The sequence below is a fragment of the Kribbella sp. NPDC005582 genome, assembly GCF_040605415.1.
Lineage (GTDB): Bacteria > Actinomycetota > Actinomycetes > Propionibacteriales > Kribbellaceae > Kribbella.
Genome location: NZ_JBEXCU010000005.1, coordinates 1 through 226,143 on the forward strand (window position 1 = coordinate 1; position 226,143 = coordinate 226,143).

217 protein-coding genes, 5 tRNA genes, 1 other RNA gene and 1 pseudogene (1 of these 224 only partly in view) are annotated in these 226,143 nt (G+C 67.9%); 129 read left to right on the plus strand and 95 right to left on the minus strand.

Features of this window, described 5'->3' with window-relative positions; all coding sequences use genetic code 11:
• Window positions 1–123: 123 nt before the first annotated feature.
• Entirely contained in the window at window positions 124–978 is an 855-nt protein-coding gene (locus tag ABZS29_RS26420; protein ID WP_355465592.1) for an alpha/beta hydrolase-fold protein, read from the minus strand.
• Between the two features lie 58 nt (window positions 979–1,036).
• Between ABZS29_RS26420 and ABZS29_RS26425 the strand changes: the two genes are divergently transcribed.
• Window positions 1,037–1,639, plus strand: a complete 603-nt coding sequence (locus ABZS29_RS26425) for a TetR/AcrR family transcriptional regulator (protein WP_355465594.1) — start codon at window positions 1,037–1,039, stop codon at window positions 1,637–1,639.
• On the opposite strand, the gene ABZS29_RS26430 is transcribed toward ABZS29_RS26425, so the two are convergent.
• Window positions 1,599–2,816 carry an MFS transporter gene (locus tag ABZS29_RS26430; protein ID WP_355465596.1) on the minus strand — a complete coding sequence of 406 codons (1,218 nt, stop codon included), beginning with the start codon at window positions 2,814–2,816 and terminating at the stop codon, window positions 1,599–1,601. The two genes, ABZS29_RS26425 and ABZS29_RS26430, sit on opposite strands and share 41 nt — an antisense overlap.
• A 12-nt stretch (window positions 2,817–2,828) precedes the next feature.
• Window positions 2,829–4,046, minus strand: coding sequence for an MFS transporter (locus ABZS29_RS26435; RefSeq protein ID WP_355465598.1), 1,218 nt, complete (start codon window positions 4,044–4,046; stop codon window positions 2,829–2,831).
• Window positions 4,047–4,276: 230 nt separating this feature from the next.
• Here ABZS29_RS26435 and ABZS29_RS26440 point away from each other — a divergent pair.
• From ABZS29_RS26440 to ABZS29_RS26450, 3 genes are all read left to right on the plus strand, one after another.
• Window positions 4,277–4,365: transfer RNA gene (locus ABZS29_RS26440), tRNA-Ser, on the plus strand.
• Between the two features lie 90 nt (window positions 4,366–4,455).
• Window positions 4,456–4,920, plus strand: a complete 465-nt coding sequence (locus ABZS29_RS26445; RefSeq protein WP_355465600.1) for a DinB family protein — start codon at window positions 4,456–4,458, stop codon at window positions 4,918–4,920.
• A gap of 18 nt (window positions 4,921–4,938) precedes the next feature.
• Window positions 4,939–5,715, plus strand: coding sequence for an aminoglycoside adenylyltransferase domain-containing protein (locus ABZS29_RS26450; RefSeq protein WP_355465602.1), 777 nt, complete (start codon window positions 4,939–4,941; stop codon window positions 5,713–5,715).
• Here ABZS29_RS26450 and ABZS29_RS26455 read toward each other — a convergent pair.
• The 4 genes from ABZS29_RS26455 to ABZS29_RS26470 form a co-directional block, all read right to left on the minus strand.
• Entirely contained in the window at window positions 5,677–6,204 is a 528-nt protein-coding gene (locus ABZS29_RS26455; RefSeq protein WP_355465604.1) for a GNAT family N-acetyltransferase, read from the minus strand. The genes ABZS29_RS26450 and ABZS29_RS26455 overlap by 39 nt on opposite strands.
• Window positions 6,205–6,214: 10 nt before the next feature.
• Window positions 6,215–7,255 (minus strand): anthranilate phosphoribosyltransferase, encoded by a 1,041-nt coding sequence (gene trpD / locus ABZS29_RS26460; protein ID WP_355465606.1) that lies wholly within the window; start codon window positions 7,253–7,255, stop codon window positions 6,215–6,217.
• 145 nt (window positions 7,256–7,400) lie between these two features.
• Window positions 7,401–7,724 (minus strand): glycoside hydrolase family 16 protein, encoded by a 324-nt coding sequence (locus ABZS29_RS26465; RefSeq protein ID WP_355465607.1) that lies wholly within the window; start codon window positions 7,722–7,724, stop codon window positions 7,401–7,403.
• Window positions 7,724–7,960, minus strand: a complete 237-nt coding sequence (locus tag ABZS29_RS26470; protein WP_355465609.1) for a hypothetical protein — start codon at window positions 7,958–7,960, stop codon at window positions 7,724–7,726. The genes ABZS29_RS26465 and ABZS29_RS26470 overlap by 1 nt, the downstream gene beginning before the upstream one ends.
• Window positions 7,961–8,035: 75 nt before the next feature.
• Between ABZS29_RS26470 and sigJ the strand changes: the two genes are divergently transcribed.
• The gene (gene sigJ, locus ABZS29_RS26475) at window positions 8,036–8,908 is read left to right on the plus strand and encodes an RNA polymerase sigma factor SigJ (RefSeq protein ID WP_355465610.1); all 873 of its coding nucleotides are present in this window, start codon (window positions 8,036–8,038) and stop codon (window positions 8,906–8,908) included.
• Here the strand turns inward: sigJ and ABZS29_RS26480 are convergent.
• A complete protein-coding gene (locus tag ABZS29_RS26480) occupies window positions 8,892–9,599 on the minus strand; it encodes an aminoglycoside phosphotransferase family protein (RefSeq protein WP_355465612.1) in 708 nt (235 codons plus the stop codon). The genes sigJ and ABZS29_RS26480 overlap by 17 nt on opposite strands.
• 85 nt (window positions 9,600–9,684) lie before the next feature.
• Here ABZS29_RS26480 and ABZS29_RS26485 point away from each other — a divergent pair, with 85 nt between their 5' ends.
• Entirely contained in the window at window positions 9,685–10,962 is a 1,278-nt protein-coding gene (locus tag ABZS29_RS26485; RefSeq protein ID WP_355465614.1) for an FAD-binding oxidoreductase, read from the plus strand.
• Window positions 10,963–11,027: 65 nt separating this feature from the next.
• Here ABZS29_RS26485 and ABZS29_RS26490 read toward each other — a convergent pair whose 3' ends face one another.
• Together ABZS29_RS26490 and ABZS29_RS26495 are read right to left on the minus strand one after the other, a co-directional pair.
• Window positions 11,028–11,978, minus strand: coding sequence for an SH3 domain-containing protein (locus tag ABZS29_RS26490; protein ID WP_355465616.1), 951 nt, complete (start codon window positions 11,976–11,978; stop codon window positions 11,028–11,030).
• 163 nt (window positions 11,979–12,141) lie between these two features.
• Window positions 12,142–12,792, minus strand: a complete 651-nt coding sequence (locus ABZS29_RS26495; RefSeq protein WP_355465617.1) for a helix-turn-helix domain-containing protein — start codon at window positions 12,790–12,792, stop codon at window positions 12,142–12,144.
• Between the two features lie 55 nt (window positions 12,793–12,847).
• Between ABZS29_RS26495 and ABZS29_RS26500 the strand changes: the two genes are divergently transcribed.
• Entirely contained in the window at window positions 12,848–13,360 is a 513-nt protein-coding gene (locus ABZS29_RS26500) for an ester cyclase (protein WP_355465619.1), read from the plus strand.
• Window positions 13,361–13,404: 44 nt separating this feature from the next.
• Window positions 13,405–14,187 carry an enoyl-CoA hydratase/isomerase family protein gene (locus ABZS29_RS26505; protein ID WP_355465620.1) on the plus strand — a complete coding sequence of 261 codons (783 nt, stop codon included), beginning with the start codon at window positions 13,405–13,407 and terminating at the stop codon, window positions 14,185–14,187.
• Here the strand turns inward: ABZS29_RS26505 and ABZS29_RS26510 are convergent.
• From ABZS29_RS26510 to ABZS29_RS26520, 3 genes are all read right to left on the minus strand, one after another.
• On the minus strand, window positions 14,179–14,508 hold the full coding sequence (locus ABZS29_RS26510) for a YciI family protein (protein ID WP_355465622.1): 330 nt from the start codon (window positions 14,506–14,508) through the stop codon (window positions 14,179–14,181). The two genes, ABZS29_RS26505 and ABZS29_RS26510, sit on opposite strands and share 9 nt — an antisense overlap.
• Before the next feature lie 78 nt (window positions 14,509–14,586).
• Window positions 14,587–14,742: a DUF6131 family protein gene (locus tag ABZS29_RS26515; protein WP_344161454.1), complete on the minus strand. Its 156-nt coding sequence runs from the start codon at window positions 14,740–14,742 to the stop codon at window positions 14,587–14,589.
• Window positions 14,743–14,835: 93 nt separating this feature from the next.
• On the minus strand, window positions 14,836–16,236 hold the full coding sequence (locus ABZS29_RS26520; RefSeq protein ID WP_355465624.1) for an MFS transporter: 1,401 nt from the start codon (window positions 16,234–16,236) through the stop codon (window positions 14,836–14,838).
• 155 nt (window positions 16,237–16,391) lie between these two features.
• Between ABZS29_RS26520 and ABZS29_RS26525 the strand changes: the two genes are divergently transcribed.
• The 3 genes from ABZS29_RS26525 to ABZS29_RS26535 are packed head-to-tail and all read left to right on the plus strand — an operon-like array spanning window position 16,392 to window position 18,689.
• A complete protein-coding gene (locus ABZS29_RS26525) occupies window positions 16,392–16,745 on the plus strand; it encodes a YciI family protein (RefSeq protein WP_355466603.1) in 354 nt (117 codons plus the stop codon).
• Window positions 16,742–17,974 carry an RNA polymerase sigma factor gene (locus ABZS29_RS26530; RefSeq protein ID WP_355465626.1) on the plus strand — a complete coding sequence of 411 codons (1,233 nt, stop codon included), beginning with the start codon at window positions 16,742–16,744 and terminating at the stop codon, window positions 17,972–17,974. Before ABZS29_RS26525 ends, ABZS29_RS26530 begins: the two co-directional genes overlap by 4 nt.
• 37 nt (window positions 17,975–18,011) lie before the next feature.
• The gene (locus ABZS29_RS26535; protein ID WP_355465628.1) at window positions 18,012–18,689 is read left to right on the plus strand and encodes a hypothetical protein; all 678 of its coding nucleotides are present in this window, start codon (window positions 18,012–18,014) and stop codon (window positions 18,687–18,689) included.
• Here ABZS29_RS26535 and ABZS29_RS26540 read toward each other — a convergent pair.
• From ABZS29_RS26540 to ABZS29_RS26550, 3 genes are all read right to left on the minus strand, one after another.
• Window positions 18,686–19,237, minus strand: a complete 552-nt coding sequence (locus ABZS29_RS26540; RefSeq protein ID WP_355465630.1) for a DUF4240 domain-containing protein — start codon at window positions 19,235–19,237, stop codon at window positions 18,686–18,688. The genes ABZS29_RS26535 and ABZS29_RS26540 overlap by 4 nt on opposite strands.
• A gap of 44 nt (window positions 19,238–19,281) precedes the next feature.
• On the minus strand, window positions 19,282–20,721 hold the full coding sequence (locus ABZS29_RS26545) for a hypothetical protein (protein WP_355465632.1): 1,440 nt from the start codon (window positions 20,719–20,721) through the stop codon (window positions 19,282–19,284).
• Window positions 20,722–20,833: 112 nt separating this feature from the next.
• Window positions 20,834–21,640, minus strand: a complete 807-nt coding sequence (locus ABZS29_RS26550) for an alpha/beta hydrolase (RefSeq protein ID WP_355465634.1) — start codon at window positions 21,638–21,640, stop codon at window positions 20,834–20,836.
• A 71-nt stretch (window positions 21,641–21,711) separates the two neighbouring features.
• Between ABZS29_RS26550 and ABZS29_RS26555 the strand changes: the two genes are divergently transcribed.
• The 4 genes from ABZS29_RS26555 (at window position 21,712) to ABZS29_RS26570 (ending at window position 26,268) form a co-directional block, all read left to right on the plus strand.
• Complete coding sequence (locus tag ABZS29_RS26555) at window positions 21,712–22,368, plus strand: TetR/AcrR family transcriptional regulator (RefSeq protein ID WP_355465636.1); 657 nt, start codon at window positions 21,712–21,714, stop codon at window positions 22,366–22,368.
• Between the two features lie 115 nt (window positions 22,369–22,483).
• Window positions 22,484–24,061, plus strand: coding sequence for a DUF222 domain-containing protein (locus ABZS29_RS26560; protein WP_355465638.1), 1,578 nt, complete (start codon window positions 22,484–22,486; stop codon window positions 24,059–24,061).
• 909 nt (window positions 24,062–24,970) lie between these two features.
• Window positions 24,971–25,483: a SigE family RNA polymerase sigma factor gene (locus tag ABZS29_RS26565; protein ID WP_355465640.1), complete on the plus strand. Its 513-nt coding sequence runs from the start codon at window positions 24,971–24,973 to the stop codon at window positions 25,481–25,483.
• Window positions 25,480–26,268: a hypothetical protein gene (locus ABZS29_RS26570; protein WP_355465641.1), complete on the plus strand. Its 789-nt coding sequence runs from the start codon at window positions 25,480–25,482 to the stop codon at window positions 26,266–26,268. Before ABZS29_RS26565 ends, ABZS29_RS26570 begins: the two co-directional genes overlap by 4 nt.
• Here ABZS29_RS26570 and ABZS29_RS26575 read toward each other — a convergent pair.
• Window positions 26,257–27,306, minus strand: a complete 1,050-nt coding sequence (locus tag ABZS29_RS26575; protein WP_355465643.1) for a LacI family DNA-binding transcriptional regulator — start codon at window positions 27,304–27,306, stop codon at window positions 26,257–26,259. The two genes, ABZS29_RS26570 and ABZS29_RS26575, sit on opposite strands and share 12 nt — an antisense overlap.
• Before the next feature lie 155 nt (window positions 27,307–27,461).
• Between ABZS29_RS26575 and ABZS29_RS26580 the strand changes: the two genes are divergently transcribed.
• The 12 genes from ABZS29_RS26580 (at window position 27,462) to ABZS29_RS26635 (ending at window position 42,319) form a co-directional block, all read left to right on the plus strand.
• Window positions 27,462–28,958, plus strand: a complete 1,497-nt coding sequence (locus ABZS29_RS26580) for a sugar ABC transporter ATP-binding protein (RefSeq protein ID WP_355465645.1) — start codon at window positions 27,462–27,464, stop codon at window positions 28,956–28,958.
• Window positions 28,955–29,965 (plus strand): ABC transporter permease, encoded by a 1,011-nt coding sequence (locus ABZS29_RS26585; protein ID WP_355465647.1) that lies wholly within the window; start codon window positions 28,955–28,957, stop codon window positions 29,963–29,965. The genes ABZS29_RS26580 and ABZS29_RS26585 overlap by 4 nt, the downstream gene beginning before the upstream one ends.
• Window positions 29,955–30,932, plus strand: coding sequence for an ABC transporter permease (locus ABZS29_RS26590; RefSeq protein WP_355465648.1), 978 nt, complete (start codon window positions 29,955–29,957; stop codon window positions 30,930–30,932). The genes ABZS29_RS26585 and ABZS29_RS26590 overlap by 11 nt, the downstream gene beginning before the upstream one ends.
• An 11-nt stretch (window positions 30,933–30,943) precedes the next feature.
• Entirely contained in the window at window positions 30,944–32,002 is a 1,059-nt protein-coding gene (gene rhaS, locus ABZS29_RS26595; RefSeq protein WP_355465649.1) for a rhamnose ABC transporter substrate-binding protein, read from the plus strand.
• Between the two features lie 2 nt (window positions 32,003–32,004).
• On the plus strand, window positions 32,005–32,331 hold the full coding sequence (locus tag ABZS29_RS26600) for an L-rhamnose mutarotase (protein WP_355465651.1): 327 nt from the start codon (window positions 32,005–32,007) through the stop codon (window positions 32,329–32,331).
• 2 nt (window positions 32,332–32,333) lie between these two features.
• On the plus strand, window positions 32,334–33,491 hold the full coding sequence (gene rhaI / locus ABZS29_RS26605; RefSeq protein WP_355465653.1) for an L-rhamnose isomerase: 1,158 nt from the start codon (window positions 32,334–32,336) through the stop codon (window positions 33,489–33,491).
• Window positions 33,491–35,509, plus strand: coding sequence for a bifunctional aldolase/short-chain dehydrogenase (locus ABZS29_RS26610; protein ID WP_355465655.1), 2,019 nt, complete (start codon window positions 33,491–33,493; stop codon window positions 35,507–35,509). The genes rhaI and ABZS29_RS26610 overlap by 1 nt, the downstream gene beginning before the upstream one ends.
• Window positions 35,510–35,518: 9 nt before the next feature.
• Complete coding sequence (locus ABZS29_RS26615) at window positions 35,519–36,952, plus strand: L-fucose/L-arabinose isomerase family protein (RefSeq protein ID WP_355465657.1); 1,434 nt, start codon at window positions 35,519–35,521, stop codon at window positions 36,950–36,952.
• Entirely contained in the window at window positions 36,949–38,304 is a 1,356-nt protein-coding gene (locus ABZS29_RS26620) for a rhamnulokinase family protein (protein WP_355465659.1), read from the plus strand. The genes ABZS29_RS26615 and ABZS29_RS26620 overlap by 4 nt, the downstream gene beginning before the upstream one ends.
• Before the next feature lie 6 nt (window positions 38,305–38,310).
• Complete coding sequence (locus ABZS29_RS26625; RefSeq protein WP_355465661.1) at window positions 38,311–38,547, plus strand: LuxR C-terminal-related transcriptional regulator; 237 nt, start codon at window positions 38,311–38,313, stop codon at window positions 38,545–38,547.
• Between the two features lie 91 nt (window positions 38,548–38,638).
• A complete protein-coding gene (locus ABZS29_RS26630; RefSeq protein WP_355465663.1) occupies window positions 38,639–41,659 on the plus strand; it encodes a family 78 glycoside hydrolase catalytic domain in 3,021 nt (1,006 codons plus the stop codon).
• A gap of 51 nt (window positions 41,660–41,710) precedes the next feature.
• Window positions 41,711–42,319, plus strand: coding sequence for a hypothetical protein (locus ABZS29_RS26635; protein ID WP_355465665.1), 609 nt, complete (start codon window positions 41,711–41,713; stop codon window positions 42,317–42,319).
• Between the two features lie 43 nt (window positions 42,320–42,362).
• Here ABZS29_RS26635 and ilvA read toward each other — a convergent pair whose 3' ends face one another.
• Complete coding sequence (gene ilvA / locus ABZS29_RS26640) at window positions 42,363–43,667, minus strand: threonine ammonia-lyase IlvA (RefSeq protein WP_355465667.1); 1,305 nt, start codon at window positions 43,665–43,667, stop codon at window positions 42,363–42,365.
• A 230-nt stretch (window positions 43,668–43,897) separates the two neighbouring features.
• Here ilvA and ABZS29_RS26645 point away from each other — a divergent pair, with 230 nt between their 5' ends.
• Together ABZS29_RS26645 and ABZS29_RS26650 are read left to right on the plus strand one after the other, a co-directional pair.
• A complete protein-coding gene (locus ABZS29_RS26645; RefSeq protein WP_355465669.1) occupies window positions 43,898–44,764 on the plus strand; it encodes an HIRAN domain-containing protein in 867 nt (288 codons plus the stop codon).
• Between the two features lie 76 nt (window positions 44,765–44,840).
• Window positions 44,841–45,503: an SGNH/GDSL hydrolase family protein gene (locus ABZS29_RS26650; RefSeq protein WP_355465671.1), complete on the plus strand. Its 663-nt coding sequence runs from the start codon at window positions 44,841–44,843 to the stop codon at window positions 45,501–45,503.
• Here ABZS29_RS26650 and ABZS29_RS26655 read toward each other — a convergent pair.
• A complete protein-coding gene (locus ABZS29_RS26655) occupies window positions 45,492–46,244 on the minus strand; it encodes a nucleotidyltransferase domain-containing protein (RefSeq protein WP_355465673.1) in 753 nt (250 codons plus the stop codon). The genes ABZS29_RS26650 and ABZS29_RS26655 overlap by 12 nt on opposite strands.
• A 33-nt stretch (window positions 46,245–46,277) precedes the next feature.
• Here ABZS29_RS26655 and ABZS29_RS26660 point away from each other — a divergent pair, with 33 nt between their 5' ends.
• Entirely contained in the window at window positions 46,278–46,514 is a 237-nt protein-coding gene (locus ABZS29_RS26660) for a hypothetical protein (RefSeq protein WP_355465675.1), read from the plus strand.
• On the opposite strand, the gene ABZS29_RS26665 is transcribed toward ABZS29_RS26660, so the two are convergent.
• A complete protein-coding gene (locus ABZS29_RS26665; RefSeq protein WP_355465677.1) occupies window positions 46,515–47,393 on the minus strand; it encodes an RNA polymerase sigma-70 factor in 879 nt (292 codons plus the stop codon).
• Between the two features lie 146 nt (window positions 47,394–47,539).
• Here ABZS29_RS26665 and ABZS29_RS26670 point away from each other — a divergent pair, with 146 nt between their 5' ends.
• Window positions 47,540–48,022 (plus strand): carboxymuconolactone decarboxylase family protein, encoded by a 483-nt coding sequence (locus ABZS29_RS26670; RefSeq protein WP_355465679.1) that lies wholly within the window; start codon window positions 47,540–47,542, stop codon window positions 48,020–48,022.
• Here the strand turns inward: ABZS29_RS26670 and ABZS29_RS26675 are convergent.
• Both ABZS29_RS26675 and ABZS29_RS26680 read right to left on the minus strand, forming a co-directional pair.
• Window positions 48,012–49,028, minus strand: coding sequence for a hypothetical protein (locus ABZS29_RS26675; protein WP_355465681.1), 1,017 nt, complete (start codon window positions 49,026–49,028; stop codon window positions 48,012–48,014). The genes ABZS29_RS26670 and ABZS29_RS26675 overlap by 11 nt on opposite strands.
• 227 nt (window positions 49,029–49,255) lie before the next feature.
• A complete protein-coding gene (locus tag ABZS29_RS26680) occupies window positions 49,256–49,831 on the minus strand; it encodes a DinB family protein (RefSeq protein WP_355465683.1) in 576 nt (191 codons plus the stop codon).
• 92 nt (window positions 49,832–49,923) lie between these two features.
• Between ABZS29_RS26680 and ABZS29_RS26685 the strand changes: the two genes are divergently transcribed.
• The 3 genes from ABZS29_RS26685 to ABZS29_RS26695 all read left to right on the plus strand — a co-directional run bounded on the left by ABZS29_RS26685 (window position 49,924) and on the right by ABZS29_RS26695 (window position 55,083).
• Window positions 49,924–51,063 (plus strand): erythromycin esterase family protein, encoded by a 1,140-nt coding sequence (locus ABZS29_RS26685; RefSeq protein ID WP_355465685.1) that lies wholly within the window; start codon window positions 49,924–49,926, stop codon window positions 51,061–51,063.
• A gap of 88 nt (window positions 51,064–51,151) precedes the next feature.
• Complete coding sequence (locus ABZS29_RS26690) at window positions 51,152–54,346, plus strand: S8 family serine peptidase (protein WP_355465687.1); 3,195 nt, start codon at window positions 51,152–51,154, stop codon at window positions 54,344–54,346.
• Window positions 54,347–54,510: 164 nt separating this feature from the next.
• The gene (locus ABZS29_RS26695) at window positions 54,511–55,083 is read left to right on the plus strand and encodes a hypothetical protein (RefSeq protein WP_355465689.1); all 573 of its coding nucleotides are present in this window, start codon (window positions 54,511–54,513) and stop codon (window positions 55,081–55,083) included.
• A gap of 127 nt (window positions 55,084–55,210) precedes the next feature.
• Here ABZS29_RS26695 and ABZS29_RS26700 read toward each other — a convergent pair whose 3' ends face one another.
• Together ABZS29_RS26700 and ABZS29_RS26705 are read right to left on the minus strand one after the other, a co-directional pair.
• Complete coding sequence (locus ABZS29_RS26700; protein WP_355465691.1) at window positions 55,211–55,966, minus strand: phosphotransferase; 756 nt, start codon at window positions 55,964–55,966, stop codon at window positions 55,211–55,213.
• 47 nt (window positions 55,967–56,013) lie between these two features.
• A complete protein-coding gene (locus tag ABZS29_RS26705) occupies window positions 56,014–57,519 on the minus strand; it encodes a hypothetical protein (RefSeq protein ID WP_355465693.1) in 1,506 nt (501 codons plus the stop codon).
• A 110-nt stretch (window positions 57,520–57,629) separates the two neighbouring features.
• Between ABZS29_RS26705 and ABZS29_RS26710 the strand changes: the two genes are divergently transcribed.
• Window positions 57,630–57,953 carry a nucleoside triphosphate pyrophosphohydrolase family protein gene (locus tag ABZS29_RS26710; RefSeq protein WP_355466605.1) on the plus strand — a complete coding sequence of 108 codons (324 nt, stop codon included), beginning with the start codon at window positions 57,630–57,632 and terminating at the stop codon, window positions 57,951–57,953.
• On the opposite strand, the gene ABZS29_RS26715 is transcribed toward ABZS29_RS26710, so the two are convergent.
• Together ABZS29_RS26715 and ABZS29_RS26720 are read right to left on the minus strand one after the other, a co-directional pair.
• The gene (locus ABZS29_RS26715) at window positions 57,950–58,336 is read right to left on the minus strand and encodes a DUF4375 domain-containing protein (protein WP_355465695.1); all 387 of its coding nucleotides are present in this window, start codon (window positions 58,334–58,336) and stop codon (window positions 57,950–57,952) included. The two genes, ABZS29_RS26710 and ABZS29_RS26715, sit on opposite strands and share 4 nt — an antisense overlap.
• Before the next feature lie 17 nt (window positions 58,337–58,353).
• Entirely contained in the window at window positions 58,354–59,112 is a 759-nt protein-coding gene (locus ABZS29_RS26720; RefSeq protein WP_355465697.1) for a methyltransferase domain-containing protein, read from the minus strand.
• Window positions 59,113–59,264: 152 nt separating this feature from the next.
• Here ABZS29_RS26720 and pip point away from each other — a divergent pair, with 152 nt between their 5' ends.
• Together pip and ABZS29_RS26730 are read left to right on the plus strand one after the other, a co-directional pair.
• Entirely contained in the window at window positions 59,265–60,203 is a 939-nt protein-coding gene (gene pip, locus ABZS29_RS26725; protein WP_355465699.1) for a prolyl aminopeptidase, read from the plus strand.
• Window positions 60,204–60,243: 40 nt separating this feature from the next.
• Window positions 60,244–60,621 carry a hypothetical protein gene (locus ABZS29_RS26730; RefSeq protein ID WP_355465701.1) on the plus strand — a complete coding sequence of 126 codons (378 nt, stop codon included), beginning with the start codon at window positions 60,244–60,246 and terminating at the stop codon, window positions 60,619–60,621.
• Here ABZS29_RS26730 and ABZS29_RS26735 read toward each other — a convergent pair.
• On the minus strand, window positions 60,597–61,046 hold the full coding sequence (locus tag ABZS29_RS26735) for an SRPBCC family protein (RefSeq protein ID WP_355465703.1): 450 nt from the start codon (window positions 61,044–61,046) through the stop codon (window positions 60,597–60,599). The two genes, ABZS29_RS26730 and ABZS29_RS26735, sit on opposite strands and share 25 nt — an antisense overlap.
• Before the next feature lie 54 nt (window positions 61,047–61,100).
• The gene (locus ABZS29_RS26740) at window positions 61,101–61,613 is read right to left on the minus strand and encodes a DinB family protein (protein WP_355465705.1); all 513 of its coding nucleotides are present in this window, start codon (window positions 61,611–61,613) and stop codon (window positions 61,101–61,103) included.
• Window positions 61,614–62,053: 440 nt separating this feature from the next.
• Between ABZS29_RS26740 and ABZS29_RS26745 the strand changes: the two genes are divergently transcribed.
• Entirely contained in the window at window positions 62,054–62,683 is a 630-nt protein-coding gene (locus ABZS29_RS26745) for a glyoxalase superfamily protein (protein ID WP_355465707.1), read from the plus strand.
• A 127-nt stretch (window positions 62,684–62,810) separates the two neighbouring features.
• Here ABZS29_RS26745 and ABZS29_RS26750 read toward each other — a convergent pair whose 3' ends face one another.
• From ABZS29_RS26750 to ABZS29_RS26785, 8 genes are all read right to left on the minus strand, one after another.
• On the minus strand, window positions 62,811–63,362 hold the full coding sequence (locus ABZS29_RS26750) for a dihydrofolate reductase family protein (RefSeq protein ID WP_355465709.1): 552 nt from the start codon (window positions 63,360–63,362) through the stop codon (window positions 62,811–62,813).
• A 350-nt stretch (window positions 63,363–63,712) separates the two neighbouring features.
• Window positions 63,713–63,931 carry a hypothetical protein gene (locus ABZS29_RS26755; protein WP_355465710.1) on the minus strand — a complete coding sequence of 73 codons (219 nt, stop codon included), beginning with the start codon at window positions 63,929–63,931 and terminating at the stop codon, window positions 63,713–63,715.
• A gap of 358 nt (window positions 63,932–64,289) precedes the next feature.
• On the minus strand, window positions 64,290–64,931 hold the full coding sequence (locus tag ABZS29_RS26760; protein ID WP_355465712.1) for a hypothetical protein: 642 nt from the start codon (window positions 64,929–64,931) through the stop codon (window positions 64,290–64,292).
• 384 nt (window positions 64,932–65,315) lie between these two features.
• A complete protein-coding gene (locus ABZS29_RS26765; RefSeq protein ID WP_355465714.1) occupies window positions 65,316–65,555 on the minus strand; it encodes a DUF2188 domain-containing protein in 240 nt (79 codons plus the stop codon).
• Window positions 65,556–65,945: 390 nt separating this feature from the next.
• Entirely contained in the window at window positions 65,946–66,809 is an 864-nt protein-coding gene (locus ABZS29_RS26770) for a ThiF family adenylyltransferase (protein ID WP_355465716.1), read from the minus strand.
• Window positions 66,802–67,341, minus strand: coding sequence for a hypothetical protein (locus ABZS29_RS26775; RefSeq protein WP_355465717.1), 540 nt, complete (start codon window positions 67,339–67,341; stop codon window positions 66,802–66,804). Before ABZS29_RS26775 ends, ABZS29_RS26770 begins: the two co-directional genes overlap by 8 nt.
• Window positions 67,341–67,730 carry a hypothetical protein gene (locus ABZS29_RS26780; RefSeq protein ID WP_355465719.1) on the minus strand — a complete coding sequence of 130 codons (390 nt, stop codon included), beginning with the start codon at window positions 67,728–67,730 and terminating at the stop codon, window positions 67,341–67,343. Before ABZS29_RS26780 ends, ABZS29_RS26775 begins: the two co-directional genes overlap by 1 nt.
• A complete protein-coding gene (locus ABZS29_RS26785; RefSeq protein ID WP_355465720.1) occupies window positions 67,727–68,005 on the minus strand; it encodes a multiubiquitin domain-containing protein in 279 nt (92 codons plus the stop codon). Before ABZS29_RS26785 ends, ABZS29_RS26780 begins: the two co-directional genes overlap by 4 nt.
• Before the next feature lie 126 nt (window positions 68,006–68,131).
• On the opposite strand from ABZS29_RS26785, the gene ABZS29_RS26790 reads away from it, so the two are divergent.
• Both ABZS29_RS26790 and ABZS29_RS26795 read left to right on the plus strand, forming a co-directional pair.
• A complete protein-coding gene (locus ABZS29_RS26790; RefSeq protein WP_355465722.1) occupies window positions 68,132–68,992 on the plus strand; it encodes a hypothetical protein in 861 nt (286 codons plus the stop codon).
• Between the two features lie 40 nt (window positions 68,993–69,032).
• On the plus strand, window positions 69,033–69,617 hold the full coding sequence (locus ABZS29_RS26795) for an STAS-like domain-containing protein (protein WP_355465724.1): 585 nt from the start codon (window positions 69,033–69,035) through the stop codon (window positions 69,615–69,617).
• 958 nt (window positions 69,618–70,575) lie between these two features.
• Here the strand turns inward: ABZS29_RS26795 and ABZS29_RS26800 are convergent.
• Window positions 70,576–70,651: transfer RNA gene (locus ABZS29_RS26800), tRNA-Arg, on the minus strand.
• Between the two features lie 81 nt (window positions 70,652–70,732).
• Here ABZS29_RS26800 and ABZS29_RS26805 point away from each other — a divergent pair.
• The 5 genes from ABZS29_RS26805 (at window position 70,733) to ABZS29_RS26825 (ending at window position 76,346) form a co-directional block, all read left to right on the plus strand.
• Window positions 70,733–71,287 carry a hypothetical protein gene (locus ABZS29_RS26805; protein ID WP_355465726.1) on the plus strand — a complete coding sequence of 185 codons (555 nt, stop codon included), beginning with the start codon at window positions 70,733–70,735 and terminating at the stop codon, window positions 71,285–71,287.
• A 26-nt stretch (window positions 71,288–71,313) separates the two neighbouring features.
• Window positions 71,314–71,895, plus strand: a complete 582-nt coding sequence (locus ABZS29_RS26810; protein ID WP_355465728.1) for a hypothetical protein — start codon at window positions 71,314–71,316, stop codon at window positions 71,893–71,895.
• On the plus strand, window positions 71,892–73,133 hold the full coding sequence (locus tag ABZS29_RS26815) for a hypothetical protein (protein WP_355465730.1): 1,242 nt from the start codon (window positions 71,892–71,894) through the stop codon (window positions 73,131–73,133). The genes ABZS29_RS26810 and ABZS29_RS26815 overlap by 4 nt, the downstream gene beginning before the upstream one ends.
• A gap of 325 nt (window positions 73,134–73,458) precedes the next feature.
• Complete coding sequence (locus ABZS29_RS26820; protein ID WP_355466607.1) at window positions 73,459–75,348, plus strand: phosphoenolpyruvate carboxykinase (GTP); 1,890 nt, start codon at window positions 73,459–73,461, stop codon at window positions 75,346–75,348.
• Window positions 75,349–75,461: 113 nt separating this feature from the next.
• Window positions 75,462–76,346, plus strand: a complete 885-nt coding sequence (locus ABZS29_RS26825; protein ID WP_355465732.1) for an LLM class flavin-dependent oxidoreductase — start codon at window positions 75,462–75,464, stop codon at window positions 76,344–76,346.
• 397 nt (window positions 76,347–76,743) lie between these two features.
• On the opposite strand, the gene ABZS29_RS26830 is transcribed toward ABZS29_RS26825, so the two are convergent.
• A tRNA-Ser gene (locus tag ABZS29_RS26830) sits at window positions 76,744–76,833 on the minus strand.
• Window positions 76,834–77,076: 243 nt separating this feature from the next.
• Here ABZS29_RS26830 and ABZS29_RS26835 point away from each other — a divergent pair.
• From ABZS29_RS26835 to ABZS29_RS26850, 4 genes are all read left to right on the plus strand, one after another.
• Window positions 77,077–78,651 carry an LCP family protein gene (locus ABZS29_RS26835; protein WP_355465734.1) on the plus strand — a complete coding sequence of 525 codons (1,575 nt, stop codon included), beginning with the start codon at window positions 77,077–77,079 and terminating at the stop codon, window positions 78,649–78,651.
• Window positions 78,652–78,753: 102 nt separating this feature from the next.
• Window positions 78,754–79,722, plus strand: coding sequence for a hypothetical protein (locus tag ABZS29_RS26840; protein WP_355465736.1), 969 nt, complete (start codon window positions 78,754–78,756; stop codon window positions 79,720–79,722).
• Window positions 79,723–79,753: 31 nt separating this feature from the next.
• Window positions 79,754–80,212: a hypothetical protein gene (locus ABZS29_RS26845; protein WP_355465738.1), complete on the plus strand. Its 459-nt coding sequence runs from the start codon at window positions 79,754–79,756 to the stop codon at window positions 80,210–80,212.
• Window positions 80,213–80,238: 26 nt separating this feature from the next.
• Window positions 80,239–81,198 (plus strand): alpha/beta fold hydrolase, encoded by a 960-nt coding sequence (locus tag ABZS29_RS26850; RefSeq protein ID WP_355465740.1) that lies wholly within the window; start codon window positions 80,239–80,241, stop codon window positions 81,196–81,198.
• An 18-nt stretch (window positions 81,199–81,216) separates the two neighbouring features.
• Here the strand turns inward: ABZS29_RS26850 and ABZS29_RS26855 are convergent, their stop codons facing one another.
• Both ABZS29_RS26855 and ABZS29_RS26860 read right to left on the minus strand, forming a co-directional pair.
• On the minus strand, window positions 81,217–81,591 hold the full coding sequence (locus ABZS29_RS26855) for a hypothetical protein (protein WP_355465741.1): 375 nt from the start codon (window positions 81,589–81,591) through the stop codon (window positions 81,217–81,219).
• Window positions 81,592–81,595: 4 nt separating this feature from the next.
• Window positions 81,596–82,465, minus strand: coding sequence for a hypothetical protein (locus ABZS29_RS26860; RefSeq protein ID WP_355465743.1), 870 nt, complete (start codon window positions 82,463–82,465; stop codon window positions 81,596–81,598).
• A gap of 20 nt (window positions 82,466–82,485) precedes the next feature.
• Here ABZS29_RS26860 and ABZS29_RS26865 point away from each other — a divergent pair, with 20 nt between their 5' ends.
• Complete coding sequence (locus tag ABZS29_RS26865) at window positions 82,486–83,358, plus strand: DUF72 domain-containing protein (RefSeq protein WP_355465745.1); 873 nt, start codon at window positions 82,486–82,488, stop codon at window positions 83,356–83,358.
• Here ABZS29_RS26865 and ABZS29_RS26870 read toward each other — a convergent pair.
• Both ABZS29_RS26870 and ABZS29_RS26875 read right to left on the minus strand, forming a co-directional pair.
• On the minus strand, window positions 83,345–83,815 hold the full coding sequence (locus tag ABZS29_RS26870; RefSeq protein WP_355465747.1) for a methylated-DNA--[protein]-cysteine S-methyltransferase: 471 nt from the start codon (window positions 83,813–83,815) through the stop codon (window positions 83,345–83,347). The genes ABZS29_RS26865 and ABZS29_RS26870 overlap by 14 nt on opposite strands.
• Before the next feature lie 48 nt (window positions 83,816–83,863).
• Complete coding sequence (locus tag ABZS29_RS26875) at window positions 83,864–84,697, minus strand: carbon-nitrogen hydrolase family protein (protein WP_355465749.1); 834 nt, start codon at window positions 84,695–84,697, stop codon at window positions 83,864–83,866.
• Between the two features lie 391 nt (window positions 84,698–85,088).
• Here ABZS29_RS26875 and fgd point away from each other — a divergent pair, with 391 nt between their 5' ends.
• Together fgd and ABZS29_RS26885 are read left to right on the plus strand one after the other, a co-directional pair.
• Complete coding sequence (gene fgd, locus ABZS29_RS26880; RefSeq protein ID WP_355465751.1) at window positions 85,089–86,093, plus strand: glucose-6-phosphate dehydrogenase (coenzyme-F420); 1,005 nt, start codon at window positions 85,089–85,091, stop codon at window positions 86,091–86,093.
• Window positions 86,094–86,124: 31 nt separating this feature from the next.
• Window positions 86,125–86,700, plus strand: coding sequence for a GNAT family N-acetyltransferase (locus ABZS29_RS26885; RefSeq protein WP_355465753.1), 576 nt, complete (start codon window positions 86,125–86,127; stop codon window positions 86,698–86,700).
• Between the two features lie 12 nt (window positions 86,701–86,712).
• Here the strand turns inward: ABZS29_RS26885 and ABZS29_RS26890 are convergent, their stop codons facing one another.
• Window positions 86,713–87,252 (minus strand): GNAT family protein, encoded by a 540-nt coding sequence (locus ABZS29_RS26890; RefSeq protein ID WP_355465754.1) that lies wholly within the window; start codon window positions 87,250–87,252, stop codon window positions 86,713–86,715.
• Window positions 87,253–87,326: 74 nt separating this feature from the next.
• Between ABZS29_RS26890 and ABZS29_RS26895 the strand changes: the two genes are divergently transcribed.
• A complete protein-coding gene (locus tag ABZS29_RS26895; protein WP_355465756.1) occupies window positions 87,327–88,094 on the plus strand; it encodes a glucose 1-dehydrogenase in 768 nt (255 codons plus the stop codon).
• Between the two features lie 33 nt (window positions 88,095–88,127).
• Here the strand turns inward: ABZS29_RS26895 and ABZS29_RS26900 are convergent, their stop codons facing one another.
• Window positions 88,128–88,922: an ABC transporter permease gene (locus ABZS29_RS26900; RefSeq protein WP_355465758.1), complete on the minus strand. Its 795-nt coding sequence runs from the start codon at window positions 88,920–88,922 to the stop codon at window positions 88,128–88,130.
• Entirely contained in the window at window positions 88,919–89,866 is a 948-nt protein-coding gene (locus tag ABZS29_RS26905; protein WP_355465760.1) for an ATP-binding cassette domain-containing protein, read from the minus strand. Before ABZS29_RS26905 ends, ABZS29_RS26900 begins: the two co-directional genes overlap by 4 nt.
• 97 nt (window positions 89,867–89,963) lie before the next feature.
• On the opposite strand from ABZS29_RS26905, the gene ABZS29_RS26910 reads away from it, so the two are divergent.
• Window positions 89,964–90,761, plus strand: a complete 798-nt coding sequence (locus ABZS29_RS26910; RefSeq protein WP_355465762.1) for a TetR/AcrR family transcriptional regulator — start codon at window positions 89,964–89,966, stop codon at window positions 90,759–90,761.
• Window positions 90,762–90,943: 182 nt separating this feature from the next.
• On the opposite strand, the gene ABZS29_RS26915 is transcribed toward ABZS29_RS26910, so the two are convergent.
• The 13 genes from ABZS29_RS26915 to ABZS29_RS26975 form a co-directional block, all read right to left on the minus strand.
• Entirely contained in the window at window positions 90,944–91,549 is a 606-nt protein-coding gene (locus ABZS29_RS26915; protein ID WP_355465764.1) for an FMN reductase, read from the minus strand.
• Complete coding sequence (locus ABZS29_RS26920; protein WP_355465766.1) at window positions 91,546–92,643, minus strand: LLM class flavin-dependent oxidoreductase; 1,098 nt, start codon at window positions 92,641–92,643, stop codon at window positions 91,546–91,548. The genes ABZS29_RS26915 and ABZS29_RS26920 overlap by 4 nt, the downstream gene beginning before the upstream one ends.
• An 80-nt stretch (window positions 92,644–92,723) precedes the next feature.
• Entirely contained in the window at window positions 92,724–93,236 is a 513-nt protein-coding gene (locus ABZS29_RS26925) for a hypothetical protein (RefSeq protein ID WP_355465768.1), read from the minus strand.
• Window positions 93,237–93,252: 16 nt separating this feature from the next.
• Entirely contained in the window at window positions 93,253–93,915 is a 663-nt protein-coding gene (locus ABZS29_RS26930; protein WP_355465770.1) for a hypothetical protein, read from the minus strand.
• Window positions 93,916–93,917: 2 nt separating this feature from the next.
• A complete protein-coding gene (locus ABZS29_RS26935; RefSeq protein WP_355465772.1) occupies window positions 93,918–94,859 on the minus strand; it encodes a hypothetical protein in 942 nt (313 codons plus the stop codon).
• A complete protein-coding gene (locus ABZS29_RS26940) occupies window positions 94,859–95,242 on the minus strand; it encodes a hypothetical protein (RefSeq protein WP_355465774.1) in 384 nt (127 codons plus the stop codon). Before ABZS29_RS26940 ends, ABZS29_RS26935 begins: the two co-directional genes overlap by 1 nt.
• A gap of 2 nt (window positions 95,243–95,244) precedes the next feature.
• Window positions 95,245–97,128: a hypothetical protein gene (locus ABZS29_RS26945; protein WP_355465776.1), complete on the minus strand. Its 1,884-nt coding sequence runs from the start codon at window positions 97,126–97,128 to the stop codon at window positions 95,245–95,247.
• Window positions 97,125–97,610, minus strand: a complete 486-nt coding sequence (locus ABZS29_RS26950) for a hypothetical protein (RefSeq protein WP_355465778.1) — start codon at window positions 97,608–97,610, stop codon at window positions 97,125–97,127. Before ABZS29_RS26950 ends, ABZS29_RS26945 begins: the two co-directional genes overlap by 4 nt.
• Entirely contained in the window at window positions 97,607–98,119 is a 513-nt protein-coding gene (locus tag ABZS29_RS26955; RefSeq protein WP_355465780.1) for a hypothetical protein, read from the minus strand. The genes ABZS29_RS26950 and ABZS29_RS26955 overlap by 4 nt, the downstream gene beginning before the upstream one ends.
• Window positions 98,103–99,506, minus strand: a complete 1,404-nt coding sequence (locus ABZS29_RS26960; protein WP_355465782.1) for a type IV secretory system conjugative DNA transfer family protein — start codon at window positions 99,504–99,506, stop codon at window positions 98,103–98,105. The genes ABZS29_RS26955 and ABZS29_RS26960 overlap by 17 nt, the downstream gene beginning before the upstream one ends.
• Window positions 99,506–100,789, minus strand: a complete 1,284-nt coding sequence (locus tag ABZS29_RS26965; RefSeq protein WP_355465784.1) for a M48 family metalloprotease — start codon at window positions 100,787–100,789, stop codon at window positions 99,506–99,508. The genes ABZS29_RS26960 and ABZS29_RS26965 overlap by 1 nt, the downstream gene beginning before the upstream one ends.
• 222 nt (window positions 100,790–101,011) lie before the next feature.
• Window positions 101,012–101,887, minus strand: coding sequence for an aldo/keto reductase (locus ABZS29_RS26970; RefSeq protein WP_355465786.1), 876 nt, complete (start codon window positions 101,885–101,887; stop codon window positions 101,012–101,014).
• 76 nt (window positions 101,888–101,963) lie between these two features.
• A complete protein-coding gene (locus tag ABZS29_RS26975; RefSeq protein ID WP_355465788.1) occupies window positions 101,964–103,544 on the minus strand; it encodes an alkaline phosphatase D family protein in 1,581 nt (526 codons plus the stop codon).
• Window positions 103,545–103,668: 124 nt separating this feature from the next.
• On the opposite strand from ABZS29_RS26975, the gene ABZS29_RS26980 reads away from it, so the two are divergent.
• Window positions 103,669–104,139: a GNAT family N-acetyltransferase gene (locus tag ABZS29_RS26980; protein ID WP_355465790.1), complete on the plus strand. Its 471-nt coding sequence runs from the start codon at window positions 103,669–103,671 to the stop codon at window positions 104,137–104,139.
• 1 nt (window position 104,140) lies between these two features.
• Here the strand turns inward: ABZS29_RS26980 and ABZS29_RS26985 are convergent, their stop codons facing one another.
• From ABZS29_RS26985 to ABZS29_RS27010, 6 genes are all read right to left on the minus strand, one after another.
• Window positions 104,141–104,869, minus strand: a complete 729-nt coding sequence (locus ABZS29_RS26985) for a hypothetical protein (protein WP_355465792.1) — start codon at window positions 104,867–104,869, stop codon at window positions 104,141–104,143.
• Between the two features lie 252 nt (window positions 104,870–105,121).
• Window positions 105,122–106,543: a diguanylate cyclase gene (locus tag ABZS29_RS26990; protein WP_355465794.1), complete on the minus strand. Its 1,422-nt coding sequence runs from the start codon at window positions 106,541–106,543 to the stop codon at window positions 105,122–105,124.
• 74 nt (window positions 106,544–106,617) lie between these two features.
• Complete coding sequence (locus tag ABZS29_RS26995) at window positions 106,618–107,358, minus strand: sugar phosphate isomerase/epimerase (RefSeq protein WP_355465796.1); 741 nt, start codon at window positions 107,356–107,358, stop codon at window positions 106,618–106,620.
• Window positions 107,359–107,374: 16 nt separating this feature from the next.
• The gene (locus tag ABZS29_RS27000; protein WP_355465798.1) at window positions 107,375–108,190 is read right to left on the minus strand and encodes a sugar phosphate isomerase/epimerase family protein; all 816 of its coding nucleotides are present in this window, start codon (window positions 108,188–108,190) and stop codon (window positions 107,375–107,377) included.
• Complete coding sequence (locus ABZS29_RS27005) at window positions 108,187–109,329, minus strand: dihydrodipicolinate synthase family protein (protein ID WP_355465800.1); 1,143 nt, start codon at window positions 109,327–109,329, stop codon at window positions 108,187–108,189. The genes ABZS29_RS27000 and ABZS29_RS27005 overlap by 4 nt, the downstream gene beginning before the upstream one ends.
• Complete coding sequence (locus tag ABZS29_RS27010; RefSeq protein WP_355465801.1) at window positions 109,329–110,489, minus strand: Gfo/Idh/MocA family oxidoreductase; 1,161 nt, start codon at window positions 110,487–110,489, stop codon at window positions 109,329–109,331. Before ABZS29_RS27010 ends, ABZS29_RS27005 begins: the two co-directional genes overlap by 1 nt.
• Window positions 110,490–110,691: 202 nt before the next feature.
• Here ABZS29_RS27010 and ABZS29_RS27015 point away from each other — a divergent pair, with 202 nt between their 5' ends.
• The 6 genes from ABZS29_RS27015 (at window position 110,692) to ABZS29_RS27040 (ending at window position 116,272) form a co-directional block, all read left to right on the plus strand.
• Window positions 110,692–111,507 (plus strand): aminoglycoside phosphotransferase family protein, encoded by an 816-nt coding sequence (locus tag ABZS29_RS27015; RefSeq protein ID WP_355465803.1) that lies wholly within the window; start codon window positions 110,692–110,694, stop codon window positions 111,505–111,507.
• Window positions 111,500–112,849, plus strand: a complete 1,350-nt coding sequence (locus tag ABZS29_RS27020) for a threonine/serine exporter family protein (RefSeq protein WP_355465805.1) — start codon at window positions 111,500–111,502, stop codon at window positions 112,847–112,849. Before ABZS29_RS27015 ends, ABZS29_RS27020 begins: the two co-directional genes overlap by 8 nt.
• A 34-nt stretch (window positions 112,850–112,883) precedes the next feature.
• Window positions 112,884–114,050, plus strand: coding sequence for a winged helix DNA-binding domain-containing protein (locus tag ABZS29_RS27025; protein WP_355465807.1), 1,167 nt, complete (start codon window positions 112,884–112,886; stop codon window positions 114,048–114,050).
• Window positions 114,051–114,161: 111 nt separating this feature from the next.
• The gene (locus ABZS29_RS27030) at window positions 114,162–114,560 is read left to right on the plus strand and encodes a cyclic nucleotide-binding domain-containing protein (RefSeq protein WP_132416063.1); all 399 of its coding nucleotides are present in this window, start codon (window positions 114,162–114,164) and stop codon (window positions 114,558–114,560) included.
• Window positions 114,550–115,551: an adenylate/guanylate cyclase domain-containing protein gene (locus tag ABZS29_RS27035; RefSeq protein WP_355465809.1), complete on the plus strand. Its 1,002-nt coding sequence runs from the start codon at window positions 114,550–114,552 to the stop codon at window positions 115,549–115,551. The genes ABZS29_RS27030 and ABZS29_RS27035 overlap by 11 nt, the downstream gene beginning before the upstream one ends.
• A gap of 4 nt (window positions 115,552–115,555) precedes the next feature.
• Window positions 115,556–116,272, plus strand: coding sequence for a GNAT family N-acetyltransferase (locus tag ABZS29_RS27040; RefSeq protein WP_355465810.1), 717 nt, complete (start codon window positions 115,556–115,558; stop codon window positions 116,270–116,272).
• On the opposite strand, the gene ABZS29_RS27045 is transcribed toward ABZS29_RS27040, so the two are convergent.
• From ABZS29_RS27045 to ABZS29_RS27055, 3 genes are all read right to left on the minus strand, one after another.
• The gene (locus ABZS29_RS27045; protein ID WP_355465812.1) at window positions 116,269–117,528 is read right to left on the minus strand and encodes a hypothetical protein; all 1,260 of its coding nucleotides are present in this window, start codon (window positions 117,526–117,528) and stop codon (window positions 116,269–116,271) included. The genes ABZS29_RS27040 and ABZS29_RS27045 overlap by 4 nt on opposite strands.
• The gene (locus tag ABZS29_RS27050) at window positions 117,525–117,854 is read right to left on the minus strand and encodes a PadR family transcriptional regulator (protein ID WP_355465814.1); all 330 of its coding nucleotides are present in this window, start codon (window positions 117,852–117,854) and stop codon (window positions 117,525–117,527) included. The genes ABZS29_RS27045 and ABZS29_RS27050 overlap by 4 nt, the downstream gene beginning before the upstream one ends.
• Before the next feature lie 119 nt (window positions 117,855–117,973).
• The gene (locus ABZS29_RS27055; RefSeq protein WP_355465816.1) at window positions 117,974–119,908 is read right to left on the minus strand and encodes a Xaa-Pro dipeptidyl-peptidase; all 1,935 of its coding nucleotides are present in this window, start codon (window positions 119,906–119,908) and stop codon (window positions 117,974–117,976) included.
• A 158-nt stretch (window positions 119,909–120,066) separates the two neighbouring features.
• On the opposite strand from ABZS29_RS27055, the gene ABZS29_RS27060 reads away from it, so the two are divergent.
• Together ABZS29_RS27060 and ABZS29_RS27065 are read left to right on the plus strand one after the other, a co-directional pair.
• Window positions 120,067–121,080, plus strand: coding sequence for a LacI family DNA-binding transcriptional regulator (locus ABZS29_RS27060; protein WP_355465818.1), 1,014 nt, complete (start codon window positions 120,067–120,069; stop codon window positions 121,078–121,080).
• Between the two features lie 15 nt (window positions 121,081–121,095).
• Window positions 121,096–121,998 (plus strand): 1,4-dihydroxy-2-naphthoyl-CoA synthase, encoded by a 903-nt coding sequence (locus ABZS29_RS27065; protein WP_355465820.1) that lies wholly within the window; start codon window positions 121,096–121,098, stop codon window positions 121,996–121,998.
• On the opposite strand, the gene ABZS29_RS27070 is transcribed toward ABZS29_RS27065, so the two are convergent.
• On the minus strand, window positions 121,995–122,918 hold the full coding sequence (locus tag ABZS29_RS27070; RefSeq protein ID WP_355465822.1) for an RICIN domain-containing protein: 924 nt from the start codon (window positions 122,916–122,918) through the stop codon (window positions 121,995–121,997). The two genes, ABZS29_RS27065 and ABZS29_RS27070, sit on opposite strands and share 4 nt — an antisense overlap.
• Before the next feature lie 340 nt (window positions 122,919–123,258).
• On the opposite strand from ABZS29_RS27070, the gene ABZS29_RS27075 reads away from it, so the two are divergent.
• Genes ABZS29_RS27075 through ABZS29_RS27085 form a run of 3 tightly spaced genes read left to right on the plus strand, consistent with a single transcriptional unit; the run spans window position 123,259 to window position 129,262 of the window.
• Entirely contained in the window at window positions 123,259–123,726 is a 468-nt protein-coding gene (locus ABZS29_RS27075; protein WP_355466609.1) for a sigma-70 family RNA polymerase sigma factor, read from the plus strand.
• Window positions 123,723–124,775: a hypothetical protein gene (locus ABZS29_RS27080; RefSeq protein WP_355465824.1), complete on the plus strand. Its 1,053-nt coding sequence runs from the start codon at window positions 123,723–123,725 to the stop codon at window positions 124,773–124,775. Before ABZS29_RS27075 ends, ABZS29_RS27080 begins: the two co-directional genes overlap by 4 nt.
• A complete protein-coding gene (locus tag ABZS29_RS27085; protein WP_355465825.1) occupies window positions 124,766–129,262 on the plus strand; it encodes an FtsK/SpoIIIE domain-containing protein in 4,497 nt (1,498 codons plus the stop codon). Before ABZS29_RS27080 ends, ABZS29_RS27085 begins: the two co-directional genes overlap by 10 nt.
• Window positions 129,263–129,313: 51 nt before the next feature.
• Here the strand turns inward: ABZS29_RS27085 and ABZS29_RS27090 are convergent, their stop codons facing one another.
• The gene (locus tag ABZS29_RS27090) at window positions 129,314–129,622 is read right to left on the minus strand and encodes a hypothetical protein (protein ID WP_132409322.1); all 309 of its coding nucleotides are present in this window, start codon (window positions 129,620–129,622) and stop codon (window positions 129,314–129,316) included.
• Window positions 129,623–129,653: 31 nt separating this feature from the next.
• Window positions 129,654–130,553 carry a hypothetical protein gene (locus ABZS29_RS27095; protein WP_355465828.1) on the minus strand — a complete coding sequence of 300 codons (900 nt, stop codon included), beginning with the start codon at window positions 130,551–130,553 and terminating at the stop codon, window positions 129,654–129,656.
• Between the two features lie 148 nt (window positions 130,554–130,701).
• On the opposite strand from ABZS29_RS27095, the gene ABZS29_RS27100 reads away from it, so the two are divergent.
• The 3 genes from ABZS29_RS27100 to ABZS29_RS27110 are packed head-to-tail and all read left to right on the plus strand — an operon-like array spanning window position 130,702 to window position 146,771.
• Complete coding sequence (locus tag ABZS29_RS27100; RefSeq protein ID WP_355465830.1) at window positions 130,702–143,247, plus strand: hypothetical protein; 12,546 nt, start codon at window positions 130,702–130,704, stop codon at window positions 143,245–143,247.
• Window positions 143,244–145,769, plus strand: a complete 2,526-nt coding sequence (locus ABZS29_RS27105) for a right-handed parallel beta-helix repeat-containing protein (RefSeq protein ID WP_355465832.1) — start codon at window positions 143,244–143,246, stop codon at window positions 145,767–145,769. The genes ABZS29_RS27100 and ABZS29_RS27105 overlap by 4 nt, the downstream gene beginning before the upstream one ends.
• Before the next feature lie 39 nt (window positions 145,770–145,808).
• Entirely contained in the window at window positions 145,809–146,771 is a 963-nt protein-coding gene (locus tag ABZS29_RS27110) for a hypothetical protein (RefSeq protein WP_355465833.1), read from the plus strand.
• 15 nt (window positions 146,772–146,786) lie between these two features.
• On the opposite strand, the gene upp is transcribed toward ABZS29_RS27110, so the two are convergent.
• Complete coding sequence (gene upp / locus ABZS29_RS27115) at window positions 146,787–147,428, minus strand: uracil phosphoribosyltransferase (RefSeq protein ID WP_355465835.1); 642 nt, start codon at window positions 147,426–147,428, stop codon at window positions 146,787–146,789.
• Between the two features lie 98 nt (window positions 147,429–147,526).
• Between upp and ABZS29_RS27120 the strand changes: the two genes are divergently transcribed.
• The 5 genes from ABZS29_RS27120 to ABZS29_RS27140 all read left to right on the plus strand — a co-directional run bounded on the left by ABZS29_RS27120 (window position 147,527) and on the right by ABZS29_RS27140 (window position 150,441).
• On the plus strand, window positions 147,527–147,730 hold the full coding sequence (locus ABZS29_RS27120; protein ID WP_355465836.1) for a hypothetical protein: 204 nt from the start codon (window positions 147,527–147,529) through the stop codon (window positions 147,728–147,730).
• Window positions 147,731–147,767: 37 nt separating this feature from the next.
• Complete coding sequence (locus ABZS29_RS27125) at window positions 147,768–148,265, plus strand: tRNA adenosine deaminase-associated protein (RefSeq protein WP_355465838.1); 498 nt, start codon at window positions 147,768–147,770, stop codon at window positions 148,263–148,265.
• A 31-nt stretch (window positions 148,266–148,296) separates the two neighbouring features.
• Window positions 148,297–148,725, plus strand: a complete 429-nt coding sequence (locus tag ABZS29_RS27130; protein ID WP_355465840.1) for a nucleoside deaminase — start codon at window positions 148,297–148,299, stop codon at window positions 148,723–148,725.
• A gap of 13 nt (window positions 148,726–148,738) precedes the next feature.
• A tRNA-Ser gene (locus ABZS29_RS27135) sits at window positions 148,739–148,829 on the plus strand.
• A gap of 100 nt (window positions 148,830–148,929) precedes the next feature.
• Window positions 148,930–150,441, plus strand: a complete 1,512-nt coding sequence (locus ABZS29_RS27140; protein ID WP_355465842.1) for a potassium/proton antiporter — start codon at window positions 148,930–148,932, stop codon at window positions 150,439–150,441.
• Window positions 150,442–150,624: 183 nt separating this feature from the next.
• On the opposite strand, the gene ABZS29_RS27145 is transcribed toward ABZS29_RS27140, so the two are convergent.
• Window positions 150,625–151,188, minus strand: coding sequence for a LytR C-terminal domain-containing protein (locus tag ABZS29_RS27145; protein WP_355465844.1), 564 nt, complete (start codon window positions 151,186–151,188; stop codon window positions 150,625–150,627).
• 4 nt (window positions 151,189–151,192) lie between these two features.
• Window positions 151,193–151,486 (minus strand): type II toxin-antitoxin system VapB family antitoxin, encoded by a 294-nt coding sequence (locus tag ABZS29_RS27150; protein ID WP_344147951.1) that lies wholly within the window; start codon window positions 151,484–151,486, stop codon window positions 151,193–151,195.
• A 299-nt stretch (window positions 151,487–151,785) separates the two neighbouring features.
• On the opposite strand from ABZS29_RS27150, the gene ABZS29_RS27155 reads away from it, so the two are divergent.
• From ABZS29_RS27155 to ABZS29_RS27175, 5 genes are all read left to right on the plus strand, one after another.
• Complete coding sequence (locus ABZS29_RS27155; protein WP_355465847.1) at window positions 151,786–153,339, plus strand: helicase HerA-like domain-containing protein; 1,554 nt, start codon at window positions 151,786–151,788, stop codon at window positions 153,337–153,339.
• Window positions 153,340–153,589: 250 nt separating this feature from the next.
• Window positions 153,590–154,912, plus strand: coding sequence for a GGDEF domain-containing protein (locus ABZS29_RS27160; RefSeq protein WP_355465849.1), 1,323 nt, complete (start codon window positions 153,590–153,592; stop codon window positions 154,910–154,912).
• A gap of 75 nt (window positions 154,913–154,987) precedes the next feature.
• A complete protein-coding gene (locus ABZS29_RS27165) occupies window positions 154,988–155,500 on the plus strand; it encodes a SigE family RNA polymerase sigma factor (protein WP_355465850.1) in 513 nt (170 codons plus the stop codon).
• Window positions 155,497–155,961 carry a hypothetical protein gene (locus ABZS29_RS27170; RefSeq protein ID WP_355465852.1) on the plus strand — a complete coding sequence of 155 codons (465 nt, stop codon included), beginning with the start codon at window positions 155,497–155,499 and terminating at the stop codon, window positions 155,959–155,961. Before ABZS29_RS27165 ends, ABZS29_RS27170 begins: the two co-directional genes overlap by 4 nt.
• Window positions 155,962–156,033: 72 nt before the next feature.
• The gene (locus ABZS29_RS27175; RefSeq protein WP_355465854.1) at window positions 156,034–156,474 is read left to right on the plus strand and encodes a hypothetical protein; all 441 of its coding nucleotides are present in this window, start codon (window positions 156,034–156,036) and stop codon (window positions 156,472–156,474) included.
• A 41-nt stretch (window positions 156,475–156,515) separates the two neighbouring features.
• Here ABZS29_RS27175 and ABZS29_RS27180 read toward each other — a convergent pair whose 3' ends face one another.
• Entirely contained in the window at window positions 156,516–157,691 is a 1,176-nt protein-coding gene (locus ABZS29_RS27180) for a hypothetical protein (RefSeq protein ID WP_355465855.1), read from the minus strand.
• Window positions 157,692–157,864: 173 nt separating this feature from the next.
• Between ABZS29_RS27180 and ABZS29_RS27185 the strand changes: the two genes are divergently transcribed.
• Together ABZS29_RS27185 and ABZS29_RS27190 are read left to right on the plus strand one after the other, a co-directional pair.
• Window positions 157,865–158,383, plus strand: a complete 519-nt coding sequence (locus ABZS29_RS27185; RefSeq protein ID WP_355465857.1) for a SigE family RNA polymerase sigma factor — start codon at window positions 157,865–157,867, stop codon at window positions 158,381–158,383.
• On the plus strand, window positions 158,383–159,345 hold the full coding sequence (locus ABZS29_RS27190) for a hypothetical protein (protein WP_355465859.1): 963 nt from the start codon (window positions 158,383–158,385) through the stop codon (window positions 159,343–159,345). The genes ABZS29_RS27185 and ABZS29_RS27190 overlap by 1 nt, the downstream gene beginning before the upstream one ends.
• Window positions 159,346–159,491: 146 nt before the next feature.
• Here the strand turns inward: ABZS29_RS27190 and ABZS29_RS27195 are convergent, their stop codons facing one another.
• Window positions 159,492–160,274 (minus strand): helix-turn-helix transcriptional regulator, encoded by a 783-nt coding sequence (locus ABZS29_RS27195; protein ID WP_355465861.1) that lies wholly within the window; start codon window positions 160,272–160,274, stop codon window positions 159,492–159,494.
• A 110-nt stretch (window positions 160,275–160,384) separates the two neighbouring features.
• Between ABZS29_RS27195 and ABZS29_RS27200 the strand changes: the two genes are divergently transcribed.
• Together ABZS29_RS27200 and ABZS29_RS27205 are read left to right on the plus strand one after the other, a co-directional pair.
• Window positions 160,385–160,747 (plus strand): nuclear transport factor 2 family protein, encoded by a 363-nt coding sequence (locus ABZS29_RS27200; RefSeq protein ID WP_355465863.1) that lies wholly within the window; start codon window positions 160,385–160,387, stop codon window positions 160,745–160,747.
• A gap of 25 nt (window positions 160,748–160,772) precedes the next feature.
• On the plus strand, window positions 160,773–162,191 hold the full coding sequence (locus ABZS29_RS27205) for an alpha/beta hydrolase (protein WP_355465864.1): 1,419 nt from the start codon (window positions 160,773–160,775) through the stop codon (window positions 162,189–162,191).
• A 486-nt stretch (window positions 162,192–162,677) separates the two neighbouring features.
• Here the strand turns inward: ABZS29_RS27205 and ABZS29_RS27210 are convergent, their stop codons facing one another.
• The 3 genes from ABZS29_RS27210 to ABZS29_RS27220 all read right to left on the minus strand — a co-directional run bounded on the left by ABZS29_RS27210 (window position 162,678) and on the right by ABZS29_RS27220 (window position 164,863).
• Complete coding sequence (locus ABZS29_RS27210) at window positions 162,678–162,995, minus strand: hypothetical protein (protein WP_355465866.1); 318 nt, start codon at window positions 162,993–162,995, stop codon at window positions 162,678–162,680.
• Window positions 162,992–163,186 (minus strand): hypothetical protein, encoded by a 195-nt coding sequence (locus ABZS29_RS27215; RefSeq protein ID WP_355465868.1) that lies wholly within the window; start codon window positions 163,184–163,186, stop codon window positions 162,992–162,994. The genes ABZS29_RS27210 and ABZS29_RS27215 overlap by 4 nt, the downstream gene beginning before the upstream one ends.
• 300 nt (window positions 163,187–163,486) lie before the next feature.
• Window positions 163,487–164,863 (minus strand): MFS transporter, encoded by a 1,377-nt coding sequence (locus ABZS29_RS27220; protein ID WP_355465870.1) that lies wholly within the window; start codon window positions 164,861–164,863, stop codon window positions 163,487–163,489.
• Window positions 164,864–164,930: 67 nt separating this feature from the next.
• Here ABZS29_RS27220 and ABZS29_RS27225 point away from each other — a divergent pair, with 67 nt between their 5' ends.
• Entirely contained in the window at window positions 164,931–165,347 is a 417-nt protein-coding gene (locus tag ABZS29_RS27225) for a helix-turn-helix domain-containing protein (protein ID WP_355465872.1), read from the plus strand.
• On the opposite strand, the gene ABZS29_RS27230 is transcribed toward ABZS29_RS27225, so the two are convergent.
• A complete protein-coding gene (locus ABZS29_RS27230; RefSeq protein WP_355465874.1) occupies window positions 165,304–166,503 on the minus strand; it encodes an MFS transporter in 1,200 nt (399 codons plus the stop codon). The genes ABZS29_RS27225 and ABZS29_RS27230 overlap by 44 nt on opposite strands.
• A gap of 66 nt (window positions 166,504–166,569) precedes the next feature.
• Here ABZS29_RS27230 and ABZS29_RS27235 point away from each other — a divergent pair, with 66 nt between their 5' ends.
• From ABZS29_RS27235 to ABZS29_RS27255, 5 genes are all read left to right on the plus strand, one after another.
• Window positions 166,570–167,007, plus strand: a complete 438-nt coding sequence (locus ABZS29_RS27235) for a helix-turn-helix transcriptional regulator (RefSeq protein WP_355465876.1) — start codon at window positions 166,570–166,572, stop codon at window positions 167,005–167,007.
• Between the two features lie 10 nt (window positions 167,008–167,017).
• Entirely contained in the window at window positions 167,018–167,794 is a 777-nt protein-coding gene (locus tag ABZS29_RS27240; RefSeq protein WP_355465878.1) for a GNAT family N-acetyltransferase, read from the plus strand.
• A 60-nt stretch (window positions 167,795–167,854) separates the two neighbouring features.
• Window positions 167,855–168,370: a SigE family RNA polymerase sigma factor gene (locus tag ABZS29_RS27245; RefSeq protein WP_355465880.1), complete on the plus strand. Its 516-nt coding sequence runs from the start codon at window positions 167,855–167,857 to the stop codon at window positions 168,368–168,370.
• Between the two features lie 11 nt (window positions 168,371–168,381).
• Window positions 168,382–169,392 (plus strand): hypothetical protein, encoded by a 1,011-nt coding sequence (locus ABZS29_RS27250; protein WP_355465882.1) that lies wholly within the window; start codon window positions 168,382–168,384, stop codon window positions 169,390–169,392.
• A 148-nt stretch (window positions 169,393–169,540) separates the two neighbouring features.
• Window positions 169,541–171,325 (plus strand): DUF222 domain-containing protein, encoded by a 1,785-nt coding sequence (locus ABZS29_RS27255; protein ID WP_355465884.1) that lies wholly within the window; start codon window positions 169,541–169,543, stop codon window positions 171,323–171,325.
• Window positions 171,326–172,033: 708 nt separating this feature from the next.
• Here the strand turns inward: ABZS29_RS27255 and ABZS29_RS27260 are convergent.
• Window positions 172,034–172,546 carry a helix-turn-helix domain-containing protein gene (locus ABZS29_RS27260; protein WP_355465886.1) on the minus strand — a complete coding sequence of 171 codons (513 nt, stop codon included), beginning with the start codon at window positions 172,544–172,546 and terminating at the stop codon, window positions 172,034–172,036.
• 80 nt (window positions 172,547–172,626) lie between these two features.
• Between ABZS29_RS27260 and ABZS29_RS27265 the strand changes: the two genes are divergently transcribed.
• Window positions 172,627–173,028, plus strand: a complete 402-nt coding sequence (locus ABZS29_RS27265; protein WP_355465888.1) for a nuclear transport factor 2 family protein — start codon at window positions 172,627–172,629, stop codon at window positions 173,026–173,028.
• Between the two features lie 53 nt (window positions 173,029–173,081).
• Here ABZS29_RS27265 and ABZS29_RS27270 read toward each other — a convergent pair whose 3' ends face one another.
• Window positions 173,082–175,493, minus strand: coding sequence for a Tex family protein (locus ABZS29_RS27270; RefSeq protein ID WP_355465890.1), 2,412 nt, complete (start codon window positions 175,491–175,493; stop codon window positions 173,082–173,084).
• Window positions 175,494–175,622: 129 nt separating this feature from the next.
• On the opposite strand from ABZS29_RS27270, the gene ABZS29_RS27275 reads away from it, so the two are divergent.
• Window positions 175,623–176,006 carry a hypothetical protein gene (locus tag ABZS29_RS27275; RefSeq protein ID WP_355465892.1) on the plus strand — a complete coding sequence of 128 codons (384 nt, stop codon included), beginning with the start codon at window positions 175,623–175,625 and terminating at the stop codon, window positions 176,004–176,006.
• Between the two features lie 43 nt (window positions 176,007–176,049).
• On the opposite strand, the gene ABZS29_RS27280 is transcribed toward ABZS29_RS27275, so the two are convergent.
• Entirely contained in the window at window positions 176,050–177,480 is a 1,431-nt protein-coding gene (locus ABZS29_RS27280) for an MFS transporter (protein WP_355465894.1), read from the minus strand.
• A gap of 51 nt (window positions 177,481–177,531) precedes the next feature.
• Window positions 177,532–178,167, minus strand: a complete 636-nt coding sequence (locus tag ABZS29_RS27285) for a DUF624 domain-containing protein (RefSeq protein WP_355465896.1) — start codon at window positions 178,165–178,167, stop codon at window positions 177,532–177,534.
• Window positions 178,168–178,248: 81 nt separating this feature from the next.
• Between ABZS29_RS27285 and ABZS29_RS27290 the strand changes: the two genes are divergently transcribed.
• The 9 genes from ABZS29_RS27290 (at window position 178,249) to ABZS29_RS27330 (ending at window position 186,461) form a co-directional block, all read left to right on the plus strand.
• Complete coding sequence (locus tag ABZS29_RS27290; protein ID WP_355465898.1) at window positions 178,249–179,337, plus strand: substrate-binding domain-containing protein; 1,089 nt, start codon at window positions 178,249–178,251, stop codon at window positions 179,335–179,337.
• Entirely contained in the window at window positions 179,312–179,734 is a 423-nt protein-coding gene (locus ABZS29_RS27295) for a hypothetical protein (protein WP_355465900.1), read from the plus strand. Before ABZS29_RS27290 ends, ABZS29_RS27295 begins: the two co-directional genes overlap by 26 nt.
• Window positions 179,731–180,819: a hypothetical protein gene (locus tag ABZS29_RS27300; RefSeq protein ID WP_355465901.1), complete on the plus strand. Its 1,089-nt coding sequence runs from the start codon at window positions 179,731–179,733 to the stop codon at window positions 180,817–180,819. The genes ABZS29_RS27295 and ABZS29_RS27300 overlap by 4 nt, the downstream gene beginning before the upstream one ends.
• Before the next feature lie 134 nt (window positions 180,820–180,953).
• Entirely contained in the window at window positions 180,954–182,234 is a 1,281-nt protein-coding gene (locus tag ABZS29_RS27305; protein WP_355465903.1) for an extracellular solute-binding protein, read from the plus strand.
• Window positions 182,231–183,169: a sugar ABC transporter permease gene (locus ABZS29_RS27310; RefSeq protein ID WP_355465905.1), complete on the plus strand. Its 939-nt coding sequence runs from the start codon at window positions 182,231–182,233 to the stop codon at window positions 183,167–183,169. The genes ABZS29_RS27305 and ABZS29_RS27310 overlap by 4 nt, the downstream gene beginning before the upstream one ends.
• Entirely contained in the window at window positions 183,162–184,070 is a 909-nt protein-coding gene (locus ABZS29_RS27315; RefSeq protein ID WP_355465907.1) for a carbohydrate ABC transporter permease, read from the plus strand. Before ABZS29_RS27310 ends, ABZS29_RS27315 begins: the two co-directional genes overlap by 8 nt.
• 279 nt (window positions 184,071–184,349) lie before the next feature.
• The gene (locus ABZS29_RS27320) at window positions 184,350–185,153 is read left to right on the plus strand and encodes an endonuclease/exonuclease/phosphatase family protein (RefSeq protein WP_355465909.1); all 804 of its coding nucleotides are present in this window, start codon (window positions 184,350–184,352) and stop codon (window positions 185,151–185,153) included.
• Complete coding sequence (locus ABZS29_RS27325; protein ID WP_355465910.1) at window positions 185,153–185,719, plus strand: hypothetical protein; 567 nt, start codon at window positions 185,153–185,155, stop codon at window positions 185,717–185,719. Before ABZS29_RS27320 ends, ABZS29_RS27325 begins: the two co-directional genes overlap by 1 nt.
• A complete protein-coding gene (locus ABZS29_RS27330) occupies window positions 185,712–186,461 on the plus strand; it encodes a class I SAM-dependent methyltransferase (protein WP_355465912.1) in 750 nt (249 codons plus the stop codon). The genes ABZS29_RS27325 and ABZS29_RS27330 overlap by 8 nt, the downstream gene beginning before the upstream one ends.
• Here the strand turns inward: ABZS29_RS27330 and ABZS29_RS27335 are convergent.
• Complete coding sequence (locus tag ABZS29_RS27335) at window positions 186,452–187,267, minus strand: nitroreductase/quinone reductase family protein (RefSeq protein WP_355465914.1); 816 nt, start codon at window positions 187,265–187,267, stop codon at window positions 186,452–186,454. The genes ABZS29_RS27330 and ABZS29_RS27335 overlap by 10 nt on opposite strands.
• Window positions 187,268–187,443: 176 nt before the next feature.
• Between ABZS29_RS27335 and ABZS29_RS27340 the strand changes: the two genes are divergently transcribed.
• The 6 genes from ABZS29_RS27340 to ABZS29_RS27365 all read left to right on the plus strand — a co-directional run bounded on the left by ABZS29_RS27340 (window position 187,444) and on the right by ABZS29_RS27365 (window position 193,517).
• Window positions 187,444–187,995 carry a TetR/AcrR family transcriptional regulator gene (locus ABZS29_RS27340; RefSeq protein WP_355465916.1) on the plus strand — a complete coding sequence of 184 codons (552 nt, stop codon included), beginning with the start codon at window positions 187,444–187,446 and terminating at the stop codon, window positions 187,993–187,995.
• Between the two features lie 5 nt (window positions 187,996–188,000).
• Window positions 188,001–188,789, plus strand: a complete 789-nt coding sequence (locus tag ABZS29_RS27345) for an ATP-grasp domain-containing protein (RefSeq protein ID WP_355465918.1) — start codon at window positions 188,001–188,003, stop codon at window positions 188,787–188,789.
• A complete protein-coding gene (locus ABZS29_RS27350; RefSeq protein WP_355465920.1) occupies window positions 188,786–189,598 on the plus strand; it encodes a class I SAM-dependent methyltransferase in 813 nt (270 codons plus the stop codon). Before ABZS29_RS27345 ends, ABZS29_RS27350 begins: the two co-directional genes overlap by 4 nt.
• 89 nt (window positions 189,599–189,687) lie before the next feature.
• Window positions 189,688–191,022 carry a hypothetical protein gene (locus ABZS29_RS27355; RefSeq protein WP_355465922.1) on the plus strand — a complete coding sequence of 445 codons (1,335 nt, stop codon included), beginning with the start codon at window positions 189,688–189,690 and terminating at the stop codon, window positions 191,020–191,022.
• 39 nt (window positions 191,023–191,061) lie between these two features.
• Window positions 191,062–192,276, plus strand: a complete 1,215-nt coding sequence (locus ABZS29_RS27360) for an AAA family ATPase (RefSeq protein ID WP_355465924.1) — start codon at window positions 191,062–191,064, stop codon at window positions 192,274–192,276.
• Window positions 192,273–193,517, plus strand: coding sequence for a VWA-like domain-containing protein (locus ABZS29_RS27365; RefSeq protein WP_355465926.1), 1,245 nt, complete (start codon window positions 192,273–192,275; stop codon window positions 193,515–193,517). Before ABZS29_RS27360 ends, ABZS29_RS27365 begins: the two co-directional genes overlap by 4 nt.
• Before the next feature lie 12 nt (window positions 193,518–193,529).
• On the opposite strand, the gene ABZS29_RS27370 is transcribed toward ABZS29_RS27365, so the two are convergent.
• The 3 genes from ABZS29_RS27370 to ABZS29_RS27380 form a co-directional block, all read right to left on the minus strand.
• Window positions 193,530–194,141 carry a DUF4240 domain-containing protein gene (locus ABZS29_RS27370; RefSeq protein ID WP_355465928.1) on the minus strand — a complete coding sequence of 204 codons (612 nt, stop codon included), beginning with the start codon at window positions 194,139–194,141 and terminating at the stop codon, window positions 193,530–193,532.
• Window positions 194,142–194,342: 201 nt separating this feature from the next.
• Window positions 194,343–194,430 (minus strand) — tRNA-Ser (locus ABZS29_RS27375).
• Between the two features lie 39 nt (window positions 194,431–194,469).
• Window positions 194,470–195,288, minus strand: coding sequence for a TIGR03620 family F420-dependent LLM class oxidoreductase (locus ABZS29_RS27380; RefSeq protein ID WP_355465930.1), 819 nt, complete (start codon window positions 195,286–195,288; stop codon window positions 194,470–194,472).
• 108 nt (window positions 195,289–195,396) lie between these two features.
• Between ABZS29_RS27380 and ffs the strand changes: the two genes are divergently transcribed.
• Window positions 195,397–195,493: signal recognition particle sRNA small type (gene ffs, locus ABZS29_RS27385), an RNA gene on the plus strand.
• Window positions 195,494–195,517: 24 nt separating this feature from the next.
• Window positions 195,518–196,336, plus strand: coding sequence for an ammonia-dependent NAD(+) synthetase (gene nadE, locus ABZS29_RS27390; RefSeq protein WP_355465931.1), 819 nt, complete (start codon window positions 195,518–195,520; stop codon window positions 196,334–196,336).
• On the opposite strand, the gene ABZS29_RS27395 is transcribed toward nadE, so the two are convergent.
• From ABZS29_RS27395 to ABZS29_RS27405, 3 genes are read right to left on the minus strand one after another with little or no spacing between them, the layout of a single operon-like run.
• Window positions 196,329–197,183: an alpha/beta hydrolase gene (locus tag ABZS29_RS27395; RefSeq protein ID WP_355465933.1), complete on the minus strand. Its 855-nt coding sequence runs from the start codon at window positions 197,181–197,183 to the stop codon at window positions 196,329–196,331. The two genes, nadE and ABZS29_RS27395, sit on opposite strands and share 8 nt — an antisense overlap.
• A gap of 10 nt (window positions 197,184–197,193) precedes the next feature.
• Complete coding sequence (locus ABZS29_RS27400; RefSeq protein WP_355465935.1) at window positions 197,194–197,592, minus strand: hypothetical protein; 399 nt, start codon at window positions 197,590–197,592, stop codon at window positions 197,194–197,196.
• 2 nt (window positions 197,593–197,594) lie between these two features.
• Entirely contained in the window at window positions 197,595–198,092 is a 498-nt protein-coding gene (locus ABZS29_RS27405; RefSeq protein WP_355465937.1) for a MarR family transcriptional regulator, read from the minus strand.
• Between the two features lie 128 nt (window positions 198,093–198,220).
• Here ABZS29_RS27405 and ABZS29_RS27410 point away from each other — a divergent pair, with 128 nt between their 5' ends.
• Window positions 198,221–199,846: a long-chain fatty acid--CoA ligase gene (locus ABZS29_RS27410; RefSeq protein WP_355465939.1), complete on the plus strand. Its 1,626-nt coding sequence runs from the start codon at window positions 198,221–198,223 to the stop codon at window positions 199,844–199,846.
• Between the two features lie 699 nt (window positions 199,847–200,545).
• Here the strand turns inward: ABZS29_RS27410 and ABZS29_RS27415 are convergent.
• Window positions 200,546–201,361, minus strand: coding sequence for a nucleotidyltransferase domain-containing protein (locus tag ABZS29_RS27415; protein WP_355465940.1), 816 nt, complete (start codon window positions 201,359–201,361; stop codon window positions 200,546–200,548).
• An 87-nt stretch (window positions 201,362–201,448) separates the two neighbouring features.
• Between ABZS29_RS27415 and ABZS29_RS27420 the strand changes: the two are divergent.
• From ABZS29_RS27420 to ABZS29_RS27445, 6 genes and pseudogenes are all read left to right on the plus strand, one after another.
• Window positions 201,449–203,446, plus strand: a pseudogene (locus ABZS29_RS27420) (DNA polymerase III subunit gamma and tau); the annotation flags it as partial.
• A gap of 1,090 nt (window positions 203,447–204,536) precedes the next feature.
• Window positions 204,537–205,166 carry a LysE family translocator gene (locus ABZS29_RS27425; protein WP_355465942.1) on the plus strand — a complete coding sequence of 210 codons (630 nt, stop codon included), beginning with the start codon at window positions 204,537–204,539 and terminating at the stop codon, window positions 205,164–205,166.
• 218 nt (window positions 205,167–205,384) lie between these two features.
• Complete coding sequence (locus ABZS29_RS27430; RefSeq protein WP_355465944.1) at window positions 205,385–205,810, plus strand: YbaB/EbfC family nucleoid-associated protein; 426 nt, start codon at window positions 205,385–205,387, stop codon at window positions 205,808–205,810.
• A 1-nt stretch (window position 205,811) separates the two neighbouring features.
• The gene (gene recR, locus ABZS29_RS27435) at window positions 205,812–206,411 is read left to right on the plus strand and encodes a recombination mediator RecR (protein WP_344148108.1); all 600 of its coding nucleotides are present in this window, start codon (window positions 205,812–205,814) and stop codon (window positions 206,409–206,411) included.
• On the plus strand, window positions 206,404–207,048 hold the full coding sequence (locus ABZS29_RS27440) for a DUF5063 domain-containing protein (RefSeq protein ID WP_355465946.1): 645 nt from the start codon (window positions 206,404–206,406) through the stop codon (window positions 207,046–207,048). The genes recR and ABZS29_RS27440 overlap by 8 nt, the downstream gene beginning before the upstream one ends.
• Before the next feature lie 7 nt (window positions 207,049–207,055).
• Complete coding sequence (locus ABZS29_RS27445; RefSeq protein WP_355465948.1) at window positions 207,056–207,706, plus strand: hypothetical protein; 651 nt, start codon at window positions 207,056–207,058, stop codon at window positions 207,704–207,706.
• A gap of 12 nt (window positions 207,707–207,718) precedes the next feature.
• On the opposite strand, the gene dinB is transcribed toward ABZS29_RS27445, so the two are convergent.
• Window positions 207,719–208,918: a DNA polymerase IV gene (gene dinB / locus ABZS29_RS27450; protein ID WP_355465950.1), complete on the minus strand. Its 1,200-nt coding sequence runs from the start codon at window positions 208,916–208,918 to the stop codon at window positions 207,719–207,721.
• A gap of 8 nt (window positions 208,919–208,926) precedes the next feature.
• On the opposite strand from dinB, the gene ABZS29_RS27455 reads away from it, so the two are divergent.
• Window positions 208,927–210,207 (plus strand): MFS transporter, encoded by a 1,281-nt coding sequence (locus ABZS29_RS27455; RefSeq protein ID WP_355466611.1) that lies wholly within the window; start codon window positions 208,927–208,929, stop codon window positions 210,205–210,207.
• Here ABZS29_RS27455 and ABZS29_RS27460 read toward each other — a convergent pair.
• Both ABZS29_RS27460 and ABZS29_RS27465 read right to left on the minus strand, forming a co-directional pair.
• Window positions 210,093–210,689: a dihydrofolate reductase family protein gene (locus ABZS29_RS27460; protein ID WP_355465951.1), complete on the minus strand. Its 597-nt coding sequence runs from the start codon at window positions 210,687–210,689 to the stop codon at window positions 210,093–210,095. The genes ABZS29_RS27455 and ABZS29_RS27460 overlap by 115 nt on opposite strands.
• 71 nt (window positions 210,690–210,760) lie before the next feature.
• Complete coding sequence (locus ABZS29_RS27465) at window positions 210,761–211,087, minus strand: metalloregulator ArsR/SmtB family transcription factor (RefSeq protein WP_355465952.1); 327 nt, start codon at window positions 211,085–211,087, stop codon at window positions 210,761–210,763.
• A gap of 162 nt (window positions 211,088–211,249) precedes the next feature.
• Between ABZS29_RS27465 and ABZS29_RS27470 the strand changes: the two genes are divergently transcribed.
• Entirely contained in the window at window positions 211,250–212,518 is a 1,269-nt protein-coding gene (locus ABZS29_RS27470; protein ID WP_355465953.1) for an aspartate kinase, read from the plus strand.
• A 5-nt stretch (window positions 212,519–212,523) separates the two neighbouring features.
• Complete coding sequence (locus ABZS29_RS27475) at window positions 212,524–213,621, plus strand: aspartate-semialdehyde dehydrogenase (protein ID WP_355465954.1); 1,098 nt, start codon at window positions 212,524–212,526, stop codon at window positions 213,619–213,621.
• 17 nt (window positions 213,622–213,638) lie between these two features.
• Here ABZS29_RS27475 and ABZS29_RS27480 read toward each other — a convergent pair whose 3' ends face one another.
• The gene (locus tag ABZS29_RS27480) at window positions 213,639–214,628 is read right to left on the minus strand and encodes a helix-turn-helix domain-containing protein (RefSeq protein ID WP_355465956.1); all 990 of its coding nucleotides are present in this window, start codon (window positions 214,626–214,628) and stop codon (window positions 213,639–213,641) included.
• Between the two features lie 893 nt (window positions 214,629–215,521).
• On the opposite strand from ABZS29_RS27480, the gene ABZS29_RS27485 reads away from it, so the two are divergent.
• The 11 genes in view from ABZS29_RS27485 to ABZS29_RS27535 are tightly spaced (at most 16 nt apart) and all read left to right on the plus strand, a layout consistent with a single transcriptional unit that may run on beyond the window.
• Window positions 215,522–216,388: an ABC transporter permease gene (locus ABZS29_RS27485; RefSeq protein WP_355465958.1), complete on the plus strand. Its 867-nt coding sequence runs from the start codon at window positions 215,522–215,524 to the stop codon at window positions 216,386–216,388.
• 16 nt (window positions 216,389–216,404) lie between these two features.
• Window positions 216,405–217,193 carry an ABC transporter ATP-binding protein gene (locus ABZS29_RS27490; RefSeq protein ID WP_355465960.1) on the plus strand — a complete coding sequence of 263 codons (789 nt, stop codon included), beginning with the start codon at window positions 216,405–216,407 and terminating at the stop codon, window positions 217,191–217,193.
• 1 nt (window position 217,194) lies between these two features.
• On the plus strand, window positions 217,195–218,283 hold the full coding sequence (locus ABZS29_RS27495) for a glycosyltransferase (RefSeq protein ID WP_355465962.1): 1,089 nt from the start codon (window positions 217,195–217,197) through the stop codon (window positions 218,281–218,283).
• Window positions 218,280–219,632, plus strand: coding sequence for a glycosyltransferase (locus ABZS29_RS27500; protein ID WP_355465964.1), 1,353 nt, complete (start codon window positions 218,280–218,282; stop codon window positions 219,630–219,632). The genes ABZS29_RS27495 and ABZS29_RS27500 overlap by 4 nt, the downstream gene beginning before the upstream one ends.
• Window positions 219,629–220,432, plus strand: a complete 804-nt coding sequence (locus tag ABZS29_RS27505; protein ID WP_355465965.1) for a hypothetical protein — start codon at window positions 219,629–219,631, stop codon at window positions 220,430–220,432. Before ABZS29_RS27500 ends, ABZS29_RS27505 begins: the two co-directional genes overlap by 4 nt.
• 10 nt (window positions 220,433–220,442) lie before the next feature.
• Window positions 220,443–221,612, plus strand: coding sequence for a hypothetical protein (locus ABZS29_RS27510; protein ID WP_355465967.1), 1,170 nt, complete (start codon window positions 220,443–220,445; stop codon window positions 221,610–221,612).
• Complete coding sequence (locus ABZS29_RS27515; RefSeq protein ID WP_355465969.1) at window positions 221,585–222,220, plus strand: DapH/DapD/GlmU-related protein; 636 nt, start codon at window positions 221,585–221,587, stop codon at window positions 222,218–222,220. The genes ABZS29_RS27510 and ABZS29_RS27515 overlap by 28 nt, the downstream gene beginning before the upstream one ends.
• The gene (locus ABZS29_RS27520) at window positions 222,217–223,308 is read left to right on the plus strand and encodes a DegT/DnrJ/EryC1/StrS family aminotransferase (protein ID WP_355466613.1); all 1,092 of its coding nucleotides are present in this window, start codon (window positions 222,217–222,219) and stop codon (window positions 223,306–223,308) included. Before ABZS29_RS27515 ends, ABZS29_RS27520 begins: the two co-directional genes overlap by 4 nt.
• A gap of 1 nt (window position 223,309) precedes the next feature.
• Window positions 223,310–224,305 (plus strand): Gfo/Idh/MocA family oxidoreductase, encoded by a 996-nt coding sequence (locus ABZS29_RS27525; protein ID WP_355465971.1) that lies wholly within the window; start codon window positions 223,310–223,312, stop codon window positions 224,303–224,305.
• Window positions 224,302–225,354 (plus strand): UDP-N-acetylglucosamine 2-epimerase (non-hydrolyzing), encoded by a 1,053-nt coding sequence (gene wecB, locus ABZS29_RS27530; protein ID WP_355465973.1) that lies wholly within the window; start codon window positions 224,302–224,304, stop codon window positions 225,352–225,354. Before ABZS29_RS27525 ends, wecB begins: the two co-directional genes overlap by 4 nt.
• Before the next feature lie 9 nt (window positions 225,355–225,363).
• Window positions 225,364–226,143, plus strand: partial view of an acyltransferase gene (locus tag ABZS29_RS27535; protein WP_355465975.1) — the 5' portion only. It continues 348 nt past the right edge of the window; 780 of the gene's 1,128 nt are visible here — the first part of the coding sequence; the start codon lies at window positions 225,364–225,366; its stop codon lies off the right edge, out of view.

Below are 226,143 nucleotides of genomic sequence, written 5' to 3' on the forward strand. Positions count from 1 at the left end.
ACCCCGCCGACTCACCGAAGTGTCACCACCAACACCAACGAAAGCGTCACCGATGTCTCAATGTAGAACTGTCACCGATGTCCTGAGACATAACATCCTGACGAGTCAATCGCATCAGGGCGTTCAGCGGGCGCGGCAGGTCCTGAGGTAGCTGAGGAACGAGGCCTGCAGGCCGGTCACATGCGTTTCGTGCAGGATCGCGCTGGTGACGAGTGCGCCGCGAGCGGTCAGTTGGTGCAGGACGGCGGCCGCGTGCTTCGTGAGGGTCTGGTAGACCGCCAGCTCGCCGAGAAGCTCGCGATCGTTGATGGTCAGGTGAAGCTTGGCGGCAGGCAGGCTGTCCCCCAGCTCCGCGAGCCGCGCGAAGATCTGACTGTCTTCACTGACGACACCGGGGCTGCCGGCTCCGATGCTCTCGAAGAGCGTGCTGCCGGTGAGCCAGGTGTAGAGACTGAAGAGCCCGCCGTAGGAGTAGCCGAAGAGGCCGTGACCGCTCGCGGCTGTGCCGTAGTCGCGTTCGATCCGCGGGTGCAGTTCCGTGGTGAGGAAGCCCAGGAACGCATCGGCATGGGTGTCGCGCAGTTCGGCGAGGTAGGCGTCGGATTCCTCGCGCGTCCTCGCGCCCGTTCGAAATCCCGCCTCGACGGCGTCGATGAGTTCCTTGGCGATGGGCTCGCCGGGTGGCACGAGGTCCCGGTTGCGCAGTCGATCCCAGTGCTGTGCGTCTTCGCCCGCATAGCCGACGCTGACCTGGATGTAAGGCTGAATCTGTTGCAGGGGATCTTTCTGGGTGACGATGAGCGGGGCCGTCTGGCCCACGGCCCAGTTGCCGTCGAGTACGTACACGGCCGGCGCTTGTGTCGTGGCGGGGTCGTAGCCCGGTGGCGTGGTGACCCAGATGCCGTAGTCGTGCCCTCCGCTGGACCGCACCTCGAAATAGTCGGTGTCGGCGAGGCAGCCCTGCCACATGGTGTTCATCTGAGGTCCTCCACAACTCGGCGTTGCCCGATTCTTTTCCAATGGATAAACTACCGGAGTGACCCAGTCAAGCACGGCACGTGACGGCGACGCGCGGGAGCGTCTGCTCGCTCGACTCCTCGACGCCTTCGGTGCGGACCTGCCCGCCCCCGACGTTTCGCTGCGGGAGATCGCCGCCAGGACCGGGACCAGTCACGCTCTCCTGCGCTACCACTTCGGGTCACTTCCGGGCGTGCTGGCGGCCATGCTCAAGGCGCAGCGCTCTCGTGACAACGAGGCCCTTGTCGAGGCCGCTCAGCAGGGCACTTTCGACGACCTCGTCGTGGCGATCTGGCGGGCCTACACGCGGCCGGAGCAGCTGTCCCGGGTCCGCGGGTTCTTCCATGTCGTAGGGCTCGCCGCTTACAACCCGGAGCACTTCCGTGAGTTCATCGACTCACTCGACGATCTGACCAAGATGCTGGCTTCCCTCGCGGAACGCGAAGGCCTCGACGCCGACGAGGCGCTCGCTGTGGCGACCGTCACGACTGCCGCGATGCGTGGTCTGCTCTTGCAGGAGGTGTTGACTCCGATGGCTCACCCGGAGGATGTGGTCGCCCTGATCCTGCGTGTGAAACACCTCAATCGACCGGATGTGCCCGCGCACCGAGGGCAGGCGTGACGGCGGCGATGATGCCGGCTGCGACAAGCCCGACCGCGGCGGTCACCAGCCACGGAAGCTCGTGCCGGACCTCGAAGAGCTGGGCGAAGAACGCCGGTGCCAGCACGCTGGCGAAGGTGAATGCGTACTGCCAGTACGACAGGTACTTCCCACGCCCGACGAGCGGCGCAACGCTGGCGGCCAGGGCGTTGTTGGTGGCCGAATGCAGCAGACTCGCAAACGCGTAGACGATCGTGGCGAACACCAGCGCCACCGTCACCCAAGCGGTGGGTAGCTGCGTGAGTGACGCCATCAGCAGGCCCCACGCCGCCCACACCACGCCGGTGATGACCAGCGCCGTCGTACGGCGTCGCTTCTCGGTCTTGCGCACCACAATCGTCTGACCAGTCGCCAGTACGACGGACACTCCGGCCAGGAGCGGACCGATCAGCCACTCCGGGGCAGGTAGCGCGTCGGCGATATACACCGGCAGGCCGACCCCGAGCATCATCATGCAGAGCGCGAGCAAGGTGTTGGCGGCGATCAGGATCAGGTACGGCCTGTCCTTGCGAAGCAGGGGCGCCGGGCCGGTGTCTTCTGTCGACCGCTGATGGTGTGACGGGTGCAGCTGCAACAGGAGCAGACCGGCCAGGCAGAACGTCACCGCGTTCACCGCCATCGCAATCAGGAACGGCGTCGTCCCACCGAGCGCCAGCAGCACACCGGCCGCCAGACCTCCCAGTGCGAACCCGCCGGCCTGCATCATCCCGCCCAGCCCGAACCACCGGTCGCGATCGCCCTCGTCCGCCACATCGGACAACAGAGTGAAGATCGACGACCAGAACACCCGCTGGCCGGCCGTCGTCACCAGTGCGCAGAGAAAGAGCAGCCAGAGCGACCTACCGAAGAAGAAGCCGGCGAAGGCGAGCGCCTGCGCGAACTGCGCACCCACGACGAGGTTCCGCGGGCCCATCCGATCGATCACCAGCCCGACCGCCGCCGGTACCGCGATGGAGAACAGCGTGGCGACGGTCAGCAGCACCCCCGCCGTACCGAGCGGGATGTCCGCCACGCGCACGAAGTACAGGAGTAACAGCGGCCCTGCGCAGCCACCTCCGAACGAGTCGATCGCCAAACCGGCCAGGAGCGGTAGACGCCCGCGGACGTTCGGGAGACCGAGGGAGGTGGCTGAGGGCATGCTCCATCCTTATCAGCGTCGTACTGAAACGTGTCGAAGCGGGCGCCAGGCCACGGCAGTCATCACCACCATGGCGACGAAAGCCACCCCAAATGGAGCCGCCAGCCCAAACCGCTGCGCGAGTACGCCGCCCAGCGCGGAGCCGATCGCCGCACCGCCTACCGAAGCCAACAGATAGACGCTGTTGACCCGACCCATCAAAGCATCAGGCGTCGCCAGCTGCCGCGCTGTGGTCGACACAACGCCCCACACCACCGCATGTACGCCGAACACCGCCATAGTCGCGCCGGCGACCCATGGGCTCCGAGTCAGCGCCAGAACGAGGTGGACCGTCGTCTCAATGATCAGACCGGCGCGCAGGAGCGTCAGTGAGCCCACGCGCGGTTCCAGCAGGTGATAGACCGGCATGCCGAACACGCCGCCGACAGCGCCGACCGCGATCAGCAGTCCGAACTGCGTCTCGGTCAGCCCGAGCCGCTCCCGCGCGTACAGCACCCAGGTCGCGAAGGCCGCACAGAAGGTGATGTTCATGACGAGAATCGAGCAGGCGAGTGTCCGCACGCCCACATGCCCCCACAGCCAGCTCACACCGGCGCGCACCTCGGTCCAGAGCGCCGTACCAGCGGGCTCTGGTGCCGGACGCGCCGTAACGCGTGCGATGAGCGCTGCAGCGGCCAGGAAGGTGACTGCATCAAACACCAGCGGTACGCCGGCGCCAACGGCGAACAGCAACGCACCCAGCGGCGGACCGCCAAGCTGCTGCAGCACCGTCCCCGTTGCGTAGAGGCGAGCATTCGCCTTACCCAGCTGGTCTTTCGGTACGGCGCTGACCAGCAGAGCGCCGGATGCGCTGTCAGCAAGCGTCTCCGCCGTACCGAGCAGGAACAGCGCCACGTAGATCGCCCAGAGCGGCGAGGAACCGACCAGCACCGCAACCCCAAGCGCAGCAAGCACCACCGCGCGAAAGACGTCAGCGGCAACAATCATCACCCGCCGGTCGAACCGATCGGCCAACGCACCACTGAACAACGCGAACAACAACCAAGGCAACTGCTGCACAAACGCCGCAGCACCCACCGCGGCCGGCTCCCTGGTGATCGAAGCCACCAGCAACGGCCCCGCCGCCACCAGCGCCCCATCACCCAGATTCGAAATGACCGCAGCCGGCCAGATCCGCCGAAAATCCGCCCCCAACGCAGCAGGCAGCACACTCTCACGAAGCGAAGGCACTCAGAACTCCCCAGGGCATGACAAAACAACCGGACCAGCCGGCACTCCGCCGGCCAAGAGCCCGATCAGCGCAGAATCAGCCCGCCGACCGGACGGTGACTGCCACGTCCTCGAACAACCCGGACATCAGTGCACCTCCGTCCACCACACCCAGGCGGCCCCTCCGCCCACTCCCTCCGGACCCTACCGCCGCCCCTGCGCTATCCTCAACGCTCGGCGGCAAGCCGCCAGGAGGGTTCGCATAGTGGCCGAGTGCGCTGGTCTTGAAAACCGGTATGGCGGGTGACCGTCATCGTGGGTTCGAATCCCACACCCTCCGCTTGAGTAGCTGGCTCGGCTCGACTCGTGACTGTTTGCCGGAGTGGCAAGGAATCTTGCGGGTCAAAGCTGTGCTCGGCACGGTGGGGAGATGAGCAAGCGCGAGGTGAGGCCGCCGGGTGGTAGGGGTGGGGAGAAGGAGACCCTGGTGGGGTTTCTGGACTACCTGCGGGAGGCGGTGGCTCGGAAGGCTGAGGGGGCGCCGGAGCCGGCTGTGCGTACGGCGGGGGTGCCGTCGGGGACGAGTGTGCTCGGGCTGGTGAAGCATCTGACCGCGGTGGAGCGGCACTACTTCCTTGGGGCTGAGGTGCGGAGTTGGCCGGCCACTATGCGGCCGACTGCCAAGGACACGGTCGAGTCGGTGGTGGCGGCGTACCGGGAGGCGGTGCGGCAGGCGAACGAGGTGATCGCCGGCTACGAGGACCTGACGGCTGATGCGCCGGGGACTGCCTCGACAATGCGGTGGCTGTTGGTGCACATGATTGAGGAGACCGGTCGGCATGCCGGGCATGTGGACATCCTGCGCGAACAAATCGACGGCGCCACTGGGCGGTGACGGGCTAGGGTCGCGGGCATGGTGGCGCATGTAAGCGGACGGGGGCAGTCGTGGGGCGACTGCGATGAGGACGTTCGCGAGTATGTGTTGCGGGCGGCCGAGCTGGTGGACGGCTGGGTCTACGTGCACGGTTCGCTGGCCATGGGGTGCTTCTACAGCGCCACGAGCGACGTGGACCTGCTGATCGTCGTTCCCAACGCGCTGACGCCCACAGAGCGAGAGCGGATCGCCAGAGCCTTCGCCGGTACGGCGGCCACCCGGCCGGTGCCCGGTGACTTCGAGATGTCCGTGCTGACGGTCGAGCAGGCTGCGACGCACGCGCACCCGCGACCGTTCGAGGTGCACTACTCCGCAGCGTGGACAGACGCGATCCTCCGAGGCGAGGTGGACTACTCCGAGCTGCGCGCCGACCCGGATCTGGCTGCGCACATCGCTGTGGTCAGGAAGCGCGGAGTAGCTGTGAGCGGTCCGCCGCCGCACGAGGTGTTTGCGCCGGTGCCGCACGCCGACTACCTGTCCGCCGTACTGGAGGACCTGCACGATGCGATGGCAGGCGAAGCCCTCATCAACTCCCCGTACTACGGAGTGCTCAACGCCTGCCGGGTGCTAGCGATGAGCCCCGGAACCGTGCTCAGCAAGGAGGAAGGTGCCGTTTGGGCGCGAGAACACCTACCAGCAGAACACCAGGCCGTCGTGGAGCAAGCCCTGAGCTGCTACCGCAACGCCGGCCCCGGCCACGAGTGGGACAGTACGGCGCTACTTTCCTTCAGGGACTGGGTTCTGACGCAGGTATGACTCGCGCGTGATGCGGAAGCATCGCGTCGGCGTCGGAACGCCCAAGTACGTGTCGACGCCCTGCTCGCCGGTTTCGGTCATGCCCAGCCGCTGGAGGATGCGGACCGAGGCATGGTTGGTCTCGGCCGCCTCAGCGTCGATCCACTCGAGGCCCAGAGCGCTGAAGCCCTGCTGCAGGCCCAGTCTGGCGACAGTCGTCCCGAGCCCCTGACCCCAGCGGCTTGACGGTCCGACGACGTACCCGAGCTCGCGATGATCCGTTTCGGTGCCGGCCAGGTCGACGTACCCGATCACCTCCTCGCCGCGGACCGCCGCAAGGCGCAGAACCCGCCCGTCCTCGAGGACACGCAGCCAGTGTGCCTCCCGCGCGAACCGGTCCAGATCGACTGTCCACCCAGCGTGCAGGCACAGCTGGCGATCTGCACCCCAGTCCGCGTACGTCGCGATGTCGGTGTGCCGCAACGGGCGCAGGTGCACGGAGCTCTCCACACACCGAAGCCTAGGCGGCTCTCCACTGAGTCCAACGGGCCAGGGTCGCGGCGGTGCGGCCGCTGTCCAGTGCTGCGCGGCACTCGTCCAGACGTGTCGCCAGCTGGTCGAGGAACTTGTCGGGCTGCAGGTCCAACGTGGTCAGGGCGGCCGCAGCGTTCAGCAGTACGACGTCGCGCACCGGACCAGTCTCGCCGTTGACCAGCGCATGCAGGACGCGAGCGTTGCTGGCCGCGTCGCCACCCCGCAGGTCAGGCAACGTAGCTGGCCGCAGACCGAGTCCGCGCGGATCGAAGACCGTCTCGCGCGCAGTGCCGTCGGCCACGAGCCATAGTCGCGAGAACGTCGTTGTGGTGAGCTTGTCCAACCCATCATCGCCCCGAGCAACCAGTGCCGTTTTCCCTTGCTGGCAAAGGGTCTGAGCGATCACCGGCAGCATCTGCGGACTGGCCACCCCCACCAGCTGGTACGACGGATCAGCCGGGTGCAGCAGCGGCGCCAGCACGTTGAACGCAGTCGGTACGCCGAGCTCCCGCCGTACGACGGCTGCGTGGCGCAACGCGGTGTTGAACCGCGGAGCGAACAGATAGGCCAGTCCAACCGAAGCCGCCATCCGACGACCGTCAGCCGCGGTCAGGTCGAGTGGAACGCCCAACTGTTCGACCAAATCAGCGGAGCCACCGGCGGACGAAGAGGCGGCCCGGCCACCGTGTTTGACCACCGTCACCCCGGTCGAGGCAGCCACCACCGCCGCCATAGTGGACACATTGATCGCCCCGGTCCGATCACCACCAGTCCCGACGATGTCGACGAACGGTCCATCAACCAGCACAGGTGTCGCGTGCGAGCGCAGTACGGAGGCCAGCCCGAGCAACTCGTCGGCCGTCTCGCCCTTGGCGCGCAGGGCGATCAGAAAGCCGGAGATCTGCGCTGGGGAGACGTCGCCCAGCACCACCTGGTCCATCGCCCAGCTGGTGTCGGCCGTGGTCAGGTCGGAGCCGTTCAGCAGTGCGGAGATGAGACCGGACCAGGTCCGGAGTGCTGTAGCCATGGGCAGTCCTCGAAGCAGGGGCCGCACCGACGAGGAGACATGACAACGGCCGCCTCGTTGGAGACGGCCGGAGTGATTACACGCGGAAGCAGCCGTCTAGTCGACGGCCCACCACAAACCCGCGCGCACGAACATGCCTGTGATCCTACGCAACGATGTGGTCGACGGTAAACGTCGGCACCAGGTGGTCGTCGTCACCGACGGACCGGTCCGGGAAGTCGAAGACGGCCAGCATCAACTGCATCGGGTACGTCGGCGCACCGGTACACCGGCGAATAATCGACCCGTCGACGCTGAACGCAGCCACGCCATCGGACCACTCCACGGAGTAGGTGTGGAACTCGCGGATGTCGATCGGCAGCCGCACGGCCTCGAAGTCCTCGCTGACCGACGGATCGCGGAAGCTGTGCAGCCCCATGCCGACCGCAGCCGACTCACCAGGCACCACAGCGTCGCCGAACACCTCCATCACACAAATCTCCGCGCACCGCTCCGGCTGGTCCTCCAGTCCGACCATCCAGAGCGCAGGTTTGTGGTCCCCGGCGCACACAGCGGCTGGTCAGTCGGGATGCTGAGCGTCAGGCAGGAGTCACTCAGCGCATAGGTGGCCTTGGTCGCGGCACGGGAGCTCCACTGCGGCAGGTAGTACGGCGACCAGACGGACAGATCGAGGTCGGCGCCGTCGAAGTCGTCTCTGAAAACCATGACTCGAATCCTCGCACCGTGTCACATGATGTGCTTTCGCTTCGTCAGGGTGATGAGCGAGGAGAGGAACAACCTGTGGACGAGCTGGCGCGGAGTTTCGAGGAGCAGCGGGATCACCTGCGTGGGGTGGCGTACCGGATGCTTGGTTCGCGCAGTGAGGCTGAGGACGCTGTGCAGGAGGCGTGGCTACGGCTCAGCCGGTCCGATGTGAGCGAGGTGGCCAATCTGGCCGGCTGGCTGACCACTGTGGTGTCGCGGGTCTGTCTGGACATGCTGCGGAGTCGCAAGTCGCGGCGGGAGGACTCACTCGACACCTTCGTCCCGGACCCGGTCTCGCTGAAGGCTGACACCGGGGCGCCTGAGGACGAGGCGGTTCAGGCGGACGCGGTCGGGCTCGCGCTGCTCGTCGTACTGGAGACGCTGGCGCCGGCCGAGCGGCTGGCGTTCGTGCTGCACGACATGTTCGGGCTGAGCTTCGACGAGGTGGCGGAGATCGTCGGCAAGTCGCCGGCTGCCGCGCGTCAGCTCGCCAGCCGCGCTCGGCGGCGCGTCCAGGGCGCACCGGCCAACGACAGCGACCCGAGTCGCCAGCGCGCGATCGTGGAGGCCTTCATGGCCGCATCGCGCGGCGGTGACTTCGAGGGGCTGCTGGTGCTGCTCGACCCGGATGTCGTGCTGCGCGCCGACGCCGGTGAGATCGAGTCCACCGGTCCCGCCGTGTCGAAGGTCGTCCGCGGCGCGCTGGCTGTCGTCGAACAAGCCCTGATGTTCAGCCGAATGGCGCCGTACACGGAGCTTGCCCTGATCAACGGCGTCCCGGGCATCGTCACCGTCGTCAACGGCCGGGTCCAGGGCGTCATGGCCTTGACGATCACTAACGACAAGATCACCGAACTCCACATCCTCGCCGACCCCGACCGGCTCGCGGACCTCACCGTCGAGCGATGAGTCCGAGCACTCGCTGGGCCTGAGCCTCCGCGGTTCCGGGTGGGTTTCGCGAAGCGCTGGGTCCGCCGGGTCCGATGAGCCCCAGCCAGAACGCCGCCCACAAGGTGCGGGCAGCCAAGAGGCGGTCCGCGTCCACCCGCCAACGGCACACCAGCGGTGCCCAGTCGGTACGGCGGCCGGCCAGGTGCTCGATCAGGTTCGCGAGCTCCAGCGTCCGGTCGCCCAGTCCGGCGTCCTCGAAGTCGACGATGCGGATCCGGGTGCCGTCCCACAGATAGTTCGCGACATTCGGATCGCCGTGCGCGACAACCGGGTCCTCAATCGTCAGCAGCCTGGACCAGTCGAGCTGCGTGCAGGCCGCAGCGGCCGCGCCGATCACGTCATCACGCTCGCGCAGTGCGGCGAGCCCAGCAGTGGTGCGCGCGATCAAGGCACCGACATCGATCGGGTCAAGGACGGGCTCGACCGACCACAGCATGTCCAGCGCGACTCCGAGTGCTGAGACCTGCTCAGGCGTCGCCGGATCAGTGAGCGGCTCACCGGGGACGACAGACATGGTCACCCACAGCGGGCCACGCGACACCGGTGTCGGCACCAGATCCGGCACGACGGCGGCAAGAAGCGTGAGCGCCGCCCACTCACGATCGGGTTCGCCGCGCGGCGCGGACGTGAAGCGCTTGGTGAAGGTCATCAAGAAAAAGTTTGGCGGGGGTGTCAATCTCGGCGGTTCTCCTTCGACGTGTGGGTGAGAGCAAAACGGCGAAGGGGAGCGAGAGATGTCAACGCAGGTTGTGGTGGCGACAGGTCGGGACCTGGTGGCCGGGCTGCTCGGGGCGGGATTCAACGGCGACGTGCGGTTGCCAGGTGAGCCCGAGTACGACGTCCAGCGGCGGGCCGTCGTGCCGTCGGTCGACTCGCGGCCGGTGCTGATCGCCGAAGCGGTCAGCCGGAGTGACGTGCAGGCGGTCGTCCGCGTCGCGCGGGAGTACGGCGTACCGGTGGCTGTGCAGGCGACCGGGCACGGGACGAGGTTGCCGGCCGATGGCGGCATCCTGTTGAAGACCACGCCGATGACGGCGGTGTTCGTGGATCCGGAGCGACGGATCGCCAAGGTGGCGCCAGGTGCGCGCTGGGGCGCGGTGCTGGATGCTGCGCGGCAGTTCGGATTGGCGCCGCTATCAGGATCATCACGCGACGTGGGCGTCACCGGCTACACGCTCGGTGGCGGCGTCGGATGGCTGGCCCGGAAGTACGGGTTCGCGGCCGACAGCGTGATCCGCGCCGAGGTCGTGACCGCGGACGGGCGAGTGGTGACCGCGTCTGCCGAGCAGCACCCGGACCTGTTCTGGGCGATCCGCGGCGGCACCGGCAACTTCGGCATCGTCACGTCGCTCGAGTTCCGGCTGTACCCGGTGCGTCAGGTGCACGCCGGCATCGTCTACTACGGTCTCGACCGTGCCGCCGAGATCCTCCGCCGGTACCGCGACTGGACCGCCACGATCCCGAACGAGCTGAGCACCGCGATCGTCCTGACCCGCATCCCGGGCACCGAGCAGCGCGCGGTCGCGATCAAGGTCCTGTACGCCGGAACCCGCGAACTGGCCGACCACCTGCTGAAGCCGTTGTTCGAGGTCGCCGGGCCGCGACTGGCGGGTGAGCTGACCACGATCGAGTACGCCGATGCGGCGATGGGCGGCACGCCCGCCCGGCATCTGGACTTCCTCGACGAGCTCACCGACGACGTCATCGACGTGCTGGCCAACCTCGAGGACGAGCCGACCATCGAACTCCGGCACTGGAGCGGCGCGATGGCTCACCCCGGTCCGGGCGCGGGACCGGTCGGTCACCGCGAGGCGCGGTTCTCACTGATCATCGGCCGCGAACTCCCGGCTGGGCTACTGGAGCACTCGGGCCGGTCGTTCGTGAACTTCCTCGGCGACCACGGGAACGCCGAATCGGCGTACAGCCCGGCGGATCTGCAGCGGTTGCGGGAGGTCAAGCGTGCCTACGACCCGACGAACTTCTTCCACCTGAACGCGAACATCAAGCCCTGAAAGCCCTGAACAGCACAGCAGCCCGGTCCCTAGGAGGGTGGGACCGGACTGCTGTGGTGGTGAGCTCAGACCGTGCCGGAGTTGCCGTAGACACTCACGTGCACGTGGTCGTAGTGGTTGGCCGTCGTGCCACCACGGTCCTCCATCGCGCGCCAGCCTTCGCTGCTGCGCTGGACGGTCCAGATGTGCTGCTGCCAGATCAGCTGGCTGATCCCGAGCTTCTTGTAGTTCGCGTGCAGGTAGTCCGCGACCTCCTGGCCCTCGGAGCCGCTCACCATGATGTCGAGCGCCCGGCCGGACGAGTGCTCCGAACCGCTGTCGCCCGAGCGGAGACCGCCGTACGACGTGATGTTCGGGAACAGGTTGCAGATCGCCCGGTGCACGCGGATGACGTCCTGCGTGACGCCGGACTCGACCGACGAGCCGGACTTGCAGGCGGCCTGCGAGACGCTGCCGCCGGCGGGCTTGTCGACCGGCTTGGTGGCCGACAGGTACTGCGCCTTGACCCAGCGGGACTTGCCGTTGCTGACGATCTCCGCCCAGGCGCCGTCGATCTTGCCGGTGATCGAGACCTTCGAGCCGCGCTTCAGGACATCCAGCAGGGCGCCGGTCAGCGGGACCGTCCACACGTTCAGATCCGTGGTGGTGAACTTCGAGCCGATGATCTTCGGCGGCAGGGCGGCCGCGGCGCGAGTCTTGGTCGAGCTCGGCTTCGGGATCGGCGCCTGCTTCTTGAGGTGCTTGGGCGCCGGGGCCGCGGAGGGCTTCGGGGTGTTCAGGTTCAGCGAGGGGCGCAGCGCGTCCCGGCTGGTGGCGACGTCGCGCGACAGCTGCAGGGACGAGCTGGCGAGCGGGATGTCCACCTTGACGTCGTGCTGACCAGGCAGCGCGGCGGCCGAACCTGTCGCCACCAGTGCCACTGCTGCGCCGGGAATCGCCACCTTGACGAGGCCAGGGCCGATCAGCTTCGGGCGCGGTTGACGGTGCCGCGCCTGTCTATGCCGTCCTTCAGTCATTCCGTTGAACCCAATCTGCCGAGACCAAAACGTTATCGACCGGAGGAGTCAAGCACAGATCCGCGAAAGGTTCGCAATCGACCGGCGTTTTTAACGCATTGCGAACATCCGGAGCGGGTGTCGAGCGTGATCTGACCGCTATCCGGATGTAACCGGCCCGAGATCAAGCGCTTGGGTCGGGTAACAGGCTTCCGGTCAGGCCGGTGACGACGAACTGTCCGTAGCGCCGGGGTGACCATCCGCGGATCACGACCAGTAGTTCGTAGAGCTCGACCGAGATGTAGGTCCACAGAATGTCCGCGACCTCCGCGACCTCCAGGCCGGGTCGCAGGTCGCCGGTCTCGACGAGGTGCCCGGCGAGCGCGGTCATCCCGGCCAACCGCTCGTCGAGCAGCGTCTGCCAGGTCTCCTGCAGGGTCTCGTCACTATGCCTGCCGTCCCGGATCATGATCTGCACCCGGGCCGACCGCTCGGCCCGCTCGACCATTCCCTCGACGTACAGCTCCAGTTTCCGGCGAACGTCGGGCTCGGCCCGGACGCTCCGGGCCTGCGGACGCTCGGCGACCGGGATCGGATCGTCGTCGCCGGCGATCACCTGGTCGAAGACCGCCTTCGCCAGCGCCGCCTTCGTTCCGAATCCCTTGTAGATGCTCTCCGGTGAGACGCCTGCCCGCCGGGCGACGGCCGCGATCGTGGTCGCCTGGAAGCCGTCGGTCTCGAAGAGCTCGCGGGCCGCGGCCACGACGGTACGGCGACGCTGCCGCGCCTGCTCGCGCCGCCCGGACGCGTCGTACTGCCGCTTGACTTCCGCCATGTGCCGTCCCATTCTTTTGAGTACAGTCACACTGTATCTGAATTGAGGGGAACTCATGACCACTACGACGCCGACGGCTGTTGCCGTCGGCTCCATCCAGATCATGGCCGACGGTGAGTTCGCCGACTTCGAGCGGTTCGTGCACCCGGAGGCGGTCAACCGCGAGGACGTCGTCGGCCCGCCGGAGGGGCGGACGACCGGACCCGCCGCGTTCTACGCGACGGCACTCTGGTTGCGGGCCGCCTTCGCCGATCTCGCCTACGACATCCATCACGTGGTCGCCGACGGTGATCTCGTGACGGTCAACTCGACGATGAACGGTCGGCACGTCGCGCCGTTCGCGCTCTACACGCCGGCCGGGGAGGTCGACACCGTGTTCCCGCCCACCGGCGGGACGTTCGCGGCGAGTCAGTCGCACTGGTTCCGGATCAAGGACGGGCAGGTCGTCGACCACTGGGCCAACCGGGACGACCTCGGCCAGGCCAAACAACTGGGCTGGGTGCCGCCGAGTCCGCTGTATCTGATCAGAATGGCGCGGGCCAAGGCGCGGCTGAAGCGCGCGATGTGATCCAGCTGGCGGCGCGGAGGGGAGGTCGCTGGTTGACTGCGGGCATGGACGAGCTGGGGTTCCGGATCCAGGACGGTGTGGTGGCCCGGCTGGTGATCGATCGGGTGCCGAAGCGCAATGCGCTGACGCGGGCGATGTGGGAGGCGCTGCCAGGCCTGCTGGCCGAGCTGGCCGCGAACGACGAGGTCAAGGTGCTCGTCGTGACCGGCGCCGGGCCGAGCTTCTCCGCCGGTGCGGATATCGGCGAGCTGATTTCTGGGGCGGACCCAGCGGATCCGATGGCTGAGCTACGGGCGTTCAACTTGCGCGCGCAGGCGGCGCTGCGCGAGTTTCCGAAGCCGACGATCGCGATGATCCGCGGCCACTGCATCGGCGGCGGGCTCGAGATCGCGGTCAACTGCGACTTCCGGTTCGCTGCGCACGGTTCGACGTACGGCGTGACGCCGGCGCGGATCGGCGTCGTGTACCCGCCGGCGGCGGTCCGGGTGCTGCTCGACCTGGTCGGTCCGGCGACGACGAAGTACCTGCTCTTCAGTGGTGAACTGCTGACCGCGGAACAGGCCGAGCTCAAAGGCCTCGTCGATCGCGTGGTCGGTGAGATCGATCTGGAGTCGGAGGTCGACGAGTTCGCGGCCACGCTGGTGTCGCGATCGCAGCTGACGATCCGGTCGGCGAAGGAGACCGTGAACGCGTTGCTGGCCGAGGCGGATGCGGACACCGCCGCGTCGGCGCGCTATCAGGAGACGATCGCGAGCGGTGAGCTCGCGGAGGGAATCAAAGCCTTTGGGGAGAGGCGCTCGCCCAGCTTCCCCTGGCACTCAGGATGAGAGCAGCGTCCCGCGGAGCTCCACTCGATCGCCCACCGCGGCCGAGACCTGTGCCGCAATCGCGTGCGCGCGCTCGTCGTCGGCCGCATCGATGAGCAGGAATCCGGCCAGCTGCGCATCGCTCTTGCGTAGCGGAGCGTCCGTTACCGCCTGCTGACCGTTGCGGATCTGGACGATCCGGCCGCCGGCAGGCGGTTGCAAACCTTCTGAGCCGACCAGCTCGCCGCTCGCCGTCAGCTCGGCCTGCACTGCGGCAAGCGCGGGCGGCGGCTCGAGCCAAGGCTGGTCGTTGCCGCGAAAGATCATCACTACGTACTTCATGACGACACCGTAACCACCGGCGCCGACAGAAACCCCGCGGGCCGAAGCGGCCCGCGGGGTCTGTGTTCTGCTGCGGCTTTAGTACCAGTGCCGGCGTCCACCGACCGCCCGGCCGGTCGACCCGAGCAGGAACAACACTGCCCCGACTACGAGCAGCACGATGCCGATCGTCCACAGGATCGAGATCTTCAGCAAGAACCCGAGCAACAACAGAATCAAACCGAGGATAAGCATTGAGCCTCCTTACAGGAGCCGCCAGGCGGATGAACGGCGGCCGCACACCAAGTGCCCACTGCTCAGAACCGCAATCTCCAACGACCGTTTTAACTATCCAACGGGTTGAAGCGCTTGTTCTGAACCAGTACGCCGGTTGCTGAGCAACAGACCGCACCCAGCCAGTCCGAGCGCGATGCACAGCCACACCGCGCTGAACGCGACCCGGTAGCCGTGCGTCAATGCGGCCGGCGTGACTCCCGACGTACTGGCTGTTGCTACTGCGGCCAGCGCGGCGACTCCGATCGCTCCGCCGATCTGGAAGCTCGCGTTCTGTAGACCGGAGGCAACGCCGGAGTCTGCGCTGTCGATGTCGCTCAACGACACGATCGAGCCGGCCACAGTGCCTGCGCCCAGTCCGGCGCCGAAAATCAGTAGTCCCCAGAAGGCGAGCTCGAAGTAGCCAGAAGTGACAGTCAGCTGAGTCATGACTGTTGTGCCGGCTCCGCCGAGCAGGAGACCGAACACCGCGACCAGACGGGGTCCGATCCGCGTGACGAGATGCTGGCCGACCATGGAGCCGCAGACCGCAGTGAGAGCCAGTACGGCGGACATCAGGCCGTAGCGAACCGCCGACGTACCGAGTGCGAGCTGTGCGTACTGCGTGTAGGTGTAGTTCAGCCCGAACGCCGACAGGCCCCAGCCGATAGTGATGAGGTTGCCGCCGGCTACGGACCGGGAGCGGAAGATCCGCAGCGGTACAAGCGGTGCGGCAGACCGGCGCTCCACCACCACGAACAGCCCGAACAGTGCAGCCGACAGCACCAGCAGCGCCACAGTGCTCGTCCACGTCGACTCGGGTGCTTGCACAACGGCGTACACGAGAGCGATCAGTGCTGCGGTCACTGTGACGGCCCCAGCGACGTCGAAGCCGCGCCGTCCCGGACCGCGGCTGTCCAGGAGCAGCTTCGGAGCCAGTACGACGACCAGCAGGCAGATCGGCACGTTGATGAAGAAGATCCACTGCCAGCCGAGCCCGTCGGTGACCGGGCCGCCGATGAGCGAGCCCGCCGTACCGCCGACGCCACTGGTCGCGCCCCAGATCCCCAGGGCCTTGTTGCGATCGGCACCGTTCGGGAACGTCGTCATGACGATCGAGAGCGCACTCGGCGCCAGTACGGCGGCGGCCGCGCCCTGCATCCCGCGCGCGACGACCAGCGCGTCACCGCTCCACGCCAGTCCGCACAGCAGCGATGAGGCGCCGAAGAGAAGCAGTCCTGCGATCAGAACGCGACGGCGGCCCAGGAGGTCGGAGATGCGGCCGCCGAGCAGCAACAGCCCACCGAACATCAGTGCGTAGCCACTGGGCACCCACTGCACGCCGCCGGTCGAGAAGGTCAGTTCCCGCTCGATGGACGGCACGGCGACCAGCACGATCGAGGCGTCCAGGATGATCATGAAGCCGGTGAGACACAGCAGCGCCAGTGCGAACCAGCGCTTGGAATCGGAAACCATGATGACTGCTCCAGTCCGAGGGGAAATGCGTCTGTCGGCAGAGACGTCGGAACTAGGCAGACTCGATCGACATCGACTTGTCGAACACGGTGAGTGGGCTACGACGTACTTGGTGAGACGGTCTCGTGAGCTGAAGGATGGTGCCCGTGAAGTACATGCTGATGATCTACAGCAGCCCGGAGAGCTGGGCCGGGCTGTCTGCCGAGCAACGCGACGGACTGGCCCGTGCGCACAGTGAGCTTGCGCGCGAACTGACTGACCAGGGCCTTCTGGTCAGCGCTGCCGGTCTGGCCGACCCGATCACCAGTCGGACGGTGTCGGTGCGTGATGAGGCCACCACGACCACCGACGGCCCGTACGCCGAAGCGAAGGAGCATCTGGCCGGCTTCTACGTGGTGGAGTGCGAGAGCATCGATCAAGCGATCGGCTACGCGGCGCGGATGCCGGACGCGGAGTACGTCGCGGTGGAAGTGCGTCCGGTGATGGAAGCGTCGGGGATGGAGATGTGAAGGACTTCGAACTGCTCCTGCGCGAGCAAACGCCGCAGGTGCTGAGTGCGCTGGTGCGGCACTACGGCCACTTCGACCTGGCCGAGGAGGCTGTGCAGGAAGCACTGCTGGCCGCCGCACAGCAGTGGCCGACCGAAGGCGTGCCCGACAATCCCCGTGGCTGGCTGATCCGGGTCGGCTCGCGTCGGCTGATGGACCTGCTGCGCAGCGAATCGGCCCGGCGCAAGCGTGAGGAGAACGCGGCGCAGCTCGCCACCCCGGAGGAGTTTGTTGCCGCAGGCCCCGATATTGACGACGCGGGTGGTCAGGACGACACACTGACGCTGTTGTTCCTGTGCTGTCATCCGGCGCTGTCGCCGGCATCGCAGATCGCGCTCACCCTGCGCGCTGTGGGCGGTCTGACCACCGCACAGATCGCAGCGGCGTTTCTGGTGCCGGAGTCGACCATGGCGCAACGCATCAGCCGGGCGAAGCGTGGCATCAAGCAGGCCGGCAGCACGTTCGAGTTGCCGCCCGAGGCAGAGCGGTCCGAGCGGATGAGCGCCGTACTGCATGTTCTCTACTTGATCTTCAACGAGGGCTACACAGCCTCCTCCGGTACGGCGTTGCACAGTGCCGAGCTGACCGGTGAGGCCATCCGACTGGTGCGCGCGGTGCGGAGGCTGCTGCCGGATGACGGTGAAGTGGCTGGGCTGCTGGCGCTGATGCTGCTCACCGACGCGCGCCGAACCGCTCGGACGACCAGCGACGGCGCACTGATTCCGCTGGGCGAACAGGACCGGTCGAAGTGGAACAAGCAGGCAATCGTCGAAGGTGAGGCGCTGGTGTCGCAGGCACTCACCCACTCGCAGATTGGGCCGTACCAGGTGCAGGCCGCGATCGCTGCGGTCCATGACACCGCCGAGCGTGCCGAGGACACGGACTGGCGCCAGATCGTCGCCCTGTACGACGTACTCGAGCAGTTGGTCGACAACCCGATGGTGAAGCTCAACCACGCGGTGGCAGTCGGTATGGCGGTCGGTCCGAAGGAAGGGCTCGCCGTACTCGAGCCATTGGAGGCGGACGGCCGGATCACCGAGCACCACCGGCTGGAGGCAGTGCGCGCGCACCTGCTCGAGATGGCCGGTGAGTCCGCGGCTGCACGGGAGAGCTACCTGCTCGCAGCCCGCCGTACGACGAGTGTGCCGGAGCGGGACTACTTGCAGTCCAAGGCGGACCGGCTGAGCTGAAGTCGCGATAGGACTTCAGATGTGGTCAAGTTGAGGTGTGGACCTCACCAGGGCGTCACTCCTGCGGGAGATGCTGACCGGGACCGAGCTGGGCACCCAGACCCGCAGTTTCGGCCACTCACTCCGCCGGTACACAACGCGCACCGGTGGTCTGATGCTGTTCGGCCCGGTCGACGAGGAGCCGTGGCACCTGACCGCGCACCTGGACGACGAACTGCACCGGGCCGGCGTAGAGAGCATCCGCCCGTCCCTCGTGCGCTGGGCGCCGCCACCCGACGCACCGCCGCATCTCGCCATCGGACTCGACCGCCTGCGCGACGCGGGCCGTGGTGAGTCTCTGCTGGTCGTCGCCGAGGACGACCCCGCCGACACCCTGCTCGAACGGATCAGCGACGTACGACGCCGTGGTACGACGATCTTCAGCATCGGCAACGGTGACAAGGAGCTGACGTCCCTCAGCCACGAGGTGCTCACTCCGGAGCTCCTGGTGCCGGACGGCTTCGGTTGGAGCAGCCGACCGATCAGCTTCGACCACGACGAACCGGCGTACGAACCGCAGCCCACCGCAACCGACCTGGACTCCCAGGTCGCCGAAGGCTTCGAGATGGCGCAGCACCTGGTCAGCCTCGCCGCAGCCGACGAGGAAGCCGGCCAACCGGCTTGGCGCCGCCGCCTCCGTACGGCGATCGAGCGCCTCGGCGGCGAGCCCGCCTAACCCGCGAGGTACAGCGCCGCCAGCCGCGGCAGGTGGTCGTGGAGGTCGTCCTCGTCGTCGAAGTCGATCTCCGCACCCGCCGGCAGATCCGGAGTGTCCGGCGCCTCCGCCTCGACCGCCTTCCAGTACGCCGCCTCGTCGCCGGTCACGTTCTTGTACGCGTGACTGCCGACGTGCAGCATCCCCTCGCCGTCGAACCCCTCGAACCCGTCCGGCTGATCCTCGTCCACCACATCGGCCAGCGAATCCGGGTCGACCAGCGCCGCCTCCCAGATCTCCCGCCCCTGCGCGATCAGCCAGCCCCGGAACGAGTCGAACCCGTCCTCCGAGGCCCCCGAGTTGATCAGGTACGCCGCCGCCCACAGGTCCCACCGGTAAGACTCGACCTGCAACCGCGCGAGCTCGATCCCGAACTCCGCGATCTCCTCGGCCGCCAGCCCACCCAGCTCCCGCCGCAGCGCGTCCGCAACCCCGTCCGGGTCCGCGACGGTGTCGTCCACCGTTGCGCGCGCACCCTCCACAACTTTCCAGAACCCGTCCCTGTCCACCCTCAAAGCCTCTCAAAACCCCAGCCCCTTGGGGAGGGGTGAATTCAAACAAGCGTGGTGGTTTCAGGGACGGCCTCGGGCACGGGTGTCTCCGGTGATGCCGGTTCGCTGAGGTCGGGATGGACTGCCGGCTGTGGCGGCGGGGGCGCCTCCGACTCGGCGCCGTCCTGTGACGACAGTGCCGTCGAGGTGAGCGACACCGGCTCCGCCGGGTGCTCAGGGGCCTCGCGTAGACGTGGCGGCGTCGCCGTCCAGGCGCGAAGATCCTGGACGATGTCACCGTAGAAGGTGTTGATCGCCGCCTCGACCGAATCGATGAACGAACCACGCCCGCGTCCGCGCTTGGATCCGAGCGGCAGCGCCAACGCGATCCTGAACGAGCGCAGCTCCTTCTTCGGGTCGTCGATGAGCAGGCCTGGTTGCTCGCGCACACTGCGCAGGAGTTCCGCCGTACCGGCGCCGCGGGCGTGCATGACGAATGCCTCGATCCGCGTCGTGTCGGGTGCATGGCGCAACTGGCGGAGCAGCCAGTTCACGCGCGTTGTCGCCCGCCCGTCACGCGGTGCGGCGATGTCCACATGGCAGACGACCTGCCCTGCGCGGAGGTCCGCCGTAACGGACAGCGGGCCGACGGCGTTCGGGATGTTGATCGCGCCCTGCAGCGTGCCGGTCGTACACATCGACTGCACGAGAGCCTGTGAGCGAAGGGCCGGTTCCGCGAGCTCCTTTCGGCTCAAGGCCGGTGTGACGTCGTCGCCCAGCTTTCTGCCGAGCTGGAGGCTGACATAGCGGAGCAGAGCATCGAAGCGTGCGGCCACTTCCGGAGCGCATTTGTCGCCGGCCCGCAAGGTCCCCGCAGCGACAGCCTCTCTGGTCGCCACCCAGGACGAGCCCATGTCGTCGAACTGCAGTGCCCCTGACCGGGGATGCTCGAGGTACCGAATGAGCTCCCCGAGAATCCAGGCCTGATCCGGATCCGCGACGCCACGATGTTCTTTCTGAAGCACCGCTTCGGCCAGCACCATCGACCAGGACCAGTGGTGCAGGGCAACGCGCTTGAGTTTCCGTTTGTCGACCTTGGTCGGATGGAGACCGGCGATTGCCGGGATCTCGTTGGAAACCGTGACCACCGCGTCGAACTCCTGCTCTCGAGCGATATCGAGATAGGCCTCCAACTGTTCCGCGTTCAGCTCGTTGACACCGGTCTTGACCTCGACGAGCGCCGTCCATTCCTTCTGACCGCGGCGAGCCCGGAGCAGTCCGTCCGGGTAGAGGCGGCGCTCGCCCAATTGGAACGGCACCTCGATGTAGGTCTCCAACTGCCCCGCCGGTGCGCCCAGCGGCTGGGTCAGCACCCGTCCGAACTCGCGGACCGACGACATCACCGCGAGCAGCGCCGATGTCGCCCGGCGCTCCTGCTCGTCAGCTCCGTTGATCCCGGAGGTGGGAATCAGGCGTGCCTGATGCCAACTCTCTTCTGCCATTTTCTTTCCCCCACGGGCTTTGCCCGGCAGACCCCCCACAGGCCCGCATCACCGTGATCGCCCGTTGAGCTCGGCACCCTACGCCGTTCGTCACGCTAAGTGAAGACGCCGATCAATTTCCATTCGTCGCGAATTCACGCAAGGTCTTGGCGAGTACGTCGGGGGTGGTGCTGTGGTCGGCGCCGGGGACGGGCTTGAGGGTAGCGGTGGGGAGGTGGGCGGCGACGGCTTCGGCGCCGGAGACGAGGGCGGGCCAGGTCTGGTCGCCGTGGAGGACGAGGACGGGGACGTCGATGGCTGCCCAGCGGTCGGCGGGGAGGGGGTTGCCGGACATGGTGGTGCCCATGATGCGGCCGTCGTAGGAGATGGTGTGGGCGACGTCGACGACGGGCTGGAAGTACGGCGACTGGCGCATGCCGGCGACCATGTCGGGGGTGAGGCCGACGGCGGCGGTCATGAAGAGTTCGGCGGCGAGGTCGGGGTGGCCGGCGGCGATGTGGGCCTCGAGCTGCTCGACGTAGTCGGCGGGCAGGGGCGGGCGGCTGTCGTCGACGACGACCGGAGGCTCGAAGGCGACGACCTGGGTGATCGGGAGGCCGGCGGCCGCGGCGTCCAGGGCCAGGAGTGAGCCGGACGACCAGCCGAAGACGATCGCGGGCTCACCGGCGTCCTCGATCAGGGCGGCGATGTCCTCGATCTCGCGCTGGACGTCGTACGGCGCGGTGTCGCCGCTCTCGCCGCGGCCCCGGCGGTCGTAGACGTAGGTGCGGAACTGGTCGCTCAGCAGTTCGGCGGCCTGGGCGTTGAGCGGGTTCACGGCCCGGTGGGCGGTGGCGCCGTCGACGATGATCAGCGGCCGGCCTTCGCCGTACACGTCGTAGCTGATGGTGGTGCCGTCCGCGGACTTCACGGTGCTCATGCTGGTTCTCCTCAGGGGATTCGTTCGGAACTAGACCGTACAGTACCCGGCAGGAAACTAGACTGTCCAGTATGATTTCTGCCATGGAGCCGAATCCCGAAGGCCGTACCGCCACCAAGCGCCGCGCGATCCACGCGGCCGCCACCGAGGTGTTCCTCCAGCACGGCTACCTCGGCGCGAGCATGGACGAGGTCGCGGCCAAGGCCGGCGTCTCCAAACAGACCGTCTACAAGCAGTTCGAGAACAAGGAGCGCCTGTTCGCCGAGATCGTCCTCGGCACCAACGAGCAGCTCGCCGACAACTTGGCCAAGGCGTACGCGGAGACCCTCGACGGCGCCACCGACGCCCGCGAAGCCCTGCTTGCGCTCGCCTACCGGCTGCTCGAGAGTCTGACCTCGGACGGAATCCTGCAGCTCCGCCGACTCGTCATCGCCGAAGCCGACCGCTTCCCCGAGGTCTGCGGCGCCTGGTTCACCACCGGTTTCGAGAAGTCCCTGGAGGCGCTCGGGGAGGCCCTCACCCGCCTCACCGACCGCGACCTGCTCCGCAAGCTCGACGACCCCACCCTCGTCGCCTACCAGTTCGCCGGCCTGGTCATGTACAAGCCGATGAATCGCGCCATGTTCGCCGGCACCCGCCAGCGCCCCAAACCCGGCGAACTCGAAACCCTCGCCACCCGAGCCGTCGACGTCTTCCTGGCCTCGTACGGCGTTCAGGACGCTCGATAAGCTCGGTGTGGGCAGGTTGAGTGCGCAACCAGCCCCCGCAATTGCCCACAGATCCTTTGTATATAAGGGGTTCTGAGCTCGGAAACTGTCGGTGGCCGTGTCTAGGGTGTTGGGTATGGAGATCGTGGCGATGCCCCCGGTGTGGTCGCAGAGCGGCAGCGAACTGCTGTCCACTCTCGACACCCTCAAGGCCGCCGCTGCGCTGCTCAAAACCTACGAACTCCAGCTCATCGGCCGCCTCGACGAAATGGGCACCGCCCAAGAACTAGGTGCCCGCGACACCGTCGAGCTGGTCTCACTGCGCTACCGCCTCGACCGGGCCGAGGTCCGCAAAGACCTCACCTTCGCCGGGTGCCTGCACAAGTACCCCGCCGTCACCGCCGCCCTGCCCGACCCTGGTGACCCTTCCCGTCCCGCGGTCCTGTCTCCCGAGCAGGCCAAGGTCATCGTCACGACGTTGGAGAAGGCACCGGCGAGTGTCCCGGTCGAGGTGCTGACCGTCGCCGAAGAACAAATGGTCGAAGCCTCCCGCGTCGCCAACCCCCGCGAGCTCACCCGCTTCGCCCACAAAGTCCTCGCCACGCTGGACACCGACGGCCCCGAACCCGCCGAAGACGAGGCCTGCGCCAAAGAATCCCTGCGGCTGCGCCGATCCGACGGCGGCGTGAAGTTCACCGGGTTCCTGGCCGGTGACAGCGCCGAGTTGTTCGAGACCCAGATCCACAAGCTCTCCAAGCCGCACAAGACGATCGATGGTGAGCTGGATCCGCGGCCCCGCGACAAGCGCCAAGCCGACGCGCTGAGGACGATCCTCGACGCGGCGGCCGGCAACCCCGACCACCCCGGCGTCCCGCATGTGACCGTCACCATCGACTACAACGACCTCAAAACCGCCCTCGATGCCGGCCTGAACGGTTTCGGTACCGCGACGGCCGGACCTGGCGCATCGGATGGACCTGGTGCGGGTGGACCTGCTCCGGTGAGTGGACCTGGCGCGGTGCGCGGATCTCGCGCGGAGTGTGGACCTGCTGCTGCGGGTAGGCCTGCTGCGGGGGGTGGATCTAGTGGTGTGGGTGAGTTGGTGTTCGGCGGCAACCTGTCCGCCGCCGCCGTCCGCCTGATGGCCTGCGACGCGGCGGTCCTGCCGATCGTGCTCGGCAGCGACTCCCAACCCCTCGACGTCGGCACCGAACAACGCTTCGTCAACCGCTACCTCCGCCGAGCCCTCAACAAACGCGACAAAGGCTGCGTGGTCTGCAAAGCACCACCCTGGATGTGCCACGCCCACCACCTCATCCACTGGGCCGACGGCGGACCCACCAGCCTGAACAACCTCGCCCTGCTCTGCGCCCTCCACCACCGCGCCGTCCACACCGGCCAATGGACCATCACCATCACCGAAGGCATCGTCCACGTCACCCGCCCCACCTGGGCCGACCCACCCCCAACCGACCCCACCACCCTCGCCAACCTCATCACCTGGAACACGCCCGCCCGGAGTACTGGCGCTGGCCGGGCGGGTGTAGCTAGCGATCCGACTCGTGAGCAGCCGGAACGGCTCCCCGCCGCGAGCACCGTCTCTAACCCGACACTCGCCGCTGCCCGCGAAGCCCTCCGAACCAGGCTGACCTCATTGGTCCCCACCCACTCGGACCCATGGGCTACCAAGGCCACCTCAGCAGCCAGACCGTAAGCCCAGTCTCTGCCAACACCAGAACCTGTCAGCCGACCAGGCTGGCAAGCAGGCTTTGCGCCAACACCACGGCTCGTCGCCCGGCCATGCGGCTGGCAAGCGACTCTGCACCCTGCGCGGCGTGCCGGTCGCCCAGTGGCTGGCAGCGGCATGCCCGCCTCTGCGAGGCCGCCCCGACGGGGAGGGCCCGGCCATGACCCGTACCCCGGAGGCGTGCTCGTTTGCGGTGATCGAGCTCGCCCCCAGCCCGTGCGACCTAGCTCCTCGCGCTGGTGAGAATTGCGCTGTCTCTCGACGGGGGCTGGCCGGGGCCGGCTTCTCGGACCGGTGTCGATGACGGTGGCTTCCGGACGGAGTGGGCGGGGTTGGCTCGTCGTGGTGGTGTGGATAGGGGCGGCATCCCGGACGGACTGGCCGGGGTTGGATCGTCGCGCTGGGTTGGGTTGGGTGGCTTCGCCGAACGGGGCGGGATGACGGGGCTGGCCTATCGCGCCTGGGACGGCAGGATCGGGCGCGCCGGAGCAGCAGGCTCGGGAACGGCGGTTCCGTCGGACAGCGGCGGTGGCCCCAGCCAGGAGGCCCCAGCCAGGAGGCAGCAGCCAGGAGGCAGCCACACGCCGACGCATGCCTCCGGGGCAGCAACCAGAGCCCGTCGGCCTCAGGCGACGCAGAGCGTGCGGCGCGCAGCAACCATGCTCCTCAGCCATCGGACCCCTCAGCCACCCCGCCTATGGTCGGCCGTCGCAGCGCCCAGCCACTGCGGAGGTGCTCGGCCGAGTACGCACGTCAGTCACCACGCGCCGCGACAAAGTCACCACGCAAGCCGCAGCATGAGAGCCGAGCGCAGCATGCAACCCTGCTGCGGAGCTGCCCGTCTTTACGATCGGCAATCGACGGCGAGGGGCAGCGATGAGTGGCGAGTCACGGCGTGATCAGGAGTTCTCGGACTTTGTCCGGGCGCGGCGGTCACGTCTGGTGGGTGCGGCGTACCTGTTGTGTGGTGATCGGTACGCGGCTGAGGACCTGGTGCAGACCGCGCTGGTGAAGCTGTACGCCGCTTGGCCGCGGATCCATCGGCAGGGTGCCGAGGACGCGTACCTGCGCAAGATTCTGGTGCGCACGAACATCGACGCGGGCCGTCGGTTGTGGCGTCGCGAGTTGACGACGGAGCAGCTGCCGGAAGAGCCGGTTCCCGGGCCGGATCTGGACGGGCATGACGAGCTTGTGCGGGCGCTCGCGGCGCTCGGGCCGCGGCAACGGCGGATCGTCGTACTGCGGTACTGGCTCGATCTGAGCGTTGACGAGGTCGCTGCCGACCTGCGGATCAGCACCGGCACGGTCAAGAGTCAGTCCGCTCGCGCCCTCGACAATCTTCGCGCTCGGCTGACCGAGCCGACCGTACTCACTCAGGAGCAGCGATGAACGAGCAAGAGTTGCGCGAGCGCATGCAGAGCAGCGTGTTGACCGAGTTCGCGCCGGAGCCGATCGACCCGGTCGCAGACGTGGCACGGGGTCGGAAAAATCTGCGGCGGCGCCGGATCACCGGTGGACTGGCCGCAGCGGCCTCAGTCGCAGCGGTAGCAGCACTGGGCGCGCAGTACCTGCCGGTCTCCTCAGCTGACCCGCCCGTGGCGAGCCAGACCCCCCGGGTGGACGACGCGAAATACACGGCCCACCTGCGATTCCTGGCGCTGGAGGTGGACCTCACTTCGCAGAACCATCTAGGCAAGTCCCGCAAGTACATCGCCGACACCAGCGGCAAGCCGATCGGTGTCCGAGACGGCAATGCGGTCGGCCAGTTCACGCTTCTGCAGCCATGGAAGCAGTCCGGCGGCACAGGACTGCTGTGGGTCTCCATCGCCTCCCCTCGCCACGCACTGGCGAAGGACAAGTGGTGCGGCCCGGCCTACACCCCAGACCTGCTTCGGATGACCTGCTCCGAGCGCCTGACACCCAACGGCCGCAGGGTGACCTTCGGCACGGTCGGCGCGGTTCAGAACTCCAAGGGCGTCACCTACCGCGAGAGCGGTGGACAGTTCGTTCGGTACGTCCGCCCGGACGGCCAGGTGGTCATCGCAGCAGCCCTTGGCATGAACAGCCTCAAACGCGTCGCCGACGGACTCCCCAAGGGCGTGAAGCATCCCGATGTGACCTGGCAACAGCTGGCCGCCATCGCCACAGATCCCCAGCTGACACTAGGGAAGTAGCGCTCCCCGAGTAGAAGTCCGTACGACGAGCTCCGGCGTAAACGTGACGCGCTGGTGCTCGTGGTCCGGATTCGACGACTCGTCCAGCAGCAGCTCAGCCGCGGTCCGGCCGAGGAGCTGGCGCGGCTGCCGCACCGACGTCAACGGTACGGCGGCAGCCTCCGCGAACTCGATGTCGTCGTACCCGACGATGGCGAGGTCCTCCGGAACACGCAGACCGAGGCTCACGCACTGCTGCAGCAAACCCAGCGCCAGCAGGTCATTCGCGCAGAACGCGGCGGTCGGCCGGCGAGCAGCCGGGAGGCCGGCAAGTCGTTGCCCAGCGCCCCTACCTTCGGCGACGGTGAGCGCGCCGGTGGTGATCTCGATCAGCGCGTCCTCGGAGCGACCGGCCTTGCGCAGCGCGTTCCGGCCGCCGTCGCGGCGGTCCACGACCTGGCCGATCGTCAGCGGACCGCCGACGTACGCGATCCGTTCGTGGCCGAGCTCGAGCAGGTGCGCGATCGCGAGCTCGCCGCCGAGGATGTCGTTCACCGCGACCGAACAGTGCTCGCCGTCGTCGATCGCGCGGTCGACCACGACCACCGGCGTACCGCGCGCGGGTAATGAACGCAGCCGCGAGGACTGCTGGTCGATCGGAGTGATCAGCACGCCCTGGACCCGTTGCTGCTCGAGCAGGTCGAGGTAGTCGGCCTCGCGCTCGGCGTCCTCGTTGCTGTTGCAGAGGAAGACCGACAGACCGGCCGCGCGGGCTGCCTCCTCGACGCCCTTGGCGACGTCGGTGAAGAACGGGTTGCCGGCGTCGAGCATCAGGTACGCGAGGATCCGGCTGCTGCCGGCGCGGAGCTGGCGGGCCGACTCGTTGCGGACGAAGCCGAGGGAGGCCATTGCGGCCTCGACCTTGGCCCGGGTCAGGGGGCTGACGAGCTCGGGCCGGTTCAGCACGTTCGACACCGTGCCCAGCGAGACGCCGGCGGCGGCCGCGACGGCCTTCACGCCCGCGGTGTGTCCCCGGCGCCGGGTGTCGTCCGCTGTCACGCCCACTCTCCCGGGTCAGTTTGAAACGTCTTAGTGGCCGAAGCCTACCGCGAGATCCGACGAATCCGGAGTCCACCTCTTGACGCCCACCCGGGGCCGCCCGTACTTTCCTCCCACAACCTTGAAACCTTTCAGAGGCGAGCGGGAGGTGACCGATGGCGGCACTGCTGCGGGTCCGGGGCGTGTCGAAGTCGTTCGGCGCGGTCGCCGCGGTCCGGGACGTCTCTTTCGATCTGTCCGGTGGTGAAGCGCACGCGCTGGTCGGCGAGAACGGTGCCGGCAAGTCCACCATCGTGAAGATGCTGGCCGGAGTGCACCGCCCGGACGCCGGCACCCTCGAGCTCGACGGTACGGCGCTCGCCCTGAACGGCCCCGCGGACGCGAAGGCGGCCGGGATCGCGGTCATCTACCAGGAGCCGACGTTGTTCCCCGACCTCTCCGTCGCGGAGAACATCGCGATGGGCCGCCAGCCACTGGGTCGTTTCAATGCGATCGACCGGCCGGCGATGGTGAGCCAGGCGGAGCGGCTCTTCACCCGCCTCGGCGTGTCGATCGACCCGAACCGGCCGGCCCGCGGCCTCTCGATCGCCGATCAGCAGCTCGTCGAGATCGCGAAGGCGCTCTCCGTGGACGCTCGGGTCGTGGTGATGGACGAGCCGACCGCGGCGCTCACCGGCGTCGAGGTCGAGCGCTTGTTCGCGGTCGCCCGGTCGCTGCGCGACGACGGCGCCGCGCTGCTGTTCATCTCGCACCGGTTCGAGGAGATCACCGCGCTCTGTCAGCGGGTCACGATCATGCGCGACGGCAAGCACGTCTCCACCGACCGGCTCGAAGACACCAGCGTCGACGAGATGGTGCGCCGGATGGTCGGCCGCGATCTCGAAGCGCTCTTCCCCAAGCAGGACGTCGATCCGGGCGCCACCGTGCTCAAGGTCGAGGGCCTGACCCGCGACCCGGTCTTCAGGGACATCTCGTTCGAGGTCCGCGCCGGCGAGATCGTCGCGCTTGCAGGTCTGGTCGGCTCCGGCCGCTCCGAGGTGGTGCAGTCGATCTTCGGCGTCGACCCGCGTGACGCGGGCACCGTCGAGGTGCTCGGCAAGACCCTCAAACCCAAGAACCCCAAGCAGGCCATGGCCGCCGGGGTCGCGCTGGTCCCCGAGGACCGCCGGCAGCAGGGCCTGGTGATGGAGCTGTCGATCGAGCGCAACGTGACGCTGCCGCGCTCGCGTTCGCTGTCCCAGCTCGGCTTCCTGACCGGTAGCAGCGAACGCCGCTCCGCCAAGGACTGGACCGAGCGCCTCAAGACGAAGTACGGGCGACTGTCCGACGAGGTCGGCACGCTCTCCGGCGGCAACCAGCAGAAGGTCGTGCTGGCCAAGTGGCTCGCCACCAATCCCCGGGTGCTGATCGTCGACGAGCCGACCCGCGGCATCGACGTCGGCACCAAGGCCGAGGTGCACCGGTTGATGTCCAGCCTCGCTGCGGAGGGAGTCGCCGTACTGATGGTCTCGTCGGAGTTGCCCGAGGTGCTCGGGATGGCCGATCGCGTGCTGGTGATGCGCGAGGGCCGCCTGGTCGCCGAGCTGAGCCGCGCGGAGGCGACCGAGGAGTCGGTCATGTTCGCCGCTACCGGGCAGGAGGCGACGGTATGACCGCAGTCCAGATCCCGGCGCCCCACCGCAACACCTTGGGGGTCGTACTGCGCGCCCGGGAGCTGGGGATCGTCATCGCGCTCGCGCTGCTCGTGGCAGTGACCGCGATCTCGAACCCACGCTTCCTGTCGGGGCAGAGCATCCGCGACATCCTGCTCAACACCGCGATCCTGGCCGTTCTGGCGGTCGGCCAGGCCGTTGTGGTGATCACCCGCAACATCGATCTGTCGGTCGGCTCGGTCCTGGGGCTGAGCGCCTTCACGGTCGGCACGCTGCTCCAGCACAATCCCGGTACGCCGGTGATCCTGGCGCTGTTAGTCGGTGCGATGGTCGGCGCGCTCTGCGGTGTTCTCAATGGCGTACTGGTCCGGTACGGACAGGTCCCTGCGCTGGTGGTGACGCTCGGAACGCTCTATGTGCTGCGCGGTGTGACGTACTTCTGGGCCGGTGGGAGTCAGATCAACGCGGATGAGCTGCCGCCGAGCTTCCTCAACTTCGGCACCGCAGAGATCCCGTGGCTCGTGATCTTGGCCGTGGTGGTCCTGGTCGTGACGGCAGTCGTCCTGCGCAACTACCGGGTCGGCCGTGAGCTGTACGCGATGGGCTCCAGCCCGCAGGCCGCCCAACTCGCCGGCATTCCGGTTGGCCGCCGTACGGTCGGGGCGTTTCTGGTGAGCGGTGCGTTGGCCGGGGTCGCGGGCGTGCTGTTCGCCGCGCGCTTCGGCACGATCGACGCCGCAGCCGGAACCGGGCTCGAACTGAACGTCGTCGCGGCCGTCGTCGTCGGTGGAGTAGCAGTCTTCGGCGGCAGCGGGACCGTCTGGGGCGCCGCGCTCGGTGCGTTGCTGCTGACAACGATCGGCAGTGCGCTCGCCGTCCTCGAGATCAACCAGTTCTGGCAGCAGGCGATCGTCGGCGGCCTGATCCTGCTCGCGATCGGCGCGGACCGGCTGGTCGCCGTGCGGGTCGCGGCCGGTCTGAAGAAGCGAGGCTCCCATGTCGGCTGAGCTCACCGAAACCCGCGGCGGCCGCCAGCTCAACTGGGCCAACTGGAACGTCGCGATCATCGCGATCACCGTGCTGGTCCTGATCATCGCCGCCGCGAGCGTCGACAACTTCGGCACCGGCCAGAACTTCGGCTTCCTGGTCCTCGACCTGTTGCCGATCGCGCTGGTTGCTCTCCCGATGACGCTGGTCATCGTGACCGGCGAGATCGACCTGAGTGTTGCCAGCACGCTCGGCCTGTCCAGCGCGGTCATGGGCTACCTGTGGAACGCGAACCAGCCGATCGAGACGATCATCCCGATCTGCCTGCTGCTCGGCGCGGTCCTGGGCGCGGTGAACGGCTTCTTCGTCACCGTCCTCGGCCTTCCGTCGCTCGCGGTCACGATCGGTACGCTCGCCCTCTACCGCGGCCTCGCGTTCGTCGTCCTCGGCGACGGCGCGGTCGCCGACTTCCCGGCCGTCTACACCGACTGGGTCACCGGAACCATCGCCGGTACGCCGATCCCGAACGTGCTGCTCGTGATCGTCGTACTGGCCGTCATCTTCGGCCTGATCCTGCACGCGACCCCGATCGGCCGTGCGGTCTTCGCGGTCGGGGCGGGTGAGCAGGCTGCTCGGTTCGCCGGGATCCGGCCCGGCCGCCTCAAGTTCTGGCTGTACGTCGCCAGTGGCGTGATCTCGGGTCTGGCCGGAGTGCTCTGGACGCTGCGTTACTCCAGCGCGCGTGCCGACAATGGCGCCGGACTCGAGCTCGCGGTGGTCGCCGCCGTACTGCTCGGTGGCGTCTCGATCTTCGGTGGCAAGGGCGCCCTGCCCGGTGTCATCGCCGGCGTCGTCCTGCTCGGTTCGCTGCAGAACGCACTCCGCCTCTCCGATGTCTCCAACGAGGCGCTGAACGTCGTCACCGGCGTCCTGCTGATCGCCTCCGTGCTCGGTCCCAACCTGGCAAGCAAGCTCCGTCGTACCTGAAAGGACGAACCATGCGTAAGCCCCTCACCGTCGCGGTCGCGCTTCTGGCGTTGACCGCGTGTGGCGGTACGACGAAGTCCAGCACCGAGGGCCAGGCCACGGCAGCGCCGGAAAGCACGGCCGGCAAGGCGGATCCGAACGCGCCGCTCAAGGAGGGGCTGAAGATCGCCTATCTCCCGAAGCAGCTGAACAACCCCTACACCGATGTCGAGGTCGGCGGCGGCAAGGTCGCGGTCGACGAGATCAAGGGCACCTACAAGCTGGTCGGGCCGAACGACGCCAGCGCGTCCTCGCAGGTCAGCTACATCAACACGCTGATCCAGCAGCAGCAGAACGTGATCGTGGTCGCCGCCAACGACCCGAACGCCGTCTGCCCCTCGCTGAACCAGGCACGCAAGGCCGGAATCAAGGTCGTCACCTTCGACTCCGACGCCTCCAAGACCTGCCGGGACGCCTTCATCAACCAGGCGACCACGCAGGGCATCGGCGAGAGCCTGGTGAAGATGGCGAGCGAGCTGGCCGGCGGTTCCGGTGAGATCGCCGTCCTGTCCGCGACGCCGAACGCCACGAACCAGAACTCCTGGATCGAGGTCATGAAGAAGGAACTGGCCAAGCCGGAGAACGCCAAGCTCAAGCTGGTCAAGGTTGCCTACGGCAATGACGACGACCAGAAGTCGTTCACCGAGGCGCAGGGCCTGCTGCAGACCTACCCGAACCTGAAGGTGATCGTCTCGCCGACCACGGTCGGTATCGCGGCCGCCTCGCGGTACGTGAGCGCCTCCAGCTACAAGGGCAAGGTCGCGATCACCGGCCTCGGGCTGCCGAACCAGATGCGGCAGTACGTCAAGGACGGCACGGTGAAGAAGTTCGCGCTCTGGAACCCCGCCGACATCGGCTACCTGGCGGCGTACGCCGGTGCCGCGCTGAGCTCGGGCCAGATCACCGGCGCCGAGGGCGAGAAGTTCAAGGCCGGCAAGCTCGGCGACTACACGGTCGGCGCGGACGGTGAGATCGTCCTCGGCCCGCCGACCGAGTTCACCGCCGACAACATCGACAAATTCGACTTCTGACCATGAATCGTTACTGCTTCTGTCTGCAGGTCCGCACCGACCGCCTCGACGAGTACGTCGACCGTCATCGCGACGTCTGGCCGGAGATGCAGGCGGCGTTACGCGAAGCGGGCTGGCACAACTACTCGCTCTTCCTGCGCGACGACGGACTGCTGATCGGGTACGTCGAGTCGCCGGATCTGGACGCGGCGCAGCGGGCGATGGCGGCCACCGAGGTGAACGCCCGCTGGCAGGCCGAGATGACCGAATTCTTCCAAGGGACCGACGGTGCGGCGCCGGACGAATCGTTCCAGCTGCTCCCGGAGATCTTCCACCTATCAGAGGACTGAATATGAGCAGCGTGACGGATGCCCTCACACGTCAGGAGATCGAGCTCCCCTCGTGGGCGTTCGGGAACTCCGGGACCCGCTTCAAGGTGTTCGCCCAGCCGGGTGTGCCGCGATCGCCGCAGGAGAAGATCGCCGACGCGGCCGTCGTGCACCGGTTCACCGGGGTCGCGCCGAGCGTCGCGCTGCACATCCCCTGGGACAAGGTCGACGACTACGCCGAGCTGGCGGCGTACGCGAAGGAGCAGGGGGTCCGGCTCGGCGCGATCAACAGCAACGTGTTCCAGGACGACGACTACAAGCTCGGCAGCGTCACCAACCCTGACCCGCGGATCCGGCGCAAGGCCACGGATCACCTGCTCGAGTGCGTCGACATCATGGACGCGACCGGGTCCCGCGACCTGAAGCTGTGGTTCTCCGACGGCACGAACTACCCGGGCCAGGACGATATCCAGGACCGCCAGGACCGGCTCGCCACGGCCCTCAAAGAGGTGTACGACCGGCTCGGCGACGACCAGCGGATGCTGCTGGAGTACAAGCTGTTCGAGCCGGCCTTCTACACGACCGACGTACCGGACTGGGGCACGTCGTACGCGCACTGTCTCGAACTGGGGCCGAAGGCAACGGTATGTATCGACACCGGGCACCACGCGCCGGGAACGAACATCGAGTTCATCGTGGCGTTCCTGCTGCGGGTGCAGAAGCTCGGCGCCTTCGACTTCAACAGCCGGTTCTATGCCGACGACGACCTGATGGTCGGGTCGGCTGACCCGTTCCAGCTGTTCCGGATCATGAACGAGATCGCCCGAGGTGATGCGTTGGACCCGGACCGCGGGATCGCGTTCATGCTCGACCAGTGTCACAACATCGAGGTGAAGATCCCGGCGATCATCCGTTCGGTGATGAACGTCCAGGAGGCCACCGCGAAGGCGTTGCTGGTCGACCGCGATGCCTTGAAGAAGGCGCAGCAAGCCGGTGACGTGCTGGAGGCGAACGCGGTCGTGATGGATGCGTACAACACCGACGTCCGGCCGCTGCTGGCCGAGCTGCGCGAGTCGCAGGGGCTCGACCCGGACCCGATCGCGGCGTACAAGCGCAGCGGGTACTTCGAACAGATCGTCAAGGACCGGGCCGACGGCCAGCAGGCCGGGTGGGGAGCGTGATGGAACTCGTTGCCAGGAGCAACCGCCTGGGTGCCGACCCCCGGAACACCAACTACGCCGGCGGCAACACGTCGGCGAAGGGTTCCGAGACGGATCCGGTGACCCAGCAGCCCGTCGACCTGCTGTGGGTCAAGGGTTCCGGCGGTGATCTCGGCACGCTGACCGAGGCCGGGCTCGCGGTCCTGCGGCTCGACCGGTTGCGTGGGCTGGTCGACGTCTACCCGGGCGTCGAGCGCGAGGACGAGATGGTCGCCGCCTTCGACTACTGCCTGCACGGCAAGGGCGGTGCGGCGCCGTCGATCGACACCGCCATGCACGGGCTCGTGGATGCGCCGCATGTCGACCACCTGCACCCCGACTCCGGGATCGCACTGGCGACGGCTGCGGACGGCGAGAAGCTGACCGCCGAGTGCTTCGGAGACCGCGTGGTCTGGGTGCCCTGGCGGCGGCCCGGCTTCCAGCTCGGGCTCGACATCGCGACCGTGCATCGGGACAACCCGCAGGCGATCGGCTGCATCCTCGGCGGGCACGGCATCACCGCGTGGGGCGCCACCTCGGACGAGTGCGAGGCGAACTCCCTCGAGATCATCCGTACGGCGGAGCAGTTCCTCGCCGACCGCGGGATCGCCGAACCGTTCGGCCCGGTGGTTGAAGGCTTCGAGCCGCTCCCGGCGGCCGAGCGGCGCGAGCGGGCGGCAGCGCTCGCCCCGGTGATCCGCGGGCTGGCCTCGACCGACAAGCCGCAGGTCGGGCACTTCTCCGACCCGGACGTCGTACTGGAGTTCACCTCGCGGGCCAAGCTCGCCGAGCTGGCCGCGCTCGGTACCTCGTGCCCCGACCACTTCCTGCGCACCAAGGTGCGACCGCTCGTCCTCGACCTGCCGCCGAGTGCGCCGATCGAGGGCGCAGTCGCGCGGCTGAAAGAGCTGCACGCGGAGTACCGCGAGGAGTACTCGGCCTACTACCAGCGGCACGCAGACGCCAACAGCCCAGCGATGCGGGGTGCGGACCCGGCGATCGTGCTGGTGCCGGGTATCGGAATGTTCAGCTTCGGCAAGGACAAGCAGACCGCGCGGGTGGCCGGCGAGTTCTACGTCAACGCGATCAATGTGATGCGTGGCGCGGAGTCGGTCTCGACGTACGCGCCGATCGACGAGCGGGAGAAGTTCCGGATCGAGTACTGGGCGCTGGAGGAGGCCAAGCTGCAGCGGATGCCCAAGCCGAAGCCGCTGGCGACCCGAGTGGCTTTGGTGACCGGCGCCGGTTCGGGCATCGGCAAGGCGATCGCGCAGCGGCTCGCGGCCGAGGGCGCGTGTGTTGTGGTCGCCGATCTCGATCTCGCCGCGGCTGAAGCGGTCGCCAAGGAGATCGGGTCCACTGACGTCGCTGTCGCGGTCGGAGCGGATGTCTCCGATGCGACGGCGGTCTCCCAGGCCCTCGCCGAGGCAGTGCTGGCCTTCGGTGGCGTGGACTTGATCGTCAACAATGCCGGTCTGTCGATCTCGAAGTCGTTGCTGGAGACCACCGAACGCGACTGGGACCTGCAGCACGACGTGATGGCCAAGGGCTCGTTCCTGGTCTCGCAGGCGGCGGCGAAGGTCCTGATCGACCAGGGCATCGGCGGCGACATCATCTACATCTCCAGCAAGAACTCGGTCTTCGCCGGTCCGAACAACGTCGCGTACGGCGCGGCCAAGGCCGACCAGGCGCACCAGGTCCGGCTGCTCGCGGCCGAGCTCGGCGAGTACGGCGTCCGCGTCAACGGCGTGAACCCGGACGGCGTCGTCCGGGGGTCGGGCATCTTCGCGAAGGGCTGGGGCGCACAGCGTGCGGCCGTGTACGGCGTACCGGAGTCGGAGCTGGGTGCGTTCTACGCGCAGCGGACGCTGCTGAAGCGAGAGGTGCTGCCGGAGAACGTCGCGGCGGCCGTCTTCGCCCTGGTGGCCGGCGACCTGAGCCACACCACCGGTCTGCACGTGCCAGTCGACGCCGGCGTGGCTGCCGCGTTCCTCCGGTAGGGGTTGATGATGCGAGCGGACTCCGTTGCCGCGCTCCCGCGGGTGGTGGGGCGTAAGACTCGGATCGGTCTGGTTGCGGGCGGGCTGGGGGCGTACTGGCCGCAGTTCCCCACACTGCTGCCGCAGCTGCAGGAGTCCGCTCGGCGGGTGTCTGAGCGGTTCAGCGCGATGGACTGCGAGGTCATCGACGTCGGGTTCATCTCCGACGCGCAGGAAGGTGCAGCCGCGGCGGAGAAGCTGCGACTGGCGGACTGCGACCTGATCGTGGGCTTCCTGACGACGTACATGACGGCGTCGATGCTGGTACCGGTGGCGCAGCGGAGTGGTTCGCCGGTGCTGCTGCTCAACCTGCAGCCGACCGAATCGATGGACCACGCGACTTTCGACACGGGCGCCTGGCTCGCGTACTGCGGGGCTTGTCCGCTGCCGGAGATGGCGAACGCGTTCGAGCGTTGCGGGGTGCCTTTCCGGTCGGTGTCGGGCTACCTGGACGACGAGCGGGCGTGGGCGCGGATCGGGCGGTGGATCCGGGCGGCCGGCGTACGGGCTGCTTTTCGGCATGGGCGGCACGGTCTGCTCGGGCATCTGTACCCCGGCATGATGGATGTCGTCACCGATCCGACGCTGGTCTCGGCGCAGCTCGGTGGGCATGTGGAGATCCTCGAGATCGACGATCTGCGGGTGCGGGTCGAGAAGGTCAGCGACTCCGAGACTTCGGAGCGGATGGACCTGGCGCGGGAGATCTTCACGCTGGACGATTCGGTGGTCGAGGACGACTTCCGCTGGGGAGCGCGGGTGTCGGTGGCGCTGGATCGGCTGGTCGAGGACTTCGACCTGACCACGCTCGCCTACTATCACCGCGGGCTGGACGGCGAGACGCATGAACGGGTTGCCGCCGGGATGATCCTCGGCGCTTCGTTGCTCACGGCAAGGGGTATTCCGGCCGCGGGTGAGTACGAGCTGCGGACATCGCTGGCGATGCTGGTGATGGACAAGCTCGGTGCGGGTGGTTCGTTCACCGAGCTGCAGGCGCTGAACTTCCACGACAACGTGGTGGAGATGGGCCACGACGGGCCGGCACACCTTGCGATCAGTTCCGCGAAGCCGTTGCTGCGTGGGCTGGGTGTCTACCACGGCAAGCGTGGGTGGGGTGTGTCCGTCGAGTTCGACGTGCGTCAGGGACCGGTCACCTTGTGTGGGCTGGGTCAACGGCGCGACGGTACGTTCCACCTGATCGCTTCCGAGGGGACCGTCGTGCCGGGGCCGTTGCTGCAGATCGGCAACACGACGTCGCGGGTGGACTTCGGGCGTGATCCGGGCGAGTGGACCGATGACTGGTCCGCGTCCGGCGTCGCACACCACTGGGCGCTCGGGACTGGGCACCGCGTCAAGGATCTGGAGGCTGTGGCCGGCCTCCTCGGCCTCGACCTCACCGTCGTATGAAGCGCGTCGCGGCGGTCGACCTCGGTGCGTCCAGTGGGCGCGTGATGGTCGGTGAAGTCGGCCCCGACCTGTTGAACTTGACCGAGATCAACCGCTTCTGGAACGGTCCGGTCGACGTGCGCGGTTCCCTGCACTGGGACATCCTCCACCTCTATCGCTCAACGCTCGAAGGCCTGCGCAAGGCGGGTGCGGTGGACTCCCTGGCCATCGACTCCTGGGCCGTCGACTACGGCCTCCTCTCCGGAGGCCGGCTTCTCGGCAACCCGTTCCACTATCGAGATGCCCGCACTACTACCTCGCTGGAAGGGGTGTCGGCCGAGGAGCTCTACCAGATCACCGGTCTGCAGCGGCTCCCGATCAACACGCTGTACCAGCTGATGGCTGAGCATCTGCTGGACCAGGCTGACACCCTGCTGCTCATTCCCGACCTGCTCGCGTACTGGCTCACCGGATCGATCGGCGTCGAGCGCACCAACGCCTCCACCACCCAGCTGTACGACGTACGCGCGCGGGACTGGGCCCACAAGCTTGCGGACCGCGTGGGGATCCCATCGCGTGTCCTACCTCGGTTGTGGGAGCCAGGCGACACGATCGGCTTGTACGACGGGACCCCGGTGATTGCCGTGGGTTCGCACGACACGGCCTCTGCCGTGGTGAGTGTGCCGACGGAGACCGAGCGGTTCGCGTACATCTCGTCGGGGACCTGGTCCCTGGTCGGACTGGAGCTGGAGGCGCCTGTCCTGACCGAGGAAGCACGCCTGGCCAACTTCACCAACGAAGGAGGAGTGGATGGGCGGATCCGCTTCCTGCGCAACGTCATGGGTCTCTGGATCCTCCAGGAGTGCCAACGCGTCTGGCAGGACGACGACCTGCCCAGACTGCTCGCAGAAGCAGCAGCCGCGCCACCCTTCGCGCTACTCATCGATCCGGATGCACCAGAGTTCCTAGCTCCAGGTGACATGCCGGCTCGGATCGGGGACGCACCGAAGGGCGTCATCGTGCGGTGTGTGCTGGAGAGTCTGGCGCTCGCCTACCGGCGGACGCTGCGGTCGGCGCAAGAGCTCGCGGACCGGCCTGTCGACGTACTGCATGTCATCGGAGGCGGCTCCCAGAACGAGCTGCTCTGCCAGCTCACCGCGGACGCCTGCGGTCTGCCGGTCCTGGCCGGCCCGGTCGAAGCGTCGGCCCTCGGCAACGTCCTCGTCCAAGCTCGCGCACTCGGCGAGCCTCTGCCGGACCTGGCCGCCATGCGCGCACTGGTCCGCTCCACCCATCGCCTGCGGCGCTACACCCCGCAGGGCAAACCGGCCGACTGGGACGCCGCCGAGTCCCGGGTGTTCGGAACCAGGTGATCCGTAATGACCGTCCTCCCTCAGGAACTGCGCCCGCAGCGGGTACCGCCGCGGGAGATCAGCCATGACGATCTGCAGCTGCTCCGCCTCCTCGCCACCGGCTTGCCGATGGACGCGGTGGCGCGCAGGTTGCAGTTGTCCGAACGGACCGTCCGCCGCCGGACCCGCCTGATCTGCGACCGGCTCGGGTTCGGTACCGCGATCGAAGCCATCGTCTGGGCCGCCCGCCGCGGTCTGGTGTAACTCCCCTGCAGTCCCGCCCCACTGACTGAGGAGTCTCGCAATGCCTCGACACCTTCGAGGGGTCTGCCTTGCCTTGGCGACCCTCCTGGCCATGCCGATCTCCACGGCATCGGCCGCTCCAGCACCTCAGGTGCACAACCTCAAGACCAACGCTCTGACCGAACCACTCGGTATCGCGGCCGGTGCGCCGCGGCTGAGCTGGCAGCTCGACAGCGACCGCCGCGGCGCCGCGCAGACGCGCTACCAGGTCCGGGTGGCGACCAGTGCCTCGAAGCTCCAGCACCCCGACGCATGGGACAGCGGCGTGGTCCGCTCCGACCGTTCCGTCGAGGTCGAGTACGCCGGTAGCGCGCTGAAGCCTTACACGCAGTACTTCTGGTCGGTCCGGGTCTGGGACGAGAACGGCCGCGCTACGCGCTGGTCCGACCCAGCGACGTTCGAAACGGCGCAGTTGAAGCCTGCTGACTGGAGTGGTCAGTGGATCGGCGCCAACAGTCAGCCGGGCGCCGAGTGGACCGACTACACCGTCGATGCGGATGTCACCGTCACGAAGGATGCGCTCGGTGTGTTCTTCCGCGGCCGGGGTGGCATCGGCTACATGTGGCAGCTCAATTCGGTCGACGGCGCGAAGCTGCGCCCGCACGTCCGGCAGGTGGGCGGCGGGTACGTCGTACTCGGTGAGATCCCGCTGAGCATCGACCTGAGTCAGAAGCACCACCTGCGCATCACGGTCGCCGGCCAGAGCATCACTACCTGGATCGACGGCACGCAGGTCGACCAGCGTGAGCGGTCCGACCACAACGCGCCGGGCATCGTGGGCTTCCGGACCAACGGAGCTGAGAGCGGCGTTGTGCACAACCTGGTGGTGACCAACGCAGCTGGCAAGAAGCTTGTCGACACAGCCTTCGCGCCCGGTGACCAGACCTTCCCCGACGGCACGGTGCTGCCGACTGGCGACCTGCAGGTGAAGGGCAACACCGATCTGTGGCTTCCGGGTCCGCCGCTCCCTGTGTTCCGCCGGACGGTGACGGTTCCCGCCGGCAAGAAGGTCGTCCGCGCCCGGATGTACGCCGCCGCGCAGGGAATCTACGAGCTGAGCCTGAACGGCAACAAGGTCGGCAACCAGCAGTTGGCGCCCGGTTGGACGGACTACCGCCTGCGGATCCAGTCCCAGACGTACGACGTCACACGGCAGCTCAGGCCCGGTCAGAACGTGCTGGGAGCCGAAGTGGCCCCAGGTTGGTTCGCAGGCAACGTGGCGATGTTCGGATCGCAGAAGTACGGCAGCGATACCGCACTGACCGCCCAACTGCGCGTCACATACTCCGACGGCACCACGGATGTAGTCGGCACCGATCAGACGTGGCAGACCGCGCCAGGCGCCGTACGGGTTGCTGATCTGCTCAACGGCGAGAGCTATGACGCACGCCGTACGCCGGCTGAGTGGTCGCCTGCATTGCTGCGGCCGAGTGCGACGGCACAGCTGATCCCGCAGGCCGACCAGCCGGTCCGAGTGACTCAAACGCTGTCAGCAAAGGCAATTGCCTCACCGACGCCGGGCAAGTACCTCTACGACCTCGGACAGAACATGGTCGGTGTCGCACGGGTCAAGCTGACCGGCCAGCCCGGCCAGACAGTCACCATCCGGTACGGCGAGGTGCTGAACCCGGACGGGACCCTCTACACCGACAACCTGCGTGGTGCGAAGGCCACTGACCACTACACCTTCGCCACTGACCAGCCCGAGACCTACCAGCCACGCTTCACCTTCCACGGCTTCCGGTACGTCGAGTTGAGTGCGCCGGCCGACGCGGTCACTGGCGTGGTGATGGGCACTGACAGTCCGCAGACGACCACGTTCCACACCAACTCCGCACTGGTGAATCAGCTGCACAGCAACATCGTCTGGGGCCAGCGCGGGAACTTCCTCTCGATTCCGACCGACACTCCGGCGCGTGACGAGCGCATGGGCTGGACCGGCGACATCAACGTGTTCGCCCGGACCGCTGTCTACAACCTGGACTCACAGGCGTTCCTGACCAAGTGGTTGCAGGACCTGCGTGACAGCCAAGCGGCCGATGGCTCGTACCCGAGTGTCGCGCCCACGGTGCCCAACTCGTTCGACGGTGGACTCGGCAACGCCGGCTGGGCGGATGCCGGTGTCAACGTGCCATGGACTCTCTGGCAGGCCTACGGCGACACGAACGTCATCCGCACGCACTACGCGTCCATGGCGCGGTACGTCGACTACCTGGCCTCGCACTCGCCCGGTCTGATCCGCGGTGGCGGCGACTACGGCGACTGGCTCAACCTGGACGACCCGACACCGGGTGATCTGATCGGTACGGCGTTCATGGCCAAGGGTGCCCGGCAGCTCAGCCAGATGGCTGCGGCAATCGGCAACAGCGCGGACGAAACGAAGTACCGGAAGCTGTACGACGACGTACGGGCGGCGTGGATCGCGCGGTTCGTGGCGGCCGACGGGAAGGTCGGATCAGACAGCCAGACCGGGTACATCCTCGGTTTCACCAACGACCTGATCCCCGACGTCACCAAGTCCGGTGAGCACTTCGCGAACACCATCCTGCGGCGGGACACGCACTTGTCCACAGGCTTCCTCGGCGTGGACGGGCTGCTGCCGGTGCTGACCAAGGTGGGTCGCTCGGATCTCGCGTACAAGCTGCTGCAGAACACGTCGTACCCGTCCTGGGGCTACGAGATCGGCAAGGGCGCGACCACGGTCTGGGAGCGCTGGAACTCGATCAACCCGGACGGCACCTTCAACGACGTCGGTATGAATTCGTTCAACCACTACGCGTACGGCGCGGTCGGCGAGTGGATGTACCGGACCCTGGCCGGGGTCTCGGCGGCCGAACCGGGCTACCGCAAGATCCTGATCGCACCGCAGCCGGGAGCGGGGATCACCCGGTCCGACTTCACGCTGGAGACGCCGTACGGGCAGGTGGTCAGCAACTGGAAGATCACTGCCCGTGGTTTTCAGCTGGAGGTGACGGTGCCGGCCAACACCACGGCAATCATTCGTTTGCCTGATTCCACGGGTGACCTGAATGTTGCTGCAGGCACCTATCGGTTCGAGGGCCGGGCAGGTTAGTCCGCGTGGGCGGCGGGTACCGCAGCGGGAACCCCCGACAGAGGAGGAACCATGGATGGAATGACCGTCCTCTGGATCGTCGTCGCCCTCGCAGTCCTGGTCATCCTGGTTGCGTTGATCGCCGGCGCATCCAAGACGTCATCGAAGCGCCGCGCGGAACACGAGCGGCAGCAGGCCGAGCAGCAGCGGCAGGAGGCGTACGAGAAGGAACAGGAGTCGCGGATCGCCGCGGCCCACGCCGAGCGTCAGCACGCCGCGGCCGACGAGGTCAACGCCCGCGCGATGCGTGCGCAGGCGGAGTCCGAGGAGAAGGCCGCTGAGGCCCGCCGCCTGGCCGCCGGCGCCACCGAGCGTCGCGAGGCCGCCAAGGCCGCCGACCGCGAGGCGGAGCAGCACCGCGCTGAGGCCGCCGCCAAGATGCCGGACACGGATCGCAACTCGACCGCCGATCGCGACTTCACCGGTGACCGTGACGGCACGACGGATCGTGACAGCACGACGGATCGCGAGCGGATGCCGGATCGCGGCACGATGCCGACCGCCGGCGACGTACCGAATGCGGCTCGCACGCAGCCGGATGCGGACAACGAGGGCGAGAGCCACTGGGCCGACGGAACGCATCCGTACGACCCGCGGCACACCAAGCCGACCAGCCACTGACGACTTCTGGTCCCGCCGCGGCATGGCTGCGGCGGGGTCAGGATCAGATCAGGTAGCGGAACTCGGGGGAGTTCGGATCGATGCGGTCGATGTCCAGCGGGGCCGCATCCATCCGGGCCAACAGGCCGTCCAGGTCGTCGGCCCGGCTGATCTCGATCCCCACCAGCGCGACACCGGTCTCCCGGTTGTTGCGCTTCACGTACTCGAACAGGGTGATGTCGTCGTCCGGGCCGAGCGCGCCGTCCAGGAACTGGCGCAACGCCCCCGGCTCCTGCGGGAACGTCACCAGGAAGTAGTGCTTGAGCCCTTCGTGGACAAGCGAGCGCTCGACGATCTCGCCGTACCGGCTGACATCGTTGTTCCCGCCGGAGAGCAGGCAGACCACGGTCTCACCCGGCTGCACGACCAGACCGTTGCCCAGGGCGCTTGTCGACAAAGCGCCTGCGGGCTCGGCGATCAGACCGTCGACCTGGTACAGCTCGAGCATCTCGCTGCACACCAGTCCTTCCGGCACGGACATCATCTCGACCCCGGCGCTCGCGACCAGCGGCAACGTGACGTCACCAACCCGTCGTACGGCGGCGCCGTCGACGAAGCTGTCCAGCTGCGGCAACGTCACCGGTTCACCAGCAGCCAACGCGGCCGCCATACTCGCGGCACCGGCCGGCTCCACACCGACGATCCGCACGCCAGGATGACGCGCCGACAGCCAACTCACGACGCCGGCGATCAGCCCACCGCCGCCGACCGGCACCACCAGTACGTCGGGTGCATGGCCCAGCTGCTCGACGATCTCGACGGCGACCGTGCCCTGGCCGGCCACCGTGCGCGGATCGTCGAAGGCCGGAACCATCGTCGCGCCCGTTGCCGCCGCGTCCGCCAGTGCTGCCGCGGCCGCGTCGTCGTACGTGTCACCGGTGACGATCACCTGGATCTGCTTGCCGCCGAGGGCCGCGATCCGGTCCCGCTTCTGGCGCGGCGTGGTCCGCGGAACGAAAACTTTTCCGTGAACTCCGAGCGCGTGGCACGAATATGCCAGACCCTGCCCGTGGTTGCCCGCGCTGGCACAGACCACCCCCGCCGACTTACTCTCGTCGTCGAGCTGGGCGATCAGGTTGTAGGCCCCGCGAAGCTTGTAGGAGCGACCGATCTGCAGGTCCTCGCGCTTGAGCAGAATCTGGGCTCCGGTGCGCTCCGACAGGCGCAGATTGCGCTCCAGCGGGGTCCGGATCGCGATCCCGTCGAGCCGCGAGACGGCAGCCTCGACAGCGGCTGCACCCGCCGTTTCCGAGACGATTGCTGAACCGGTTCTGTCAGTCGATCGAGCGACTGAACTGCTGCCCTGCATGACGTTCCTTCCCGTGCATCTGCACGATCTTCGCCGTTTCGCTCGCTGCACAAGACGATCGTCGTCCAGAGTGCGGACGCACGGCTACCGTTGCACAACAGAGCCTGATTCCATGCGTGAAACGGCCCTTACCGGGGCAGTCTAGTTTTCATACGCTCACTCGGTGTAACGGCCAGGCCTCTGGACGGGATGAGCCGAGTAAACCGGTCAGCGGGGACTGGAGGGCACATATGGAACTGATTCCGTTCAGCCTGTGGGGCGATGCGCTGTGGTGCGGTCAGGAGGTCGTGCGGGAGGCTCCGCACGAGCAGGCGATCCGAAGCCTGTTTCCTGATCCCATTCCGGCTCGCGGCGCAGATCTGGACACCGAGGCGGACCTGGTCCCGGAACCGCACAACCGATTCGACCCCCGATCGATCGCAGTCCGCGTGCAGGGGAAGGTTGTCGGCTACTTGCCGAGGGACGACGCACATCGCTACCACCCGGTGCTTTCGGAGTTGGTGGCCCAAGGACTGCAACCGCAGGTTCCGTGTCACCTGTGGGTGAGTGAATGGGAGCCGGCCGACTGGGTCGGCAAGGACGCGGAAGGCACGGAGTTCCACGCCAGTGTCGCGGTGGCCCTGGGCCAGCCGCACATGCTCGTCCCGGTGAACCTGCCCCCGCCGGGGAGCTTCCACCTGTTGCCGCCCGGCAGCGGCATCGTCGTACCGGGCAGCGAGGTGCATCCGGAGATCCTGGCACCGTTCTTCCGGGCGGAGGGCGAGTGCTGGGCCTACGCCACCATGCATGCGATCGAGGAGGAGGACACCATTCAGGACCGGCCGCGGAACGTGGTCGAGATCCGTCTCGACGACGAGCCGGTCGGACGACTCAGCCCCCGGCTGAGCGCGGAGTTCCTGCCGGCCATCCACTATCTGGCCGACATGCGTGCCGAGACCGCCGCGCGGGTCGCGGTCCGCGGGGACCGCAGCGCATCGGAGGTGACCCTGTACGCGGCACGGAGTCATGACCTGCCGGCCACGTGGCCGGACGGCCTGACCCGTTCCCCAGTCGCGTCCCCACAATGGCACTACTGGGCAACGAAAGAAGCCAACTAGGCGGCTGCGCTGTACTCACCCCGCCCTTCTGGGTGGGTACAGCGGAGCTACTTTTCCCCTGGTCTAGATTTCCGGTGTGAAGCTTCGTCTGCTCGCCGTGCCGCTCTTCGTTGCGGCCGTCCTCGCGATGGGACCGGCGACTCCGGACGTCGGTGGGGTGCGGCTGATGCCGCTCGGCGACTCCATCACCTACGGCAACCCGGAGACGGGCGTCAGCTATCGCACGTCGCTGTGGCAGCACCTGCAGGGCGGACCGCGAGTGAACTTCGTCGGCTCGATCCGCTGGGGCAATCTGCCGGACCGGGACAACGAGGGCCACCCGGGCATGCGGATCGACGAACTGCGCTCCTGGATCGACTACTGGCTCACTCTGAACCGTCCGCGCTATGTGCTCCTCCACATCGGCACGAACGACGTCGTACAGGCTCACGACCTGGCCAACGCTCCTGCGCGGTTGCAGGATCTGGTGTCGCGCATAGCTGAGCAGGTGCCGGGGGTGACGATTCTGGTCGCGTCGATCGTGCCCTCGCCTGATCGCGGCCTGAACGAGCGCATCGAGGCCTACAACGCGGCTGTGCCCGGTGTGGTCGAGGCTGTCCGTACAACCGGGGCAGATGTCCGTTTCGTCGACCTCAACAAGCGCATGGCGATGTCCGACATCTCGGCGGACAAGCTGCACCCCACCGACGCGGGCTTCTTGAAGATGGGCGACATCTGGTACGACGCGCTAACGCCGTAAGGCGTCGTACTGCTCGGCTGCCCAACTGTCGAAGATCTCCTGCACCAGTGGGAGTTCAGTGCTCTGCACGCGGCGGAGACTCTGCCTGATCGCCTCGGGATTGCCCGCGAGGTACTGCTCGATGGTCTCCAGCAGTTCGTCGGTCGGCCAGCTCGCGAGCGGGTGGTGCTGCAGCGACCAGGTGAGGTATTTGCTGTACGGCCGGACCTGTCCGTCGAGTGCGAACACCACGTCCAGGAACGGCGCGATCGCCTCGACGGCGTCCATCCGTGCGGCGAGCAGGTTGCCGTCCCGGGCAGATTTGAGTGAGCGGTAGGTCTGGTTGATCCAGGCATCCAGCCGCTGGCTCAGGACCGCCAGCGACTCGTCCTCGCTCAGCTGGGTCTGTCTCGCCACGGCCTGCTCGATGCGCCCGCCGGTGTGGTCCAGGAGCGTTGGGGCCCACGCGTACGACCAGCGGTAGCCCCACTGGTCGTCTCCGAACGTCGCCAGAGTCTCCAAGTGCTGGAGCGTGACCGGCAGCAGCTCCAGTTCGGTGTTGCGCGGTAGCGGCTTGTCGGCCAGCTCCGGGGACACCACCACGATCACGTCGAGATCCGAGCGCTCCGTCTCCAGACCGCGGCCCGCCGAGCCCGACAACACCATCCCGAGGAAGCCTCCGCCGTACTCGGTCTGCAGTTTGGCGGCCGCGTCCTCGATCAGTGCACGCCGCTCGGCCGACAGTGTCTCCGGGAACTCCATGCTGCGACCGTAGCGGCGACGTACGCTGGGCGCATGGGAGTTTCTGCGGGTCCTGCGTGCCCCGTCTGTGGTCAGGCGGGTGTGCCGATCCTCTACGGCCTGCCGACGCCGGCTGCACAGCGTGCTGCGTCCGCCGGCCGGATCAAGCTGGCCGGGTGCGTGATGGGCCCCGATCCCGACCAGTGGATCTGCCCGGCCAAGCACGAGTGGCGGACCGGCGACGACGACGCGTTCGGCGCCGCCGTTCGCGCGGCGATCGAGGTCGAGTAGCTACCGCAGCAGGGTGGTCTCCTGCTCGAGGCGTTCGAGCTTCTGCGGGTTGCGTACGACGTACATGCCCGTGATGAGGCCCTCGTGCATGTGGAAGGCCATCACCTGCTCGATCTCGCCGTCCATGCGCAGCAGCAGTCCCGGGGCGCCGTTGAGCTGGATGGACTCGGCGGTGAGGACACCCGTGAGGCGCGGGATGCCGGCGCCGAGGATGCGCCCGACGCGGTCGGAGCCGACGATCGGGTTCAGCACCGCCTGCCTGACGCCGCCGCCGTCGCCGATCAGCACCACGTCCGGAGCCAGCATGTCCAGGAATCCCTGCAGGTCGCCTGTGTCCACAGCGCGTCGGAAGGCTTCCAGCGCGCCGCGTGCCTCGGTCGGTGAGACCGCTCCGCGCGGGCGCCGAGCTGCCACGTGCGACCGGGCGCGGTGGGCGATCTGACGGACCGCCTCCGGTGACTTGTCGACGGCCTGCGCGATCTCGTCGTACTCAAGCGCGAAGACATCGCGGAGCACGAAGACCGCTCGCTCGGTCGGCTTGAGCGTCTCCAGCACGGTCAGCATCGCCATCGAGACGCTGTCGGCCAGCTCGACGTCCTCCGCCACATCGGGCGTCGTGAGCAGCGGCTCGGGCAACCACTGACCGATGTACGTCTCGCGCTGCCTGCCGACGGTCCGCAGCCGGTTGAGCGCCTGCCTGCTGGTGATCCGGATCAGGTACGCACGCGGCTCGCGGACCGTCTCGAAGTCGACGCCGACCCAGCGCAGCCACGTCTCCTGCAGCACGTCCTCGGCGTCGGCCGCCGAGCCGAGCAGCTCGTACGCGATCGTGAACAGCAGGTTGCGATGGGCAACGAATTCCTCGGTTGCCGGATCCATGGCCGCCTCCTCCAGTGGTCGGGACTTGTCAACAGACACCGGCCACCTCGCATCCGTGACAGTGGTCCTCGTCACAACAGAACCCTGTCACGGATCCGGGCCGGCGCGCATCTTGTGGTCGTTCAACCAACGAGAAAGGACGCATCATGCGGATCAACCTGATGGAGACCGAACTCGGCGCCAAGCTCGGCAAGCGGTTCGCCGGCCTGTCGATGCTGATCGAGCAGTCCGCGCTGCCCGGTCCGCTCAAGGAACTGGTCAACATCCGCGCGAGCCAGATCAACGGCTGCGGCTTCTGCCTCGACATGCACACCAAGGACGCCACCGCCGCCGGCGAGGACCCGCAGCGCCTGCACATGGTCGCCGCCTGGCGCGAAGCCACCGTCTTCACCCCCGCCGAGCGCGCCGCCCTCGCCTTCACCGAGGAAGGCACCCGTCTGGCCGACCTGCACCAGGGCGTCTCCGACGCCACCTGGGCCGCCGTCCGCGAACACTTCGACGACGAGCAGCTCGCGGCCCTCGTCATGCTGGTCGCGATGATCAACGCCGCCAACCGGATGAACGTCATCAGCCAGACCCCCGCCGGCTCCTACCAGCCCGGCATGTTCGACGCCCTCGTCAAGAGCTGAGGAACTCGAGCAGCAGTTCGACGTCCATCTCGTGCCCGAGACCCGCGCTGACGTGCAACGTCACCTCACCGCGGGCTCCGGCCGAGCCATAGATCTCCTGCAACTGCGCGAACGCCTCCGGGACACTCGAGTTGTACGCCGCTGACCCGTTCGCCGGCCCCGGCACATCCAGCTCGCCGTAGTGCACCAGCATTCTGCGCGGCGCATTCAGTCCGGCGATATCCGCCCGGTCGAACCACTCCAGGATCCCCGGCACACACGGCGCCGGCGCGTTCCCCGCCTCCGCGAACACCGCCTCGAACGATCCCAACGTCCCACTCGCGAAGATCGACCGCACACGCCTGCTGAACACCGGATACGTGCACGCGAGATCACCGCCCCACGAGATCCCCACGACATCGCACTCGGTGCCCAGCCAGTCCTCCCACCGCAACAGGTCCTCGATGGTGTCGCCCATCAACGTGCGCCCGTGCTGGAACGCATCCGTGAGCAGCGTGTAGACCATGTGCTCACCCCACCGCCAGTAGCTCAAACTCGCGCCGTCCCGCTGCGCCGCCAAGTCACTCAGCACCCCGAACCCCCGCAACTCCGGCAGCAGCACGGTGTGCCCGGCCTTCGCGAGCTCGATCGCAAAACTGTGGTGGTAGTCCTCATGCACCCCACGGATCCGCAGGCACTCGTCCACCTGCCCATGCCCGTGCAACGCCATCACCACCCGCTCCCCACCCGGATTCAGCAAATACGCCGGCACCGACAGCCCGTCCGCGACCGCCATCACCAACGCAACAACCTCAACCCCCTCAGCCGCCGTACGCCGAAGCTCGGTCACCGCCCCCGCCCGAACTCCCGCATCAACCCCCACCACCTCCGCCAACTTCCTCGTCGCCACCCGCCGCCACTCCTCGAACCCCAACCCCGCCCGCCCAAACCCCAACCGCACCGCCGGCCGAGGAGCCCGATACCGCAGCTCCAACTCCTCCGCCTTCACGAGAAAGTCGTAATCCATCTCCCCACCCTCCCTCCCGCCGCCCACTTACTCCTCCACGACCTCCCGAAGCACAGGACGTATATGCCTACTGCACGTCGCCGCCGCGCTAACCAGCATCAGCCGGGCGCCCTAGCAGCCGTATACGTCCTGTCGGTCAGACGATCCGTCGCGAACGACACGTGTGGTCGCCGCACCGACGACCTCCTCGCCTTACACGAGCCAGCGGCCGGTCAAAACCGCCACCACTACGTGTCCTTACCGACGGCGAGGCGTGCGGCTTGCTCAACCTTGGCGCGGTGAGCGGACCAGTCGGTGGCGGAGGGGACGGGATCAGAGCCGAGCGCGCCGTCGAGTTCCTCGCGAAGGATGTCGGCGTGGCCCAGGTGGCGGTTGGTTTCGGTGAGCAGGTGCACCATGACGTTGAAGAGCTTGACGTCGGGCCTGGGCCACCACGGGACGTGGCCGGGCGCGTCGATCGGGAGGGCATCGATGGTCGCGTCGGCATGCAGGCAGGCGCGGGTGTAGGCATTGAGGATGTCGGCGCGGGACTCGTCCGGGCGGACCCAGAGGTAGTCGCGGCTGTCGAAGGTCGGATCGGCGAAGCTGGGGATCGGGTCCGGAAAGGGGCGCTCGAAGATCTCGCCGAAGTAGCGGGCCTCCGAGAGGGTGAGATGTTTGACCAGCCCGAGCAGGTTGGTGCCGGTCATCGTGCGCGGGCGGCGTACGTCGTACTCGGAGAGGCCGTCGAGTTTTCGGACCAGGTCGGCGCGGGCCCAGCGGAGGGCGTCATGCAGGTAGGCCTTGGCGAACTCGTCGATCATCTGGATCCCGTCGGTTGAAGGTTTGGCGGCAGTGCTGAGTGGGAGATTGCTGCAAAGGCTCAACGAAGTTGTTCAACGATACCGTTGAACATATGAATGCCTTTCTGGGAATGCTTGCGAACAAGCCGCGGCTGCTGGGGTTGGGGGAGCCAACGCACCTGGAGAACGATCTGCTCCGCCTGCGCAACGAGGCGTTTCGGCAGCTCGTCGAGGAGGAGGGGTATCGGACGATCGCGGTTGAGTCCGACTGCCTGATGGGGCTGGTCGTGGACGACTACGTGACCTCGGGAGTGGGTGAGCTCGACGAGGTGATGGCGCAGGGCTTCAGCCATGAGTGGGGTGGGCTGGCGGGGAACCGTGAGCTGGTGCAGTGGATGCAGGAGTTCAACGAGGGGCGTGTGGACCAGGTGCGGTTCGCCGGGTTCGATGGGCCGCTGGAGACCAGCGCACCGGCCAGTCCCCGCCCCGTGCTCACCACACTCCATGCCTACCTCGCCACCTGGCTCGACGCCGACCTACTCCCTTGTACGGCGGACGCTCTGGACGCACTGCTTGGTTCGGACGAGCGCTGGACCAATCCGGCCACAATGATGGACCCGACTCAGTCCATCGGCCGGACCGCTGACGCCGAACGCCTGCAGCTGATCGCGGGAGACCTCACCGCGCTGGTCGACACGCAGACGCCGTACCTCATCGCCAAGACCTCGCGTGAGGACTGGCAGCGCGCCCGCCTCTACGCACGGACGGCCAGCGGCCTGCTGCGCTACCACTACTGGATGGCTGACCAGTCCGACCGCCGCATCGCGCGGCTGCTCGCACAGCGGGACTCGATGATGGCTGCCAACCTGCTCGATCTGGTTGACCGCGGTCCGACGCTGGTGTTCGCGCACAACGCCCATCTACAGCGGGAGATGAGCAGCATGCACATGGCCGGCGCCAACCGTGAGTGGTGGAGCGCAGGTGCACTGGTCAGCGCGCACCTCGGCGAGCAGTACGCCTTCTTCGCGACCGCGCTCGGCACGATGCGCCACCACGAAGTCGACACTCCGCCTGCGGACACCATCGAGGGCGTCCTCTACGAGCAGGACCAGCAGCTGATCGATCCCCGCACCCTGACCGGCTCTCTGCAGGCCAGAGTCTCGCCTTGGTACGGGTACGCCACCTTGGACCCCGCACACCTGCCCAGCATCGACGGGATCGTGTTTGTGAAGGACATCAGCCCTTCGATCTGAGTCAAATCCGAGCGAGCTGTCAACCTTTGGCGCCTCCCGGACATAAACCACTGTGTCCACCCATCTGTGAGGACTCAGTGGAGGTGCTATGAGGAAGGGACGTAGTCGTCCCGCCGTGGCTGCCCTGGCCGTACTGGTCGCCGGGAGCAGCATGCTCGGCGGTACGGCGGCAGCGGGCGAAGTGCGGCACGACAAGCCGTCGGCGCAGAAGCCGGCCGGTGACCCGGTCTCCGGCGAGATCACGATGATCACCGGCGACCGGGTCATCCTCCGGGGCGACCAGCCGGCGAAGGTCGTGCCGGGCAAGGGCCGGAAGAACATCAAGTTCATCCAGCGCAAGGAGCTCAACGGTGATCTCACCGTGCTCCCGCTGGACGCCGAGACCGCGGTGCGGTCCGGTGAGCTGGATGCGCGGTTGTTCAACGTCACGCAACTGATCAAGAACGGGTACGGCGACAAGTCGCGACCCGACATCCCGCTGATCGTCAGCGGTCCCGTGGCACTGCGGTCCGGTGCCGATCACGCGCGCAGTCTGCCGAGCGTCGCCGGTACGGCGGTTCGGGTCGCGAAGGAGACGCCGTACTGGACTGGTGCCCGTACGGCGCTCCGTGCCAAGGGCAAGCAGTGGATCCGCCTGGACGGGCCGGTACGGGCGTTCCTCGATAAGAGCGTGCCGCAGATCGGTGCGCCCGAGGCGTGGAAGAGCGGGCTGACCGGCAAGGGCACCGAGGTCGCCGTACTGGATACCGGCATCGACACCACGCATGACGACCTGAAGGACGCCGTCGTTGCGGCGAAGGACTTCACAGAGAGCCCGAGCGGTACGGCGGACAAGTTCGGCCACGGCACGCATGTGGCGTCGATCGTGACCGGCGAGGACGACGTGTACCGCGGCGTCGCACCGGACGCGAAGCTGCTCAACGGCAAGGTCCTCGACGACGATGGTGGCGGCTACGAGTCGGGCATCATCGCGGGCATGGAGTGGGCCGCGAACTCCGGTGCCGAAGTGATCAATATGAGCCTGGGCTCCGACTGGCCGAGCGACGGCACCGACGTGTTGTCGCAGGCCGTCAACCGGCTGACTGCCGACACCGGCGCGCTCTTCGTCCTTGCCGCAGGCAACAGCGGCGGTACGCCGGGCAGCCCGGCCTCGGCCGATTCCGCCCTCACGGTGGGGGCGGTCGACCACAACGAGAACCTGGCCGAATTCTCCAGCCGCGGTCCGCGCTGGCTCGACGATGCGATCAAGCCGGACATCACGGCACCGGGCGTTGACATCGTCGCGGCGAAGGCCAAGGACAGCCTCCTCGGCGGCCTGTTCCCGAACATCGGCCCGGACCACCTGCAGCTGTCCGGTACGTCGATGGCGGCGCCGCACACCGCGGGCGCGGCGGCGATCCTGGCCCAGCAGCACCCGGAGTGGAAGGCCGGTGAGCTCAGGGCCGCCCTCATGGGTACGGCGAAGGCCAACCCGAAGCTGACCGTCTTCGAGCAGGGCGCCGGCCGGGTGGACGTGGCCGCGGTGGTGAAGTCGACGGTGCGCGCGTCGGTCGGCAGCATCAGCAACGGCGTCGTCCGGTGGCCGCACAACGACGACAAGCCGATCAACCGCGAGGTCACGTACTTCAACTCCGGTAAGGCTTCGGTCACGCTGGATCTGGCCGCAGCTGTCACCGGTCCGGACGGGGAGGCGGCTCCGGCCGGCATGTTCACGGTGTCGCCGGCTTCGCTGACCATTCCGGCCGGCGGGCAGGCGACCGCGACGGTCACCACGAACACCGCCGTACCGGGTGCTGATGGCATCTACAGCGGCGTGATCTCCGCGGGTCCGCTCCGGACGCCGATCGCGGTCACCCGCGAGGTGGAGAGCTACGACGTCACGCTGCACTACGTCGGGTTCGACGGGAAGCCGACCACGCAGTACTTCTTCCGGTTCGTCGACCTCGAGCACCCGAACGCCGTCGTACCGGAGGAGGGTGACGGCAGCACTGTGGTCGCGCGGGTCGCGAAGGGGCGTCACTACTTCGAGTCCTACATCTCCACCGAGGACGGTTCCCAGCTGACGAACATCGCCGAGCCGACGTACACGGTCGACGGTCCGAGTGAGGTGACGTTCGACGCGCGGTCCGGCCAACCGCTGGGATTCCAGGTCGATAAGGCCGACGCGGCGCCCGCGCAGGCCGTCTTCGGCGCCGCCCGCGACACCGTCTGGGGTGGCGACGAATCGACCGGCTTCGCCATTGTCAGCGGCAACTTCGACGGCATGTTCATGGCCCCGAGTCGCACCTCGTCGGCGCCGGACGAGTTCCGGTTCTTCACCGCGGAGACACTCGCGGCGCCGACCAGCTCGACGTACCTGTATCAGCTTGAACGCAACGATCTCGGCAAGGTGCCCGGCAAGCTCGTGCATCGGGTGCGTGACACCTCGTTGGCGCGGGTGCGCTCCGAACACCACGGGAGCAAGCCCGGCACCTACGGCGTGCGGGACTGGACCATCACGCGGCCGCTGCCATTCACGCTGGACGAGTTCTACACACCGGGCACGGACTGGTCCTCGTCCTTCGTCGAAACCACGGACCCCGAGGACGACCGTGGCTTCGCGAACCAGTTCAGTACGCCGCGCCGCTTCGAACGCGGTCGCACGGTCACCGAGCGCTGGGGCGCACCGGCCTTCGGCCCCGGGCTCCCGTCGTACCGGGACAGCGCCGATGCCGCCGGGCGCGTCGGCGACCGGATCAGCCTCAACATCCCGCTGTACTCCGACGGCGTGCCCGGTCACTACGGCTACGCGATCACCGAAGGCACCACCGTGCTCTCTAAGGACGGCAAAGAGGTCGCGAAGTTCGGCTACCCCGGCTACCTCGAAGACGCGCCGATCCCGGCCGGCCCCGCGACGTACCAACTCCACACCGAAGCCACCCGCGACAACCCGCTCTCGCCGCGCATCACGGCCGACTGGACCTTCCACTCCGACACCGTCCCCGGGACCGAACGGACCCCGCTGCCGCTGGTGGCAGTCCGCTTCTCCCCGCCGGTTGCCGGCAAGCTGCCGATCACCGTCGACCACAACGCCGGTGCGCGAGCTCGTCTGACGGCGCTGTCGGTCTCCCATGACGGTGGCGCTACCTGGAAGCCCGCCAAGTACTACACCGTTGCCGGCAAGACCTTCGCCCTGCTCAAGCACCCTGCCGGAGCGAAGACCGTCTCCCTGAAAGCCACCGCAACCGATGCCCAAGGCAACAAGGTTGTCCAGACCGTCATCGACGCCTTCTTGCTGAAGTAGTTCTCCCAGGTCAGGTAGGGGCTCTGGTCCCTACCTGACCGCGGCCTGTAGTCGCTTATGACACGAATTGGTCTCGGTGGAAATTGGTCCCAACCAACCTGGTGGAGGTCGCGTCTCAGTTCGCGTTAGGCCATCAGGGCCGGCATTGAGGGAGGGTCAAAGTAATGAAGAAGAACGTTGTCGTGCGGATGCTGGCCAGTGCTGCGATGGTGGGGGTGGCGGCTGTTGTCGCTGGGGCGATGCCGAGCAGCGCGGCGGCGCCGAGCTATGGCTACAAGTGCTGGGGGACGTCGAAGGACCACTGCGACGTGGCGGTCCAGGCTCCTAAGGGGTGGAAGTTCACGAAGATCGACCGGTTCGAGGCGAAGTTCAGCCACGGGTCGAACGAGATGCTGCGGGTGGACGCGATCTACGCGAAGGTGAGCCCGAAGGCTCAGGTCGCGCGCAAGACCGCGGCGCTGAAGAAGGTCCCGGGCCTGAAGATCCTGTCGCAGTCGAACGGCGTCGCGTCGTCGACGATCCCGGGCAACCCGCCGCGGGTCGTGTTCTACGACGTGAAGTACACCTACCGTGACGGCGCCCGGGGGCAGCGTGTCGTCACGACCCGGTACGCCGACACGTTGTTCAGCGGCAACCGGGCGCTCGTCGAGTTGACCGTGGGTGGGCGGCCGCAGGACCAGGGCACGCTCGACCAGGTCCTGAGCAAGGCGACGCAGACCGTCAACCTGATCGGCTGAGGCGCCAGCTTCAGTACATGAAGCTGATTATCGGTCGCCGCGGCTCGACGAATCGCGCTGGGGGGCGCAAGGATTCGCGAGCGAGCGACCGGTAGGCCGGTTCGACGTCCTACCTCCCGCTGTCGGTTTACAGCAACGCAGTGAGCCAGGCTTCGTGGTGCTTCTCGATGTACGCCGCGGTGGGGCCCCAGTAGTCGCCGTGGCCTTCGGCGTACAGGCGGGCCCAGGGTTGGGTGCCGGTGCGGTGACCGTCGACGAGCAGGTCGTACATGGCTCGGGTGTGGGCTGCGATCTGTGCCGGAAGTGTCTGCCGGTCCTCGCGATCGAGGCCGTATCCGTCCACGAGCGCACGAAGGCGTGGCGCGTCAACCCGTGGGTCGCCGTCCGGCATGAACGGCACGAATCCGGTGGCGGCGTACCCGAGATCCCATAGCCGGGTTGCGGGTCCGGCGTTGTCCCAGTCGATGAAGACCCAGCGCTCGCCGTCGCGGACGAGGTTCCAGGGGGCGAGGTCGCTGTGGCAGATGAGGTCGCCGCCGGCGGGATCGGCGATCACCGACCGCCACTCGACATCTGCCGGCGGCACGAAGTCCTCCATCGCGTCGTGCAGCTCGCGGATCAACCGCCCGACCCGCTGCAACTCCTCCAGCGAGAAGCGCGGCAACGTGTCAGCCAACGCACCGGGGATGTACTCGAGCACATGCCGTCCACGCTCATCCCTCCCGAGCGAGCGCGGCGCGCCTTCGAATCCCTTGTTCGCAAGGTGATTCACGACGGCCTCGACGCCCGCTGTCTGAGGCAGTGCAGGCTTCCGCACGGTCGACCCGACCCGGACGACCTCCGCGGCGACGTTCCCGCCTGTCAACACCTCTTCAGTTTCCACGCCGAGATTATCCCTGTCGCCTCGCCTCTCGTCGCCGCAATAAACGCTCAACGGTGCGAGCTGGCAAGCACGTGAGCGGGCAGATCCAGCCACCAGCTCGCAGCGGCCTGGGAGTCGAACGGCGTCCGCGGATCGGTGCGCAACTGCTTGAGCGCCGGCCTCTGACCGGTAATGCCCGCGCTATAGGCGAGTCCCCGCAAGATCTCGATATCCGTAGGCCCAGCCACAGCACCCAACCGCTGCGAGATCGCGTTCTGCCACCACTCAGGCGACGTGTCGTCCCCAAGATGAGCGATCGCGAACGCAGCAACGCGGACAGTCTCGCCCGGGATCCCCGACGCAGTCACAATCCGTTCGGCAAGACGAAGCTCGGGCTGCCCACCCAACGCCCGCAGCGCGGCAAGCACCGTCGTACTCCACCCCGCAGGCCCAGCCAACGCACTCCCAAGCTCTTGGCGCAGCGCCGCAGCCAAAGGCCCTCGGTACGGCGTCGCCGCCAGCGCGAACGAAGCCCCGAGCTGACTATCGGGGTTCTCGTGGAACAGCAGACAATGCACCAGTTCACCGAGTTCGCCGTACTCACCCGGCTCCGGCCCGTCGACCAGCGCGACCGCCCGGCTCGTCACCCGGTCGACGACATTGCGGTGTACGTCGTCGAGCGGCCGCGCCGGCGCCCGCCGTACTCGCGGGGTTGTCGTCAGACGCTGCACGAGCTCAGCCGACCAAAAATCGAGCCCATCACCCGAGCCTGCCAGCGGTTGCAACACAGCCAGCACTTGACCGCGCTGCGCCGGCTTGAGCCGGCCGCGCCAAACCGTCTCGGCCAACCCAGCAACGGCTCCGGTCAGCGCACGATCGTTGGTGGGATTGTGGACCTGCGCGACCATCGCCCTGATCGAGTCGCTGTGATCGCTGGCCCCGAGAGCCGCGACCGTGGACGTCATCGCCTGGTGGTGGCGCAGTCCGGCGGCGGACGCGCACGCGTCGATGGCCGCCGTACCGCCAGTTGGGTGGTTGAACAACCGCGCAAGCGCTTCGTAGCGCTGCGCCCAAGCAGTCCCGTCAGCGATCAACATCTCCGTCAGCAAACGCTGAGCCATCGCCTCCCACATGCGCGGCGGCAGAAACGCAGCCGGCCACTGGCTCAACAGCCCAGTCAGCTCATCCCACTCCGCGCCGCTCACCAGAGCTGACGAGCAGACCTGATCCAGCAGTACGCCGGCCCTACCGCCCTGTGCCGGCAGTTGCTCCAGATCGCCGCTAGTTGCGATCGGCAGCGGCCGTGGCTGGCGAGTGAGACCGGGCAGAAGGTCAAACACTGCAGTCAGTTGCCCGGTGGGCAGGCACAGCAGTTCTTCATAACGTTTGATTGCATCCCGCGGTACGGCGACGAGTCCGGCTTCCCAGCGCTGGATCGTCGACACATGTACCGGCTGCACGCGGTCGCCGTCCGGCCAGGCGCGCGCGAACATCGACCGGTTCCGGAAGGTCGGCTGCGTGCCCAGAGTGCGGCACGCACGCAGCATCCACCCCAGCGACTGTCGCACCCGCACGCCGATCGACCCCCTCCCGCTCCAGCACAGCAGGCGCTTTCGCCCGCCGCAACACCACTGGGCATGTCACCACGGGCAAATTGCTGGGCCCTACAGTTGGCGGCGTGGACATGAACGCCTACCAGCAGGCAGCTCTCCGAACCGCTGCACCCAAGGAGAAGAAGAACGAGCTGTTCCATCTCCTGCTCGGGCTGGTCGGCGAGACTGGGGAGATCGCCGAGAAGGCGAAGAAGATCGTCCGCGATCGCGACAGCGACTTCACGCGGTGGGACGTCGCGGATCTGACCGCCGAGCTCGGCGACGTCCTGTGGTACCTCGCCGTGATCGCGGACCACTTCGACGTACCATTCGATGATGTTGCCCAGCGCAACATTGCCAAACTCGCCGACCGGCAGCAACGCGCTGTGCTCGGCGGTAGCGGCGACAACCGCTAGTTACTCAGGGCCTCAGCGAGCCGAGCGTCGGCGTTGGCAGAGGCCTCCAGCTTGCGGAAGCGTGCGTCCAGATCTCCCAATGGCGTCTCGAGGTCGCCGAGCTTCGCCGCACGATCGTCCGGATCACGCGGGTACGGCGTACCGAGCAGTGCGACCGCCTCGCCCAGCAACTCCGCCCACGGCGACCCCAGCAACCGCGGCAGCGCCGCGACCGCGGTCAGCGCCGTGTCGCCACCGACGTACCGGAAGTACGAGTCGAATCCACCCGAGTTGACCTCCTGCCGGAAGTCGCAAACAGCCAGCACCTGCCGCTCCCGCTCACTCAGCAAGGCCCGGTCCGACTCGGTGTACTCCTCGTAGAACTCCCAAACGTCAATAGTCACCGTCGCACCGTACGCGCTCAACCATTGCGGCGCGCCATGACTCGCGTGAGCCCAAGCGTTTGTCCACCGTCCGCCCGCAGCATCTGCGCCTCCTCCTGCGCCGGCAATCCCCTGTCCTGGTCGCAAACTTCGTTCCACTGCAGCCAGTCCCGCCACCCCTCAGGCAGCCGATCCGCCACCTCGACAGTCACCAGTCCCGTCTTCTCCCAATGCCGCCGCCACCAGCCGGCGCTGTGCCACGCACAGAAATCCCACTTCCAGTACGGCGCGAGCTGCGGTGGCGGCAGCGTCTCGTACTCCTCAGCCAGGCCTGGCTGCACGATCCCGATCTGCCCTTGTTGTTTCACGAAACGCGAGTAGTAACCCAGGTAGAGATCATCCGTCCCGAAGTAGTGGTACGCGCCCACACTCACCAGCGCATCAAAGAAGTCCTCCGCAAACGGCAACGCATGCGCCTCTGCATAAATCGGATGCACCTGCCCTTCCACGCCCGCCTCGACCACGCGCCTCTGGTTGTCGTCCGGCCTCACCCAAAGATCCGTCGCCCACACCTCAACGCCGAACTCCCTCGCCAGGAAGATCGAACTGAGCGCCGTACCGCACCCCATATCCAGCACCCGCATCCCCGGCTCCAGCGACATCACCTCGCTCAAAGCCTCCGCCTGCCACACGGGATTAGGCCCCATCCCGCCGTCAACCATCCAGCGGGCCGAATACCCCGCCGACCGCGGATACCGCCGATTCCTCAACAGCCCAGCAAGCGCCTCATCATCCATATCCCCGAGTCTCCGCACCCAGGCAACCGCTTATCCTCACCGCATGACCGCGGGGTCGAGGTAGGCAAGGGCGAGATCCACGGCCTCCTGCCGGACTTCAGCGGGCAGACCTTGGCTAGCCGACCCAGATCTCCTGGCCCAAGATGGCTCGCATGGACCTCTACCCGCCGATTGAGCCCTACGACTCAGGCCACCTCGACGTCGGCGACGGCCACTCGATCTACTGGGAGACATCTGGCGCACCAACCGGTACGCCGGTCGTCTGGCTGCACGGCGGCCCCGGAGCGCCCGCCTCACCCGGGACCCGCCGGTACTTCGACCCTACGCAGTACCGAGCCGTCATCTTCGACCAGCGAGGCTGCGGCCGCAGCCGCCCACTGGCCAGCGACCACCACGCGGACCTCTCAACCAACACCACCGACCACCTGATCCGCGACCTCGAGCAACTGCGCGCCCACCTCGGCATCGACCGATGGCTCGTCGCCGGCGTCTCTTGGGGCGTGACGCTCGGCCTCGTGTACGCCGAGCGCCATCCCGAACGAGTGCTCGGCATGGTCTTCGCCGCGGTCACGTCCGGCCGCCTGCGCGAAACGCAATGGATCACGCGCGACATGGGCCGAGTGTTCCCTCGCGAGTGGGACCGCTTCGTTGACCTAGTCCCCTTGGAGGACCGTGAGGGTGACCTCGCTGCGGCCTACGCCCGCCTCCTAGCCAGCCCCGACCCCGATCTCCGCGCCGAAGCAGCTCGCCGCTGGTGTGAATGGGAAGACACCCACGTCTCCCTAGCCCCCGGCCACACCCCACAGCTAGTCCTCGAAGACCCAACCTGGCAACAAGTCTTCGCCCGCCTGGTAACCCACTACTTCGCCAACGCCTGCTTCCTGACGGACAACGAAGTACTGACCAACCTCCCCCGCATCACGCACCTCCCGGCCACCCTCATCCACGGCCGCCACGACATCTCCGGCCCCCTGGACACAGCCTGGCAACTCCACAAAGCCTGGCCCGCCAGCAACCTCGTCGTCGTACAAGACTCCGGCCACTTCACCAACACCATGACCGAAGAGCTCCACAAGGCCCTCAATCCATAAATGCAGTGCCCTCAAAGAATCAACCGGCAATGATGATCCGATGCCCGAGAAACACTCACGCCCCATCCCCGGCGGCCGAGCCTTCTATTTCACCGAACGCCTCTGGGAGTTGTCCGCCGGCCTCCCCGTCGAATCCGTACCGATCGACTCCATCGCGGAGTTCGACCAAAACTGCTGGTTCGCAGAGGGACCCGTCACCTGCCGCATGGTCGCCACCCACGCCGGCCGCATCCAAAAGGCCGACCTCAGCCACCCAGTCATCCTGTCCGCCGATGGCGGTCTCATGGACGGCGGCCACAGAATCTCCAAAGCCTGGCTAGCAGGCAGCACCACAATCAACGCCGTACGGTTCAAAGTCGACCCAGACCCGGACTACATCGAGTGGGACACCACTCACCCAGGATCCGATTCCGCGTAGCGGTTCAACGCGCTAGTCCAAAGGCGCGAGATCACCCGGTTCATCGGCCCATGGTGGAGCAGGAACAGCATGATCTTGTCCCGTGTACGACGGGGATTGTCGGAGCTCCATTCGACCTGAAGCCGACTGCCTCCACCATCCGCCGGCGCGATCCGCACCGACCCCGAACCATGGCCCCCGTAGCTGCTCTCCTCCTCCGTCCACCGGACCACTGTCGGGTCGGACCAGTCGTACCGGGCAACAACCCAGAACGGCGAACCAGGCGTACTCTCCCGAGCCACCGCCCACGAGTCCCCGAGCTCGCGCACCTCGAACGTCTTCGGATCAAGAGTCCGGTTCCAGATCTGCACACGACGATCCGAGAAGTCCGTCAACGCCCGCAGCACCTGCTCCGGCGACGCGTGGGTGGTCAGTTCAAATCGCACCCAATCAGTTGAGCACCCACGCCCCATCAGGTCCAGGGGGACGCGCCCAACGTCTCAGTCGCCTGTTGCCCCGTCGATCGCCTCTCGGATGATGTCGGCGTGGCCATTGTGCCGCGCGGTCTCCTGGATCATATGGACCAGGATCGCCCGCAGATTGGCCTCGACTCCTGACGGCGTCGTGACAACGTCATCCAGCCCACCGGCGGCCACGACAGCCCGGGCCCGCTCGCAGGTCCGCAAATACTGCCCAACCAGAGCATCAGCCGTCTCATCCGGACCGACGCGAAACTCCTCATCCGGCTGATCGTCGGTCGAGAACAGATCTGGCTCGGGCAACCCACCGTAGATCTTGAGAAACCAGCCATGCTCCGTCTCGGCCAGGTGCTTCACCAACCCCAACAGACTGAGCCCAGACGCAGTCATCGGTCGGCGCAGTTGCTCTTCGTCGAGCCCTTCCAGCTTGCCCAACAGCGTCGCTCGGTGGAAGTCGAGCTGCTGCATCAGCGCATCCCGCTCGCCAGCCAAACGATTCGGCACCACCCGCTCCACCGGCGACTCAAACACCATGCGCCAACAGTACGGTCGATGTGCAACGAACGGAGGATTACGAGTCCCCGTCAACCAGGGTGACTATGCGGGCAGCCTGCACGAGAGGTCATCCACACACCAGACGGTTCATGGCTTATCGGTGACGGCGTCAACGATCCGAACCCACCTGGTACGTCGGTTGTCACGCACATCGCTCACGCGATTCAGACGAACAGCTCGATCGCTCAGCTAGCCACCATGGCCCCCGGACACATTGCCCAGCGCTCCGGACCAGGCGATCCGTGGCGCATCGCGCACCTGGAGGGCTGGGATGACTAGCGCGATTGCCGTACCCGCGCGGCCGGGCGGCTGGTAATCTCGGCCCTGCAGGCGCGGGTTCAAACCCGGTCGTAGGGCGCAACGGCACAGTAAGCCGAAAGGGCAAGGCCCACCTACTTCACCACCGAAGAGGGAGCGCCATGCCCAAGCTCGAAACCTACAAGAAGCAAGCGAAACTGCTAGTTCGCTGGCACCGCGACGGGAACTTCTCGATCGGCGGTCGCATCCGACAGCTCGAGCGCTATCGCACGTTGTCCGACCGCGAAGCACTCGCGCTGAAGTTTCCGCTGACCGAAGCCCAAGAGATCATCGCCCTCGAAGCGGGCTTCGCCAGCTGGGCCGAACTCAAGGCGAGCACGGAAGCAGCCCAGCCCACCAGCGGGCAGCCGGAAACTCGGGACACCGCAGTAGCGAGCGCCAAACCGGTCCTGTACGTCGCCGACGTCGATGCGGCGGCCACGTTCTATCGCGACCAACTCGGCTTCCACATCGACTTCTTGCACGGCAACCCGCCGTTCTACGGATCGGTGTCGCGCGACGGCGCGACCCTGCACCTGAAGCTCGTATACGAGCCGGTGTTCGTGGCCGGCGCCGCGGAACGGCAAGAGCTCATCATGGCGTTCGTCGAAACGCCGAACGTACGCGAGCTCTATGCGGAATACCTGGCCGCCGACGCCAAGATCGTCCAGAAGCTAACCAAACAAGCCTGGGGCGGTACCGACTTCATCGTCCGCGACCCAGACGGCAACGCAATCGCCTTCGTTGGCTGACACAAACCGCGAGTGTGGTGGTCGACGGTTCGACCGGCGACGGCCACACCAACGGCGGTGGACACCTCCTCAGCCACCCACCGCTCGCCGCCTGAGCGGATGCTTGCCGTCCTGATCGCGCAGGCGGTCAGCGGCGGACGCGGTACCGGATGTGGGTGGCCTGCGGGGTGTCGATAACCCGAACGATGTCCAGCGTGACGAGCGATGGCAGCAGGTCGAAGAGTCGCCGGCCGGCACCGAGCAGCACCGGGATGTGATGGATCTGGACCTCATCCAGCACCCCTGCCTCGATTGCACGCTGCGCGACGTACCCGCCCCGCACCTGGACGTCCCGGTCCCCAGCGGCAGCCTTCGCCTGCGCCATGGCGCTTTCAATCCCGTCGGTCACGTAGGTCACCAATGGGTAGTTCCACCGTGCGGCCGGACCCGGCGGCCGGTGACTCGGCACGAAGATTGGCGCCCCATTGTGGTCGCCACCCCAGTGATCCATCAGCTCGGCAGTCCGCCGCCCCGCGAGGATGGCACCAGCGGAGTTCCACTCGGCTTCGAACTCTCCGGCAGGCCCGCCCGCAGCGAACCACTCGTGAAGCAGTTCGCCGTTCTCCCCACCAAGGAAGTCGTCGGGATCGGCGATGTACCCGTCGAGCGACATCGACATATCAAGGATGGATGTAGACATTTCGGCCTCCTACGGTCCTAAGTCAGCTGCGCACCCGTGGGCGCCATCTGCCTAGGCGTCGAACGGCCAATGCCGGATTCGACACGGCTCCCAAGGAATCCCAGGACCGGGTCATCGGCTTCGTGGCCCTCCAGTAGACGGCGGCTACATGTGGGCGAGGTGAGCCCGAACAGGTAGAACGCCAGCCCGCCTGGGTACTCGCGGGCCGAGCTGCTACGGCCGGAGCCGTTCCATCTGCGGGTCGTAGCACACCAGCCCATGTGCGTGGGCAAGGTTAGCGGCGAAGGCGCTGGCTTCCTCGGCTCTGCTCCAGCCCATTGGGAAGTACATGAAAGGACCAATAGCCTCCCCTATAAGGGACCGGTCGACCAAGGGCTCTCTTCGCCGGCCTCTTCGGTGATATCTGGCCAGCGCGCGATAAGGGCCTCGACGTAGGCGGTGAGGCGAGGCGAGGGCGGGATGTCCTCCTCGGCCTCGACGTACTTCTCGTACAAGGCTTGGAAGGTCGCGGAGGCTACCTCATTGCTAGCCGGGCGGTCGCCCTCCCAAACTGCGAGGTCATAGGACATGGCCGAGATCGTGTCACACGAGAGGGCGGGCCGTGACGACCATCGACGGACGCGCTGGCACCGTGTTGACAAGATCGCCTCACAAAGGGCGAAAACTCTAGGTCATCTAGCTCCTGACCTGGGGCTTCTTTTGCGCGCTCGGAGGGATTCGAAACCCCAACCTTCTGATCCGTAGGAGCCTGCGCTCAAGCTGGGGTCGCGTGTCCGGGCGTTGACCACCGCAGCGCCATTGGCGGATGGACGCTCCCGTGCAGGGACCGTTCGGGTCAGACTGGGGTCACTCGGATCGTCTCATTGCGAGTCCGTTCACCTAAGCCCGCACTACGCGACGACCCTCGACCATGAGCAGTGAACGTGCTCAGTCGCCGGGGGGTGACGGCTGCTCAAGGCCCTTCGGGAGCACCTCGGGGGCACGAACTGCAGGTCGCCGCCTGAACCATGAAGACCGCCTGGGAGCCCGATCCGTGATCGGTACACGCAGAACCTTCGCCGCTTCAGATTCCAGGTGTCGTACGGAGCGGTGCATCTTGGCGAGGTGGACGAAGCTCGCCCGAAGACTTTCAGAACGCTGCTCAGCCGTCTTGTCTTGGTCGATAAGCGGCCCCACCGCCCTCTCTGGGTATGCCTGGAGGTCCACCTGAAATGAGCGAGTGGCCTCGGCCAGATCTTCGTCCGCGATGTATAGCAGCGCAGTCGTGATAGCCCGGTTGAGGGCCTTCATGCGCTGATCGCTTTCCTTCAACGAATCTGTTTCGGCGTACTCAAGTAGGTCTCTGTTTGTCAGCTTTGTCATCACCGGCAGGAAAAACTTGGCGCCTTCGATGTGTGCGTCCGCGTTGACGATCAGGTCGGTCAGCACGGCACGCAGAGCTGCACGACGATCCTCAATACGCGATGCAACCGCCTGTCGGGCGACATAGCGTTGGGTTACAAGCACTCCGCCAAGTGCTGCGGTGAGTGTGAACGCTCCAGTAGTCAGCGCCGTTGATAGATCGGCCATGTTATGCCTTCCAATCCAGTAGTTCCGCCCCGATCCTGGTGCACGCGTCGCCGGCGATGACGATGGACCTCTACGGGCATCCTGATCGACCAGAACCTTTTGGGATGCCGCCCGGAAGATCGGGGGTGCCACGGGGCACGCAGCGAGCTTGAGGCGCGAACGACGGAACCCCCAGACGAGGATAGTGCCCTCTGGCCGGGGGCCTGATGGAGCCGCCTATCGGAATCGAACCGACGACCTTCTCATTGTGAGTGCCGCGGCAGGCATCCACAGCGTCGATTGGGGCAACCCAGGCAGCGGCTCAAGATCGACTCTGTCCACCGCGGCTACTGAATCCACCCGCTTGTTAGCAGGAGTGTTAGCGGACAGCGCCGTGCGGCAGACCTACTTCTTGTCCTTTGGCGGATTCGGATCGTTGCCGGGCGCGACGGTGTCGGAGTCCCGGATCGTCCCGTCCGGCCGGTGGATGATGACCTCTCCCCCTCCCGAGTTGCGCACGATCTCCCGCGCCCGATCGATCGCCTCGCGCTGGGTGCGTGCCGTCGCACTAGCCCTATCAGCGTCGGGTGCGACCACCTTCCACTTGTCCCCATCGGGCACGACGTGTCGCTCGCTTCTGTTCATGCTCTTCCCTTCCCATTTCTCATAGAATCGGCCGGATAGCCGCCTGCGTTACGGAGCGTCATTAGCGCTCACACCTGCCCCTTCCCCCTGATAGCTGCCAACCCGTCAGCGCAGCGCGGGTCATAAGTCAGCTTGCCGATCCCGTAGGGACGCGGCGCGCTCTTGATGCGGGCTGCGGTGGCCGTACGATCGAGCGACCAGAGGGACGGGCCAAACCGCCAGCCTCCGCCGACATCGTCGCCGACGGCCAACAGTCGAAGTGAGTACCGAGGATCGGCGATCCGTACGTGGTGCGCGCGGCGGAGGTCGTAAGCCCGGGCCGCGCCTTGATATACAAGAGGTCAATCCGGCAGCAGCAGGGCCGAGGAACAACTGGTCGCCGAGTCTCCATCACGAGGCCTCGGAGTTCTTGCTCAGATCGGACGAAGTCCGGTGCTGGCGCCACTGGGAGCAGTAGACGCAGGCTGGGTCACCTCGCGACATATCTCGACCGACCCCGCCGAGATGGGCCCTGTAGGTCAACTGACGGTTCGGCACTCTCAGGCCAGTGAGCAGAACCATCGCCTCGGTACACGCGAGGGATGCCACGACACCATTCAGCATCACGACCGATGGCCCGGACCCGTCGAGGTCACCACGATCGACGCCGTAGATTCGATCGTGCTCCTCCCTCTGGACCGGCGTCATCTTTTCCCGCGCCAACTCGACCTGGTCGAGCACACCTAGACAAGCGACGCAGCCGGTGCCGTCGTGGGCGGTGATTACCCGGCCTCCGTACATGAGCTCGTCATCGTCCTCGACGACATCGGTGGCGGCGTCGATGTACGGAACGCCGACATCGGAGCACAGCTTGGTGGTGAACAGCCTGGGAGTTTCCCGATCGAAGCAACCGATCACCAGGTCAGCCCGCGAGAGAGCTTCGGTGAGTTGGTGCACGATCTTGGGGTCGCCCACTCGACCGTCGATCGCGTCGACGATGGCCGAAGGATGGAGACCTCGGATCAGACGAGTCGCAACCTCCATCTTCACAGTCCCCACATCTTCGGGCACCGCTCCGACGAGTCGATTCAGGGTTGTAACGTCGATCGCGTCGTCATCGACCAAGGTCCAGTGGCGCACGCCGAGGTAGCCGAGCTGCTGGATTACCGGCATTCCGATTCCGCCACAACCGAGCACTACGACGTGCGCGTTTTCGATGAAGCTCTGTCCCTCGGCCCCGAAGAGCCGAATCTGGCGGTCGTAACGGTCATCCATCGAGTGCCTCCAGTTGGGCGATGCGCTCCAGGGCGCAAGCAGTGGGCTGAACTGAGCGGGCCTCAACAGCGAGCTCTGCGATCACAACGGGCGTCGACCGCTCGTCGTACCAAACGAGCGCATCAAAATCACGCCGGCCGCCAAAGACGATCGCACCGTAGGGACGACCGCGCAGCCGCCAAACAAGTCGGGGGGCACCATCCAGCAGCCCGCGAAGATCAAGGGTGCTGAACGTCGTCTTCGATCGTCCCGAGCCGTGAGAATGAACCTCGATTAGTGCGGCGCCTAGTTGGGTCGCCCACTGGAGCGACCGCGGCCGAATGTCGTCGACAAGTTCCATGCCGGCCTGCCCCTGATGCTCGTAGTCACTCTCGTCATCGAGGTACATGACGTCGACGACGGACCAGAGATCTTTGGACGTAGCCGAGTCCGGGTGTGGCACTGCGGCGAGAAACGCCATCCGCTCGATCGGGTTGTCTAGATAGGTGTGGAGTTCTTCCCACACCGTCTGCGACAGAGTCAGGACGTCCATCACACTCCCTCACCGAGGCGGTCGGCGAAGGAGCGCGCGAACGTGAGCATGCTGGGTCCGAGGTGGGATCCCGCCGACGGCTGCCACACCTCCGGAGCCCAAGAGAAGACGCTCCAGGCTCCTGCGAACGGGACGGCGGCGGACGGCGTCCAACTGCCGGGCTGACTGCCGTTGAACGTCAGATTCGGTGAGTTGACGTAGAAGGCATACGGCGGCTGTTCCGGAGTAGCGGGAATCTGGCATGCGACGTCGACAAGAGCAATCGACCAGCCGTGCGGCATCGCCCAGTCCGGGAGGAGCACCCAGTGACCGGAAGGCTCCGCGAGGTATCGCAGGTCCGGCCACTGAGTGCGCAGCAGCCCGACCTGCGTCCTGATCCAGTCGGTCACCGCCGGCCTCGCTTGAACTTGACCTTCTTCGAGAACCCGTGGCCAGGCTTCAACTCAACAGTGGCGTCCTCATCCAGGGTGATCTCGTCGTTGGTCTTGAGGTCGACCATCACAACCTGCTGGTCGACAGTCCAGCCCGCCAGCTCCCGGATCTCCGGGACCGTGATGGTGCGGCGGGGCCATTCCCGCACGACGCCTTCAAGGTTCAGCTCGTACTTCGCGCCGTGGCTGGGACTGACGCCGCCGTCGACGACCTGCTCATTGGCGAGTTCCATAGTGTCCTCGTTTCGTTGACTTCACCCGTTTCACTGCACTCAATGAAACGGTAGCACATCGGATCCGGCCCGTCATGTCGAGGTCTTCGATTCGTCCTCGCCGCACACTCCGGGGAGACTTGCCTCATGGAGTTAGTCCTCAACGGCGATCAGCCACTGATGACGGCGGTGATACCGACCTTCGCCAGCGGCACTGACGCGCTGCTGATCGACGCGGCTCGTATGGGCTTCGTCAGTCCGTTGGATGTCGCCGGCATCCTGGCAATCGCCCACCAGGCGGCAAGCATGGGGCTTCCGGTGACGTTCACGATTCCCGTTGACGCCAACGTCGCGGCATACCTACAGCGGATGGACGTACTACGGGGGCTGCCCCTCAAGACCCGGCTGATTGGGCGGGTAGCGAGTGCGGATCGCAATGTTCGCCGGCGCTTGCTTGAGGCCACTCCCCTAGATCAGGACAATGCAGCCTCAGTGTGTGAGCGACTTGGCAATCTCGTTATGGACTACTATGGAAACATGTCGGCTGCGGCCGGAACGGCCGTATGGCAAGCGTGCGGCGAGCTCGTAAGTAACGCCGTCGAGCATGGTTCCAGTCCCCTAGGTTCGTTCGTGGCAGCACAGGCCTACAGCGGTGCAACCACAGGCGTTGCGCGGTTCGAGTTCGCGGTGTGCGATACCGGCATCGGGGTGTTGCAGCACCTGCGCTCGAACCCCCATTGGGCGTTCCTGGCCAGCGATGAACCGGCGCTTAAGCAGGCGATGATGGCGGGCGTCAGCGGCACGCGAGAGGAGCGCGGTCACGGCCTGAGCGATGTGATCGCCGGCACCCAGAAACACGGAACGATACGCTTCGAGATGCGATCCGGCGCCGGGCAGATCGAGGTGATTGGGGCCCGAGACGGAGCGAAGACCGTCGCTAGCCCTCGCAACGATCGCACTAACGGGACATGGGCATGGTTGCAACACGAAATGCCCTGCGATGGGTAGTGATGTGTGGTTCAATCGGGACAATGAAACCGGAGAAACGATGACTGGACTCAACGTGTTCTCGGTCGCGCGGTTCGGAAAGTTTCCCACCACGAGGATTCAGGGACGTGAAGCCCGAGCACTCCTGGAAGATCTCCTCGCGAACCAGCACGACATCGACCTGACGATCGACTTCACTGGCGTGACAGCCATGACCCACAGCTTCCTCGACGAGTTCCTCGGCAAGTTCCTAACCACGATAGAGCCGGAGGAGTCTGGCCTCACCGTCAAGGTGATGGGACTCAACGACGAGAACGCGGAGTCTCTGACGGTTTCGTTGGAACGCCGTAATGCGAGCGTCGCCGTCTTACACGACGGGGATGCGTCCCTGTCGCTCGTCGGTGACCCGATTGCAGGCGAGACATTCCGGACCGTGATTGCCCTCGGCAGATGCAAAGCCACTGAGGTTGCGGAAGCGCTGTCGACATCGGCGCAGAATGCGAACAACCGCCTTAAGCGCCTGGTCACGTACGGCGCGGCACGCAAGATCCGCACAAGCGGCGCGGCCCGGGGCGGCAAGGAATTTCTCTACGAGGCCGTCACGTCATACGTGCCGGACGCCGAAGCGCTCGTCAACTTAACCTGAATCTCTGAGCGAGCCGGCCGTCGTCGGCTATGTCTGGCAGAGCGCCGTGGGTTCATGTGCGTCGCGGCGCCAGCTCCTCAGATACCGGGACTAGCGGACTCCTTCTTTGGCATCTCCCGGTGAGCTGCTGTATCGACGCACCGCACATCGTTAGTTGGTCCAGCCTGTCCCGCCGCAGCCGCTACATGGTTCATGTTCGGTTCCGTGACGACCCTGCCGTTCTTGATTTGGGTCTTCTGTACGACGGTCCATCCATTGCCGTTCAGGTCGGGCAGGGCTGGCGCGGTGGCCGGGTGGGTTTGGGCATGGGCGTCCGTTCGGTGAGGACGAGGCTAGGGCAAGGGTGCGGGGTGGTGGCCGTGACCGGCGCGGATGCGGGGACCGGAGTCCAGAGCTTCGGGTTTGAGAAGGTGTTGAGGGCGACGGTGCTCATGGTGGCTTCGTTCTCGTCGCGGATCATCCAGGTTTCGCTTGCCTCGATGCTGCGGAGGATTCGGCGGTTCTGTTCTTCGGGGTTGGGCCAGGCGACGGCCCATTGGTTGATGCCGCGTCGGGCTAACCAGTCGCTGGCCTCGGTGCGGAGAGCGAGGAGGAGGCCAGGTCGTCGGCGGCGGTGCATTCGATGATCACCGGTCGGCGTCCTCTTGGGTCAGGTACGCCGTCATGTCGCCGAGTTCATAGGTGATGAACGGCGTGCCATGTGCCGTGGTCCTGTGTCTCGGGAGAGATCGGGGTCAGCTGTCTGACCACGCTAGCCACCGCGGGGTTGGGCGGGCGATAGCCCGAAAGTGCGGCGGTAGCCGCGTGGGGGGAAGCGGCGATGAGCCGTGTCGGAGGGTGGGTGGGGCAGTCGGGCGTAGCACGCGACGGAGGAGCGCGCGTAGCCGGCTGCGAGGGCGTCGTACCCCCTGAGAAAACAGAAAAGCCCAGGTCAGCGGGCTGATCTGGGCTTCAATGCTGGCGCGCTCGGAGGGATTCGAACCCCCAACCTTCTGATCCGTAGTCAGATGCTCTATCCGTTGAGCTACGAGCGCCGGGCAACGTCGAGTAACGATACAGGGAGGGGGCGGGTCGATGCCAATCGGGGGTGCGGAGGGGGCTCTAGGGTCGTGGGCATGGGTATTGAGGAGCTGTTGGGTGGGCGGGATCTGGGGGATGTGAAGAAGGCGGTCGGGTTCGTGATGGAGAACTCGGACGACTTCCAGAAGGTGCTGGAGTTGGTGCGGGGGCTGCCTGATGGGGCGGTGGGGTTCATTGGGAAGTTGCCGGAGTTGCTGGGGACTATCGGGTCTGGGTTGGCGGAGGCGGGGGAGCAGGCGGGGAAGGCTGCGGGGGCCTTGGTGGGGGATGACGGGGAGGGTGGGGCTCGGCGGGCGCTCAGTGGGAGTGCTACGACGATGAATGCGGCGAAGGACCGGTTGCATGATGCGGCGGGGATGCTGGCGGGGCTGGCTGGGGAGCTGGACAAGATTCCGGGCATTGGGGACGCGGCGGCCAAGAAGCTGAACGACGGGAGTGGGCAGATCGGCGGGGTGGCCACGGAGATCGAGAGCCTGGCCGGGAACCTGCAGGAGCTGTCGGGGATCCTGGCGACGGTGGGCGAGGCGTTGAAGGGGCTCGGGACGAAGTTGAGCGAGTCGGGTGGGTCGGTGCAGAAGTTGCTCGACTGATCCAGCGGGTGGCTAGGGTCTCGGGTATGGCTAGTCGGGTGGTTCGGGGTACGGCGATCGCGGCCGGGGTGGCCGCGGTGATCGGGGCCGGGTTGGGGTTCGCGTTCGGGAAGCCGGTGCAGGACGACGATGTGGCGCCGGCGCGGAAGCTGGCCGCGGACTTGTGCTCGCGGCTCGGGGACGTGTCGGCGATGTTGCCCAAGGCATCGAAGGCGCGGTTGGAGCAGGGTGGCCGGAACGCGGTCGTCTGTACGGCGGACGTCATGCGGCGGCAGGTGAACACGTACTCGGCGGCTTCGGTGAAGGTGACGATCACCCCGTACGGCGGGAAGCTGGCCGGGGCCGGGGAGGCGCCGTTCACGCCGGAAGTGATGGCGAAGCGGGCGTTCGACCGGTCGCCGTTGGACGTGGTGCCGGACCGGCCTTATCCGACGAAGAGTGAGCAGACGGCGAACGGGCTGGCGGGTGAGTCGTTCACGACTCGAGTGCTGGTGCAGCGCGCGGATGTCGTGGTGCTGGTGGAGTACACGGCCAACCCCGTACTGGGTGAGACGGCACGGCAGGCGGCGACGGTGCTGGCGGACCGGGCGATCTGGGAGGCGAAGTGAACCCGCCGGAGATTGCCGGGTACCGGTTCGAGCAGTTGTTGCTGGAGCACCCGCTGGCGGAGGTGTGGCGTGGGCGGGCCTTCACGGGGATGGAGGTCGTCGCGCTCGTACTGACCGAGGCGGGGGTGCGCGAGCAGGGCGTGCAGGAGCGGCTGGTGCAGGCCGGGCGGGATGCGGCGCTCGACCCGGGGCGGGCGGAGACGCCGCTGTGGGCGGCCAACTTCAGCGCCGCGCGGCCGTATGCGATCACGCAGCTTGTGCCGGGGCAGTCCGGGGCGGAGCGGTTGGTTGATCCGCTGGACGGGATTGTGGGGAACGACGATGCGGCGCTGCAGGCGGTGCGCTCGCTGCTCAGTCAGTACGGCGGGGTCGCGCCGACCGCGGTGCCGGCGTTCCCGTCGTACGCCGGGCGACCGGCGGAAGGGGGAGGCGGCGCCGCGGAGGCGTACTGGGCTACGGGCGAGCGCCGCGGCGTAGGCGCGGCGCCAGCGAGTGCTGGCGCAGGTGGGCCGGAACGCGCGAAGAGTGCTGTCGAGCGAGCCGTGGCTCGGCTCGGCGCAGGCGCTTATGCCGTGGCCGCCGTCCTGGTGCTGGTGGTCTTCACACTGACCTACTCGGTGGGCGCTGCGGTCGGGAGCGCGGTGAAGGATCCCCCGAAGGCGGCTGCGCCAGCGGCGGCGGTGAGCCCGGCAGCGATGCCCACGACGGTCCTGTTGCCGGGGTTGCCCAAGATCAGCACAGCGCCGTACAAGGCGCCGGATGGGAAGCCGGGCCTGCTCGGAGCGACGTACGGCGTGGGCGCGGACCTGCAGGTGGTCACCAACGCGGACCTGCCGTTCGCGATCGGGTGGCCGCGGCCGCCGGCGATTTCGTCGTTGGGTGAGTCGTCGACGATCGCGTACCGGCGGATCCAGACCGACGAGAAGGGGACCGGGCTGAAGGTCACTCCGGACCTGCGGATGGCACTGAGCGCGTGTGCGAGCTTGGCGGACTGCGTCAAGGATCGGGCGGGGTTCGATCAGGTGTGGACGAAGGTCTACAAGACGTCGGCGCCGACGGTGGCGAAGGACGAGCGGACCTGGTTGTCGACCCAGGACAAGCCGTACGCGCTGACCATGACGCGGGCGTTCCGCAGTGGTGGGCAGTGGTGGCTGATCGGGATGACGGTGACCGGGCTGCCGGGCGAGGAGCCTGACGTGCAGCGAATCCTGAACGACATCTGGCGGCAGACCAGCTGATCTGCCGGAAAATCTTCACCGAACGGCCCGCGTCACGACGCGGGCCGTTCTCATTTTCACAAGCTCGGCCGGAAAGCGGTTGTCGGCAAAACTTTGTGACGGGGTTCACGTTCGACGGGTTCACAGCACCCCGGGCTGTCGCGTACCGTTAGTACCACTTGCACACTGGTATGCGTCCACTGCAATCACTGGTATGCGACAGATCACACCGCCAGTCCGCTGGATCGAACCGCTGGAGACCCCGGCGGCCGGCGTCGTACCGTCTCTCAGCGTCGAGGGGCGGACCGGCGACCGGGACCGACAGCTGAGAGGGAATGAGCCGCCGATGACGACCACCGCCAGCCCGACCCAGACCGCCGATCTCACCGAGACCGCGCCGACCGAGGCCGCGTCCGCCACCACCAAGAAGGCGTACGACCTGTCCGGCGCACCGACGAAGCACGCGGGCCTGCTGGCATGGGTGGCCGAGGTCGCCGAGCTGACCCAGCCCGACCGCATCCACTGGGTGACCGGTTCGGACGAGGAGTACGCCGGGCTGACGCAGGGCCTCATCGACGCCGGCACCATGGTGCGGCTGAACGAGGCGAAGAAGCCGAACTCGTTCTGGGTCCGCACCGACCCCAGCGACGTCGCCCGCGTCGAGCAGCGCACGTTCATCTGCTCTGTGGAGGAGAAGGACGCCGGTCCGACCAACAACTGGATGGACCCGGCGGAGATGAAGGCCCTGATGACCGGGCTGTACCGCGGGTCGATGCGCGGCCGCACCCTGTACGTCGTTCCGTTCTGCATGGGCCCGTTGACCGCCGAGCAGCCGATGTTCGGCGTCGAGATCACGGACTCGGCGTACGTCGTCGGCTCGATGCGGATCATGGCGCGCACCGGCGCCGAGGTACTGGCGAAGATGGGCACCGACGCCAAGTACGTGCCCTGTCTGCACTCCGTCGGCGCGCCGCTCGAGGCCGGCCAGAAGGACGTGCCGTGGCCGTGCAACGACGAGAAGTACATCGTCCAGTTCCCCGAGGAGCGGATGATCTGGTCCTACGGCTCCGGGTACGGCGGCAACTCGCTGCTCGGCAAGAAGTGCTACTCGCTGCGGATCGCGAGCGCGATGGCGCGCGACGAGGGCTGGCTGGCCGAGCACATGCTGATCCTGAAGCTGATCTCGCCGGACAAGCAGGTCCACTACGTCGCGGCCGCGTTCCCGAGCGCCTGCGGCAAGACCAACCTGGCGATGCTCGACCCGACGCTGGAAGGCTGGGAGGTCGAGACGCTCGGCGACGACATCGCCTGGATGCGGTTCGGCAAGGACGGCCGCCTGTACGCCGTCAATCCGGAGTTCGGTCTGTTCGGCGTCGCGCCGGGAACCGGCTGGAAGACCAACCCGAACGCGATGCGCACGATCGAGAAGGGCAACTCGGTCTTCACGAACGTCGCGCTGACCGACGACGGTGACGTCTGGTGGGAGGGCTACTCGCCGACCCCGCCGGACCACCTGACCGACTGGAAGGGCCGCGAGTGGACGCCTGCCTCGGGCGAGCTGTCCAGCCACCCGAACAGCCGGTTCTGCACCCCGATCGAGCAGTGCCCGATCCTCGCCGACGAGTACGACGACCCGAACGGCGTACCGATCTCCGCGATCATCTTCGGTGGTCGCCGGGCGACGACGGTGCCGCTGGTGACCGAGTCGCGGGACTGGGCGCACGGCGTGTTCATGGGCGCGACGCTGTCCTCGGAGACAACCGCGGCCGCGGTCGGCCAGGTGGGCGTCGTACGGCGTGACCCGATGGCGATGCTGCCGTTCCTGGGCTACGACGCCGGCCAGTACTTCGACCACTGGCTGACCGTCGGCAAGGAGCACGACGCGAGCAAGCTGCCGAAGATCTTCTACGTGAACTGGTTCCGCAAGGACGAGAACGGCAAGTTCGTCTGGCCGGGCTTCGGCGAGAACGGTCGCGTGCTCAAGTGGATGATCGAGCGGATCGAGGGCAAGGCCGACGCGGTCGAGACGCCGGTCGGGTACGTGCCGACGGCCGACGGGCTGGACGTGACCGGGCTCGAGCTCAGCGACGAGGAGCTGCGGATCGCGCTGGACGTCGATGCCGAGGAGTGGAAGGCCGAGATCCCGCTGATCGAGGAGTGGTTCGCCAAGCTCGGTGACACCGTTCCGGCCGAGCTGAAGGTCGAGCTCGACCACCTCAAGGCCCGCCTGGGCTGACAGACACCGCCGCCGAGTCGGAAGCCGGCAGCGGTAAGCGCGCGGCGCCCTGGTCCCACCATGACCAGGGCGCCGCGCTGTTTGTCGGGGCCGATGCTGCATAGGTTGGCGGCATGAAGATCGGATTGATGTTGCCAGTGGGTGGGTCCGACGGGCCGACCGGTGGGATGCCGCGGTGGGCCGACGTCAAGGCGCTGGCGTTGACGGCTGAGAGTGCCGGACTGGATTCCTTGTGGATCGCGGACCATTTCTTCTACCGGGCGCCGGACGGATTTGTCGCGGGGATGCATGAGTCCTGGACGCTGCTGAGCGCCGTCGCGGCGCTGACCGAGCGGGTCGAGCTGGGGAACATGGTGCTCTGCTCGACGTTCCGTGATCCGGGGCTGACCGCGAAGATGGCGGCGGCGCTGGACGAGGTGTCCGGTGGGCGATTGATTCTCGGGGTCGGCGCTGGGTGGCACGATCCGGAGTACGAGGCGTTCGGGCTGCCGACGGACCATCGGTTTGCGCGATTCGAGGAGTGGCTCGAGATCGTGGCCCGGCTGGTGCGCGGGGAGACGGTCAGCTTCGACGGGACCTACTACAAGACTGTCGAGGCGAACCTGAACCCGATGCCGGAGCGGCGGATCCCGATCCTGGTCGCGGGAGCGCGGCCGCGGATGCTGCGACTGACCGCCGAGTGGGCCGACGCCTGGAACATGGCCTGGTACGGCGCTCCTGGCGAGAAGGTCTCTGAGCGGCTGAACGGATTCCGCGCGGTGACGGACGAGGTGGGTAAGCCGGTCTCCGTGACCGTCGGTGTGGTCGTCCGAGACCCCGAGCAGGCGCCAGGCGAGGCCGACCCGACCGCCTTCGCGGGGACCGTGCCGGAGCTGGCTGACATGTTCGCGGCGTACGAAGCACTCGGGGTCGACCACCTGATCGTCGCCACCGAGCCCGTCACCCCCCGCTCCGCCGAACGCATCGCCGAAGCCAAACAACTCCTCGCCAGCCGCTAGCCGCCCCCACGAACCCGGCCGACCCAGTCGCCTTCGGTGCCGAACACACGGCGGGATATCCGCCCGTGTTGCCCCTTCTCCCCCCTTTGCAAGGGCCGAGAAGGGGCAACGGGAGCGGATATCCGGTCGCGTGGCCAGCTGCCCGCCCCGCCGGCCGTGGGTTGTGCCGCAGAGCCTTCAAACCAGTGGTTGAGGCGGGTGCCCGGCTGAGGGGGCGCCCCGTAGCCGCGCTGCGGCGAGGAAGGGGCGCCCGGTGGCCGCGCTGCGGCGGCCGAGGGGCGCGACGCAGCGGGGGGTCCGGGGGCGAAGCCCTCCGGGTGGGGCCTGGGGGCTTCGCCCCCAGAAAAAGCCGAAGCGCCCCCGTCCACGCTTTCCGTGGACAGGGGCGCTCTAGGCGCGGAGGCGGCGAGATTTGAACTCGCGAGAGGGGATTACCCTCAACCCGCTTAGCAGGCGGGCGCCATCGACCGGACTAGGCGACGCCTCCTCCGACGCACCCACACAAGACAGCTGTATGGGTCGACGACGACCAAGACTATCTGTTCGACCGGGGTGGCGGCAAAGTGGGTGGTTGGGAGTGTTGGCTGACCCGTGTGTAACCTGGCGTGCACCGACGGGGGTCGCCAGTACCACGTCAACCGAATGGCTGGCGTGGGCGTCTTAGGTACCGTGGGTCGCTTCGGGCGGTCCTACGGGAGGTCGCCACGTCGTCGATCAGGGAAACGGAGCCATGTCGCGGAGTACTCGCGCCGCCGGACGGAGGTCCGCGCCACGTGCCAGCCGGTCCAAGCACCGGTCGCAGCGGGCTCGGACGACCTCCAAGGCCATCGGTCTCACCCTGCTCAGCGCGTTGGTTCCCGGTTCGGGCCTGATCATGGGCGGGCGCACCAAGCTGGGTGCGTTCGTGCTGACGATCACCGGCGGTCTGCTGCTGATCGCGGCGTACGTCGGCCTGACGCAGCGCAATTCGGTGGTCGAGCTGGCCGTGTCTCCCCGGCAACTGCTGATCGCGACCGCGGCCGTGGTGGTGCTCGGCGGGCTGTGGATCTGGGTCGTGGTTGCCTCGCACAAGCTGCTTCGCCCGGTGAGCATGACGTACACCGGTCGGCTGGCGGGCTCGATGTTCGTCGGGCTGCTGTGCTTCGGGATCGCCGTACCGACGACCGTGGCGGCGCAGACGGTGATGGCGCAGCGCGATCTGGTCGGCAGTGTGTTCCAGTCCGAGGGCGACTCCAAGAGCGCGACCCGGCCGAAGGTGGACAAGGCGGACCCGTGGGCGAAGACGCCGCGGCTGAACCTGCTGCTCCTCGGCGCGGACGACGGCGCCGACCGGACCGGTGTCCGGACCGACACGGTGATGGTGGCCAGTATCGACACCAAGACCGGTGACACGGCCCTGATCTCGCTCAGCCGGAACTGGATGCGGATGCCGTTCCCGGAGGACTCGCCGCTGCACAAGCTGTACCCGGACGGCTACTGGAACCCGGACCTCGGCAATGTCGAGCAGCCGGAGTTCTACCTGGACTCGATGTACGACAACGTCCCGAAGGCGCATCCGGGTGTCCTCGGCGCGACCGACAACATGGGCGCGGACGTGGTCAAGCTGGCTGCGGGCGCCGCGCTCGGTCTCGACATCGACTACTACATGCAGATCAACCTGGCCGGGTTCCGCAAGATCATCGACGCGATCGGCGGCATCACGGTCAACGTCAACTACAAGGTGCCGATCGGCGGCGACTACGGCGCCGGACCGGGCACGCGAGGCGCGAAGAAGCCGTCCGGCTACATCATGCCCGGCCCGGACCAGAAGCTCGACGGCTACCACGCCCTGTGGTTCGCCCGCGGCCGCTACGGCCTGAGCGACCCGTCGCGGCAGGAGCGCCAGCGCTGCACGATCCACGCGCTGGTGAACAGCGTGAACCCGGCCACCCTGGTGACGAAGTACCAGCAGATCGCCTCGGCCAGCAAGGACCTGCTGCGTACCGACATCCCGCAGGAGATCCTGCCGGCGTTCATCGAGCTCGGCCTGAAGGTGAAGTCGGCGAAGGTCGCGAACGTGGACCTGGACAAGAGCAAGAACTTCCCGACCGGCAAGAACCCGGACTACTCCGCCATGCAGGAGATCGTCGAGAAGGCGATCGCCCCGAAGAACAAGCCGGTCGCCTCGACCCCGTCGTCGACCGCGACCAAGAAGCCGACCTCCGGGGCGACGAAGAAGCCGACCAAGGTCACCAAGACGCCGGGTGCGGCCCAGGACCTGAACGACGCCTGCGCCTACGACCCCACCCAGACCGGCACCAACTGACCGGGACCAACTGACCGGTTCAGGACACTCTGGACTGATCCCCCCGCTTCGGGGAAAGATGGCTCGCACCGAAGAGCCTGGGGGGCACATATGCGGCGGATCATGGCGATAGCTGTCGGTACGGCGTTGGTCGTGGCGGGGTGCGGGGGCGACCCGGAGAGCAGCAAGCCGCTGCCCTCGACGACCGTCACCGCGCCGACGGACCAGCCGACCACACCGTCACCAGCACCGACACCGACGGAGCCACCGGCGACAACGCCGACGCAGTCCACGTTGAGCCCGGTCGGCTACAAGAAGGCCATCGCGAACTCCGAGACGAACCTGGTCCGCGGAGTGCAGCGGGTGATGAACGCCCCGACGCTCGCAGCCTTCGACCAGGCCCGCACCCAGCTCGAGGATGCGGTCGAGCGGCAGCGGCAGGATCTGAACGACCTCCAGCCCCCGCAGTCGGCCCGCGCAGGGCACGAGGAGGCGCTGACTGCCTTCAACAGGTTCCCTGCCAACGTCCGGGCCAACGTCGCGAGGTCCGGCGAGACCAAGACCGGCTGCGGCCTGCCGAAGGCGGAGGCCGTCCGGCTGTATCAGGCCAAGACCGGGATCCGGGCGTCGATCGTCGAGCTGTCGCAGGCGGTCAACAAGGGCCTCGGCAAGGGCATGAACTTCGGCCTCCGGATGACGCCGCCGGCGCTCAAGCCGCCGCCGCAGATGACCGGTCGCGGCGCGAACGGCCAGATCATCCAGCGGTCCGGGCCGCGCGGGTCCGGGACGCTGCAGATCACCAACAACGGCTCGGCGGATGTCGTGGTGGTCGTCGCGAACAGCGTGCCGCGCCAGCCGCAGGTGACGGTCTACGTCCGGCACGACTCCAACGCCACCGTGCGCGGCATCCGCGGCAGCTACTGGGTGTTCTTCAAGTCGGGCAGCGCCTGGGACGGTGTCAGCCGGCAGTTCACCGAGGGCTGCTCGTTCGCCAAGTACGACGATCGCTTCGACGGCAAGTTCGACTGGACGATCAAGCTGTCGCCGGTGATCGGCGGGAACGCGTCGACCTCGGACGTCGACCCCTTCTGAGCCGCGGCCGGGCCGATGGGATCATGGCCCGATGCGGACGACGTACCGGATGCGGTCAGGGCGGTTCCTCGGGGTCCTGGCCGTCGGTCTGATCCTTCTCGGCGTGGCTGCGATCACGTGGGCCCTCGGAGCGCCGGGGGTTGTGATCACGGTGTTCCTGGTGCTGGGCGGTCTGGTCGCGCTGGCCGGGCTGTGGATCGTCGCCCGGCCGCCCGTCGTACTGCGACTCAAGGACGACGCGATCGACGTGCGCGGGGTGAAGACGGCGTGGACCGACGTGACCCAGGTCGGCCGCGTCGAGACGACGCACGGCCCGGCGATCGCCCTGCGGACCAAGCGCCCCGACGACACCGTCCTGCTGCCGCTGGCCTGGCTCGCGCCGGGGCAGGTGGAGGTGCTGGAGACCACGCTGCGCGACAAGCTGAACGCCGCGCACGGTTACACCATCTGGGACGGCACTGCCCCCGACCCGGAGACTCCCGCAGAATAAGGACGACCCGAACCTGAGGAGCGTCTGTGCTGTCCTTCGAGCTGTCGTACGACGAACTGCTGACCTACCAGGGCACGAACCCGCGGCCGGACGACTTCGACCAGTTCTGGGGGAAGGCGCTGCTCGAGCTGGAGGGGACCGACCCGGAGACCGAGTTCGCCGACGCCACCGATTTCCCGCTGACCACGGCGACCGCCCAGCACCTGTACTTCACCGGCACCGGCGGCTATCGCGTCCACGCCAAGGTGATCCGGCCGCACGAGCCGACCGGGCCCGCCGTACTGGTGTTCCACGGGTACGGCGGTGAGCAGCCGACCTGGGTCGAACTCCTCCCGTACGCCGCCCGCGGGTACACCGTGGCCGCGCTCGACGTCCGCGAGCAGGTCGGCTTCCGGACCGCGTCCCAGACGTCGAACAACTTCGACCTGCACAACCACCTCGTGCACGGTCTGGACGCCGGTCCCGACGGCCTGCTCTACAAGCACGTCTTCCTGGACACCCGGCGACTGGCCGACATCATCGGTGCACTGCCCGAGGTGGACGAGACCCGGATCGCGACGACCGGGTGGAGCCAGGGCGGCGGGCTCAGCCTGGTCGCGGCCGCGCTGACGCCGAGCATCAAGTACGTCGCCAGCGTGTTCCCGTTCCTGTGCGACTACCAGCGCACCTGGGACCTCAACCTGGACACCGGCCCGTACGACGAGATCGTCACCTGGTTCAAGAAGCGCGACCCGCGGCACCTACGGCAGGACGAGGTGTTCACCACCCTCGGCTACATCGACGTGCAGCACCTCGCCCCGCGGATCCAGGCCGAGGTCACGTTGTTCGTCGGGCTCGAGGATCAGGTGTGCCCGCCGTCGACCCAGTTCGCGGCGTACAACCGGATCACCTCGACCAAGGAACTGCGGGCCTACCCGGACTTCGGCCACGACGACCTGCCCGGTGCGCGCGACGACATCTACCAGCTCATCGGCGCCAAGCTCTGAGGCTTGGCGGGGCGACTGTCAGGTCGGGATCCAGACCGGCCAGAACGGCGGCACGTTGCCCGGACAGGTGCCGGGAGACGCGGCCGGGGTGCCTTGCCAGGAGTAGAGGGCCAGGTCGGCGATCGTGATCGCGATCGCGGCGGCGACCAGGCCCATGAGCAGGGTCTTGCCGGCGTAGCGGTAGGCGATCGTGAACAGCAGCAGGTTGACGATTAGCGCCAGCGGCAGGCCCAGGAAGAGCAGGGTCAGACCGTTGGGCATCGGCCCGGCGATGTCGACATGGCACGCCTTCCAGGACCGCGACGTCAGGACGACGAGGCCGAACGCGGAGCCGCCGCCGACCACGACCGTCAGGAACGACTCGACCTTGCCACCTTTGGAGATCAACGCCATGTGATCACCGTAGGCGATCAAGGGCCTCCGCGATGCCTTCGGCGCTGATGGCGTCGTTGCCGGGGAAGAGGCGCTGCCAGGACAAAGCGCGACCGAAGACGCCGAGGCGCCAGGCGAGGTCGGCGGCCCGGCGCAGGGTGCGGCCGTCGCCGGGCCAGTGCTCGAGGTAGGCATCGCGAACCCGCGGGACGAACTCGGGGCCGAGTTGGTCGGCGACCCGCTCGAGCGGGACGCGCAGGCTGCAGAAGGGGTGCGAGATAGCGGAGTCGCCCCAGTCGAAGAACGTGTAGCGGTCGCCGTAGAAGATTTGGTTCTCGTGCAGATCGGCGTGATCGAGCGTCTCGGGGATGCCAAGAGCAGCCAGCTCAGCGCACGCATCAGCGACCCAGGGGAAGTCGAACAGCTTCGGCAGCTCGGCAAGCCGCGCGCTCGGTACGCCGAGCTTGCTCATCTCGTCGGTGTGGTCGACGAGCGCTCGCTGGAACTCGGCGTACTGGCTGAGGAGCTCCTCCCAGTGCCGCGGTTCCCGCTCGACGTTCTTCAGCACCTGCCCACCGTGCGGAAGGAGCGACCACCCGCGCTCGACCTCGACGGCGTACGGCGTGAGTACGTGCTCCGGGACGAGCTCGGCGAGCCGCTGGGCGAGGGCCGGCTCGAAGGCGCTGCCGGGTGGATTCGCCTTGAACCACACCGGCTCCGCGGCCTCCATCCGCACGATGATCGACCACGGGCGCAGCCGTAAGACCGCCGTACCGGTCTCTTCAATCTCGAACCGGTCGAGCTGCTCCACCAGCCAGCCCGTCGCCTCGCGGCGCCACGCGGCGTTGTTCCACGGCGTGCGCGCGTCTGGGTAGCTTCCGCGATCGACGTCCATTCGGATAGATAATCAGAGGCGTGGTCTATCGCGTGGGCATTTCCGGCTGGCGATACAAGCCTTGGCGCTCGGTGTACTACCCCGAGGGCCTGCCGCAGCGCGCCGAGCTGGAGTACGTCTCGCGGCGGCTCAACTCGGTCGAACTGAACGGCTCGTTCTACTCGTTGCAGCGGCCGACGTCGTACCAGCGCTGGTACGACGAGACGCCGGACGACTTCGTCTTCGCGGTGAAGGGGCCGCGGTTCATCACGCACATGAAGCGGCTCGCGGACACCGACGCGCCGCTGGCGAACTTCCTCTCCTCCGGACTGCTTGCGTTGGGCAACAAACTCGGTCCGGTGCTCTGGCAGCTCCCCGGCAACTTCCGGTACGACGGCCCGCGGCTGGCCGCGTTCTTCGAATCGTTGCCGCGGACAACCGGTGCCGCGCTGGAGCTGGCCAAGCAGCACGAGGACCGGATGAAGGACCGGGTGTTCCTCGAGGTGCGCCACGAGCAGCCGATCCGGTATGCGCTGGAGATCCGGCATGACAGCTTCGAGAACACCGAGTTCATCGACCTGCTCCGCGAACACAACGTCGCGCTGGTCTGCGCCGACACCGCCGGCAAGTGGCCGATGCTCGACGACGTGACCGCCGACTTCGTCTACGTGCGCCTGCATGGCGCCGACGAGCTCTACGTCAGCGGCTACGACACAGCCGGCCTCGACCACTGGGCCAAGCGCGCCCGGACCTGGCATGAAGGCCGCACGCCAACCGGCGGGAAGACCGTGTCACCAGACCGGCCTCCCCGCCGGCAGCGCGACGTCTATGTCTACTTCGACAACGACGCCAAGGTGCGCTCGCCGTTCGATGCCGAGGGGCTGTCCGAACGCCTGGGGCTCAGAACAGCCTGACCTCGGCGGGTTCCTCCAGGTCGAGGAGCAGTTGCTTGCGCTTCAGCCCGCCGGCGTACCCGGTGAGCGATCCGTTCTTGCCGACCACGCGGTGGCACGGGATGACGATCGAGAGCGGGTTCTGACCGACCGCCTTGCCGACGAGCTGCGCGTGCCCACCGACTTCGGCCGCGATCTCGCCGTACGTCGTGGTGGTGCCGTAGGGGATCACAGCGAGCCGAGACCACACCGCCAGCTGGAAGTCGTCGCCGCGGAGCGTGGTGGGAAGCTCGAAGGTCCTGCGCACGCCGCTCAGGTACTCGTCGAGCTGGCGGGCCGCCTCGGACAGCACGGGGTCGGACGTGACCCGCTCGCCGAGCGGCATCGGCTTCACCCAGTGGTGCGGGAAGTAGACACCGGGCAACGCGTCGTCCGAGGCGACCAGCGTGAGCTCACCCAACCGGGTGCTGACGATCATGTGCCTGTTCATGCCCATGGAACGCGTCAGCGCCCGAAGGTGTGAGGGCTAGCTGTTCACGCGCTCCCGAGTCCGCTGCCGGAACTCACGACCGATCTGCGTGACGTCTTCATGCCGCACAGCAGTCGTCACGACCGCGGGTGAGCCGTCCGTCGGAGCGTGAATCGCCCAAGCTCCGCGCGGATCGATCACTCCGGACTGAAGTCCGCCTTCCGGATTGGCCGGAACTGCCAGGCTGATCCAGCAGGTGTTGTTCACCGCGCAGCCCCGCGCCTGAACCGCGATGTGCTCGTGGTGCGTCACACCCGCGGTCGAGTACGAGACCAGTACGCCGTCCACGCCGAGCCGGTCGTACTCGGTGAACAACTCCGGGAACAACACGTCCAGTCCGAGCGCGAGCCCGAACCGGAAGCCGTCCACGTCGAACGTCACCGGGTCCTTGCCGACGGTGTACATCCAGGTGATCTTCGTCGTCGACATCGTGCGCTCGTCGTACCGGGCGACCACCTTTCCCTGGTCGGAGACGACGTACATGCTGTTGTGCGGTCGCGCATCGGGGAGCTGGTGGATCGACGGGATGACGGTCCAGACGCCCAGCTCGCCGGACAGCTTCACGATGCTGTCGAGCTCTTCCTCCAGGACCGTCCAGTCGGCTTTGGTCCAGTCGGACGGGCCGATCTCGTCCGGGCCCAGCTCGGACATGATCTCCTTGGCCGGGAAGCTGAGCGCGCCCTCGGTGAAATGGACCAGGCGGGCGCCGGCTGCGGCCGCGTGCTTCAGTTGGGAGCGGACCTCGGCGCCGCTCGCACGCAGCAGTGCGGCGTCGGTGGGGTCTCGGTGCACCGTCGACTGGGCGACGGCGATGGTCAAAGTTTCCGGCATGCCTTTTTCTCCTGATGGAGTCGGGCGGAAGTGCCGGAGGGCAGACGTGTAGGACTCGCCCGTTTTGGCGGCGCGGGCACGCACCCGCCGTTTGAGATTCCGGTTCGCTGTCATCTGGCCTTCCGCAGCGCGGACTCGATCCTCCGGCGATCCCGTCCGCAGCAGTTGACCAGGACGAGCGGCCCGAGACCAGAAGTCCCTTTGCCCCCTGCGACGAGACCGGGCCGGAGCCGGTCAACGGAGGTGAGGCGCGGGCCGCGCCGGGCCCAATCCTGTCCGATGCCCCGGCGCCCGGTCAAGCACCGTCGGGACGAGTGGCCGACCGGCGGCATAAAGTCGGAGGCGGACGTGGTTGGTGTCGGAGTCGGCTAAATACGGTTGGGAGCCAAGGGTGAGCATTCGGGTCGGGTACAAGGCGTCGGCGGAGCAGTTCGGGCCGCGGGATCTGGTGGATTACGCCGTTCGGGCCGAGGAGCTCGGGCTCGACAGCGTCACGGTGTCGGACCACTTCCTGCCGTGGCGGCACGAGGGTGGGCACGCGCCGTTCGCGCTGGCGTGGCTGGCCGCGGTGGGCGAGCGGACGAACCGGGTCCTGCTCGGTACGTCGGTGCTGACGCCGACCTTCCGGTACAACCCGGCGGTGATCGCGCAGGCCTTCGCGACGCTCGGTGAGCTCTACCCGGGTCGCGTGATGCTCGGTGTCGGCACAGGTGAGGCGCTGAACGAGATCGCCGTCTCGGGCCGCGAGTGGCCCGAGTTCAAGGAGCGGTACGCGCGGCTGCGCGAGGCCGTCCAGCTGATCCGCGACCTGTGGACCAAGGACGGCGTCAGCTCCGAGGGCCCGTACTACAAGACCGTCGACGCGTTCATCTACGACCGCCCCGAGACCCCGCTCAAGGTGTACGTCGCCGCGGGCGGACCGCTGGTCGCCAAGTACGCCGGCCGCGCGGGTGACGGTTTCATCGCCACCTCGGGCAAGGGCATGGAGCTGTACACGGAGAAGCTGATCCCCGCGGTCAAGGAAGGCGCCGAGGCGGCCGGGAAGAAGTTCGAGGACATCGACCGGATGCTCGAGGTGAAGGTCTCCTACGACCGCGACCCGGAGCAGGCGCTGGAGAACACCCGGTTCTGGGCGCCGCTCTCGCTGACCCCGGAGCAGAAGCACAGCGTGACGAGCGCGACCGAGATGGAGCGGCTGGCCGACGAGCTGCCGATCGAGCAGGTCGCCAAGCGCTGGATCGTCGCGTCCGACCCTGAAGAGGTCGTGAAGCAGTTCCAGCCGTACCTGGACGCCGGCTTCAACCACTTCGTGGTGCACGGTCCGGGCCACGACCAGGAGCGCTTCCTGACCCAGTTCACCGAAGACGTACTGCCTTTGCTGCGCAAACTGGGTTGAGGTCTGCGGTCGGGCACCACACAATCAACCTGTGCCCGACACTCAGATTGTCCAGGACACCGATCCGCGCTGCGCCGAGCTCGAAGCAGCCGGGTACCGGGTCGTGGGCGAATCCTGGGCCGCGCATCTGACCGATCCCGACCGCGATCTCCTGGAGACCGCCGTCAGCCGTGCGACCGCGTCCGGGCTCACACTGCGTGAGCTCGGGCCCGAGTCGGCCGAGGCGCTGCACAAGCTCGAGCAGCTCAACGCGCCTGACTACCCGTACACACCGGCGACCGAGCGGGTCGTGGGTGAGTTGTCCAAGACCCAGGCGCTCTGGCCGGAGTATCGGGTCTTCGGGGCGTTCGACGGTTCACGGCTGGTGGGTGCGACGGTGATCCGGGCGCACGAAGGGTCCGGCGATACCAGGTTCACGTCCGTGCTGGCGCAGTACCGGCGGCGTGGTGTCGGGCAAGCCGTGAAGGCGGCGTCGATTCTTGCCTTTCTGGAGATCGGCATCAAGCGGTTCAGCACCGGTGGTGCTGCGGCCAACGACGGCAGCCTTGGGGCGAACGAGGCCCTTGGGTACGTCGTCGACGAGCGCTGGCGGTCGTACCAGCTCTAGGCCGTCACTGCTCTAGGCCGTCACGCTGACCGGCCGGCCCGGCGGGGTCAGCGGGTCCGAGGCCAGGCGGGCGTGCCGCTCCACGTCGTACCGGGTGCCGCCGTAGGCGAGGCGCTGCCGCTCGACACCCTCGCGAAGGAATCCGGCGCTGCCGGCGACGCCGCAGGAGGCGGGGTTACCGAGGCGGTGACCGAGTTCGAGCCGGTACAGCCCGGCATCGTGGTGCGCCCAGTCGGTGAGCGCACGGAGAGCGTCCCGGGCGACGCCTTGGCCGCGGATCTCGGCGATCGTCCAGTACCACGTCCAGCCGACCTGATGGCGGTCGATATTGGTCACGCCGACACAGCCGACCGGGTGGTCGTCGGCGTCGGCCACGGCGTACACGTGACCGTTGTCGAGATCGGCGACCCGGCCGATCCAGTCCAGCGCGGTCGCCCGGTCCACGATCCCGCCCTGATGGGCCATCTCGGGATCGGCATGTGCCTGCACCAGGCGGAGCGCGTCCGCAGTCCGCCACCGCCGAAGATCGAGCTGCCCCAGCGCGTATCCCATTCATCGAATCTACCGCCGGGTCGCGCCCACGAAACCCCCTCCGGCGCGCCGCGGGCTTTGGCAGGATGGGGTGCATGGGATATCTCGATTTCACGGACCAGGTCGTACTGGTGACGGGTGCGAGCAGCGGGATCGGAGCAGCGGTCGCGGTCGGCTTCGCCCAGACCGGCGCCACGGTCGCTGTCCACTACCACCGCAACGCCGAGGGCGCCGCGCACACCGTCGCCGCGGTGCAGACAGCCGGCGGTACGGCGTCCCTGCACCAGGCCGATCTCGCGGACCCGGCCTCGGCCGGTTCCCTGGTCGACGAGGTCCTCGCCAAGCACGGGCGGATCGACGTACTGGTGAACAACGCCGGTGACCTGGTGAAGCGGTCGCCGATCGTCGACGTACCGGACGAGGACTTTCAGCGGATCCTGGAGGTCAATCTGACCTCGGTCTTCGCGCTCAGCCGCCGGATCGTCCCGGTCTTCCGCGCTCAAGGCGGCGGTTCGATCGTCAACGTCACCTCGATCGCCGCCCGAACCGGCGGCGCCGGCGGCTCGGTCGTCTACGCCACCAGCAAAGGCGCCGTCAGCACCTTCACCCGCGGCCTCGCCAAAGAGCTCGCCCCCGACAACATCCGCGTCAACGCCCTCTCCCCAGGCGTCATCACCACCCCCTTCCACGACCGCCACACCGCCGCCGACCAAATGCAGGCCATGGTCAACACCATCCCGATGGGCCGCACCGGCACCCCGCACGAATGCGTCGGCACCGTCCTCTACCTCGCCTCCGACCGCATGTCGTCGTACGTCACCGGCCAGATCATCGAGGTGAACGGCGGCCAGTTGGTGCCGTAGGGGCCCCGGCGGTCTGCCGGGGCCCCGGATCGGTTAGCGGGCGAGGGTTCGGTAGCGGTGGGCTGAGAGCGGGAGGAAGATCGCGGTCAGGATTAGCGGCGCGATGATCGCCATCAGGACGGAGTGACTGCCGATCCAGCTGGCGGTGGCCGACGGGTCGGGGTTGCCGAACAGGGTTCGGGATGCGGTGGCGGCGGCGGACAGGGGGTTCCACTGGGCGATCGTGCCCAGCCAGTTCGGCATCGTGGAGGTGGCGACGAAGGCGCTGGAGAGGAAGCCGACCGGCCAGACCAGGACCTGGACGGCGGTGATGCTCTGGGCGTTCTTCACCGAGAGACCGATGAAGATTCCGACCCACAGCAAGGCGAATCTCAGCAGGAGCAGCAGTCCGAACGCCGCCAGCGCCGACGGCAGTCCGTCGTGCCAGCGCCAGCCGAGGGCGAACCCAGCCACAGCCAGTACGGCGAGCGCCACCATCGTGTCGAGCATGTCGGCCAGGCAGCGGCCGAGCACCACCGCGGCGGAGCTCATCGGCAGCGAGCGGAACCGGTCCGTCACGCCCTTGTCCTTGTCCTGGGTGACCGCGGTCATCGTGCCTTCGAGCCCGAACAGCATGGTCAGCGCGAAGATCCCCGGCACCAGAAGCTCGTAGTACGACTCCCCTTCGGGGAACTCCATCGCACCGCCGAGCAAGCCACCGAACATCAGCAGCATCAGCACCGGGAACGCCCAGGAGAAGAGGATCAGCCCCGGTTGCATCCGCCAGTGCGTGAGCGTACGGCGAGCGATCGTCCAGCCGTCCGCGACGGCCCAACCGAGCGCGCTCATGCGGCCGCTCCGGTGAGGTGCAGGAACACTTCGTCCAACGTCGGTCTGCGTAACGTGATGTCCTCCGGTTCGATTCTTGCCTCGTGCAACGAGTTCGCCATCACCGTGAGGGCGCGGGTGCGGTCCTTCACCGGCACGCTGATCCGGGTGCCCTCGACCCGGATCTCGCCGTTCGCCAGCGGTCCGGCCAGGTTGAGCACGGCCTGAACCTCGGCCGGGTCGACGAGCACCAGGTCGAGCCAGTCCGAACCGAGCTGGGTCTTCAGCTGGTCCGGCGTACCCTCCGCGACCACCTTGCCGTCCTTGAGCATCGAGATCCGGTTCGCCAGCTGATCCGCCTCCTCCAGGTACTGCGTGGTGAGCAGCACGGTCGTGCCGTTGTCGACGAGCTGCCGGATCGCCGTCCAGACCTCGAGCCGCCCGGCCGGATCCAGCCCGGTCGTCGGCTCGTCGACGAACAGGACGGTCGGCGCCACGATCAGGCTGGCCGCCAGATCGAGCCGGCGCCGCATGCCGCCGGAGTACTTCCCGACCGACTGCCCGGCCGCCGCGGTCAGACTGAACTGCTCCAACAGTTCGTCCGCGCGCCGGACCGCTCGAGCGTGGCCGAGATGGTTCAGCCGGCCGAACATGACCAGGTTCTGCCGGCCGGTCAGCACCTCGTCGATTGCCGCGTACTGCCCGACCAGCCCGATCCGCCGCCGTACCTCGGCACCCTGGCGGCGTACGTCGTACCCGGCGACTGCCGCGGTCCCGGAATCCAGCTGCAGCAGCGTGGACAGGATCCGCACCGCGGTTGTCTTGCCGGCGCCGTTCGGGCCGAGCAGGCCCGTCACCGTGCCGGCGGTGACTTCGAGATCGAAGCCGTTCAGGCCTGCCCCCTCGGTGCCGCCGCGGTAGTTCTTCCGCACATCGGCAGCCTCGATCACCAGTTGGTCCGTCACTTCCCACCTCTCGTTCGGGGTTGAGCCGTAGACTGTACCGTACACCGTACGACTCAGGTACCATCGAGGCAACGACGAGCGCTGGGAGTTTGTTCCGTTGGCTGGAAAAAAGGTGGCGGCCGCCGATCCGGCACGCAGTCTGGCGCTGTTGTGGGGCAGTCACACCAAACCCGGCCGCTCCGGGCTGACCGTGCGCGCGATCGTCGACGCCGCGATCGAGCTCGCCGACGCCGAGGGCCTCGAGGCCGTCTCGATGCGAGTGATCGCCGAGCGGCTCAAGGCCGGCACGATGACGCTCTACACTCACGTCCCCGGCAAGGCCGAGCTCACCGACCTGATGTTCGACCATGTGTACGGCGATCTGTACGCCGATGTCGACGAACCGGCGCGTCAGCCCGATTGGCGGTCGGCCCTCGAATTCGTCGCGCGCCGGAACTTCGACGTACTGACTCGGCACCCGTGGATCCATGAGGTCCCCACGGTCCGCACCGCGCTCGGACCCAACATCACCCTCAAGTACGAAGCCGAACTACGCCCCCTCGACGGCCTCGGTCTCACCGACGTCGAGATGGACTCCGCCCTTGCTCTCATCCTCACCCACGTCACCGGCACCGCGCGCGCCGGCGCCGAACAACTCCGCACCCAACGCGACTCCGGCCTCTCCGACGAGGAGTGGTGGCGTCAGATCGCGCCCACTCTCACCCACGTCATGTCCGGCTCCAGCATCGCCTTCCCCACCGCCGGCCGCGTCGGATCCTCAGTAGGCGAACACTTCCAGTCGGCCATGGATCCGGCGCACGCCCTAACGTTTGGCCTGACGACGATTCTGGACGGCATTGCCCTGCTGATCGCCGCGCGCCCGCAGAACGACCAGCGTGAGCCCGATCGCCGCTGACATCCCCGCCGCGACGAAGTATCCCGCCGCGGAACTGACTCCGGGATCGCTCACCACGGTTGCGGTCGCCCCTGTCGGCTCCTCCAGCGGCTGATCACCATCCCGCGCGAACCAGCCAGCCGTCAGCGCAACCGCGCTCAGCACGAAGAAGAACCCCGCCCACCGCCTCATGTCTCCAAGTATCAGCTGTTGAGGAGATCTTCGAAGGGGGTGGGGTTGGCGTAGGGGTCGAGTTTGGGTGCGGGGTCGTTGTGGAGGGTGGCGACCAACTCGGTGGCGGCTTGGGTGATGCGGGGGCGGAGGGTCGCCGCGTTGGGGCCCCAGTCGGTGGAGGCGGCGTAGACGCCGGTGGGGACGGGGACGGCTTTGAGGTAGGCGAAGAGGGGGCGGAGGGCGTAGTCGAGGACGAGGGAATGGCGCTCGGTGCCGCCGGTGGCGGCGAGGAGGACGGGCTTGCCGGCCAGAGCCTTGTCGTCGAGGACGTCGAAGAACATCTTGAACAGCCCGCTGTACGACGCGGAGAACGTCGGCGAGACCACGATCAACGCGTCCGCCGCGGTGACGGTGGCGAGCACCTTCTCCAGGTCGGCGGACGGGAAGCCGGTGAGCAGGTTGTTCGTCAGGTCGTGGGCGTGGTCGCGAACCTCGATCACCTCGGTCCGCGAGGTCTGCCCCCGTGCCGACCACTCATCCTGTACGGCGGCCGCCAGCTGGTCGGCGAGCAGCCGGGACGACGAAGGTGTGGTCAACCCGGCGGTCACTACCGCGATCACTCGCTCGGCGGTCATAGCGTCTCCAAATCACGTGCACGCTGCGCCGCGGTCTTCAACGACTCGTGAGTCGGCGCGTCCGGCACATGCGCCGGCTTGAGCGCCGCAAACTCCTTGCGCAGAACAGGAACGACCTCTTCACCAAGAATGTCCAACTGCTCCAGCACCGTCTTCAACGGCAGCCCCGCGTGATCCATCAGGAACAGCTGCCGCTGGTAATCGCCGAACTGCTCGCGGAACTTCAGCGTGCGCTCGATGACCTCCTGCGGGCTCCCGACCGTCAGCGGCGTCTCCCGTGTGAAGTCCTCCAGTGAAGGCCCGTGCCCGTACACCGGCGCATTGTCGAAGTACGGCCGGAACTCCCGTACGGCGTCCTGCGAGTTCTTGCGCATGAAGACCTGACCGCCGAGTCCGACGATGGCCTGGTCCGCGGCGCCGTGCCCGTAGTGCTCGAACCGCCGCCGGTACAGGTCGATCATCTGCTTGGTGTGCGACGCCGGCCAGAAGATGTTGTTGTGGAAGAACCCGTCCCCGTAGTACGCCGCCTGCTCCGCGATCTCCGGTGAGCGGATCGAACCGTGCCACACGAACGGCGGTACGCCGTCCAGCGGGCGCGGTGTCGACGTGAACCCCTGCAGCGGCGTGCGGAACTTGCCTTCCCAGTCGACGACGTCTTCACGCCAGAGGCGGCGGAGCAGCGCGTAGTTCTCGACCGCGAGCGCGATGCCGTTGCGGATGTCCTGCCCGAACCACGGGTAGACCGGGCCGGTGTTGCCGCGGCCCATCATCAGGTCGACGCGACCGCCGGCGAGGTGCTGCAGCATCGCGTAGTCCTCGGCGATCTTCACCGGGTCGTTCGTGGTGATCAGGGTCGTCGAGGTGGAGAGCACGAGCTTCGAGGTCTGCGCGGCGATGAACCCGAGCATGGTCGTCGGTGACGACGCCACGAACGGCGGGTTGTGGTGCTCGCCGGTCGCGAACACGTCCAGGCCGACCTCTTCGGCCTTGAGTGCGATCGCCACCATCGACTTGATCCGCTCGCCCTCGCTCGCCGTCGTACCGGTGGTCGGATCCTGGGTCACGTCGCTGACGCTGAACACCCCGAACTGCATCGGGTCCTCCTTCGACTTGGTAGTTCACTATTAAACTACCTTATCCGTGACAACGCCAGCCGGGCGCTCCCCATTCCGGGTCAGATTCCGGCGTACTGAATGACCGGTGCGGCCGCGCGCGCGGCGATCTGCCAGCTCTGCCGGCGGAAGGCGAGCACGATCCCGGCCAGGGCGGCACTGCTGAGCACGCCGGCGACGACAACCAGGACGACGTCGCCGGTCAGGCCGCCGGTCACGACCAGCCCGAGCCCGACGACGACAGCGCAGACCGCCAGCGCGATCGCCGTCGGCCGGCTCTGCCACACCCAGCGCCCGCCGCTCTCGACCTCGGCCGCCAGGCCGTCCGCGAAGGTCCGCAGCTCGTCGTCCCACGGCGCCAGCTCGAGGATCCGCTCCGCTGCCTCCCGGCACATCGCGCGCTGCTGCTCACTCGCGATCAGCCGCACCTCGTAGATCGTGACCGCGAGCGACGCCTCGGTCATCCGCCGGATCGCCCAGGCCAGCTGCGCCCGCAGCTCGCTGCTGTCGGGCTGAGCGAGCAGCTCTTGATGCAGCCGCTCGACTGCCTTGGCGGGATCCTCATCAGGGTTCATCGGGTCAGTCCTGCCTTCACGGCTGGGCCGCGTCGCGGGCGGTTGTGTAGATCTCTTGCATCGCGGGCCAGTTCGTCACCAGCGCGGACGCGTAGAGCACGTAGTCGTCCTGCCCGGCGCGCCAGTACGTCGAGTCCACGTGCTTGCGACCGGCGGCGGTATCGAACTCGAACGTCCACGTGACCGACTCGTGCTCCCGCCAGGTCCCCGGCTGCAGCGCGATCAGCTTGTAGCCCGGGTACTGCGTGCTGAAGTTGCGCTCGGCGTTCCGCATCACATCGATCAGCGGCTGGCTCGGTGACGGCGAACCGCCGTACCGGAGGAAGCTGGTCGGCTGCGCGGGATCGGTGGCCTGCGCGTCGGCCTTGCCCGCGCGGACCTTGGCCGTCCAGCCGCTCGGGATCTTGGTGGTGATCCCGGCCGGACCGGAGACGTCCTTGAAGGCGGCGGCCGGTGTCGGGGTGGTGCTGGGCGGCGGTTCGCTGGTGGGGGTGGTGCTGCTTGGAGCGGGTGTCGGGGTTGGCGCCGGGGTCGTCGGTGTGCTCGGGTTCGGTACGGCGGCGGCCGCTGTACTGTCGGGAGAGCGGATCAAGAGCAGGCTGGTACCGATCAGCGCGCACACCACGAGATTGCCGGCGAACGCGATGACCGCCACCTTGCGGGAGGTCGGTTGGCTCATCATCACTCCGGTTGGAACTTGAGCTTGCCCTGGTCGACGACGACTGATCCGGACAGGTCGAACGACATGCTGTCGTTGGTCGCGTAGCCGCCGTACCCGGTGCCGGTGACCGTCGCCTTGCCGCGGGTCGCGGTCTCGACGCGGACCGCGCCGCTCTCGTCCAGGCGCACCTCGATCGTCGGATAGGTGTCGATTCGCCAGACCTGCTTGGAGATCGAGGAGGTGAACGGGCAGGTCTCGACGTTCTTGGTCACACAGCCCTTCAGATACTCCTTGATCTGCGCGTCCACCGCGGCGTGGGCGTCGGCCTTGATCTTCGGCTCCAGGTTCGCCTCGTTCTCGCCGGAGGCCGCGTTGACTGCGACCGGCGTGCTGTCGATGAGCGGGTTGTCCGCGACACTCACGACGTACCGGCCGGGGAACACCTGCAGCACCCGGGACTCTTGAGCCTCCGGCGGAAGCGGTTTGCCGTTGACCTGGACGTCGACCGGGGCCGACGTACTGATCTGGATCGAGGGGAGGTCGCCGTCGAGCGCCCAGCCGCGGAACAGGCCGAGAGTCAGTTCCTTCTTGCGGTGCAAGGGAATCTCGGCGTTCATCGGCTGGTCGCCGACGAAGAAACTGACCTTCACGGTCTTCACCTTGTCGCCCTCGACCGCACCGACCTTCACCTTCGTCGGCGCCACGTACTGCTCCGACTTCACGATGTCGCTGGTCGCCGTACTGCTGCCTTCGATGTACGACGCGGCCTTGCTGACATCACGGTCGGCGAGCGCACCGAAGTACCCCTCGACCGCCGCCTCCGGCGTCACCCAGATCCGCTGCACGACGTACGTCGCGGCTGACAGCACCACGATCACCGCGGTCACCACCGCGATGATCGTCTTGGCGCGCGGCGTCGGCTGCCACGGCTCGACGAACGGACTGGCCTGCGTCTGCACCATCAAGACTCCTCAGTACGACGTGCTTGGGCAAGGTACTCGTCGCGCTTGACCAACCGGGCCGCCATGATCTGCCCGTGATGCGCCACCGGCGGCTCGTGCCGGCACGTCGCCAACTCCCGCCAGGCACTCGCCGACCGCCGGATCTCGTTGTGCCAGCGCACCCCGTCGATCGGATTCACCGCGGTCGACATCACCCACTTGTGCCAGTACCAGTACATCGTCAACTCGGTCCGCAACCCCTCATGCACCGGCCAGCAAGGCGGCAGCAGCACCCACGGCGCATAAGCCTCCTCAAGCCAAGCCACCCAAGCAGCCAGCTTGTCCCAGTTGCCTTCCCGCTCGTGCGGTTCCTTCTCGTCCCAAACCCACGGTGGCTTAGGCATCGTCACTCCCTACCCATGTCGTCACCAGCCGAGTTGTCGTACGAGTAGTCGTCGTCCCCGCCGTCGTACTCCCCAGAACTCTCCATGGAAGCCGCCACCCGAGCGTCATCCGAGTCCTCATACCCACCCGCAGCCTCGCTCTCAGCGCCGACCTCAGACTCGGTCTCGGTGTCGGCTTGAGTTTCGGCATCGGCATCGGCATCGGTCTCAGTGCCGACCTCGGTCTCTGCCTCGGCTTCAGCATCAACCTCAGACTCGTTCTGAGCCTCAGCCTCCGCGTCAGCCTCGGGCTCCGGCGCAGGCACTTCCTCGGCGTCCGCCTCCGCGTCGGCATCACCCTCGCGACCGGTCTCCTGATCGGCCTCTTCCTGCTGTTCGGTCTCGGATTCGGCCTGGTCTTCGGTCTCGGCGTGCTCGTTCTCTTGCTCGGAGTCCTGATCGACCTGCGTCTCAGCCTGCTGATCAGCATCCGCGTCAGCTTGAGCGTCCGCCTCTTCCTGCTGTTCGGTCTCGGATTCGGCCTGAGCTTCGGTCTCGGCGTCCTCGTTCTCCTGCTCAGACTCCTGGTCCGCTTGCTCGTCAGACTCGCGCTGCGCATCCTCGTCAGCCTGGGCCTGCGAGTCGTCCTCGACCTGCGCGTCCTCCTCGACCTGCGAGTCGTCCTCGACTTGCTGGTCTTCCTCGGCCTGCTGATCAGCATCGGCCTGCGCATCCGCGTCAGCTTGAGCCTCTGCCTCGGCGTCGGCCTCTTCCTGCTGTTCGGTCTCGGATTCGGCCTGAGCTTCAGTCTCGGCGTCTTCGTTCTCCTGCTCAGACTCCTGGTCGGCCTGCTCCTCAGACTCAGGCTGAGCATCCTCCTCAGCCTGAGCCTGCGCATCCTCCTCGACCTGCTGGTCTTCCTCGGCCTGCTGATCAGCATCCGCCTCGGCTTGCTGCTCCGTCTCGGTGTCCGACTCCTGCCGTTCGGTCTCGTCGAGTACGACGGTCTCCGTGTCAGCCTCGTCTTCGATCAGCTCACGCCGATCAACCTCGTCGTCCCGCTCGAGGTCACTCCCGTCCTCAACCACCTCACCAGCAGAACCCGGTTCTTCCTCCCGCTCCCGGTTCTCCCGGTCGCGGGCTTCCTGTTCCTCGCGTTCGCGGTCGGCCTGCTCGCGCAGCCGGTCGGACTCGGCCTTCAGCTCTTCCAGCCGCTCGATCTTCTCCTCGATCTGCTGCCGGATCCGCTCGGGCGGTGGTTTCGGTGCCTTGTCCGGCTCGACGGGGTCGATCACGTCGGCGTGCCCAGGAGGCTCCTCCATGCCCTCGTAGCGCTCGGCCTGCAGGTACTGAACGCCTTCCCGCTCGGCGTCGTTCAAGTCGCCGCCGCGGGCGATCTCGTACAGGAGGTGGTTGTCCTCCTTGGCGGCCCAGCTCTGCGGCGTGTGAATCTGGAGCTCGAACCTGTGACCGTCCGGCGTGCTCCACCTGGTGTTGAATCCCTTGTAGTCGTGCTGATCCCAGAGATTCGTTCTCCGCTCCGGCGTGAATCCCTGCGCTTCCAAACCGTTGAACACTGTCCGCGCGCCGTCGGCGTACTGGTCCGCCGGAAACGTCATCGTGTAGCGGTTGAAGTCGAACGTGTGCCGCTCGATGTCGTCGTCATCGGGCTCGAGTCCAGCGCGCGCGACCTTGCTCCTTGCCGAGCTGAGGCTCTTCACGGAGTACTTCAGGCCGACCAGTTCACCACCTAGCTCGGCAACATCGCCGGCAAGCCCCGCCATCACCCCGTCGAGGACCCCCTGCTTGTCCTGGGCAAGGCCAAGAGCTTTCTCGACAGCCGCATTCTGCAGCGCGGACAGATACAGACCGTCCTCGTGGGCGACGCCGCGCCACTCTGAGCTCACAGCTCCGTGGCCCCCGTGACGCCGCGGGTCTGCTGGATCAGTTGCTCGGCCGCCGCCTGGTCGATCCTGATCATCTCAGGACGGTCGGCGGGATCGCCGAAGATGAACTCGCGGATCAGCCGCGTCGGGACCCATGCGTTGTCCGGTCCGAAGACTTCCTCGAGGACGTGCTCCGGGCTGCGGCGCTGGCGGTAGACGCGGTTCTCTTTCTCGGGCTTACCCACCCCGTGCGGGTGCTGGTACGACCAGTACCGGACGAACCGCTGCCGGTCGGACTGCAGCGCCTCGGCTTCGTCCGCGGTGATCGGGACGAAGATGTCGGCTGGTCGGTCCGCGAACTCCTCGGTGCCGGCGTGCCACTCCCAGTCGATCGACGACAGGTACTCGGGCGCGCCGCTGCTCCTACGCCACAACGCACTGGGAGCGTCGACCGTCTCGTTGGGCCAAACCTGTGCCAGGTACTCGTAGTCGTCGGTGGTCATGCGGTAGATCCCTTCGGGTGAATTGCGGTAGCGCCGCTGATTCCGCTGATCTCGTGGATCAGCCGTTCCGCCGTCGCGGTGTCTATCGGCTCCAAGTCGGGTACGCCGTGGGGACCGCCGACCTGAAAATCTCTGATGTCGCGGGTCTCGACCCAGGTGCCGTCACGACCGAAGCCCTCCTCGACCAGACGCTCGGGGCTCCGCAGCTGCCGGTAGATCAGAGCGTCCTCATGGAGGTCGCCCTTCGCCGGGCTCCGGTACAGCACCCAGTACTTCGCGAACCGCTGACGATCCGCAAGCAGCGTCTGCGCCTGCTCGGCAGAGATCGGCACCCGAAGGTCAGGATGTGGCAACGGCACGTCGCCCTGCGGATGCCAGCTCCAGTCCACCATCGACAGGTACTCGAACTCGTCACCGTGGTGACGCCAGAGGCCGCTGGGACGGTCCACGGACTCACCCGCCGCCTCGAAGACCCTGGCGAGGTATTCGTAATCATCGGTGCTGGTCATGGGTGAATCCCTTGAGCTGGGCGAACTCGGGGATGGCGCCGGCGGGCCGGGACTCCACCTGGAACGGCGGGTCGCTGCGCCAGAAGAGCCAGGCGTGGAACGGGGGGAGCATCTGGATCGCGTTGATGGGGAGGGCTGGGCGGTAGATGGTGCCTATCGTGGTGCCCTGGGTGTTGGTGGCGCCGCTGATGCCCCCGGGGCCGGTGCCGAAGCCGGTCATGGATGGGGCTCCTTGGGGGCCTAGCTGGGTGCTGCTGTTGGACTGGAGTTGTTCGCCGGCCCAGGAGGAGATGTTGTGCAGGTCCTCGCCGTTGGACATGCCGCCAAAGATCAGTTTGGCGGTGGTCGCGGCGAGGATGGCGGCTTGCTGTTCGACGCCGTACCGATTCCTCAACTGGGCAAGGGATTGCGTGGCCCAGAGCGTGATGATGCCGCGGCCGCCGCCTTCGCTCACCAGGGACGGGAGGCTTTGCAGGGGCGCGATGTTGGCGATCTCGTCGAGGGCCAGCAGCAGCGGCGGGTCCAGCCGGCCGCCGCGGGCGGCGGCGAGCTCGGAGGCGCGTTGCGCGATGCTGTCGACGAGGCCGGCCATCAGCGGCGCGATCGCTTGCTGCTGGTGCGACGGACCGATGATGAACAGCGACGACCTGCTCTCCAGGAACTCGTCGATGTCCAGGTCGTTCTGCGAGCACGAGGCGAGGACGGTCGGCTCGGAGGTCGCTTCCAACGTGTTGCGGGCAACGGAATAGAAGCTGCCGCGTTCACGATCACCGAGCAGCTTGACCGCGTCCAGATCATCGGCCCACATGGCTCCGGGGCTCGACGACAACCGCAGGATCGCCGTGGGGTCACGTGTCTCCTGTGCCGTGAGCCAGCGCCGTACGACGGAGATCGGCAACCCCTCCAGTGCGGCCGCATGGAAGTACGCGCGCAGGATCGCCGCGGCGCCGCCTCGCCAGTGGTCGCCGTCCGAAACCCCTTGTCCGGCAACGGCTGTCATCGCCGCGACCCGGCGATAGCAGACCGACGGATTCTCACAGTCGGCCAGCGGCGACCATCGCATCGAGAGCTCGGGGAACTCGCTGCCGAACGGGTCGTACACCCGGACAGTTCCCCCGTACGGCGCCGCGAGCGCCCGCCGGCGGTCTCCGGTGAACCCGAGGATGTCGCCGCGGGTCGACGTACAGACGACTGGGCCTTCCCACCACATCACCGAGGGGATGATCAGGCCGGAGGTCTTGCCGTAGCGCGGCGGGCCGACGATGCCGACCGAATCCTCGGGGGCACTCCAGCACCGTTTGTAGCCGCCGCGGGCGTCCCAGCCGAGGAACACCTGGCGGCGGGGTTCGAGCCCGAACGGCGGGATCTGCGGCCAGGAAGCGTTCATCAGTCCCTCGCCAGCGACCCGGTGATGATGACCGGCGTCGGTGCCGCCGGGCCGCCGGCGTCGGGCAGCGGGTAGTCGACGCCCGGCGCCTCGAGTCGCTCGAGCCGCAGCTCGGTGGGCGGATGGGTGCCAAGGATGGCCAGGTCCCAGCCGCTGTTCGCGCCGTCGAAAGTGCGCTGGAACTTGACGAAGACCTGACGGATGCCATCCCGGTAGCCGGCGAAGACCGCGCCCTGGTCGGCCCGGTACTCCGCGGCGCGCCAGCCGGCGGCCTGGAGCGGCATCAGGACGTACCTGATGCTGACCAGGATCGGCCAGGTGATGAACATGATGATGAACGCGATGGTGCCGCGGGTCAGCTGCAGCAACCACGTGCAGGCCGTGTACGACAGATAGAGCGGGAGCGCGATGCCACGGATGAACATGTTCGAGATGGCGTCCGCGTTGCGCCAGTGCGTGAGCTCGTGGCAGAGCACGCCGGCCAAGGGCTCGATCTCGTACTCGAATTCGGTGAGGAAGCCCCGATTCACCAGGATGTGGCGCGCGCCGGCGGCGGCGTTGGGCTCCCGGTCGTCGGACATCAGCAGTCGTGGCAGCGAAGCGAGGCCCATCCGGCGCGCACACTCCGCCAGGACGGGCTCGATCAGCTCACGCTCGCGGCGGCTGGGCTGTCGCGCTCCCTGGATCCGCATGATCCAGCCCTCGGCGGCGATGCTGTACATCGTGTAGAGGAAACCGCACAGCGCGGCGACCACGAGCTGGCCGAAGAAGCGGCCGACACCCTCGATCGGACTGGCTGCGGCGACGAAGAGCCACGGCAGCAACAGCCCCAGGAGGAAACCGCCGATGGCACCGGCCGCGATCCCCAGCAGCATGCCGAGGATGCCGCCGCCCTGCAGCAGTGCGCTGCCGAGCAGACCGTTCAGGAGTGGGATGTTGTTGGCCAGCGAGTCCGCTTGCTGATGACCGCCGAGCGCGCCGCCGACGTACCCGGCGATGCCTCCGGCAACCATCCCGACCCCGCCGAGCATGATCGCCGCCGGCAGGTTGAACCAGGTGGTGAGCAACGCGGCGATCAGGCCGCGCGGATTGCGCAGCATCCCGGTCACCAGCCAGACAAAGACATTCTGATACCCGGGCGGCCGCGTGAAGAGCTGCCGAATCTTCGCTCCGGCCGACGCGCGCGGCGCCGGACCGGGAACCTGCGACGTCGGAACAGGCGGCGGCCAGGACGCCGGTGAACTGGTCGGCGGACCCGGGGTCTCCACGAACGGAGCCGTCACCGGCGCCGCCTGGACAGGTGGCGCAGCCCCGGCCCCGCAGTGCGGACAGCTCCGGCTGGCTGGATCTCGCTGATTTCCGCAGCGGACACAGATCCCCACTTGTTCCTCCCGAGAGTCGACCGTCTCGACACTAGTGGTCGCGGTGGGTGACGGGCGGGGGTTCCCGGGGATCTGTGTCCAAGTTGCACTTTGTTGCAATCGCGGCGGATTTCCGCCGCGAGGTCAGGCCGCGTCGAGGGTGGCGACCTGGTCGGGGGTGAGGGTGAGTTCGACGGCCGAGTAGGAGTCGCGGATGGTCTCCGGGCGGCTGGCGCCGGGGATCGGGATGACGACCGGGGACTTGGCGAGCATCCAGGCCAGGGTCAGCTTCTGCGGGCTGACGCCGAGCTCGGCGGCGAGGGTGTGGAAGGCCGGGTGCTTGTCGCCGAGCTCGCCGGCGCTGGAGATGCCGCCGAGCGGGGACCACGGCAGGAAGGCGATGCCGAGCTCGTCGCAGAGCTCCAGCTCCGGCTCGCTGGAGCGGAACCTCGGCGAGAACTGGTTCTGCACCGAGACCAGGCGGCCGCCGAGGATCTCGTTCGCCTGCCGGATCTGGTCGGGGTTCGCGTTCGAGATCCCGGCCATCCGGATCTTGCCGTCGTCGAGCAGGTCGCGGATCGCGCCGATCGAGTCCTCGTACGGCGTCTTCGGGTCCGGCCGGTGGAACTGGTAGAGGCCGATCGCCTCGACGCCGAGCCGCTTGATCGAGGCCTCGACCGCCTGCTTCAGGTACGTCGGCGATCCGTCCTGCGTCCAGCTGCCGTCACCGGGGCGGAGGTGACCGCCCTTGGTCGCGACGAGCACGTTCGACGTGTCACCGCCGTACGAGGCGAGGGCCTTGGCGATCAGGCTTTCGTTGTGACCGACGTCGGTCGCGGTCAGGTGGTACGCGTCGGCGGTGTCGATCAGCGTGATGCCGACCTCGAGCGCGGCGTGGATGGTCGCGATCGACCGGTCCTCGTCGGGGCGGCCCTCGATCGACATCGGCATCCCGCCGAGGCCGATCGCGCTGACCTCGACGTCGCCGATGGTCCGGGTGTGATTCGTCTGGGTTCCCATACCTTCCAAGTTCCCGCACGGGAACCTGGAAGGCCAACAGGAATATCTGAACACATCCAGTACTGCGGCTACTGAATCAGGCGCTGTGGACGTGCGGGTTGCGGTCCTCCACGACGTACGTCGCGCGCGTGCTGATCGCCGCGCCGGGCGTCTGGACGTACGGGACGACGCGGAAGTCCGAGCGCCACTGCTTCTGGTCGACGGTGACGCGGACGTAGCCGCGCTGGCTGTTGAAGAACTTGAAGTGCGGGTTCGCGGCCAGGAACTGCTTGCCCTGATCGGTCATGTCGGAGCCGTCACCGCCGCTGGTGATCGACGTACCGACGAACTCGGTGCCGACCGCGGCCGAGTTCGGGTCGTCGTAGTCGCGCTTGAGTTCCAGGGCGTAGTTCTGGTGCCGATCGCCGGTGATGACGACCAGGTTGCGGACCCAGCTGTCCTGCGCGGCCGCGAGCACCTTGTTGCGCTCGGCAACATAACCGTCCCACGGGTCGGTCCAGACGTGCGTCTCCGGGCCGGGCGTCCAGTCGGTCTGACCCATCGGGGTCTGGTTGCCGATCACCTGCCAGCGGGCGTGCGACCGCTTGAACCCGTCCAGCAGCCAGGCGCGCTGCTTGCCGCCGAGCATGGTGTTGTCCGGGTCGTAGCGGTCGCCGCAGGTGGACGAGTCGGTGTCGCCGCAGACCTGGTCGGAGCGGTACTGCCGCGTGTCGAGAATCGTGAAGTCGGCCAAGCGCCCGTACGGAAGGCGACGGTGGTACCGGATGTCCGGGCCGGCCGGCATCTGCTCGTGGCGCAGCGGCATGTTCTCGTAGAGCGCCTGGAATGCCTGCGCGCGGCGCGCCCGGAAGACCGCCGGGTCCTGGTCGGGCTCGGTGTCGATCTGGGAGATGTCACCGGCCCAGTTGTTCTCGACCTCGTGGTCGTCGAACGTGTGGATCCACGGGTGCGCAGCGTGCGCGGCCTGCAGCGGCGCCTCGCTCTTGTAGAGCGAGTACTGCAGCCGGTATCGCGCCAGGTCGAACGTCTCGGTGTGGAACCGCGGATCGGTGGTCACGCCGCGCTTGTTGTTCTTCACGCCGGACTCGTAGATGTAGTCACCGAGATGAACGACCAGGTCGAGGTCCTCGGTCGCCATGTGGTCGTACGCCGTGAAGTACCCGTCCTGCCACGCGTTGCAGGACGCGAAGGCGAACTTCAGCTGACGCGGCGTGCTGAACGGGTGCGGCGTCGTCCGCGTGCGGCCGATCGGCGAGACCTGGTTGCCGGTGCGGAAGCGGTAGTAGTAGACGTGGTCAGGGTGCAGCCCGTGGATCTCCGGGTGCACCGAGTGCCCGAGCTCCGGAGTCGCGACCACGGAGTCACGGCGTACGACGTGCCGGAACCGCTCGTCCAGCGCGACCTCGTACTCCACGCGAACCGGCTTGGCCGGCATCCCGCCCTTCCCGTCCACCGCGAACGGGTCGGTGGCCAGGCGCGTCCACAGCACGACGCTGTTGTACTGCGGGTCGCCCGACGCCACGCCGAGCGTGAACGGATCACCGTCGGCGGCCGGAGCGGCGTACGTGGTCGAGGCGTCCCAGGCGCCGGTGCCGAGCAGCACAGCAGCCGAGCCCGCACCACCCGCGGCAAGGAAGCGGCGGCGAGAAACGGTCATGAAAAATACCTCCTGGACGAGGCGGGTTCAGGTGAGAAAGCGCCTGCCACTGTGGTTTCGCCAGGTGTCGGAGGTCTGTCGCCGAAGTGAAATTACCGCGATCTGTTGATAGATCATGGTCTCCATGACAGTACGCCGCGCACTCCCCGACGACGTCCCCGCGATCGTAGAACTCGTCTACGCCCTCGCCGACTACGAACGAGCCCCGTCCGAGTGCCACCTGACCGCCGCCCAGCTGGAGACCGCCCTCTTCGGCGAAACCCCCGCCGTCTTCGCCCACGTGGCGTTGCTCGACGACCGCATCGTCGGCTGCGCCATCTGGTTCCTCAGCTTCTCCACCTGGCGCGGCGTCCACGGCATCTACCTGGAAGACCTCTTCGTCCGCCCCGAAGCCCGAGGCACCGGCCTAGGCAAAGCTCTCCTCACCGCCCTCGCCCAAGAATGCGTCACCAACAACTACGAACGCCTCGAATGGTCAGTCCTCAACTGGAACACCCCAGCCATCGACTTCTACAAATCCCTAGGCGCCAAACCCCAAGACGAATGGACCGTCTACCGCCTGACCGACGAAGCCCTTACTGCGTTGGGTTCCTGAGCTACAGCCTGAACAGCGCCATCACGATGACGACGACAACGGACACGACGAGGGCGATCAGCAAGAGGCCGATCCAGCCATCGGCCGAGGAGAACTCTGCGGCGACCCGTTGCCAACGAGAGGGCCGGGCCGGCCGGTGCGGTTCGGCCTTGCGCGGAGGATCCGACCGGGGGAGCGCGTCCGCTGTGAGCTCCCTCCATCCGGTCACCGTTGCGGGTACGACGACCTTGCCGCAGCGGAGTCGAGCGACGCCTGCTCTATTGACGGTCAGAGTGATCTCGACGGATTCGCGGCGCCCTGTATCGGCGGCCACGCGGGCCATCCACCAGTGGTATCCGGGAGTGACCCATTTCGTCGGACGCGTTCGGCCGGACATGAGCCGTTCGATCCGATGCAGCGCCTCGGGGTTCCCCTTCGTGTAGCGATAGAGGTCGCCGGCGTCCAGGCCGGCGAGCGCTGTTGACTTGGTGGCCAGGTAGATCTCGCCAGAACTGGTGTCCAGCGGCACCAATCTGTCGGTCGGTTCGGCGGACCAGCGGTCGGCCAGGTCGCGGCGCAGGCGAGGACCCAGCCGGTCGACCTCGGCCCGGATCTCGTCGTACGCGGCAGTGGCGAGCTCCGACGCCGTGTCCCAGGGGCCCTTGTACTGCGTGGCTCCCGGGTCGTAGGCGGGATGGACCAGCTTTTCCTGCGGTGGCAAATGGTTGTAGTTGGCATTGACCTCCGCCATCCACGTAGCGGGGTCGGTGTCCGGGCGTCGCAGAAGCGCCTCGAGTCTCGTCCTCAGCACCTGATCACTGACGGGCGGCGGATCCGGCGCAGGCAGCTCAGGCACAGGCGCGGCTCCCGGATCGACGGCCGGCCGGTGGGGCCGTGAACCGGATCCGGTGTGCTTCTTCCTGCGACGCCGTGACTTGGGCATAGACCGGCAACGTACGCCGGACATGGCCCCGCGAACCGAAGCTGGCAGCAGCCTGCCAGATCAGTCGCGGTGGTGTTTGGTGGCGTACATGGCTTGGTCGGCGGTGTGGAGGAGGGCGTCGAGGTCGGGGGAGGTGGGGGTGATGGGGGTGGTGCCGATGGCGGTGGTGACGCGGGTGGTGATGCCTTCGAGGGGGCGGCTGACGGCGGATTCGAGGCGGGTGATGAGGGCGGTGAGGGCGGGGCCTTCGATGTCTTCGGCGAGGATGGCGAACTCGTCGCCGCCGAGGCGGGCGACGGTGTCGCCGTGACGGACGGCGGTGGTGAGGCGGGTGGCGATCTCGCGGAGGGCTCGGTCGCCGGCTTCGTGGCCGTGGCCGTCGTTGATGAGTTTGAAGTGGTTGAGGTCGCAGAAGAGCAGGGCGCCGGGGCGGCCGGTGGTGCGGGTGCGGTCGAGGACGAGGTCGAAGCGGTGCTGGAGGAGGCGGCGGTTGGGGAGGCCGGTGAGGGGGTCGTGGGCGGCGTGGTGGCGGAGTTCGCGCTCGGCGTCCTTGCGGGCGGTGACGTCGTCGATCTGGACGAGCAGGATGCGGGGCTGGCCGGGGCTCTCGGCAACGATCGCGGCGGTGCCGCCGAGCCAGATCTCGTTGCCGGTGGGGTGGGTGAAGATCCGCTCGAATCGGTACGGCGTCCTGCTGCGCGCAAGCCGGGCGAGTTCGCGCTGAGTCTGTTCCGGCTCCTCGTCGCGGAGGAACTCACCCGCGGCGACGCCGACGAGCTGATCGGCGGCGTACCCGGTGATCTGGCAGAAGGCGTCGTTCACGCGGAGGATGCGGCCGGCCTCGGGGCCGTCGAGGGCGACCGTGGCCATGCCGTTGCCGGCGCCCTCGAAGACCATCCGGAACGTCGCCTCGCTCGCCTCCAGGCGGGCCTTCTCGGCCCGGAGTTGGTCGGTCAGGCGGGCGCGGTCGATCGCCAGGCCGGCCTGGGTCGCGAAGATCTCCAGCAGTTCGCGGTGGATCGGGCCGGGGCGGCGCTGGTCCTCGGGGAGGTCGACCGAGAGCATCCCGACCAGCTCGTTCTCCGACGAGTAGAGCGGGGCGAAGAGAGCGTCCAGCGGGTGCCACGCGTCCGGCCCGTCCGACACCGGTACGTCGGGCACCCAGCCGACCACGTCACCCTCGGGAAGCCGCTCGTGCGGGACGAAGCGCAGCCCGCCCCACTCGTCGGCGATCGCGAACTCACCGTCGAAGATGTCCGCCGCGCTGATCGTGCCGAGCAGGGCCTCGCGGGCCTCCGGCGAACCGGAGACCGCGATCACCTCGAACTTCCCGTCCGGCTGGCGGAGGTTGAGCACGGCGATGCCGAAGCCCAGACCGTCCACCACGCCGTCGACCACGGCCTGCAGCGTCTCGGCCAGGCTGCGCCCGGCACCCATCCGCGCGCTCACCTCGTACAGCCGGCGTACCGCAGTCAGTCGCACCGAAGGATCGTTGAGCACAGATCGAGAATAGGCCGTCCTCACCGCCAGTGAGCGCTTGTATCCACTGGGCTGTACTAAATCTCGGTCAGCCCTCGGTAGCTGCGCTCAGCTGACGCCCAGGCGTCGGTCGGCTTGTCGTGCTCGACCAGGTACTGCTCGACGCCACCGGCGGCCGCGTGCTCGAACATCGCGGCGAAGTCGAGCTTGCCGGCACCGACGTCCTCCCACGAGCCGTCCGCGGCCATGTCCTTCACGTGCAGGGCCGGGAAACGCCCTGGGTGCTCCTGGAAGAGTTTCGCCGGGTCGTGACCGCCGTCGACCGCCCAGTACAGGTCGAGCTCGAAGCCGAGCAGCTCCGGATCGACGTCGAGCAGGATGTCGTACAGCACCGTCCCGTCGACCTCGTTGAAGTCGTGCCCGTGGTTGTGGAACAGCAGCTTCAGCCCGGCGTCCCGCGCCGCCTTACCCGCCTCGGTGAACGCGGCGGCCGCCGTACGGAAGCCTTCTACCGAGCGCTGCTCGGCCGGAATCGACGGTACGACGATCCACTGCGCACCAAGCTTCTGTACGTCGGCCAGCGCGCCGGCCCAGTTGTCGGCCATTCGCGCGTAGCCGACGTGCTCCAGCACGATCCGCAGCCCCGCCTCATCCGCGAACCCGCGGATCTCTTCGGCGGTGTGGTCGAACCGCCCACTCACTCCGACCGTGCGGTAGCCGATGTCGGCCAGCCGCTTCAGCGTCCCCGGATAGTCCTCCGCGAGCACGTCCCGCATGGTGTACAGGTGCATCCCGATACCGTCGGCGGGAATGGTCATTCTGAGCTCCTAAGAGTTAGACGACGTGCTCCTGGTAGCGGGCGTACGCCAGATCGAAAACGTCCTGACCCGGCGCGTCCCACAGTTCCTGGTTGAAGATCTCGACCTCGATCGGGCCGTCGTACCCGGCCGTGTCACAGGCTTCCCGGAGCCGGCGCAGTTCAATCACGCCGTCGCCCATCATGCCGCGGCCGAGCAGATTGTCGGCGGGCAGCGGGACGGTCCAGTCGCTCACCTGGTACGAAAGGATCCGGTCGCCGGCACGCTCGATCTGCCGGTAGACGTCGGCGTCCCACCACAGGTGGTAGGCGTCGACGATCACCCCGACCTGGTTCGCGGTGAACTGCTCGGCGAGATCAAGCGCACCGCCGAGGGACGAGACGACACAACGGTCCGAGGCGAACATCGGGTGCAGCGGCTCGATGGCGAGCTTCACACCGCGCTCCTCCGCGTACGGCGCCAGCTCGGCGAGGCCGTCGCGGATCATCGCGCGGGCGCCGTCGATGTCGCGGGAACCGGGTGGCAGACCGCCGCTGACCAGTACCAGGACCGACGTACCGAGGGTTGCGGACTCGTCGATCGCGCGACGGTTGTCCTCGATCTTCGCCTTCCGCTCGGCCGGGTCGGTGGCGGTGAAGAAGCCGCCACGACACAGCGACGACACCTTCAGCCCGGCGTCCGCGACCAGCTTGGCCGCCCGCTCCACGCCGTACTCCTGGATGGGCTCGCGCCACAGACCGATCCACTCGAGATCGGCCTTGGCGCTGGCCGCGACGACATCCTCGAGTGGCCAGTACTTCGTCGTTGCCTGGTTCAGGCTGTAGCGGTTCACGCGTCGACCCCGCCGACCTTGAGCAGCTGCCGGAAGCGGTCGACCGCCAGCTCAGGATTAGTCAGTACGCCGGCCTGGTCGGCCAACCGGAACGTGTCCGCGAGATGCGGGAGCGACCGGCCGGTCTGCAGCCCGCCGACCATCGTGAAGCCGGGCTGATAGCCGTTCAGCCAAGCCAGGAAGGCGATTCCGGTCTTGTAGTAATAGGTCGGTTTGGAGAAGATCTGTCGTGCCAGCGGAACGGTCGGCGCGAAGACCCGGTTGTACGTGTCGAGATCGTTGTCGTCGAGCGCCTTCAACGCGGCCGCGGCGGCGGGCGCGATCGCGGCGAAGATCCCCAGCAGGGCGTCGCTGTAGCGGTCGCCGTCGCCCTGAATCAGCTCGGGGTAGTTGAAGTCGTCGCCGGTGTAGAGCCGCACGCCCTCGGGGAGACGCTTGCGCAGGGCAACTTCCTTGCCGGCGTCGAGGAGCGAGATCTTGATCCCGTCCACCTTGGAGACGTTGTCCTCGATCAGACCAACCACGACGTCCGTGGCGACCTCGACCGAATCGCTGCCCCAGTAGCCGGCGAGCGCGGGATCGAACATTGAGCCGAGCCAGTGCAGGATCACCGGCCGGGACGACTGGGAGAGGAGCCGGTCGTAAACCTTGCGGTAGTCGTCCGGCCCGCTCGCCGCCGCGCAAAGCGCCCGGCTAGCCATAAGAATCGGCTGAGCCCCGACCTCCTCGGCAACAGCCAGCTGCTCCTCGTACGCCGCAATCACCGCGTCCAGGGAGTGAGTTCCAGTGGGTAGTTGGTCTGTGCCGACGCCTACTGCGATCCGACCGTCTGGTGCTTCGGCCGCCGATCGACGGATGAGCTCCTGCGTCGAGGCCCAGTCGAGCCCCATCCCGCGCTGCGCGGTGTCCATCGCCTCGGCGACCGACAACCCCAGTGACCACAGGTGCCGCCGGAAGCCCAGCGTGTGCTCCCAGTCGATCACCGCCGGAGCGCCCGGCGAGTTGTCACCGAGCGGGTCCGCGACCACGTGGGCCGCGGCGAACGCCAACCGCGATCGCGCAGGTGAATACGTGCCCTGGGCAACCGGCGTACCGACGAGCTGGTAGTCGACCAGCTCGCCGTTCAGCGGCAGCTTCATCACTTCGCTCCGAGGTCGAGCGCCGGCACCTCGAGCTTGCGGCCCTCACGCCACGACTGCAGGCCGAGCTCGGCCAGCTGCACGCCCTTGGCGCCCTCGACGAAGTCCCAGGTGAACGGCGCGTCGTCGACGATGTGCCGCAGGAACATCTCCCACTGCACCTTGAACCCGTTGTCGAAGGTCTCGTTGTCCGGCACGGTCGCCCACTGCTCGCGGAAGTTCTCGGTGGCGGGGATGTCGGGGTTCCAGACCGGCTTCGGGGTCGCGGAGCGGTGCTGCACGCGGCAGTTCCGCAGCCCGGCGACGGCCGAGCCCTCGGTCCCGTCCACCTGGAACTCGACCAGCTCGTCGCGGAACACGCGGGTGGTCCACGACGAGTTCAGCTGCGCGACGATGCCGCCCTCAAGCTCGAAGACGCCGTACGCCGCGTCGTCGGCCGTGGCGGTGTACTCGGCGCCCTGCTCGTCCCAGCGGGCCGGGATGTGCGTCGCGCCCTGGCAGTAGACCGACTTGACCTCGCCGAAGATCTGGTCGAGCACGTACCGCCAGTGGCAGAACATGTCGACGATGATCCCGCCGCCCTCTTCGGACTTGTAGTTCCACGACGGCCGCTGCGCTTCCTGCCAGTCGCCCTCGAACACCCAGTACCCGAACTCGCCGCGTACCGAGAGGATCTTGCCGAAGAACCCGCCGTCCACCAGCCGCTTCAGCTTCCGCAGACCGGGCAGCGACAGCTTGTCCTGGACGACGCCGTTCTTGAGCCCCGAGTCCCGGATCAGCTTCGCCAGGTCGACCGCCGCCTCGAGGCTGTCCGCGATCGGCTTCTCGCAGTAGATCGCCTTCCCGGCCTCGACCGCCTTGCGGACACCCTTCTCGCGCAACTGCGTCAGCTGCGAGTCGAAGTAGATCTCCACATCCGGCTGCGCCAGCGCCTCGTCGACGTCCGTGGTCCACCGGGTCAGTCCGTAGGTCTCCGCGATCCGCCGCAGCTTCAGCTCGTTCCGCCCGACCAGAATCGGGTCCGGAATGATCATCGTCCCGTCCGCGGCCTGGATCCCGCCCTGCTCCCGGATCGCCACGATCGAGCGCTCCAGGTGCTGCCGCAGCCCCATCCGGCCGGTGACGCCGTTCATCACGATCCCGATACGTCGCTCGCTCACAGTTCCCCGCGCCTCCCTCACCAACCCTTGGAAAGGGCTTTCCAAGGCGTGTTCCGCAACCATAGGAGAGCCGAATCCCGCAGTCAACCCGAAACCGGAAAGCGATATCCCCGACCCGCGCCGAGTGGCCGCCGTACGGAAGGACGGGTAATGGGTCCGCCCCGAACTGGTTTGGGGTGGGTGGGGGTGTGGCATGGTCGGCGTGCGCGGGAAGGGTAGAGCAGGCAGCCAGGGGCTGGCCGAGCGGATTGTGGAGTGGGTTGCCGGGTGTGTTGGCGGCGACGTGGTGGGTGTGCGGGCGCTGCATGGGGAGCAGGGGCCTTGGCGGGTGACGGTCGAGGGGCGTGGGGACGTCGTACTGCGGGCGGTGACGCCTCGGGTGGATGCGGGGATGATCGCGACCGGGGTGGCGGCGCTCGAGGTTGCGGAGGAGTACGGCGTACCGGCGCCGCGGCTGCTGGGCGTGGATCTCGATCTGCCGGCGTCGATCGAGACGGTGGTCGGGAGTACGGCGTGGCCAGCGAATCCTGACCTGGAGCGGGTTTATGCGGCGTTGCGGCGCGTGCATGTGCCGATGGAGCCGCGGCCGGGGTTGCCACTCAGGACGCGCCCGATCGCGGTGGACGACTTTGCGCGGGATCGGCGGGAGGGAGCGATGCCGACGACGCGGCTGCTGCGGCACGCGGACGACGTCGTCCGTGAGATGGAACCGCCGGCGGGGCCGACGGTGTTCCTGCATGGTGATGTCTGGCCGGGGAATGTGGCGTGGGCGAGCCCGAGCGAGTGTGTGCTGATCGACTGGAAGACCGCGGGAGTCGGCGATCCGGGCGTGGATTTCGGGGAGTTGCGGAAGCAGATGGCGATCACTTACGGGCTGCGGGCAACCGGTGGGAGCGCGTACTGGGATGTAGTGGCAGCGCTCAACACGCCCACCGTGCTGTGGGCAAAAGAGGCTACTGAGCGGCGGGACCTGTTCCTGCGCGAGGCGTTGGGTGTGATGTGCTGTGGAGGTGACTGAGCGGGACGAGCAGCGGGAGGTTTACCGGACGCTGGACCTTGCCTTGCGGATCGGTGAGGTGTTGCTGTCCAGCGGGGCTGGTACGGCGGATGCGACCGCGACGATTCTCGGGGTGACCGCGGCCGGCGGGTTGCGGGGGTGTGAGGTCGACATCACGTTCACGTCGATCGCGATCTCGTACCAGGCGTCGCCGGATACCGCGCCCGAGACGCATATGCGGGTTGTCCGGTATCGGTCACAGGACTTCTCGCGGTTGACCGAGGTCGACCGCCTGGTACGCCGGTACTCGCGCGGCGAGGTCACCCGGGACGAGGCGAGCCGTGAGCTGGCCCGGCTGACGTCTGCCGGTCCGCCGTACCCGCGGTGGACGGCCGTGCTCGCGTGGGGCGTGATGGCTGGTGGCGCGACCCTCCTGCTCGGTGGCGGCTGGTTGATCACGCTGGTGGCCGTCGTCACCGCGATCGTGATCGAGCTGAGCAACCGGTGGTTCAACCGGCAGCGGTTGCCGGCGTTCTATCAGCAGGTCGCGGGCGCGTTCGTGGCGACGGCGGTCGCGCTCGGTCTGTACGCCGTCCACGCACCGGTGAAACCGTCGCTGGTAGTTGCCGCAGGCATCATTATGTTGCTGGCGGGGATCGCGTTGACCGGTGCGGTGCAGGATGCGATCACCGGGTACTACGTGACCGCGGCCGCGCGCAGTCTGGAGGCGATGCTGCTCACCGGCGGCATCATCGCGGGCGTGAGCCTCGGGCTGGCGATCGGGATCAAGCTGGGCTTCCACGTCGGCATCGAGGCACAGACGATCCAGCTGTCGAACCTGCCGATCATGGTCGGATCCGGCGCGCTGATGGCGGTCGCGTTCGCTTATGCGTCGTACGCGCCGCTGCGCTCGTTGCTGCCGATCGCGGTGATCGGCGGTGCGGGGTCGCTGGTGTTCACGCTGATGACGCGGGCGCAGTTCGGGCCGGCCTGGTCGACCGCGGCCGCGGCGTTCATGGTCGGGTTCGGGAGCTACTCGCTCGGCCGGAGGTCCGGCGTACCGCCGTTGGTGGTGGTTGTCGCCGGGACGGTCCCGCTGCTCCCGGGACTGACCATCTACAAAGGCTTGTACGAGCTGACCGGCCTCGGCAATCTGATCGGGATCGTCAGCCTGGCCACGGCGGTTGCGATCGCGATCGCCATCGCCTCCGGCGTGATCCTCGGCGAGTACATCGCCCAGCCGATTCGCCGCGAGGCCCGCCGGCTCGAGGACCGCCTGGCCGGCCCGCGCCTGATCGGCCCCCGCAGACCGGTACGCCGCCGCGATCGCCCCTCCCGCCGCAGCCGCCGCGCAGTGCATTGAGGAGATTGTCGGTGGCAGCGGAGAGGATGGCCCAGTGCTGAAGATCTCCGATGCCGAGCGTCGCCGCCGACTCGCGATCCGCCACGGCCTGGTACGGCGTTTCGCGTCGATCGAGGACGCGGTGCGAGGGATGACCGTGCTGCACGCAACCGAGGCGGCGACCGTGCATCTGTCGTTGTGGGCGCGAGTGACCGACGTGACGGTCGCCGAGGTGGAGCGCGTCCTGTACGACGAACGCAGCGTGGTGAAGCAGTTGGCCATGCGCCGCACGCTGTTCGTGTTCCCGCGGGATCTGCTCCCGGCCGCCCTGGGGAGCGCCGCCCAGCGGATCGCCGGCCAGCAGCGCGGTCGGCTTGCGAAGGACCTCAGAGCCAGCGGGATCAGCACGCCGGAGGACTGGATCGCCGAGACCACGGCCAAGGTCGTCGCCGTGCTGTCCGACGGCAAGGCCCGGACGACCAGCGAGATCCGCGACGAGGTCCCCGAGCTCGGCCGAATGCGGCCGTCCGGACCTGGCGAACTGCCCGTCGGACCGGTCGTGATGGCGCTGCTGAGCGCGGAGGGCCAGGTCCTGCGCGGCGTGAACGCCGGCCACTGGCGACTCAACAAGCCCGCCTGGACCTCCACCAAGCACTGGCTCGGCAGTGTCCCGGAGCCGCTGCCCGAGCCCGAGGGGTATGCCGAGCTCGTCCGCCGCTGGCTCGCGACCTTCGGCCCCGGGGCCGAGGCGGACCTCGTTTGGTGGCTAGGCGCAACGAAGTCCGCGGTCCGCCGGGCGCTGAAGGATGTCGAGGCGGTCGAGGTCCAACTGGATCAAGGCGTCGGCTGGGTGCTACCGGACGACACCCAACCACCGGAAGAGCTCGAGCCGTGGGCGGCGCTCCTCCCCACCCTGGATCCCACCGTGATGGGCTGGAAGGAGCGGGACTTCTACCTCGATCCGGCCGACAAACCGTTCCTGTTCGACACCAACGGCAACGCGGGCAACACCGCGTGGTGGGACGGCCGGATCGTCGGCTGCTGGTTGCAGGACGACCAGGACCCGGCCGCGCCCGTCCGTCTCGTCGTCCATGAGGACGTCGGCACAGCCGGTCAGGCCGCCCTCGAGGCGGAGGCCGAGCGGCTGACCGATTGGCTGGGCGGCGTCCGCATCACCAACGTCTACGCCTCACCCCAAATGCGCGGCCTGCGCCTGCCCTGACCCCCGGCGCGCCGGGCGGCCTCCGCAGACCGGTGCGGGGATGCTGGTGACCTCCGGGAGTGGAGCCGTTAGAGTTACTGACGGGAAACATCGGCGACACGGAGGATCGACGTGGCACTGGGTAGAACGTCCCCGCGGGACCTGCCGCTGTTCGCGGATCTGTCCGGTAAGGACATCCGGGACATCTTCAGGGCCGGCGAAGAGGTGTCGGTACCGGCAGGGTGGTCGCTCATCCTCGAGCAGACCCCGCCGGACGCGGCGTACCTGATCCTGAGCGGTACGGCGGCGGTCCGGGTCAAGGGCGAGGAGATCGCCGAGCTCGGCCCGGGCGACATCGCCGGTGAGGTCGGGGTCCGGAAGAACACGTTGCGAACGGCAACGGTGACGGCGAAGTCGCGGCTGCAGTTGCTGCACTTCACCCGGGAGAAGTTCGACGACCTGACCCGGCGGCTGCCCGACTTCCGCGACGCCATCGACGCCACCATCGCCGAGCGCCGCGGTGGATCCTGACCCCGGCGCTGCCGCGGCCGAGGGGCAGCCGGACCTAGGCGCCCTGCAGGCCGAGTTCGAGCGCACGCTGCTCGGCGGGGAACGGAAGTTCACCCGGGTCGAGGTCTCCGAGCGGGCCGGGATCTCCAGTGAGCGTGCCCAGCGGATGTGGCATGCGCTCGGATTCGCGACGGTGCCGGACGACGAGATCGCGTTCACCGACGGCGATGTCGAGGCGTTGCGGCTGGTCGCGGCGCTCGAGGACGACAACTTCATCGACCCGTCGATGGAGTCTTCACTGGCTCGCAAACTCGGGCAAACCCAGTCGCGACTGGCCTCCTGGCAGTCGGCGATGTTCCTGGAGTTCCTGGCGACCTCGCCGCTGGAGGCTGACGAGGCGATCGAGGTCGCCGGTCTGCTGCTGCCCGCGATGGAGAAGCTGCAGACCTATGTCTGGCGCCGGCATCTGGCCGCCGCGGCCGGGCGCGCGGTCGCCGGTTCCGACGAGCTGGCGCGGGGGATTCGCGCGGTCGGGTTCGCCGACATCGTCAGCTACACGCGGTTGACCCGGCGGCTGACCGAGGCCGAGCTCGGCCAGCTGATCGAGCGCTTCGAGGGGATGGCCGCGGATGTCGTCGCGCTGAACGGCGGCCGCGTGATCAAGTCGATCGGCGACGAGGTGCTGTTCGTGACGGACACCGCCGCTCAGGCCGCGGCGGTTGCGCTCGCGTTGCAGGACGCGGTCGCCGCCACCGAAGACCTGCCTGAGCTGCGGATCGGCCTGTGTTACGGCAGCATCCTGATCCGCCTCGGCGACGTGTACGGCGAAGTCGTGAACATCGCCGCCCGCCTCACCTCCGAGTGCAAACCCGGTCGCGTCCTCGTCGACCGCGAACTCGCCGCCGCTCTGGACGGGCATCCGGCGTACCGGCTGCGCAAGCTGCGCCGGGTCTCGGTCCGCGGCTACCACCACCTCGTGCCGTTCGCCCTCCAGCGGGCTGAGACACAATGACGGTGTGCAGGAGATCCACACCACCGCCGACCTGATCCATGCCGCCGCCGGGGATCCGCTGATCGTCTGGGCAGGCCAGGGCTTCGCTCCTGGCGTCCGTGCCTGGTACGACGGGAGCGCGGTCGCCGTCGCTTCGCCGGAGCTTTCGAAACACGACCGGCTCGCTGTTGTCGGACCGCCCGCGGCGGCGGCTCGGCTGGTCACCGCGGTCGCGGCCGCGGCCGGGACGTCGTACCGGCCGTTCGGGGACGAGGCGCTGATTCGCGAGCTCGCGGAACGGGTGCCGGGGCTGGAGTTCGCGGCCGCGTTCGGCTGGATGGACACCACGGAGATCCCGACCGGTACGACGACCGCCGCCTGGCTGGATGGTGATGAGGGCGTCGAGGCGTTGCTGGCCGAGGCGTCACCGTCGTCGTACGCGTGGCCCGGGCGTCCTGGGGTACGGCGCTGGGCCGCGATCTCGGCCGACGACGGGGAGCTGCTGAGTGTCGCGGCTGATGCGTGGAGCGCGCCCGAGATCGGCTTCCTGGCTGGGGTGACGACGCGACCGGTTGCCCGTGGCAAGGGATTGTCCCGGCAGGTCTGCGGGTTCGTCACCGCCGAGCTGGTCAAACGGCACGGGCGCGCCGGGCTGATGGTCGACCGCGACAATGCTGCCGCGATCGCGGTCTACCACCGGCTCGGCTACACCTACCGCGGCGTCGCCGCGGCGCACTTCTAACGCGTCGGCTGCACGGTCAGCGTCGCGCCCGGAGTCGGCTTCCCGCTGGGCGTCGGCGTGACCTTGTTCGAAGGCGACGGCGTCGGAGTCACCGACGGGGTCGGAGTCACCGACGGGGTCGGGGTGGCGGTCGGGAACTGCGGCGGGGTGAACGGCGCCTTCACCTCGTCCTTGCAAGGCGGTCCGGTCGGGTCGGTGGTCGGATCGCCCTCGGAGGAAGTGCTCTCCTCCGGCGGGTACGTGGCGACCGGGTGCGGGAAGATCTTGCTGGTCCTGGTCATCGAGTTCTCGGCCGTGTCGCAGTCCTGCTGCGGCAGCTCGATCGCCTCGCCGTCCTGCGTGTACAACGCCACCGAAACTTGGTTGCCCTGGGCATCGAACGGGTAGACGTTCGTGACCTCGTTGCCGTTCCAGCGCAGGCCCTCGGCCGGCGGGTTGTAGGAGTTGGAGTTCTGGTAGTCGCGGTGGGCGAAGAGACCGTTGTACGAGCCGAGCAGAACAGCCGACGAGAGGAAGGCCGGTACGGCGAGCGCGGCGACCACGTTCAGCGGGACGACGTACCAGAGCCAGCGGCGATCCTGCTGGGTCCGGCGGGCGACCCAGACCGAGACCACGGCGCCGACGATCGCGCCGACCACCGCGACCGCGCCGGCGCCGAACAGCAGGAAGAAGCCGCCGCCACCGGCCGCACCGCGAAGCACCCACCAGACCGGCTGGCCGATCGTGACGAGCTCCTTGCGGAGGTTCGGCGGGATCTGGTCGATCAGCTCGCGGATCGAGCGCTCAGCACGCTGACCGCGGGGCGTGGCCAGGACGATCCGGGGGTCGTTCCCCTGCAGTGCGCGGACACCGAGGTAGGCGGCGCCGAACAGGATCGCGAAGCCGATGAAGCCGAAGAACAGGATCGCGCCGCCGTCACCGGCCAAGACTCCGATCGCGATGAAGAACGGGCCGAGGAAGGTCGCGACGAGGCCCCAGCGCAGCGCGCGGTTGCCCGGGTTCTGGTCGGTGACCGGCTGGGTCCGCGGCGGATAACCGGCCGCCGTCCGCAGCTCATCGGCGTACTGCCGCGGGGTGCCGAGACGCTCGTGCAGCGCCGTGATCGTCGGTTCGGTCTCGAACTCTGCGCCGACCTCGGCGAGGTGACCGCTGACATCCTCCAGGACGTCCGCCAATTCGCCGGGCGGGAGGTCGCTGAGCTCGGCGCGCACCTGGTTCAGGTACAACGCGACCGCTCCGGTCAGGGTGCTGTTCACGCGGCCTCCTTGGTCAGCAGCAGTACCGACATGATGTCGGCGAAGTGGGTCCAGGTCTTGGTGGACTGGTCGAGCAGGTCGTGGCCGGTCTTGTTCAGCCCGTAGTACTTCCGGTGCGGGCCTTCCTCGCTCGGCTGCACATACGACGTCAGCGCGCCGGCCGCGAACAGCCTCCGGAGCGTGCCGTAGACCGAAGCGTCGGCCACGTCGTGCAGCCCCGCGGCCCGCAGCCGCCGCAACACGTCGTACCCGTAACCGTCGGCGTCGCGCAGAACTGCGAGCACCGCCAGGTCGAGCACCCCTTTGAGCAACTGGCTCGTGTCCATCCCAACCTCCTCATCTGCACCACACACTACTACACACTGCGGAGTACTCCACAAACCAGTGGTAGACGCACAACAGGCGCCCCGGAGAGTCCGGGGCGCCTGCTGTGGAGAAGTTCGAGTTAGTTCTTGGGGTCTCGGAGGTTGGGGCGCTCGGTGGGGGTGGTGATGTCGACGTCGATCGGGGTGACCTTGGCGGGGGCGGTGAGTTTGCCGGTGGTCAGCGGGAGGTTCAGGCGGCTGCCGGCGAGGTCGATGTCGATCGAGGCGCCGGTGTCGTTCGGCGTGGTCCACTCGGTGTCGGACAGGGTCACGGCGAGGCCGAGGATGCGGCCCTTGGGGATGATCTCGTCCTGGGCGCGGAGCGGGACGGTGACGGTGGTCCACTTGCCCGGGGTCAGCGGCTTCGGAGTGGAGAGCGAGTTGCTGTGGGCGGCGTCGATCCAGCCGCGGCTGACGATCCCGTGGTCCGACTGTGCGGTCTGCTTCTGCACGGTGAAGTAGCAGCTGTCGTCGTACGACGTGCTGGCGCCTTCACACGTCTCCACCCCGGTACGGCGAACGCCGGAGTACCGCGCCGCGTCGCCGTACTCGATGAGGCGGGCGGTGATCGGTGTGGTGGTCGAGTCGGCCTTGATCCGCAGCGTGACGGTCGGTGTACCGCTGACCCGGATCGCGGCCGGAAGCGGTGCGGAGACGAACATCTGGCGACCGGCGATCACCTCGGTCGGGGTCGCGACGATGTCGTCCTCGGTCAGTTCGGGATCGTCGGTGACGGTGACGGTTCCCTTGCCCAGGGCACCTAGTTTGCCGGCGGCGAGCGGGATCGGCACTGCGTGCTTGGTGGCCGGCCAGGTCTTGTAGTCGTGCCAGACGTCCGGTGCCGTCTCGACGGATGCCATCGGCTCGCGCATCACGCCGTTCGGCAGGCCCTGCAGCCAGTAGTCGAACCACTTGTGCAGTTCGTCCACCCACTCGGCGCGGCGGAACTCGAACGGGTCGACGTGGTCCTCGAGGCCCAGCCACAGCTTGCGCGGCACGTTGTTCTTGGCCAGCGCGGTCCACCACTGCGAGAAGTGGTTGGTCTGCACGTTGTAGTCGCTCAGGCCGTGGGTCATGAAGACCGACGCCTTCACCTTGCTCGCGTCCTTCAGGTAGTCCCGCTCGGCCCAGAACTTCGTGTAGTCACCGGTCTCGTCGTCGTCGTTGTCACCGAGGTCGGCGCGGACCGCGTCACAGGCCGCCGAGTCGTGACCGACGTACCCGCCGAGCCAGGGCATGTAGTCGTCGGAGTACGGGACGCCGCCGGAGCGGGTGTAGTCGTACCAGGACGAGATCGCCGAGATCGGCACGATCGTCTTCAGGCCGCGGACGCCGGTCGCGGCTACCCCGTTGGCCAGGGTGCCGTCGTACGACTTGCCGATCATGCCGACCGCGCCGGTCGACCAGGACGCCGTCACCGGCGAACCGTCGGCCGTGTGCGCGCTGTTGCGGCCGTTCAGCCAGTCGATCACGGCGACGACGGAGTCGATCTCGTCCTTGCCGCCGACATCGCCGCAGCCGGTCGAGCGGTTGGTGCCGACGATGTCGACGCCGACCACGGCGTACCCGCGCGGGACGAAGTAGTTGTCGTAGAACAACGGCATCTTCTGGATGACGCCGCTCTCGTCGTAGGTCTTCTTCTCGCTCTCGTTGCCGCGACCGCAGCAGGAGTAGTACGGCGACGCGTCCATGATCACGGGGATCTTGCGACCGGTCAGCGCGGTCTCGCTCGGCCGCACGATGTCGACCGCGATCACGTCGTCCTTGCCGTCGGAGTCGGTGTCCATCGAGGTGTCGACGTACACGGACTCGCGGATGGCGTTCGCGTAGTCGTAGATCGGCTGGGTGCTGCTGGTGCGCTGGTCGATGTTCGGCGGCGCGGCGTCCGGGGCCGAACCGGTGCTCCGGCCGGGCCCGTCCGGCATCGGCGCGGCAGCCGCGGAACCGATGGCGGTACCGAAACAGAGCGCAGTGGACGAGACCAGGATCGTCATCCTGGTGCGGACGGTCGTCATGGCTGGGAAGGCTAGTCACTCGCGGGCCGCAAAGCCAGGTTCTGGAGAGATTGCCCGGGACTTAACAGATACGCACGGTCACGCTCAGGAGCTTGGGATGAGGCTTTCCGATAGTGTGACCGCCACCGCTCCTGGGGATGGCACAGAAGGGTAGTCCAGTGAATCTGCGAGCACCGGTGACCTTGCTGGACGTGGCACAGCGCGCGGGAGTGTCCGTCGCGACCGCTTCGCGCGTGCTCAACGGCGGCGATCGCGTCCCCCGTCCCGAGCTGCAGGAACGGGTCAAAGCGGCCGCCGACGAGCTCGGCTACACGCCGAACGCGCAGGCCCAGGCGCTGGCGAAATCGTCGACCAACGTCGTCGGCATCCTGGTCCACGACATCGAGGACCCGTACTTCGCGGCGATCGCGAACGGCGTGATGCGGGCCGCCGACGAGCGCAACCTGCTGGTGATGATGGCGAGCACGTTCCGCGACGCCGAGCGTGAGATTGCTTACCTGGCCTCGTTGCGCGCCCAGCGCGCCCGGGCCGCGGTGATGATCGGCAGTCGGCGGACCGACCCCGAGAGCCTGGCCCGGACGTCGACCGAGGTTTCCTCGTTCCTCAACTCCGGCGCGGGGCTGGCGCTGGTCAGCCAGTCCGGGATGCCGGCGCACACGATCGAGCCCGACAACACCGCCGGTGCCGCCGAGCTGGCGCGTTCGCTGGCCGGGCTGGGCTGGCGCCGGTTCGGCATCCTGGCCGGCCCCGACGCGCTCGCAACGGCACGGGATCGGCGTGACGGGTTCGTGGCCGGTCTGGCCGATTCCGGACTTGAGGCGGTCGCGATCGAGGCCGGTGACTTCACCCGGGACGGCGGCCATGCCGCCGTGGAGCGGTTGCTGGATCGCGGTGCCGAGATCGACTGCCTGTTCGCGGTGAACGACGTGATGGCGGTCGGTGCCATGTCCGCGCTCCGGGCGCGCGGGGTCGACGTACCGGGGCAGCTTGGGGTGGCCGGCTTCGACGACATCGCGACCCTGCGCGACGTCTGGCCGGGACTCACCACGGTCCGGCTGCCGCTGGAGCAGATGGGCCGGCGCGCGCTCGAGCTGGCGATCGAGGGCGGCGAGGCCACCACCGAGACCTTCAAGGCCGAGGTCGTCCTGCGCGAAAGCACTGCACGTAGCTGAACTAGGCTCGGCGGCGTGACCGTTTCCGAGATCTTCGACCCGTCGGCCTGGAAGCAGGTCGACGGCTTCGAGCTGACCGACATCACTTATCACCGCGCGGTCGACGCAGGCGTCGTACGGATCGCGTTCAACCGTCCCGAGGTGCGGAACGCGTTCCGGCCGCACACGGTGGACGAGTTGTACCGGGTGCTCGACCACGCGCGGATGTCGTCCGACGTCGGGTGCGTGCTGCTGACCGGTAACGGGCCGTCGGCGCGCGACGGTGGCTGGGCGTTCTGCTCCGGTGGCGACCAGCGGATCCGCGGCAAGGACGGCTACAAGTACGCCGAGGGCACGACGGCCGAGACGATCGATCCGGCGAAGGCCGGGCGGCTGCACATCCTCGAAGTGCAGCGGTTGATCCGCTTCATGTCGAAGGTCGTGATCTGCGTGGTTCCGGGCTGGGCCGCCGGTGGCGGGCACAGCCTGCACGTGGTCGCGGACCTGACGATCGCGTCCGCCGAGCACGCCCGGTTCAAGCAGACCGACGCGGATGTGGCGTCGTTCGACGGCGGCTTCGGGTCGGCGTACCTGGCGCGGCAGGTGGGACAGAAGTTCGCTCGGGAGATCTTCTTCCTCGGCGACGAGTACTCCGCCGAGGACGCGTACCGGATGGGCATGGTGAACAAGGTCGTACCGCACGCCGAGCTCGAAGCGGTCGCGCTCGAGTGGGGCAAGAAGATCTGCGCGAAGTCACCGACCGCCCAGCGCATGCTCAAGTACGCCTTCAACCTGATCGACGACGGTCTGGTCGGGCAGCAGCTATTCGCCGGTGAGGCGACGCGGCTTGCCTACGGCACCGACGAAGCCGCCGAGGGACGCGACTCCTTCCTGGAGAAGCGCCCCGCCGACTGGTCGCCGTACCCCTACGCTTTCTAAGGCTTGCGCCACTTCTGCACCGGAGCGCCGGTGCAGGAGCGGAGGACGAGTCCGGCGCCCTTGTCGCCGGACTCGGCGGTGACGCACTTGTTGGTGTTGGGGTTGACCAGCTCGCGCTGGTCGTTGAGCTGGAACTTCTGCGCCCATCCGCCGTTGCAGTTGGCAACCTGGATCCGGGTTCCGTCGGTGCTCTGTGCGTTCGCCACGTCCATGCACAGACCCAGCGAGCGGATCGTGCCGTCGGGCTGGAAACCCCAGCTCTGGTTGGCGTTTCCGGTGCACTCCCACGCGATCAGCGGCATACCGTCGCGGCCGACGCCGTCGCCGGCGTCCTTCACGTCGATGCAGCGGCTGGAGTCGTCGCTCTTCAGCGCCATTGCTTGCGGGGCAGCTGGCCGGTTGATGCTCTCCGCGGTCTTCTGATCGGCCGGGACCTTGACCGTCGTGGTCGTGCTGGTGGTCTTGGTCGTCGTCGCGGTTGCGGTCGCCGTGGTGGTCGTGGTCGCGGTGGTGACGGCCGGTGGCAGCGTCACGGTGGCGGTCAGGTTCTTGCCGGGGACGGTGACGACCATCGTGGTGTTCTTGCCCGGGACCGTCACGGTTGCCGGGGGCAACGTTACGGTCACCCCGGGTTTGAGCACCGTGGTGATCGACTTGCCCGGCGTCGGGATCGGAGTGCGTTGGTCAACCAGTGGCACATCTGCTGCGTACACAGGTGAATTTCCACCGCCCGAGTGCATCAACGCCGGTACGGCGAACGCGATCCCGGCGACGAATCCGGTCACCAGCAGCGTCGCCGACCAGGCCCGCCGGTCGGGCATCCGGCTCACCCGGGGCAGATCGGGCCGCTGGGCGAAGGTGTCTGCGAAGCGTGACGACGAGGTTTTCGGCGTCTTGCCCGGGATTCGGGGTGACCTCACGTCAGCTCCTGTGCTCTGGGACGGTAGGGCGGGCCGCTCATATGAGCGGCAGAGCTCATGCCTGCAAGGGTTTTCGGGCCCAGGATCACCCGGCCGGCGGCCTGTCGTCAAACGATGCAGTGTTTGTGATGCCGGTCACCGCGCCAAACCGACCGATCGTCGCATGTGACCTCATCGTTGCGGTTCGTTCACCGTAAGTTGTTGCGATGAGAGCGTTCTCAGATTACTTTGACGACTGACTAGGGGTCCTCCGCAGAGCCGTCCACGAGGGAGATCCATCATCGACGAATGCGCGCGCCGGACCATCGTCATCGACCTGTGTCTGGCCGAACGAGACAGCCTGCGCAGGTATGTGACGAGCATCCTGGGTCGCGACAGCCACTCGGTCGAGGACGTCGTGCAGGAGACGCTGTTGCGGGCCTGGCAGCTCGCCGAGCGGATCGACTGGCACGACCGGCCGGTCCGGATGTGGTTGTTCCGGGTCGCCCGCAACCTGGTCATCGACCAGCACCGGCGGGACGGCCGCGCCGTACCGGTCGGGCTGGACGCGCCGGACTTCGAGACCGATGGTCAGCCCGACGAGGTGGACCAGGTCATCGACCGCCGGGTCCTGGTCGAGGTGCTGCGCCGGTTGTCCCCGGCGCACCGTGAGGTCGTGGCCCGGATCCACCTGCTCGGTCATCCCGGCGAAGAGGTCGCGGCCGTGCTCGGCGTCCCGCTCGGGACGGTGAAATCCAGGGCCCACAACGCCGTTCGGCAGATCCGCGCCGAGCTCACGCGCGGAGATTGGGCCGGTGCCGCTGCATGACAGGGTTCGGTAGCAGTGGCGTGCGCGCCTTCCTCGGGTACGTCGGGGTCGCACTGCTCGTCATCATCCTGGTCAACCTGCTGGTCCGGAAGCTCGGCGGCTGGAAGCGGCTGGGGCGCTGGATCAAGCGGGAGACCCGCCGGACCGTGCATGCGTTCGTCGAGCCGATCGCGGCCCGCCGCCGCTACCGCCGCCGGCTCCGCCTGCTGACCCAGGTGCTGCGGGACCGGGCAGCCTGGGCCGCCGCCGAGCAGGTGATCGTTGCCGCCGCCAACCTTGTCCCGGGCACAGCGCCGTACGCCGTCGCTCTGACCCGGAAGCGGGTCGGCGTGATGGTTGCGGGGCCTGATGCGGACGTGGACCTACCGGCGCCGTGGGAGCACGACGATCAGGATCCGCGGTTGTGGTGGATCGATCGGGACAGCCTGCCGGAGCCGACCGTCCTGCCGGGCGAGAAGCCGCTGCTGGTCTGTCTCGGCACCGACAGCGGCGGCAGCGCCGTACTGATGATCGATGTGCTGTCCGGACCGCGCACGCTGTCCGTGTACGGCGTGGACCGGATCGCGCGCCCGGTCGTCCAGGCGATCGCGGCCCAGCTCGACGTCCGGCTGCCGGTCGGTGCGATTGAGGTTGCCGACGGCATCCATTCCCGGCATGACGGCCTGCCGCTGAGCGAGGCGCTGGCCCGGCTCGGCGCCTGGTTCGTGGTCGGCGCCGAACCGCTGCGTACGCCGCTTCCGGCCGGACGCCGGCTGCTCAGCCTCGGACCGGCCCGCGGGAGTTGCCGCCTGATCGAGGCGCTGCCGGATCAGACCCTGCGACTGTACGGCGCGGCCGAGTGGCTCCGGATCGACCCGTTGCCGTTGGCAAGGGCTGTCGCGCGCTCGATCCGCCGGCTGCCACCGCACGACTTCGGGACCGAGACCGCCGCGCTCGCGAACGAGTCGCTCGACGATCTCGACGACCTCAGCCTGCCGGACGGCCCGATCGGCGTCTCCGCCGCGGCCGGTGCCGGCGAGCCGACCCGGAAGGCTGCCTCGTGGAGCTGAACCTCACCACCGTCGAAGCCCGCTCCGGTGAGCGCTCCGACCGGATCGTCCGGGTGCCGAAGGGACTGTCGGTCGCCGGTCTCGCGGAGGGCCTCGGCAAACCCGGTACGCCGCTCTTCCTGGGCCGCCGACTGCTTGATCCGACCGCGCCGCTGGCCGGTTCCGGGGTTCGTACCGGTGGGGTCCTCGGGTTGGGCGGACCGATCGACGTACCGGATCTGTTGCAGGGCAGGCCGACCGGCCCGGCGCCGGTCGTGGTCGAGCTGCATGCGGTGTCCGGTCCGGAGGCCGGTCGGGTGTGGCGGGTCGGGCCGGGCAGCCACGAGATCGGCGCGGATCCGCTGTGCACGATCCAGTTGACGGGGAACGACGTACCGCAGGGTGGTCTGTGGGTGACGGTCGGACCGGCCGGTGAGGCGTTCTGGCATCGGACCGACGACCTGACCGGCGAGGTGGTGAGCCGGCAGATCGGCCCACCTGAGGACGACGCCGCCACCACGGCGATCCGCGTCGAGGACGATGAGCATGCCGATGCCCCGGCCAAGTCGCAGCGGGTGGTCGATCCCGGTCACGCGGCGGTTGGTGAGGTGCGGACGTGGCGGCCGGACGAGGATCTCGCGGCCGGCACGGTGCTGCTCCGCTGCAGCGGCACGCTCGAACCGCAGGCCGCCGTGCGGCTCGCCGACGACGGCTTCACCTTGGACTACAACCGGCCGCCGCGGCTGGCGCCGCACCTGGACGACGAGAAGATCCGGCTGCCCACGCCGCCGGCACCGCCGCAGAAGCGCCCATTCCCATGGCCGGTCGTGATGGCTCCGGTGGTGCTCGGCCTCGTCATGGTCGGTTTGTTCAACTCCTACTACTTCCTCGTCTTCACGATGCTCAGCCCGATGATGATGGGGATGAACTTCTTCAGCGCGCGCAAGACCAACCGCGCTGACCACATCGAGGCACGGCGTCGGTACTTCGCCCGGATGGCCGCGCTCGAGGAGGAGATCGAGGCCGCGGTCACCCGGGAGCGGTTGATCCGCAACCTGACCGCGCCCGACCCGGTCCGGATCGCGCAGCTGGCCACCCGGCCGGGCAGCCGGTTGTGGGAGCGTCGCCGGACCGATCCCGACTACCTGTTGCTGCGGCTCGGCACGGCCGACCAGGCCTCGCTGAAAGAGGTCGACGACCAGGGGCGCGAGGAGAACCACCGGACGATCCGCTGGACGATTCCCGATGCACCGATCGCGCTTCCGATGCGTCAGCACGGCGTACTCGGGATTGCCGGGCCTGCGCCGACGATTCGTGGCGTCGCGCGGTGGCTGGCGATCCAGGCCGCCGTACTGCATTCGCCGCAGGCGCTGAAGATCGTCGTACTGGCTGATGAAGAGACGATCGACGAGTGGCACTGGGTTCGCTGGCTGCCGCAGTTGCAGCCCGACCGCGCGCCCGCGGCGGTCTTGATCGCGAACGACGAATCGACGACGTACGCGCGGATCAGTGAGCTGGTCGCGCAGGTTCAGGGCCGGCACCGCCGGATCGCGGCCGAAGGACAGTCAGCGCAGAACCGGTTGCCCGAGACCGAGATCGTGGTGATCGCGGACGGCTCGCGGCGACTGCGCGACGTACCGGGATTTATCCAGGTGCTGACCGAGGGGCCGGCCGTCGGCGTGTACTCGGTCTGCTTGGACCGTGACGAGCGGCTGCTGCCGGAGGAGTGCGGCGCGGTGATCGCGGCCGACGACGAGACGCTGACGATCCGACGGCCGGGCATCCCCGACCAGGAGGATGTGCGCGCCGACCTGGTCACGCCGGAATGGTGCGAGCAGATCGCGCGGGCGCTCGCGCCGGTGCGTGACATCAGCCCCGACCACGACGCGGGTCTGCCGAAGATGGTCAAGCTGCTCGACGAGCTCGAGCTGGAACCGCCGGCCGCCGCTCCGATCCTCGAGCGCTGGCGACGCCGCCCGGCCAGTACGTCGTTCGTGCTCGGTACCGACTTCGACGGTCGCTTCACGGTCGACCTGGTCGCCGACGGACCGCACGGCCTGATCGCCGGTACGACGGGCTCCGGCAAATCCGAGCTGTTGCAGACGATGGTCGCGTCGCTCGCGGTAGCGAACCGGCCGGACGAGCTCACCTTCGTGCTGGTCGACTACAAGGGCGGTAGCGCCTTCAAGGAGTGCGCCGGACTGCCGCACACGCTCGGCATGGTCACCGACCTCGACTCGCACCTGGTTGAGCGGGTGCTGGTATCGCTGGACGCAGAGCTGCGGCGTCGGGAGCGGATCCTGGCCGCGGCCGATGCCAAGGACCTGATGGACTATCAGGTCAAGCGCGCTGCCGATCCGTCGATCGCGCGATTGCCGCGGCTGTTGCTGGTGATCGACGAGTTCGCCGCGATGGTTGCCGAGATCCCCGACTTTGTTCCCGGTCTGATCAGCCTTGCGCAGCGCGGTCGGTCGCTCGGGATCCACCTGATTCTGGCGACGCAGCGCCCGGCCGGTGTGGTCACCGGCGACATCCGGGCGAACACCAACCTGCGGATCGCGCTGCGGGTCACCGACCAGTCCGAGAGCCAGGACGTCGTCGACGTGAACGAGGCGGCCTCGATCAGTACGGGGATTCCGGGGCGGGCGTTGATTCGCCGCGGGCCGCGGCTCGCGGACCTGTTCCAGACGGCGTGGGTCGGCGCGGAGCGCAGGGACGATGCGGAGCCCAGCGGGCCGGTCGATCCCGCCGGAGTCATGGTGACCGAGTTGCCGTGGGAGTCGCTCGGGCGGCCGGTCGAGCACGAGGACGTTGCGGAGGTCGAGGAGGCCGCGCCGACCGTACCGGTGACCGACCTGCAGGTCTTGGTCGAGGCGCTGCGCGATGCCGCGGCCGAGCTGCCGGACTTCGTTGCTCAGCCGAAGCCGTGGCAGCCTGCGCTGGGAGCCCAGCTCCTGCTGGAGGATCTGCCGGACACCAGCGAGACCGAGATGTTCGTGCCGTACGCGCTGGAGGACATTCCGGCGCTGCAGCAGCAGCGGGTCGCGGGAATCGACTTCGACACCTTCGGCCACCTGTACGTGATCGGTGCACCGCGGTCCGGGCGCACGCAGGTACTGCGGACGATGGCGGCTTCGGCGGCCAAGTACCTAAGTGTCGCGGATGTGCACATCTACGGCATCGACGCGGCCGGTGGGGCGCTGGCGCCGCTGGAGACGCTGCCGCATTGTGGGGCGGTCGTTTCGCGGCATGACATGGAGCGCTTGACCCGGCTGCTGCGCCGGTTGAACCAAGAGCTGACCGAGCGGCAGGAGCTGGCCGGTCAGCACAACGCGACCGGCCTCAACGAGCTCCGCGAGGCACTGCCGAAGTCCAAGCGGCCGGCGCACATCATGGTGCTCATCGACGGGTGGGACGCGCTGTCGACGATGCTCGACGATCACGACGGCGGCAATCTCTTTGGCGAGGTACTGCGGTTGCTGCGCGAGGGCGGTGGTCTGGGGATCCACCTGATCGCCACCTCGGAGCGGTCGCTGCTCGGTGGCCGGCTCTCGTCGCACAACGACCACAAGCTGCTGCTCCGGCAGGCCGATCGGACCGACTACCAGGCGGCCGGTCTGCGGCTGGCGAAGGTTCCCGCGATGGTTGCGCCGGGGCGCGGCTGGCACGTGCTCACCGGGACCGAGACGCAGGTCGCCGTACTGGCTGAGGGTGGTGGTTCGGCGCAGGTCGAGGCGATTCGCGCCATCGCGGCCGAGGCCAAGAAGCGGGACTTCAAGGTCGCGCCCGACCGGCGGCCGTTCACGATCGCCGAGCTGCCGACCTCGGTCGAGTTCGCCGAGGCCTACGAGCGGGTCGCGGCGGAGGACCGGCGTCCGCAGTGGGGTCTGATCGGCCTCGGCGGCGACGAAGGCGGTGCTATCGGCGTCGACCTCGCCGGCGTCAGCTCGTCGTACGCCGTACTGGGATCACCGGGCTCCGGCCGCAGCAACGCGCTGTCGTGCCTGGCGGTCTCCCTGCTCGCCGCCGGTACGTCGCTGGTCGTCATCACACCCCGCGAGTCGCCACTGCGAATGCTGCAACGGCACCCGCAGGTCGTGCTCATGCAGTCCGACCCGGCCGAGGACGTCCTCCGCGCCACTCTGGACGGCCTGCCCGGCCCGAAGGTCGTCGTGATGGACGACGCTGACCTGCTGATGACAGCCGCCGCGGACAAGATCCTCAAGGAGATCGTCGTCTCCGGCCGTGACCTTGGCATCGGGCTGATCTTCGCCGCCACCACCGACGGCTTCCAGTCCGGCCTCAGCGGCTGGTCCTCCGCCGCCCGCCGAGCCCGCCGCGGCCTGCTGCTCGAAGCCCGCTCGATGAGCGACGGCGAACTCATCGGCGTCCGCGTCGGCTCCAACATCACCCGCGCCACCCCTCGCCTGGGCCGAGGCTGGACCACTGGCCCCGCCTCCCAACCCCTCACCATCCAGGTCCCCCTGACGGTGCTGCGGCCGCAGTAGGCAACCGAAAGGGCCCCAGGCGGTTGCCTGGGGCCCCTTGTGGTGCCGGGACTACTTGGCCTGGTTGAGGCTGTTGCTGATGCCCTGGTCGAAGTCTTCGGCGTTCTTCTTGATGCTGTTGAACATCTCGCGGAAGTCCTCGATGCCCTTGACGGCGGCCTTCAGGCTGGTGTCGAAGTTGTTGTAGGTGTTGCGGATGACCTCGCTGGACTGCTTGAAGACCATGCCGTCGTCGACCAGGGTGTTGACCCGGGTGCGCAGGTTCTCGACCAGCGGGACGATCTGGTCGTGGGCGTTCTTCATCAGGTTGGTGACATCGACGATCTTGCCGTAGTCGAGGTTGATGCCGTCGTACGCCATTGCGGGTGGTCCTTTCGGGTGGGCGAGCGGTCTAAACGCCGATCGGGTAGGGGTAGTAGTCGGTGTCGTCGTCGGGCTTCGGGACCTCGACCCAGTCGGCCGACGTGCCGTCGTCGTTGTCCGCGCCGCGGGTGTAGTCGGTCACGGTGCCGTCGGAGTCGGTGACCTTCTTGGTGCCGCTGCCGTCGCCCTTGAGGTCGGTGACGGTGACGTCCTTCTTGCCGTCCGCGTCCGTACTGGTCGCGGTCGACGAGCTGCTGCCGTCGGCGTTGAGCTTGGTCTCGTCGTGGACCTTGCTGCCGTCGGGGTAGTCGCTGTCGGTGATCATCGTGTGCTTGTCGTCGCTGTACGTCGTCACCGAGTGGTACGTCTTGCCGTCGTACGTGACCGTGGTCTCTTCCTTGATCACGTTGCCCTTGTCGTCCAGGGTCAGGTGCGTCTGGATGTTGCCGCGGTCGGTGGTGATCGTCTGGTCCAGCGGCGGGTGGTCACCGGGGTTGGTGGCGCTGCAGAAGTCCGGCGCCTTCTGGCCGGCCGGGAGGTTCTCGCACTCGCTCTTGTGGGCCTGGTAGTAGTCCCACTGCGACTTGTCCCGGTAGTAGTTCGACAGCGCGAGGTTGCTGTTGGTGACGTTCATGCCCTGGGCGATCTCGGCGTCGAACTGCAGGAACGCCTCGCCGACCGAGCCGAACGACCCGGCGAGCTTCTTCAGCCCGTCCTCGGCCTTCGTCATCGTGCCCTGCGCGTTGGTGTGCAGCGCGGTGATCGCGGTGTCGATCTCGCTGCTGCCGAGGATGCTCGAACTGTCCTGACCGGCCAGCGTGCTGAACAGGCTGTCGTTCAGCGTCGGCTTGATGTTGCCCGCCAGGTCCTCGAGATCCTTCTTGGCGTCGTTGAGCAGGTTGTAGTTCATCTTGAGTTTGTCCGGCACAACCCCTCCTGACTTCGCGCGCGTTCGTACTGACCACGCGGAAAGGCCCGGTCAGGTTCATTCAGATCCTGAATGAACCGGACGACCCGCTCGTGCGTGGTCACTGCGAGGGCTGCTGTGAGGGCTTCGACGGGTGAGGAGGGGATGCATGCCACGGCCGGGCGACTGGGACGCGATCGGGCTCGGCGGGGACCCCACCCCCGGGGAGCCGGAGACGATCGGCCAGCTGGCCGAGGTACTGCAGAAGGTCGGCGGCAAGGCCCGCGAGATCATGCAGGCCGTCGACTCGGTGATGAACAAGAACGACGACAGCGTCTTCGTCGGCGCCACCGCGGACGCCCTGCGCGGCAAGGTCGACGGCCGGCTGCGCGGCCATGTCGAGGATGTGGCGAACGCCTTCGAGACCGCCGCCACCGCCCTGCGCGAGTGGCGGACCGCGGTCGAAGGCTATCAGCGGACGGCGGACGCCGCGCTGGCCGCGGGGCGCGGCCTGGCCGACGACGACCCCGAGCGGGACCGGCAGAAGGGGATCGCCGAGCAGGCCGGCCGGGACCAGTCCAGCGCCGCCAGCGGGTACGCCGGCCGGATCAACGGCGTCTCGGACATCCAGCTGCCGATCTCGGAGTGCGAGGCGTTCTGGGAAGCGTTCAAGTGGCTGGCGATCATCCTGATCATCCCGGCGCTGATCTTCGGCGGGCCGATCGCACTGATCGCACTCGGGGTGAACCTGGCGCTGTTCATCAAGACGATCGTCGACGTCGCCAAGGGTGACGCCAGCTTCCTCGACCTGTTCCTGGCCGGACTCGGGCTGATCGCGCCGACCACCAAGGCGCTGCCGATCTTCAGCATCATCAAGGGGGTCGCCGGCGGCATCGCCGCCGGGGTGAAGGGGATCGCAAACACTTTCCGGAACATCTTCAGCAAGAACTTCCTGATGTCGGGCCTGACCGGCCTGCGCGGGCTCGGCAGTCTGGTCAATCTCTCGATCCGCGAGACCGGCCTGTTCGTGATCAAGAACCTGCGGAACTTCCCGGTCAACGCGGCCAGCTTCGTGAACAACTTCGGCACGATCTCGCTCGGTGCCTTCAGCAAGCTTTCGCTCACCTTCTCGGCCGGGCTGAGTGCGGTCGGCAAGGGGATCGGTGCCATCGGCAAGGGCATCGGAACGTTCCTGAGCGGGACCAAGACGTTCATCGGGGCGCACTTCGGCAACCTGCAGTGGACCCGCATCTTCCTGCCGGTCGCGGCCGACGACATCCGGGCCTTCCAGGCGCTCGGGCTGAGCAACTTCAAGTCGTTCACCCAGGCGCTGAAGGTCGGCGTGATCGGGCGCGGGGTGTTCGGGCAGAACGTGTTCGGGATGCCGATGATGGGGGCGATCGGGCGCGGGATCAGCGCGGCGCCGATCCCGACCGGCAACCTCGGGTTCGTCGACAACCTGAAGAGCTTCTTCAACCAGGCGATGGATCCGCCGAAGCTGGTCCCCGCCGTACACATCAACAACTTCGGGCTGGCCACGGAGTCCGGGTTCGGGGCGGGCAAGGCGTTCACCGCGATCGACGAAATCCACCTCGCGCCGATGGCGCCGCTGCCGCCGACCAACGTCGGCGTGAGCGCGGTGCATCCGCCGACCGTGACGACCTCCAGCGGGCTGCATGTGCCGGTCACCGCCAACGTCGGCAATGTGTCGACCAACGTCGGTTCGCTGCACGTCGGTACGCCGTCGATGGGGAATGTCGGGAATGTGTCGACGAACATTCCCGCCATGCACGCCGGTACGCCGTCGGTCGGTGGTGTTGGGAACCTGTCGACCAACATCCCCGCGATGCATGCCGGTACGCCGTCAGTGAACGGTGTCGGCAACTTGTCGACGAACATCTCCGGTCTGCACACAGGCTCCCCGACGGTCAACGGGGTGAACGGCATCGAGGGTCTCGTCCAGGGCATGCCGAATGCGAACCACGTCGCGCTCCCGGCGCTGCCGGCCAACGGCGTCGTTCACGGGCCGCAGGCCGCCGGGACCGGGAACATCGGTCACCTCACCGGCAACGCGAGCGTCGCCCAGCCGAACGCGAACGTCAGCTCGCTGCACGTCTCCGCCCCGCAGTCGAGCGGGATCGGCGACCTGGTCAACTCCGGCATCCGCAACAACACCCCGACGGTCTCTCCCAACTTCGCGACGTCAATCGGCGACGGCGCCGGGCACGGTTTCCAGGCCGCACACATCCGCACCTCGATCGACGAGATCCTGCACTCGCCGGCCGCCACGAACAATTCGCTGGGCTCGGTCGCCCCGCCGGCCGTCGACCGCGTCAACAGCGCCCTCAACTTGCTTCATGGCGGCCCCGCCGACCTCAAGGTCGGCACCCCGACCACACCGGTGAAGGTCGAGAACCCAGGTCTCGCGGGCACCCAGAACCTCGCCTCCCCGCCCGCCACCCACGTCCAACCGGTGAACATGCCCCGCACGGAGGTGCCGCTCCAGACCTCCCTGGTCCCGACGATGCCAGGCCACGTCGGCACACCGGGAGTAGGAGGTACGCCGGGCAATGTGGGCAACCCCGGTGGTGGGCATTCGTTCTCGCCGGGCAAGTCGGAGATTCCGCTCAGCGGGTTGCCGGATCACCCGGGGGCGGTGATCAAGGTGGAGCGGTTCGAGGGCGGGATGACGCAGTTCAACCTGCACGGCGGTGGGCCGAACGGGCGGCTTGATGTGCTCACCGGCGGGCATCTGCGGTTCACCGACACGTCGACCGGGGCGACGACGCGGTTCGGCAGCGACGGTGTCGTCATCGATCAGGGCATTCGGCTGACCAAGACCGACGGCGTACTGCGGCCTACGGACCAGATCGTGGTGAAGGGCTCGGACGGGTCCTTCCAGGTGACCGGGCTGGACGGGAAGCTCGTGCCGGACGGGCTGAAGGTTCGTGGGCTCGACACGGGCGGCGTACAGATCCTCGGCAAGGACGGCGCGTCCTGGAACTACAGCGCGACCGGCAAACTCGAGGGCCAGAACGTCACCGCACACTGGCAGAACGACCTGGCCGCCAAGGCAGGCGTCTTCCACAAGGCCGGTGACACCGACCTCGCCGTCACACAGAAGATGGACGACTTCCGGTCGGTCCAGAACGCGCAGAAGAACCTCGACATCGCCAATGACAACGTCGAGCTCCACGGACAGCGGGCGGACGGACCCTCCACCGGTCCGTCGGTCGGCGAGCAGGTGCACCTCGACCTGCACGGCGCGCAGCGCGACCTGGACAACGCCAAGGCCGCGTTCGAAGGCAAGCACCACCTCAGCGTCGACGGACTCAGCCAGCAACTGGACGACATCACCAGGCAGTCGCTGAACGAGCGCCCGCGGCTGCTCGGCGGCGGCCGGACGCAGACCTACGACCTGCCCGGCAACACCGGCATCAAGTTCGACGTTGCCGACGGCAAGCGAATCACCCTGCACGGCGACGGCTTCAGCTCCGACGTCACCGGCACCACGCTGAAGATCACCCAGGACTCGACTGGCCATTCCTGGACGTACAGCCTCGGCTTCGGTAACCGCGCCAACCTCGTCGGCGAATCCTTCCCACTCACCGGCGGCCACTTCAACGGCCAGCCGGTGGCGCTGGAAGGCAAGCTCGGCCAGTTCGACCGCGGTCTGCTGACCAGCGACGGCAAGACCTTCCCGGTCAAGGTCACCGACGACACGATCGTGGTCGGCTCACCGCACGGTCCGCTCACCTACGACCGCAATGGCAGCTTCACCGGCGCCGGCCCGAACGTCGCCGGCGACCTCCCCAAGCCCGTCCCGCCGCCACTCCTGCTCGACGACCCAGCGGCGCTCGCCCGCTGGGAAGCGCAGGTCGACCTGTCCCGCACCCACCTCAAGGTCGCCGTCTCGGACAAGAGCGTCGAGACACTGATGAAGGACGTCATGGGCGGCTCCTTCACCTCCAAGCGCGGGTACGGCGGTTACGTCAACCCGACCGCGCTCGCGGACGGCACGCTGGTCGGCAAGGCCCGGACGTTCAACGCGATCACCGACGACCTGTTGTTCAAGGGACCGGCGGACAACATCACCGTCTACCGCGGTGTCTCGATGGACCCGCATGCGGCCGCCGCCGACAGCTTCACCGAGCGACTGCCGATCTCCACGTCCACGTCGATGAAGTTCCAGGACGAGTGGGCGAAGAACGGCGTACTGTCCAACCGCGCGGTGTTCGAGATCGACGTACCGCCGAGTCATGGCAAGCTCGCGATGTCGTATCCGGACCACTACACGCGCGGCGGCGGCGAGGCCCGGGCGTGGAACCAGGACCAGTCCGAGTTCACGCTCGCACCGACCACCTTGGTACGGACCGGCAAGCCGGACCGCTTCGAGAACGGGCTGCGGATCATCTCGGTCAAGGCCGAGCAGATCCCGGCGGGCAAGCTGGACTCGCTGATCACCGAGCAGTGGAAGGGCCTGGACTCGGCGACGGCGTTCGACGACTTCGCGAAGTCCTTCAGCCAGGCGAACCTACGCAACTTCGACGGGTTCGACGACGCGATCACCCGCTCGACGACGAGCACCGACAACCTGATGCACACGATTCACGTGCAGCGGCCGGGCTTCTCCGACGAGCTGACGATCACGGTGATGCGCAACGAGCAGGCCGACTCGGTCCGCGTCACGATGGTTGCCGATGGCAAGACAGTGTTCAACCAGACCTGGTCGAAGACCGACTTCCGCAACCTGGCCACGGATCTGCGCGGCAACGTGCTCTACAACAACGAGCAGTTCGCGAATCTGGCCAAGCCCGCCGAGTGGACCACTTCGCGAGCTACCGGACAGCAGCTCTCCGACGCCTGGGACGCCGACAGCCTGGCCCGGACGAACGTGTTCCGCTCACCGGGTGACGCGGACTCCCTCGTCGTCCAGAAGGCCAACGATTTCACCGCGGTCCAGAAGGCGCAGGACGATCTCGGCAAGGCGCTGGACAACTTCACCATCAACGGCCACAAGATCGAAGGCCCGTCGTCCGGGCCGTCGGTGGGTGATCTGGCCCGCGTGGACCTGCAGAACGCGCACGGCGAGTTCGTCAAGGTGAAGGAGCTCTTCGAGTCGAAGTACCCGGGCATGAACGTCGAGAGTGTCCAGCACCAGCTCGACGAACTGCTGGTCGACTCGCTCCGGGACCGTCCGCGTCTCGTTGCCGGAGGCACCCAACCGCGTCCGGCAGCGATTCCCAACGGCAACGCGTTCTTCCGCGTCGACGACGATGTCGTCACCTTCACCGGGCCGAACGCAGCAGCCTTCACCGGCACCTTCGACGGTCCGATGCTGAAGGTCACCGAGACCTCGTTCGACGGCACTGTGACGCGGCAACTCGAGTACTCGATCAACCAGCGCACGAACATGCCGATCCTGAACCGCGACGAGTTCACGCTGACCGGCGGCCCGTTCGAAGGCAAGCGGATCGGCGCCGACATCGAGATCGGCCTGCCGGGCCAGTCCCACCTGTACGACGACGCCGGCGGCCAGGTCCCGGTCCAGTATCTGTCGGGGGAGTTCCGCGTGCCGTCCACGCTCGGTCCGGCGCGGTACTCTCGCGAGGGCGACTTCCTCGGCATCGGCGCGACGCGCACCGACCACCTGCCGCCGGTGAACCCACCGGAAGGGCTGATCGGCGACGACCTGGCCCGCTGGACCGCCCAGGCCGAGATCTCCCGCACGCACCTGACGGCTGCCCGCGAGCTCGACGACGTCGGTCAGATGATGGACCAGGTCGCGCAGGCGGCCTTCACCTCCAAGCGCGGGTACGGCGGGTACGTCGACGACGCGTTCCGTACCGAGACGCTGGAGGAGCGGGTCCTCGAGTTCAACACGATCGCGCACTCGTTGCTGGTCGACGGGAAGATCGGCCGGACCACGGTCTACCGCGGCGTCGCGATGGACAAGGCGGCCGCGCAGGCGGACACCTTCATCGAGCGGCTGCCGGTCTCGACCTCGAGCGAGTGGAAGTTCCAGCCGAAGTGGGCCGAGGGGGCCGATCCGAGCAAGCGGGTCGTGTTCAAGATCGACGTACCGGAGACGCACGGCAAGCTCGCGATGGCCTATCCGGACGACTACGTCCGCCGGGCCGGCGAGGCGCCGCCGCGGAACCAGGAGCAGTTCGAGGTGACGCTGTCGCCGACGATCCTGGAGCGGACCGGCGAGCCGATCTTCGAGCGCGACGGCCTGACCGTCATCCCGGTGCGGGCCAAGCAGATGACCGACGACCAGATCAGTCACTACCTGCACCAGCGGTGGGACGGGTTCGACTCGGCCGATGCCTTCGACGACTTCACCAAGGCGTTCGGCACCGAGTCGATGCAGAAGTTCCCCGGGCTGTCCGGTGTCACCGCCACGTCGAAGACGACCGACAACCTGGTGCACGAGGTCACCGTCAGCAAGCCCGGGTTCGAGGGCAACGATCTGAAGATCACGATCACCAGGGACGTCGACAGCGACTCGGTCCGGATGACCGCCACCGCCGATGGCAAGACCGCCTTCGACCAGACCTGGAGCCGGCAGGGGTTCGCGCCGATCGCGACCGACCTGAAGGCCGGGACGCTGCACAACAACGACGTGATCATCTCGATGTCGAAGCCGGCCGCCTGGAGTTCGAAGGGCAAGTCGGCGTTCAACCCGCAGTGGGACGCGGATCTGGCGGCGAAGTCGGACGTCTTCCGCCGGGCCGGCGACTCGGACGCGATGGTCGACGTGCGGATGGAGGACTTCGCCCGGGTCAAGCAGTCCCAGCAAAACCTGCGGGACGCCGAGCTCAACGTCACTCTGCACGGCCACCGCGGCGACGGTTCGTCGTTCGACCCTGCGGTGGGTCAGCAGGTCAAGCTGGACCTGGACACCGCGCGGGCCGACCTCGACGGCGGCAAGGCGGCGTTCAAGCGCAAGCACTCGATGGACTTCGACGATCTGCAGACCGACGTCCAGGCAACCATCAAGCGGGCCAAGCTCGACGGCGCCGGCAAGTTCTTCGACGTACCGGGCGGGAACGTCTCCTTCCAGGTCGAGAACGGTGTCGTCAGCTTCGCGGGGACGCAGGCCGGTGCCTTCCACGGCGTCGTGAACGGCCGCGAGGTCGTGGTGACGAGGGCTGGTGCGCAGGGTGCGGGGGACACGTGGACCTTCCGGCTGGGCTTCGGTGGCCGGCCGAACCTGACCGGCCGGACGCTGACGCTGACCGATGGCCCGCTCGCGGGCGAGGTCGTGAACCTGCGCGGGATGGCGGGTCAGCTCGACGGTTCGCTCGGTGACGCCGGGGTTTGGCCGCGGCACCTGTCCGGCGATGACCTGTTCGTCGCGACTCCGACCGGTCCGCTGCACTACACCCGGGACGGCAACTTCCTCGGCCCGGTCCAGACGGTGACTCGCAACCTCGGCCCGGCGACACCCCCGCCGCACCTGGTCAACGATGCGGACGGCCTGGCCCGCTGGACCGCGCAGGTCGACTCGTCGCGGACGCACCTCACCGAGGCGATGAACAACAAGGCCGTCGAGAACCTGATGAAGGACGTGATGGGCGGTTCGTTCACGTCCAAGCGCGGCTACGAGGGATTCGTGAAGCCGTCCGCGCTGGCCGACGGGACGCTGGCCGCCAAGGTGAACGACTTCAACAACGTCACCCGCGACCTGCTGCTCAAGGGCCCGGACGATCGGATGACCCTGTACCGCGGGGTGTCGATGGACCCGCACGCCGCGCAGGCCGACGAGTTCGTCGACCGGCTGCCGAGCTCCACGTCGAACAACCTCGGCTTCCAGGAGGAGTGGGCGAAGAACGGTGCCGCGAGCAACCGGTTCGTCTTCGAGATCGACGTACCGGCCGGGCACGGCAAGCTGTCGATGGCTTATCCGAAGGGATACGAGGCCGGTGACGATGCGGCCAAGGCGTGGAACCAGAGCCAGTGGGAGGTCACGCTCGCGCCGACCACGCTGATCAGGACCGGCCCGGACCGGATCGAGGACGGGATGCGGATCATCCCGGTGCGCGCGGAGCAGATCCCGCCGGGCCGGATCGCCGATCTGCTGTCCGAGAAGTGGCCGGGGATGAACCTGGACACGGCGTACGACGATTTCGTCCGCGCGTTCGACGAGGGATCGGTGAACCGCTGGGAAGGCTTCGGCGACGTCACCGTTTCGACGACAAAGAGTGCCGACGGCAACCTCACCACACACACGATCAGCAAGCCCGGGTACGGCGACAAGCTGGATGTCCTGATCAGCAAGGACATCGACAGCGGCACGGTCTCGGTCAAGATCGACGGCGCCGAGACCGCGTTCAGCAAGGGGCCGTGGAAGGGCACCGATCTGGCGGATCTCGCGGCGCAGTTGCGCGGAAACGTCCTGCATGACAGCGATCTGTTCATGCGGTTGCCGCAACCGGGTGCCTGGGCCCAGGAGCCGGTCGTCGTCAACATAATGCACACCGTGGTCAACGACGTCCGGATACAGCTGAATGGGCAGTTCGGCGATCGGTGGGTGGTCAGACCGGCTGAGGGGCGTCCGTTCGTCGACGGGACCGACGGGCCGCTGTTCACGGTGTTCGAGACGAACGGTGGTGGCTTCCGCGTTCTCGGGCCGCGCGGTGAGACACATCTGTACGGCGCGAACGGTGCACACCTCGGTGGCGGTACGGCGTTGGCCGACAGCATGTATCCGCGGGGCTCGGTGTTCACCGCGGCCGATGGTGCGGGTGGGTTGCGGGCGGTCGACGTGCATGGTGCGCCGGTACCGCAGCACCGGGTCGAGCTGCTGGGGAACGGGCAGTTCCGGATGTTCGACGACTCGACGAACACGATCCGCTGGTTCGGTGCGGATGGCGTCGGTCGTGCGCACGGCATCCGGGTCCAGGATCCGTCGTACACGGGGAACACGTACCTGTACCGGACGCCGGACGGTCAGGCGCAGTTCGTCGATGATGCGGTGGCGCCGCGGCCGGGTGTGGTGCACCTGTCACAGGACGGCAGCAACACCTTCCATATCGTCGATGCGAATGGGGTGAGCCGGCACTTCGACGATGCCGGGGGGTATCTAGAGCGGCAGGTTCCGGTCCTCGATCAGGTGACCGGCACTCAGCGCGTGGTCGTGCACGACGTGAACGACACCCTTGTCCTGCGCGGGCCGGCCGGTGACACCGCGACGGTCAGCCATGTGCAGGGCGGCGGTTACCGCGTTGTCGACAACGGCCGGTTCGAACAGTTCGGCGCTGATGGTGCTTTCCAGGCCTTCGGACGCCAGATCCAGCTGCCCGGTGAGACCGCGTGGCTGGAGATCGGTGGCGCCAACGCGCGCTGGCTGGACAACACGTACACGGTGGTCCAGGGCCGGACTGTCACCGTCAACGGCACGGAGATCCATGTCACGCGGGCCAACGGACACGACGTCTTCGATCTACAGGGTGGCCTGCTCCGCGAGGTCACCGATATCCCCGGCAACGGCGCTGCGCTCGGCGGCAGCCGGATCACTCGCGACCACAACGGTGTGGTCACCTGGGCCGACAACGCCGGCGTACAGATGCCGATCCCGCATCGGGCCACTATCGACAACGCCGGCGGCATCCGGATCGAGATCACGATGCCGGGCCGGCCGCGGCACGGGGAGTACCACCAGTTCAACCGGGGCGGCGAGATCACCGAGCAGGGCTTCCGGGTGGTCCGCGACAACCAGCCGACCGAGTTCACCTACGTCGTCAACCGCACCGACAACACCTGGCAGCGGGTCCGCGACAACGGCGATCTCGGCAGCCTCGGGTTCCAGAAGGGCAAGGTCGACATCGTCGGCCTGGAGAACGGCCGGATCCGGTTGCAGAGCTCGACCGCCAAGGAGGTCGAGGTCTTCGAGCGCCGGTGGCTGCCGGGCGGCGAGATCCTGGACAGCTTCCGGAAGACCGACACGCTCGGCTTCGGTTCGCTCAACCGGCGGACCACCTGGGCGACGTACGACGGCAACGGGAACCTGACCAACTGGGGCAAGCGGCACCACGCCACCGCCGGGAACGCCTGGCAGGACATCGACCACAACTGGCGGACGGTCCGCGACTACCAGCAGGGGCTGCAGAAGTACGACAATCCGATCGCCGACCAGGTCGGTCCGCTGGCGAAGGCCGAGGAGAAGATCACCGGCCACGTGCTGGCGATCCGCACCGGCGACGACTGGACCTGGCACCGCTACCAGGCCGACTTCCTGCACGTTGCCCAGGGCAACCGAACCTTCGAGCGGATCGGCGAGGGCTGGACCGACACCGTGCGGGTGATGGACGGCGGGACCGAGGTCAGCCGGGTCGCGCAACAGAAGTTCGGCACCTGGCACGGTCCGGATACGGCCCGGCAGTACAAGGAATTCACGCTCGAGCCGGGTGCCACGCATCCGACCCGCGACGGTTCGTTCGAGCTGCTGTCGCCGCAGTTGAAGCCGGTCGGCAAGGGCGAATTGTTGCCGGACGGCACTCTGCTCTCGACTGTCCGGCAAGGCGATCAGCGGCCGCCGATCTGGATCCGCAAGAACTTCCTGGACAACCCGCCGACCACCGGCAGCGTCGCCCACATCGCCACCGACAACCGCTTCCAGATCTTCCGCTGGGAGACCATCGGCGGTCCGAACCCGGGCGCCCGGGGCGTCCGGTACGTCGGCACCGACGAGGCGATCGTCGACGTCGACCTGAACGGCGCCTTCGTCCGCTCGAAGGGCAAGCTGCACGACGGCACCGAGCTCAAGGTCGGCGACCACGCGACTCCGCCCGCCAACGCCTACCCACACGCGCAGACCGACGTACCGTGGACGAACGGGGACGTGAACGGCTGGCGGGTGACCAACGGCAACACCTGGCAGGACTTCGCCGAGGTGGACGGCCAGGGCTGGCGGATGTTCCGCGAGAGTCAGCCGGGCGGCATCGTGCGCGAGTACCCCGAGCCAGGCAATGCGCACATCTGGGTGAACCGGGACGCGCACGGCAACCTGGTCGGGATGTCGCACCGCGTTCCCGACCCGGGCACCGCCGGCCAGCACCGGTACGTCGTCGCGACCGGGCCGGCGGACTCGTCGGCGTGGCGGTGGCACGAGCTGGACCACAACGGCGTCGCGATCGCGGGACGTGAGGGCGACCGGTTCCACTTCAAGGGTTCGCGGGACGAGAGCATCAGCTTCGACAACTCGTTCCGCGACTTCGACAGCGCCGGGAACCTGGTGCGGGACCGGCGGATGCTCGACGAACGCCGCTTCATCGAGTCGTGGAACGACGGCGGCCAATGGGTGGTCAAGGAGTTCGACAAGACCGGCGTCGAGGTGGTCGGGACGACACAGCTCAACCGGCAGTGGCTCGCCGCTGACGGCACCTGGCAGCAGAACTGGCCGGCCGGGTCGAGTCACTTCCGCGACAGCACTCCGGGCGGGCAGATCGTGCGGGAGACGCCGACGCATATCGGCGACGGCCGGCCGACGCGGGTCCGCGAGTACACGATGGACGCCAACGGGCACACGGACTTCCGGCAGTGGAAGGAGTTCGACGTCGACAAGGTCGTCCGGGAGCGGGCGCTGTCGGGGAACAACTACCTCGAGACCGACAAGATCCACGGCCAGTGGAAGCTCTACGACAACACCGGCCAGGTGATCGGGGAGCGCTCCGACAACGGCCTGGTCTTCGAGTTCCGCGACGGGCGGCTGCGGCTCACGGGCAACGAGTTCGACTTCCGGGGTCAGCTGACCGAGTTCCGCGGCTGGAACACCCGGCTCGGCGACGTCCAGCGGCAGCCGTGGTTGATGCAGTCGGAGTGGACGTTCGCCGACAAGACGTTGATGCCGGGTGGCAGCGCCGTACTGCGGGAGGCGAACTACGCGCCGTTCTCGCGGCTGCTGACGCAGAAGCTCGTGATCTCGATGACGTTCGACTTCGTGCTCGACTACGCGGCCTCGCTGATGATCCTCGGGATCATCGCCGAGGCGCAGAACAAGCCGTTCACCGGGAACGACGCGCTCAAGGCGCTGATGAACGCCGCGGTCGGCACGGTGATCAAGGGCGTGGCCGGGGCGGCCCTGACCGACACCAAGATGCTCGGCGCCTTCCGGAACCTGAAGCAGAACATGAGCAATCTCGACGGTGGCAAGCTGATCACGAACCGGCCGATCAACCACACCTCGACGTGGGGTGCGGAGTGGGCGGCGAACACCGGTGCGGTGAAGTGGCGGGCCGGTGTCTTCGACTACGGCTTCGGGATGTTGCTGCTGCCGTTCACCGCGTTCGTGAACGGCGCGATGAACGCCGCGATCTTCGGCGTACCGGGGTCGGACGGCAAGAGTCACAAGGTCTACGGCTGGGAGGCCGTGGCCGAGGGTGGCATCACCGCGGTGGCCGGCCTCGTGTCGGCCAACAGCGTCGGGCTGCTCCGGACCGGCATCGGCCAGTACTCGATCGGCCGGTACGTCCAGAAGGGCGGCATCGGCGAGATGGCGCTGAACATGCCGCTGCGGCTCTGGGAGAAGGGCATGGGCTCGCTGCTGACGCCCGCGATCCGCGGTGCGATCGACCCGCCGTGGTCGCATATCCCGGCGCAGCCGCCGCCTCCGCCACCGGCCGGTCAGCCTACGATCACTCCGGGCGGCGTGATTTTGCCGCCTGGCGTCGCCCCCGTCCCTTCCGTCCCCGGCACCCAAGGAACACCGTGACGACTCGCTATGTGGGCCCGAAGGGGCGTGGCAGCTTCCGCCGGATCGGCGATGCCCTGCGGGCTGCCGGTCCTGGTGACGTGATCGTGGTCGCGGGCGGTGAGTACGCCGAACAGCTCCGCCTGGACCGCTCGGTCGCGGTCGTGGCCGAGCCCGGTGGCGGTCAGGTGACGGTGACCGGCGTACCGGGTGGTGAGCCGACGGTCGTTGCCGAGGGCCTCGAATGCTCGGTGCGTGGACTGACCATCAAGGCGCCGGCCGACGATGCCGCCGCGCCCGCTGTCGGGGTGGCCGGTGGCGCCGGCTTGATGCTCGAGGACTGCACGATCTCCGGCGGCCGGATCCATGCCCGTGGCAACGAAAATCCGGGACAGGGCTCCGATCTTTCCGGGTACGGCGTTACCACGTTGATGATTCGCGGATGCCGGCTGGAGCAGGGGCGGCTGGCCGCGATCCATTTGTCGGGCCGGGTCCAGGCCAAGCTCGAGGACTCCGCGATCGACACGGTCGACGGGATCGGCGTCGTACTGTCGGGGCCGGCGTACCTGGATGCGTCGCGGCTGCGGCTGAACCAGACGTCGGGTTATGGGTTCCGGTTGCGCGGGACCAGCAAGCTGGTGTCGACCGACGGGACGATCCGGCAGACCGGGATGGCCGGCGTACTGCTGGAGGACGGCTCGACGGCGACGCTGACCGACATCCGGATCGAGAAGGCCGGTGGGCCTGGCGTGCACGCGACCGGGTCGGCGCGGAGTGAGCTGACCGACTGCCGGGTTCGCGATGCGCGGGCCAGTGGATTGGTCGCGCAGGACAGCGCTGAGTTGATCGCGACCGACTGTGCGATCACCGATGCGGGCGCGAACGGCTTGCTGGTCTCGGATTCCGCCTCGGCGACCGTGACCGCGACCCGGTTCGACCGGCCGACGTACAGCGCGGTGCACCTGACCGGTACGGCGAACGTGAAGCTGACCGACTGCCAGATCCGGGAGGGTGTCGAGCACGGCATCCACGTGACGGCGTCGGCGCGGGTCGAGCTTGTGCGCTGTGGAATTCAGGATGTCGGACTGACCGCTCTGTCAGCTGTCGATGCCGGCTTCGTCGACGCCGAGGACTGCCGGTTCGTCGGTGGTGGGACCGGCGTGCGGCTGGAGTCCACCACCGCCACGAATGTGCGGACGTCGTCGGTGAGTGGCACGGTCGGCACCGGTGTGGAGCTGGCGGGTGCCGGGCTGGCGACGCTGGATGCGGTGCGGGTCAGCGGCACCAAGGCGGCCGGCATCGTGGTCGGCACGGGAGCCGCGGCGACGATCGATGCGAGCACGATCGAGAACTGCGCTGGATCCGGGCTGGTGATCTGGTCCGAGGCGACTCCGACGGTCAGTGGGCTGCGGGTGAGCGCGGTGGCCAAGAACGGGATCTACGTGGCCGAGAAGGCCGGTGGGACCTATACGGACTGCGATGTGACCGGGACGAAGTACCCGGCGCTGCACTTGGCAAAGACCGCGGCGCCGACGTTCAAGCATCTGCGGATCCGCGACTGTTCGGAGGCGATCGGTCAGGAGGACGGCGCCGTACCGGTCTTCGAGGACTGCTTTGTCGACGGCGTGGCGATGAAGCAGGAGACGCCGGTCGCGGCCGCGGCGGGCGCGACCTCGGCTCCGGCGGCGGCGCAGGTGTCCGGTGCGCTCGACGAGAGCATGCCACCGGACGACGAGACGCTCGAGGACGTTCTGGCCGAGCTCGAGGAGCAGGTCGGACTGGATCGGGTGAAGCGCGACGTCCAGTCGATGGTGAAGCTGATGCAGACCGTCCGGATGCGCGAGGAGGCCGGTCTGCCGGCGCCGCCGCTCAGCCGGCACCTGGTCTTCGCGGGCAACCCTGGCACCGGTAAGACGACGGTCGCACGGCTCTACGGACGGATCCTGAAGGCGCTCGGGCTGCTGCGGAAGGGCCACTTGGTCGAGGTCGACCGGACGGCGCTCGTCGGCGAGTACGTCGGTCACACCGGACCCAAGACGCAGGCCGCGGTCACGCAGGCGCTGGGCGGCGTGCTGTTCATCGACGAGGCCTACTCGCTCGCGCCGATCGGGATCGGTAACGACTTCGGCGCCGAGGCGATCGCGACGCTGGTGAAGCTGATGGAGGACCACCGCAACGACCTGGTCGTGATCGTTGCCGGCTACGTCAACGACATGTCGCGGTTCATCGGCTCGAACCCGGGGCTGTCCTCGCGGTTCACCCGGACCCTGCAGTTCGAGGACTACACCGCGGCCGAGCTGGTCGGGATCGTCGAGCACCAGGCGCGCGGGCACCAGTACGAGCTGACCGCCGACGCGAAGGTGGCGCTGAGCACGCTGTTCGAGCAGTTGCCGCGCGGCGAGGGCTTCGGCAACGGCCGCTCGGCGCGACAGATCTTCCAGGCGATGACCGAGCGGCAGGCGCACCGGATGTCCGAGCTCAGAACGCCGACACCGGCCCAGCTGGTCTCGCTCGAGGTTCCGGATCTGCCGGAAAGCTTCTAACACCTGTTCGTGAGTAGTTAACGGAAGTTATCGTTCGGCATGGACAATATTTCCCGTCGTGGCTTGCTGACCGGGACCGGCGCCGTACTGGCCGCCGGTGCGCTCGGCCTGCCCACGGCCTCCGCCCGGAGCCTTGCCCTGCCCGCCTCCAAGCGCTTCAAGATGAGCGCGACGACCAACGAGTTTTTCCGGAGCAAGCCGTTGTGGGGACCGACTGTCATGCAGTCGTTCGCCTTCGACACCCCGAACAACCGGCTGTTCACCGGCCAGCTGCGATCCGGCACGCCCGCGGACAGCGGCGATCTGACCCTGAGCCAGCTGGACTTCTCCGGCAACGTGCTCGGTCACATGTACCTGAACGGCTTCGGCCACGCCGTGTCGATCGGCGCCGAGGCGTCCGGCAGTACGTCGTACATCTGGACCGAGACCGATGTCGACACCACGAACGGGCGGGGCCGGCAGATCACCCGGTTCCCGTGGAAGAACGGCCAGACGCTGACCTCGTCGGCGGTGACCAAGTGGAAGCCGGTCGCGGGTGGGAGTGTGTTCACCCCGGCGGTCGATCAGCGGTTCGGCCGGCTCGGCGTACGGCACTCGCTGCCGGACGGCATGCACATCAACGTGTACTCGCTGGCGGCCGCCCGGACCGGTGACTTCTCGACGGTGCTGGCGTCGTTCAAGCAGCCGGCGCTGACGTCGGGCGTCGACTTCCAGGGCTGGGCGCTGTACGGCTCGTACGCCTACTTCTGGGAGGGCGAGGCGTATCCCGGCGACCCGGACGAGACCAAGGCGAACTCGAAGCTGTGGTGCTACGACATCAACGCCGGACAGATCGTCGACTCGTTCCTGACCTTGGCCGGGAAGAGCCTGACGTATCGCGAAGCCGAGGGGATGGCGGTCTACGGCTCCACGGACGCCACGGCCCGGCTCTACTTCGGCTTCGCCTCCGGGGTCGCCGGGGACCGCCGCGCCAACCTCTTCTACCGCAACGATCTGGTCTGAGAACTCCTGAGCTGATTACTGGGCGACGCCGTACAGGCGGTCACCGGCGTCGCCCAGGCCCGGCACGATGTAGCCCTTCTCGTTGAGGTGGCTGTCCATCGCGGCGACGACCAGGTTGCACGGTACGTCGAGGTGCGTGAGCTCGCGCTCGATCCGCTCGACGCCCTCCGGGGCCGCGAGCAGGCAGATCGCGGTGATGTGGTCGGCGCCGCGATCGACCAGGAACTGGATCGCCGCGGCCAGCGTGCCACCGGTGGCCAGCATCGGGTCCAGGACGTAGCACTGGCGACCGGACAGGTCCTCCGGCAGCCGCTCGGCGTACGTGGAGGCGGCCAGTGTCTCCTCGTTGCGGATCATCCCGAGGAACCCGACCTCGGCGGTCGGCAGCAGCCGGGTCATCCCCTCGAGCATGCCCAGGCCGGCCCGCAGGATCGGCACCACCAGCGGCTTCGGCGAGGTCAGCTTCACGCCCTCCGCCTCGGCGACCGGCGTCTGCACGCTGACCGGGCCGGTCCGGACGTCGCGGGTCGCCTCGTAGGCGAGCAGCGTGACCAGCTCCTCGGTCAGCCGCCGGAAGGTGGGCGAGTCCGTGGCCTCGTCCCGCAGCGTGGTGAGCTTGTGGGCGACGAGCGGGTGGTCCACGACGAGGATCTGCATAACCCGGAACCTACCGTCGGCGATTCCTCCCGCGAAACTTCTCCGGGCCGTAGCATCGAAAGTGCATTGGTTTGTGCCCTTCGCCCAGGGGAGTGCCGATGACCGAGAGTGCCGAGAACCCGCCCGACCAGCCCCGGCCGCGGCTGGTCGCGCCACGCCGGGATCTGGACCGGCTGCACCGGCGGGCCGAGTTCTTGCGGGAGCTCGAGGAGGCGAAGGCGCTGCGGGACCGGATCGCGCCGCGGCGCGCCCGGCGCCGGCTGCTCCGCGAGGCGATGCGGCGGGCGACGTACCACCACTGAATTCCCAGGAAGGCCCGGACTCTGTCACCATGACTGTGTGTCCGATGCCACAGCAGGACCAGTAGTCACCGACCTCGACTTCGCAATTGCCGCCTACACCGAGGACGAGGTCTGGACTGTCACCCCGTTGGTGTTGCGCGGGGAACCCGATCTGGCTGCGGTGGTGTCCGGGTTGCGCCGGTACCCCGGCGAGGCCGGCGTACTGGGGATGATCTCGGTCGACGAGGACTTCTTCATCCTGATCCGGCTGGTCGGCGGCCGGGCCCGGTTCCTGATCTCCGACGTGACCGCGGGGACCGAATGGCCGCTGGCCAAGCAGGTCGTCGACGAGCTCGACATCCCGCTGGCCGATGACGACGACGAGCAGGTCCCGGCCGGTGACCTGGCGATCGTCGCCGATCTCGGGATGAGTGCGATGGATCTCGGCGCGCTCTGCGACGACGTCGACCTCTATCCGGAGGAGATGCTCGAGGAGATCGCCGACACGCTGGGCTTCGGCAACGAGTTCCACGAGGCGATCGAAGCTCTTGGTTAGCCCGGCACTGCAGCGCGAGTGGGCCCGGTTGATGACGCTGGCCCTGGACGAGGCCGAGCTCGCGGTGCCCGACGTACCGATCGGTGCGCTGGTGCTCGACGCCGAGGGCGAAGTCATCGGTCGTGGACACAACGAGCGCGAGACGACCGGTGATCCGACCGCACACGCCGAGGTGCTCGCCATCCGCGAGGCCGCCCGGCACGTCGGCGAATGGCGGCTCACCGGCTGCACGCTGGTGGTCACGCTCGAGCCGTGCACGATGTGCGCAGGCGCGATCGTGCTGTCCCGGATCGAGCGGCTGATCTTCGCCGCGTACGACGACAAGGCCGGTGCCGTGGGGTCGTTGTGGGACGTCGTACGGGACCGGCGGCTGAACCATCGGCCCGAGGTGTTCGGCGGTGTGATGGCCGATGAAGCGGGTGCTCGGCTCCGCGATTTCTTTTCCGGGCACAGGTCTTGATAGCCTCTGCGGCGGTGGCGTGTCCGAGCGGCCGAAGGAGCGCGCCTCGAAAGCGCGTGACGGGTACCCCCCGTCCGAGGGTTCAAATCCCTCCGCCACCGCCAACCGCCCTCCGGGGCGGAGTAGGACCGAAGACCCTGATGCTGTGTGATGCGTCAGGGTTTTCGTCTCTCGGGACCTGAGTTCGACCGGAAGGCCCCAACCGTGAACGTGGCAGAGCTCGACCAGATCCTGTTGGCCGGATCCGTGGTGCTGCTCGTCGCGGTGATCGCGGTCCGCCTGTCCGGGCGGCTGGGTCTTCCCTCGCTGCTCATCTACCTCGGGATGGGCCTGCTGCTCGGTGAGTCCGGGCCGGGGCACATCCACTTCGAGGACGCCCAGATCGCCCACGCGCTCGGGTTCGCGGCGCTGGTGATCATCCTGATCGAGGGCGGTCTGACCACCAGGTGGAACGAAGTCCGTCCGGTGATGCCGCTCGGGCTCGTGCTGGCCACGGTCGGTGTGGCAATCAGCATCGGCGTCGTGGCGTGTATCGCGCACTACGTTCTCGGGCTGGACTGGCAGATCGCCGTACTGATCGGTGCGGTGACTTCGCCGACCGACGCCGCCGCGGTGTTCTCGGTCTTGCGGCGGGTGCCGATCAGACCGCGGGTGCGAGGCGCTTTGGAGGCCGAGTCCGGTCTGAACGACGCACCGACCGTCCTGCTGGTCACCCTGGTCAGCACGGGTGCCACGGCTGACCACGGCTGGCTGTACTTCACCGGCCTGGTGATCTACGAGCTGGTGGTCGGCGCGCTCTTCGGGTTCCTGATCGGCTGGATCAGCGTCCGCCTGATCCGCAAGGTCGCCCTCGGGTCAGCCGGTCTGTACCCGCTTGCGGTCGTCTCGCTCGCGATCATCTCGTACGCCGGTGGCACCGTGCTGCTGCACGTCTCGGGCTTCGCCGCCGTCTACGTGACCTCGCTGGTCCTCGGCCGCGCCGAACTCCCGCACCGGATGGCCACCCGCTCGTTCGTCGACGGGCTCGCCTGGCTGGCGCAGATCGGCCTGTTCGTGATGCTCGGCCTGCTCGCCTCGCCCGGCCGGATCAGCCTGAGCGAGGTCGTGATCGCGCTGGTGATCGGCATCGCTGTCACCGTCATCGGCCGGCTGCTCGCGGTCATCGTCTCGGCGACGCCGTTCAAAGTGCCGTGGCAGGAGCAGGCCTTCATCTCCTGGGCAGGCCTCCGTGGCGCGGTCCCGATCGTCCTGGCCACCATCCCGCTGGCCGAACAGGTGCCACAGGCAACCAGGATCTTCGACATCGTCTTCGTCCTGGTCCTGCTCTTCACCCTCCTCCAAGGCCCCTCCCTGCCCTGGCTGGCCCGCAAACTCGGCGTCCTCGACGAGAACGCCGCCATCGAGGTCGAGATCGACGTCGCCCCGCTGGAGTCCCTCAACGCCGACATGTTGCAGGTCCACGTCCCCAGCGAGTCCCGCCTGGCCGGCGTCGAGGTCGGCGAACTCCGCCTCCCCGCCGGCGTCTCGGTCTCCCTGATCATCCGCCGCGACGACGCCTTCGTCCCCGAACGCCGTACCGTCCTCCGCGCCGGCGACGCCCTCCTCGTCGTCACCCCCAGCCCCCTCCGTGACCAAACCGCCCGCCGCCTCCGAGCCATCTCCCGAGCCGGCCGCCTGGCCGGCTGGTTCGGCGAACGAGGCCGCGAAAACCACTGAGTGTTCGAGTTCGCTCACCCCTCGACAAGCGCAGACTGGCGCCACTCGACGAGTGGAAGGACCGTGCTGCGTGTAATCGATTTCCAGCGACCAACTAGCCCCACTCGGGGGCACGCCAGGGGCAGTCGCAGAGTGGGTTCAGTCGGCGGTGGCGGTGTGCGGCACCCGAAGGCGACTGACTGATCAGTTGGGGTTTTGGCCTTTGGGGATGGGCTGGGGGGTGTAGATGACGGGGAGGCAGACGGAGCTGCCGGCGGGGACGGCGATGGAGGCCAGGCCCTTGGCGTTGAGTTTGGTGTATTTGGTGCCGACGACGAGGTCGACGGTGTGGCTGTCGCGGCCGTCGGCTACGGGGGCGGCCTTTTGGGCTAGTTGGCCGGCGACGAGCTGGAGCTCGGGGGCGTTGGTGGCGTTGCCGCGGACCTCGACGGCGTCGACCTTGTTGCCGCTGGGCTCGTTGGCGACCTTGGCGACGTGGAAGCCGCGCTTGCGGAGCAGCTCGGCGACCTTGGCGGCGGTGCCGGCCTTGGCGCCGCCGTTGTAGACGTTGACCGAGACCTGCTTGGGGACCAGGCGGTTGTTCGGCAGTTGCTGCTCGACACAGGTCGGGCCGGCGCTGCTGTTGATCAGCGAGTTCCAGCCCCACCAGGCGCCGCCGACCAGGATCGTCAGCAGGATGACCATGGTGATGGGCGTGCGCCAGTGGATCCGCAGCTGTGGGCGGGGCTGGGGGTGGAGGGCGGTCATGTGATCAGTCCACGACCAGAACCCGGGCGTGCAGAACCAGCCGCTGCTGCAGTGCCGCTCGCAGCGCGCGGTGCAATCCGTCCTCGAGGAACATCTCACCCCTCCATTCGACGACGTGGGCGAACAGGTCGCCGTAGAACGTCGAGTCCTCGTCGAGCAGCGCGTTCAGGTCGAGCGTGCCCTTGGTCGTCACCAACTGATCCAGCCGCACCTGCCGTGGTGGCAGCGACGACCAGTCCTTCGGCTTGAGCCCGTGGTCCGGGTACGGCCTTTCCTCCCCGACACGCTTGAAGATCACCCCCCGAAGTCTAGCGTTGTCAGAGGTCGCGTGAGAGGTCATAAACGTCACCGGAACAGTCCGGAACCCAGGATCAACCTTTTGGATGAGTTGTACGTCATACCCAGGTTGTAGATCTTCGGGTAACGAGTGCCTGAGTGAGGGGATCTGACACCTTTGGCGACGCCCCAGACGCCCGCTGGCGGCGTTGTCGTCGTCGCGAGATGCTCCGCATCGCGCTCCTCCTCCGCCTTGCCAGCGAACGACTGGACCGCCGCCAAAGGCGCCATTTCCCCTCACCCAGGCACTAGCATGCGGCCATGACCGAGACAGGCGACGTCGTCGAGACCGTCAAGCAGGGGTACGCGTTCGAGGGGGCGGCGATCGAGCTCGGCGCGCTACTGGTGGACGGTGAGCCGAAACCGGAGGCGGCGGTCCGGATCCCGTTGTCGATGGTGAACCGGCACGGGCTGGTGGCCGGGGCGACCGGTACCGGTAAGACGAAGACGCTGCAGTTGATGGCCGAGCAGTTGTCGGCGGCCGGCGTCGCGGTGTTCGCGGCGGACATCAAGGGCGACCTGTCCGGGATCTCGCAGCCGGGTGCCAGCAACGAGAAGCTGCTGGCCCGGACCAAGACGATCGGTCAGGAGTGGACCGCGACCGGTTTCCCGACCGAGTTCTACGCACTCGGCGGTCAGGGCACCGGGATTCCGATCCGGGCGACCGTTACGTCGTTCGGGCCGGTGCTGCTGTCCAAGGTGCTGGGACTGAACGACGTCCAGGAGTCGTCGCTCGGGCTGATCTTCCACTACGCCGACAAGCAGGGTCTGACGCTGCTTGACCTGAAGGACCTGCGCGCGGTCATCACGCACCTGACCAGTGACGACGGCAAGGCCGACCTGAAGGAGCTGGGCGGGCTCTCCGCGGCCACCGCCGGCGTGATCCTGCGGTCGCTGATCGGGTTCGCCGACCAGGGCGCCGAGGCGTTCTTCGGGGAGCCGGAGTTCGACACCGCGGACCTGCTGCAGCAGCGCGACGGCAAGGGTCTGATCTCGCTCCTCGAGCTGCCGAACATGCAGGACCGGCCGGCACTGTTCTCGACCTTCCTGATGTGGCTGCTGGCCGACCTGTTCCACGACCTGCCCGAGGTCGGCGACGTCGACAAGCCGAAGCTGGTGTTCTTCTTCGACGAGGCGCACCTGCTGTTCAACGACGCCTCGAAAGCGTTCCTGGACTCGATCGCGCAGACCGTCCGGCTGATCCGGTCGAAGGGTGTCGGCGTCTTCTTCGTCACCCAGACCCCGAAGGACGTGCCGGACGACGTCCTGGCCCAGCTCGGCTCGCGCGTCCAGCACCAGCTGCGCGCCCACACGCCGAACGACGCCAAGGCGTTGAAAGCGACCGTGTCGACGTTCCCGAACTCGGCGTACGACCTGGGCGAGGTGCTCACCCAGCTCGGGATCGGCGAGGCGATCGTGACCGTGATGAACGAGAAGGGCGCACCGACGCCGGTCGCCTGGACGCGGTTGCGCGCGCCGCTGTCGCTGATGGCGCCGGCTGCCGCCGAGCAGCTGACCGCCTCGGTGCAGGCTTCGCCGAACAACGCCAAGTACGCACAGGTGCTCGACCGGGAGTCGGCGTACGAGATCCTCGCGAAGAAGGTGCAGGCCGGTGCCGAGCAGGCGCAGGCCGAGGAGCAGGCCAAGCAGCAGCAACAGCAGCAGGAGCAGCCGGCGCCGCGCGGCCGGGCGCCGAAGCCGGAGAAGTCGATGGTCGAGCAGGTCATCGGTTCGTCGGCGTTCAAGCAGTTCGCGCGGACCGCGGGGCGCGAGATCGTCCGCGGCCTGTTCGGCGCTGCTCGTCGCCGCCGGTAGTCACCGTCCCTGACCGACCGGGTCCGCTCAGCGGACCCGGCCGCCGATCCTGCGGTCTCGAAAGGCACCGCCCGGAAACCTTTTCGAGATCTTCGGGTTCGCCGAAAACCTAGTCAATTCAAGGTTTTTTCCGTTTGATGATTGATCAAACGACTGAATCTGCCGGCGTTGACCATCGTTTCCACATTGTCATCCGGGCCGCTCCGTCGCGGATTGGGACGAGGCGCTCACTCGTCGTACCGTGGGGGTAATGGTTGCGCAGAGTAGGCGATCGGTGCGGAAATGGGCGCTGTGGACCCTGACGGTCCCAGCGTTCGTCGTCGTGGTGCTCGTCGACCTCGGTGCCATCGGGTACGGCGTTCAGGCGTTCAGCGAGTTGCCGAGCTGGCACGGGCTGGACGTGGTGGCCGCGCTGACCGTCTCGGCACTGATCGCGGTCGAGGGCGCGCGCCGGGTGGAGAACCGGCGCCGGCGCGGTGGCGCCCTGCACAAGGACCTCGCCCCGGCGTGGATGATCGCGGCCGCGATCATCCTGCATCCGGCGCTGGCGGTCCTGGTGGTTGTGCTGCTGCGGGTCTGGTGGCGGATCCGGGCCGGCAAATGCATCCCGTACCGGTGGGCCTTCTCGACCTCGGTGCACGTGCTCGCGGTCGGCGCCGCGCATGAGGTCTTCAGTTCGGCGCGGGACATGTTCGGCGGGAGCGAGCTGGCGCTGGTCGCGTCGATGGTGCTCACCGCGATCACCTTCGTCGGCACTGACGCCCTGCTGTGCGGGCTGGCCATCTCGCTGATCGTCCCGGGCAGCAGCCGGCAGGAGACGGTCGGCGGGCTCGACGATCTGTGTATCGACGCGACCGCCGCGATGTTCGGCTGTCTGCTGGCCGGTGCTTGTCTGATCAGCCCGTGGTTCGCGTTCGTGGCGATCCCGATCACCCTCACCGCCCAGCGCGCGCTGCTGCTCGGTCAGCTCGAGTCCGAGGCGCAGACCGACCCGAAGACCAGCCTGACCCGGGTCGACTGGTGGCGCCGACAGACCGAGGAGATGTTGCGCGGGGCGCGCAGCCAGGGCGAGCAGATGGCCGTGCTGCTGATCGACATCGACCACTTCAAGCAGGTCAACGACCGGCACGGGCACCTGGTCGGCGACGAGGCGCTGCGCGCGGTCGCGACGATCCTGCGCAGCGCGATCCGGGCCAAGGACGTGATCGGCCGGTTCGGTGGCGAGGAGTTCGTGATCGCGCTACCCGACACCGGGATCGACGAGGCCACTGTGACGGCCGACCGGCTGCGCAACGCGGTCGCCGCAAGCCCGCTGGCGGCGATGTGTGCCGGCGTACTGGACGATCCGGACCTGGATCCGGACACCTTCCACCTGACGGTCTCGATCGGCGTCGCGGTCTACCCGGCCGACGGCATCACCGTCGACGACCTGCTGCTCCGCGCCGACCGCGCCATGTACGCCGCCAAGGCCGCCGGCCGCAACCGCGTCCGCCTCGCCGCCGACCTCTCGGTGATCACCGCACCCGCTCGGCCGGTAGCTACCGGCGCCGCGGCTCCCACCGACCGCGCCTGAAACTTTCTCCGACCGAGCAGAACCTTTTCGCTCGGTACTGCGTCCTCAGGATTGACCACTGTGGACGGAGAGCGAATGAGTCGTGACGACGACTTCACGGCGTTTGTGCTGGCCAGGTCTGGGCGGTTGGTGCACTTCGCCCGGATGCTGTGCGGGGACGCCGGGCTGGCCGAGGACCTGGTGCAGAACGCGCTGGAGAAGGCCTATCTGCGCTGGGACCGGATCGAGCTCGCCGACCCGTTCGCCTACGTCCGGCAGGCGGTGGTCAACCAGCACCTCTCCTGGGTACGGCGTCGCCCGTGGCGCGAGCGTCCGAGTGGAGCCGCGGCCGAGCTGGAGCTGTTGTTCCTGGACACCCCGGTCGCCGACCAGTCCGGGGCGGTCGACCGCCGGGTGACGGTCGGAGCCGCGCTGGCCACGCTGAGCCGCCGCGAGCGGGCGATCGTCGTACTGCGGTACGTCGAGGATCTGACCGAGCGAGAGACCGCCGCGGTGCTCGGGATCGCGGTCGGCACGGTGAAGAGTGCGAACGCCCGAGCCCTGGAGAAGCTGCGCTCCGCGCCGGAACTGAGTGGAGTGACGCGATGAACGACGACCGGTCGGTGACCGAGGAAGAGCTTCGCGTCGTGCTGGCTCCGGACGGCGGTATCGCACCGCTCGATCCGGCCCGCGTGATTGCCGGGGCGCGCCGGCGCCGGACCGTGCGCGGGATGGCAGCCGGCGTGGCGGCGGTGGGCGTCGCCGGTTTGGCGACGGCGGGAATCATCATGGCCCTCGCTCCCGGGGCCGCGCCGGGACCGGCGGGACCGGGACCCGCGCCGGTGATCACGCCGACCAACAAGCCGATCCCGACGCCGGTCGCGACACCGAGCAAGCCGACGCCGACGCCGCTCGTGACGCCGACCCGCAAGCCGACGATGACGCCGGGCGGCACTCCCACGCCGAGCTCGCCGAAGACGCCGCCGCCGATCCCGGAGCGGACGCCGAGCGGCCCCGGCAACACCCCCGGTACGACGCCGACGCCGCCGCCGAGCAAAAGTCCGAGCTGAGCAGAACCTTTCCGCCACGGACCTGCGTCCTTCAGCCCGACCGAACGACGAATTGGTGGCGGAGGGCAACAAATGGATGAAGTAGGCCGGAAGCGACGGACGACCCGGATCGTGCTGGGCGGCGTGGCCGCCGCGGCGGTGGTGCTGGTCGCGGTCGGTGGGACGGCGATGGCGCGCAGCGGTGGTGGAGACGGCGGTACGCCGACCCCGCCGCCAAGCCCGTCGTTCACGCCGAGCGCCACGCCGCCGCCGGCACCTCCGACGAAGAAACCGGACTACCCGACGCCGATGCCGACGATGAGCCCGAGCGGCAAGCCCACGCCGCGGCCGGCGCCCCCGACGAAGAAGCCGGACTATCCGACGCCGATGCCGACGATGACTCCGAGCGTCCCGCCGCGTCCGCCGGCCGCGACGCCGACGATGGCCCCGAGCAGCAAACCAACGGCGCATCCGCCGGCTGCGACGCCGTCCCAAACGCCGTACCCGACGCCGAGCCGGTCGCCGGGTAAGTAGCAACCGAGGCGCCGGGTGATCCACCCGGCGCCTCAGTGTGTTCAGCAGGCGCCGAAGGTGCCCGCCGCGATCCACGCCTTGGCGACGTACATGCCGGGGTGCACGCGGAGCCAGACGTTGCTGGTGCCTTGGGAACCGGTGACGCTCTGGCCGGTGGTCTGGCACTCGACGGTGACCTGCGCCGACTTGCCGGCCATGCCGACGATCGCGCCGCTGGAGCTGGCCGAGTTGCGGATGTTCAGGTAGCCGGACGAGATCGAGACCGTGCCGCGGCCGCCGTCACCGGTCCACAGGTAGGTGACGTCGACGAAGCCGTTGTTCGACATCGCGAGCGCGTCCCAGAAGGTGCCGTCGGCAAGGTCGATACCGGCTGGGTTCGCGACCGAGCGGCCGAACTGGTCTTTCCCGCCGTTGTAGCCGTCCTGGTACGCCGCCTGCGCCTCGGGCTTGCCCTGCGGCAGGTCCTTCCACATCTCGCGGGTGGCGCTCGGGTTCCAGTAGTCGTCCTTGGTGTTCCACGGGCCGACGTCCCACACCGGCTCGAACGCGCACCGCGACGCCGTACAGACCTTGACCGAGTAGTTGCCGGAGCCGTTGCTCGCGAGGCCGCGACGCGACGGCAGGGCGACGAAGTGGTCGCGGCTGGCGATCACGTGCCCGTTGGCCGTCGTACCGCCGACGAGTCCTTCGCGGGTGGCGAAGACGCGGGACTTGAGCGGCGCGGCCTGGATGGCCATTCCGCCGGGAGCGACCTTGTTGGTCGGCAGCACGGTCGCGTCGCTGACCCACGGCTGTGCGCCGGTCGGCGGTGCGCTGACGATGATTCGCAGCTGCACCTGGCCAGTGGCGCCTGGCAAGGCTGTCGGAGCACCGGCTGTTGTCGGGATCCACTCCGACCAGCGGCCGTTGACCCAGGCCCGTACGTCGACTGCCGCCGACGAGCCGTCCGGCGTACCGGAGCGGTAGTTGGCGACGACTGCCGAGGTCGGTGCGGCGAACCGGACCGGAGTGAGCTCGGCGAGGCCCGAGCGTTGTTTGATCTCGGTCGAGCCGATCGCGGCCGGGGCGTCGCCGAGGATGATCCGGGTGCCGTCGTACCGGACGTTGGTGGAGTTGCTGATGGGCTGTGGAGCGGCCGAGCTCGGCAGGCTGATCGTCAAGAGTGTGACAGCTGTGACGAGACAAGCTGCGAGCTTCGTCGGTCGAGTGATACGCATGTCGCGGGACCTCCGGGGCGGTGAAGTCACTGCATGGAGCATCCAATGTGACAAAGAAACCTCTCCCCTGTACAGACTGTTAACAAATTTCTTCCAAGGAGTTGGTGACAGAACAGAACCTAGTCGGTCACCCACGGGGTTTGGACCGGTGTGACAGAGGCAGAGGAGATTCGATGACCCGGACCGCGGACGCCGATTTCGAGCGCTTCGTGCAGACCCAGTCAACCCCGCTGCTCCGCTTCGCGGAGATGCTCTGCGGCGATCGGCACCACGCCGAGGACCTGGTGCAGCAGGCGTTGATGCGGTCGTATCCGAAATGGCACCGGTTGGACGGCGATCCACTTCGCTATGTGCGCCGCGTGCTGGTCAACCGGTTCCTCACCCAGGCCCGCCGGCGCTGGAACAACGAAGTACCCAGCGACCCGGTTGAGAACGATTGGGACCAGCGAGCGGTAGCGGACTTCGCCCAGCAGGTGCAGACCAGAGAGGCCGTGCTCTCGGCCTTGGCCGGTCTGACTGTTCGGGAGAGAGCCGTCGTCGCGCTGCGCTACTCGCAGGATCTCTCCGAGGCCGAGACGGCCGAGCTGCTCGGTATGGCTCCCGGGACCGTGAAGTCGACGGCCTCCCGGGCGCTGGCCAAGTTGCGTCTGGCACCCGACCTGATCGACAGCGTAGTAGTTGGAGGAAACTGATGAGTGACGAGCAGCGGGTACGTAGCGCTCTCGAGTACGACCTGGAGCCGTACACCCCGAACGCGGGTGACCTGATGCGGCGCGGCAAGCGGCTCGCCTGGGTCCGGCGCGGTCTCGCCGCGGCCGGCGTCACCGCTCTGGCCGGCACCGTGGCGACGGTCTCTGCCGCGGTCGGCGGACCGGCCCCGGTCAAGAACCTGTTCGCCGGTGGCCCGAAGCCGCCGCCGGTCGCCGTACCGATCGAGACCCCGAAGGCCCCGACGGTCGACCCGAGCTGCCTGCCGGCCAAGCCGACCTTGCCGGTGGTGAAGGTCAACAAGACCATCGACCCGAACCAGCAGCCCTCGGTGCCGAAGCCGGTCCTGGCGAGCAAGCCGACGGCGGCTCCGGCGCTGCCGGGCAAGCCGAGCGTGCCGACGGCGAAGCCGACCTTCCCGACGACCAAGCCGACGTTCCCAGGCGGTACGCCGTCCTTCCCGACGACGAAGCCGTCGCTGCCGGGCAAGCCGACCCTGCCGCGGGTGCCGACGACCAAGCCGTCGCTGCCGACCGCGAAGCCAACCTTGCCGACGACGAAGCCCTCGTTGCCGGGCAAGCCGACTCTCCCGACGACGAAGCCGTCGCTGCCGGGTAAGCCCTCGCTCCCGACCAGCGCTCCGTCGCTGCCGGGCAAGCCGAGCCTGCCGGACTGCGTGCACGGCGTCCCGACCAACGTTCCGTCGCTGCCGTCGAAGCCGGGCAAGCCGTCGGTGCCCGCGCCGAAGCCGAACGCGCCGAAGCCGGCCGCCCCGACCGTCAAGGTCTCCGGCGGCGTCAAGATCACGGTCGACCCGGGCAAGTACCCGCACAGCAAGCCGTCGATTCCGACCATCAAGCCGACCTTCCCCACCACGAAGCCCAGCATCCCGACGCCGAGCTTCCCGACCACGTTCCCGACCGGCCACCCCTCCTCAGGCCGGTAGGGCAACCGGTCACCGGCGAGCCCAGCGGTGGGCGGAACCGCTCCGCTCGCCGGTGACCAGCAATTCGTCGGCCTGCTCACGGCCGGCTCCACCGAGCGGCCCCGTTCCGGCTCCCTCCCCCCTGCTGCCGGAGCGGGGCCGTGGTGTTATGCCAGCTTCCGCAGCAGTTCGGCGGTGGCCTCATCGGCCGGGTAGAACGACTCGATCATCAGCTCGGAGACGGTGACGTCGAGCGGTGTCCCGAAGGTCGCGATCATCGTCAGCAACGACAGCTGCTCGCCCTGGTACGTCAGCTGGACCGGTACGACGACCTCCGACGGCCCGCTGTGGACCGGCTGATCGTCGGTCGCGTAGCCGCGGAGTTCGTCGTACAGGTCCTGGAGTTCGGGGTCGGCGGTGCTGACGATCTGGCGTTGCAGGCTGGTCAACGCGGCGGCGCGGACCTCGGGCAGGTTGGTGATCCGGCCGCCCAGGCCGTCCGGGTGCAAGGTCAGCCGGAGCGCGTTGACAGGTGCCTGGAGCAACTTGTCGTCGACGCCGGTGGTGAAGATCTTGATGCCGGCGTTCGCCTCGACGATGTTCCACCAGCGGTCGACCACCAGAGCCGGATACGGCTGATGCGCTTCGAGCAACCGGCGCAGCGTGGTCCGGATCGCCAGCATGGCCGGCGAATGCAGTGAGGACTCGCTGTAAATCGGTGCATACCCACCGGCGAGCAGCAACTGATTGCGATCGCGCAGCGGTACGTCGAGATGCTCCGCGAGCCGCAGCACCATCTCCCGGCTCGGCCGCGACCGACCGGTCTCGACGAAGCTGACGTGCCGCGTGGACACGTCGACCCGGTTCGCGAGATCGAGCTGGCTGAGCCGCCGGTGCTCGCGCCAACCGCGCAGCAACTCACCGACCGGGCGCTGGAACGTCTCTGTCATGCCTTGACGGTAGCCGCCGGTGTAGGGACCGCCATTACCTCTGACGTCATCGACCGGACGCGGTCCGCGGCGGCAAGGTTCTGGTCATCCGAACCAACCAGGAGGAAACGATGACCGCACAGACTCTCGCCACCCAGTACTTCGCGACCTGGAACGAGCCCGACGCCGACCGCCGGGCCGAACTGATCGCGGCCACCTGGACCGAGACCGCTACCTTCGTCGACCCGAGCTTCGAGACGCACGGGCCCGACGAGCTCAACAAGCTGATGGGCGCCGCCCAGCAGATGTTCCCCGGCCTCACCTTCGTCCACATCGGTGAGATCGACGAGCACCACAACTACTACCGCTGGACCTGGCACCTGAAGGCGGAAGGCCAGGAGCCGGTCGCCGGCGGCACCGACATCGTCACGCTCGACGCTGACGGCCGCATCGCCCACCTGCTCGGCTTCCACGACTTCGCTCCGGAGCACTGAACCGGGCAGGTCGTAAGTTGCGAGCATGTGGAAAAAGCTGAGTGGGGTGCTCGGGGCAGGGGTGCTGCTTGCCGGACTGTTGCCGGCCGGTACGGCGGCAGCGGCCGGACTGCAGTGGAAGGAATGCCACCCGGGGGCGGTCGAGCAGTGCGCGACACTGAAGGTGCCGCTGAACTGGTCGAAGCCCTCGGGCCCGACGACGAACGTCTTCGTCGTGCGGGTCCCGGCCAAGGATCAGGCGCACAAGCGCGGCTCGCTGGTCTTCAACCCCGGCGGACCGGGTGGCGCGGGTGGGTCGATCTTCGAAGCAGGGCTGGCCGATTTCTTCCTCGGTCCGTTGCGGGACACCTACGACCTGGTCAGCTTCGATCCCCGCGGTTCCGGGAGGAGCAGTCAGCTCGACTGCGGCCCGGTGCTGCGTCCCGGCGTACCGGTGTTCCCGAAGACGAAGGCGCAGTACGACGCGATGGTCGCGTCCAGCCGGGCCACCGGTGAACAGTGCCTCAAGCAGCACGGTGATCTGATGCGCAACCTGGACACCCGCACCGTGGCACGCGACATCGACGCGATCCGCGCCGCGTTGGGCGAGCGCAAGATCAGCTTCTTCGGGATGTCGTACGGGTCGTTCCTCGGCACGATCTACGCGCAGCTGTTCCCGCACCGCGTCGACCGGATGCTGCTCGACGGCATCGTCGACCACTCGCAGGGCTCGACCCGGTTCATGCTCGAAGAGGCCAAGTCGATGGAGAGCGAGTTCGACGCGTTCATCGACTGGTGTGCCGCGGACAAGGCCTGCGAGCTGCACGGTCAGGACGTCGGCGCACTGTGGGACAAGACGGTCGCGAAGGCCGACAAGACCCCGCTGACCAGCCCGAACGGTCCGGTCACCGGCGACGTGATGCGGATGGCGCTGCCCGCGCTGCTGCCGAAACTCGAGATGTTCGGCTCCGACTGGACCGCCCTCGCGAGCGCCCTCGCCAAGGCGGCCAAGGGCGACGGCTCGGGCTTCGGCTCCAGCTACATCGGCTACCCCGAGACCGCCTACGCGGCCGTCTCCTGCATGGACCTCCCCGGCGAACTCCGCGGGTACGTCGACGCCCGCGCCCGGCTCGCTCTCGCCAAAGCCGTCGCCCCGCGCGTCGGCGGCGCCGTCGAGGCCTGGGCGATGGCGGCCGCCTGCTCCGGCTGGCCCATCCCGCCGAGCAACCCGTGGCAGCGCACGCCGGTCCACGGCGCACCGCCGATCCTGATCGCATCGTCGTCGAACGATCCGTCGACTCCGGTCTCGGGCGCTCGCGGCCTGGCCCGGCAGATCGACAACAGTCACCTGTTCATCGCCCAGGCCCACGGCCACACGGCGTACCTGAACTCGGAGTGCGCCCGCACGCACATCACGGCGTACTTCCTGGAGGGCACGCTGCCCGCGAGGAACGCCTGCCGCTAGAGCGCTCTCAGCGGACCCGAGCTCGGCGGGCGCACCTGGGATGCGCCCGCCGGGTCCGGTCGTTCTCCCGCCCCTCAGTGGGAGAACTCGCGGCTCGGTGAGTTTCACCCATGCCCGAATGACACTGACTGAACCGCGGGACGAACTAGTGGTACCCCACTCTGGCCGCGAGCACACCTCGACGCACGCGGGAGGAGCCAAAAACTTGACGTTTATCGAACCTTTCGGCCCCGGACGGGCCGCCCGGGTATTACTGGATGACGTGGGGGCTAGACCAGAAGTCGCCGAGCCGGCGCCGCCGCGCGGGTGAAGCCGTTCGGCTACAAGATAGTTGCCTAGGGCATCGACAAGGCCCCACCGGTAGCAGCCGGTGGGGCCTTGGTGGTCCACTACCGCCCGGGCATTCCCGGTGCAGCTGTGGAGGTGGAGAGCGGAACCGACGCCGATGCAGGGGTCAAGACGTCAGCTCCGCTTGTCTGTGTTGAGTTATGCCTTCGGATTCACAGCCCAGACATGCGCCTGGTGGAACTCGAGGTGTTGCCGCATCGCAGCCGGGGAGCCGACCGAGCCGAGGTGGTGCATCGCGGGGACGACGACCGCACGGACGTCGGACCGCTTCACCTCCTCGAGCAGTGCGTGGAAGGCGGCGGATTCGGCCGTGTCGCGCTCGGTGTAGACCGTGCCGAGGGTGAATCCCTCGGCGCTGGCGAAGGCGGCGAGGGAATCTGTCGCCGCGGCCAGCTCCTCCGCGCAACTCAGCGCGTCGGCCCGCACATATCCGAGCAGCGTCGGCCGGGTCGTCATCGACCCGGCCCGGCCACAACGTCCGCCGGCACCGGCTCGCTCGTCACCCGGAGGGAGGCGAAACGCCGCTGCATGGCTTCCTCGTACTGCGCTGCCTGCTCCGCTGTGGCGGTGTGGTCCGCGATCGGGTGAGCGCCGAACCACACTCGCACCCGACGGTGCGTGAGGGGCGTTTCGAGCGTCTCGGTCATCAGCGGGTTCCTTCGGCAGTCTCGGTCGGCGCCCCGGACGGCTTTGTCCTGGGCTTGAGAAAAGAACACCTCATCTCCGCCGCCGCAGGAACACTTCCGCAGGGACCTTTACAGAGCCTTGACGGAGAGTAGGGAAACCCTACGAATCCCCTGGTCAGGGCCGTCTCGCCGGATGCTTATCCGCGCCTTCGAATGAGCTGTCAAGAATGTTTGCACGGATTTACCAATAACGATTCGGCAGCCATGGCGATGTTTCGAAGCCGATGGAAATGTCGTACGTCCTTGAATATGCAGAGCCTGCTAACCCTGTGCGGCCATCCGGTCACGCATTGGTGTACGCAATCCGGCGGCTGCGACGGCGACGCCGATTCCGGCCGCGATCAGCGGGACCAGCAGACCGTTGCGGAAGGCATCGGTCGTCAACTCGTCCGCCGCGGCCAGTACGGCGGCCACCATCGCGAGCCCGAGTGCGCCGCCGAACTGGAAGGACGTGGTCAGCACGCCACCGGCCAGTCCTTGCTCGTCCTCGGCGACCCGATCCGTCGCTGCGATCGTCAGCGGTCCGTACGCGAGCGCGAACCCGAGACCGAGCAGCAGGAACGTCGGCAGCATCGCGGCGAACGTCGTACCGAGGGGAAGGAAGGCCAGGTAGGCAAGGGTTGCGAGCACGAAGCCGCCGAAGACTACGCGGGCGTTCCCGAAGCGGTTGACCAGCCACGGCGTCAGCGTCGGCGCCAGCACCGAGTCGATCCCGATCACCATCAACGCCAGTCCGGTCTTCCACTCCGACCAGCCGCGCAGCTCCTGCAGGTAGAGAACAGTGACGAACTGGAAGCCGACGAACGAGCCGACGAGCAGGATCGCGCCGAGGTTCGCCCGGATCAGTGCGGCGTTTCGCAGCAGGCCGAGGCGGATCAGCGGGCTCTTCGCTCGCCGCTCAATCGCTCCGAAGGCCGCGAGCAACGCCGTACCGGCTGCTGCGGTGATCAGGGTTTGGATCAGTGCGACGTCCGGTGCGCGGACGACGGTGGCGACCAGCAGCAGCATCCCGCCGGTGAGAGTGAAGGCGCCGGCCAGATCGAATCCGGAGCGGATCGCCGGTCGTTGTGCGTCCCGCGGGATCAGGACGATCGCTGCGGCCAGGATCGCCGCCGACACCAGGACCGGCGCGAAGAAGACCCACCGCCAGTCGATCGTGGTCAGCAGCCCGCCGGTGACCATGCCGAGCGAGAAGCCGCCGGCCGCCGTACCGGCGTACACGAGGAGAGCCTTGTTGCGTTGCGGGCCTTCGGGGTAGGTGGTGGTGATGATCGACAGGCCGGCCGGTGTCATGAAGGCGGCCGCGACCCCGGTGGCGAAGCGCGCAAGGATCAGCACCCAGCCCTCGGTCGCGAGCCCGCCGAGTCCGCTGAACAGCAGGAATACGACCAGCCAGCCGACGAACATCCGGCGCCGCCCGAGCAGATCCGCGGCCCGGCCGCCGAGCAGGACGAAGCCGCCGTAGCTGAGTGCGTAGGCGCTGACGATCCACTGCAGTTCACCGGTGCTCAGGCCGAGCTCGGCCCGGATGGAAGGCAGGGCGACGCCCATCATCGAGACGTCGATGCCCTCCAGGAAGATCGCGCCGCAGAGCACGAACAGGACTGCCCAGGACCGGGCAGTGAGGGTTGTCGACACGAAAACTCCCAGGTGATCGATGGTTCTCTCTTGTAACTGACCCCATCCTCGGGAACCATCGACAGCTATGGAAGAAGGCACTTTGAAGGAACCGAGTCACTCCTGCTGTACCGAGGAGGCCTTCCAGTGGGACACCCGGGAGGACTGCGACGTCCGGCAGATCCTGGACCGGATCGGCGACAAGTGGTCGTTGCTCGTGATCGCGCTGCTCGACGACCGCTCGATGCGGTTCACCGAGCTGAAGAAGACGATCGACGGAATCAGTCAGCGGATGCTGACCGTCACGCTGCGCCAGCTGGAGCGCGACGGGCTCGTGAAGCGAACCGTCTACCCGGTCGTGCCGCCACGCGTCGACTACGAGCTCACGCCGCTCGGCGTCACGCTGCATGCGACGATCCAGTCGCTGGTCACGTGGACCGAGACCCACCAGGCCGAGATTGCTACGTCCCGAGCTCGGTACGACGCTGCTGCGGCGTCCTCGTGAACGCTGCCGGATGACCCGGTACGACGATCAGCGTCAACAAGCCGGCGATCACGGCGAACCCCGCGAGCGCGTTGAGGGTGACCGGCAGGCCGAGGGCTAGTGTCGCGGCCGGTGCGGCCAGCGCGCCGATGATGAGGGCGAGCGAATCGGCGGCGAAGAAGAGTGCGCCGATGCGAGCGAGCATGGTGGGTGGCGCGGTTCGCTGGATCGCGGTCTCGGCGGTGATCAGCAGGATGCTCCCGGGGGGACCGATCAGGACTGCGGCGCCGATCGCCCAGGCGACGTTCGGTGAGTTGACGAGCAGGAAGAACGCGGCAGCCGTGGCGAGTTGAGTTATGGCGAGGAGCCCGCGAATCCCTAACCAGGACTGGGCCTTCGAGCTCAGGGCCGCGCCGATCAGGTAGCCGGCGCCGAGGCCTGAGATGAGGTAGCCGACGGTTGCGCCGGGTGCGTGCAGCCGGTTCACGATGAAGGGAACCAGGAGCGCTGTCAGGCCGGCGTTCGCGGTGAGGAAGAGCGTTTGGCCGAGCAGGATTCCACGTAAGGCCCGGTGGCGAACGACGTACTCGACGCCGGGGCGTACGCCGCCGACGTCGGAGGTCCGCGGGTAGGCGCGGATCGTCGCGATGATTGCCGCTGACAACAAGTAGCTGACGATGTCGATGATCAGGACCGTCGTCATGCCGGGGCCGGCCAGCAGCAGCGCGCCGAGCGGTGGTGCGGCCAGGCGGATGGTGCTCGCGGTCGTGGCGGTGATCGCGTTGGCCCTGGCCAGCTCTGGGCCGGTTCCGACGACGGCCGGGATCAGAGCGCGAGATGCGGGGCGAAACACTGTGGCGGCTGCGTTTTCGACGAGGACCGCCAGGTAGATCAGCCAGATCCGATCCGCGTTGGCGAACAGGATCGCCGCCACCGCGGCCGCGCTGACCAGGTCTGCGATCCACAGCGCTCGCGAAAGGTCCCAGCGGTCGAGCAGAGCGCCGGCCCATGGCCCAAGCAGTAGTGGCGGCAGGGCCTCGAGGGCCAGCGTCAGTCCGGTCGCGGCGGCTGAGCCGGTCAAGGTGAAGACCTGAACCGGCAGGGCGACCACCAGCAGCCAGGTTCCGACGCCGGAGATGCCGCTGCTGATCCACAACCGCCGGAAGTCTGCGCTCACAAGCCGGGAAGGTATCCTGACAGAACAATGCTTGGCAATAATGTTTTGTCAGAATAGAATCCCAGCGTGGAACTGGGTGAAGTACTCCGCGATCGCCGCAAGGCGGCCGGGCGCACGATCGCGTCGGTCGCGATGGATGCCGGCCTGTCCGTGCCCTACATCGCCAACCTGGAGAACGGTCGCGGCAACCCGACCGTCGCCGCGCTCGACCGGTTGGCCGAGGCGCTCGGCACTCGCCTGGAGGTGCGGATCGGCGAGACCGTCGACGAGCTTCCGTCGGTCGGCGCCGAGCTGGTGGATGCCTCTCCGCGTGGGGCTGACGTGATCAAGGCGGTCGTGGGGCGCGGTCGCACGCGCGCCGCGGTGCACGACGACCTCGTCCGGACCATCGACGCGCTCGGCAACCTGCTCGGGCAGCCGCCGACGACCGCAGACCTCGACCGGTTGCTCGACCTTGTGTTGCTGGCTGAAATGCGGTCGAGGGCTGTCGGACCGACGGACTAGGGTCGGTGGTATGCAGATCGGGGCGCGGATCGCGCGAGCACAGTTGAGCGGCTTGGGCCGGTCGCGCCGGCAGATCGTCGTCGGGCCGTTGGTCGGCCTCCTACACGACGAGGACACCTGGTTCCTGTCGACGATGGTCGCCGCCGAGCCTGGTACGCCGTTCGATCCGGACGAGGTGCGGGAGTCGGTGACGGTTCTGCGGAAAGCCTTCGCGGCCGAGGGACGCTGGCTGAGCGCCGAGCTGATCGAAGAAGCAAACCCGGGGCTGGCCGAGGAGCTGGAGACCCACGGCATGACGATCGTCTCCCGGCCGCCGCTGCTGGTGGTCGAGCCCGACGATCTGGTGCCGCCGCCGCTGCCCGCCGGCGTGACCGTGCAACTGGTGAGCTCCGACGCGGATCAGGCCGACGCGAACGCGGTTGCGGCGGATGCCTACGAGACCGACGAGGTCGGCTTCACCTATCAGCCCGTACTCAGCGACGGTGGTGCGGTGCTCGTTCGGAAGGACGGCGTCGCGGTTGCGACCGCTGCCTGGACGGCTGTTGCTGACGGCGTCACCGAGGTCGCCGGCGTCGGCACGGTCCACACTCACCGTCGGCAAGGCCTCGCCGCGATCGCGACGGCGTACGCGACTCAATACGCCTTCGACGAGGCCGGCGCCTCGCTCGCCTGGCTCACCCCGGGCGACGACGGAGCCGATCGCGTCTACCGCCGCGTCGGCTACGCGCCGCAGGCGACCGCCGTCCACCTGGGTGATCCGGGCGGGCATCTCGCCGACCTGCGCTGACGTGCAACCTCACTCTCCCGGCCGCTCGTATTGAGGGGGACAGAGGAGAGTGGAGGGCCGATGCCGGACCGGGATCAGGAGTACGTCGAGTTCGTCGCGGCGGTGAGTGCGTCGTTGCGGCGGACCGCGTTCCTGGTCTGCGGCGACTGGCATCGCGCCGACGACGTCGTACAGGACGCTCTGTGCAAGCTGTACCGCTCGTGGGCGAAGGTCGATCGCGGTGGGAACCCGCTCGCCTACGCCCGCCGTACGGTCGTCAACGCGGCCCTGGACAGCGGCCGGCGCCCCTGGCGCCGGGAAGTGCCGACCGCTGACCTGCCCGCGGACCGGGTCACACCGTACGCCGACCCGGCCGTCGGGCACGCCGACCGCGACGAGGTCCTCGCCGCCCTCGCGACGCTCGCTCCGCGCCAGCGGGCCTGCGTCGTCCTGCGGTACTACGAGGATCTGTCGATCGAGCAGACCGCCCAGATCCTGGGTTGCTCGACCGGCACCGTGAAGAGCCAGGCCGCGCGCGGCCTCGACACTCTCCGAACCGCCATCGACCAGGCCCGCCGGATCGGCAGGCCTGCGTGAAGGAGAACCCCATGGACGACGAACGAGTCGTCGGCGCCGAACTGAACCGGCTCGCCGCCACCGATCCCCTGGACCCGATCGACCCGCAAGCGATGCTCACACGCGGCCGCCGGAGTCGCCGTACCCGCCGCCTGCTCGGTGTCGGGGGAGTAGTCAGCGCAGTGGCCGCCGTCGCGGTCGGTGCCAGTCTGCTACCAGGGTCGGCGGTTCCGACGCCGGAGCCCAATGTGGCGAGCCCGTCCAAGAAGACCAGTGTCGCTTCGGACTTCACCGCGGTGCCCGGCGTGCCGCGCGGTGAAATGGGATCGGGCAACCAGCTGGCGCTGAAGGAGGCGAACCGCCGGTGCGCGCTGCGCTATCCCGAGGTCAAGCGGCCGATCCGGAACGCGCCGAACTGGTACGCCGGCATGTCGGTGATGTTCCAGTTGCAGAAGGGCGATCGCTACGCGGAGTGCATCATTCCAGGCGGGGACAAGCCGTCCGCGGCGTTGGTCGCCGCCGCCCGGCGTGACCCCATCCCGGCGACCGCGGCAGGCCAGCTGCGCAACTGTTCGGTGCAGTTCTGGACCGATCTGACCAAGTGGCGGATCATCGCCACCGACACCCAGCCGGGCCTCGCGGCCGCGCTGGTCGCCCAATCGCCGTCGGGCAAGAGCACCGTGACCTGCGCCCTGATGCTCACACGAGAGCACGAGCCGTACCTCGGTCCGGCATCGCACATCCTCAGGAGCAACATCGTCGGCCGGAACACGTTCGGGGAGGCCTTCATGTACCCGAGCGGTGGGCAGCAGAACTGTTCGAGGAACAAGTGTGACGGCTGGCTCAATGTCTCGACCGGGCGGATCCCGGCGAACATCGCCAAGATCCGGATCGAACCGGTCAGTGGCGGTTCGCACGAGATCGCCGTCCGCGAAGGCTGGTTCGCCCTGGCCTACCTGGCCCCTGACCCGCAGGGACGGCCGGACGCGAAGGTGACGGCGTACGACAAGGCCGGAAAGGTCCTGCAGGTCCTCAACGGTTAGTGGCACTCCACGCTCTGGTCCGGCACGAACTCTAGTAGCTGTGGGCAAGTTGCGCATGCAACTAGCCCGCGCGATTGCCCACAGATCCTTTGTATATAAGGGGTTCTGGGCTCGGAAACTGTCGGTGGCCGTGTCTAGGCTGTTGGGTATGGAGATCGTGGCGATGCCCCCGGCGTGGTCGCAGAGCGGCAGCGAACTGCTGTCGACTCTCGACACCCTCAAGGCCGCCATGTCCTTGCTGAAAACCTATGAACTGCAGGTCATTGGCCGTCTCGACGAGATGGGTACCGCTCAAGAACTAGGCGCCCGCGACACCGTCGAGCTCCTAGCTTTGCGCTACCGCACCGACCGGGCCGAGGTCCGCAAGGACCTCACCTTCGCCGGGTGCCTGCACAAGTACCCTGCCGTCACCGCCGCCCTGCCCGACCCTGGTGACCCTTCCCGCCCGGCGGTCCTGTCTCCCGAGCAGGCCAAGGTGATCGTCACGACCTTGGAGAAGGCACCCTCCACTGTCCCGGTCGAACACCTGACCGTCGCCGAGCAGCAGATGGTCGAGGCCGCCCGGGTCGCCAACCCGCGCGAGCTCGCCCGCTTCGGCCACAAGGTTCTGGCCACGTTGGACACCGACGGCCCCGAACCTGCCGAAGACGAGGCTCGCGCGAAGGAGTCGCTGCGGCTGCGCCGATCCGACGGTGGTGTGAAGTTCACCGGTTTCCTGGCCGGCGACAGCGCCGAGTTGTTCGAGACCCAGATCCACAAGCTCTCCAAACCGCACAAGACGATCGACGGCAAGCTCGACCCCCGCCCCCGCCCCCGCCCCCGCGACAAGCGCCAAGCCGACGCCCTCAAAGCACTCCTCGACGCCGCCGCCGGTAATCCCGACCACCCCGGCGTCCCACACCTGACCGTCACCATCGACTACAACGACCTCAAAACCGCCATCGACGCGCCAAACGGCGTACCCGCCACCGGGAACCCTGGCACTGGTCTTGGTTCTGGTGCGGTGGGTGAGTTGGTGTTCGGCGGCAACCTGTCCGCCGCCGCCGTCCGCCTAATGGCCTGCGACGCAGCGGTCCTGCCGATCGTGCTCGGCGGCGACTCCCAACCCCTCGACATCGGCACCGAACAACGCTTCGTCAACCGCTACCTGCGCCGAGCTCTCAACAAACGAGACAAAGGCTGCGTCGTCTGCAAAGCACCACCGTGGATGTGCCACGCCCACCACCTCATCCACTGGGCCGACGGAGGACCCACCAGCCTGAACAACCTCGCGCTCCTGTGCGCCCTGCACCACCGCGCGGTTCACGCCGGCCAATGGACCATCACCATCACCGACGGCATCGTCCACGTCACCCGGCCTACCTGGGCCGACCCACCCCCAACCGACCTCACCACCCTCGCCAACCTCATCACCTGGAACACCCCTGCCCACAACGCCGGTCGAACCAGCGCGGGTAGCAGCACGGCCAGTTCCGCTCACACCAACGCGGACAAGGCCCGCTCGCCAATAGCCGGCACCAGCACCAGCCTCACTGGCACCAGCCTCACCGGCGCCAGTACAAGCATGGGCAATCCGGCCAGCGACATCTGGTCCAGCGCCGCCAGCGCGAACTCCAGCCACCGCCGCCGCAGCTCCAGCACGAGCGACGGCCAGGACAGCATCAGCAGACCCAGTCCAGGCAGCGCCACTGCCACTACAGGCAGCGCCACCCGCTCGGTCCCCACCAACACCAGCGCCGACAACAACAGCGTCAGCACGTCTCGCGTCAGCAGCAATCCGACCCACGAGCACCCAACCCGTCTCCCCGCAGCCAGCACCCTCCCCAACCCAACGCTCGCCGCCGCCCGAGAAGCCCTCCGAACCAGACTGACCGCCCTGGTCCCGAACCACTCCGACCCCTGGGCCGCTCCCACCCCAACAAGCGACCCGTAAGCCGCGCCGGCAGGCCGCCCGCGGCCGCAATCCCCGACACCCGCAGGTGGTTGGTTGCAGCCGTTGCCAGTGGTAATCCCGCCGGGAGCGACAGCACTTATCCCCGAACCACCACCACAGCGAGCATCAACCGGTGCCGCGCTCCCGCCGGCAACCGAGCCGACGGTCAATCGCTTTCCGCATCCTTCTACGCGCAGCAATCCCGACAGTTCACTCGCGGCGCCGCACACTCCAGCGGAGCTCCTTCAAGACGTCGGCCAGCGCGCTGCACATCAGCCTCCGGCGCCTGCCGCGAGCACCGCCTCATCCCTCGCAGCAATACAGCGCCGCAGAGATGCACCCGCGAGCTCTCCGGACATCCCTAACCCGTCCGTCGAATCGGTCCTCAGTCGGCGCGCAACCAGCCACCTGATCGCCAACTCACCCGTTGCTCGTCACCCGAAGCCGCGAGCAGCCATCTCGTACTTCACCACCGCGGGCTCATGCGGGACTTGCGATTGCCGGGATATGAGGCAGGAACCACAGCCCGCCAGCCGCCGGCAACGGGCACCAGGCCGCACGCAGCAACCACTCACCCGATCCTCCGGATCGCTCAACCATCCGCTGTTGATCGGCCGCACCGGCGATGCGCGAGTAGTTGCGCGAGGCAATTAACTGCCTCTACCCCCGAAGTGCTCAACACCTCCTGCGCTCGCCCGGAGCAACCAGCTACTCGAGGCCGCGGAGAATCACGGCCAGCGTGCGCTGCCGGAGGTCTGCTGTCCAGGATGCTTGCTGGGCGGCGTAGGCGGCTGCCGTTAGTAGAGCCATCACTTCATCGACCTGGACTGTCGGCCGGGCTTCGCCGGCCGCTTTCGCCTGGTCGAGAAGTTGAGTGACGTTGTCGGTCAGGCCCTGCAGTGCGTCGCCGATGTCCAGTCCTGAATCGCCGAGTGCGATGACGACCATCCTGGTCCGGACGGCTTCGTCGACGACGGCATCGAAGAACGTCGCCAGGGTCGACTCGTTCGTCAGGGCGGCGAGTCGGGCCAGCGACTCCTTCATGATCGCGACCAGCAGGTCGTCCTTGGTCGGGAAATGCCGAAACACGGTCCCGACTGCCACGCCGGCTTGCTGAGCCACCTGCTCGGTGGTCGCATTCGGGCCGTGCGTGGCGAAGACCTCGGACGCGGCGGTCAGGATCGCAGCGCGGTTCCGGACCGCGTCGGCGCGCAATGCCATCCGGCCCTCCGTTGAAATATGAGTGGGCACTCACTATATTCCGAGACAATGTGAGCGGCCACTCATCTTTTGGAGGTCTCATGACTGAGCTGCAGGCGATGATCGAGAGTCTCGGCCGGAGCTGGACCGGCGATCCCGCTGCGATAGATGACCTGCTGGCCGAGGATGTGGTGATCGAGACGCCGTTCGCGGCGGGTGGTCCGGCGCGGTGGGACGGACGCGAGGAGTGGCTGGCGTTTGCGGTGCCGGCGCGGTCGGAGTTCCCGGTGCGGTTCGACCGGTTCACGCCGTTGGTCGTGCACGAGACGACGGATCCGGAGGTCGCCGTACTGGAGTATGAGCTGGCAGGCGCGCATCCTGTCACCGGTGAACGAGCTGCCGCGCAATTCGTCGGCGTACTGCGGGTCCGGGACGGCAAGATCGCGGGCTGGCGTGAGTACCAGAACACCTACGCCATCGTGCAGGCGTTAGGTCGACGCTGAGACCGCATCAGCACGAAAGGCCCCGGCGTACACCGGGGCCCTTCGTAGGAACGTCAGCGAACTGTGAAGCCGGCCTTGCGGAAGGCGTCGGCGAGGGAGCCTTCGTCCATGGGAGTGTCGGCCTTAGGGGCGTTCTGGGGGCGTCCGCCCTGGCTGCCGCGGCCGCCGCCGGGGCCGCGACCGCCGGGTCCGCGACCACCGCCGCCACCCGGGCCGCGACCACCACCGCCGCCTTGACCGCCGCGGCCTTGCTCGCGACCGCCGCCGCTCTGGCGACCACCACCGCCGCCGCCTACCTCGTCGTCCAGGCGGAGCGTAAGGGAGATCCGCTGCCGCGGGATGTCGACCTCGAGCACCTTGACCGTGACGATGTCGCCGACCTTCACCACCTCGCTCGGGTCCTTGACGAAGTTCTTCGACAGGGCCGACACGTGCGCGAGGCCGTCCTGGTGGACGCCGATGTCGATGAAGGCGCCGAAGGCGGCGACGTTGGTGACCTGGCCTTCGAGCTTCATGCCGGGCTTGAGGTCGGCGATCTTGTCGACGCCTTCGGCGAAGACGGCGGTCTTGAACGCCGGGCGCGGGTCGCGGCCGGGCTTCTCGAGCTCGGCGAGGATGTCGGTGACGGTCGGCAGGCCGAACATGTCGTCGACGAAGTCCGCCGCGTTCAGCCGCTTCAGCTCGGCCGAGCCGATCAGCGACTTGAGGTCGGATCCGGTCGCGTCCAGGATTCGCCGTACGACGGGGTACGCCTCAGGGTGCACGCTGGAGGAGTCGAGCGGGTCGTCGCCGCCGGGGATCCGGAGGAAGCCGGCTGCCTGCTCGAAGGCCTTCGGGCCGAGCCGGGCGACGTCCTTCAGGGCGCTCCGGGACGGGAACGGGCCGTGGGTGTCGCGGTGCTGGACGATGTTGTCGGCCAGGCCCTGGGTGATGCCGGAGACGCGGGTCAGCAGCGGGGCGGAGGCGGTGTTGAGGTCGACGCCGACCGCGTTCACACAGTCCTCGACGACCGCGTCGAGCGAGCGGGACAAGGCGTTCTCGGCGAGGTCGTGCTGGTACTGACCGACGCCGATCGACTTCGGGTCGATCTTCACCAGCTCGGCCAGCGGGTCCTGCAGGCGGCGGGCGATCGAGACCGCGCCACGGAGCGAGACGTCCATGCCGGGCAGCTCCGCCGACGCGAACGCCGACGCTGAGTAGACCGACGCGCCGGCCTCGGAGACGACGGCCTTGGTGAGCTTCAGCTCGGGGTGCTTGGCGATCAGCTCCGCGGCCAGCTTGTCCGTCTCGCGCGACGCCGTACCGTTGCCGATGGCAATCAATTCGACGTTGTGCGCGGCGGCCAGTGCGGCCAGGGTGGCGATCGACTTGTCCCACTGGTTCTGCGGGACGTGCGGGTAGATGACGCCGGTGTTGACGACCTTGCCGGTCGCGTCGACGACGGCGACCTTCACGCCGGTCCGGAAGCCCGGGTCGAGGCCCATCGTGGCGCGGGTGCCGGCCGGGGCGGCGAGCAGCAGGTCACGCAGGTTGGACGCGAAGACCCGGATCGCCTCTTCCTCGGCGACCTGACGCAACCGCATCCGCAGGTCGATGCCGAGGTGGAACAGGATCTTGGTCCGCCAGGCCCAGCGGACCGTCTCGATCAGCCACTTGTCGGCCGCGCGGCCCTGGTTCTCGACGCCGACCTTGCGGGCGATGGTGGTCTCGTACTCCGTCGGGCCGTCCGCCTCGACACCGGCCGGCAGCGGCTCGATGGTGAGCGTCAGCACGTCCTCCTTCTCGCCGCGGAACATGGCGAGGATCCGGTGCGACGGCATCTTCGTGAACGGCTCGTCGAACTCGAAGTAGTCCGAGAACTTCGCGCCCTCGGTCTCCTTGCCCTCGCGCACCGTCGACGCCAACCGGCCCTGCGTCCACAGCCGCTCGCGCAGCTCACCGATCAGGTCCGCGTCCTCCGCGAACCGCTCGACCAGGATCGCCCGCGCGCCGTCCAGCGCCGCCTGGGCGTCCGGCACCTCGGCGTTCACGAATACGGCCGCGGCCGCGAGCGGCTCCACGGTCGGGTCGGCCATCAGCCCGTCGGCGAGCGGCTCCAGGCCGTTCTCGCGGGCGATCATCGCCTTCGTCCGCCGCTTCGGCTTGAACGGCAGGTAGATGTCCTCGAGCCGCGACTTCGTGTCCGCGGCGAGGATCGAGGCCTTCAGTGCGTCGTCCAGCTTGCCCTGGCTGGCGATCGACTCCAGGACGGTCTGCCGGCGCTCCTCCAGCTCGCGCAGGTACCGCAACCGCTCCTCGAGCGTGCGCAGCTGCGCATCGTCGAGCTCGCCGGTGACCTCCTTGCGGTACCGCGCGATGAACGGGACCGTCGAGCCCTCGTCCAGCAGCGCCACCGCTGCCCGCACCTGGTTCTCGCGGACTCCCAGCTCCTCGGCGATCCGCTGCTCGATCGACTGCACCACCACGTTGATTCCCCTTCACCGACAACAAACCACCGAGCCACAACCCGCTCGCCCCCATCCTTCCCCATCCCACCCCCAGGCCCGAAACCCGATCCCTCACCCTGTGGACAAACCCCGTGCGATCATCGGCTCGTGAACCTGCTGAACGGCTCCAACGAGCGCGCTCTGCGACCGCCGTCGCCGCCGATGCGGGTCTTCCTGCTGTGCATGGTCGCGCTCTTCACCCTCCGAGCCGTCGTCCGCCCGGACCTCGAGAGCGTCCTGACAGCAGCCTTGTTCGTTCTGCTCCTGCTCCCGGACGTCATCGCTCCCGCGCGCTACCGCCCCTGGATCAGCTCCGTCGAGCGCGACCACCCGGTCTTCGGGAGCGCCGCGGTCATCGTCATCGTCGGTTGCGGCGCCTTTCTCCTCCTGCGCTTCTTCCTCGACCGCCTCCCCAGCTTGCTGATCGCACTCGCCTTGGCGCTGATCGCCGTGATCGCCTCCCTGATCGGCCGCCGCCGGCGTACCGCGTGAGCGCTCCCCGTGACTACGGTGGGTCGCGGGGAGCGGCGTACGGCTAGTTGGTTTTGGCGGGGCGCATGAAGAAGTAGGCGATGGCTACGGAGGCGGCGACGATGGCGGCGGCTACGGCGAAGGAGAAGTGGTAGCCGTTGGTGAGGGCCTGGAGCTGGGTGGGGCCGGTGGTGTGGGTGGCGGAGAGGGTGGCCAGTACGGCGAGGCCGAGGGCGGCGCCTACTTCGCCCATGGTGCCGATGAGGCCGGAGGCGAGACCGGCGTCTTCAGGCTGTACGTCGGCCATCGACAGACCCATCAGGGCGGGGAAGGCGATGCCGCCGCCGAGGCCGAGCAGGACGAGCACCGGCAGGACGTGTACGACGTAGCTGCCGCCGACCGGAGCCTGAGTGAACAACACCAGTCCGGCCGTCACGAGCGCCAGTCCGGCGATCAGGGGGCGACGGGGGCCGAAGCGGGTGACCAGCTTCTCGGAGTACTTCACCGACAGCAGGCCCATCACCACTGTGGTCGGCAGGAACGCCAGTCCGATCTCCAGAGCGTCGTACCCGAGGACTCGCTGCAGGTAGAGCGAGCCGAGGAAGAAGATGCCGAACATGCCCGAGCTGGACAGAGCCTGTACGACGTTCGCTCCGGACAGGTTGCGGGAGCGGAAGATGCGCAGCGGCACCAGTGGGTTGGTGGCGGTCGCCTGCCGGACGACGAAGCAGAGCAGCAGAGTGAGCGTCAGCAGCGACAGGGCGACGGTGCGTCCAGCGGTCCAGCCCAGCTCGGCGGCCGGCTTCACGATGGTGAACACACCGAGCATCAGCGCCGCAGTGATGAGTACTGCGCCCGGTACGTCGGTTCCGCGGCCCATGCCGAGGCCCTTGTCCTTCTCGATCAGCTTGCCGGCCAGTGCGATGGTCAGAATGCCGATCGGCAGGTTGACGAAGAAGATCCAGTGCCAGCTGATCGCCTGCGTCAGTACGCCGCCCGCCAGCAGACCGATCGAGCCACCGGCCGAGGCGACGAAGGCGTACATCCCGATCGCCTTGGCCTGCTCGCGCGGCTCAGGGAACAGCGTGACGATCATGCCCAGGATCACTGCGGAGGTGAGCGCGCCACCGATGCCCTGGATGAACCGTGCGATCACCAGTACCTCTTGTGAGGTTGCCAGTCCGCACAGCACCGAGGCGACGGTGAAAACGACCAGTCCGGCGATGAAGACGTTACGGCGCCCCAGCAGGTCGCCCAGTCGCCCGGCCAGCAGCAGGAGACCGCCGAACGCGATCAGGTAGGCGTTGACGACCCAGGCGAGCGAGGAGCTGGTGAAACCGAGGTCGTCCTGAATGGCCGGCAGCGCCACGTTCACCACGGTGACGTCGAGCACGATCATCAACATGCCCGCGCACAGCGTGTAGAGGGCGAGCCATCGCGAGCGGCCGCCCTGCGTGGCCGGCGTGGTCGCCAGGGTGTCGGTCGTCGCGTACATCTGAGTCTCCTTCGTGAGGGCCTTTACACCCTTACGTCGAAGTGGAGAGGCTCAGATTGACACGCCTCCCGAATCTTTTTCCTCAGACTCGGTACGGCGACGCCCGCCGCCCAGCCAGTAGGCGATGAGTGCTGGGACCAGTCCGGACCCGATCACCAGCAGTGTCGGCACCTGCGACGCCAGCGCGAACCAGGTGAGCAGTCCGATCACTCCACCCGCCACCGGCAGCGACCGCCGCAGCAGAAACAGGTTGGCCTGCCGGAACAGCGTCTTCATCGTCGCGTCCGCAGCCGCATCGCGCAGCACAGCGAGACCGCTCAGATAGAGCCCCAGGATCATTCCGGTCAGCGGGATGAGCACTGCGAGCGCGAAAATGCGCACCGGCCCGTCGGCGTTCGCCCAGAAGGCCAGTCCGAACGCCAGCATCACTCCGCCGACGTACAGACCGAATCCGGACAACCAGAACCGCTTGAACGTCCAGACGAACTCGCGGAAGAACAGCCGCATCAGCCCGGTCCGCTCCTGGCTGATCGCCTCCGGCAGCACCCGCTGCAGCGCGAAGGCCGCCGGGAACAGCGTGATGATGCCGGCGCTCACCACCAGGAAGGTCAGTTGCAGCAGCAGCAGGTCGCCGACCACTGTCAGTTTCGCCAACACCGCGTTGGTCCGGCCGCCGGCCTGTTCCACTGATTCGCCTCCTGGTTGTCACACTGCGCCGTGCTTGATCGTATGATCACAAACAATCATCAAAGACCACCAGGGGAGCGCATGCTTGCTTCGGAGCGCCACGAGCTGATCCTGCGGAGCCTGCGCCGCCACGGCCGGCTCCGGGTGGCCGAGTTGGTGGCCGAGCTGGGCGTTTCCGCGATCACAGTACGCCGGGACCTGGCCGAGCTCGACGGAGCCGGGCTGCTCCGCCGGGTCCACGGCGGCGCGATCGGCACCAGCCCGGCCGACCAGAGCGCACCCGGCGAGCGGCTCACGATCGGCATCGTGGTCCCCAGCGCCTCGACGTACTACACCGACGTGATCCGCGGCGCCGAGGCAACAGCGGCCCGGTACGGCGCCCGCCTGGTCCTCGGCGTCTCCGGGTACGACGGCGACACCGAGATCGAGCGGATCGAGAAGGTGCTTGGCATCGGCGTCGCCGGCCTCCTGCTCAGCACCGCGTACGGCGACGGCGACGCGCACCGGATCGGCAGCCGCCTGGAGGAGATCGACGTACCGGTGGTCCTGATGGAGCGCGCCTTCGGCCACCCGCACGTGGCCAGCGAGTACGACCACGTCCGCACCGACCACGCGTACGGCGCCATGCTCGCGCTGCGCCATTTCGCCCAGATCGGCCACCGCCGGATCGCGATCAGCCTGCAGCCGACAGTGACGGCGTACTGGCTGCGCCGCGGTATCGACGAAGCGGCCGGCACGCTCGGCGTCGAGACGTACATCTCCCCGCTCGAGCTCCCGCAGACCGGCGACGACCCCGCCTCGCTGGCTCAGCTCGACGCCTTCCTGACCGAGTGCGAAGCCTTCGGCTCCCGCGCCGCCTTCATCCACTCCGACGAGCAAGCCGCCCGCCTGGTCGAACGCGCCATGGAACGCGGCCTCCGCGTCCCCGAAGACCTCGCCGTAGTCGTCTACAACGACGTCACCGCAGCCCTCGCGGTCGTCCCGTTGACGGCGGTCTGCCCGCCTAAGTTCGCCCTCGGCGAGACGGCGTGCGACGTCCTGCTCCGCAAACTCCAGTCGACTCCGGGCCCGGTGCAGCATTTGTCACTGCTTCCGACGCTCAATCTGAGGTCCTCGTGCGGTGCGCAAACGGTAGATTCAGCCCATGGACTACGAGCAGTTCAGGGTTGAGAGCGACAAGGTTCTCGACGTTCTCGGCGACAAGACCCTCCCGGCGACCCTGCCCGCGGACATCGCCCGGCTGAAGGAACTGGCCGCCACGATCGACGATCCCAAGGATCGTTGGGACGCCGACGGGGACATCGAGAACATCGAGGCCATCATCCGCGCCGGCGAGGGCGCGGACGAGCCGCCGTGGTCCGATGCGATGAACGAGGCGGTGCGCGTTCACCTCGGGGCCACCGACGACAGCGGTACCAACGCCGAGCGCATTGCGCGCATCACAGCAGCTATGGCTGAGATTGGTCGGATCGCCGACACCGCGCCGGAGAGCGAGAAGTACGCGATCGTCGAGATGAACGGTTCCCTGGCGATGCTGCGGTCGTCGCTGAAGCTCAACGCCGAATGAAGGTCACCACCTACAACCAGTTGATGGTGGAGCAGGCCCGCGCCGCCATCAGGGTTGCAGGCGCCCACCACTCCTCGTGGAACGGCAAGATCGGCGTAACGCCGCCCGAGGACAACGCCCACGGCGTTGCCGAGTGGAACCACACCATCACCTATGCCGACCGCTCGGTGAAGGCTCCGCTCCAGGAGATGTTCGAGAACGCCCGGGTCTACAACCAGGACCCGGAGACGCTGCGGTCGTACCGTGAGGCGGTTAAGACCGTTCATCACGAGAACACTCACATGCTCGCGGCCGAAGGTACCGAGCACTCCGACGGTGCGGCACCGTTCCAGAATCTGCCGGAGCAGGCGCTCGAAGAGGGCATCACCGAGGTTCACAGCTACGACAACCTCAACGAGTACATCGACGAGCTCGGGCTCGAGGAGATCGCGCCCGGAATCAAGACGGCCGAGGCTCGGTCGTCGTATCCGCACTACACGCCGGCGGCCCGCCGTTTCGCGGAAGGTATCGGGCGCGAGACCGGCGTGGAGCCCGCGGAGGTCGCCCGGCGCCTCGCCATCGTCAATGCGGGGGAGAAGTTCCGCACCGCAGCCGAGATGATGTATGAGAGCAGCGATCTGCCGGGGAAGGTGCCGGAATCGGAGCGGGAAGCGGCGATCGGGCGGATCGAGGCGGCGATGAAGCCGCCGATGGCCGGTTTGAAGGAGCTCAAGCAGGAGCCTGACCCGGACCGGAAGCGGCGTGAATCGGCCCTGGCCGGAGGTCGCTCAGTCAGCGCAGGCAAGGACGCGGTCAGGGCGCTGAGCAAGGAGTGGAGCCAGCCCGCGCCCGAGACCCGCGTCGAGCGCGGTGTCACGACCGAGCAAAACCTCTCAACCGGACAAGCACCGCAGCAGGCCGCACCGCAGACCCCCGGCACCGCGCAGCCGCAGGAACTCCCGCCGGACCTGGCGACCGCCGTACACGCGAGCCGCTCCGGCTCCGCGCCACTCGCCTCCGCCTCTCGGCTCGGCGAGAACAACATGGGATCCCGCCGCTCCGGACCGCAGAATTCCCCGGAACGCGGGCCGGAACTGCAACGCTGAACGGGTCCATCAGAACGGAACTCTGATCGGTCTGGTTCCGGAACTGATCGATAGTGATCGTTCGAGCGTCGAGGTCTTGACGAGGAAAGCCCTTTCCCATACTTTCGCTGCACTTGATGCGAAGGAGTTCCCCTGTGAGACGTTCCGTGGGACTGACGTTGCTGGCCGCGGCCCTTGCCGTGGTGGTCAGCAGTTGTGGCAGCGGGGTGATCGACAAGAGCACGGACGGCGTTCCGCCGGCCGAGGCCACCGGGACACTGCGGGTGTTGCTCCCGTCGTTCCCGCCGAGCAACGAGGGCCGGCAACAGTTCCAGAAGGTTGTCGACGACTTCCACAAGGCCTATCCGAAGATGAAGGTCGAGCCGGACTTCGCGACGTACAACAACCTGAACGAGAAGATGTCGACCTCGATCGCGGCCGGCATCCCGTACGACGTGATGGTGACCGGCGTCGGCTGGGTCCAGCCGTTCGCGTCGAAGCGGATCTTCGCCGACCTCGGCGCGTTCGGGCTGACCCCGGACGTGATCAAGGAGAAGAGCATCGCGGCGCTGATCCCCGCGGTCACCTACGACGGCAAGATGTACGCGTACCCGCTGCTCGCCGACACTCGTGCGGTCGCGCTGCGCAAGAGCGCGTTCATCGAGGCCGGGCTGGACCCTGAGAAGCCGCCGACGTCGCTGGCCGACATCAAGGTCGCGGCCGAGAAGCTGACCAAGCGGGACAAGAACGGCAACATCACCCGGAGCGGCTTCGACCTCGCGTCGGCGTCGGGTTTCCGGCAGTCGTTCACGACGTTCCTCGCCTCCACCGGTACGCCGCTCTACGTCGGCGGCGAGCCGAACTTCGACAACCAGGCCGGGCTCGACACCCTGCTGTGGATCAAGTCGATGATCAACAACGTCCAGCCGTACGGCCAGGTGAACGCCGCCCAGCAGCCGCTCGTCTACTCCGGTGAGGCCGCGATGGGCATCGTCGGCGGTGCGGTCGACTGCGGCACCGGCGGCAAGGGCATCGGCCAGAAGAACTGCGACGACCTGAAGTTCTTCCGCTTCAACAGCGGCAAGGAGATCGAGTACATGGGTGGTGACCTGGCCTCGATCGGGTCCCGCAGCCGGCACAAGGAAGCGGCCTGGTCGTTCATCCAGTCGATGACCCAGCCGAGCACGCTGGACGCGATGGCCAAGCTGAACAAGAAGCTGCCGGCGTACAAGGACGCGGCCAACTCGCCGCAGGCGAAGTCCAACCCGCTGAGCAAGTTCGTCGCCGAGGGTCTGGACAAGGCCGCGAACGAGAACGAGGTCCCGCCGAACTGGCTCGAGATGCGGGGCAACTTCGACATCCAGCTCACCCAGGCGGTCCTCGGACAGAAGGATCCCGCGAAGGTGCTGCACAACCTGGCAGGACAAAGCCGATGAGCACAACACTCGAGCGCCCGGCGCTCGCCACCTCCGGCAAGACCGCTGTCGCCAAGGACAAGGGCACGCTGACCCGCAGTCAGGTCCGCACCGGCTGGGCGCTGCTCGCGCCGGCCCTGCTCCACTCCGGCATCTTCATCGTGATCCCGGTGATCGCCGTACTGGTGCTTTCGCTCACTGACTACAGCTTCGGTGACACCTGGTCGTGGGTCGGTTTCGGCAACTACAGCGAGCTGTTCCGCGATGTCGACTTCCTGGCGTCGCTGTGGCACACCGTGCTGTACGCGCTGATCGTGATCCCGATCTCGATGGCGATCTCGCTCGCGGTCGCGATCGGGCTGAACCAGAAGATCCGCGGGATCGGGTTCTTCCGGACCGCGTTCTACATCCCGACCGTCACCGCGACGGTTGCGGTCGCGACGATCTGGCTGTGGATCTACAACCCGGGCTCCGGCCTGGCGAACGGCTTCCTCAGCCTGTTCGGGTTCGCGCCGAACCGCTGGCTGGCCGACCCCAACACGGCACTCGGTTCGCTGATGGTCGTCGGTATCTGGCAAGGCCTCGGCACCAAGATCATCATCTACCTGGCCGCGTTGCAGGGCGTGTCCCGCGACCTGCTCGAGTCGGCCGACATCGACGGCGCCTCGCGGTGGCAGAAGTTCCGCAATGTGACGCTGCCGGCGCTGGGCCCGGTGCAGTTCTTCGTGCTGATCACGTCGATCGTCGGGACCTTCCAGGTCTTCGATCTGGTCTACGTGATGACGCGCGGCGGCCCCGGCAGTGAGACCCGCGTGCTGGTGCTCGACATCTACCAGAACGCGTTCCAGGACCTGAAACTCGGCTATGCGTCCGCCGAGACCGTGATCATGATGATCGTGATCGCCGTCTTCATCGGTGTCGGACGCCTGCTCCAGAGGGCGGATACCAATGACTAGCGCCACGTTGCCGGCGGTCGCACCGGCCTCGACCAAGCCGTCGGCGGTCCGGCCGGGCCGGATCCTGCTGTACGTCGTACTGATCGTCGGCGCGCTGCTGATGATCACGCCGTTCCTGTGGATGGTGCTGACGGCGTTCAAGAGCGAGCTCGAGATCCTGAAGTTCTCGTGGTTGCCTGGTGAGCTGCGCTGGAGCAACTTCAGCGAGGCGATGCAGACCGCGCCGTTCCTGCGCTACTTCCGCAACAGCGCGCTGATCGCGCTGGGCGAGACGGCGTTCACCCTGGTGGTCTGTACGACGGCCGGGTACGCGCTGGCGAAGATGCCGCTGAAGGGCGGCAAGTTCATGCTCGGCTACTTCATCGTGCTGCTGCTGGTGCCGTTCCAGATCATCCTGGTGCCGCTGTTCATGATCGTGAAGTCGATCCCGCTGTTCGGCGGCAACAACATCGTCGGCCAGGGCGGGATCGGCTGGCTGAACTCCTGGTGGGGACTCATCATCCCGCTCGGCGCCGCGCCGTTCTTCACCTTCCTGGCCCGGCAGTTCTTCGTCTCGCTGCCGGACGAGCTCGCTCAGGCGGCGCGCGTCGACGGCCTCGGTGAGTTCGGCATCTTCTGGCGGATCATGACGCCGCTGATCAAGCCGGCCCTGATCACGATCGCGGTCTTCCAGATCGAGGCCGCCTGGAACGGCTTCCTCTGGCCGCTGATGATCACCACCTCGGACGAGATGCGCCCGCTCCAGCTCGGGCTGGCGATCTTCTCCCAGAACCCGGCCGAGATCCAGTGGCCCTACCTGATGGCCGGTACGGCGCTCGCGACGCTGCCGATGATCGTGCTGTTCGTCTTCGCGCAGAAGCGCTTCGTCGAGGGCATGGCCAACGTCGGCATCAAGGGCTGAGAACGGAAACAGGTGCTCACCCCGCCCCGGGTGAGCACCTGTTCGTTCCCCCCAAAATCCGGCGATCCCGAAGAAGCACCGGAGCGTTCCGCTGGCCCCCCAACCGGCACGCTCAACCGTTTATCGTCACGGTCCGCCCTGCGTTACAGGTTCGTGCGGTTTTTTCGCACTTTCCCCGAACGATTTCTCCTCCACGGGTCGTTCTTCCAGAAAATGTCACATCACGCAGCGTGACAATGACTGTGAGTGACGGATTCGGAGTCGGGTACTCGTTCGAGCATGCGATTTCGGGTCCTCACGCTGAATGTCTGGCACGATGCCGGCGATCCGCAGCGGTCGGCGCTGATCAACGCCGAGCTGATCCGCCTGCGGCCGGACGTCGTCGTACTGCAGGAGGTCTGCTACCCCGACCAGCTCCCTGAACTGCTCGACGGCACCGGCCTCGAGTACGCCGTCCACCAGGCCGACCTGATCGACCTGCCCGACGCCACCGACGGCTCCGCCCTCGCCACCTGCTGGCCTTTCGAGGTCGCAGAGGTGCTCGACCACCGCCCAACCGCCTCGGCACCAGAGCACTGGTGGACCCTCGCCGCGACGATCGAGCTCCCCGACGTCGGCCCCATGCTCCTCATCCAGCCGACCACGCCCTGGCGACTCGACCAGTCCGCCGTACGGGAGACCCAGCTCCTCGCCGTCGCCGACCTGGACGACCGCCACGGCACCCCCGTCCCCACCGTCATCGCCGGCGACCTCAACGCCACCCCCGACTCCGCCGGCCTCCGCTTCCTCACCGGTCTCCAGTCGCTGGCAGGACGCAGTACGGCGTACCAGGACGCCTGGCGAATCGCCGGCGATGGCCCCGGCCACACCTGGACCACCAACAACCCCCTCGCCCGCCAAGAGATCGACCACCTCCTCGGTCAACCCACCCACCACCGTCGCCTCGACTACATCCTCACCGCCATGCCCCGCGCCTACCGCACCAGAGTCCTCCACGCCGCGCTGGTCGGCACCGACCCAATCCTCAGCGACCACTACGGCGTACTGGCCGACTTGTCAGTGGAACCCAGCAGACTGGATTGATGCCGATCCTCTTCGTTGACCTCGAGACCACCAGCCTCCGCGAGCCATGGCTGCCGGGCGGGCGTCAGATCTGGCAGCTGGCGGTGATCCGGCGCGAGGACGACGGCCGTGAGACCGTCCACAACCGCTTCGTTCCCTTGCACGAGCTGGATCTGGATCGAGCTACCGAGCAGGCGTTGACGATTAGTCGCTTCGATCGGCATCCAGGATCCTCCGTTGACGTAGCCAGCGGGCGTGAGATCGCCGAGCTCATGGTCGAGCTCACTGCGGACCAGCCGGTGTGGGTCGGAGCTGCGCCGTGGATGGATGCGAACGACGTACTGCACCTGATGCATGTGCACGGGTTGGTTGCGCCCGACGCGGCCGACGTGCCGTGGGACTTCCGGCTGGTTTGTGTGATCAGCCAGCTGCTCGGGCGGACGCGGATGCCGCCGACTGCTTCGGTGGGGGAGATGGCGGCGATGGTTGGGATCGATCAGTCTGCCTATGCGATTCACGATGCGCTGGCGGACACGTATTTCGTTCGCGACTTGTACGACGCGCTGACAGACTCGGCGGATGGATGAGGCGGTGCGGAGTAACCGGGCGGTCTGGGAGCGGGCGTCGACCAAGCATGTGAACGAGTACGACGACTTGCTGGCAGACGCTCGTGGTCGGGTGGGGCTGTTCCCGCGGGAGCTGGAGTTGCTGAGTGCGGTGCTGGCGACCGGTCCGACCGTTGTGCACTTCCAGAGTGGACACGGGGTCGACGACACGGCGCTGGTGCGTGCGGGGGCGCGGAGTGTGCTGGGGATCGACTACAGCGTGGTGGCGGCTGGTGCGGCGCAGCGCCGGGCGACGGAGATCGGCGTACCGGTTCGGTACGTCGCTGCGGAGGTGCCCGGCGTACCGGTGCGTGACGAGTGTGCTGACCTCGTCTACACCGGCAAGGGCGCGTTGATTTGGATGCGCGATCTCGACGCGTGGGCGCGGGATGCGGCTCGGGTGCTGCGACCTGGTGGCAGTTTGTTTGTGTATGAGGGGCATCCGGCCGTGCCGCTGTGGTCGTGGGACGAGGACGAGCCACGGATCCGCGCGGACCGCAGCTACTTCGCCGAGTCGCACATCAACGACACCTTCCCCGGCAACGGCGCGCGCGAATGGCAGTGGACGCTCGGCCAGATCGTCACTGCGATCACGCGCGCCGGGCTGCGGCTCGACGTACTGGAGGAGTACGCCGAGCCGTTCTGGCGGCCCCAGGACGGGTACACCGCCGCGGCCTGGTCCGGCCGGCTGCCGAACGCCTATGCGCTACTGGCTCACAAGTAGGACAGCAATGCCGCCTCCTCGCGGTCGAGGTGAGCCGTGAGGAGAGCGACGATGCGGTCGACCTTCGGAAGCAAGTCGGGCTGCGGCGTGGTGAGGAGCTTCTCGAGCTCCTCCAGATGTACGGCGAGCTGGTCGTGCTCGGACTGCAGTACGGCGATCTCGTCGGCCAGCTCGGGGTGTTGCTGAAGCAGGGCCGGGAAGACGCCGCCGGACTCGCCGGTGTGGTGATGGTGCAGGCCCTGGCACAGCGTGAGGCAGTTGACGCGCAGCTGTGCGCCGATGCCCGCCGTACCGGAGGTTGCGACCTCGTTGCGGATCAACGCGAGCTCCTGCCGGAACGCCGTGTGGATCCGGACCAGCAGATCCGCGAACGAACCACCTCCGCGCGGCGGGCCGATCTGCTTCTGGGTAAGGGCAATCACGGGGATCGTGCGCGTCGTACCGGCCTGGTACTCACCCCAGCCTTTGTTTGCCTCGACGAGGCGATCGAACACCTCGTCGCGCTCGGCGCCGGCCAGCGGTGCGGCGTCGGCCTCGTAGGTGAACAGACCGGTCTCGACGGTGACGACGGGATTGGCGAGCAGGTTGAGGTACCAGTCCGGGTGCTTGTCGGAACCGCCGGCAGAGCCGACGACCAGCACCCGGTCGCGATCGGGATAGTAGGCGACGACAGCGGTGTGCGGCCGCCCCGAGCGACGTCCGGTCGTTGTCAACAGCAACATTCGCGCGTCGGCGAACGGCCCGCTCAGCTTGCCGTTGTTCGCGCGGAACTCAGCAATCAGTGCATCGGTGAAAGGGTTGGGCATTCTCTTCTCTCTGTTGGGGATACTGCGCTGGTGCGGTGAGAGAGAAGACGAGGGCGGCCCGCGGGCGGCCCCTTCGGCGCTCAGAGAGCGACCGGGAACCCAACTCGTGCATGGCGTTTAGCCGACCCGGTAGTCACAGTCCCGACTGTACCCACTCGAAGAGTCACAATGTCGTGGTGACCGAGACCCCATTGCGCGACCGCCTGGTCCAGGCCGGCGTCGAACTCCTGGAAGAAGACGGCCTCGCGAACCTCACTCTGCGCGCGATAACCCGCCGTACCGGCGTTTCCCACGGCGCCCCGCGCCGCCACTTCCCCACCCACAACGCCCTCCTCGCCGCCATCGCCGCCACCGGCCTCACCGACCTGGCCACCCGCCTGGCCCTCCCCACAGCCGGCTCCGCCTCAGTTGAGGATCGCCTCGTCGTGGCCGCCGAGCGCTACCTGGCCTTCGCCGCCGAACGCCCCGGCATGTTCGACCTGATCTTCCGCCACGACCTCCTCGAAGGCGCCGGCGCCAACCTCCGCGCCCAGTCCCTCCCCCTCCTCCAAACCTTCATCGACCTCGTCGCCCAGTCCCACCCCACCGACGCCCCCACCCGAGCCGTCGCCCTCTGGACCAACCTCCACGGCCTGGCCACCCTCCGCGCCACCCAAACCCTCAACCTCCTCGAAGACCTGGACGTCTCCACCCTCCTCCGCCACATCGTCCGAACCCACCTGGCGTAACCGAAGTGCACACTCTCCTGACCTCCGGCCAACAGACCAGTACGGCGATCCTGCTCGCCGAAGCAGCGCGAGTCCGCGGTCTGTCGCTCCGCGCGGCCGACAACCTCTCCGGCCTGCGGGAGCACATCGTGCACTGGTACGGCGGGCCCGCCGCGGCCGCCCGAGTCGCCGACGTACTGGACCTCAAGCTGCTCGAACCGCCCGACGACTGGCTGGTCAAGCTCCCCGAATCTCTCGCCGGCCGCCGTATCGACCTCACCACCGCAGCGATCGCTCGAACCAGGCAAGGCCCCGCCTTCCTGAAGCCTCCGCGCGACAAGACGTTTCCAGCGACTGTCTACAGCGACGGCTCGGAACTCCCCGACCTTCCACCCGACACCCCCGTCCTGATCTCGGAGGTCGTCACCTTCGCAGCGGAGTACCGGCTGTTCGTCCTCGACGGCGAAGTGGTGACAGGCAGCCGCTATGCCACTTTCGGCCACCTGGACGTCGGCCCGCTGGTCGAGAGCGCCCGCACTTTCGCACTCGACGTGATCGCCGACCTGCCGAGCGCCGTGGTTGTCGATGTCGGCCAGATCGCCGATCCGGCAACTGCCCGAAGGAGGTGGGCTGTGGTCGAGGCCAACATGCCCTGGTTCGCCCAGAGCTACGGAGCAGATCCCGCCCGCGTACTGGATGTCATCCTGCGAGCCACCGGCCCGCTGAGCCAGTTCTCACCCGTTGATCGCAGGTTCCTGGGGCTCGACAATGCCGCCGATGAAGTCCAGTCTTCGAACAAGGGGGTGCTCGAATGAACGGATCCGATGCGGTGTTCGTAGGCTCGATTCCCGAGTTCTACGACGAATACATGGTGCCGATGATCTTCGCGTCGTACGCCGAAGATCTCGCCCAGCGAGTGGCGGACCTGAAGCCGAACCGGGTGCTGGAGGTTGCCGCAGGCACCGGAGTGGTCACGCGCGCAGCAGCGCGACTGCTCCCCGAATCGGTAGAGCTCATAGCCACCGATCTCAACCAAGCAATGCTCGACCACGCCGAAGCAACCGGCACCCTCAGACCGGTGCGCTGGCAACAAGCCGACGCCCTGGACCTCCCCTTCGAAGACGCAAGCTTCGACGTCGTGTTCTGCCAGTTCGGCGCAATGTTCTTCCCCGACCGCGCTCGCGGCTTCGCCGAAGCCCGCCGAGTCCTGCGCCCCGGCGGCACCCTGCTCTTCAGCGTCTGGGACCGCATCGAGGAAAACGAGTTCGCCGCCACCATCGGTACCACCCTCGCAACCCTCTACCCGACCGACCCACCACGCTTCATGGAACGCACCCCCCACGGCTACCACGACCTACAAACCATCACCGACGACCTAACCGCCGCCGGCTTCACCACCACCCCACACTACGAAACAATCCCCGCCCGCAGCCGCGCCCGCTCAGCCGAGGCCGCCGCAATCGCCTACTGCCAAGGCACCCCAGTCCGCGCCGAGATCGAAGCCCGCACTACCTCCGACCTCGCCACCGTCACCCAAACCTGCGCAGCCGCCCTGGCCGACCGCTTCGGCCCAGGCCCGATCGACGGCAAGATCCAAGCCCACCTGATCACCATCGAAGCCTGACAGGTCGACCTCGCGGCATCTATGATGCTGGTGATGAAGAACAACGTCTCGTACGGATCGGAGGGATCGGTCGCAGAAGGTGAGTGCTGATGGCACTCCAGCTCGCGAACCCGATTCCACCCCGCCTCTTGATGTGGCAGCGCGTGCGTCTGTACGCCGTGCCACCCTCCATGATCGAGATTGTCTCCGCACGACGTGCGGTCGGTGACTGGGCGGGAGCCTGCGCCGCCGCCCGCGTCGACGTCGATCTCGACCTGCGCGCCGTGCGCGACCGCCACGGCACTGAGCTCGTCAGGTGCCTCCGTGCGGACCTGCGTCGGTTGGCGCCGGACCTGTTGCGATGGCACATGCCCCGGATCCAGCCCGACGGACGACTCAGACCCGGACTGACCGTCGCCCTGAGCCGTTACGGCGCGGCCACGCTGGTGGTGCGGACGCCGCCTGCCTGGGCGGATGCGGGACAACGGATGTCTCTGGCCCTCTGGGACGATCCGGCGCCGAGACACCATCCACACCCGCATCCCAGCCGACGCTTCCGCCTCGACCTGCACCGCCACCTTTGGGACTCCACCCGGTACGGCGACCTGTCGGCGCGGTGCGGTGCCGACAGCGGTTCGTGGGCCGCAGAGGCCGAGCTGTTGCTGGCCGCCGAAGGACAGCCGTACGGACCCTTCACGGTGCGGCTCGGCAGACGACGCCAGTCCGTGTTCGAACTCGTTGCCCCTGACAACAGTCATGTCCCGACGCTTCGGCCGCTTCGTGAACCGATGCCGGCGCAGGAGATCGCAGTCCTTCCACAACTGCCGGAGGCATCCACCAGACTCCTCCCGGATCTGGAGTTGTTGCAGGCCAGCCTGATCGCGCCCGAGAACCTGCATCCGATGGTCGCCGCAGCGCTGGGAGCTGAAGGCCCAGGACCGGCGGCCGGCTCGAAGGCCGGCGATCCCAATCGGGTCGAATGCCGCGGCGAGATCCACCGGATTGCCCTGCGGGACGGCGTCCTGGCGGCGGTCGATCATGACCCGGTACAGCTGCGCCGGGAGGGGCTGCTGATCGCGCTTGGCGGGCCCGGACTGCCTTGTCTACAGGCGATTGACGACATTCAACGCGACCCGGATGCGCTACCCGCGATCCGGGATCGGATCCGCCACGGTGATGTCGTCGGTGCGTTGAACGTGATCGAGGGCTTGCTCGGTCCGCGCGCGATCCTGTACGACGGGCCGCTCCGGCAAGAGCTGGAATCGGCCGCGGCACGGCGTATCGATCACGGCCGATTCCGATCCGGGCTGATCAGCTCGCACCGCGCTGCCGGTGCGGACAGCCCGGATCCGGAGCTGCGCCGGCCCCGGATCGGCCGGCGTACTCCTGCCTTGGTTCGCAGCAAACGCAGCAGCCGCGCACGTCGCCGTACCGGCATGGCCTGACCGGCCGCCGCTCCCTCTCTCGAAAACCAGGTGATGCTTATGACTCTCAGCCCTGCTCTGTCCACTCCTATCCCGGCCGACGAACTCGTCACCGCCGAGAAACTCCTTGCCTTGTTGAGAACGACCACCACCGAGCCGCGTCCCGACGATCAACTCGAAGCCCTCGCGCTGGCCGTCGCGGCCGACTTGCCCGTGTTGCTCTGGGGCGAACCGGGCATCGGCAAGACCGCGGCCTTGGGTCAGCTCGCTGCCTCTCTCGGCCTGCCGCTGACCACAGTGATCGCCAGTGTGCACGAGCCGACAGACTTCTCCGGCTTGCCCATCATCGGCGATGACCCGACAGTGCAAGGCGTACCGATGGCGCCGCCGCAGTGGGCCGTCGAACTCGTTCGCGCCGGGCGGGGCTTGCTCTTTCTGGACGAACTGTCCACAGCCACCCCCGCCGTACAGGCTGCACTTCTCCGTGTCGTTTTGGAGCGCAGGGTCGGCGCCCTGCAACTTCCGCCCGGAGTGCGGATCATTGCCGCAGCCAATCCTCGAGCGTCCGCGGCGGACGGCTGGGAGCTGAGTGCGCCGCTGGCGAACCGATTCGTACATCTGTACTGGACGCACGACCGCGACGTCGTGGTGCGTGGGCTGGGCGGTGTCTGGCCCCGTGCTGAGTTGCCTTCGCTGGTGCCAGAACAACTGCCAGAGGCGGTGGCCTATGCCAGGCGAGCCGTCTGCAGCTTCTTGGATGCGCGCCCGACCCTGATCCATCGGCTGCCGGCCACTGAGACACGACGCGGCGGCGCTTGGCCTTCACCCCGCAGTTGGGAGGCCGCATTGACTCTGCTGGCCTTCGGTACGGCGTCCTCCGCGTCCCGCGACGTGCTGGCGTTGCTGGTGCGGGGCGCCGTGGGGGACGGGGCCGGACTCGAATTGCTGGCCCATCTGGACCGGATGGAACTACCTGATCCTGAGTCCCTGCTGGCCGACCCGGTCAGTGCCGAGTTGCCTGTCCGAGGCGATCTGCGGCAGGCCGCACTGGAGGCGGTAGTCGCGGCCATCGGTGCGCGGCCGCAGCGAGAGCGATGGGAGGCGGGTTGGCGGGTTCTGATTCGCGCCCTGGAGACCGGCGTACCGGATCTGCTGGTTGCCCCGGCGATGGCGTTGGCTGCGCTGCGGCGCGAAGACTGGGAGGTACCGGAAGCGGTCGAGCGCCTTGTGGGAGTGATCGACCTGGCCCGATCAGCGGATCAGGTAGTCCGATGACCGCTAAGCTCACGCCGCCTCGGCGTGCACTTCCACTGGACTTGCACAAGCTGCTCACGGCTCGGCTGCACGCAGTAAAGGTCCGCCCTTATTTGGCCGACGCACTCTTCGCACTCCACGTAGTGGAGGACCGTTCTGTCCTGACCATGGCCGTGGACCCGCACTGGCGCTGTTACGTCGCACCCGGCTTCGTGGCGCGCACACCGGTGGAGGAACTGGCCGGAGTCTGGGTGCACGAGGTCTCCCACCTGCTGAGAGACCACCACAGCCGCGGAGAGCGATTCGCGCGAGAGCACGAGGCCTACGGACCAGGCGAGCGATTGCGGCGGAACATCGCCGCCGACTTCGAGATCAACGACGACATCTACGGCGACGGTCTACCGCAGCCCACCGGAGCAGTGCTGCCATCGATGCTGGGACTTCCCGCCGGACTGCTGATGGAGGAGTACCTGCGCACTACGTCGATGTCCGGGCTCGCCCCGGAGCTGGCCTGGCTTGACTGCGGCAGCGGAGCCGATGGCCAGGCCCGCCCGTGGGAACTGGGACCCAACGGTGCACACGGTCTCAGCAAGCACGAGCAAGACGCCGTCCGCTTCCGAGTCGCCGAAGGGATCAAGGGCAGACCAGGCACCGCCCCGGACGGCTGGCGCCGCTGGGCCGACGAAGCGTTCCATCCACCACAGCACTGGCGACAACTGCTCGGCGCTGCAGTCCGGTCCGCCGCGACCGCCGCGGGCGCAGGCGACGACCACAGCTATCGACGCCCCTCCCGCCGGTCGGCCGCCGTACCAGGTGTGCTGTTGCCGAGCCTGCGCCGTACGCCGCCTCGGGTCTGCGTCGTGATCGACACCTCAGGCTCAGTGAGCGACTCCGAACTAGGCAGCGCCCTGCTGGAACTAGCAGCAATCTCCCGAACGCTCGGCGGGCGCCGTGACCTGCTGTCGGTCATCTCCTGCGACGCCGCAGCCGGAGTCGCCGTACCGATCTGCCGAGCCGAAAACATCGAACTCATCGGCGGCGGCGGAACAGACCTACGCACCGGCTTCGCCCAAGCGCTCCGCACCCGCCCAGACGTCATCGTTGCCCTCACCGACGGCCAAACCCCCTGGCCATCCATGCCCCCACCTTGCCGCACCGTCATCGGACTCTTCCCCCGCCCAGCAAACCCAGTGAACGAAGATGACCCCGACTACACCCCAGACACCCCACCCCACTGGGCCCGCACCATCACCATCAACTGAGATGGAAGACGCTCAGTGCCCGCCGCATCCGCGCTCAGAGAACAGGGCGAGCAGGCGGGGCAGCCGCTGCGGAATCAAAGTGAGGTCCTCGGCGCCTCCGAATCGCCCCGACCAGCGGTCGGCGCCCGGGAGTTCTTCCTGGTCACCAGCTTCGTCAGGCTGGGCTTCCAAGGCATCCCAGAACGCGTCGGCATCGTCGTTGTGCTGCTCGAACGCACGTGCCGCGGCGTACTGAACGCCCTCGGCCGCCAACGCGAATCGGTCGACCTGTCCAGCGGCGATTGCTTGCACCATCGGGTGGTCGGCCAGTGCATCGGCATCGGCCGTCGCCTGCTCGAAGGCGTCGCGTCCCAAGCCGACCAGGCCGGCCTTGAAATCACTGAACGCGTCGTCGGAGATGTACCCCCAGATCACGTACGCCGCCGCGCACAGGGCCCACTGATCAGCTCGTCGTGTCGTCCGCTGGTAGGCGTGGTCGAACTCGATGATCCGCTCCGCTGACAGCTGCGCCAGCCCCGCCGCCAGAGCCTCGGCCACGGCCGAACCCGACGGCCAATCCACGCCCTCGACAGACGCGTCCTCGCGGGCCCGCTCAACCAGAGACCAGAACTCGTTCACCTGCACCCGCCGAGTCTGACACGATCAGACGACCTCCCGTTGCCCCATGCCCTCGTCTCCGAGGTTTGCCTGCGAGGGCTTGTTGAGACCCCGCACTGAAGAAGGGCCGGTCGCGTAGGCGACCGGCCCTTCTTGTGTTCAGCCCCTGTGGGTGACCACGTCGTGCGTTGCCCAGTGGAAAGCTGGTCGGGTGGCCACTGTTCAGAGTGGCGGAGGATACGAGATTCGAACTCGTGAGGGGTTGCCCCCAACACGCTTTCCAAGCGTGCGCCCTAGGCCTCTAGGCGAATCCTCCAAGCGGAGAGGATACGCGAAGCGGTGGGGGTTGTGGAAATCAGGGGGTGAGGAGGGTGGGGGCCAGGGCTTGCCACTGGGCGGTGGGTTGGGGACCGGTGATGCCGGTGATGACGTTGAGGGCTACGTGGTCGGCGCCGGCGGTGAGGTGTTCGGTGAGTTTGGCCTTGATGTCGGCGGGGGTGCCCCAGGCGGCGAGGGCGTCGACCATGTGGTCGGGGAGTTCGGCTTGGTCGGCGCGGCTGAAGCCTTGGCGTTCGAGGGAGTCGGCGTACGCGGGGATGGTGGGGAAGAAGCTGATGGTGTCGCGGGCGATGGCGCGGGCCTTGGCGGGGTCGGTTTCCAGTACGACGAGGTGACTGACGGCGAGGAGTTTGTCCGGACCGAGGACCTGGCGGGCCTGGGCGGTGTAGGCAGGGGTGATGAGGAAGGGGAAGGCGCCGGCGGAGCGGTCGCGGGCGAGCTCGAGCATGCGTGGGCCGAGGGCCGCGAGGACGCGGTGGTCCGAGGGGACCTCGAGTTCGTCCAGGTACGCCGTGAGTCGTTCGATCGGGCGCGGGCCGTGGGCACCGCCGAGGCCGACGGTGAAGCGGCCGGGCGCGGTCGCCTGGAGATCGGCGTACGTCGCTCCGACGTCGGCGGCGGGGTAGGTCACGACGGCCAGTACGCCGCTGATGAACTTGATCGAGTTCGTCGCGCCGACCAGGTCGGTGATCGTCTGGAGACCGGGCAGCGGGCCGCCGGACAGCCAGATCGCGGGATACCCGAGGTCTTCGGCGATCTGTGCGGCCTCGAGTGAGTGGGGACTGCTGTCCAGGCCGGTGGCGATGCCGAACCGGCCGAATTGATGATCCGTCACGTAGTCAGCTTGCGGCGGGGTGCGGCCTGGGAGCCAGGGTGTTCGCTGACAGCGTGGCGGCGGGCGGGGGCGATTCCCGGTCGGCGGGCGGTATCCCCTACACTTGTGCACGGTTCCCCGCGTGGCGGTATCTCGCCCAACTCCCCCAGGGCCGGAAGGCAGCAAGGGTAAGTGAGCTCTTCCGGGTGCGCGGGGAATCCTTATGTCCAGGCCAGGTCTGGGAGGCACGATGAGCGACGAGCGCCGCTACCTGCAGGAACTGATCATCGCCGAGCTGGGTGTGCCGGCGTCCTTCGATCCGGACACCGAGATCGAGCGCCGGATCGAATTCCTCGCCGACCTGTTACGCCGTTCGGGCGCGACGTCGTACGTGCTGGGGATCAGCGGCGGCGTCGACTCCTCCACCGCCGGCCGGCTCTGCCAGCTCGCGGTCGAGCGGGTCCGCGGCGAGGGCGGTCAGGCGACGTTCGTCGCGATGCGGCTCCCGTACGGCGTTCAGGCGGACGAGGCGGACGCGCAGCGGGCGCTGGAGTTCATCCGGCCCGACGAGACGCTCGTGGTCGACGTGAAGCCGGCCACCGACGCCATGGTCGAGTCCGTGCGGCACGCCGGGCTCGGAGACCGTGAGGACTTCCACGCGGGCAACGTGAAGGCGCGGCAGCGGATGATCGCGCAGTACATCGTCGCCGGCGCGCGCGGCGGTCTGGTGGTCGGGACGGATCACGCGGCCGAGGCCGTGATGGGCTTCTACACCAAGTACGGCGACGGCGCGTGCGACGTGACGCCGCTGTCTGGACTGACCAAGCGCCGCGTGCGTGAGCTCGGTGCCCGCCTCGGGGCGGCGCCGGAGATCACCGGCAAGGTGCCGACGGCAGACCTCGAGTCCAACAACCCCGGCGTACCCGACGAGAAGGTGCTGGGCGTCACCTACGACCAGATCGACGACTTCCTCGAAGGCGGTGAGGTCGACGAGAAGGCCGCGAGCACGATCATCGCGACGCACCGCCGGACGGCGCACAAACGCGCCATGCCCATCGCCCTCAGCTGAGGACGAAGTCGGTCACCAGCCGCGTGTAGGCGTCGGCCGCTTCGGCATGCGCGAAATGCCCAGCGGTGGCCTCTAAGTAATAGGTCCCCTTCGGTACGTCGGCCTGGAAGCGCGCAATCTCCTCCGGACTGGTGACCGGGTCGTGGCCACCCTTGATCAGCAGCGCAGGCTGGTCGACCTGCGCGAGCAGTGGCAGCAGCGACTCGAAGAAGTCGCCGGAGCTCGCCAGCTCCTCGTAGAAGTGCGTGGCGCGGGCGTGGACCTCGTCGGAGAACGCCGTGTCCGCAGGCAGTTCCAAGTCCTGCGTGTCCGGACCGAGGTAGATCTCCATCCGGCGGTCGCCCAACTCCCGGACGAACTCGATCCGCTCGTCCCACATCTGCCGGGTCGCAGCCCCCTCGTGCGCCGGGGCGACGGCACCCTCCGGAAGCAGCGGGAGCGCGGCCCGCATCAAGGTGTCGGTGTTGAGTACGACGTCCCACGCCGGATTCTCGAAGATGACCTTGCTGACCGTTTTTGGGTGCTGCACGGCGTAGCGGAGCGCCAGTCGGCCACCGAACGAGTGTCCGAGAATGGACCAGCTCTCCAGCCCCAGTGCCTCGCGCAGCGCCTCGAAGTCCGCGATCAGGAGGTGTTCACTGATCGGTCCGGTGTCCGAAGCCGACTGCTGGATTCCGCGCTGGTCGACGCCGATCACGTGCAGCCGCTCGGCCAGGCGATCGCCTTGGAACGATAGGAAGTCGTACGAGCCCGATCCGGGGCCGCCGTGCAGGAACAACAGTGGTGGCGCGTCCGCGGCACCGCGCTGATCGACGTACAGGCTGGTGTCTCGGACGTCTATCAGCATGCGTCCGAGACTAGGCGCTGTGGGCCAGTGCGCGCAGACGGTTGGTGAGTCGGGCCAGGCGGATGGTCGCGATGTTGCGGTACGCCGGGCGGAGGACCGTGGCGAGCGGACCGGTCTGCTCGAAGGTGTGGGTGACCTGGCTGTCCTGGCCGATGGCCCAGGTGCCGACCTCGCGGAAGCCGGGGACCTGCCAGGTGATCTCGATGCGGTCGGGCTCGACGGCGGTGTAGAGCAGCTCGCCGGACAGGCCCAGCCGCACGCGGAGCGCGTAGCGGGACCCCTCGGCTGCCGCGGGCGGGCCCTCGATGTCGAGGAACGCCTCGTTCCACTCCGGGAGGGCGAGAGCGTCGAGCAGGAGGTGCCGGATGGCGGTCGGGCCGGCCGGGATGGTGTCGGTGGCTTGCTCCATGTCTATCTCTCCTGGGCGACAGTCGCTCGTGGGCGGATGGCTTGGGCAGGGTCGCGGCGGCGGGCCAGGGCGGCGCCGGCGGGAAAGCCGTCGGCGACGGCGCGGAGGGTCTCGATTGTCTCGCTGAGCTCACGGTCCGCGACCAGGCCGTCGATGGTCCGGTGCAGCCGGTTCTCCGCGGTGACGACGCGGCGGTGCAGCGCGCGGCCCTGGGCGGTGAGGCTCAGCGCGAGGTAGCGCCGGTCCACCTTGTCGACACTGCGTTGGACGAGGCCCTGGGCAACGAGTCGGTCGACGAGACGGCTGGGGCTGTTGCCCGTCTCGCAGACCAGCAGTCCGCCCAATGCGTTGAGTGTGAGTGGGCCGTGGTCGCGCAGGACGCGCAGAACCTCAGCCTGGGAAGGCGTGATCCCCAACGGGCGCAGCTCTGCGGCGAGCAGCCGGTTACCCTCGCGCTGGATCGCCAGCACGAGATAACGCAGCTCCTCCAGGACCTTCATGGTCAATAGATTACACGACACGTATGTCATGTCATCTATCGCGGCGCGCGAAGAGTGCCTGAAGAGTGCCGGAGAAAGTCCTGCTGAGGTCATGGTCAAGGCGACATCAGGACTGGCACAGTGGCTTCATGAAGGGTCTGATGCAGGACTACCAGCTGTCCCTGGACACCATTTTTCGCCGGGCCGAGCAGTTCTACCCGGACCGGATCGTGCACACCGGCGGGCCGGCGCCGACGACCATGACGTACGGCGAGTGGGCCGCGCGCACCAGACGCCTGGGCGGCGTCCTGGACACACTCGGGATCACCGCGGACGGTCGTGTCGGGACGTTCGCGTGGAATTCCGGCCGCCACCTCGAGCTGTACTTCGCCGCGCCCTGCAGTGGGCGCGTGCTGCACACGCTCAACATCAGACTCTTCCCCGATCAGATCGTCTACATCGCTAATCACGCCGAGGACGAGGTCGTTTTCGTCGATCGCTCGCTGCTGGGGCTGTTCCTTCCGTTGCTCGACCGGCTGCCGTTGGTCAGACATGTCGTCGTGATGGACGATCTGCCGGCTGGTGCGCCTGGTGTCGAGGTGCCGGACGACCCGCGGTTCCACGACTACGAGGAGCTGCTGGCCGCCGCTGAGCCGGTCGAGTTCCACGTCGAGGACGAGAATCAGGCGGCCGCCATGTGCTACACGAGCGGTACGACGGGGAATCCGAAGGGTGTCGTCTATTCGCATCGGTCCACGTGGCTGCACTCGATCGGCGTCCTGACGAACTCGGCGATCGGTCTGACCGAGACGGACGCCGTGATGCCGGTCGTGCCGATGTTCCATGCGAACGCCTGGGGCCTCGCCCATGCGGCGCCGATGGCCGGCGCGAGTCTGGTCTTCCCCGGACCGGACATGAGTCCGGCGGGGATTCTCAAGCTGCTGCAAGAGCAGGAGGTCACGCTGGCGGCCGGCGTCCCGACCATCTGGCAGGGCTTGTTGCCGTTGCTGGACGGGGTCGAGCTGCCCAAGCTGCGGCGGATCCCGTGTGGCGGTTCGGCCGTGCCGCTGGCGCTGTCGGAAGCGTTCCGGGCCAAGCTGGGCAAGCCGATCCTGCAGGCCTGGGGGATGACGGAGACCAGTCCGGTCGCGACCGCCTCCCACGTGCCGCCGCGCTATGCGGATCTGCCCGAGGAGGAGCAGGCCCACCTGCGTGCCAGGCAAGGACTTCCGCTACCAGGCGTCGAGGTGCGGATCGTCGAGCCCGGTTCGATCACGCCGCTGCCCTGGAACGACGAAGCCACCGGTGAGCTCCAGGTCCGCGGGCCCTGGATCGCGGCTGAGTACTACCGCCCCGACGCCGGCGTCCAGCTGTGCACGGAGGACGGCTGGATGAAGACCGGCGATGTGGCGGCGATCGACCAGTTCGGGTCGGTGCGGCTGGTCGACCGGACCAAGGACCTGGTGAAGTCCGGTGGCGAGTGGATCAGCTCCGTCGAGTTGGAGAACCTGCTGATGGCGCATCCCGACGTCAAGGAAGCCGCCGTCATCGGCGTCCCGCACCCGAAGTGGGACGAGCGGCCGCTGGCCTGCGTCGTCCTCCAAGAAGGCGCCACGGTCACCGGCGACGAGATCCTCGACTACCTCCGCCCGCAGGTGGCCAAGTGGTGGCTGCCGGACGCGGTCGAGTTCATCGAGGAGGTCCCGAAGACCTCGGTCGGGAAGTTCTCCAAGAAGGACCTCCGCACCCGGTTCGCCAACTACCACCTGGAGTAACTCTCACCTCCCGCAGGAGGAGCCCCGCCGGCAGGAGCCCTCACTTGGCGGCGCCCGTCCGGCCCATCCCCACCAGTAGCCGCAGGCGACGGGTGGTCGGCGCTAGTCGGCAACTTCTGGGCGCGATCGGCGAAGACGAATCGACTAGCGCAACCGGGGATCCGGCCATGGGTTTGAAGGCACATCCACGACGACGATGGGCGCCTCGCGTGGGCGGAGAGCGCATCCTCGGAGTCGGCCGTCAGCCGGGCCGCCGTCGTACGCGGCGTCGACCGTTCAGCGCCGCCTGGACCGGGTGAAGCCGCAAAGCCGGTCAGCCCGAGACACGTGAGGCTGCCGGAGCCGGCAGCGCCGTCTCCCTCAGCAGCTGTGGCGACCAGTCACGCCGCATAGTCGACCGGCGCCGTGCTCGGCCCAGTCGACGCGCCCGGCCGAGTCGTTCTGGCCCGCCGCCTCGACTCGACCCGCCGACCGGAGCCGCGGTCGACGGCGGCGGCAGGAGCAAGGGTGGCCGACTGAAATCTCAGGCCGCTCCACGCCGTGGTTGAGCTGCCTTGCAGGGCCGCGACCAGCTTCACCGTGCCAGAGGGTGACGGGCTGCGGCTGGGGTAAGGGATGCTTTCGTCGGAACATTTTCGGGTCCAGGCGCCGAAAAAGTACCGACTAACGAGCAGCAGGACATCGGCAGGTGCGGCGATTTCAGTCGAAGGTGATGCCGAGGTGGCGGTGGAGATGGGCCAGGGTGGCATCGATGAACTCTGCGGGCCAAGGCTCGCCGGTCTGATCGGCGAGGGCTTGGCCGCGGCGGAGCATTTCGCGGCAGATGTACTGGTTGGCGGCGATGAGGTCGGCCGGGTCGGAGCCGGCCGGCGGGATTGCCTCCAGGGTGGCGCGTTGTTCGGCGGAGAGCAGGGCGTTGAGGCGTTTGGCGCCACCGGTACGGCGTACTCCGCGCTCGGCGAGCATGAGCTGGATCAGCTGGTCGCGGACGACTCCAACGCCCTGGCCGGCGGCGATGCGTTCGTCGCGACCGAGGACGGTCACGAGGTTGCCGAGGAAATAGACGAACATCGGGATGACCCGCTCGGGCCAGTACGGCGTCCCCGGGCGACCGTGCTCGGCCGGCTGGTCGCCGTCCGGGAACAGGGTGCCGTCGCGGTCGAACAGTACCCGGACGCCGTCGTACTGGAAGCGATCGAAGGAGGTGAGCGAATGCGCGATCAGGTCGATGTGGAGCCAGTCCGGCGTGATGCCGAGTCCACCGGCGAGGTGGAGGAGGCGGTCGCAGAAGACGGTCGGGCCGGCGAGGTCTCGCAGGAGGTCGGCCCAGTGCTGTTCGAACCAGTCGATGCTCTCGTCGGTGACCACCAGATGCAGGTCGAGATCGCTGAACCGGTCCTCGGCGCCCGTCGCGTAGCTGCCGATCAGGTAGACGGCCAGCACTCGGTCGTCGGCCGGGAGGCGCTCGCGGGCGCGCTGGATGATCACGTCGTACCGCTCGTCACCGGAGCCCATCAGCCCACCCTAGGCGGGCCGGGACCGGCGCGCGGATCCGATCCGGGCGACGGTGGTTTTGTCGGCGGGCGGCGCTAGGGTTGCGGCGTGGAAGCACCCCTTGCGTTGTACCGACGGTATCGCCCGGAGACGTTCGCCGAGGTCATCGGCCAGGATCACGTCACGGCGCCACTGCGGAACGCGCTGAGCAACAACCGGGTCAACCACGCCTATCTGTTCTCCGGGCCGCGCGGCTGCGGCAAGACCACCAGCGCCCGGATCCTGGCCCGTGCGATCAACTGCGAGAAGGGCCCGATCGCCGAGCCATGCGGGGTCTGCAAGTCCTGTACCGACCTGGCCCGCGGCGGTCCGGGCAGTATCGACGTGATCGAGATCGACGCCGCGTCGCACGGTGGTGTCGACGACGCGCGGGACCTGCGCGAGCGGGCGTTCTTCGCGCCGGTCGAGAGCCGCTACAAGATCTACATCATCGACGAGGCGCACATGGTGACCACGCAGGGCTTCAACGCCCTGCTGAAGCTGGTCGAGGAGCCGCCGCCGCACCTCAAGTTCATCTTCGCCACCACTGAGCCAGACAAGGTGATCGGGACGATCCGGTCCCGGACGCACCACTATCCGTTCCGGCTGGTGCCGCCGAAGGCGCTCGGCGATTACATGGCGACGCTGTGCGAGGCGGAAGGTGTTGCGATCGAGCCTGCTGCGCTGCCGTTGGTGGTGCGCGCTGGTGCGGGGTCGGTGCGTGACTCGCTGAGTGTGCTCGACCAGTTGATCGGTGGTGCGGGGCCGGCTGGGGTGACGTATGAGCTGGCGGTTGCGCTGCTCGGGTTCACGCCGGACTCGTTGCTGGATGCGTGTGTAGACGGGTTTGCCGCGCATGACAGCAAGGCTGTGTTCGAGACGGTCGAGAAGGTGATCGAGACCGGGCAGGACCCGAAGCGGTTCGCCGAGGATCTGCTGCGGCGGCTGCGGGATCTCGTGGTGCTGTCGGCGGTGCCGAATGCGGTGGTGTCCGGGCTGATCGAGGCGGCCGAGGATCAGGGTGAGCGGCTGCAGACGCAGGCCGCTGGGATCGGTGCTGCTGAGCTGACCCGGGCTGCGGACATCGTCGCGGCTGGGCTGTTGGAGATGCGTGGTGCGACCGCGCCGCGGCTGCAGCTTGAGCTGATCTGCGCGAAGGTGCTGCTGCCGGGTGCGGACGATTCCACGAACGGTATCCAGGCGCGCTTGGACCGGATGGAGCGCCGGATGTCGATGGGCATCCCCGTGGCGGCGGACGCTGGCGGGTCTTTGGTGGCTTCCGGTCCCGCGCCCGACGCGGCCTCCAGCCGAGCCGCGGCGCGTGCCGCCGCCGGTGGGGCCAGCGAGGCCGGTACGGCGGGCGCTGATGCGGGTGACGGTGGCTCGGGCGGGGGTGATGCGGCGGGTGGCGTGGTGCCACCTTCCGCCGCGGCCGCCGGATCGTTAAGTGGGAGTGAGCAGGGTTCGGTAGGTGCCGGGACTGGCGCGGGTGCGCCGGGCGGCGCGAGCGTGCCGGGCGCGGGTCCGGGTGGGTCGGGTAGTGCGGGTGCTGCCGACGGTTCGGCGGGTGGTGCTGAACACGGTCAGGCGGCTGCCGGGAGCAGTGTGGCGGCGCCGGCTGGAGTTGGGAGCGCGGCGGGTGTTGCTGGGGGGCGGCAGGGGGCTTGGGGTGATGAGCCGGCGGCCTCCGCGCAGCGGTCGGCGGCGCCGAGTCAGCAGTCGTCGGTCGCGCAGCCGGTGCAGCAGCCTGCGTCCGGGCAGCAGTCGGCGGGGGCTAGTGCGCCGGTGGGGTCGCCTTCGGTGGGGGCTGTGGGGCTGGCGGATGTTCGGCGGTTGTGGCCGCAGGTTCTGGATGCTGTGAAGGCGAAGCGGCGGTTCGCTTGGATCATGCTGAGTCAGAACTCGCAGGTTATTGCGGTGGATGACCAGACGTTGACGCTGGGAATGGTGAACGCGGGGGCGCGGGAGAGTTTTGCGCGGTCCGGGAGTGACGAGATTCTGCGGCAGGCCATGATCGACACGATCGGTCTGAACCGGCGGATCGAGGCTGTGGTTGATCCGTCTGCTGATCCTGGGGCGACGGGTGGCGGAGGTGCTGCGCCGCGAGCCGGTGGACCGCAGGGCGGGGCGAGTGCGCCGGGTGGTTCCCCAGTGAGTGGTAACCCGGCTGGCGCCGGTGGTGGCTTCGGTGGTGCCGGCAACCCGGCTGGGGCCGGGGGAGTTGGCGCCTCGGGCGGTGGCGAAGACTCGGCTAGCGCAAGTGGCTTCGCCAGTGGGAACCCGGCTGGAGCGGTCGGTGGCGGCAGCCCGGTTGGCACGAGTGGTGGAGCCGCCGGTGGTGACGGTAGCCCGGCCGGTGTGGCTGGTGCCGGCGGTAGTCCGACGGGGGTCGGAGCGGGTGCCGGTAGCCAGGCTGGGTCCGGTGCTGGGGTTGGTGGCAACCCGGCTGGAGTAGGCGCTGGAGCGGCGGGCGGTAGCGCTGCTGGGGCGAGCGCGGGATCGGCGGGCGGTAGCGCGACTGGGGCGAGCGCTGGAGCGGGCGGTAGCGCGGCTGGGGTGGGCGGTGGAGCCGCAGGCGGCGACGCGTCCGGGCCGGGTGCGTCGGTCGGCGCTGGCGGTTCACGCGCGGGCAGCCCGGTTGGGGCAGCTGTGCGGAGCGGCGTTCCGGGTGGGGCTCGTACGGGTGGTTGGGGTGACGACGCAGGCGCTGTAGCGCTGCAGGAGCCGCCGCCGGATCCGGAGTACGACGTACCGGAGCCGGAGGCGTGGGAGCAGAGCACGTCGGCACCAGGACGCACGTCAGCGCCAACACCACCGGCACAGGCGGCAGCGACCCAGGCACCGGCCGAGGGTGATCGCAAGCAGCAGGCCTCCAACAAGCGGCGAGCGGCCGAGGCTGCGGTCGCGGCCGAGCTCGCTCGGCGTAGCGCGGCGGCACCGGTTGCCGAGGCGAAGGCACTGACGCCGGAGGAAGAAGCCGACGCGATCGGCGAGGACGACGTGGTGCTCGAGGAAGACTCGCGGTCGCACACGGACCTCCTGCGGGACACGCTCGGGGCCGAGATCATCCTCGAAGAGACCAACGGAACCAGGTGACGCGGGACCAGGTGACGCGGAACCAGGTGACGCAGACACCTCGTCGTGTGAGCATCGAAGGGTGCCTATCAACGAGCAGGTCTTTGTTGCGTTCGTTCTGACGACGCTGCTGGCGATGGTGGTCCCGGGGCCGGACATGTTGTTCGTGCTGGGTTGTGGGATCCGCGGCGGGGCCCGGGCCGGGGTGCTGGCCACGGCGGGAGTCGCCACCAGCGAGGTCATTCACGTCGCGTTGGCGGCGGCTGGGCTGGTCGCGTTGTTCGCTGCGGTGCCGGCGGCCTTCACGGTGACGCGGATCCTGGGGGGCGCCTATCTGGTCTTCATGGGGATCCAGCTGATCCGCAAGCGCGGCCGAAGTCTCGAGGAGAGTACGGAGCGGGCCGGGGTTTCCGGCCGGCGTGCGTACTCGATGGGGCTGCTGACCAACCTGGTCAATCCGAAGATGGTGACGTTCACGCTGGCGTTCCTGCCGCAGTTCGTCGACCCGCAGCGTGGTGCCCTGTGGATGCAGTTCGCGATCCTCGGGGTAGTGCTCGTCGCGCTCGAGTTCTTGGTGGACGGCGCGGTCGGAATCGCCGCCGGGAGAATCGGCGGCTGGCTGCGGACGAGGGAGCGGGCACGGCGGCGGCTCGACGCCACGACCGGCGGACTGTTCATCGGCCTGGGCGCCCGGCTCGCCCTTCAACGCTAGCTATCCACCGGTTGTGCACGGCCACTGTGGATAAACCGCGCGGGTTTTCACACCTTTCACAGGGCTGTGGACACAGATCTCCACAGCCCTGTGGAAAACTTGGGGAGACTGGTCGGTTTCCAGGTGGCCGGGGTGCGATCAAGGCGGGATCGAAGCGTTGTCCGACCGACCGGCTAGGGTTGGTGGGAATTCAGGTGGCGGCTCGACGAGGAGATCGCGTGTTCGACGGTGGCGGTGCTGGTGGTTTCGACATGTCCAACCTGCTTGCGCAGGCTCAGGCCATGCAGGACCAGCTGATGAAGGCGCAGGCCGACCTGGAGACCCAGGAGGTCGAGGGTTCGGCCGGTGGCGGCCTGGTGAGCGCTGTGGTCTCGGGCACGGGTGAGCTGCTTCGGCTGGACATCAAGAAGGAAGCCGTCGACCCCGACGACACCGAGACGCTGGCCGATCTGGTCGTCGCCGCGGTCCGGGACGCCTCGGAGAACGCGAAGGCCGCCGCCGCGCAGGCGATGGGCCCGCTGGCCGGTGGCCTGCCTGGATTCGGTGGCGACGCGGTGCCTGGTGACGGAGCCGGCCCGCAGCTCCCCGGTGGCAGCATCGGCTTCAGCAACCCGTCCGGTCCGCCCGGGCAGAACCCGGCCTGACGTGTACGAGGGGGCCGTTCAGGACCTCATCGACGAGCTCGGCCGGTTGCCGGGGGTCGGTCCGAAGTCGGCGCAGCGGATCGCGTTCCACCTGCTGGCCTCCGACGAGACCGACGTACGGCGGCTGGCGCACGTGCTGGTGCAGGTGAAGGAGAAGGTCAAGTTCTGCGAGATCTGCGGCAATGTCGCGGAGGAGCCGCAGTGCCGGATCTGCCGTGACCCGCGCCGCGACCTGAGCCTGATCTGCGTGGTCGAAGAGGCCAAGGACGTGGTCGCGATCGAGCGGACCCGCGAGTTCCGCGGCCGGTACCACGTGCTCGGCGGCGCGATCTCGCCGATCGAGGGGATCGGGCCGGACGAGCTGCGGATCAAGGAGCTGCTCCAGCGGCTGGCCGGTGGAGAGGTGATGGAGATCATCCTGGCCACCGATCCGAACCTCGAGGGCGAGGCGACGGCGACGTACCTGAGCCGGTTGCTGCGGCCCATGGGCTTGCGCGTGACCCGATTGGCTAGTGGACTTCCAGTAGGCGGTGACCTCGAGTACGCCGACGAGGTCACACTCGGACGGGCGTTTGAAGGGCGACGATCGATCGATGACTGAATCAACCGATATGGCAGAGCGCACGCTGAGCATCGGCTCGGACGACCTGACCGAGTTCGCGGAGCAGATCGCCGACCAGGTGCAGAGCTTCCTGATCTCGGTGCGCGACATCGCCGCGCAACCGGACGAGGACGGTGTGGACGAGGGGCTTGCCTCGCTGCCGTACCTGTTGCTCGAGGTGAGCCAGCTGCTCCTGGCCGGCGGCCGGCTGGGTGCGTTCGAGGACTTCGTGCCGGAGGAGCGCTTCGAGTCCGACGCGGGCCCGGATCCGGATCTCGACGCGATGCGGGACCGGCTGGCGGCGCTCTTCGAGGGCCTCGACGAGTACGCCGAGGTCTTCGACCCGTACGCCGCTCCGCCGGAGATCACCGTCAACCGGCTCTCCGACGACCTGACCGCGATCGCGACCGACCTCGTGCACGGCCTGGCGCACTACGAAGAGGGCCGGATCGTCGAGGCGCTGTGGTGGTGGCAGTTCTCGTACGTCTCCACCTGGGGTGCGGCCGCCAGCGCCGTACTGCGGGCGATTCAGTCGCTGATCGCGCACGACCGGCTGGAGCCGGCCTACGACCCGGAGACCGAGGCCACCGACCGCGAGCTGGTCGAGGTCGCCGAGGAAGCCGTCCAGCGCCGCTAGGGCGTCGATGTCCGTTCATGAAGTGATCCGGCGACTGCCCGACCTCGGTGCGGTCCGCCGGATCAGCCGCGCGCTCGCCGTCCTCGATCTCGTGCTGGACGGCAGTGACGACATCCTGCCGTTCTTCGCCTTCGATGCGCGCTGGTCGGAGACCGAAGAGGCCGCGTTGATGCGCGACGGGTCGGGGAACGAGTACTCGATCGTCTTCTCGCCGGACGGCGCCTTCGCCTACGGGTTCGACCACGAGTCGCCGATGTCGCCGTGGGTCCGGGACGGCACGCTCTGGCCGGGGTTGCTCGATGGCGTTCCCGAGGTGTTCCACGCGGCGCGCGACGAGCCGGCCTTCGCGGATGACGGCGTACCGCGGGCGACCGTCTGCTTCTGGCGCACGGTCGCGGACGACGCCTGGCAGGCCGGGCCGGTCGCGGCCGATCGAGACGGCGCGGAGCACCTGTTCGAGCTGCTGGCCGACGGCCGGCCGGAGGCGTTCCTGTCCTTCGCCGAGGACTACCACGAGGTCGAGCTCGACCTCGAGCCGATCCGTCACATCTACGCGCTGATGCCGCTGACCGAGTACGTCGTCACCTCGCTCAATCCCGAACGCCGGCTGCCCGATCTCGCCGAGGGCATCGCGGAGATCGGCTACCCGCGCTCCTGATCGAGGGGCGGCTCAGTCGGGGAGCATCGGCATGGTGAAGCCTTGGTCGCGGCCCAGCAGGACGCCGCGGGTGATCGCGTTCGCGCCGAACTTGTCCTTGACCTGGTCCAGCGTCGTGTCGAGTTCGTCGTTGGCGGCTTTGTCGAAGGGCAGTGCGAGTTGCTGGGCGGCCTCGTTCTCCAGGTTGCCGACCGAGATGCCGATCATGGTCAGGCCCTGAGCCTTGATCATCGGCTGGGAGGCGCTGAACAGGGCACGCGCGGTGACCAGTACGGCCCGCGTCTGATCTGTTGCTTGAGGCAACGTATGGGACCGGGTGGCGCGAGTGAAGTCGTCGAAGCGGAGCCGCAGTGTGACGGTGCGCCCGCAGCGCCCGGCCGATCGCATCCGGCGCGTGACCCGATCGACGAGCCCGGCCAGGATCGCGTCGAGGGTGGCCGGTGACTTGGGAGAGCGGCCCAGCGCCCGTTGCGAGCCGATCGACCGTCGACGCCGCCCCACCTCGATCGGACGCGGATCGCGGTTGTGGGCAAGGGCATGCAGGTGTCGCCCCGACGCTCGCCCGAGCATCGCCACCAGCGCGGCCTCCGGCAGTTGTGCGACGTCGCCCACCTTCGTCAGTCCGCGCGCCCGCAACTTCTCGGCCGTCACCTCGCCGACGCCCCACAACCGCGAGACGTCCAACGGATGCAAGAACTCCAGCTCGTACGACGGCGGCACCACGAGCAGCCCGTCCGGTTTGGCGATCCCGCTCGCCACCTTGGCCAGGAACTTCGTCCGCGCCACCCCGACCGTGATCGGCAGCCCGACCCGCCGCATCACTTCGGACCGCAGTCGGCGGGCGATCTCCACCGGCGTACCGGAGATCTTGCCGAGTCCGCCGACGTCCAGGAACGCCTCGTCGATCGACAGCCCCTCGACCAGTGGCGTGGTGTCCTCGAAGACCTTGAAGACGGCCTTGCTGGCCTCCGAGTACGCCGACATCCGCGGCTCGACCACGATCGCCTGCGGGCAGCGGCGCAGCGCCTGGCCGCCGTTCATCGCCGTCCGGACGCCGAGCGCCTTGGCCTCGTAGCTGCAGGCGAGCACGACGCCGGCGCCGACGATCACCGGCCGGCCGCGCAGGCGCGGGTCGTCCCGCTGCTCGACCGACGCGTAGAACGCATCGAGGTCGGCATGCAGGATCGTCGCCGCATCCTCCGCCACGAACATATGTTCGCATACTCGCACGCCGGGAAGATAGGGAGAAATCCCGACGCGCCGACCGACTTTGTCAGGACAGAATCGTCCCCATGGACCTGACCGCGTACCGCGACCTCTGGCGAACCCCCGGTGTGATGACGCTGCTGGCCGCGGCGCTGACGGCCCGGATGCCGGTGATGGCGACGATGGTCCCGCTGGCGTTCCTGGCCAAGGACGCCTCCGGCAACTTCGGCTGGGCCGGTGTCGTCGCCGGCGCCTACTCCATCGGTACGGCGGTCGCCAGCGTGGTCTGGGCCCGGATGGCCGACCGAAGGGGAGCACGCCGCGTGGTGATCGCCACCGGGATGGCGTGGGCGGCAGTGATGGCGGTGACCGCCCTGCTGCCCTACAGCTGGTTCGGGGTGCTGCCGGTGGCAGCAGCACTGGCCGGCCTCTGCGTCGCCCCCGTCGCGTCCACGTCCCGAGCCGCCTGGCCGCGGTTGGTGCAGGGCGGCCGCCTCCGCGTGCTCTACGCCCTCGACGCGTCAGCCACCGAGCTGCTGTTCGTCGTAGGCCCGATGCTCGGAGCAGTGATCGTCAGCATCGCCAGCCCGCGGGCCGGCGTGCTGAGCTGCGCAATCCTGGCGGCCGCGGCGATCTGGTGGTTCGGGCTCAAGCAGCAGGCCACAGCCACGCGAGAGGCGATCGAGGACAGGCGAGTCACCGCACGTGAACTGTTGTGGCATCGCCACCGGTTGCCGTTGGTGCTCGCGTTCGGCTGCATGGTGATGGGGTTCGCGGCGATGTCGCTCGGCATCGTCGCGTTCGCGGACGAGCATGGGAACCGCCTGATCGCCGGCATCCTGGAGACGGTCGCCGCACTGGGCAGTCTGATCGGTGGACTGGTCGGCGGCGCCCTACCGGGCGGCCGTGCCTCTTACGTCTGGCGGCGGATGCTGGTCTTCACCGTACTGACGGCGGGTTGCTTCTTTGCTACTGCCTCGGTGGTCGCGCTGGCGATCGCGCTGTTCGCGGCCGGCTGCCTGATCGCACCGACGGTCGGCGCGCTGTACGAGCGGCTCGGCGAGCTCACCCCGGCCGCTGCCCGGACCGAGATGTTCGGCTGGGTGCTCAGCGGCGGGATGATCGGCTCCGCGGCCGGTTCCGCCGTCGGCGGTGTGGTCGTGGAGAGCCTCGGAGTCCGCTACGCGTGGGCCTTGATGGCAGTCCTCGGAGTGCTCGGGACGCTGGCGGTCCTGCGGGTGCCACCCCATCGGCCGGCAGCGTCCACGCTCGAGAGCGCTCCGGTCGCCGCGTAGTGCACCTTGTAGGTCGCCTCTAGAGTGCCGGAAAGCCCAGCGCACAAAGAGATCAGCTTGAACGAGCGACGGTCGAGCACAGTGCCCTGTCCAGCCCGAACGGGGTGAATCTGCAGCGTCACATCGTCCAGCAGCCGCCACCGCAGCAGTGAGCGGATCAGCCCCAGGCTGCCGACCACATGCAGGTCCGGACCGGGCACCTGCTTGAGTGCGGCGAGCACTCGGCGCGGATCGCCCTTCAGCACTTCACTGTGCGGCTGGTACGCCACCGGAGTCGACGCGAGTACGAGCTTGCGCACCGAACGGAGTCCGGCGACCGAGCCGGCGTACTGCTCATAGGTACGGCGGCCGAGCAGCACCGTGTTGGTTCCGGCGGTCAGGTCGTCGATCACACTGCCGAGCACCGGCGCCGGGAGCCACCGCTCCGGCCGGTCCACGATGCCGTCCTCCGACATGCACAGGTTGGCAATGATGGATCGCATCCGCGCCCCCTCCTTGGTCGTCTACATCCTCGATGCAGACAGTGCGCGGAAGGTTTCGGTTTTCTTGCGCTTCAGCGGCGGCCGCGGTGGATCTCGGTCTCGAGGGCGTCCAGCCGGTTGTCCCAGAACTTGCGGTAGCGGTCCAGCCAGCTGTCGATCTCGCGCAGCGGTTCGGGGGCGACGGCGTACAGGCGGCGGGTGCCGGCCACGGTGACGGTGGCGAAGCCGTTGTCGCGCAGCACGCGGAGATGCTGCGACACCGCGGGCTGGCTGATCCCGAACTCCGCGTTGATCGTCGCGGCGACGCTGCCGGCCGGCAGTTCGCCGTCGGCCAGCAGCTCCAGGATCCGGCGCCGGACCGGGTCGCCGAGGATGTCGAACGCGTGCACGTCCGGCATTGTTTCAGTGATGACTTATACGAACAAGTGGCCCGAGGTCTGGTCAGCCGGTAGGCAACGGCGAGGTCACGGCTAGAATGAGCCCCGAGAGACTACGCCTGGTGCAGTGCCGCACGGCGTACCGCAACCAGTGGCAACCAGTGGTTTTGAGGAGACACAGCTGTGGGACGCGTCGTGCACAAGTACGGCGGTTCTTCGGTCGCTGACGCCGATTGCATCAAGCGCGTCGCCCAACGAATCGTCGCTACCAAGAAGGCCGGGAACGATGTCGTCGTCGTCATCTCGGCCATGGGAGACACCACCGACGAACTGATGGACCTGGCCAAACAGGTCTCCCCGCTGCCGCCGCCGCGCGAGCTCGACATGCTGCTCACCTCGGGTGAGCGGATCTCGGCCGCGCTGCTGGCGATGGCGATCGCGAACCTCGGCTACGAGGCGCGCAGCTTCACCGGCTCGCAGGCCGGCGTGATCACCACGTCCGCGCACGGCAACGCCCGGATCATCGACATCACCCCCGGCCGCCTGGAAGAGGCGCTGGCCGAGGGGCACGTCGCGATCGTGGCCGGGTTCCAGGGCGTGGCCCAGGACACCAAGGACGTCACCACGATGGGCCGTGGCGCCTCCGACACCACCGCGGTCGCGCTGGCCGCCGCGCTGGAGGCCGACTACTGCGAGATCTACACCGACGTCGACGGCATCTTCACCGCGGATCCGCGGATCGTGCCGGCCGCCAAGCACATCCCGAAGATCTCCTACGAGGAGATGCTCGAGATGGCCGCCTGCGGCGCGAAGGTGCTGCACCTGCGCTGCGTGGAGTACGCGCGGCGCTACAACGTCCCCGTTCACGTGCGTTCTTCCTTCTCGCAGAAGGAAGGCACCTGGGTTGTCGATGCGAAGGAACTGGAACAGATGGAACAGGCGATCATCTCCGGCGTGGTCCAGGACCGTAACGAGGCCAAGATCACCGTGGTCGGCGTACCGGACAAGCCGGGCGAGGCTGCCCGGATCTTCGAGACCGTGGCCGGCGCCGAGACCAACATCGACATGATCGTGCAGAACGTCTCCGCGGTCGCCACCAACCGCACCGACATCTCCTTCACGCTGCCCCGCGTCGACGGTTCCCGCGCGATGTCCGCGCTGGCCCGGATGAAGGACGAGGTCGGCTACGAGCAGCTCCTGTACGACGACCAGATCGGCAAGGTCTCGGTGGTCGGGGTCGGGATGCGGTCGCACCCCGGCGTCTCGGCAAAGTTCTTCTCCGCGCTCGCGGACGCCGGCGTGAACATCGAGATGATCTCCACCTCGGAGATCCGGATCTCGGTGGTCGTCGACGAGAACCTGGTGGACGCCGCCGTGACCGCGGCGCACACTGCATTCGACCTGGACGACGAGCACACCCAGGCTGTCGTGTACGGAGGAACTGGACGGTGACCCCTGTGAGCGCTGCGGAGACCACGACCGAGGACCGGACCGGCCTGCCGTCGCTGGCGGTGGTCGGGGCGACCGGCGCCGTCGGTTCGGTGATGCTGACCCTGCTCTCGACCCGGCAGAACGTCTGGGGTGAGATCCGGCTGATCGCCTCCGAGCGCTCCGCGGGCAAGCGGCTGATGGTCCGCGGTGAGGAGGTCGAGGTGGTCGCGATCAGCGAGGCCGCCTTCGACGGGATCGACGTGGCGATGTTCGACGTACCGGACGAGGTCTCGGCGCACTGGGCGCCGATCGCGGCCGCGGCCGGTGCGGTCGTGGTGGACAACTCGGGCGCGTTCCGGATGGACCCGGACGTCCCGCTGGTGGTCCCGGAGGTGAACGCCGAGGCGGCCCGCAACCGGCCGAAGGGCATCATCTCGAACCCGAACTGCACGACGCTGTCGATGATCGTGGCGATGGGCGCACTGCACCACCGCTACGAGCTCGAGCAGCTGGTGGTCGCGTCGTACCAGGCGGCCTCTGGCGCCGGTCAGGAGGGCATTGACGCCCTCTACGACCAGATCACCAAGGTGGCCGGCAACCGCGAGCTGGGCAAGACCCCAGGCGACGTACGGCGGGTAGTGGGGAACGGGCTCGGCCCGTTCCCGGCGCCGCTGGCGCTGAACGTGGTGCCGTGGGCCGGATCGCTCAAGGACGGCGGCTGGAGCTCGGAGGAGCTGAAGGTCCGCAACGAGTCCCGCAAGATCCTCGGCCTGCCCGATCTCAAGGTCTCCGCGACCTGTGTCCGGGTGCCGGTGGTGACCACGCACTCGTTGTCGGTGCACGCGCGGTTCGCGCACGAGGTCGACGCCGACGAGGCCCGCGAGGTGCTGCGGGACGCGCCGGGCGTGCTGCTGTTCGACAACCCGGCCGAGGGCGAGTTCCCGACGCCGGCCGATGTCGTCGGTACGGACCCGACCTGGGTCGGCCGGGTGCGCAAGTCGCTCGACGACCCGAACGCGCTGGAGCTGTTCGTCTGCGGCGACAACCTGCGCAAGGGCGCTGCCCTGAACACCGCCCAGATCGCCGAGGTGGTCGCGAAGGAGTTCACCTCGGCGAAGCGTTGAATCAAAAGACGTAGCCCCTACAGCCAGTTCTCCCGGGCGGCGTGCAGGGCGAGCTGGAAACGGGTGCTGGCGCCGGTGCGGTTCATCAGCCTCTCCAGGTAGCGGAAGAACGTCCGGCGGCTGATCCCGAGGGTGCGAGCGATGGTGTCGTCGGCGGCGCCGGTTGCGAGCAGGGCGAGCAGCCGGCGCTCGATCGGCTCCAGCCGGTCGTCCTCGGCGCCGACCGAGGCGTGCAGTGGCAGCGCGTTGCGCCAGCACAGCTCGAACATGCCGATCAGCGCGGTGAGCAGGCTGCTCGGCCGGATGATCAGCAGCGACCGGTTCACGTCGGTGTCGCGCACCGACATCGAAACGAACGCCATCGAGCCGTCGATGATGGTCAGCTTCGCCGGTACGTCGGGCAGCACGCGCGCCTGCTCACCGGCCTCGACGCAGGGCAGGATGTTCTCGGTCAGGTAGCCGGGCACCTCGACCGACTCCGGTGAGTACACGACCCGGTAGGCGACCCCGCGGCTGAGCTGGTCGATCTCCTCCTGGTTCGGGCCGCCGATGTAGTACGGCGGGGAGTCGATGGCCAGGATCTCGCGTTGCGCACTGCCCTTGATCTGGTGGATCCGCTCGACGATCGCGCTGCCGGTGACCACCTCGATCAGGTGCGTGGTGGACTCGTTGTGCACGGTACGGCGGAACTCGTCGTACGCGTTGAGGACCTCGATCCGGGCCTGCTTGAGCTCGGACTCCCGGCGCAGTGTCATCGCCTCCAGGCCGGCGTCCGGAGGCACCGGCAGGAACCGCGAGTGGTCGGAGCCGGAGCGGCGCGCGAGGCCCGCCTGGACCAGCCCGCCGAGGATGGTGTCGATCGCTGCCGAGCGGTCGGGGACGCCGTCGTCCAGCTCGGTGACCGACGAGGGGCCGGTCCGCAGCAGGTGCTGGTAGACCTTGATCTCGTCGTCGCTGAGTCCGAGCACGCGCAAATGATCGGCCCGCTCCGTGTCCGAGCTGCTCACGACCCGTCCTCCCTTCCAGTGCGATCCGCACTGTCCGTGTCCTGTTGAATGCAGCCAGCGATAATTGTTGTCCTGTCAGCATTCTTGTGCCGTGTCACCATCCGGCCACCATTTCCGCGCAGTCGTGAGCGAGAATTGAGGTCCAGCAGCCCGGCGACGGACCACCTGAGCGCCGCCGGGCTGCTGTTCCAATTCTGGCGGTTGATCGCTGTTCCGTCAGCGGAGCCCGTTTCGGTTGGGTCTCGATCCCGGCGTATCGGTGCCCTCGCACTCCCGTGCCATCACCGGCTGTGCTGGAGGGTGTACAAACTGTGCATCTCCATCGTGAGGCCGATGAGTTGGAGGAGTCGCATGCGATCAGCATCTCCTTTCTGTGTGGCCTCTGGGTGCGATGACCGCCGCCCTGGTCATCGTGCCTGCCGATCCGGTGTGCGCCCGGCCCGATTCCGCCCAGTCCGGCCGGGCCACCGGATCCACTGTGAGGTCCCAGGCGGCGCTGAGCGGTGCTCCGTGGATAGTGAGGCTGTCCACGGGGGAGCGGGGACACGGCGTCCACCGCACGGCTCGCCCCGGCCAGTCGGCGCCCCTGGGACCGCACCGGTGAATTGACCCGGATTTGACCTCGTTCGCTGGTGTTCCGGCGTTTTGGCTGGAGCGTGGCGTCAAATGTATATTCCGGATAACGATCGAAGTCGGCCGGAGCGTCGGTGGCGGAGTTCGATCGGGCGCGACGTCGGTAGCCGTGCGTACGTCGTTGCTCACACTGGAGGACCGTTGTGTCATCGGCGCCGGAGCCGATCCGCTACTCTCTTCCCGGTCTACGTGGCCCGGTCAAACGAACACAGCGGCTGAACGTGGACAGGACTTTCATGGCAGAGAGAGGCGTCGCCTGAATGAACGCGACCAGCGTCGACGAGGCATTCAACCCGTCGGTGCATGTTTACGAGCCGCACAAGGCGGGGCTGCCGCCGTTGCGCCCATACTTCAAAGCACTCTGGGAACGCCGGGTGTTCGCGGCAGAGATGTCGCGGAGCGGAATCCGCGCGGCCAACACCAACACCTTCTTCGGGCAGATCTGGTTGGTCATCAACCCGTTGCTGCTCGCGGGGGTCTACTACCTGCTCACCGACATCATCGCGGGCGCCGGCGCCAAGAAGGACGCCGGCGCGGTCTTCGCGCATATGTGTGGTGGCCTGTTCGCCTTCTACTACTTCCAGGGTGCGGTCACGACCGGCGCCGGCAGTGTGGTGGGTGGCGGCAAGCTGCTGATGAACATGGCTTTCCCCCGGCTGCTCCTGCCCTTGTCGGCACTGCGGACAGCGTTCTTCCGCTTCCTGCCGACGATGGTGGTGTACGCCGCGATCCACCTGCTCACCAAGCAGCCGCTGCACTGGGTGATGCTGCTCGCGCCGGTGTTCCTGATCCTGCTGACGATGTTCGCGGCCGGGATCAGCATGATCTTCGCCGCGATCCAGGTGTACTTCCGGGACACGTCCAGCTTCCTGCCGTACCTGATGCGGATCTGGCTGTACCTGTCGCCGGTGCTGTGGTTCGCCGAGAAGGCGCCGGCGAAGTTCAAGGACTTCATCCAGTACAACCCGCTCTACTCCCTGCTCGGCGGCTGGACCGATCTGCTGGTCCGCGCCAAGATGCCGGACACCGAGCTGTGGATCGGCGCTGTGGCGTGGGCAGTGGCCGCGTTGGTGGTCGGTTCGCTGTTCTTCATGTCGAGGGAGCGTGAGTTCGCTGTCCGTCTCTGAGGCCGAGAAGAAGACCATGTCAAACGTCGATGCAAGTCCGGCCGTCAAGGTCGAGGACGTCTCCATCACCTACCGGACGACGTTCGAGCGGGTGCCGACCTTCAAGACCGCGATCGTCCGGTTCGGCCGGGGTGAGCGGGCGGTCCGCGAGGTCAAGGCCGTCCAGAACGTCTCCTTCGACGTCGCGCACGGCACCGCGATCGGCATCATCGGGGCCAACGGCGCCGGCAAGTCGACGCTGCTGCGGGCGATCGCCGGCATCCTGCCGCCGACCTCGGGCCGGATCGAGGTGCACGGCCGGGTCAGCACGCTGCTGTCACTGGGCGTCGGCTTCAACGCCCAGCTGTCGGGCAAGGAGAACGTCACCCTCGGTGGCCTCGCGGCCGGCCTGACCCGCAAGCAGGTCCAGGAGCGGTACGAGGAGATCGAGGAGTTCGCCGAGCTCGAAAAAGGGTTCATGGAGATGCCGATGCGGACGTACTCGTCCGGCATGTTCGCGCGCGTGGCCTTCGCGGTCGCCGTGCACATGGACCCCGACATCCTGATGATCGACGAGGCGCTGTCGGCCGGTGACGCCAAGTTCAAGACCAAGGCCGCCGACAAGATGAAGGAACTGGCCACCAACAGCCGGACGATGTTCCTGGTCAGCCACGCGATGAGCAGTGTCCGCGAGCTCTGCAACGACTGCATCTGGATCGACAAGGGCAAGGTGATGATGCGCGGCGAGCCCAAGGAGGTCATCGACGAGTACACCCGGTTCCTCAAGGTCGATGCCGAAAAGGCTGTTTCGCGCGAGGACCTCTGACGTGTCTCGCAGGCCAGCGCCGGACGTGGGGATCATCACGACCGGCCACGACGTCGCCGATGCGCGTCTGCACAAGATCACCGCGGCCCTGCAGCACCGCGACCTCAGTGTCGAGCTGTGGGGCCTCGGTGAGCCCGAGGGTGGTCCGGCAGGTGCCGTCGTGCACGCCGGCCCCCGCGGCAACCTGGTCCAGCGGCTGGCCCGGACCGCGGTGCTGCCGTGGCGGACCAAGGCCAAGGTGGTGATGACGGTCGATCCGGACATGATCCCGATCACCCGTCTCGTCACCACCCTGCGCCGCCGCAAGATGGTCGCCGACGTGCACGAGGACTACACCCGGCTGCTGGCGGACCGGGCCTGGGCGAAGGGTCCGGCCGGACTGCCGGCCCGGATGATCGTCCGGGCCAGCTCGAAGCTGGCGGCCGGCGCCGACCTGACAGTTGTCGCCGATTCCCACCTTGCCCCGCACGAGGCGAAAAAACGCCTCGTCGTGCAGAACTTTCCTTACGTCCCGTTCTTGGCGCCGACCCCACCCACCGGTACGCCGCGCGCGGTGTACGTCGGTGACCTGCGCGCCAGCCGCGGCCTGTTCGACATGGTCGAGACGGTCGCCGCGGCGCCGGACTGGTCGCTGGACCTGGTCGGTCCGGTGGCTCCGAGCGACCGGGACGCACTGGAGGCCCGGATCGAGCGGGCCGATCTGGCCGGGCGGGTCCGCCTGCACGGCCGCCAGCCACCGGCCGACGCGTGGCGGCTGACCCAGGGCGCCTGGGCCAGCCTGGCCATGCTGCAGCCGACGCCGGCATTCGTGGAAGCGATGCCGTCGAAGATCTACGAGTACCTCGCCAGCGGTCTTCCCGTGCTGTCCACCCGGCTGCCCCGGCAGACCCGGGTGATCGAGGAGTCCGGTGGCGGAGTCCTGGTGGACTCGGTGGCCGAGGCGTCGGACACTCTGCGGCGCTGGTCCGCGGACCCCGGCGAGCTCGAGAAACTGCGTGATCACGCGCTCCGGTGGGCAGCCGCCAATCTGTCCACCACGACGCCGTACGACGAATTGGCCGACGCAATACTCACCCTGCTGAGAGCATGACTGCTGAGAGGATGGGCATGACGGACCGCCCACACATGTTGTACGTCGCCTGGGGGTTCCCCCCGTGCCGGGGCGGCGGTGTGTACCGGGCGCTGGCAACCGCGAACCGGTTCGCAGCGCTGGGCTGGAAGGTGACCGTGCTGACGGCCGAACGCGAGACCTTCTACCGGTTCACCGGCGCCGACGCGACCCTCGAGGACCGGGTCGACCCCTCTGTCGAGGTGGTCCGGGTGCCGTTCGACTGGCCGGTCATGGAGACCGACCTGCGCCGCTGGCCCAAGGCCCGCGCGCGGAACCCGCGGTTGTGGAGCAAGTGGCGCAACAAGCAGGACCTGATCCCGTTCCCCGAGCACGGCTACGGCCCCTGGCGCTCGGTGATCGAGGAGGCGGCGGACCGGATCCACGCCGAGAACCCGGTCGACCTGACGGTCGCCACGGCGAACCCGCATGTCGCGTTCACGGCGGCGTACCACCTGCACGAGAAGGCCGGCGTGCCCTACGTGATGGACTACCGCGACGCGTGGCTGCTGGACGTCTTCAGCGGTAACCGGCTGCACGAGCCGAACAGCCGGGCCGCGAAGTGGGAGAAGAAGCTGGTCGACGCCGCGCAGGAGATCTGGTTCGTCAACGACCCGATCAAGCAGTGGCACGTCGAGCTCTACCCGGAGCAGGCGACCAAGATGCACGTGGTGGCCAACGGCTTCGACCCGGAGCTGGTCCCGGACACCAAGGACCGCGGCCCGGTCACCGACCGCCCGCTGACCTTCGGGTACGTCGGCACCGTGTCGCCGAAGGTGCCGCTGCAGGACTTCGTCGACGGCTGGAAGCTGGCCGTCGAGCAGTCCGAGGAGCTGGCCGGCGCGAAGGCCAAGATCCACGGCTACCTCGGGTACTACGCGGTCCCGCGGCCGGACATGCTGGCCGCGATCAACTCGGGCGCCGAGGCCGGGGTCAGCTACGAGGGCCCGGTCGGCAAGGCCGAGATCGCCAAGGCGTACGACGAGTTCGACGTCCAGCTGCTGATGCTGGGCAAGGGCCGGTACGTGACGAGCGGCAAGGTCTTCGAGTACCTGGCGACCGGTCTGCCGGTCGTCTCGGTGCACGACCCGGAGAACGCGGCGTCCGACGTACTGCGCGGTCACCCGCTCTGGTTCCCGGTCACCGACGTGACGCCGGAGGCGATCGCGGCGGCGCTGATCGAGGCCGCGCACGGCGCTCGCACGGCCGATGAGGGCATCCGGCAGAAGGCGCGCGAGTTCGGCGCCGGCTACCGCCGTGACCTGGTCATGGACCCGCGGATCGAAGCACTCGCCGAGGTCGTCAAGAAGAAGAGCGAGGTGCACGCATGACTCAGCAGAAGGTTGTGCTGATGAGCACCAAGCGGCTGAAGCCGGACTACTTCGACACCATCCGCGAGGACCTCGGGGGTGGCGACGACCTGGTGCTCGACGTGATCGGCTGGCTGCCGCCGATCGACGTCGTCGACGACAAGGTGAACACGTTCACGCTGATCGGCCCGGGTCGGATGCCGACCGCCGAGGACGCCTACGACGAGTACGACGACGATGACGAGTACGACGACGACTACGACGGCGAGGACGGTGACGGCGACGAGTTCGACGAGTCGCCGGACGCGGTGATCGCGCCGGAGTCGGTCTCGGACCCGAAGTCGGTCACCGGCGACGCGCTGACGCCGGCCGCGGCCGAGCAGCACAGCGGCGAGGGCGAGGGCCAGCACGCGCACGGCCACGGCCACGGCCACGGCCACGGGCATGGCCACGGCCACCACCCGAAGAAGAAGCCGGAGCCGATGCCGTGGGGCACCGCCCGGGTCAAGCAGGCCGTGCGCTGGCGCTACCGGCGGGCCCGCCGGACCGTCGGCCGGGCCGCGAACAAGATCGGTCCGGTGAAGTTCGTCCGGACCTCGCGGACCAGCAAGAACCTCAGCAAGGCTTACTGGAAGCGCGTTCAGAGCCGTCCGGACGTGCGTGAGTTCCTCGCGCAGGCCGATGTCGTGATCGCCCTGGACGCCAATGCGATCTGGGCCGGCTGGCACCTCGGGCAGGAGCGGCCGGACCGGCCGGTCGTGCTCGGTCTGCCCGCCGCTCGGCGCGAGCTCGACCAGCTCAAGGTGCCGGCAGGTCATTGAGGTCATGTCCATGACAGGCCAGTTGCCGACGCCAGTTGCCCGGACCGCGAAGGCGGTCCGGGCACGTCTGCGTGGTCTGCGCTACACCTACGCGGCCCTGCCGGCCTTCCCGCCGGCAGCCGCGGCCCCCGTGCGGATGCTGGTCGGACCGACCAACTCCGCCGGTCAGGGCTACCAATGGGCCCGGGCGGCCCGCACGCTGCCTGGAGTCGCCGCCGACGCGTTCGCGCTCCATCGCTCGGCGGCCTTCCGATTCGCCGACGACTACGGCGTACCGCAGGCCTGGTGGAACCAGTCGCGCTGGGCTCGTGCCCAGCGCGAGCACGTTGTGGGCAACTACACCCACGTCCTGGTCGAGTCCCTCCGGCCGATCCTCGGGTACGGCGGCCACTCCGACGCGGCGGCGGATATCGCCGTACTGCGGGAGGCCGGGGTCGAGGTCGCCCTGCTGTTCCACGGCTCCGACATCCGGCTACCAAGCCGGCACGCGGCCCGCGAGCGGTTCTCGCCGTTCGCGCACCAGGACGAGTTCACCGGCAAGCTCGAAGCCCAGGCCCGGCGGCATGCCGAGCTGGTGGAGCGCCTCGGCCTGCCGGTCTTCGTCTCCACGCCCGACCTGCTCATCGACCTTCCGCAGGCCCAGTGGCTGCCGGTTGTGATCGACCCCACGCCGTGGGCCGCGGCGGCCCGCCCACTGTTCAGCGGCGAGCGCCCGGTCGTCGTGCACGTCCCGTCCAGCGCGAAGCTCAAGGGCACGGCCCGGATCGACGAGATCCTGACCACCCTGCATGAGCGCGGACTCATCGAGTACCGCCGCATCACCGGCGTACCGCACGCGGAGATGCCGAGCGTGATCGGCGCCGCTGACATCGTTGTAGACCAGCTCGGAATTGGCCTGTACGGCGTGGCCGCGGCCGAGGCCCTCGCGGCGGGCCGGATCGTCGTCTCGTACGTCGGTTCGGACCTGCGCTCGCGGGTGCGTAGTCTGACTGGGCGAGAGGTACCGATCGTGGAGGCGGACGACGACACGCTGAGTGACGTCGTCGGCGATCTCGTCGCTGACCCCGGGACCGCGGCCGCGCAGGCTGCCGCCGGACCCGAGTTCGTGGCGGAGCTGCACGACGGTCGTCGCGCAGCCGAAGTCCTCAGCCAGTGGCTGACCGTGAAGGAGACCCTGTGAGTACCCGCATCGCCCCGTCGGCCGACGTCGACGAGTGCGCTCAGATCGGCGACGGATCGTCGGTCTGGCACCTGGCCCAGGTCCGCGAGAACGCGGTGCTGGGGAAGAACTGCATCGTCGGCCGCGGCGCCTATGTCGGGACCGGGGTCCAGATCGGCGACAACTGCAAGATCCAGAACTACGCGCTGGTGTACGAGCCGGCCTCGCTCGAGGACGGCGTCTTCATCGGCCCGGCCGTGGTGCTGACCAACGACTACTTCCCGCGCGCGGTGAACCCGGACGGTACGCCGAAGTCCGCGCACGACTGGGAGCCGATCGGCGTGACGCTGAAGGAAGGCTGCTCGCTCGGTGCGCGCAGCACCTGTGTCGCCCCGGTGACCGTCGGCCGCTGGGCGACGGTCGCGGCCGGTGCGGTCGTGGTGAAGGACGTTCCGGACTTCGCGCTGGTCGCGGGGGTGCCGGCCCGGTTCCTCAAGTGGGTCGGCAAAGCCGGCGTACCGCTGCTCGCCGTCGGCGACGGTGAGTTCAAGTGCCCGCAGACGGGCGAGATGTACATCGAAACCGACGGACGGCTGCGGCCGGCCGACGAAACACAGGAGGAGAACTGATGGTGCAGCCGATTCCGGCCGCGAAGCCGATCATCGGGAAGGAGGAGCGCGAGGCTGTCGACCGTGTCATGCAGTCCGGCATGCTCGCCCAGGGTCCTGAGGTGGCGGCGTTCGAGCAGGAGTTCGGCGCAGCGCTGGTCTCCGGCCGGGCGTGCGTCGCGACGAACTCCGGTACGTCGGGCCTGCACCTGGGCCTGCTGGCCGCGGGGGTCGGACCGGGTGACGAGGTCATCGTCCCGTCCTTCACCTTCGCCGCGACCGCGAACAGCGTCGCGCTGACCGGTGCGACCCCGGTCTTCGTCGACATCGAGCCGACGTACTTCTGCCTGGACCCGGCCGCGGTCGAGGCCGCGATCACCGAGAAGACCAAGGCCGTCATGCCGGTGCACCTGTTCGGTCACCCGGCCAACATGACCGCCCTGCAGGCGATCGCCGACAAGCACGGCATCGCGATCTACGAGGACGCGGCCCAGGCGCACGGCGCGACCTGGAACGGCGCACCGGTCGGCACCTTCGGCGACTTCGCGATGTTCAGCCTCTACCCGACCAAGAACATGACGTCGGGTGAGGGCGGCATGAACTCGGTCGCCAACGAGCACCTCGAGCGGCAGATGCGCCTGTACCGCAACCAGGGCATGCTCAAGCAGTACGAGAACGAGGTCGTCGGCCTGAACAACCGGATGACCGACCTGCACGCCGCGATCGGTCGCGTGCAGCTGACCAAGGTCGGCGGCTGGACCAAGCAGCGGCAGGAGAACGCGGCCTTCCTGGACGCGAACCTGGCCGGTGTCGGCGTCCCGGCCGTGGCCGACGAGGCCAGCCACGTCTACCACCAGTACACGATCCGGGTGACCGAGGACCGCGACGGTTTCGCGAACGCGCTGCGCACCGAGTACGGCGTCGGCTGCGGTGTCTACTACCCGATCCCGAACCACCGGCTCCCGTCGTTCCAGCGCGAGCTGGACCTGCCGGAGACCGAGAAGGCCGCCCGCGAGGTGCTCTCGCTGCCGGTCCACCCCTCGCTGTCCGAGGACGACCTGAACCGGATCGTGGCCGCGGTGAACACCGTGGCGAAGGCTGGTGCGTGAGATGGCGAACCTGAAGGCGGGCCTGATCGGCCTCGGCATGATGGGGCGTCACCACGCCCGCGTGCTGGCCTCCCTGGACGGCGTCGATCTGGTCGCCGTCGCGGACCCGGGCGGTGACAAGTTCGGGGTCGCCGGCGGTCGTCCGGTGCATTCCACCATCGAGCAGTTGATTGCCGAAGGCATCGACTACTGCATGGTCGCGGTGCCGACCCAGTACCACGCCGAGATCGCCAAGGCGCTGGCCGAGGCCGGCGTGCACGCGATGATCGAGAAGCCGCTGGCCGGTTCGTCGGCCGAGGCGACCGAGATCGCCAAGGCGTTCGAGACCGCCGGCCTGGTCGGCGCGGTCGGTCACATCGAGCGGTACAACCCGGCGCTGCAGGCGCTCCGGGTCCGCCTCGAGGCCGGCGAGCTGGGCGACATCTACCAGATCACCACCCGTCGGCAGGGCCCGTTCCCGGCCCGCATCGCCGACGTCGGCGTCGTACTGGACCTGGCGACGCACGACATCGACCTGACCGCATGGGTGACCCAGTCCCCGTTCGTCACGGTCTCCGCGCAGAGCGCGCACAAGTCCGGCCGTGACTACGAGGACCTGATCGCCGTCACCGGCAAGCTGGCCGACGGCACCGTCACCAGCCACCTGGTCAACTGGCTGTCCCCGATGAAGGAGCGGCTCACCGTCGTCACCGGTGAGAAGGGCGCCTTCATCGCCGACACCCTGACCGCCGACCTGACCTTCCACGCCAACGGCACGGTCGCCACCGCGTGGGACGACGTCGCGCACTTCCGCGGTGTCAGCGAGGGCGACATGATCCGCTACGCGATCAGCAAGCCTGAGCCGCTGCGCACCGAGCACGAGCAGTTCCGGGACGCCGTCCTCGGCAAGCCGGCCGATATCGTCACGCTCGAGCAGGGTCTGCGCACCGTCGCCGTCGCGGAGGCCGTCATCCAGTCGGCCGCCGAGGACCGCACCATCAAGGTCGCCGGCGCATGAAGGTCCTGAGTGTCGTCGGGGCGCGGCCCCAGTTCGTGAAGCTCGCCCCGATCGCCGAGGCGTTCGCCGCGACTGACCACGAGCACGTGATCGTGCACACCGGTCAGCACTACGACAAGAACATGTCCGACGTGTTCTTCGCCGACCTGCGGATCCCGGCGCCGGATGTCCACCTGGGCATCGGTTCCGGCAGCCACGGTGTGCAGACCGGCGCGATGCTGTCCGCGATGGACGCCGTACTGGACGAGCACAAGCCGGATTGGGTGCTTGTCTACGGCGACACCAACTCGACGCTCGCCGGTGCGCTGTCCGCGGTCAAGATGCACCTCCCGGTCGCGCACCTCGAGGCTGGCCTGCGGTCGTTCAACCGGCGGATGCCGGAGGAGCACAACCGCGTGCTGACCGACCACGCGTCGGACATCCTGCTGGCTCCCACGCAGGTGGCGATGGATCACCTGGCCAACGAGGGCCTGAAGGACAAGTCGCGGCTCGTCGGTGACGTCATGACCGACGTCTGCTTCCGGGTCCGGGACGCTGTCCAGGACAAGCCGCTCGACCTGCCGTTCAAGCAGGGCGAGTACCTGGTCGCCACCATTCACCGGCCCGACAACACCGACGACCCGGAGCACCTGGCCGGCATCATCGAGGGTCTGGCCAACGCCGGGCACCCGGTGGTCCTGCTGGCGCACCCGCGGCTGGTCGCGAAGTGCGCCGAGCACGGCATCAAGCTGGAGCGTCCGGACGGTTCGCTGCACGTCCGCGAGCCGCTGGCCTACCCGGAGATGGTCCAGGCCGTCATCGGTTCGGCCGGTGTGGTCACCGACTCCGGTGGTCTGCAGAAGGAGGCCTTCCTGCTCGGCCGCGTCTGCACCACGCTGCGTCCGGAGACCGAGTGGGTCGAGACCGTCGAGTCCGGCTGGAACGTGCTGACCTCCGACGTGAGCAAGCTGCCCGAGCTGGCTGCTCGGACGGCGCCGACGGGCGAGCGCCCGATGCCGTACGGCGACGGTCACGCGGCCGGCCGCGTGGTCGCCACGCTCGCCGAGTAGAACATGTCGATGGCTGCCGAGGACGTGGTGCAGCCTGTTCGGGACAATCCTGAGCAGGCGGCCTCGCCCTCGGCAGCTACTCGTGTCGAGTCGCTCACCGGTCTGCGCTGGTGGGCGGCGTTCTTCGTCTTCACCCACCACATGGGCTACCTGGCCCCGTTGCCGATCCGCGAGTTCCTGAAGCTCGGCACCTCCGGGGTGACGTTCTTCTTCGTGCTCTCCGGGTTCGTCCTGACCTGGTCGGCCCGGCCCGGTACGTCGGCGGGCACGTTCTACCGCCGCCGGTTCGCCCGGATCGTCCCGGCCCACGTGGTCGCGCTGATCCCGGCGCTGTTCGTGTTCTACCGGTTCGATCCGCCGGACAACTTGTTCTGGATCAAGCCGGTCTCGATGACCGCGATCGTGCTCTCGCTGTTCCTGCTGAACGGCTGGTCGAACAACCCCGACATCCTGTACGGCGGCAATCCGGCGTCCTGGACGTTGTCGATCGAGATGTTCTTCTACGCGTTCTTCCCGTTCCTGTACCGGGTCACGGCGAAGCTCAAGCTGGGTGGAGCTCTCCTCCTCGCTGCGGCCGCGGTGGTCGTCGCCGGCGGCTACCGGCTCACGCAGTACCACTGGGCCGAGCTGCCGACGTTACCCCCGCCGCTGCTGCACGCGGCGGCGTTCCTGGTCGGGATCGCGATCGCGATCGCGTTGCGCTCCGGCTGGACCACCCGGCTGCCCGCGTGGACCGGCTACCTGGCGATCGGCGTCGGGCTGCTCGTCCTCACCTACACCTTCCGGCAC

Bases quoted from the DNA above. Each gene is read 5' to 3' on its own strand.
- ABZS29_RS26420 (WP_355465592.1), bottom strand. From the start codon at position 978: ATGAACACCATGTGGCAGGGCTGCCTCGCCGACACCGACTATTTCGAG.
- ABZS29_RS26430 (WP_355465596.1), bottom strand. From the start codon at position 2,816: ATGCCCTCAGCCACCTCCCTCGGTCTCCCGAACGTCCGCGGGCGTCTA.
- ABZS29_RS26445 (WP_355465600.1), top strand. From the start codon at position 4,456: ATGAGCAAGCGCGAGGTGAGGCCGCCGGGTGGTAGGGGTGGGGAGAAG.
- ABZS29_RS26450 (WP_355465602.1), top strand. From the start codon at position 4,939: ATGGTGGCGCATGTAAGCGGACGGGGGCAGTCGTGGGGCGACTGCGAT.
- trpD (WP_355465606.1), bottom strand. From the start codon at position 7,255: ATGGCTACAGCACTCCGGACCTGGTCCGGTCTCATCTCCGCACTGCTG.
- ABZS29_RS26465 (WP_355465607.1), bottom strand. From the start codon at position 7,724: ATGGAGGTGTTCGGCGACGCTGTGGTGCCTGGTGAGTCGGCTGCGGTC.
- ABZS29_RS26470 (WP_355465609.1), bottom strand. From the start codon at position 7,960: ATGGTTTTCAGAGACGACTTCGACGGCGCCGACCTCGATCTGTCCGTC.
- ABZS29_RS26480 (WP_355465612.1), bottom strand. From the start codon at position 9,599: ATGACCTTCACCAAGCGCTTCACGTCCGCGCCGCGCGGCGAACCCGAT.
- ABZS29_RS26485 (WP_355465614.1), top strand. From the start codon at position 9,685: ATGTCAACGCAGGTTGTGGTGGCGACAGGTCGGGACCTGGTGGCCGGG.
- ABZS29_RS26490 (WP_355465616.1), bottom strand. From the start codon at position 11,978: ATGACTGAAGGACGGCATAGACAGGCGCGGCACCGTCAACCGCGCCCG.
- ABZS29_RS26495 (WP_355465617.1), bottom strand. From the start codon at position 12,792: ATGGCGGAAGTCAAGCGGCAGTACGACGCGTCCGGGCGGCGCGAGCAG.
- ABZS29_RS26500 (WP_355465619.1), top strand. From the start codon at position 12,848: ATGACCACTACGACGCCGACGGCTGTTGCCGTCGGCTCCATCCAGATC.
- ABZS29_RS26505 (WP_355465620.1), top strand. From the start codon at position 13,405: ATGGACGAGCTGGGGTTCCGGATCCAGGACGGTGTGGTGGCCCGGCTG.
- ABZS29_RS26510 (WP_355465622.1), bottom strand. From the start codon at position 14,508: ATGAAGTACGTAGTGATGATCTTTCGCGGCAACGACCAGCCTTGGCTC.
- ABZS29_RS26515 (WP_344161454.1), bottom strand. From the start codon at position 14,742: ATGCTTATCCTCGGTTTGATTCTGTTGTTGCTCGGGTTCTTGCTGAAG.
- ABZS29_RS26520 (WP_355465624.1), bottom strand. From the start codon at position 16,236: ATGGTTTCCGATTCCAAGCGCTGGTTCGCACTGGCGCTGCTGTGTCTC.
- ABZS29_RS26525 (WP_355466603.1), top strand. From the start codon at position 16,392: ATGCTGATGATCTACAGCAGCCCGGAGAGCTGGGCCGGGCTGTCTGCC.
- ABZS29_RS26545 (WP_355465632.1), bottom strand. From the start codon at position 20,721: ATGGCAGAAGAGAGTTGGCATCAGGCACGCCTGATTCCCACCTCCGGG.
- ABZS29_RS26550 (WP_355465634.1), bottom strand. From the start codon at position 21,640: ATGAGCACCGTGAAGTCCGCGGACGGCACCACCATCAGCTACGACGTG.
- ABZS29_RS26555 (WP_355465636.1), top strand. From the start codon at position 21,712: ATGATTTCTGCCATGGAGCCGAATCCCGAAGGCCGTACCGCCACCAAG.
- ABZS29_RS26560 (WP_355465638.1), top strand. From the start codon at position 22,484: ATGGAGATCGTGGCGATGCCCCCGGTGTGGTCGCAGAGCGGCAGCGAA.
- ABZS29_RS26565 (WP_355465640.1), top strand. From the start codon at position 24,971: ATGAGTGGCGAGTCACGGCGTGATCAGGAGTTCTCGGACTTTGTCCGG.
- ABZS29_RS26570 (WP_355465641.1), top strand. From the start codon at position 25,480: ATGAACGAGCAAGAGTTGCGCGAGCGCATGCAGAGCAGCGTGTTGACC.
- ABZS29_RS26580 (WP_355465645.1), top strand. From the start codon at position 27,462: ATGGCGGCACTGCTGCGGGTCCGGGGCGTGTCGAAGTCGTTCGGCGCG.
- ABZS29_RS26585 (WP_355465647.1), top strand. From the start codon at position 28,955: ATGACCGCAGTCCAGATCCCGGCGCCCCACCGCAACACCTTGGGGGTC.
- ABZS29_RS26590 (WP_355465648.1), top strand. From the start codon at position 29,955: ATGTCGGCTGAGCTCACCGAAACCCGCGGCGGCCGCCAGCTCAACTGG.
- rhaS (WP_355465649.1), top strand. From the start codon at position 30,944: ATGCGTAAGCCCCTCACCGTCGCGGTCGCGCTTCTGGCGTTGACCGCG.
- ABZS29_RS26600 (WP_355465651.1), top strand. From the start codon at position 32,005: ATGAATCGTTACTGCTTCTGTCTGCAGGTCCGCACCGACCGCCTCGAC.
- rhaI (WP_355465653.1), top strand. From the start codon at position 32,334: ATGAGCAGCGTGACGGATGCCCTCACACGTCAGGAGATCGAGCTCCCC.
- ABZS29_RS26610 (WP_355465655.1), top strand. From the start codon at position 33,491: ATGGAACTCGTTGCCAGGAGCAACCGCCTGGGTGCCGACCCCCGGAAC.
- ABZS29_RS26615 (WP_355465657.1), top strand. From the start codon at position 35,519: ATGCGAGCGGACTCCGTTGCCGCGCTCCCGCGGGTGGTGGGGCGTAAG.
- ABZS29_RS26620 (WP_355465659.1), top strand. From the start codon at position 36,949: ATGAAGCGCGTCGCGGCGGTCGACCTCGGTGCGTCCAGTGGGCGCGTG.
- ABZS29_RS26625 (WP_355465661.1), top strand. From the start codon at position 38,311: ATGACCGTCCTCCCTCAGGAACTGCGCCCGCAGCGGGTACCGCCGCGG.
- ABZS29_RS26630 (WP_355465663.1), top strand. From the start codon at position 38,639: ATGCCGATCTCCACGGCATCGGCCGCTCCAGCACCTCAGGTGCACAAC.
- ABZS29_RS26635 (WP_355465665.1), top strand. From the start codon at position 41,711: ATGGATGGAATGACCGTCCTCTGGATCGTCGTCGCCCTCGCAGTCCTG.
- ilvA (WP_355465667.1), bottom strand. From the start codon at position 43,667: ATGCAGGGCAGCAGTTCAGTCGCTCGATCGACTGACAGAACCGGTTCA.
- ABZS29_RS26645 (WP_355465669.1), top strand. From the start codon at position 43,898: ATGGAACTGATTCCGTTCAGCCTGTGGGGCGATGCGCTGTGGTGCGGT.
- ABZS29_RS26655 (WP_355465673.1), bottom strand. From the start codon at position 46,244: ATGGAGTTCCCGGAGACACTGTCGGCCGAGCGGCGTGCACTGATCGAG.
- ABZS29_RS26660 (WP_355465675.1), top strand. From the start codon at position 46,278: ATGGGAGTTTCTGCGGGTCCTGCGTGCCCCGTCTGTGGTCAGGCGGGT.
- ABZS29_RS26665 (WP_355465677.1), bottom strand. From the start codon at position 47,393: ATGGATCCGGCAACCGAGGAATTCGTTGCCCATCGCAACCTGCTGTTC.
- ABZS29_RS26670 (WP_355465679.1), top strand. From the start codon at position 47,540: ATGCGGATCAACCTGATGGAGACCGAACTCGGCGCCAAGCTCGGCAAG.
- ABZS29_RS26675 (WP_355465681.1), bottom strand. From the start codon at position 49,028: ATGGATTACGACTTTCTCGTGAAGGCGGAGGAGTTGGAGCTGCGGTAT.
- ABZS29_RS26680 (WP_355465683.1), bottom strand. From the start codon at position 49,831: ATGATCGACGAGTTCGCCAAGGCCTACCTGCATGACGCCCTCCGCTGG.
- ABZS29_RS26685 (WP_355465685.1), top strand. From the start codon at position 49,924: ATGAATGCCTTTCTGGGAATGCTTGCGAACAAGCCGCGGCTGCTGGGG.
- ABZS29_RS26690 (WP_355465687.1), top strand. From the start codon at position 51,152: ATGAGGAAGGGACGTAGTCGTCCCGCCGTGGCTGCCCTGGCCGTACTG.
- ABZS29_RS26695 (WP_355465689.1), top strand. From the start codon at position 54,511: ATGAAGAAGAACGTTGTCGTGCGGATGCTGGCCAGTGCTGCGATGGTG.
- ABZS29_RS26710 (WP_355466605.1), top strand. From the start codon at position 57,630: ATGAACGCCTACCAGCAGGCAGCTCTCCGAACCGCTGCACCCAAGGAG.
- ABZS29_RS26720 (WP_355465697.1), bottom strand. From the start codon at position 59,112: ATGGATGATGAGGCGCTTGCTGGGCTGTTGAGGAATCGGCGGTATCCG.
- pip (WP_355465699.1), top strand. From the start codon at position 59,265: ATGGACCTCTACCCGCCGATTGAGCCCTACGACTCAGGCCACCTCGAC.
- ABZS29_RS26730 (WP_355465701.1), top strand. From the start codon at position 60,244: ATGCCCGAGAAACACTCACGCCCCATCCCCGGCGGCCGAGCCTTCTAT.
- ABZS29_RS26740 (WP_355465705.1), bottom strand. From the start codon at position 61,613: ATGGTGTTTGAGTCGCCGGTGGAGCGGGTGGTGCCGAATCGTTTGGCT.
- ABZS29_RS26745 (WP_355465707.1), top strand. From the start codon at position 62,054: ATGCCCAAGCTCGAAACCTACAAGAAGCAAGCGAAACTGCTAGTTCGC.
- ABZS29_RS26750 (WP_355465709.1), bottom strand. From the start codon at position 63,362: ATGTCTACATCCATCCTTGATATGTCGATGTCGCTCGACGGGTACATC.
- ABZS29_RS26755 (WP_355465710.1), bottom strand. From the start codon at position 63,931: ATGTCCTATGACCTCGCAGTTTGGGAGGGCGACCGCCCGGCTAGCAAT.
- ABZS29_RS26760 (WP_355465712.1), bottom strand. From the start codon at position 64,931: ATGGCCGATCTATCAACGGCGCTGACTACTGGAGCGTTCACACTCACC.
- ABZS29_RS26765 (WP_355465714.1), bottom strand. From the start codon at position 65,555: ATGAACAGAAGCGAGCGACACGTCGTGCCCGATGGGGACAAGTGGAAG.
- ABZS29_RS26770 (WP_355465716.1), bottom strand. From the start codon at position 66,809: ATGGATGACCGTTACGACCGCCAGATTCGGCTCTTCGGGGCCGAGGGA.
- ABZS29_RS26775 (WP_355465717.1), bottom strand. From the start codon at position 67,341: ATGGACGTCCTGACTCTGTCGCAGACGGTGTGGGAAGAACTCCACACC.
- ABZS29_RS26785 (WP_355465720.1), bottom strand. From the start codon at position 68,005: ATGGAACTCGCCAATGAGCAGGTCGTCGACGGCGGCGTCAGTCCCAGC.
- ABZS29_RS26790 (WP_355465722.1), top strand. From the start codon at position 68,132: ATGGAGTTAGTCCTCAACGGCGATCAGCCACTGATGACGGCGGTGATA.
- ABZS29_RS26795 (WP_355465724.1), top strand. From the start codon at position 69,033: ATGACTGGACTCAACGTGTTCTCGGTCGCGCGGTTCGGAAAGTTTCCC.
- ABZS29_RS26805 (WP_355465726.1), top strand. From the start codon at position 70,733: ATGGGTATTGAGGAGCTGTTGGGTGGGCGGGATCTGGGGGATGTGAAG.
- ABZS29_RS26810 (WP_355465728.1), top strand. From the start codon at position 71,314: ATGGCTAGTCGGGTGGTTCGGGGTACGGCGATCGCGGCCGGGGTGGCC.
- ABZS29_RS26820 (WP_355466607.1), top strand. From the start codon at position 73,459: ATGACGACCACCGCCAGCCCGACCCAGACCGCCGATCTCACCGAGACC.
- ABZS29_RS26825 (WP_355465732.1), top strand. From the start codon at position 75,462: ATGAAGATCGGATTGATGTTGCCAGTGGGTGGGTCCGACGGGCCGACC.
- ABZS29_RS26835 (WP_355465734.1), top strand. From the start codon at position 77,077: ATGTCGCGGAGTACTCGCGCCGCCGGACGGAGGTCCGCGCCACGTGCC.
- ABZS29_RS26840 (WP_355465736.1), top strand. From the start codon at position 78,754: ATGGCGATAGCTGTCGGTACGGCGTTGGTCGTGGCGGGGTGCGGGGGC.
- ABZS29_RS26845 (WP_355465738.1), top strand. From the start codon at position 79,754: ATGCGGACGACGTACCGGATGCGGTCAGGGCGGTTCCTCGGGGTCCTG.
- ABZS29_RS26855 (WP_355465741.1), bottom strand. From the start codon at position 81,591: ATGGCGTTGATCTCCAAAGGTGGCAAGGTCGAGTCGTTCCTGACGGTC.
- ABZS29_RS26860 (WP_355465743.1), bottom strand. From the start codon at position 82,465: ATGGACGTCGATCGCGGAAGCTACCCAGACGCGCGCACGCCGTGGAAC.
- ABZS29_RS26870 (WP_355465747.1), bottom strand. From the start codon at position 83,815: ATGATCGTCAGCACCCGGTTGGGTGAGCTCACGCTGGTCGCCTCGGAC.
- ABZS29_RS26875 (WP_355465749.1), bottom strand. From the start codon at position 84,697: ATGCCGGAAACTTTGACCATCGCCGTCGCCCAGTCGACGGTGCACCGA.
- ABZS29_RS26890 (WP_355465754.1), bottom strand. From the start codon at position 87,252: ATGGGATACGCGCTGGGGCAGCTCGATCTTCGGCGGTGGCGGACTGCG.
- ABZS29_RS26895 (WP_355465756.1), top strand. From the start codon at position 87,327: ATGGGATATCTCGATTTCACGGACCAGGTCGTACTGGTGACGGGTGCG.
- ABZS29_RS26900 (WP_355465758.1), bottom strand. From the start codon at position 88,922: ATGAGCGCGCTCGGTTGGGCCGTCGCGGACGGCTGGACGATCGCTCGC.
- ABZS29_RS26915 (WP_355465764.1), bottom strand. From the start codon at position 91,549: ATGACCGCCGAGCGAGTGATCGCGGTAGTGACCGCCGGGTTGACCACA.
- ABZS29_RS26920 (WP_355465766.1), bottom strand. From the start codon at position 92,643: ATGCAGTTCGGGGTGTTCAGCGTCAGCGACGTGACCCAGGATCCGACC.
- ABZS29_RS26925 (WP_355465768.1), bottom strand. From the start codon at position 93,236: ATGAACCCTGATGAGGATCCCGCCAAGGCAGTCGAGCGGCTGCATCAA.
- ABZS29_RS26930 (WP_355465770.1), bottom strand. From the start codon at position 93,915: ATGAGCCAACCGACCTCCCGCAAGGTGGCGGTCATCGCGTTCGCCGGC.
- ABZS29_RS26935 (WP_355465772.1), bottom strand. From the start codon at position 94,859: ATGGTGCAGACGCAGGCCAGTCCGTTCGTCGAGCCGTGGCAGCCGACG.
- ABZS29_RS26940 (WP_355465774.1), bottom strand. From the start codon at position 95,242: ATGCCTAAGCCACCGTGGGTTTGGGACGAGAAGGAACCGCACGAGCGG.
- ABZS29_RS26950 (WP_355465778.1), bottom strand. From the start codon at position 97,610: ATGACCACCGACGACTACGAGTACCTGGCACAGGTTTGGCCCAACGAG.
- ABZS29_RS26955 (WP_355465780.1), bottom strand. From the start codon at position 98,119: ATGACCAGCACCGATGATTACGAATACCTCGCCAGGGTCTTCGAGGCG.
- ABZS29_RS26960 (WP_355465782.1), bottom strand. From the start codon at position 99,506: ATGAACGCTTCCTGGCCGCAGATCCCGCCGTTCGGGCTCGAACCCCGC.
- ABZS29_RS26970 (WP_355465786.1), bottom strand. From the start codon at position 101,887: ATGGGAACCCAGACGAATCACACCCGGACCATCGGCGACGTCGAGGTC.
- ABZS29_RS26975 (WP_355465788.1), bottom strand. From the start codon at position 103,544: ATGACCGTTTCTCGCCGCCGCTTCCTTGCCGCGGGTGGTGCGGGCTCG.
- ABZS29_RS26980 (WP_355465790.1), top strand. From the start codon at position 103,669: ATGACAGTACGCCGCGCACTCCCCGACGACGTCCCCGCGATCGTAGAA.
- ABZS29_RS26985 (WP_355465792.1), bottom strand. From the start codon at position 104,869: ATGGCGGAGGTCAATGCCAACTACAACCATTTGCCACCGCAGGAAAAG.
- ABZS29_RS26995 (WP_355465796.1), bottom strand. From the start codon at position 107,358: ATGACCATTCCCGCCGACGGTATCGGGATGCACCTGTACACCATGCGG.
- ABZS29_RS27005 (WP_355465800.1), bottom strand. From the start codon at position 109,329: ATGAAGCTGCCGCTGAACGGCGAGCTGGTCGACTACCAGCTCGTCGGT.
- ABZS29_RS27050 (WP_355465814.1), bottom strand. From the start codon at position 117,854: ATGGACACGAGCCAGTTGCTCAAAGGGGTGCTCGACCTGGCGGTGCTC.
- ABZS29_RS27055 (WP_355465816.1), bottom strand. From the start codon at position 119,908: ATGACGACCGTCCGCACCAGGATGACGATCCTGGTCTCGTCCACTGCG.
- ABZS29_RS27080 (WP_355465824.1), top strand. From the start codon at position 123,723: ATGACAGGGTTCGGTAGCAGTGGCGTGCGCGCCTTCCTCGGGTACGTC.
- ABZS29_RS27090 (WP_132409322.1), bottom strand. From the start codon at position 129,622: ATGGCGTACGACGGCATCAACCTCGACTACGGCAAGATCGTCGATGTC.
- ABZS29_RS27100 (WP_355465830.1), top strand. From the start codon at position 130,702: ATGCCACGGCCGGGCGACTGGGACGCGATCGGGCTCGGCGGGGACCCC.
- ABZS29_RS27110 (WP_355465833.1), top strand. From the start codon at position 145,809: ATGGACAATATTTCCCGTCGTGGCTTGCTGACCGGGACCGGCGCCGTA.
- upp (WP_355465835.1), bottom strand. From the start codon at position 147,428: ATGCAGATCCTCGTCGTGGACCACCCGCTCGTCGCCCACAAGCTCACC.
- ABZS29_RS27120 (WP_355465836.1), top strand. From the start codon at position 147,527: ATGACCGAGAGTGCCGAGAACCCGCCCGACCAGCCCCGGCCGCGGCTG.
- ABZS29_RS27130 (WP_355465840.1), top strand. From the start codon at position 148,297: ATGACGCTGGCCCTGGACGAGGCCGAGCTCGCGGTGCCCGACGTACCG.
- ABZS29_RS27145 (WP_355465844.1), bottom strand. From the start codon at position 151,188: ATGACCGCCCTCCACCCCCAGCCCCGCCCACAGCTGCGGATCCACTGG.
- ABZS29_RS27155 (WP_355465847.1), top strand. From the start codon at position 151,786: ATGACCGAGACAGGCGACGTCGTCGAGACCGTCAAGCAGGGGTACGCG.
- ABZS29_RS27160 (WP_355465849.1), top strand. From the start codon at position 153,590: ATGGTTGCGCAGAGTAGGCGATCGGTGCGGAAATGGGCGCTGTGGACC.
- ABZS29_RS27165 (WP_355465850.1), top strand. From the start codon at position 154,988: ATGAGTCGTGACGACGACTTCACGGCGTTTGTGCTGGCCAGGTCTGGG.
- ABZS29_RS27170 (WP_355465852.1), top strand. From the start codon at position 155,497: ATGAACGACGACCGGTCGGTGACCGAGGAAGAGCTTCGCGTCGTGCTG.
- ABZS29_RS27175 (WP_355465854.1), top strand. From the start codon at position 156,034: ATGGATGAAGTAGGCCGGAAGCGACGGACGACCCGGATCGTGCTGGGC.
- ABZS29_RS27180 (WP_355465855.1), bottom strand. From the start codon at position 157,691: ATGCGTATCACTCGACCGACGAAGCTCGCAGCTTGTCTCGTCACAGCT.
- ABZS29_RS27185 (WP_355465857.1), top strand. From the start codon at position 157,865: ATGACCCGGACCGCGGACGCCGATTTCGAGCGCTTCGTGCAGACCCAG.
- ABZS29_RS27190 (WP_355465859.1), top strand. From the start codon at position 158,383: ATGAGTGACGAGCAGCGGGTACGTAGCGCTCTCGAGTACGACCTGGAG.
- ABZS29_RS27195 (WP_355465861.1), bottom strand. From the start codon at position 160,274: ATGACAGAGACGTTCCAGCGCCCGGTCGGTGAGTTGCTGCGCGGTTGG.
- ABZS29_RS27200 (WP_355465863.1), top strand. From the start codon at position 160,385: ATGACCGCACAGACTCTCGCCACCCAGTACTTCGCGACCTGGAACGAG.
- ABZS29_RS27205 (WP_355465864.1), top strand. From the start codon at position 160,773: ATGTGGAAAAAGCTGAGTGGGGTGCTCGGGGCAGGGGTGCTGCTTGCC.
- ABZS29_RS27210 (WP_355465866.1), bottom strand. From the start codon at position 162,995: ATGACGACCCGGCCGACGCTGCTCGGATATGTGCGGGCCGACGCGCTG.
- ABZS29_RS27215 (WP_355465868.1), bottom strand. From the start codon at position 163,186: ATGACCGAGACGCTCGAAACGCCCCTCACGCACCGTCGGGTGCGAGTG.
- ABZS29_RS27225 (WP_355465872.1), top strand. From the start codon at position 164,931: ATGGAAGAAGGCACTTTGAAGGAACCGAGTCACTCCTGCTGTACCGAG.
- ABZS29_RS27240 (WP_355465878.1), top strand. From the start codon at position 167,018: ATGCAGATCGGGGCGCGGATCGCGCGAGCACAGTTGAGCGGCTTGGGC.
- ABZS29_RS27245 (WP_355465880.1), top strand. From the start codon at position 167,855: ATGCCGGACCGGGATCAGGAGTACGTCGAGTTCGTCGCGGCGGTGAGT.
- ABZS29_RS27250 (WP_355465882.1), top strand. From the start codon at position 168,382: ATGGACGACGAACGAGTCGTCGGCGCCGAACTGAACCGGCTCGCCGCC.
- ABZS29_RS27255 (WP_355465884.1), top strand. From the start codon at position 169,541: ATGGAGATCGTGGCGATGCCCCCGGCGTGGTCGCAGAGCGGCAGCGAA.
- ABZS29_RS27260 (WP_355465886.1), bottom strand. From the start codon at position 172,546: ATGGCATTGCGCGCCGACGCGGTCCGGAACCGCGCTGCGATCCTGACC.
- ABZS29_RS27265 (WP_355465888.1), top strand. From the start codon at position 172,627: ATGACTGAGCTGCAGGCGATGATCGAGAGTCTCGGCCGGAGCTGGACC.
- ABZS29_RS27280 (WP_355465894.1), bottom strand. From the start codon at position 177,480: ATGTACGCGACGACCGACACCCTGGCGACCACGCCGGCCACGCAGGGC.
- ABZS29_RS27290 (WP_355465898.1), top strand. From the start codon at position 178,249: ATGCTTGCTTCGGAGCGCCACGAGCTGATCCTGCGGAGCCTGCGCCGC.
- ABZS29_RS27295 (WP_355465900.1), top strand. From the start codon at position 179,312: ATGGACTACGAGCAGTTCAGGGTTGAGAGCGACAAGGTTCTCGACGTT.
- ABZS29_RS27300 (WP_355465901.1), top strand. From the start codon at position 179,731: ATGAAGGTCACCACCTACAACCAGTTGATGGTGGAGCAGGCCCGCGCC.
- ABZS29_RS27310 (WP_355465905.1), top strand. From the start codon at position 182,231: ATGAGCACAACACTCGAGCGCCCGGCGCTCGCCACCTCCGGCAAGACC.
- ABZS29_RS27315 (WP_355465907.1), top strand. From the start codon at position 183,162: ATGACTAGCGCCACGTTGCCGGCGGTCGCACCGGCCTCGACCAAGCCG.
- ABZS29_RS27320 (WP_355465909.1), top strand. From the start codon at position 184,350: ATGCGATTTCGGGTCCTCACGCTGAATGTCTGGCACGATGCCGGCGAT.
- ABZS29_RS27325 (WP_355465910.1), top strand. From the start codon at position 185,153: ATGCCGATCCTCTTCGTTGACCTCGAGACCACCAGCCTCCGCGAGCCA.
- ABZS29_RS27330 (WP_355465912.1), top strand. From the start codon at position 185,712: ATGGATGAGGCGGTGCGGAGTAACCGGGCGGTCTGGGAGCGGGCGTCG.
- ABZS29_RS27335 (WP_355465914.1), bottom strand. From the start codon at position 187,267: ATGCCCAACCCTTTCACCGATGCACTGATTGCTGAGTTCCGCGCGAAC.
- ABZS29_RS27350 (WP_355465920.1), top strand. From the start codon at position 188,786: ATGAACGGATCCGATGCGGTGTTCGTAGGCTCGATTCCCGAGTTCTAC.
- ABZS29_RS27355 (WP_355465922.1), top strand. From the start codon at position 189,688: ATGGCACTCCAGCTCGCGAACCCGATTCCACCCCGCCTCTTGATGTGG.
- ABZS29_RS27360 (WP_355465924.1), top strand. From the start codon at position 191,062: ATGACTCTCAGCCCTGCTCTGTCCACTCCTATCCCGGCCGACGAACTC.
- ABZS29_RS27365 (WP_355465926.1), top strand. From the start codon at position 192,273: ATGACCGCTAAGCTCACGCCGCCTCGGCGTGCACTTCCACTGGACTTG.
- nadE (WP_355465931.1), top strand. From the start codon at position 195,518: ATGAGCGACGAGCGCCGCTACCTGCAGGAACTGATCATCGCCGAGCTG.
- ABZS29_RS27395 (WP_355465933.1), bottom strand. From the start codon at position 197,183: ATGCTGATAGACGTCCGAGACACCAGCCTGTACGTCGATCAGCGCGGT.
- ABZS29_RS27400 (WP_355465935.1), bottom strand. From the start codon at position 197,592: ATGGAGCAAGCCACCGACACCATCCCGGCCGGCCCGACCGCCATCCGG.
- ABZS29_RS27405 (WP_355465937.1), bottom strand. From the start codon at position 198,092: ATGAAGGTCCTGGAGGAGCTGCGTTATCTCGTGCTGGCGATCCAGCGC.
- ABZS29_RS27410 (WP_355465939.1), top strand. From the start codon at position 198,221: ATGAAGGGTCTGATGCAGGACTACCAGCTGTCCCTGGACACCATTTTT.
- ABZS29_RS27415 (WP_355465940.1), bottom strand. From the start codon at position 201,361: ATGGGCTCCGGTGACGAGCGGTACGACGTGATCATCCAGCGCGCCCGC.
- ABZS29_RS27440 (WP_355465946.1), top strand. From the start codon at position 206,404: ATGACTGAATCAACCGATATGGCAGAGCGCACGCTGAGCATCGGCTCG.
- ABZS29_RS27445 (WP_355465948.1), top strand. From the start codon at position 207,056: ATGTCCGTTCATGAAGTGATCCGGCGACTGCCCGACCTCGGTGCGGTC.
- dinB (WP_355465950.1), bottom strand. From the start codon at position 208,918: ATGTTCGTGGCGGAGGATGCGGCGACGATCCTGCATGCCGACCTCGAT.
- ABZS29_RS27460 (WP_355465951.1), bottom strand. From the start codon at position 210,689: ATGCGATCCATCATTGCCAACCTGTGCATGTCGGAGGACGGCATCGTG.
- ABZS29_RS27465 (WP_355465952.1), bottom strand. From the start codon at position 211,087: ATGCCGGACGTGCACGCGTTCGACATCCTCGGCGACCCGGTCCGGCGC.
- ABZS29_RS27485 (WP_355465958.1), top strand. From the start codon at position 215,522: ATGAACGCGACCAGCGTCGACGAGGCATTCAACCCGTCGGTGCATGTT.
- ABZS29_RS27490 (WP_355465960.1), top strand. From the start codon at position 216,405: ATGTCAAACGTCGATGCAAGTCCGGCCGTCAAGGTCGAGGACGTCTCC.
- ABZS29_RS27500 (WP_355465964.1), top strand. From the start codon at position 218,280: ATGACTGCTGAGAGGATGGGCATGACGGACCGCCCACACATGTTGTAC.
- ABZS29_RS27505 (WP_355465965.1), top strand. From the start codon at position 219,629: ATGACTCAGCAGAAGGTTGTGCTGATGAGCACCAAGCGGCTGAAGCCG.
- ABZS29_RS27510 (WP_355465967.1), top strand. From the start codon at position 220,443: ATGACAGGCCAGTTGCCGACGCCAGTTGCCCGGACCGCGAAGGCGGTC.
- ABZS29_RS27525 (WP_355465971.1), top strand. From the start codon at position 223,310: ATGGCGAACCTGAAGGCGGGCCTGATCGGCCTCGGCATGATGGGGCGT.
- wecB (WP_355465973.1), top strand. From the start codon at position 224,302: ATGAAGGTCCTGAGTGTCGTCGGGGCGCGGCCCCAGTTCGTGAAGCTC.